The following is a 230686-nucleotide window of genomic DNA, read 5'->3' on the forward strand; positions in this document are numbered from 1 at the left end:
GCGCCGAAGTGGTTTCGTGGGCGCCGAACACCGAGATCGCCATGCTCGCGGCGATGAACCGGCTGACCTTGGACATCATCATCACCGTGGTGTTCGGTGTGACCGACCCGGCAACCAAGTCGGAACTGGTTGACCGGCTGCGCGCCATCATCAACATCTCACCCGCAATATTCGCCGGATTCAGGTTCCCTGTGCTGCAACGGATTCCACCCTGGAAGGGTTTCGCCGACAACCAGGCGCGCATCGATGCGATCTTGTACCGCGAAATCGCCTCCCGCCGTGCGGCCGCCGATCTGGCCAGCCGCGGCGATGTCCTGTCGCGGCTGATCCGCTCCGACGGCGACGCGATCGGCGATCCGCTCACCGACGCCGAGCTGCGCGACCAACTGGTGTCGCTGCTGCTGGCTGGCCACGAGACGACCGCCGCCGCGCTGGCCTGGACGTTGTGGGAACTCGCACGGCATCCAGAATCGCAGTCGGCGGCCCGGGCTGCCGCCAGCCGCGGTGACGACAAGTACCTCGACGCGGCATTCAAAGAAGGGCTGCGCCGCCACAGCGTCATCGTCTCCACCGCCCGCAAGCTCACCCAGCCGATGACGATCGGCGGCCACCGGCTTCCGCTCGGAACCGTGGTCAACACGTCGATCCTGTTGGCGCACAACGATCCGCGCAACCATCGGCAACCGGACGAATTTCGCCCCGAGCGGTTCCTGGGAACCAGCCCACCCCCGAACACCTGGCTGCCGTTCGGTGGCGGCGTCCGCCGCTGCCTGGGCGCCGGGTTCGCGACCACCGAGGCAACGGTCATCCTCGCTGAAATCCTGACCCGCTGGGAACTGCACGCCACGGGAGCCGCTGAATCGGCACGCGTCCGCAACATCACCACGGTGCCGAGACACGGCGCGGTACTGCGCGTCACCCCCATCGAACCCAGGACTGAAGCCGGTGGAGCGGCCCAGGCCAACACGCTTTGATATGGGCCGCACTGCGGCCGCCGGTCAGGGTGTGGTCGCGGTGGGGCCGCCGGCGCGTGGGACATCGCTGATCCACGCTGCGGCCAGCACACCGGAGCCGGCGGTGAGCACACCGGCGGCCACGACTGCGGCGTTGAGGCCCAGCCAATCGGCGATCACGCCGCCGACCAGTGCGCCGACCGCGTAGCCGATATCACGCCAGAACCGGTAGGTGCCCAGGGCGTTCGGTCGCCAGCTGGGGTGCGCGTGATCGGAGATCACCGCGATCAGCGCCGGATACACCATCGCGGTGCCGATACCCAGCAGGACTGCCGAACAGACGCCGGCCAGCAGCGGCCACCGCAGCAGCACCAGAGCCAGCGCGAACGCCGCGGTCTGCACGAACATCCCGGCCACGATGAGCGGTTTGCGCCCGATCCGGTCGGCGAGGTGACCGGTGGGGATCTGACCCAGCCCCCACAACAGCGGGTACAGGCCTTTGATCAGACCCACCGCGGCCAAACCCAGCCCATGGTTGGTGAACAGCAGCGGGAACACCCCCCAGGTCAGGCCATCGTTGAGATTGTTGACCAGGCCGGCCTGGCTCGCCCCACGCAAGCTGCGATGCTCCCAGGTGGTGCGCACAAAAATCGTTCGTAAACGACTGCCCTCGGCTGGGACCGGATGGGGGTGGTGGGACAACTCCAGCGCCACATGCTCGGCGGTGTCGCGGACCACGAGCGAGAGCCCCAGCCCGGCGGCGACGAACACGACGCCGATCAGCTCCGGCGCGGGCCGCAGGCCGTAGACGGTGGCCAGATACCCGGTCAGCAGCGCGGTGGCGCCGACAGCGACGTACCCGGCCGCTTCATTGAGCCCGGTGGCCAACCCGCGCCGGGCGGGACCGACCAGATCGATTTTCATGTTGACTGTCATCGACCAGGCCAGCCCCTGGTTGAGGCCGAGCAACACGTTCGCCGCGACGATCCACCACCACGATGGACCCCAGGCCAGCATGAACGGCACCGGCACGCCCGCTGCCCAGCCGGCCAGCAGCAGTTGTCTGCGGCGAAAGCGTGATGTCAGGGCCCCGGCTGCGAGGTTGGTCAGCGCTTTGGTGACCCCGAAGGCGATGATGAACGAGAACACCGCCAAGTCGTTGCCAAGCCCGAAGACCTCGGTCCCGATCAGTGGCACGGTGGTGCGCTCCAAGCCCACCAATGCGCCGACGCATACGTTGACGATCACCAAAAGGGTGAATTGGAACCAGTTTTCGCGCAGGCCTAGCGCAACGACTCGGTGCGGGGCCACGTCGATGCCGGTGCTCATCAGCCCGTGAGCCCGGTTGCGATCGCGCGGTGGTGTGCGGCGGCGTAGTCGGCGGGTCCGCCGTCGAGCACCGTCAGATCGTTGACACCTTTGCGTTGCAGCACGCTGGCCGCGGTCATCGCCCGTTCGCCGTGACCGCACGCGATGACCGCGCCGTGGGGCACCTCGTGGGCGTGGTCGGCCAGCACACCGAGCTCAATGTGCAGGGCCCCGGCGACATGGCCTGCGGCGTATTCGGCGGCCTGGCGCACATCGAGGAACGGCCGGTCATCCAGGCGTTCGGCGCGCGCAAACACCACATGCTGCGAGGGTTCCGCGGCTGACTGCCAGGCGGCCATTCCGCCGGCGAGGCGCCCAGCGAGCCGTTCGTAGCCGATTTTGTAGGACTGCCAACTGATTTCGGACAGGTCCTGATCATCGTCGGTGACAAACACCAGCGCGACCGTGTCCTCGAGCACCCATCCCAGCCAGGTCGCGAACTGGTCGCGCAGCGGAATCGACACCGCTCCGGGAATGTGCCCCTGGGCGAAGGTCTCGGCGGGACGCACGTCGACGATCGCCGCGCCAGCGGCGAGCAGTCGCTTGACGTCCTCGACGTTCAAGTCGGCCAGGTGCAGGTCGGGCGGCAGCAGGCCCGGCCCGCGGCGGTTGTGCTCGGGCAGCCGGGAAAAGTACGCCGGATAGCTGCCCAGGCTGTCGATCAGCATGCTCACGAAGGTGTCCTCGTCCGGCGCGGCCAGCAGCGGATTGTCGCGCTTCTGCGCGCCCACTGTGGTGACCCGCTGCGCCCCCGGTGGTGCCGAGCAGAACGATCCCGCGCCGTGCGTCGGCCACACCGCGACTTCTTCCGGCAGAGCGGCCACGCGCCGCAACGAGTGGTACTGGGCGCGTGCCAGTTCGTCGGTGCGACCGGCACCGGATAGGTCCGTGCGTGCGGCGGACCCCACGATGAGCGACCCACCGGTGAACACCCCGATTTCCCGGTCATTTTCGGTGAGCAGGAAAGCGACATGCTCGTCGGTGTGGCCGGGGGTGGTCAGTGCCCGCAGTCGCAGGCCTCCCAGGTCCACCTCGTCGCCATCATGCAGACCGACATGGTCGAAGGCGCGGCGCCCGGCCGCCGAGGCCAGAATCGTCGCGCCGGTGTCGTGCTGCAGCTGGACCGCACCGGAGAGGAAGTCGGCGTGTAAATGGGTGTCGGCGGCGAACGCCACCGCCAGCCCGCGCCGGTCCGCGGCCCGGCGCAGCGCTCGCAGATCACGGCTGGCGTCGACAGCCAGGGCGCGACCATCACCCAGATCAACGAGGTATGAGCTGTTGCCGAGCCCCTCATCGACGAGGGGAATCAGATCGGTGTCGGAGAAGCCCATGAGAATCCTGCCGGTCAATGTCGCGGACGGTACTGTGACCACTGTACGATATTCCATGAAACATTGGAAGAAGGTGGAGCGTGGATCCCTCACCCGAGAAGAAGCGACTGTACGAGGCCTTCGCCACCAGCGGAAAAGCCCTCTCGCACGCCAGCCGGCTCGAACTGCTGGACCTGCTCAGCCAAGGCGAACGCAGCGTCGATGACCTAGCACGGGCCGCGGGCCTGAACCTCACCACGGCGTCCTCACACCTGCAGATCCTCAAACAGGCCGGTTTCGTCCACACGCGCCGCGACGGCGTGAAGGTCTACTACCAACTCGCCGGACTGGACGTCGCGGCGCTGTTCGCGGCACTGCGCCGCGTCGCCGACCGGCACCGTGCCGACGTCAGCGCCGCCCGCGACGCCTACCTGGGCGGCCCGCACGAACCGGGAATCGACCGCGACGACCTGCAGGCGCGCATCGCCGCCGGCGACATCGTCCTGCTCGATGTCCGCCCCGCCGCCGAATACCGCGCCGCCCATATCCCCGGTGCCGTGTCCATTCCGATCGACGAACTGGCCACACGGATCACCGAACTGCCCGAACATACCGACGTCGTCGTGTACTGCCGCGGTGAGTACTGCGTGTTCGCTCACGATGCCGTTGCCGCACTGAGCGCCCGAGGGCGACGAGCGATCCGCCTCAACGACGGCATGCTCGAATGGCGCCTGGCCGGTGAGCCCATCAACACGGGCGAGTACCCATGAACCACAACGGCGCCAGCGTTACCGAATTACCTTAGGGGCCAGATGATTTGGGTGCCGCCGAACTCTTCATAGCTGATCACACGGCCCTGCTCGACACTATTGATCACAAACCTGTACGCCCGCAAGTGCATCTGCAGCCCGCCCCGATATGCGCAGGTCGTGGCCGACACCGATGTGCATGGGGCCGCCGCGACTTTCGGGCCGGACAGTGACCGTGGGTCAGATGCTGACCTGCTGGACGGTCTGCACCAGCTGGCCGTAGAGCAGCTCGATCATCGCTTTCTGGCCGGCCACGGTTTTGCGGGACACTTTCGCCGGCACGCCGCCGTCGAGACGTTGATCGCGACGCCGGCCTTGCGCAGAAGCTTGACGGCTACGTCGATCACGTCGCGCTTGTCGTTGCCGACCGCGTCGCGGTGTTCGGCCAGAACGCGAGCAGCCTTTTCGGTCGCCAGTGGAGGCGGTTGGCGGATCACTGTGGCATATTCGCGTTGGCTTTGCGCACCGTCAATGTGAGACTAACTCCTGATAAACGTGGTCGCGCGGGTTACTTCGATGGCGCGGTGTGCAACGACGGGTCGGCGGCCAGCGTGTGCAGGGCGGCGTGCAGTTTGGTGCTGACCTCGTCGGCTAGTCCGGCCATCTTCGGTTCACCGGTCACATCGACGAGCATTTGTGGGTTGACCGCTTCGATGAGTACGCGGCCATCAGCGGAGGTGTCGGTGCGTACGACGACGTTGCAGGGCAGCAGCAGCCCGATCTGGCGGTCCGTTTCGAGCGCACGGTGGGCCAGCGCGGGGTTGCAGGCGCCGAGGATGAGGTAGTCCTCCATGTCGACGTCCAATTTGGCTTTCAGAGTGGCTTTGACGTCGATTTCGGTGAGCACACCGAATCCCTGCTCGGCCAGGGCCTGGCGGGTGCGGGCGACAGCGTCGGCAAAGCTGGCGTGCACGAAGGTGGACAATCCGATGCTCATGAGGCGGTCCTTGTCGGGTGTCGGTGCGGCGCTTGATCTTTGATCGTGCGCTCCGCGTGGGTGTGGCTGGTTCCGGTTTGCACTTCTGGCTCGATGGTCACCGGCTCGGGTGTGGGTAGCGGTTGGCTGCGGTAGCGGCGGAGCCGGTTGGCGTTGCCGACCACCGACAACGAGGACAGGGCCATCGCGCCGGCGGCGATCATCGGGGACAGCCGCAGCCCGAGCAGCGGATAGAGCACCCCGGCGGCCAGCGGGATGCCGACGGCGTTGTAGATCAACGCGAAGAACAGGTTTTGCCGAATGTTGGCCATGGTGGCACGGGAGAGCCGGATCGCGGTGACCACACCCGCCAGTGACCCGGAGATCAGGGTGATGTCGGCGGCTTCGATGGCAACATCGGTGCCGGTGCCGATGGCCAGTCCGACGTCGGCTTGAGCGAGGGCAGGGGCGTCGTTGATGCCGTCGCCAACCATGCCAACGCGGCGCCCTTCGTCTTGCAGGCGCGCGATTTCGGCGGCCTTGTGTTCGGGCAGAACCTCGGCGAGCACCCGGGGTATGCCGACCTGGCGGGCGATCGCAGCGCCGGTGCGGGCGTTGTCGCCGGTGATCATCACCACCTGCAGCCCGAGCTGGCTCAGGGCGGTAATGGCGGCGGCGGAGTCGGCTTTGATGGTGTCGGCGACCGCGAGCACCCCGGCAGCGGCGCCATCGACAGCGGCCAGGATCGCGGTTTTGCCTTCCCCAGCGAGGCGAGCGGCGATATGTTCGAGTTCGTCTGTGCCGATACCGTTTTCAGCCAGCAGGGTCGCGGTGCCGACCAGGACAGTGTGTCCGTCGACGGTGGCCCGCACGCCTTTACCGGTGATCGAAGTGAAGTCCGCCGCTACGGGAACGGTGATGCCGCGCTCACGGGCCCCGGCCACCACCGCGGTGGCCACCGGGTGTTCGCTGTCGCCCTCGGTGGCCGCCACCAGAGTCAACAGCTCTTGGGCGCTGATGGGGCCGACGGTCTCGATGTCGGTGAGGGCCGGCTTGCCGGCGGTGATGGTGCCGGTCTTGTCCAGAACGATGGTGTCGAGCTTGTGCGCGGTTTCCAGGGCTTGGGCGGAGCGGATCAGGATGCCGGCGCGGGCACCTTTGCCCGTGCTGACCATGATCGACAGCGGGGTGGCCAGTCCCAGCGCGCACGGGCAGGCGATGATCAGCACCGACACCGCGGACACCAGCGCCAGCGTCAACGCCGGCGGTGGTCCGGCGACGAACCACACCGTGAACGCGATGATGGCGATCACGATCACCGCGGGCACGAAGTAGGCCGAGATCGCGTCGGCCAGGCGCTGGATCGGGGCTTTAGATGCCTGGGCTTGCTGCACCATGCGCACGATTTGGGCCAGCATGGTGTCCGCGCCTACTTTGGCCGCCCGGACCCGCAGTGAGCCGGTGGTGTTCACCGTGGCGCCGATGACGGTGTCGCCGGGGTGTTTGGTGACCGGCATCGATTCCCCGGTGACCATGGACTCGTCGACCGCGGACTGCCCGGACAGCACGGTGGCATCGACCGGGATCTTCTCGCCGGGCCGGATCACGATGTCGTCGCCAACCAGTACGTCTTCGACGCCGATGGTGATTTCGGTGCCGTCGCGGATCACCCGCGCGGTGCGGGCTTGCAGCCCCAGCAGGGCGCGGATGGCTTCGCCGGTACCGGCTTTGGCCTTGGCTTCCAGCAGCCGGCCCAACAGGATCAAGGTGATGATCACCCCGACGGCTTCGAAGTACACATCACGCACGGTGGCCGGCACCACGGCCGGAGCGACGGTGACCAGCAGGCTGTAGCCGTAGGCCGCGACGGTGCCCAGGGTGATCAGGGAGTTCATGTCGGCACTGCGGTGGGTCAGGGCGAGCCAGCCGGTGCGGTGGATGGGCCAGCCGACATAGAACATCACCGGGCTGATGAGCGCCAGCTGCACCCAGTGGTTGAGCAGGATCGCGGGTACCCAAGTGGCGCCGAAGGTTTGGGCCATCGCCGCGAAGAGCACCGGGGCGGTCAGGACGGTGCCGATGACGACGCGGTGGGTCAGGTCGGAGATTTCGGTGCGCCGTTCTTCGGCTTGGGCGGCTTCCAGATCGGCAGCGGCCGGCTCGGGCGTGGTCTCAGCCGTGCCCGATCGCACCTGCTCGTGGGTCGCGGATTCCGGGTCGGGGGTGCCTGTGTCGTTGGGGGCGACGACGAGGGTGCCGTGGATCATGTTCATGCCGCAGGAGAATCCGAACGACCCGGCCTGGTGCGGGGTGAACCGCACCGTCGTGTGTTGATGGGCGGGCAGCGCCGCGGACAGCTGCAAGTCGGGGAAGGTTACGTGTGAGGAGCAGTCGCCGGTTTCTTGCCGGTCGAATTCGATTTCCACCGGAATGTCTTGGCGCACTTGCAGCATGTTGGGGCTGTAGCCGCCGCGCACGGTGACCTGCAGGCGTTGGACCCCGCCGCTGACGGCGGCGGCGCGGGCGGTGCGGGGGCCGAAGAAGAACCATCCCAGCCCGGCGGTCGCGATCACGGCGACGGCGATCACGGCGACATCGATACTCGACATCATCTGCTCCTTGTTCTCACGCCAACCGGGCTTGTCTTGTGTGCAGCGCCGTTAGCTTTTATCCCGGACCAGGGCGGTCATGCGTGCTTGATAGGTGGTGGCGTCGATCTGCCCGGCCAGGCGCTGGCGGACAATGACTTCCTCGCAGGTCCCTGTGCGGGGCCGCGGCGCAGGCCGGCGGACCGTTGCAACCGCTGTAGGCGCCACGGTGGACCTCGATGCGGCCTGCGGCCAGCGCCGCCCGCGGCGCGGGTGCCGCGCCATCGCGTAGATCACGAACCCGACCTCCGCAGCGCCGATGAGCACAGCCAATACCTGGCCGACGACGAGGTGCCCGGGTTCGATCATCGCTTCTCGCTTCGCTTTTCGGGGTGGCCGCGGCGTGGCGTCACCGTGCTTACCCTCGCGCACCTTCGGGCATCGGCGGTAGGGACATAAGGCACTGCGCCTCAGGCAGGAGGTCTCTACACCGCGTCCGACTGCTGCGCCGATCGTGGTAGGTGCCTGGTGGCCGGTTAAGGGGATGGCGTGATGGCGGATGAAACGTATGGCCTGTGGCCACTGGTGATCCTGAACACGCTGCTGTTCGCGGTATTCGCGATGAGCTTTTTCCATCCGAGCACCACCCGGGACTGGCGGGCGATGGGCGCCTTCACGGCGTTTCTGGTCGCGTTGTTCACCGAGATGTACGGCATTCCGTTAACCATCTACCTGCTTGGATCGTGGCTGGGTTCGCGGTTCGCGCAGCTGCGCGCTACCCACGCCGGCGGGCACCTGTGGAACGACCTAATCGGCTGGACCGGGGACCCGCACCTGAGCCCGTTCCACATGGCCAGCTACGTGGTGATCGGCGGCGGTTTCTGGCTGATCGCGGTGTCCTGGCGCCACCTGCACGACGCGGCACGTACCGGTCAGCTCGCTACTACCGGCCCGTACGCCAGGGTCCGCCACCCGCAGTACGACGGACTGATGCTGATCATGATCGGGTTTCTGCTGCAGTGGCCCACCATCGCGACCTTGATCATGTTCCCCATCCTGGTGGTCGTGTACGTGTGGCTGGCTCGCAGTGAGGAACGGGAGGTGGCTGCGCAATTCGGCGAGCAGTGGCGGGCCTACGTGGCCGCCACGCCGGCGTTCCTGCCCCGGCTGCGCCGCCGTCGATCAGTCACGACCGCCGGTTGATCGGCCGGGTGGGCGATCATGACCGCGGCGATGTGGTTGTTCGGTATTGGTGGTGCCGCGCTCATCGGTATCGGCGGGTTTTTCGTGTTCGCCCGGCCAGCTTTTCTGCCTGAGGATCTGCGTTATCTGCAGCGCACCGGCGCCGATGTCGACGCGGCGGTGCCGCGGCTGCGACGCTGGCTGCGGTTGGTGTTCACTGTCCTGGGCGGCTACGCGCTGGCCACCGGGACGCTGACGGTGTACCTCGCGGTCACGCAAGTGCGACACGGCAATACGTCCGCGGTGGTGGTGCTGGCCGTCGCTGGCGTGGTGTCGATCGGGGTGATGATCGTGGTGAACTTCGTGCTGCGCTCGGCGTTCCGGTGGCCGCTGTTAGCGGTTGGCGCCGTGTGGGTGACGGCCACGCTGGCGCCGGTGATGTTCTAAACACCCTGCGGCACAGGCCGTTTTGCTTCAACGGGCAGGGATCGCGGTGTGGCGATCAAGTCGATGAGTGGCCCCGCGTCAGAGTGACCGCGGCGACCACACCGAGCCCGACCAGCCAGGCCGCCCCGATCAGCAGGGGAACGAACTGGTCGAAGTCGGCGGTCAGGGCGGTATCGAAAATGACGCGGGTCCACCCGTAGCCGGGCCACAGATGCGCCGCAGGGGCCGGCGTTGGGCGCAGCATCGGGCTTTGCGCGATACCGCTGTCGAGGAACGGTATCAGAAAGGCGATGAATACACCGGCGACGCGGCCGAACAACGGTCCGATGATCACCCCCACCAGGGCGTAGGTCGCCCCCAGCCCGAGGTTGGCGGCGATGTATCCCGCCCATTGCCGGGCATCGAACACGGTCGCGGTCACGGTCAGTGTGGCGGTCGCGATGACCGCGACGGCCACGGCGACCACACCGAGGCGTGCCGCCACGGCCAGGTGTGCGGGAAAGCCGGCCAGCCGCAGGCGCCGGTCCCCGCGGGCGCTGTCGACGACCACGAACAGCCCGGCCAACGCCGACAACGAGGCAATGGCGATGGGGGTCATGACCCCGGCGTGCACGTCGGGGAACCAGAACGATCCGGTGTGCGCGACGCCGTGTTCGCTCACCGACAGTGCCAGGGTGCGGGCGGGCGTGGTGGCTTTGGCCGTCAGGACGAAGACCGCGGGAACGACCACCAGCAGGATCAGCAGCACCGGGTTGCGACGCAGATCGACCAGCCCGAACCGCACAGCGGTCAGGAACCGGCTCGCCGATCGGCGCCGTGGTCGATCGATCCGGGCGCCCGCGGTGGAGCACAATGGCGGCGACCACGAGCGCACCGAGGACCCACGCCAGCGATATGCCGAGGTCGCCGAGTCGGCCGGCGTGATGCGAGGGCAGGTCAACCATCCACAGCGTGACGAAATGGGTGGGGAAAAACCGGGAAACCATGGTGTCGCCGCCGCTGCCGCCAGGGCCGAAAAACACGTCGAGCATCCAGATGAACAGGATCGCCACCGCACCGTTGACCGGATTGGGCACCGCCACCGCGATCAGGGCCCCGATCGCCAGGTAGATCAGCGCGAACATGACCGTGCCGGCGATCACCCGGACGGGGTCAGCGATGCCGGTGCGCGCCGCCAACGCCAGCAGCGCGACCGCCGAGACCAGCGCCGCCAGCAGCAGCCCGGTGCCGGCGCGGGCGGCGATCAATCGTGCCGCGGGCAGCCCGGCCAGCAGCAGTCGGCGGTCGGCGGCCCGGGCCGAGCGGATTTGGAAGTACATCGCCAGGCCCGACAGGAACGCCGCCGCCCAGCCCGCGGTCACCACCTGCAGAGCCGGGCCGATCTTGCCGCCCAACAAGGACATTGCGTCAGCCAGTGAGCGGGCGGCGACGACGACGAAGACCAGCGGCACCAGCACCAGCACGATCAGGTTGACCGGGTTGCGAACGTAGTCGGCGATGAAACGCCCGGTCAGCAGCGGGACGGGGTGCCGGGGCCGTTCGGCGCGGGTGGTCATCGTGTGGCCGCAGGAGCCTGACAGGCCTGATCATCGCAGGCCGGGTCATCGCAGAGCTGGCCGTTGCATAGTTGCACGATGCGGTCGAACCGGTGCCGGTCGGCGATGAAGTGGCTGACGATCAGGACGGCGGTGCCGTCGGTGCGCCGATCAGCTATCAGTTCCCAGAATCGCAGGTAGGTGTCCCAGTCGAAACCGGCGTAGGGCTCGTCGAGCAGCAGCACCTGCGGGTCGGCCAGCATCGCCAGCGTGAGGTTGAGTTTGGCCAGGGTGCCTCCGGAGAGCCGATCGGCCCGGGTGTCGGCAAACCGCTCGAAACCCAGTGCCTCGTAAAGGTTTTTGCGGGCCCGGCTCTGGGCCGTCGGGCTCATCCGGTACACACACGCGAACAAGTCGATGTGCTCATCGCAGGTCAGTCGCTCATAAACAACCGGCTGCTGCGGGCAATACCCCAGCACACCCGTGCGCGACACCGTGCCCGAGTCCGGAGCCAGTTCGCCGACCAGGATTTTCATCATGGTCGACTTGCCCGAGCCGTTTTCACCGACCAGCCCCACCACTTCGCCGGGGCGCAGGACCAGATCGGCACCCTGCAGCACGCGGCGGCGGCCCGGCAACGGCCACATGCCTTTTCGGAAAGATTGCTCGATGCCTTCGGCGCTCAATACCGCGGCGGTGGTCGCCTCATGTCGACCCGGTGACCGACCCATCGCCGCCGGTGCGTCGGTGATCGTGTGATCCACAGGGATCCTCCTGGCCCGAGGACGCCGCAGCGGTGCTCAGATGCTGCCCGAGCCGCTGTGATGAGTGCTGTGGTCGGCGTCGTTGCTGCCTCCGCCGCCACCTCCGTTCATGCCGCGCATCATCCAGAACATCATCAGTGGACAGGCGAGCAGGAGCAGCGGATACACCACCGGTGTGACCGACACCCCGCCGGCGGACAGCCCGACCAGCACGAGCACCGCGGCCAAGATCAGCCACGGGACGTATTTGTGGTTCATCACCCGACTCCTCTTGTGGGTAGGCCCCCGCTGTTCTCGACGCTGCCTGATCCGGTATCGGTGTGCCCAGAGACCAAAGTGTGAAGGCCATGGGACTTCAGTCCCCGCGGCACCGGCGACCGTGGCGGCCCAGCAATCAGCCGGCCGTGATGGCGGTGCCGGCCCGAATACCGCGGGCCGCCCAACTCGGCGCTGGCCGAACACCTGCGTGTCGACGGCACCCGAAATGGCCGAATGCTGATGCCTGACTGTAAGGAGCCAAAGACCTGCAGCTGTTGACTATCGGCCCTACCCGGCCCACAAGTGGCGCGGGCACCCTCAGGTCAGCACCACACGCTCGGTGGTGACCTGGAGAAAAGGGGCAACGACCATGATGTGGTACGGCGGCGGCTGGGGCGGCTGGATCATGATGACCGTGACGATGGTGCTGTTCTGGGGCGGCCTGATCGTCGCGGCGGTGTGGGGTATCCGCGCGCTGAGCGGCAGCGGCAGCGGCCGCGACCAGGTCAGCGCACCGGCGGCCCCGCGCGCCGAAGACGTGCTGGCGCAACGGTTCGCGCGCGGCGAGATCGATGAAGAAGAGTTCCAGCGGCGCATGGCCCTGCTGCACCAACCTCACTAAACCCCCGAACCGATGATCAATTAGGTACGGCAACAAGGCATTTCACCACGCGTGCCGGGTGCACGCCGTTCACGGCGCGTCGGCCGTATCGGTCGCACGGCAGGTGCGGCGACCGCGGCCAATACCCCGCGCCTGATTACCCCGCGGGGATATGTTCGCCCCAGCTCGACACCTACCGACACCTGTGGTTGCAGAGAAGAGGCCCGCAATGACCCCCTCCCCGTTGGATGCACGGCTGGATCGGCGCGGTTTCTTGGCCGCGACCATCGCCGGTGGGTTCGCCCTCGCCGGTTGCAGCCCCCGCACACCAGCCCCGGCCACACCGGCCCCGCCCGCCCCGACTCCCAGCGGTCTATCGGCGGCGATCGCCAACGCTGAGGCGGCGCGCCCGCACACCGGCCGCACCGTCACCGCATCGCTGACACCGCAGCCGGCCACCATTGACCTGGGCGGACCCACGCCGCGCACACTGGCCTACGGCGCCACCATTCCTGCCCCGGTGATCCGGGCCAACGTCGGCGATGAGCTCGCGGTGACCGTGACCAACCGCCTCGACCATCCCACCTCGGTGCACTGGCACGGGATCACGATCCGCAACGACATGGACGGGGCCTCCCCGGCCACCCCGACCATCGAGGCCGGAAAAGAGTTCACCTACCGGTTCTCGGTACCGGATGCGGGCACCTACTGGGCCCATCCGCACACCGAACTCGACGCCGACTTCGGCATGTACGTGCCGGTGATCGTCGATGACCCGCGCGACCCGGGCGCTTATGACGCCGAATGGATTGTCGTACTGGATGACTGGACCGACGGTGTCGGCAAGACACCCCAGCAGATTTTCGACACCCTGCACGCCGGGATGCCCGGCATGGGCGGCATGCCAGGGATGTCTGGTATGCCGGGAATGGGTGGGATGCCCGGCATGGGCGGCGTCGGTACCAGCTCATTGTTGGGCGGGGACGCCGGGGACGTCGCCTACCCGTACTACCTGATCAACGGCCGCATCCCGGCGGCGCCGACCACGTTCACCGCCAAGCCTGGTCAGCGGATCCGCATCCGGATCATCAACGCCGGCTCGGACACCGCGTTCCGGGTAGCCCTGCCGGGGCACACCATGACCGTCACCCACACCGACGGCTACCCCGTGCAACCAACCCCGGTCGACGCGCTGCTGCTGGGGATGGGGGAACGCTACGACGTACTGGTCACCGCCGCCGACGGCATCTTCCCCCTGGTGGCCCTCGCCGAAGGGAAAAATGCGGTGGCACGGGCCCTGCTGGCCACCGGCGCGGGCACCCCACCGGATGCGGCTTTTCAACCGGCCGAGCTGACCAAACGGGTCGGTACCGTCGAGATGTTCACCGCCACACCACAAGCCGACCTCGGCAACGCAGCTGCCGATGTGAACCTTGCCGCGGTCCTAGCCGGGGACATGATGCACTACAACTGGACCATCAATGGCGCACCGTTCGGCAAGAACGAACCACTGCAAATCAGCCAAGGCCAACGCGCCGTGCTGACCTTCACCAACAACACCATGATGTGGCACCCCATGCACCTGCACGGCCATACCTTCCAGATTGTCAAACCCGACGGCAGCCACGGGGCACGCAAAGACACCACGATCGTGCTACCCCGGCAAAAACTCGCCGTCGCACTCGTCGCCGACAATCCGGGTATCTGGATGCTGCACTGCCACAACACCTATCACCAATCCGCCGGGATGATGACCAGCCTCAACTACCGCCCCTAACCCCATCGCCGCCCCCGGGCAGGGGTCACTGTCATGGTCAAGGTTCACCGGATGCGGGGCCCAAAGACCCTTAACGGCAGGCCCCCGTGGCGCCGAGACTGGCAGTCACGGCCGGCACGACAGACCGCGCCGGGCCAGTGCATGCACCACACAGACCAGAAAGGGCATCGATCATGACCGAGGACTCTGAATCACCCACCGACACAACCGCAACCACCACCGCGTCGGGGCGGCCAAGCCGGCTCAACCAGATCGCCGCCTGGGTGGGCATCATCGCCGGCGTCGTCTTCATCGTCGCGGTGATCTTCTTCAGCGGTTTCTGTGCCGGTGCCTACAGCACCGGCGGCTACTGGCACGGCGGCTACCGCCACCAACAGTGGCAGCAAGGACCCGGGTACCCGATGATGAACCCGGGACCGATGGGCTCGGGCGGCATGATGGGGCCGGGAATGATGGGGCCGGGAGGCATGATGGGGCCGGGGACGAGCGGTCCCGGGATGCCGGGACCCGGGATGATGCCCGGGCAACCCTCCTCGGCGCCAGCATCGCCGGAGCCACCGCACCACCCCTAGCTGTGGTTAGTGCGTTGGGCCAGCTGCCCGTGCAACGTCGCGTGGTCGTCCCCGGTCGATGGTTCATCCGCCACCGCACCAACGCCCAACTGCGCGCATTCGTCAGCGGCGCCACCGCCACCGCAGCCGGCGCCCTGTGCGGCGCGGTGGTGGTGCAGACCCGCCAGGCCGTCACCGATATCCCCACCGCGGCCATCGCCGTGGGCACCTTGGCGTCGTTGTGGCGGTTCAGCATCAAAGAGCCCTACGTGGTCGTGGCGGCCGGAGCCTTGGGTCTGCTGCTGCACTGACCGGCGCTGGGCCGCTTAAGTGGTGCCGTACTGGCGGTCCTCAAGCTGTCCGTAGAGCAGCTCGATAGTGCCTTGCTGTTGTGCCACCGTGGTTTTGAGGTCTTTGATCTCGGCGGTCTGGGCGGCGATCTTGTGGCGCAGCGCGGCCACGATGGCATCGTCTCGGCCGGTGGCCGGCGGAACGTCCGCGGCGGCGTGCTTGCGGTGCGCATCGATGACCGCCATCAGATCGTCATGCTTGTAGACCGTTTTGCGGGTCACCCCGGCGCGGCGTGCCACGGTCGAGACGTTGAGCTCGGCATTGGTTTTGCGCAGGTAGGCAATGGCCTTTTCGATGTCGCAGCGTTTGGCGTCGCTGACGGCGTTGCGGTGTTTGGCCAGGGCCGCTTTGGCGTTGGCCGAGGGCGGCGGCGGGGGTGTGCGGGTCATCGCCCGGTGCCGGGGTCGGCTTTGCGCAGCACCGATTCGTGGCTTCCCCGCGTGGAGACCTGCAGGCCGGGTTGCCGGCCTGCGGTGCCGGCGCCCCCGATCCCACCGATGTCGGCGCCGGCGGCGTCGGACTCCTGCAGGCGGCCGATGATGGCGTCCAGGGAGGCGACCTCGCGGCGCCGCTGATGAACCCATACGTTGTCGTCGGTCAGCTCGCGTCCGGTCCGCGCGGCGAACTGGCCGCGGCGCACGTCGATCAAGGTCAGCGTCTTGGTGCGCTGATCGATCAGCTCGTCCAGGTGGGTGGCGTCGGTGGCGAAATGCCCGCACGACAGGCAGGCGTTGCCCTTGTCGCAGGTGGTCACCGGCGGTAGCAGGCACACCCCGTTGGGCAGCACCCGGTCGGTGCGCTGCGCCAGCTGGGTCATGTCGTAGATATCTGAGGGGCTGATCGCGATGTCGGTGCCGTGAGCGCCGATCTTCTTGTGCTTCAAGAACTCTGCCTCGGCGGTGGCCGCCAGCGTGGCGGCGTAGCGCAGCGTCATCTCCGGCGAGGCGTGCCCGAGGTAGCGCTGCACCACGTGGATCGGCACCCCATCGTTGAGCAGTTCGGTGGCCCGGGTGTGCCGCAGCCGGTGGGTCTGGCTGAACCGCAACGGCCGACCGGCGCTGTCGGCGAGACCGTGCACGGTGTCCAGGCGGGCCAGCACATTGCTGTAGGAGTCATAGCTGCGGGGCCGCTGCCCCTGGTGCTGGAACCGCACCCCAAAAAACAGGTACTTCGGGGTCAGCTGCGGATAATGCTGGCGTACCCAGTCCTGCTGCTCGCCAATGACATTGACGATGGCCTGCTCCACCAGAATGGTCGGGCAGACCCCGTCGACCTTGGTCTGCTGGTACCGCAGTTTGGCCACGAACCCATCGGGGTCCTCGGCGGCGCCGTCGGCCCGGTCGCGGCCCGGGATCGCTTCCAGCGGATCGGCGTCGAGCATCAGGATTTCCGAGGCCCGCCGTCCGGTCAATGCTTGCAGCAGCCAGATGCGGGCCGCCTGCGGATCCCCGAGGCCGGCTACCACCGAGAGGGTGGCATCGGGGTGGGTGATGACCACGGGGGCGCCCTTGTCGGCGGCCAGCACGTCCAGGTAGCACAGCATCTGTTGTAGTTCGGCGGTCGAGTACCAGGTCAGCTCCGTCGGGGTGTTGGCGCGGCGGCTGCGGAACGCCGCACCCCAGAGCCGGGTGTGCGTGTCGGTCAGTGCGGCCCAGCGCGGCTCGCCGGTGGCGACCGCGGCTTCCTCGGCGTGATCGACCATGAACGTATAGAAGGTTTGGATCCGGGACTGGATACCGGCGATGGCTGTCGAGGACAACGGCCTGCCCGGTATCGACTGGGCCGCTGGCGATTTCAGATACTCGGTGAACTCGGTGAACAGCAACCTCACCTGCGCCCGGTCGGTGTGCAGCACCGGGTCGGTGATCAGGCGGTCGGCCAGGAACGGGCCGAGGTGGCGGCTCATGTCCCGGGCGCGGGACTTGAGCGAGGACCAGCGCAGCAGTTCGGCGGTCAAGGCGGTGCGCAGCCAGAACCGGACCCCTTCACGCAACCAGGCCGGTTCGATCCCGTCCAGGCGCACCACCTGGTCATGCTGCGGTTCGTGCTCGCGCTGCGGGATCCGTGGGTCGGCGTAGAGATCCCAGATGTCGTGATCCCACCACGGCCGGCTGGTGCAGCGCACCGCCACATGCAGGTGCAGGTGCTCGATGAAGTTGGTGACGTTGGTCCGAAAACCCGCCGACGGCAGGCGCCCGTTGCGGCGCTCGAAGTCGATCACCCCATGGCGCACTATCGCTTCGGGCGTCAGATCAGAGATCGAGGCCAACGTGCGGTGGTGTTGTTGGCGGTAGTCGGCGGCCGCGATGCCCACCGCGCGGCTGGTCCACTTCAGCAGGGACGGCTCGATCTTGCGGGCGCCCTCGTGGCCGCACTGCCACACCCACCACGCCAGCTCGTCGCAGATCCGTTGCGGCACAGCATCGGGCGTGAAGTCGTGCCCGTCGGGGACCGGCCGATACCGGGGGTTGTCGGCGAACACCGTGTTGGCCGGGGCCTGATCGAGGTGATACACCAGCGTCCGCCACGGCCCAGGGACGCGGTTCCACTGTGCCGCCCACTGCTCATCGTCGACGCCCCGCCGTCCCGGCCCCCGCCGAGCCTCTGCGCGCCTCTCATTGCCCGTCACTGAGCACCTTCCACCCCGCCACATAGTTCTTCCATTCGGCCACCGTGCGCATCGCGGCATCGGCGGTCACCCACCCGTAAATCGACAACGTCGTCTGCACATCGGCATGGCCCAGGCGGCGCATCACCACATGCGCATCGATCCCGGCCAGCAGCAGCGCCGTGGCATGGGTGTGCCGCAGCCAGTGCGGTGTCCAGTCACCGGGCAGCATGTCCGGGCAGCGCTCGGTGACCAGATCGACCTTGTCGTAGACCGTTTCGGCGCTCGTCGGCGCGAACTTGACTCCGCGCACCAGATTGACGAAGACGAAATGCGTCGACAGATTCCCGACCGCGATGTCGGCGCCGTCGGCGATCAGCTGCCACACGTACTCGCTGTAGAGGGCCACCAGATCGTCCCCGATGTAGATGCGCCGCGGCCCCGACTTGGCCCGCACCCCGCGCGGATGATCATCACGACCGGCCACCAGCACCGACGGGGTGCCGCCACCGGCGATATCAAAGTCCTGATGCCGCAACGACAACGCTTCACCGATCCGCATCCCGGTCTCGGCCAGCAGCGCGAAAAAGAACCGGTCCCGCAGACCCGCCGGGCCACCCGACCACCCGCCGGTGACCGTTTGCACGCTGCACGCGTCCAGGATCGCGTTGACCTGTTCGGGCAGCAGCACCGGCGTTTCCGAACGCTGCACCGCCCGCAGCCGATACAACGGCCCGCCCGTGGCGGTGTTGGGGCCGACCCCGGCCAAAAACGGTGCGTACCGGCCTTTGCGGGCCGCACGGGCATGGCTGGAGTACAGCCGTCGATACGGGCGCTCCAGATCGTGCGCGTCCGCGAAATACCGGTACATCGCCAACACCGCCGCACTGCGCGGATGCAGCGACGACTCGGCCATCCCCGCCGGCGGCTCCCCGATACGCGCCACGCCCGGCAGATCGCCGCGCCGCAGATAGGTCAGGAACGTGCCGAACAGGCTGGCCGGGAAGTCATCCCACGCGGCGCCGGTGTGCTCGAGCACTGTCCACCACGCGGCCAGCCCATAGGCGTAGGCGCGCACCGTGTTTGGCGATGCGCCTTCCTCACGCAAAAACGTCAAGTACTCCCGGGCCGGGGCAACGGGCAGCTTGTCGGGGCCCACCACCGTGTAGGTGGCCGGGCGGTCCGCAAAGCGCATCCGCTGCACCGCCGCCATCGTCAGCAGCGCCCCACGACCGCTGCGGCGCTCACCGCGGCCTGTCCTTGCGGAAATCGTCCAACCGGATCACCCGCGGCAGCGGCGCCGCCGCCGGCGCCGCTGTGCGCCCCGCACCCACGCTGGCCGCCACCGATTGCCGCTCCGATGTCGGCGCCGGACGCTGGGTGGCCAGGAACCAGTCCAGTACATCGGCCGGGTAGATCATCGACTCCCGCGCGGCCAGCATCGGCACCGACGCGCCCCCGTAGCAGCGCTCCACCCACTTGCGCAGCAGTCGCGGGCGTTCCGGGGAACGGTCATCGAAGCCCGGCTCGGTCATGCCCCAGGTGTGTCCGGTTGCCGGGTTGATCCGCCGATGCAGTTGCGTCATCAGCATTTTCGCCCGCTCTGCCGGTATCAGCTCCGAATCGCGCAGGTGCATGATCAGCGAGCCCAGCGACAAGCCCCACTTGTCTTTGAGCGGCCGCAGATTCAGCAGCGACAACAACCGGGGCAACTCATCGGCGATCACCGCTGCGGGGGCGAGCAGTTCGGTGGCGAACCGGTTGGCTTCCAGCTCATCAGCCGGGCTGACCGAGCAGTAGGCGTGGCTGTGCAGCACCAAATGGCCCAGCTCGTGGGCGATCGTGAACCGGGTCCGTTCCCAGGAATCGCTGTCGCGCAACACGATCAGCGGACGGTCCCGCATTCGGCCCACCCAGCTTGAATAACCCAGATGCTTCTCATCGCGGGCCGGGACCGGGCCTGGGGATGCGGCGAACTCGCTTTCCCATTCTCCGGCCACCCGGCGCCGGACGATCACCGGCGCACCGAGACGCTCTGCCTCGTACATCAAATCATCAAGGGGCTCATCATGATCCACGCCCATCGCTGCCCGCAGCCGCGCCGCGGCCGCCGCGATCGAGCGGTGCGTCAGCTCTTCGGGAGCCATCGTGGGAATCTTCACCGGCGGCAGCTTCGATCGCTCATCGAGGTCGGAGAGGAAATCGCCGGCCAGCGACGCGAACGTCGCCAGAAAGTCTTGCTCGCCTACCGTCATCGACTTCGGCGCCCGGAACAACAACTCTGCGGCCGACACTCGGGTCTGCGGGGCCGTGCTGAAAAATGCTTCAGGGAAACGGAACAACTCCGACAGTAACTCGACGTCGGCGTCATCGAGCCGGCCAACCTGCGTTTTTTCGATCTGGGACTGCCGGGCAGGGCTCCACCCGGCGGCTTCCACCACCGACTTTGCTGTCATTCGTCGCAACAACCGGGCCTGTCGGACCCGGACACCAAAAACCTCAATCATCGTGCGCTCAATTCAACGTCACCGGGTTGGGATACCGGCAAGCACCCAACACTGTGCCTGATAGCTACGACAACTCTGGCGGGGTGCCGTCCTGCTCGTCGAATGCGGGATTCTCGTCGACCTCGGTGAAGTCCTCGTCGCGGCGCCGTTTCGCCAGCCTCGTTGGCCCCTGCGAACCCGCACTGGGCCGACCAAGGCCCACCGTGGCATCGCGTTCTTCGAAGATCGGCGCCGGCAGCGGCGTCCTGCCGTACAGAACCTGGAAGTTGTCCAGCAACAGGCCAGCGGCCAACGCCGCTCCGCCAAAGAACCCTCGGCTGTCCGGCCACCACAACAGATACACCCGGTACGCCACCGGCTCGGGAATCCCGTCCTCGCCGCCGATCGGGTGACCAAGCTCCTCTTCTAGGCTCAGCTGCTCCCCGCCCGGCACGTACTTCACCGGCTCGATCAAGCTGCCGTCGTACTTGCGCGGATGCTTGCGCACATAGATCCGCGACCCCTTCCCATCCAGGAGGAGTAAGCCCATTCCGTTGCCCGCCTTGACTTTCAATGACGAGTCGGGACGTTGGCGCCGCGATCTCGACATCAAAAACGTCTCCAGCACAGCGCACGACGTAGTAATCGACCGCACATTGCTGCCCTGATCCACGAAACGATCCGGAACCTCCACGTGGCGAGCAGCCAAATCGCCGTGCGACTCGCCCAACACCAACGCGTGCTGGACCGCAAGCTCCTCGACTAACGCCTGAGGATCGTCGTGTTGCTTCATGGGGTAAATATTTACCCCGCCACACCACATTCAACTTCGTGCCACGCCGCGGGAAACCATCGGATTTTCGGGCCCTCATAACCTAAAAGGATACATGTTCCCGATATTATTTGTGCTGATGAACACCAATAAATGGGTAAATATTAGAATTTAACGCCTGATAACCTGGTGATGAATAGGTTATCTGTGAATATTTCGTTGAACACGCGGCGGTGGCTGGGCCTGATCGCCATCGCGCTCGGGGTGGCGCTGATCGTGGTCGACAGCACGATAGTGAACGTCATCATACCGTCGGTCATCGAAGACCTGAAGGTCAATTCAGTACAGGCGCAATGGATTCAGGAATCGTACGCGATTGTGCTGGCCGCCCTGTTGCTTCTGGTCGGCCGCATCGCCGACATCGTCGGCGCGCGCCGCGTGTTTCTCATTGGCGTGGTGATCTTCGGGATTTCGAGCCTGCTGGCGGGCCTGGCATCTAGCGGCGGCCTGCTCATCTCAGCGCGCTTCATCCAGGGCGCCGGCGCGGCGATGATCCTGCCCACCTCATTGGCGCTGCTGAACGCCTCATTCACCGGCACGGCCCGCGGCCAGGCATTCGCCGTCTGGGGATCCACCATCGGCGCCGCCGCCGCTGTCGGGCCCTACCTGGGCGGCTGGCTATCCGAGCACTTTTCCTGGCGCTGGGCGTTCGGCATCAACATTCCGTTGGCCATCCTCATTTTCGCCATGTCACTTCTATTCTTGGACCGCTCACCGAAACTTCCCGCGCGTGTCGACGTACTCGGCGCGCTACTGTCGGTCGTCGGCCTGGGACTGCTGGCCTTTGGCCTCATTGAAGGCCGCACCTACGGCTGGTTGGCAGTCAAAGAACCATTGGCATTGTTCGGTCACAACTGGTCGAGCGGTCCGTCACCGGTTGCGGTGGCACTGGTACTCGCCGTCGTGGCATTGGGAGGCTTTGCCTTTCGCCAAACCAGACTGACCCGCAACACAGATCCCGATCGAGCTTTGATGGACATCCAGTTGTTCTCCATCGGGTCCTTCCGCAACGGCAACATCGCGACCCTCATCATCGGTGTCGGCGAGTTCGGCATCGTGGCGGTACTGCCGCTGTGGCTACAGTTCACCCTCGGTTACAGCGCCGTGCAAGCCGGATTGGCCCTGGTGCCCATCGCCCTCGGCAGCTTCGTCGCCAGCGGCGCCAGCTTCGCGCTTGCCACCAAGGTTTCCCCGCTAGGCCTGGTCCGGCTCGGCCTGCTGCTCGAGGCATTCGGGCTCGCCGGACTGGCATTCGTTGCCGACGTGCAGGCCCCGTGGTGGCACCTGGCCGGAATGCTGTTCTTTTACGGAATCGGAGTGGGTTTCGCGACCGCCCAGGTCACCAACGTCGTTCTCAACGACATCCCCGAGCAGAACTCGGGCCAGGCTTCCGGCATCCAAAGCGCCTTCCGTCAACTCGGATCCGCACTCGGCATCGCGGTTCTCACCACCACATTCTTCAGCACCCTGAGCGCCACGCTGAAATCAGCACTGACCGCACAGGGCCCGCCACAGCTAGCCGATGATCTGACCCGTGCTGTCACCGACAGCGCAGGAGCGGCGATCCAAGGACTTGCAGCACAACCACACACGCAGTTCGCCGCCGACGCCGCGCGGGTGGCGATGACGCACAGCGTCAGCCTGTCCGGTTACATCGCAGCCGGCGTCATCGTGCTTGGACTAATCGCCACGGCCTTCATCCGCAACCAACCTCCTGCTCCCGCAGCGGCCGACAACCTAGGTCCAGCAGCCGAACCGGCACAGGCACGGCACCGCCAGACGGAAACCAGCTAAAACACCGATCCGCGGGCGCAGCACCTACCCCGTGTTCTACGGACCGCGAGATCGAGGCTGATCTTGAGGCCAGCGTCGATAGCTGGACCGTTCAGCCCGCCGACGCGGCGCCGGCGGCTGTCGAGGCGCCGCAGCCCGAATCCGGTGGGCGCCAAGTCATGGCCACCTAGCCGCCCAGCGGCCTACCTGTGGCCGAGTGCCCTGATCGGGTACCCGGCCACAGCTGCACAACGGCCGCTGTTATTCGTCAATGCACGACGCGGATCGGTACCGCCGTCGGGCCCGACAGCGACGGCGTGGTCGTCCAGGTCACCGGTCCCGCCAATTCAATCCGTGGCGCCACGTCGAGCAGTTGATTGAGCGCGACGCTCACTTCCAGCCGCGCCAAATGTGCGCCCATGCAGTAATGCGCCCCGTGACCGAACGTGACATGTCCTGCCGCACCCCGATCGATGTCGAACTCGTCAGGCCGGTCGAACTGTGCAGGGTCACGGTTCGCGCTGGCGTAGAACAACACCACGCGCGACCGCTCCGGGATCATGACATCGCCTACCCGATACGGCCTCAGTGCGGTGCGCGCGACCCACTGCACTGGCGAACCCCAACGCAGTGCCTCCTCGGTCGCCGCAGAAATGAGGTCGCGGTTCTGGCGCAACCGCTCATAGAGATCGGGGTCAACCGCCAAACGCATCAACAGGATTCCCAACAGGTTGGTGGTGGTCTCGCTACCAGCAACCAGCAGGATCATGGCGGCGGAGAGCGCCTCCAGCATGGACATCTCACCCTCGTCGAGGGCTTCGCGGACCCGTCCCAGCACGTCGTCGGTCCGCACATCAGCGCGGCGGTCGAGTTCGTCCAGGATCAGGGCCCGCATAGCGAGCATGCCCGGCAGCGCCCGACCGATGCAATTAGTGACTTCACTGATCGAGCTGACGGCGAACACCGAGCGGAAATCCTCTGAATACCTATGGAACTCGCCCCTGCGCGAGTGTTCAACGCCGAGGATCAGCGCAATTGCGGCAACCGGCAACGGCACCGTCAGCGTGGGGACGATATCAACAGCCTCACCGCCCATCAGCGCGGCCACACCGGGGGCCACCAACTCGCGCAGGACGTCTTCAAGTTGGCGCACCGCGCCCGGCGTGAAGGACGGGGCAGTGATGCGCCGCAGGCGGGTGTGGTCAGGCTCATCGGTGCTGACAACACCCGGCATTGGCATGGACCGCAACAGAATTCCGGACCCCGACGATAGGGTGTCATGAGCCCGGGCGGCCGCGACGACATCCGCGTGACGCGCCAGCATCCATACGTTGAGTCGCTCGTTGACCGCAACGCGCTGTTCGCGTAGCTGTGCCAGCTGCGGATATGGGTTGGCGATCGCGGCAGGCTCGGTGGGATCGAAAGTTGTCCGGGCGACGTGGGTGCCGACGCGGCGTACCTTGGCACGGCGGAAGTCCTCCAGAACCCCGCGGCCGATCATCGAACCTGAGTCCCGAATGGTGCCGGCGACTGCACGCATCGAGCTCATCAGGCGCGTGCCTGCGACGAGGCTGCGGTCCGCACACTGCTGGGTCGACAGGTGAATTGGTAGTCCCGCTGCGGCGAACGGCGCGCGAGCCGATGCGCGCCCACGATCGTCTGCGGCCGGTGATACACCGTATCCCCCTGGGAATTAACGAAATACGTGTTGACTCCCGCATTGCACCGCGTGAAGTACAGATGCGCAGTTTTGCCATCGCGCTGCACTTGATCCTGGTAAGCCTCGAAGGCCGCGTCGGACACTGCCACAACAACATTGGTGCCGGAGCTGCGCGCCGCGTCGATCACGCGCACTGCATGGCCGGCCATCATCTCGACAAAGTCGGTCCATCCGACTCCGACAAAGCCCTGCGGTCCGACGATCTCCCACCGATTGGGTAGGCGGGGATGAGCCGTGCCGGCGAAACTGCGCAAGCCGTGTTGCTGGTAGTCCTGGGCGAGGTCGAACCCGTTAGTGCCGAGAATTGTGCCCAGCCGGTAGGTTTCGGGGTCGGTCCACATTTCGTATCCGGTGGCGGTGACGATGAGGTCAACATCGCGCTCAACTCCGTCGGCTGTCCGGATGCCCGTCGGGGTGATCGTCTGAATTGGTGTGGTGATCAGATGTGTGGTTGGTTCATTGAAGGCCGGCAGATAACTGCTCGAGATAATCGGCCGCTTTCCCACAATCCCGTGATGTGGCAGGAGTTTTCGTCGTGCTGCTTTGTCGGTTACCACTGAGCGCAACAACGCCCGGAACCAGAGTCGCGAGAACACGTCGTAACCCCGAAGCAGCGGAACCAGCGCTCGGTCGGGTATACGCGACATGATGTGCACCATTGGAATAAGCAGGAATAGGTCAAACGCCAGCCGCCCCGCATGGTGGATCGCAGCGGTGACGCCAGGAAAATTCAGCAATGCACGCCGGGCCCGGGTCATTTCGAAGTCGGGTTTGGGCAGAATCCAGTTCGGTGTGCGCTGATAGACGTCGAGACGAGCGACCCTGCCAGATAACGCCGAAACAATCTGCGCGCCGCTGGAACCGGTGCCGATCACTGCCACCTTCTTGGCTGCGGTGTCATAGCTCTCATCCCACGCGTTGGGGCGCAAGATCATCCCCCGGTAATCGGCGATGCCGGCGATATCGGTCACTGCTTTCGCATTGACATAGCCGCCGACTGAACTGATGACGAAACGCGCGGTGATGTCAGTGCCACCGCGGATGGACAAACGCCACATGCCGGCGTCGTCATCCCACGCTTGACGGACGACGTCGCTGCCGGGCCGAAGATGCGGGTACAGACCGCATTGGCGAGCGGTGGCGGCAAGATAGCAATTGATCTCGGGCCCCGGAGCGAACAGGCGGCTCCACTGCCGGTTACGCGCAAACGACAACTCATACCAGAAGATCGGAATATCCACGGCCAGGCCGGGATAGTGGTTTTCACGCCAAGTTCCGCCGAAATCCGGGCCGCGCTCCAGGATCACAAAATCGGTGATGCCGCGAGTGCGCAACAGGTGCCCAGACGCGATCCCACCGGGACCTGCCCCGATGATCGCAACTTCCACATGCGATGAATCAGCCAGGCGCTCCCCGTGCGGTCCCATCCATAACCTCCCGGTCGAGCGAGTTGAATACTCCTGTACGGCAAGCCGATTCGCACCGAGACGCAAGGCCGGCAGCCGCCGCATTCGGCCGTAACCTACTCGCAGCGTAAGACCGGCTGGACAGATGGTCAATAGTGTCCAGTCAAAATGCGCTGTGTTTGACACCCACGCCGCAAGCCCGAGTAAATTCAGACCATGTCTGCACGGTTGGCAGCCACCTGCGGTGGACCCCGGTAGGTCCGCTGGTGCGCACTCACGGATGGAACGGCGAGACGCCGGCCAGTGACCAAGAAGCAATCGACCGGATCCTTGACGCCGCCGACGAGGCGATCGCCCAGCACGGAGCCAACATCCGGATCGTCGACGTCGCCCGGACGCTCGGCATCTCGCGCACAACGGTCTACAACTGGTTTCCGGGACCCAACACACTCGTTGAAGCCGTGGCCAACCGCTCCGGGTTGCGGTTTCTCGAACGTCTGGCAGCACACTTGGCCGGAATCTCTGATCCGATCGACGCACTGGTCGAGGCCCTCGCCTTTACCGTCGAGTGGTTGCCGGACGACAAACCCATTCAGCTGATGCTGGCCAACGATTTCGGTAAGACGTCCACCGGCGTCACCTCCGACCTGGCCATGCAGTTCGGTCACGGTATTTTGGCCGGCCTCGACGTGGACTGGGCGCAACTCGGGCTCGATGACGACGGCATCGACGACCTTGTCGAATACATGTTGCGGATGCTGCAGTCATTCATGATCGACCCGGGTCGGCCACCACGGCGCGACGCAACACTCCGGGACTGCCTGCGTCGCTGGGTAGCGCCCGTCGTCAAGAGCAAAATCGCCTCGCGAACACCGTGATCGGTGTGCCCCGACCCCGCGCGCCTCGTTCAACCCGTACTGCCAACTCCGTAGAAATGCGCCATGTCCTGCCCGGCGGCATAGCTGCGCATCCAGGTGTCAAACCAGGCCGGGGCAGCAACATCGCGGGGATGGTGCCATGGCAACTGTGAAAGTATCAGGCCGCCAATGAGTTTGAGCAACTGGAGTGTCGCGATCCCGCCGAACATTGTCGGGTAGCGCGGCGGGAACACCCGCCTGAGTACAGGGATGCGGGTCAGCGCCTCGGTGCGCCAGATTGCACCGGTCGCGGCTTCGGCCGCCACACCCATGTCTTCGGCCGGTACCGCCCGTTGGAAGCCGGATGCTATTGAATTGGCGATATGGGTCACGTGCGACATGGACCGAGGCAGCATCCGCAGTTGGTACCAGCGATCCCCTACCACCCCATCGAAGACGATCTCGGCAGAACTTCGGTGTTCGATCTCCTCGACGTAGTGCCATAAGAACAAAGAAGCGACGCGGGTATCGCCGTGATAGAGGCGGTCGCGGTTCTCGATCATGAAACTGAACAGCGGTGGGAAGGTCGCCTCCAGACTCGCGATATACGCCAAATGGAACTTCAACGGCCGCGAGGCATATAACTGCTCATAGGACTCGATCACATCGTCGAGCACGCGGCCCAGATCGGGGTACTGCGCGATCAGACCGTTCACGTGACGGCGGTGTGCCGCCGAATGTTGAGACTCCTGCGCCAGGAAAACCTCCGCCTCCGAACGCAATTCAGGGTCGGCGATCCCTGTCAGGGCTTCCTTTACTGCCAGCACGATGTAACGTTCGAACCCCACCGCGATGAACGAAATCATGTTGGCCATCAGCCCTGAGGCCGGATTGGCGACGTTCCACTGGAACGGCACCGAGTCATCAACATCGAACCGCATCTTGCGGAATTCCACGTCCGTCATCGGTGCTCGACCTCCACTCCCGCTCGGTGGCGTAGCAGGCTGACGGCTCGCCGCGGGCGTGTGACCAACCTAGGATTGACTGGACGGTTTGTCAATAATGTCCAGTCGACTTGGTGTGCCGTCGACTCACTGAGGCGGATCGATATGTCGAGTTAGCGCTATACCCCAAACATGTTGGGGTATAGCGCCTTCGACGTCCGTGTTTGACTAGATCCGACTCGCGGAGAAGGTGGCGGCCTGATTCACCAGGCCGTCCGTGCCGTACGCGCCGTGGGCGGCTCTGGGTGGCCCGGGTGGCGCACCGTTGCAGATGGTGTCACCGGGAGCACAGAGGTCGATGGTCTTCGGCACATACAACGGGCCGATCACCACGGTGGGTGCACCAGAATCGCTCAGGAATTTGTTCGACGGTTTGCCGAACAAAGTTACCGCAGCGACATGGGCTGCGACTTCGGGTGGCATCGGCGGCGGTACGAACGCAGCCGGTATCCCCGGAGGCACATCGGCTGAGGTGACAAACCCCGCCAGGGCAGCACCTTGCGAATATCCGCCAAGAACGATTTTGGTGCCGGGGCAGCTGGAAGCCACCGACTGGATGTGGTTGGTCGCATCTCTGATGCCGTCAATCACGGTAAGGGCGAACTGGATGTTGTCTGCGAAATCGGCACTTGCCGCGTAATTGACGGGGTACACCGCAACCGACTTGGCGCCGGTCTTGGAGCGCAGCGTGTCAACAAACGACTGCCCAATTCCCCCGACACCTGGCGGCTCGCCGGTACCACGTGCAAACACCACCTCTGCGTCCGGACACGGCTGGGCTGAGGCCGGAGAAACCGGAACAGCCAGCAATGCACACCCGGCCAGCAGAACCACAGCAACCAAGCGAGCGATCCGTCCACTCGCCGGCCTCCATGGCCGAGAGTTGTACCTGAACTTGAGGCGGCTCATCTGACTCCCCACGTCACGCATACGTTCGACTCCCGGCTTCCGATGCTAGACAAGAAGCCGAGCCGACGCAGGACCCCGTGGTCAGCCGCACGGACGGCGGTGAGGTCACTGCCGATGTGTTGCTCGCCGTCGTGCACGAAGCTGAGACACCCGATGAATGCCGTCGCAGACTAGAAGGTGATGACCATAGATGTGCCGTCGGCGTCACCGAATAGCAGAGCCGCCACCTGAACCGCTATATGAAGAGGACGCAGCTATGAAACTCATCCCCGTATCCGCAACCGGTAAGGGGCCGGCCGATCGATTCACCGGCGACGTGTACGTCACTCCGATATCCGCGCCGAACGACCCGCCCTACCTATCTGCAGGCGTTGTGCATTTCATGCCAGGGGCACACACCAATTGGCACCTGCATCCGAGCGGCCAGACCCTGCACGTGCTGGAAGGGATCGCCTTGGTCGGTACCCGCGACGGCACCGTGGTCGCCGCTCGTGCGGGCGAGACCGTGTCCTGCGATCCGGGCGTCGAACACTGGCACGGCGCGACCGCGTCGACACTCGCCGTGCACGTAGCGATTGTTGTGGCGACCGCTGACCATCCGGGAACCGATTGGCTGGAACCGGTGGCCGACGACATCTACCTCGCCGCGCAGGCCGCGGCTTACGCGCATCGTTAGCCGACTCGCTCAACTCCGCGATCCAGAGGCACCGCAAAGTCGTCAAAACCATTGATTACCAGTGAATTCGGACGGTACTCAACTGCCGAGGAGGTTATCGCCGGAATCGATCTGACGGGCCGTCGCGCGGTAGTGACCGGGGCCAGTTCAGGCATCGGTATCGAGACGGCCCGGGTATTGGCACTTGCCCGGCTTCGACTTGTCACCACCGTCCTTCTCTCCGGTCACCGGCCGGCATCCGTTCGATGCAAGGCTGACCTCCTCTGCCAGGTGACTATCGATCCAGCCACTTCATCTGTTCTTCAGAGTGATGGTCCCCGAGTGGCTGCTGTAGTCGGTCGAGTCTGGCCTTTTGGGTATCGCTGAGCTCGACGGCATCGGCTGCCAGGTTCTCTTCCAACCGGTCCACTCGTTTGGTTCCCGGTATGGGAACCACGTTGGGGCCCTGGGCAAGTAGCCAAGCCAGCGCGACTTGTGCCGGTGTTGCGCCCACGTCGGCGCTGATGGCGGCGAGCTCGTCTACGCTCTCCAGGTTGTGGGCAAAGTTCTGGTTGCTGAATCGAGGGTTGGATTTTCGTAGGTCGTCGTCAGGAAACGATTCGTTGGAACGTATGGTGCCCGTCAGGAAGCCACGGCCCAACGGAGAGTAGGCGACAAAGCCAATTCCCAACTCGCGCAACAGGGGAAGAACTTCAGCTTCAGGATCTCGTGTCCACAATGAATACTCTGATTGCACCGCCGAAATCGGGTGCACGGCATGTGCACGCCGGATGGTGGTGACGCCGACCTCCGACAGCCCGACGTGCCTGATTTTCCCTTCTGCGACCAACTCGGCCAGCACACCCATGGTCTCTTCGATCGCGGTTTCCGGGTCGAGGCGGTGCTGGTAGTAAAGGTCGATCCGATCGGTGTCCAGCCGTCGCAGAGATCCCTCGACCGCAATGCGGATGTTCGCCGGGCTGCTGTCCAACCGGTGACGGCCCGTGTGCGACAGCAACCCGAATTTCGTTGCCAATACGACAGAATCTCGTCGCCGCCCCAGCAGTGCTCGCGCCACAAGCTCTTCGTTGATGTACGGTCCATACACTTCTGCGGTGTCGATGAGGTTGACGCCGAGATCAATGGCGCGGTGGATGGTGTGTATCGACTGGGTGTCGTCGCTGCGCGCGCCGGCATATGCGGAAGACATCCCCATGGCGCCCAGCCCCAGACGTGCTACATCAAGCTCACCGAGATGGGTGTGTTTCACTGTGTGCTCCGTTCGGTCAGGCTGCCTGGGGGTTCTCCAATACCAGCGCGAGCCCTTGACCTGATCCGATACACACTCCGATCACGCCGTAACGCGCGTTGCGTTCCCGTAATTCGATCGCCAGCGTCAGTACGTAGCGGGTTCCCGTGGCGCCGAATGGATGTCCGATGGACACCGCTCCGCCGTTGGGGCTCAGTTTCTCGTCGGGGACGGTGAAACCTCCTAGCTGGTTGGGCAATTCACGCAATACCCCGAGTGCCTGGGCACTGAACGCTTCATGTACCTCCCAGACGTCGATCTGTTCAGGGGTCAGCCCTGCGCGTTTAATGGCTGCCGGAATTGCCCACGCGGGAGCCAAACCCATGATCAACGGATCAATGCCGTATACCGCGGACGACACCACCCGCGCCAACGGTTCGAGGCCGAGTTGTGCGGCTCGTTCTCCGGAAGCCAACACCACCGCGCTCGCCCCGTCGGTGAGCGGAGTCGAGTTGGCCGCGGTCATTTGGGTCGTGCCCGGTTGAACTGGCAGGGCTGCAAGCGATTCCGCAGATGTGTCGTCCCGGATGAATTCGTCGAGTTCAACGGTGTGCGCCGGTGTCCTCTTGGTTGCCGCGATCTGCACGGGCATGATCTCTTTGGCTAAACGCCCGCGGTCGCGCGCAGCCTTGGCGTGCCGCTGGGACCGTAGGGCGAACCTGTCGATCTCCTCGCGAGTCAGGCCGTACCGATCTGCCACGTTCTGCGCGGTCTCGATCATGCCGATGTAAGCGTTGCGTGCCAACAGTTTTGGATTGGGCGGACCACCTGCGCCGGCCCACATGGTGTCCAGCAGCACTACCGGACCGCGAGGTGAGAACGGTGCCTCTCCCTTCATATACGCCCAGCCTGAACGCGACATAGATTCCACGCCTCCGGCGATTCCAACACCTAGATCGCCGGCACGTATTGCATGGGAAATCATCACCGTGGCGCTCAGAGATGAACCGCAGAAGCGGTTCACCGTAATACCTGCCACGCTGTCGGGGAACCCGGCTGCCAGCGCAGCCCACCGGGCTACGTCCCCCATACCTTCGTGGGCGGGGTTAACGCAGCCGGCCGCGATGTCCTCAATCTGGTCGAGCCCGATGCCCAATCGTTCGCATGCTCCGACAAGCGTCATTCCGAGCAAGTCGTCAAGGCGAATATGCGACAGCGAGCCTGCGTATTTGGTGAACGGGGTGCGCACGCCGCCAAGTACGAACACGTCAGTCATCGCCGAACTCCTAATGTCGAGGCGATCCATTACGGTTGTCGCGGTCAATTCTGCCGAACCGGCCGTGCGGACGACGTCGATTCAGGGTGCAGGGCCGACAGTGGACTGATTCACGATCGCCTCAGCGCTTCGAGCGCTGCGGCTGATGGGCTACCAGGCTGCGCGCGATAGGTCAGCAGGTGTTGTCCCCTGGAGTGGGGAATGTTGAATCTGTTGCGGTACAGATGCAAGTCGCCGACGACCGGATGCCGCATGTGGATCACGCCGGGTCGATAGCCGACGTCGGCCTTGGCCCACCGATCGCGGAAATACTGACTGCGCGCTGATAGTTCGGCGACCAATGCCTGCACTTGAGGGTCATTGGGATCGCTTCCGGCAGCCTCTCTGAGCCCACTGATCACCACGTCAGTAGTGGATTCCCAGTCGACGAACTGCTCGCGGGCCTGCGGGGCCAACAATCGCCAACGCAGAAAGTTCTCTCCAGGTTCGAGCCCGCACGACAATGCCCGAGCAAGCGGGTTGGCCGCCAGGACGTTTAGGCACCGGCTGGCAATGATCGCGGGCATCGGAAACTGGTCGATCAGCTCGTCAGCACCATCTGTAACTAATTCGACCCCGTGGCCGTCAGCGACTGATCCGACATCACGTAGCTCTGCACGATTCGCCCGTGGGGCGGCAACTTGATGGAGGTATTCGGTCGCTTTGAGGTCGAGTTGCAAGGCATTGGCAAGGGCGGCAATCACCTCAGGCGACGGATGTTTGTCGCGGCCCTGCTCCAGACGCAGGTAGTACTCGACGCTGATGCCGGCCAGCAAGGCTAGTTCTTCGCGTCGCAGGCCGGGCACTCGGCGACGCGTTCCGCCGATCAACCCGACGTCTTCGGGCCGGATTTGTTCCCGCCGCGCGCGCAGGTAGTCACCGAGGACGTTGGAGTTCTCCGCCACCGGTCGAGCCTAACCCTGTCCCTGCCACTACCAGGGTCAACGCGGCCTTCTACGTCTGTTTATCCACGGCCAAAGTGAAAGCACAGGACCACGAAGGAGCAGCAATGACAGAGCGGCAGGACGTCGAATTCCCCGGCGAGGGTGGCGCGACATTGCGCGGGTGGTTGTTCCAGCCGGAGGGGGCCGGGCCGCACCCGGCCATCACAATGGCACACGGTTTCGCCGGAGTGAAGGAGCACGGCCTCGAGCGGTTCGCCCAGCTGTTCGCTCAGTCAGGATTCGTCGTTCTGGTCCATGATCACCGGGGCTTCGGCGCCAGCGACGGCTCTCCCCGCTTCGATATCGATCCCTGGGTACAGATCGCTGACTGGCGACGGGCAATCTCGTTCCTGGAGAGCCTGCCGATGGTCGACCCGGACCGGATCGGCTTATGGGGCAGCAGCTACGCCGGTGGCCATGCCATTGTGCTCGGCGCCACGGATCGCCGGCTGCACGCGGTGGTGTCCCAGGTGCCCACGATCAGCGGCTATCAGCAGAGCCTCCGTCGAGTGTCGCCGGATCAGGTGGCGAACCTGGAGGCGGCCTTCATCGACGACGACCGGCGTCAGTTCAACGGAGAACCACTCGCAACCCAAGCAGTGGTGAGCCTAGATCCTCAGGAGCCCGCGGCGTATCACGCACCGGATGCCGTCGCGTTCTACCAGCAGCCGGTACCCGAGGGCGTCTGGAACAACAGCGTCACCCTCCGCTCCAGTCGGGCCGCCCGCAATTACGAACCCGGCGTCTGGATTTCCCGGGTCTCCCCCACGCCGCTGTTGATGGTTGTCGGACTGAAGGACACCGTCACCCTGACCGACCTGGCACTGGGTGCTTACGAGCAGGCACTGCAGCCCAAAAAGCTGGTGACCGTCGACGGTGGCCACTTCGACCCGTACGTAGGTCACTTCGATATCGCCGCGGGAGCCGCACTGGGCTGGTTCAGCCAGCACCTCACTTCCGTTGAAACCCATTGATCCCGAGAGGAATTCATTATGAGCACACTGCAGTACGACGTTCTGGTCCACCACGGCATCCGCCGCCACAGGGACCAGCGGCTTCCCGACGGCAGTCCGATCGTTTCGTCCCCGGTGGCGTCCACGCTGATCTACGGCGATCGCGACGCCGTCCTCGTCGACCCCCCATTCACCTATGAGCAGGTAGAACAAGTCTGGGCTTTGATCGAACGGTCCGGCAAGACCCTCACTCGCGTCTATGCAACGCACGGCCACGGCGATCACTGGTTTGGCACCGAACTGTTGCTGGAGCGGTTTCCGGGCGTCACCGCTTACGCCACCGAGGGCACCATCGCGATGATGCACGAGCAGGCCACCGCCGGGCGGGCGCAGATGTGGGACGTGGACTTTCCCGGACAGATTCCGCCGAGCCCTGTTGTCTACCAGCCCATTCCGGCCGGCGGTTTCGAGCTCGAGCGGCACCGACTGCAGGCTGTCGAGGTAGGCCACACCGACACTGACGACACCACGGTGCTGCACGTGCCATCCATCGGACTGGTGGTCGCAGGCGACGTCGCCTACAACGGCGTGCACCAGTACCTGTTGGAAAGCGCCGACGGCGGCATCGACTCCTGGCTGGCCGCGCTGGACACCGTGGCAGCGCTGCAACCGCAGTCGGTCGTCGCCGGCCACAAGAATCGCGACCTGCCCGACGATCCTGCCATCATCGACGAGACCCGGCAGTACCTGCTGGACGCACAGCACCTGATCAACGAAAAGCCCAGTCCTCGAGAATATTTCGACAAAATGATCGCGCTCTACCCGGACCGGCTCAACGTGGGACCGGTGTGGTACACCGCGGTCGCACTGCTGTCCTGACCAAGACCACACAGCCCAAAGGAACGCCATGAGCACCAATGTTTCTGAAGTCCGCCAAGCAGTTCTCGATGACGTAAACCACTGGTTCTTCGAAGACTATCTGCCGACATGGGTCGGCGTCGCGGCCGGAACCGTAACCCGCGGTCCAGATTTCGTGCTCGACTATTGGTCGGCACCGTTGCAGTACAGCGACGACCTGGTCTCTGCGTGGTTCCTGGATGCAGAAGCCGTCACCAAGTTCCTCGCCGACCTGCATGAGCGCCTCAAAGAGAACGGCTATACACACACGGTGGTACCGGATCACCGAAGCCGCGTATACAGCGAAAACGGTGCTGCCATCGAGGTCATCTGGTCACGTTGTGGTGAAGCCCACGAAATCGAGCGTCTCGCCGTACATTTCGAGGTCGCGCGCGGCGAAGGCGGATGGCGCGTCGTCGGCATCCAGACCACACCCACAACGGCTTCCTCGCTCGATGCGGTCTGGCCGTAAGACCCAATCAGATCCTCCACCCGAAATCAGGACACCATGATCATCGACCCCACTGACCTCAATCCCACCTCCAGCTACAAATTGCTGATCGGCAGCGTCCTGCCCCGGGCGATCGCTTGGGTCAGCACTCAATCGACAACCGGCGTAGGGAACATCGCACCCGTTTCGTTCTTCACCGTTGTCGGCCGGTTTCCGCCGATCCTGTCGATCTCGCTACAGCCTCGCTCCGACGAGGCGACCCTGAAAGACACCTTCATCAACATCCGCGACACCGGTAACTTCGTCATCAACATCGCTTCGCTCGCGCAGGCCGATGCGCTGCACCGATCGGCCTTCGAATTCGACAGTGGCGTCGATGAATTCGAGGCTCTCGGCCTGCAGAAGGTGGCTTCTGAAGTGATTGACGCTCCGCGGATTGCCGACGCGCCCATTTCATTCGAATGCGTCGTCGATCGCATCATTCCGATGCCACCGTTGCCCGATCACGTTGTGTGGGGCCGCGTCAAGAAAATTCACGTACGCGACGATCTGTACCTGGAACGGGGCCGAATCGACACCGGGGCATTACACCCGTTCGGCCGACTCGCCGCCGAATACACGGCAGTGGACAACATCTTCACCACACCGATTCCCGATGCCGTGCTGGCGGACATTGAATCACAGCGCATCCGGCGCCTGGACGGCAAGGCAACCGACTTCTCCCCGATCGACACCAGCGAATGGTCACCATCGGGCTCAGTCTCTACGGGAACACCACAATGAGCTCAATGCCGGAAGTCTGGCAGTCGGAAGCGCGTGCCGATTCAGCAGCCACACTTCTGTTGATCCATGGCTACCTCGACAGCGCCACAGTGTGGACCGACCTGGTGGACGCACTCGGCGACTGCGTGAATGTTGTCCGGTACGACCTTCCCGGATTCGGTACGAGGCACATGCAACCCGTTGACCTGCACGAGATCTCCCTACCGACACTGGCCGCCGAGGCGGCATCGATCGCGGCAAGCATCGAAACACCGGTGTACCTGGTGGGCCACAGCTTGGGAACACAAGTGGCACAACTGGTGGCGGCCGAGCACCCCGAACTCGTAGCCGGCCTGATCCTCATGACACCGGTACCGCTCACGGGCACCCACCTCCCAGAGGAATCGGTAGCGCAATTCCGCGCCCTGGCGGCCCATTACGCGCAGCAACGGCACGCTCGCGCCCAGCTGTCACCGGCGCTGACCGACCGGCAACTGGACCGCCTCACCCGTATCGGCACCCTGGCCCGCCCGAGCATCGGCGCTCGGTACGCCGATGTCTGGAACGACGGATTCGACAGCGCCGCATCGGTCAAGGCCTACCGCGGGCCTGTACTGATTGTCGGCGGTGCTGCTGACGGATTCGTCACCCAACCGATCGTCGACACCGTCGCCGGCAAGTTCATCAATCCCCAGGTTCGGAGCGTAGAGAACGGGGGGCACTGGCTACACGTCGAACACCCCGGCAGCGTGGCGACCGTGATCCTCGACTTCCTGGATGACGTCACGGTTGACGTCACCGGCATGGAACCATCCGGCCCATTCGGTGGCCGATTCGCTGATGACATCGTGTTGGAGGGCGCCGTCTTTGCCAAACCAGTCGTCGGAAAAACCCAGGTACTAGCAACCCTTGCGGCGGCGGGGTCAATCTACGGCTCACTGCAGTTCACCACCGAGGCCCACAACAGCAGGACCACCTATCTGCAATGGACCGCCCGTCGCGTCGACTGCACCGAAGCCCGCGGCATCAGTGTCGTACGTCGCAACGCCTCCGGTGCAGTCACCGCGATATCACTGCATCATCAGCCACTGGCAGCTGTCCTGGAGTTCTCAACTGCACTGCGCGACCGTCTCGCCAATGTTGTTGACCCTGAACACTTTGTGCCCGGTTCAGACCAATGCGTACCGCCAACGAAAGAAGGATCATGAGCCTGCAGCACTCCACATTCGTCACCGCACCACTCCCCCAGGCCGGCCGCGGACCGCTGCCCGACGGGAGCACGCGGATGTGGTCGCCAATCACGTCGACACTCATCACCAACGACCACGACGCCGTCCTGGTTGATCCACCGCTGACCTCGGCACAGGCCGACCAGGTCGGCGACTGGGTGGCTGCATCGGGGCTGCGCCTGCGCCATATCTACATCACCCACGGGCACGGTGACCACTGGTTCGGCGCAATCCCGTTGTTGCGCCGATTCCCGGGTGCAACGGCGCTCGCGACGGCAGGAACCCAGCGACTCATGGCGAAACAGAACAGCCCGGAATTCCGAAAGGCATTTTGGGACAAGTTCTTTCCCGGTCAACTGCCAAGCGGCGACGTCAGCGTGGACGTCATCGACCACACGGGCTTCGAACTTGACGGCATCCCACTGCTGCCGATTGAAGCCGGCCACACAGACACCGACGCCACGACCATGCTCCACGTTCCCGACTCAGGGCTAGTCGTCGCGGGCGACGTCGTCTACAACGGCGTCCACCAGTACCTGGCCGAATCGGGTGGAACTGCCGGAATCGACTCCTGGCTCGCGGCCCTCGACACCCTCGAGGCACTGAACCCCACCACCGTCATCGCCGGGCACAAAAGCCCAGAAGCTCCCGACGATTTCTCCCAAATCGCAGCCACACGGACCTATCTCACCGACGCACGCACACTGGTCGGATCATCCGCCACGGCACAGGAGTTCTACGCGGCGATGCTCGCCCTTCATCCGCACCGGCTGAATCCGGGTGCCCTCTGGGGCTCGGCGGTGACCCTGCTGCCGCGCGAATGAACCCACCGACTGCACTACCAGTCCATACCCGAGAGGAACACCAATGAACGCCGTTACAACTGCCATCGATCATCCGTCACGCCGCCTGGTGGTGCCGCTGCCCGAATCATACGAAGAAGCCCGCGCACACTATGAGACGCTTGTCCCCGAGGTCGACAACGCCCAGTTTCGCGAGATGTCGACATGGCACGATGTCGTGGACCTGGCGAAAATACTTGCCCCACACGGATTCATGCGTTACGCCAGGATAGATCTGGCTGATCTTATGGCGAAATCACGGGCGCCCTGGCAGGCCACGCAGTACTTGATGGGCAATCACACCATTGCCGAGCGAATGTACCGCTACGACCCGTCAATCATGCTCCACGCACCGCTGCGCAGCCTGCTATACACAGATGACCGCGGCATTGCCACTTTCGCCGTCGATCAGCCGAGTCTGCTGTTCGCCAGCTACCAGAGCCCGGACATCGCCGCCGTCGGACACGAACTCGACGACCTGTTGGCTGAGCTGATAAAGCTCCTCGGGGGTGCAGTTCCAGACCAGTTGCTGAACCGCACCGACTAGCCCACCACCGCGGGAGCCAGCTTCTCCAGGTACTCCACTCCTGCACCGAAATCGACGCCGGCCAACATCAGCACTACATGATCGGCACCGGCCTCGCGATGCCTGTCCGCTAGAGCGGCAATCGACGATGGGTCGCCGTAGCCGACCACCGCATCGACCAGTCGATCGCTCACCGCGGCGATGTCATCGGTCCGGTATCCCAGCCCGGCCAGTCGTTGAGCGAACGACTTCACCTGCACCCGTGCCGAGAGCAATTCGCGCGCAGCACTTTTCGCGTGTTCACGGTCGGGTTGGGCTTGTACGCTCAATCCAATGACCAGCAGTTTGTCGGGCCCCAGCGCCTGGCGGGCCTGCGCCGTGAATTCTGGCGGCAGTCCCGCGGGCATGGCGCCGTCGGCGACCTCGCCCGCCAGGGCCAGCATCTTCGGACCGTTCGCTGCGATGATGCGCGGGTATACCGCATCGGGCGCCGGGGTGGGCGACGGCTGATCCATGGCCGCCAGGTATCGCCGCATCGTAGCCAGCGGATTGCCGAACTCCTGGCCGGTGATCTCCGCCTGATATGGGTAGCCGACCCCTAGCCCCAGCACGATCCGGCCCGGATACGCCTGTTCGAGCATGGCGGCCGCCCCGTGCCCTGTGAGCGCAGGACGCGCCCAAACATTTGCGACGCCCGTGGCCAACGTCAGTCGATGGGTGGCGGCCAGCAGAATTGCCGACTGCATCAAAGCGTCTTTGCCGCCGACAGGTTCGTTGACCCAAGCCGTCCGATACCCAGCGTGCTCCATGCGGACCACGGCCGAGCGCTGCTCATCGATAGCCGTCATCTGGCCCAGTGGCACCGGCACGAATGCGCCCACCGGGCCAAGTGCGCGGCGCGCGGAGTCTACGACGTCACTCATCAAAGTAACGTCCCGTCTCCAGATCGGCGATCAACCCGGGCATCTCGGCCCGCCAGCCCAGCCACTGTCGCGTGAGGACACTGGATGCGGGCAGGTCCATCGCGAAGAACCCGCCAAGCCAACCGAAGTGGTCGAATGCCCGTTCTACGGGCACCGACTGCACCGGCAGATTCAGGCGGCGTCCGATGACTTCAGCGATATCCCGCACCGGAACCCCCTCATCACCTACCGCATGTAGTCGACTGCCCGCGACCGCACCTTCGAGCGCAAGCCGGAACAATCGGGCGGCGTCTAGACGGTCGACCGCGGGCCACCGGTTGGAACCGTCGCCGGGATACGCCGAAATGCCTTTGTCGCGGGCGATTTCGATGAGGCGAGGGACAAAACCGTGATCCCCCACACCGTGTACCGATGGCGCCAATCGCACCGCTGACACCCGGACGCCACGATCGGCCAAATCAAGCGCCGTCTCTGAAATCCGCGGGGACGCTGGATGAGCGGGGTCTTCCTCGGTCAGCGAACGCCCCACCCCAAAGCTCGCCATACCCGAAGTGACGACGAACGGCCGATCCGTTCCGGCCAGCGCGTCCCCGATCGTCTCGATCGCCGAGCGATCGGCCTCGGCGGCCGCCGCGTAGTCCTCGAAGTTGTGGATAAACGCCATGTGGACCACACCGTCGGCCAGCTTGGCGCCCTCACGAAGGCTTCCCGGGTCGGCGAGCGAGCCGCGGTGCACCCTGGCTCCCGCCGCTGTGAGCTTGGCGGCGGAATCATCGGAACGGGCAAGCCCTATCACCTGATGCCCCGCGCCAAGTAGTTCGCGGACTACTGCCGAACCCACGAAACCCGATGCGCCTGTCACAAAAACCCGCATAGTGAACTCCTGTAGATCGTGCTGAAGAACGGTGATTCCACCCTTCCCGCGACACCACGACAGCGTCCAAGTCCCATTGCGCATCGATCAATACCAATGAGGCATCACAGCAGTTCATAGGCTGTTTCTATGAATTCCCGGGCGCAGAGGGCAATACCATATGGGTATGACGGATGCAGCGGCACCACGGGACCTGGAGCTACGCCTGGTCCGATATTTCACCGTAGTGGCCGACCACCGACACTTCGGCCGGGCCGCCGCCGAGCTGCGCGTCGCGCAACCGTCGCTGAGCCGTCAGATCAGCCGGCTGGAACAGCAACTCGGCGCACGCCTGTTGGACCGGACGCCACAAGGCACACGTCTCACCGATGCCGGGGAGGTCTTTCTGCCCAAGGCAAAAGCGCTGCTGCGCTCGGCCGACCAGGCAGTCGCGCAGACTCGTGCAGCAGCAGAGCCGAGCAGCCTGACCATCGGTTACTCCATGGGCATCATCGTCACGCCGGCGGTGTTGGAGATGCGGCGCAGGCATCCCGACGCTGACGTGCACGCGACCCACCTCGACTGGGACCAGATACGCACCGCGCTGCTCGATCACCGAGTGGATGCCGTGGTGGCGCGGCTGCCCTTCCCCACCGATCAGCTGCACGTGACCATCTTGTACGACGAGCCACGGGTGGTCATCGTTCACAAGAATCACCCTCTGGCCCAGCGTGATTCGGTCACGCTTGATGACATCGCCAACGAACCGATGCCGCGGATACGCAACTCCGACCCGGCGTGGAGTGCGTACTGGCGAATGGAACCCCGACCAGATGGAAGCCTCGCCCCCGAGGGGCCCATCATCGATGCACTCGAGGACAAATTCGAAGTCATCGCATCTGGACAGGCCATTGCCATATCGGCAGGTTTGCACGGCAACGCTTTTCGTCCTGACGTCGTCGCGATTCCACTCGTGGACGTTGAGCCCTGTCACGTCGTGCTGGCCTCCCGCGCCGACAACCGCAACCGGCTGCTATCGACCTTCCGCAAGATCGCCCATGAGACCCTGACCGGGCCGCTCTAGCGGTACTGGTAGGCGTATCGACACGCATGGCGCGAATCGGCGCTCGCTAACATCAATGCGCTGCTCAGCGTGAGGAGCCGACGCGACTCGTAGGACGTAGGACTTGAATACCCCAGAACTCGCCCATTGGAATGCCCAGGAAGCGCTCGCGGAAGCGATGATTCCCATCATCGGCGCTCTGCACCGCACCCATGGCGTCACGGTGCTGCTGCACAGCCGGTCTCTGGTGAATAAATCGGTCATCAGTATTCTGCGGACCCACCGTTTTGCGCGCCAACTGGGCGGCGACGAACTGACCGTCGAAGAGACCTTCCCGTTTCTGCAGGCGCTCGCCGATCTGGACTTGGGCCCGGCCAAGATCGACCTAGGCCTGCTGGTGCTGGCCTATCGTGCTGACCGTCGTGGTCTGTCCGTCCCGGAATTCACTGCCGAGATGCTCGACGAGGTAACGGGCGGAAACAAGATCGAAGCGCAGGGCCCGCGCGATGTGGTGCTCTATGGGTTCGGCCGGATCGGCCGGCTGGTGGCGCGTCTGCTCATCGAAAAGGCCGGCTCCGGAAACGGCCTCAACTTGTGCGCTGTCGTGGTGCGTAACAGCGGAGATGGCGACCTGGCCAAACGTGCGTCGCTGCTGCGCCGCGACTCGGTGCACGGACACTTCAACGGCACCATCAAGGTTGACCAGGACAACAGCTGTCTGGTCGCAAACGGCAACGTCATCAAATTCATCTACAGCGATGACCCGGCGAGCGTCGACTACACCCAGTACGGCATCGACAACGCCATCCTGATCGACAACACCGGCAAATGGCGAGACCGCGAAGGACTGTCCAAGCACCTCCGTCCCGGCATTTCGAAGGTGTTGCTGACCGCGCCGGGCAAGGGCGACGTGCCCAACATCGTGCACGGAGTCAATCACCGCACATTGGATCTGGGCCAGCAGATCTTTTCGTGTGCGTCGTGCACCACCAACGCGATCGTCCCGCCGCTGAAGGCGATGGACGACGAGTTCGGCATCGTTCGCGCGCATGTGGAGACGGTGCACTCGTTCACCAACGATCAGAACCTGCTGGACAATTACCACAAGGCTGACCGTCGTGGCCGCTCCGCGCCATTCAACCTGGTTCTCACTGAAACCGGTGCCGCCTCCGCGGTGGCCAAGGCGCTGCCCGAGCTGAAGGCCAAGATCACCGGCAACTCGATTCGTGTTCCTACGCCGGATGTTTCGGTTGCCATCCTCAACTTGCAGCTCAAGCGCGAAACCACCAAGCAGGAGGCGTTGGGGTATCTCCGTGATGCGTCGTTGTCGGGACCGTTGAGCCGCAACCTTGATTACACCGCGGCAACCGACGCGGTGTCGAGCGACTTCATCGGTTCGCGCGCGGCATGCGTCATCGACGAAAGTGCTGCGATCGTCGACGGCGACAATGTGATTCTGTACGTCTGGTACGACAACGAATTCGGCTACTCGTGCCAGGTCGTGCGGACGGTGCAGTATCTGTCGGGCATCGAGTATCCGACCTATCCGCGGATGTGATTGTGTGACTTTGCTGTTGAACTAGGCCGCTACCGCGACCGCACCCAAGCACACCGATGTCAGAACTCTCGCCGCCGCAATGCGGTGTCGGCGGATAGCTAGGCCGGTTCTGGTGGTAGCCTGTAATGAACAGCAATACCGATGAGCAGCAACGTCATTCGATGCTGAAACGCTTCCTCGCTGAACGGATCATGGGCAGACTGGCCGATGGCGCGCATGGTGGGAAAGTCCGACGATGCGCGCCGTGCGACGAGTTTTAGGATCCGAGCCAGCCATGGCTGCCCATCCTCCACATAGAGGTGTTCACGGTGCGCCTCGGTGACGCTGCCGACCGCCATCGCACTGACCGCGGCCCACACAGCGAGGGCATCTTTCGGTGAGAGTCCTTGCTCTGCAAGAACTTCAACTGCATCAGCGGTGTATTCCATCTCCGCGCCGGGGCGAACCGCGCCGGCGACGAACTTCTCGACCAGTGCCGGCTCGGACGCCAGCACGGTCCGGATGTAGGACGCGTAGTCGCGCAACCAGGTGGCCCAATGCCCGCCGGTGTAACGCGGTGGCGGTGAGCTGGTCAGAGCACTCTCGGTGGCCAGGCGCAGCAGGTCGTCATGATTCTTAACATGGTGGTAGAGGCCAGGGAGGCTGATGCCCAGATGTTCGGCGACCCGGCGCATCGTCACGTTGTCAGTGCCTATCGCCGAAACTGCCGCGACGATGGCGCTCTGGTCGATCCGGGGTGGTCTGCCTCGGCGCGGCGTCACGGGGGCCGGATTCATCGGCGTCCTCCTGCCGTGCCGGGCACTTTTCAATCTGGGGTTGACGATAATCGAAATGAGTTCTAATAATCAATATGAAAAATCCGCTGGCCCTGGGATGTCGCAGCTCCCCCGACACGCGACTGGAGTACTGAAGCGCCGATGGCACTGGCTATCACCACAGAGCAGGAACAGTTGGCCGCCGCCGTCAGCCAGTTCGCGGCTCGCCACGCCCCAGTGGACAAGACCCGGGCAGCATTCGAGTCGATCGCCGCCGGCAAACTGCCGCCGTGGTGGGAAGACCTGGTCGCAAGCGGCTTTAATGCGGTGCACGTCGCCGAGGACTTCGGTGGGCAGGGAGGGACGCTCGCCGATATGGGTTGCGTCATCGAAGCCGCTGCCGCAGCGCTCCTGCCGGGCCCGTTGCTCAGCACCGTGACGGCAATCGCGGTAGCCCGCGACGCCGAGTCACCAACCCTGCTATCCGATCTCGTCGGCGGCGCAACAGCAGTCGTCATCCTGCCCGAGCACAGCAGTGTTCGAGCCGTCCGCCGTCCGGATCATTGGGAGCTCACCGGCACGTCCGACTCGACACTGGGTCTGTGTTCGGCGCGGCACATCCTGCTCACCGCCCAATGTGACGACGGAGTCGAGCGCTGGTTCGCCGTTGCTGCTCACGCTCTTTCGGTTGAGCAGCAACGCGGCACGGACCTCTGCACCGACGTTGGCATCCTTTCCGTCAAAGACCTTGCCGTTCCCAATGATTCGGTGTTGTTGGGCATATCGTCAGAACGGGCCCGGTGCATCACCGTGGCGCTGGCGGCCTGTGCGGCCGCCGGCACGCTGCGGCGCTGCGCCGAAGAGGCGACGGACTACCTCCGCACGCGCGAACAATTCGGCCGACCTATCGGCACCTTCCAGGCGCTACAACATAAGGCGGCGGCATTGCGGGTCAACGCCGAACTCGCGGCTGCCGCGGCGTGGGATGCGGTACGGGCCGAAGACGAATCGATTGAACAACATCGACTGGCGGCCGCGGTAGCAGCCCGCATGGCCATCACGCCCAGCCCGGAGCTGGCGCTGGACGCCCTGCTCATGTTCGGGGCAGTCGGCTACACCTGGGAGCACGACGCGCACCTGTACTGGCGCCGCGCCACCAGCCTGGCGGCATCCCTGGGGCCGGCAACGCAATGGAGCCGTCAAATCGGCCGCCTCGTCTTGAGCCATAAGCGTTCCACCGCAGTGGAACTCGGGGATATCGAAGCCGAGTTCCGGCAGTGGGTGGCTGACGTCCTCGACCGCGCTGCGGTGCTGCGCAACGAATACCCGGCCGACGACACCCGTAACAGCGAAGGACTGGCGCGCGGGTCGCAGCGCAACGCGATCGCCGAGGCAGGTCTGGTTGCTCCGCAGCTACCGGCGCCGTGGGGCGTGGGCGCCGGTGCGGTCCAGCAGGTGATCCTCGGTGAGGAATACGCCAAACGGCCGGATGTGGTCAGACCATCGCTGGGCATCGCCGAATGGATACTGCCCACCATCCTGACCCACGGAACCGACTCGCAGCGTGACAGATTCGCCTGGCCCATCCTGCGCGGCGAGCTGCGCTGGTGCCAGCTGTTCAGCGAGCCGGGTGCCGGATCCGACCTGGCGTCGCTGACCACCCGCGCGGTCAAGGTGGACGGCGGCTGGCGCGTCAACGGCCGCAAGATCTGGACCTCGCTGGCGGACAAGGCGCAGTTCGGGGCCATGCTGGCACGCACCGATCCCGACGCCCGCAAGCACCAGGGCATCAGTTACTTCCTGGTCGACATGACCTCGCCGGGCGTCGAAGTCACCCCGATCAAACAGGCCAGCGGCCGTTCGGAATTCAACGAAGTCCTGCTGACCGACGTCTTCATTCCCGATGACTTGCTGGTCGGCAATCCCGGTGACGGGTGGATGCTGGCGTTGTCGACGATGGCGGTGGAACGCACCGCAATCGGCAACTACGTCGAACATGATCGGACCGGAGCCCTGCGACACGTCGCGGAAAGCGAAGGGCCAGAACAAGATGCCGCTCTCCTGGCACTCGGCGACGTCGAAGCCTACAGCACGGCCATCAAAATGATGGTGCTCCGCGAAACGCTGCGGCAGGTGCAGGGCCAGCAGCCAGGGCCGACCTCCAGCATGGCGAAATATGCCATGGTCTCGCTGTTGCGCCTGGCGTCTGCATCGACCCTGGGGGTCACCGGGCGACTGGCCATGTTGGAACAGTCTGAGCCCGCGATCTTCCAGCCTTACTTCGATGCACCCGCCGAACTCATCGGCGGCGGCACCGCAGAAATCCAACTCACAGTCATCGCCTCGATGATCCTTGGGCTACCACAGAAATGAGCGACACGATGAGCCGCGAAAACCGTCAGATCCTCCTGCGGCGCCGCCCCAACGGGTTGGTCTCCCCCGATGACACCGAGATGGTGACGGCGGCTGCGCCGGAACCTGCCGAGGGTGAGGCGCTGCTGCGCACCACCTATGTCGGCATGGACGCCGCCGCGCGTACCTGGCTGGACGGCGAACCCGGCTACCTTCCGGCCCTCGAACTGGGCGAGGTGGTCCGGGTGGCCGGAATCGGCGAGGTCGTCGAATCACGTTGTGACGCCTTCAAAGTCGGCGACCTTGTCACCACCCTGACCGGGTTGCAGGACTACGCGATCATCCGCGACGATCTGTTCAGCACGCCGGTGGTCGGCTACACCGATCCGCTCGCGGTGATGTCGATCTACGGACCGACTGGCGCAACGGCCTATTTCGGCATGAAGGGCGTGGGCAAGCCGCAAGCCGGCGAGACTGTCGTGGTGTCGGCCGCGGCAGGTGCCACCGGGTCCGTGGCGGGTCAGATCGCCAACATCGCCGGTGCTCGGGTAGTCGGCATCGCGGGCGGCTCGGACAAATGCCGTGTCGTGGTAGAGGATTTCGGTTTCGACGCCTGTGTCGATTACAAGGCCGGTAACCTCACCGCCGCGCTCAAGGAAGCGTGCCCCAACGGAATCAACGTCTATTTCGACAATGTCGGCGGCGACGTTCTCAATGCCGTGCTGGGCAACCTGGCGCACAAGGCGCGCGTGGTGATGTGCGGCATCATCTCCAGTTATCTCAACGGTGATCACCCCGGTCCGTCCAATTACGTCAACCTGCTCTCCACGTCCTCGACAATGCAGGGCTTCATCGCACTCGAGGAATGGGCGCACTTTGATGAGGCGTTTGAAGCGCTACGCGGCTGGGAGCAGGAAGGTCTACTGGTGCATCGCGAAACCGTCTACGACGGACTGGAATCCAGCATCGATGCACTCAACGGTCTGTTCACCGGAGCCAACATCGGCAAGATGCTGGTGAAGGTCAACGAACCCGGCGACGCCTGACCCCAATCGATTGCGATTGATTCTCCTTGCCGGGCAAGTGATGAGGAACTGAGACCATGCTGACCCCGTTCGACGATTACCCGATCCACGCCTCGGCTGATCCGGTCGCGGTGCCGGTCAGTGCAGATCCCAACCACTACGACCGCTACTGGTTCAACGGCCACCAGCGCGACGGCGATTTCTACTTCGGCGCGGCCATGGGGCATTACCCCGTACGCGGGGTCATCGATGCCGCCTTCAGTCTGGTCAAAGATGGTGTTGAGCATTCGATCTTCGCGTCGGGGGCAATGCCGCTGGACCGATCGGCGACCATCGGCCCCTTCCACATCGAAGTGGTCGAGCCACTGCGCACCATCCGCTACATCGTCGACTCCAACGAACACGACATTTCGTGCGACCTGACCTTCAGTGCAACCACGGTGGCCCTTGAGGAACCCCGCCAACAGCGCCGAACCGCCGAAGGCATCATGCTGACCGACCACACCCGGCTCACCCAGTGGGGTTCGTGGGAAGGAACCATCTGCGTCGACGGCGAAGATGTGGCGGTTGAAGCCGGCCCTGTGCCCGGGACCCGGGATCGCTCCTGGGGCATCCGACCGGTCGGCGAACAAGTTCCGGTACTCCGTCAACCCATGCCTTTCCAGATTTTCTGGCTTTGGGCGCCTTTGCATTTCGGGGATCGCTTCACGCACTACGCCTTCCACGAACACGAGGACGGGCGTCGATGGTTGGAAACCGCGCAAGTATTGGACCCGATACCCGCCAGCGTGTCCCCGTGCAGTCGGGTAGGCGTGCGAGAGTGCTACGACATCGGCTACGAACTCGAATGGGAACCGGGACGCCGCGAAATCCGGCGTGCCCGCCTGTGGTTCACCGATCCGGTCGAGGGCGAAACCCACATCGAGGTGGAAAAGCTCTTCACCTTCCGAATGCGCGGGATCGGCTACTGGCATCCGCACTGGGGGCACGGCTCGAACCATGGCCAGTACGAAATCGGCCGGGAGTCAATCCGATTAGCCGACTTCAACCCGACCGACTTCGCGTCGCTGCATCTGCAGAACGTGGTCAAGGCAACCATGGGTGAGCGCACCGGGATCGGCGTCGTCGAGCAGATCGCCATCGGACCGCACGCACCGTCGGGTCTCACCGGGTTTATGGACGGCTACGACGGCTGACGCCGTGGCCTGCGCGCTGTCTGCGCGGGTAGCCTCGAACCGAGTTGCGTGAAGCGCACCCGGGCGAAAGAGGCCGTTCATGAGCAATCTTGAGGCTGAGTCGGTCGAATTCGATTGTGCTGCTGGGCTTGTTGGAACGTCGGGCGTCTGGCCTGCAACTCGCGGGGCTGGGTCAGCCCGGTCCGAGGCGTCATCTGGCCAAGCTAAAGGCCCATTGACGGCAGAAGAAGGGCCATGATCACTGTGATCGCAAAGCGATCACAGATACAGTTCTCCGGTTGAAACGCCCCTTACTGCGACTCGTAGATCGACGGTGATCCCCAGCCGGGGCCGGTGAAGCACGAGTCGGGCGTCTTCGACGTGCACTGTTGTGGTGGCGCAGGGCGTGGCGGCGTCGGCGTAGGCCCGTCCAGCTTGACCGTGTACGAGGCCCCGAACACTCCAGACGCCGTACTGGCCCGCTTCTTGTATGACGCGCTGAGGGTGAAAGGCGACGGCGCCTCGGGTTCTGTTGCGAGCTCCAAAGTCCATTTTCCGTTCGAGACACCAGTTGTGCCGATCCAGTTCAGCCCTGTGGTGTTGGCTGCTGTCAGCACCACGCCGACCGCCTCGATGTCGGGGTCCGCAATCCCCGACACGGTGACCTTGGTGCCGGAGTCATCGACCGTGACGCTTTCCACCGAACCGCGATCGGACGTCCGTACCTCAGCGATCGGTGTCGAATGCGCCTGCTGAGCATGGGTCTGGACGATCGCCACGCCGATTCCGGTGACTATGGTGGCCAGTCCTCCGATGAATGCGGTGGCAACGCCGCCGATCAGTTTGGACTTCTCGCTCGATATCGAGTTGTCTGGTTGGTCCTCGGCCTTGGCAACAGACGGTCGGAGCCGGGGAATTCTCAGTGGTCGTGCGTGTGTGGTCATGGCTCTGCCCCCGCAGCAAAAGCTCGTAGTGGATGTTGTGTTCTCTGACCGGCTGACACCGGATCAAGTGCAAACAGCATCACTCCGACCAATAGGCACGCGCATGCGTACCGCACTACTCAAATATTCGTCGAAGGCGCTTGCGCTACCTGCGGGTCGCCAGGGCGCCGTCGCTGGCCATTCGAGTCGCCCGCGCCAGCAGGTCCGAGTAGCGCACTCCGAGCAGTCGCGGCATGGCGGCCATGGCCCAGCCGTCGGGGCCGATGATGATCCGAGGCCGGTTCTTGTCGACGCCCCGAAGGATGACACGTGCAGCTTTATCAGCGTTGGTGAGTGCGGCCTTGTCGAAGAATTTGGTGGTTTCAGCGGGGTCGACACCTTCGGGAATGCGCATGCTGGCACCGAAATTTGTACGGATCACCCCGGGATGTACGCAGTGCACGTTGATGGGACGACGGTTGATGATCATTTCCTGGCGCAGTGCTTCGGTGAAGCCGCGCACCGCGAATTTCGCGGTGCTGTAAGCGCCCTGGTACGGCATGGCAATGAGACCGAAGGCACTGGAGATGTTCACCAGCACCGACGGCTTCGCCGTGCTGCCGGATTCGATGAGCTGCGGCAGGAACGCCTTGGTGCCGTTGACGACCCCACCGATGTTTATCGAGGTGACCCAGTCGAAGTCCGTCATCGACATGTCTTCCACGGTGGCCATCAGATCGACCCCGGCGTTGTTGAAGACCATTGATGCCGCGTCCAGATCGTCATGAACCTGTTCGGCCGCGGCGAACACCGCGGCGCGATCGGCCACATCAACCTGGTACGCGGTGACGTGGCCGCGCGGGCACATTGCCTGAGTTTGGGCCAAACCAATCGGGTCCACATCCCAACCGGCGACGTGCGCCCCGTTGCGGGTCAACGCCACCGTCAGTGCTCGGCCGATGCCGGAACCCGCGCCGGTGACCACCGCAACGCGATCTCGGTATGTCATCGCAGCTCCTGGTTACTCTTACCGTAGGGTCGTCAGTAAAGCACACGGGAACGGCTCGCCGGACCGCTTTTCGGCGTGAACATCGTCGATATGGGGCCACGGCTGGTCGGTGGCGACAGGAAGGTGGAATCGTGCAATTCTGGTCGGGCACAGCATTTTTGGACACCCATATGGCCGTACCGTTGGCGCAGATGCTCGATCAGAACGGGTTCGACGGCGTGATCAGCGCCGATCATATGATCTACCCGCGCGAGCTGAGCTCTCCGTATCCGTCTCCGACCGGAATCGTCCCATGGCAGCCGGAGACCGCGTGGCCGGATTCCTGGGTGCTCATCGGCGCGATGGCCGCGGTCACCCGGTCGCTGCGGTTCACCAACGCGATCTACGTCGGACCATCGCGTCCACTGGTCCAGGTGGCCAAACAGGTGGCGACCGCTGCGGTGCTGTCGAACGGCCGCGTCACCCTGACCCTCGGCGCAGGGTGGATGAAAGAAGAGTTCGACCTGATGGGTCAGGACTTTCACACCCGCGGCAAGCGGCTCGACGAGATGATCCCGGCCTTGCGCGAACTCTGGAAGGGCGGCTGGGTGTCCTGGTCCGGCGAGCACTACCAAGTGCCTGAGTTGATGCTCGAACCGCATCCGGAGGCGCCCGTGCCGATCATGTGCGGCGGCGAATCCGAGGTGGCGCTACGCCGGGCGGCCCAACTGTGCGATGGCTGGGTCGGCACTGCGTACACGCTGGAGCAGGCTCGGCCGTATGTCGAGACCTTGACCAAGCTGCGCCACGAATACGGCCGGAGCAGTGAACCGTTCGACATCATGGTCGCATTGCTGGAGCCGCAAACCGTTGAGACCTATCGACGTGCCGAGGAGATGGGCATCACGCAGGTGATGTGTGCACCGTGGATCGGTGCTGATGATGATCGATCATCGGAACTCACTGAGGCCGAACGATTTCGGCGCCACATCGAGCATTTCGCCGACACCGTCATCGCGGGTATGCGCTGACGGGAGGTACGGGCCAGCGCGTCAATCGGGCAGTCTCGCCGTCGCGGCCGCAAGCGCCTCACGGCAGCCGGTCCACATCTCGGAGATGATCTCGGATGCTGGCCGTAGGTCGTCGATGCGCCCGGCCACCTGGCCGGTGTTGGCGACGCTGGCGTCCATGTCGCCGTCAAAGTACAGGTGCTGCACGCGATCCAGTGCGGCAGCCGCGTCGAACGCCGAATCGGCGTCATGGCGCTGCGCGGCGGCTGTGCGGATCACCCGCATCATCCGCTTACCGCCCAACGGCAACAGCACCGTCCCGGTGTCATCGGCATCGATGACCGCTTGTTTGAATTTGGAATGTACCGGCGAATCGGCACTGGCCAGCAGTCGAGTGCCCATCTGCACGCCTTCGGCGCCGAGCACCAGCGCAGCGGCCATGGATTGGGCGTCGCAGATGCCACCTGCGGCAACGATCGGCACATCGACATGCGCGGCGATCAGCGGCAACAACACCATGGTCGAGGCGCCGAAGCGATTCTTGAAACCGCCGCCTTCAACACCTTCGACCACCAGGCCGTCGACGCCGGCGTCCACGGCTTTCTTTGCATCGGCCAAGGTGCCGACCACGTGGAACACCGTGATGCCGGCATCGTGCAGGCGATCGACGAACAGGCCTGCATCGCCTGCTGATGTGGTGACGAACCGAATCTCGGTGTCCACCAGGATGTCCACCATCGCGGGGTCTCGGTTGAACAGCAACGCGATATTCGCGCCAACCGGCCGAGCGGTCAGATCGCGAACCCGGTGAAGATCGGCGCGGCCCTGATCCGAAGTGGTCTCGATAATCCCCAGACCGCCGGCATTCGAGACCGCCGCCGCCAGGCCCGCACCGGCGATGAACGTCATCGGGGCTTGAAGTATCGGGATCTCGGCGCCAGTCAGTGCGCACACACGATTCGGTTGTACCGTCACCGTCTGACCGTACTCCGGCCTGGTTCGCTGGTAGCGCCGTGACGCCAGTAGGCGAATGCGAGTAGTGGTTTGCAGCACTTAGGTAGCTGTCTACTTAAGGCGACTTTCGGCTGCAGTCGCATTCTGATCCCAGGCCAGTTGGCCCGTGGAAGAGCCAATGAGCGGACTAAAGACACACGTGCTCTCTGCCGGTAGTTGTCGATGTCGCCAGGGAGCGGACTTCGAAAGGTGCGACCGCATACCGGACATCGGAGACAACCATGTTGGAGAACCTTGTTGCTGCTGTGACCCCACTGTTGTTGATTGTCGGAGGAAGCTCACCGACGCCCGATGTCGCCGGTGAAACGCCACCCGTCTGGCTCAACGGACAATTCAATAAAGGCGACACCATTGTATCGGTGCCATATCCGGCATCGTTCGGGCCGTACGAGGGGACCGGACCCATGGGACCGTCCGTCCAAGTGGGGGTGACGAATGCGCTGGCCCTACAGAATGTGGCTGTCAGCCAGGGCATTCCAACGACCTTGATGGGCGCCAGTCAGGGGGCACTGGTCATCGACCAGGTGATCGCCGACGATGCCCGTAACGGCGTGGATCCAAAAGCGGTGTCGTTCATCGTGATCGAAGACCCGGAGCGCGGCAGCGGGATACTCACCGGATTTCGTGGAATCACCATCCCGATCATTGACTACAAGCCGATACAGATTCCGGTGAGTCCGTACAACGTAACCGTGGTAACGGTCGAGTACGACGGCATTGCAGACTTCCCCAACAACGTGTTGAACGTCCTCGCGGACATCAATGCCATCATGGGCGCGGCGACGTATCACAGTACTGTGGCGTACTCGAACCTGGCGGATGTACCACAAGCGGATATCACCGTCTCCACCAACGGTGCCGGCGGAGTGACCACAAGCTACTTGGTGCCCACAGTCCAGTTGCCGCTGACCGAGCCACTGCGATTGCTCGGCATCCCGGCACAGGTGGTCGATGCGATCGACCGGGTGCTGCGGCCCATCATCGATTCGGCGTACGTCGGACGGCTGAAAATAGACGCCGCTCCTGCCGCAGAGGAGACAACCAGCAAACGTTTGAGCACCGAATCTACGACCCACGTCAACGTTCCCAGGAATGACACGGTGCCAGGGAGGCAGCCACCCGGGCACGCTCGCACCACAATGACGGTCAGACCCGTCGCTCCGGACCGGCCAATTCTTCAGAGCGAACGAACAATTCGCACGCAACGACCGCACCGCATGACCAAAGGCCAGAACCAAACTCGTTGAGGCCGAACATCAGTCGAACCGCAACCCAATGGTGCTCATCAGCTTCTGTCGATTCCGTGCACGAGCTCGATGGCGGCTCCGAGGGTGGCGACCCGCTCCTCCAGCGTCTCGCCGGCCGGGTAGATCCGCACCGTGTCGACACCGGCATTTGCCCAGACCTGTAGGCGATCTCGCACCATCTCCTTGGTACCAATCAGTGTGGTGGCCAGGATCATGTCATCGGTGATCAGTGCGGCAGCACCGTCTCGGTCGCCGGCTTGCCACCGGTCGCGCACCGCGGCGGCCACTTCGGACCAGCCCTGCCGGCTGTAAGCCTGATTGTAGAAATTGGTTGAGGCAGAACCCATTCCGCCGAGGCTGAAGGCCAGCTCGGCCTTGCGGCTGTCTATCAGGGATTTCAGATGCTCTTCGTCGCGGGCGAAGGACACCTCGGCGCCCTGGCAGATGTCCAGATCGGTACGGGTGCGCCCGGAGCGGGCCAGGCCTTCATCCAGGTGCGCAAAATAAGCGTCCTCGGCACCTTCGGGAACGAAGCTGGTGCCCAGCCAGCCGTCGGCGACCTCACCGGTCAGCCGCAGCATGGCGGGGGTCAGGCTGGCGATGTACAGCGGGATGTCGTGTTCGGCGCGCATGGACAGCCGCATCGGCTTGGCATCGGCCCGGGGGATCTGAAATTGCTTGCCACTGTGGGAGATTTTCTGGCCGGCGACAGCCTGTCGGATGACATCGATGGTCTCGCGCATCCGCCCCAGCGGCTTGTCGAACGGCACCCCGTGCAGGCCCTCGATGACTTGCGGGCCGGAGGCGCCCAGGCCCAGCAGGAAGCGTCCGCGGGACAGATTCGACAGGGTGATGGCAGCCTGGGCGATGGCGACCGGGGTGCGGGTGGCCAACTGAATGATGCCCGAACCCAACAACATCCGATCGGTGCACGCCGCGTAGAACCCGAGCGCTGATGGTGCGTCGGACCCCCAGGCTTCAGCGACCCAGCAGATATCCAGACCCATTCGTTCAGCTTCGGTGACGAAAACCTTTTGGTAGTCCCAGGTTCCCAAGCTCGCCGCTTCAACCGTGATAGCGGCCCGCATCAGGCTTCGGCCTTGTTCTTGATGTGCTCGAGATTGGCCGACATGCCGGACTCGAATTCGCGCAACCGGTTGAAGACGATCTTCTGTTCCTTGCCGGGCATGGCGGCGATAGCGATGGACAGGCCCGACGGGGCAGGGCCCAGTTGTGCCCACTGGCTCAGCCTCGTCCCGGTTCCCTCGGGGGTCATCCGGAACCGCCAGGTGGCAGTCGGGTGGTCTACATCGCCGACGACCCAGGCGAAGGCACGCTGCGGGTCACACTCGACGACCTCCGAAACTGTCGACCATTCGCCGAGCGCAGCGTGCTTGTTGTATCCGGTGAATCGGGCACCCACACAAGGCTTGTCGTATCCCTCGTTCCATTCGACGCGCTCCAATTCCGGGCTGCAGTCAGCCATGACGTTGATGTCGGATGCCAGGGCCCAGACCTTTTCGGGCGCAGCCGCGATCCATGTTGACACCTCGACGGTGGGTGCGTCGGCGTACACCGCGCCGGTCCATTCCATCGCTCAATCCTCTCGTGCAGCATTGGCATCGGATTCTGTTGTGGTACTCGATGATTCGGTGGAACTGAACAGCATGCGGGCCGCCAGTAGCACTTTCAGCTCGGTCTGCACATCGTCAAGTGGTTGCAGGCTCGCGGTGGCCCGGCACATGGTTATAGCGCCCTCGATGGCTCCGAGAGACATGGTGGCCAGTCGCCGAGATGGGCCGGTTTCCAGGCCTTCTGAGATGAGGCATTCGGTGAGCTGGGTGTGCCAGTCACGGAAAATCTGGTTCGCGTGCTGCGCGAGCGACGAATCCTGCGGCGCACTCACCGCGATTGAAACCACCGGACATCCCGCAGCGAAATTGCTTTCGCGCAACAGCTTTCGCCAGAACGTGGCGCACGCGTCAATGACGGCCTCCGGGCCACGAACGGCTGAACGTGCGATCAGTGCCGAGATAGCGTCCCCACTCAATTGCGCTGCTTCGTCGATGATCTGGGCTCGACCACTCGGGAAATGGTGATAGATCGACCCCCTGGGCGCGCCGCTGCGGCTAAGCACATCGTCAAGGGTGACGCCGTCGGGGCCGCGTTCACGCAACAGTTCTACGGCCGCGACCACCATCGACCGACGGGTATCGGTAGCCATCGAAGCCCTCCCATGCGGCGTGGTCGGCAGGACCGATCGATTATGAAATAGTTCATAATCAGATGTCAAGGCACAGGTTGTTCGACTCAATCCACCGCTTGACCTCCAAATGCGAACGGCGAGATCAGGGTCGCCGAAGAGCCGATTATGAATCCGCTCATAACCTGTGGCCAACTCGACTGCGGTCAGTCCTGCCGAGGAGCTTTGTCGACATTCTCGCGAATCTGCTTGACCAGCGCCTCAACCGTGGAATCCGAGAGCTTGCTGCCCTGCACGCAGACTTCGATGACGACGTTGGCTTGGCGTGCAAGGCCCTGAGTATTCATCCACTGTTTATCGTCATGCGAGCTGGACGGCCACAGCAGGATGCTGTCGCGGTCGTTGACTGCACCGTTATGCCAAATGTCGTCGGGGTCGTCTGGCTTGTCTGACGCTCGATTGTTCACGTCCCGGTTTGCGCAGTGTTGCCAGGCATTGTTGGTCGAGGTGATGAAGCGCTTAGCTGTGGCCCCGTCGGGAAATGCGACAACCGACTGGATGAGTTGGATGTCGGTCAGTCCTTGGTCGTTGGCATTCGAACCGGTGTCCGGCGCTTGAAGGTATTGGCTGCGTACCGCATTCCACCCGCTGCCGTCGTGCTCTGCCTTGTCATCGGCGAGAATCTCGGAACATCTCCCGTCGACCGCGGGAGGGCCGGGGTCTGAGAAGGTAGTCACGATGTCATCGCCGTGGATTGGCGAAGCCAGGATGTCCTGCGGCCAGGCCACGAATGGTCCGGTGTTGAAGGCCTTTCCAACGTCGGCGTTGGTCAGGAGCACGCCGCTCAATGCTGACTCTTTTACCGGCGCATTCTTTTTCGATGACACGAAGTAATAGACGCCGACGCCGGCAGCCACCAATACCAGCACGACAACCACGCAGATGATTGCGATAAGTCCACCTCGGCTACGCCGAGGTGGAGGGTACGGCGGAAATCCCGGTGGCGCCGGCATTCCGTAGCCAGGCTGAAACTGCGGAACCGACTGCCATTGCGGCGGAATCTGATTCGGTGGTGTCGGACCGAAACCCCCCGGGTAGCTCACAAGTGCTCCTCACCTCTGTTCGGGCTGGGTTTTACACCACCTCTGGACGAGCGCCAGCAAGACCAACCAGGATGCCTGCACTGCGCGCCGAGCGAGACGGTGGTGTCGTGACCACCGCTGCTAGCGGCAATTCGCTCACAACATCGAGTATGAACCAACCGGGCGCCCCTTGTTCAGAAGCGCCAGGTCGAGGTGGCTGTCGACTGCGCGCGACAAGCTGAGCCGATGTGCCGGCCCGGGCGTGAGCCAATCAGTCAGGTGATGCGTCCGTGACCACCGCCAGACGGCATTGGTGGCGACCACCAGTAGCACCTCGGCAACCTGAACACCCCCTGAGGAGTGCACCTCGCTGCCGACGATCCCGAAGCCCATCAAGAGGGCCAGCACACCGAATCCGGTCTTGAGGCCGTGGGGATCGATGATGGCGACCAACCGCTCCCCGATCAGGCTTCCGGCAACTGCCGCGACGGTGACCATCGCCGCCAGCTTCCAGTTGATCTGGGTGCCGTCCAACCGCCCGGCCAGAGCGGCGAAGCAGTGCATGGCGATGACGACCAGAGATGTGCCTACGGCCACGGAAATCGCCACGCCGCAGATCAGCGTCAGCGCCGCCACCAGCACGAATCCCCCGCCGGCGCCGGTCAGTCCACTGACGACCCCAACCACGAACCCGAGCAGCACCGCCTTGACCGTTGGCAGGCTCAATTCCCCCGCCGGCACGCCATGGCCGCGGTCGCGCAGAAGGGCGAGTGCTGAGGCGATCATGATGGCCGCGAAGATCACCATTGCGATGCGCTCGGGGATGTGGGTGGCCACCCGCCCACCGACATAGGCGCCGACCATGCCGGATGCGCCGAGCACCAAGGCCGGATGCCACTGCACTCGGCCGGCCCTGGCGTGCGCGATGGCGCCGATTGCGCTGGTCACGCCCACCACGACGAGCGAAGTGGTGATGGCATTTCTGATGCCGAGTCCGGTGACGAAGGTCAGCAGCGGCACGGTCAGGGTCGACCCGCCGCCGCCGAGGAGCCCGAGCAGAACACCGAACATTATCGACATGCCAAGGCTCAACGCGAGAATGCCGTTCACCTCTCTAGATTGCTCAGCGCTACTGGGCTGGGCCATGGAGCTAGCCGCACAAATCCATGGCGGTTATCCGCACATCGCTACGCCGGACCACCTGCACGAGTCCCAAGCGCCGTCGGACAAGATGCGAGTGTGACGAATGCACCGCTGACGATTCCTGCACTCCTGGCTCAGAGTTGTCGGGAGTTCGGTGCGGCCACGTATGTGGTGACGCCGACAGACCGCATCAGCTACGCCGACGCGGCCGAACGTTCCGCGCTCGCGGCACGCTGGCTGCTGCATGCTGGTGTGGGAAAGGGCAGCCGGGTGGGGCTGTTCTTCGCCAACAGCACCGATTGGGCCATCTGGTGGCTGGCGGTGTCCCGGATCGGTGCGGTCGCGGTACCGCTCAGCACCATGTACACACCGGCAGAGATCGCAAAAGTGTTGCGGCTGGCCGACGTTGGTTTGTTGATCGCGCCAGATCAGGTGCTGCACATCGACGTCGCCGAGCGGCTCGAAGCAGCGTTGCCGGGTCTGGCTGATCAGTACGCTGGGCAATTGGCGCTGCCGGCCGCACCGTATCTGCGCGGCATCGCGATCACCGGGCCGGTGGATCGCCAATGGGCCACGCAAGTCGACGCCGATGCCGATGCCCGCGTATCGCAGGAGGTTCTGGCGGCGGTCGAAGCAGAGGTTTCCCCCGCTGATCTGGCGGTGATGATTCACACCTCGGGTTCGACAGCCGATCCCAAGGGCGTTCTGCACACCCAAGGCACCCTGGTGCGACAGACCTCGACCTGGCCGGCCGCGATCCGGGCCATCACCGGCTGCGCCGAGTCGCGGGTGCTGTGCGCGATGCCTTTTTTCTGGGTCGGCGGTCTGCTGGCCGCGATGGGCGCACTGCACGAGCAGGTGACACTGCTGACGCTGCCCAAGCTGGATGCAGCCGTCGCGCTGGATCTTGTTGAGCGCGAACGGGCTACCGGGGTGGTCGGCTGGCCGGCCTTCACTCAGCGGCTCCGCGAGCATCCCACGTTCGGTTCTCGTGACCTGTCCAGCGTGCCGATGCTGCGCGACGGTCCGCTCGACATCGCGATGGTTGATGTGCCCGATGGTTTCCCGGTGCATCGCACCATGAGTGAGACCGCGGGCGGATTCGTGCACACCGACATGGCCATCGTCGACTCGGATGGAATGCCGGTTCCCGCTGGAGAAGTCGGTGAATTGTGGGTACGCGGAATTGGTGTGATGTCCGGTTACAACAAGCGCGAACGGCAAGAGACATTCGACGAAAACGGTTGGTACCACACGGGTGACCGGGTGTATCGGCGTGACGGTGACCCCCGGCTGTTCTATGTCGGACGCACCACCGAGTTGATCAAGGCCAGTGGCGCCAACGTGTCGCCGCTAGAGGTCGAGGGCGTCATAAGTGCCTTCGATGACGTCGCCCAATGTGTGGTCGTCGGCGTTGACCACCCCGAGCGTGGCGAGGAAGTATGCGCCGTCATGGTTCCGGCTGCCGGCGATCTCGACGTGGACGCGGTGGAACGTCGCGCGCGCGAATTGCTGTCGGGGTACAAAGTCCCGACCCGATGGGTAATAGTTGCGGCAGATCAGATCCCGACCCTGGCGAGTGGCAAGTTCGATCGAAAGAGCCTGCGCAGCAAGGTTACTGACGGAACTCTCGGATCAGCGGCAGCTGCGGGAAAGTAGCGGACGTTTTTGCCGTGTCAGCGGTGCACAACGATCTTGCCGATCGTCCGCCCGGATTCGACCTTGCGGTGGGCCTCGCGCAGAACTCCTTGCCGCCAATCCTCGCCGGTCAGAACGGCTTGGTGGGCAGGTACTTGCCGTCGAGCGTGATCACGGCCCGCTCTCCACCCTCGGGATCGGGGACCTTCTTGATGTCGAGCTTGAAATTGATGGCACTGATGATGCCGTCGCCGAATTCTTCGTGCACCAGTGCCTTGAGAGTCGTGCCGTACACCTGCAGCATCTCGTAGAAGCGGTAGATGGTCGGATCGGTCGGCACACCGCCCGGTATCGAGCCGCGCAACGGAATGGCCTGCAGCAGCCGGGCAACGTCAGCGTCGAGGCCGAGCTTGTCAACGACAGCGCTCGCGGCCTCGGCCGGAAGCGCGTGCTGACCAAGCAGAGCCGCGGTCACGAAGACAACGCTGAGCCCCGTACCGTCGGCCAGGTCGTGCCACGACAGATCGGCTCGGGCTTTGGCGTCGACGATCTCGACGGTCAGTTGCTCGCGGGCGCTCTGGCTGCTTTGAGACTGGATCATGTTGGTTCCCTTCAGTTTCAGGCGGATTCTGTAACCAGCACAACCTCACGCCTCGAAGTTGCGCACCCGGCAGGGCCACGCTTTCAAAACCCGTCCGTCACGACGTGGCGTGTACGAATGATGCAACCACATCAGCCAGCTCTTCGCCCTTGTCCTCCTGCAGAAAATGTCCGGCGCCGGTGATCGTCGTCATCGGATGGTCACGCGCACCGGGGATGTGTCCTGCGAGCACGAGGTCAGCGCCTTTGGTGTACGGGTCCGAGTCGGCGAATGCGCACAGAAATGGTTTTTCGAAGTGCCCCAAGGCTTCCCACGCAGCCCGGTTCGCCGGCGCTGCGGGGTCCGAAGGATCGGTGGGTACAAGCAGTGGGAACTGACGGGCACCTGCTTTGAATGTCTCGTCGGGAAATGGTGCGTCGTACGCCGCGATCACGTCGGCCGTGAGTTCTGTTAGGCAGCCACCGTTCACGATCTGCCCGGCCTTGAACACTTCAGTCGTTTGGCTGTAGTTCTGCCACGCCTGGAAGGCCCGACCCGGGTGCACGTCACCGGTGGGTAGAAGGGTGTTGGCAGCAACGACTCTCGCGAATCGGTCGGGTTGCTCGCCGACCAGCCTGAGCCCGATGAGCCCGCCCCAGTCCTGGCACACCAGCGTGATTTCATCCAGTCCGATGGTTTCGATCGCTTGGCGTACCCAGCTGACATGCGACTGGTAGGTGTAAGCCGTGCGCTCGGCCGGCTTGTCGCTCCGGCCGAAACCGATCAGATCGAAGGCAACTGCCCGCAGCCCAGCCTGCACCAACACCGGAATCATCCGGCGATACAGGTACGACCAGGAAGGCTCGCCGTGAAGCAGAAGCACCGTTGGCCCGTCAGCCGGACCCTCGTCAAGGTAATGCATCCGCAGCTCGACCGGATGCCCCACCGTGACGTAGTGAGGCTCGAATGGGTAACCGGGCAGATTCTCAAAACGTTCGTCTGGTGTGCGTAAGACCTCCATAGCCGCTCCATCTCATTGTCGTGATCGGATCTGTGCCAAACCCGTGGCACGGCAAGCTGGTCGGTTGAATCTTTTTGTGCTTCTTCCTGATTCAGGCTCGACCCTGGTTTCCGCACTGTCAAGAGCGTGCTGGTCATTGGCCGAGGTGTATTTGGACACCGCGATTCTGGAGCTGTTCGAAGCTATAGTTGAAATCGCCCCGGCGACCGATCGAGACCACATAGCGGTCCTGGCCTTCGGTGATCGGAAAGCCGAAGGTGAATGAGCATTGGGCGGTGTCGCCGCCCTTGCCTGGTCCCAGGGTTGTGGCGGCAAGAATTTCGCCTTTGCCGTTCTTCACCGTCACCGGTGTGTCCTTACCGACGTCGGAATAGCCCGACGCACCTTCGCACGACGTTCCGTCGGTGCTGATCGCATCCATGCCTTGGCTGTCAATGAGGACAAAAGTCCCTGACACTGTGACTGTTTCGAGGACGTGAAACCCTTGAGCGAATTGGGGGCAGAACGCGTCAACGGCGAATTTGTCAGCCAACAGACCCTGTTGGGGGCCACCATCGGTCAACTGCCGACATACCAGCCTGCCGTGGGCGATGGCATTGGCGTCGGAGTTGAATTGGCCGGCCACTCCGCCATCCTTGAGCGCCGACAGATACCGGGTCTCCGGCGCCGGAGCCGTGTTGTGACCCGACACCAACGCCCAGGCCACAACGGAGCAGGCAACAATGACTGCCGTCGCCATGCCGGTGGCCAACCACGTCGAACGAAGACCCGACCGGGCCGGCACTTCGACATAGTCCGGCAACTTCTGGCCGCCGGTCGGGTCATTCGCCTGGGCCCTGCCGTCACGCACGCGGTTGGTCGGCCGTCCGGCCACGTAGTACCGGCCCTCATGGCGTGCCGTCGGATCAGGACGCCAGCCCGTCAACCCCGCCGAGAGCTGCGGCCAGCCACACCGAGCACACGTGCCGTCATGAAGATCGGCACCACAGTACGGACAGGTCATCGGGTTCCTTCCTGTCCGGCACGTTACGACTGCGATCGGCGTTGGGGCCGATCGCCTACGTCACAGAATAGTCAGACATGCCATCGGCTTTGTGCCATAAGGTGATTGGTCGTGAAGCTAGGACGCCGCGAAGCGTGGGCCGCCGGATTTGCGGTCGCGCTCGTGGTCGCCGCATTTGTGGTTCCACACCTGCATCTTGGCATGGTTGCGCCCCTCATTAACAGCACTGACCAGCAGATACGCGACTACGCACAGACTGCCCCCATCTTCGGTTGGTGGAACGCCCACATCGGGTGGGGCACGGGTCCGGCAGTGCTGATAGCGGTGTGCGCGGTGCTATGGGGACCAACCATCGCTGCCCGGATACCGTGGCCGGCTGTGCCCTGGCTGGCCTGGGTAACGTCGCTGAGCTGGGCGTTCGCGTTGGCGATGGTCGACGGGTGGCACCGTGGTTTCGCGGGGCGCCTGACCTCGCCAAACGAATATCTGCGACAGGTGCCCACGGTGACCGACATACCGGAAGCCCTGCGGACTTTCTCGTCGAGAATTCTTGATTTCCAACCGAATTCATGGATCACGCATGTCTCGGGGCATCCGCCCGGAGCGCTACTGACGTTCGTCTGGCTGGACCGACTCGGATTTAGCGGCGGTGCTTGGGCCGCGTGGTGGTGCACGTTGATCGGCAGCAGTGCGGCGGCTGCCATCGTCGTGACGGTACGGACGGTCTCGGGCGAGTCGGCCGCCCGATCCGTGGCGCCGTTCGTTGCGGTCGCGCCCACGGCAATCTGGATCGCGGTGTCCGCAGATGGCTACTATGCCGGTGTAGCCGCCTGGGGCCTCGCCATGCTGGCAAAGGCGACCCGCAATCGCCGGCCTGTGCTGACCGGATTGGCTGCCGGGCTTCTGCTCGGCTGGAGCATCTTCCTGAACTACGGTCTGGCGCTGATCGGGCTGCTTGCCGTGGCCATCCTGCTCAGTGCCCCGGATCGGCGCATGGCGGTTCGAGCAGCAGTGCTTGCCGTCGCCCCCTCGGTGGCTGTCGTCGCTGGATTTGCATTCGCCGGATTCTGGTGGTTCGACGGATACTCCCTTGTACAGCAACGATATTGGCAGGGAATCGCGCATAACAGACCGTTCCAGTATTGGTCGTGGGCCAATCTGGCCTCGGTGGTGTGCGCGATAGGTCTGGGCTCGGTGGCAGGCGTGAGTCGCGCATTCGACATCAATGTCGTGCAACGGCGCTCCGGCCTGAACTTGCTGGTCCTGGCCGCGCTGCTAGCGATTCTGTGCGCTGACCTCAGCATGCTGAGCAAGGCAGAGACCGAGCGCATCTGGCTGCCGTTCACGGTATGGCTCACTGCCGCCGGAGGACTGCTACCCGCCGCCTCACGGCGATGGTGGCTGGCTCTCAACGTCATCGGAGCCGTTGCGCTCAACCACCTCATTCTCACCAACTGGTAGCCGGCGGACGATCACCAAGTACGTGAGCGCGGCCACCCACACCACAGCCAGCGAAATCAACAGTCCCACATGGTAATCGCGATCGACCACCGTTACGTTGTCAGGGCGTCGGCCCGGCTTGTCGAACACCGGTATGGCCAGCAGCAACAGTACGACGGTGCAGAGCCCGGCCATGGCAACCGGAGCGCGCCACCGCGCCGGAAGAAGCTTGCGGCCGGTGTATCCGACCAGCACACACAACGGAGCGAACACAGCATCATGCACGATGACCGCACCAAGCCCCCAGGCGAGGATGCGCACGAGAACCACCGTCGGGTTGTCCCAGAGCAGCGTCGACCCGTACAGGACCGCGGCTATGCCCGCGGCAGCCAGCGCGGCTCGTATCGCTCTCATGGCACCGTCTCGATCCGAGCCAGCCATTTGGTCTGCAGCACACCCGGCCGGGACGGTGCGATGAGCCGGCATGGATATCCGTGATCAGCGTCGAGCGTTTGTCCATTAAGCCGCAACGCAATCAGGGTCATTCGGTCGCGAGCATGGTTGGCGGGTAAGACGGTGCGCGAGTACGGTCCCGGCGGCTCCAGCGAGATCATCTTCACGTCGGCGCGAGGTGAGCCGCCGACCGCCGCCACGAGATCGGCGAGCACCACCCCGCTCCACTCCGCCTCGGCACTCCAGCCCTCGACACAGGCGATCGGGAGCCGATGAGTCGACTGTGGCATGGCGCCCAGTTCTGCCAGCGAGAACGAGCGACTCGCGGAGCCGTTGACCACTGTCAGGCGGTAATTCGGCGAGTAGGCGCCGACGAGTACGCCCGCAGCGAAGGCGCTGCGGTTGACGGGAACCCCCTGCGGACCCTGCCCAGAGCGAGGCGCCAGGAGTGATACCCGACGCAACAGCGGCACCGCCTGCCCAACTGTGGCCACTGTGGCAACTCCGACCGCCAGCCAAGCACCGCGCAGCACGCTGCGCCGGGTCAGACCACCGGAAGCGCCTCCAGCTGCACGGACAGGAGCGTCGTCCAGTGGTTCGCCCAGCGCCCGCCGAATCACCGGCAGCTTCACCGCCAGATGCACCAGCACGGCGCCGAGGGCGACGTAGGCCACCGCGTAGTGGCTGGTGGTGAAGAAGAACCTGAACACGTACCACTGAGCGATGTTGAGAAGTCCTGTCGACAGTTCGAACAGAATCGACCCAACCAGCACGAGAATGGACAACCGTTCAAGCTGGCGCGTGATGCCGCCGATGATCGGGCGCTCAAACAGCCTGGGCCACACCGACCACAGTTTGACGATGGTCAACGGGATGGCTGCAATGCCGGAGGCGACATGGGTGCCTTGTGTCACCCGGTACAGCCACACCGGCCGGGTCGGCCAGCTGAACCACGGCGGTGGGTGCTGGATGAGATGGCTGAGCAATCCGGTGGTGAAGCACACTGCAATCGCGACGCCCAGGGCAACGCCGATGCGTGCGGTGATCGCGGTACCCCGCAGCGTCAACTGGCTCATGTCGACACCAGGCTTGCCAACATACGGACGCCGATCGGCTGTACTGAGCTGAAGGCCAGTCCAGCCTCGCGGGCGACCTTCGCCGCGCAGTCGATCCCCACCGCCGCCCAGCGAAACCACGGTCCTACGGTGCGCGCCGATTCGAGCCGAACCCATTGGTACTGAACACCGATCGGCGCAGAGTCGAACTCCGCCAAACACACGCCGCCGCTCCGAAGTAGCTCGCACGCCCGCCGCAGGATTCGTGATGGGTCACCGCCCAGCCCGACGTTGCCATCAGCCAGCAAGACCGTCTGCCAACGCCCAGTGCCGGGCAGCGCATCGAAGACATCTCGGCGCAGCGCTGGGGCACCACTGCGGCGAGCCAACTCCACTGCAGTCGCCGACTGATCCACGCCGAGAGCCGGCACACCGCGCCTGACCAGGTCGGCGACCAGCCGACCCGGACCGCATCCCAAATCGATCGTCGGCCCATCGCAACGCTCCAAAACCGCACGGTCGAACCGCCGGTCGCTACGACGGCCGCCCAGCCAGTTGTGCACCGGCAGCCGTTGGATACTGCCGTCAGCGTTTCGGATCCAACACCGTTCGCCCACCAGCGCTCGTTCGTAGAGATTGCCGAACATCACGCCCCCAAGTTCGTGGTTGCACGGTGAAAGTTACTGTTGGGCAGGCATTGTCGGCGTACCGTTTCGATGTCGTCGATGGTGTCGACGTCGGCCAGCGTGGTCAACAGCTGTACCTGTAGCCCGGCAGCCCGCAGTGCATGCAATGAGCGCTCTCCGGTGTCCGGCTGCGACATCGGCACCGTGCGCAAGCATTCCGCGTATTCCGGATCATGCAGGCCCAGCAGCCACCAGCCACCGTCTTCAGCTGGGCCGAGCACAGCCTCGGTACCTAACAAGGCACGCGCGCACTCGCCAATGACGTCGGCCGTGATCTGCGGTGTGTCCATCCCGATCTGCAGGACAGGGTAGCCGGCGCCGCCTGCGTCCCGGTGCGCGTTGGCAAGCCGCTCGGCAAACGCATCACCGCGCTGATCGAATACGGTGAAGGCGGCCAATAGTTCGCGTATCGCGGGTGCCGACCTCGCCCGGTCCAGATCGCCGGTCAGCGCGACCGAACGGGCCGCCAGCGGCGCCGCCGACACCGCCTCCAGGGTGTCCAGCAGTGCCGCGGCTGCGATATCGGCGGCAGCCTCGGTTCCGACAGCCGCGGCCAGGCGCGTTTTCGCCAGCCCCGGTACCGGCGCCTTGGCCAGCACCGTCATGGCGACCGGAAGCACCTCGGTCATGACACGGCCCGCCAGAAGTCCAGTGCCGCAACGGCACTGCCACGAAAGGAACCGCTGACCTTGGACACTCCCCCGGTTCGTGGACCGTAGCTGACATCTCGCTCGACCACGCGCCAACCCGCTTGCGCCGCACGCACCAGCAGCTCCACCGGGTAGCCGGAGCGACGGTCGGTGATGCCCAGCGACAACAACGCCTCGCGGCGGCTGACCCGCATCGGCGCGATATCGTGCACCGGCAGGCCGTATTTGGACCGCAAGCGCCAACTCACCAGCGCGGTACCCGCCCGCGCATGCCACGGCCAGCTCAGCCCTGGGACCGGACGGCGCTGTCCCACAACCAAATCCGCACCGCCGTCGAGTTCTGCCACCAATCCGGGCAGGGCATGCGGATCCAGTGAGCCGTCGGCGTCGAGCACCGCGACGACGGTGCCGGAAGCGGCCAGCAGCCCAGCATGCACTGCTGCCCCGTAGCCGGGACGCTTTTCGCAGACAACCTCGGCACCGCTGTCACGCGCTACCTGGGCTGTGGCGTCTGTGCTGTTGTTGTCGACCACCAGGGCCTGATACCCGTCAGGGATGCGCGCCAATACCGCCGGCAGCGAGGCTTCCTCGTTCAGACACGGCAGCAGCACGGTGACAGTGGAGGACGACATACTTCGAAGCTAGGCGCATGCGGCGTTCGGAAAAAGGTCTGGAGTAATGACGAATTTGTGACGTCCACGCTGGTAGCGACGCTGAAGGGCTACTGTCGAAATGGTGAGCACCGTGTTGATCGCCGATGACGACCCCGTCGTGCGGGACGTGGTGCGCCGCTATCTGGAGCGCGATGGGCATGACGTGGCGATCGCCCGTGACGGCTCGGAGGCCATGCAATTGCTGGGTTCGACTCAGGTCGACCTCGCGGTGCTGGACGTGATGATGCCCGGGCCCGACGGGCTGACGCTATGCAGAAGCGTCCGCAGCGGTAAGGGCTACGGACTGCCGGTGATCCTGCTGACTGCACTGGGCGAGGAAGACGACCGCATCGCGGGCCTGGAGGCCGGCGCAGACGATTACCTGACCAAGCCCTTCAGCCCGCGCGAGCTGGCACTGCGGGTCCGCAGTGTGTTGCGTCGAGCCTCTGAGACAAGCACAGCAACACCTTTGGAGCTGCGCTCCGGAAGTCTGCGGGTATCCGCGTCAACGCGGTTGGTCACCATCGACGGTGAGCCGGTGGGGCTGACCAGTCGCGAATTCGACCTGCTGGTGTTCCTACTTTCCCATCCAGACAATGTGTATTCGCGCGAGCAGCTGTTGAACCTGGTGTGGCAATGGGACTTCGGCGACTTGTCCACTGTGACGGTGCATATCAAGCGATTGCGCGCCAAGCTTGGCGACCAGCATCGGGTACAGACCGTGTGGGGTCGCGGATACCTGTGGAACACCGAACAACAACCCGACCAGGAGTGTTGACCGCATGCCAACCAGTGACCTGTGGGCGATCATCGGATGGGCGTTGACCTGTTCGGTACCAGTGGTGCTCGTCGGGGCCTTGATCATCCGGTTCGCGCGGTCGTGGCCGCTGACCGTCAGCATGGTGGTGCTGATCCTGATCCCAACGGTGGCCACCTTCACCGGTGTGCTGGGCGCCAGCGGTTTCATGATCACCGAGACATTCGAACGCATCGCCGTGGTCCTGGTTATCGTGGCGGTGGTTACGATTCCGGCGGCTATCATGCTGGCCCGTTACCAAGCGCGACGGACAGTGTGGGAGAAGGAGATTCGCGACTCGGAGCGCGCTGCCGAGCAATCGAGGCGCCGTTTGGTCGCGTTCGTGAGTCACGATCTGCGCACACCGCTCGCTGGTATCCGGGCGGTAGCGGAGGCCATCTCCGATGGTGTGGTCGACGCCAGCGAGGCTCGTCAGCACGCCAAACACATTGAGCAGGAATCTGTTCGGCTTTCTGACATGGTCGACGATTTGTTCGAGATGTCCAAGATCAACGCTGGTGCCGTACAGCCTGCACACGACACCGTTGCGCTCGATGAGGTAGTCGATGACGTGATGGCCACTCACCGGATCGCGGCTGAACGTGCCGGGGTCCTGTTGCGAGCCAGCCTGCCGGCCGAACCGGTTCGGGTTATCGGAAGCGATCGAGCATTGGTCCGGGTGCTGTCCAACCTGGTCGCCAATGCCATCGCCCACACGCCCGAGGGTGGCCGGGTGGAACTCAGCCTGGGGCGCGACGTCGGCGGTGCTTGGGCTCGTGTGGATGACACCGGTGTTGGGATTGACGACGCAGATCTGGCCCGGGTGTTCGATGTTGCCTATCGCGGTTCCAATGGCCGTGTGCCACGTACTGATTCATCGCTGCCCAGTGGTTCAGGGCTGGGCTTGGCCATTGCGGCCGGACTGGTCCAGGCTCACCAGGGCACTCTGTCCGCCCACAACCTAGACATCGGTGCGCGGTTCGAGGTCCGGCTGCCGCTGGCCGATGCAGAGGAGTCGACTCGGTGAGGGTCCTGTTGACGGGAGCCGCCGGATTTATCGGTGGTCGCGTGTCGGATTCGCTGCGCACAGCCGGACATGAGGTGATCGGGGTGGATGCCATGCTCGCCGCGGCGCACGGTGAGGGTGCGGTACCGCCGGATGGTTGTATCCGGCTGGACGTACGTGACTCCGCAGGTTTGGCGCGGCTGCTGGAAGGTATCGACGTGGTGTGCCACCAGGCGGCTGTGGTCGGCGCCGGGGTTAACGCCGCGGATGCGCCGTCGTACGGCGGTCACAATGACTACGGGACCTGCGTGCTATTGGCAGAGATGTTCCGCGGCGGCTGCCGCAAACTGGTGCTGGCGTCATCCATGGTTGTGTACGGACAGGGGCGCTATGCCTGCCCTGATCACGGCTCGGTCGACCCCCTGCCACGCAACAAGGCCGACCTGGATGGCGGTCTGTTCGAGCACCGCTGCCCGTTCGACGGTGAAACGCTGCAGTGGCAACTGGTCGGTGAAGACGCGCCGCTGCGACCCCGCAGCCTCTACGCCGCAAGCAAGACCGCTCAGGAGCACTACGCCGTGGCTTGGGCGGAGTCGACCGGGTCGTCGGTGATCGCGTTGCGCTACCACAATGTGTACGGGCCCGGTATGCCGCGCGACACCCCGTATTCGGGTGTTGCCGCCATTTTCCGTTCCGCCCTAGAGTCCGGAGGCACGCCAAATGTCTACGAAGACGGCAGGCAGATGCGCGACTTCGTCCACGTCGATGATGTGGCCACTGCCAACCTCGCCGCGGTGAACGCAGAATTCGGCGGCTTCGAGGCTTTCAATGTGTGTTCGGGCCGCCCGATTCCGATCTACCAAGTGGCCCAACAACTTTGCCTCGCGCGCGGTGCGGGAGCACCACACGTCACTGGCCAGTACCGTGCCGGCGACGTCCGCCATATCGTCGCCGATCCGTCGCGCGCCGCCACCAAGCTCGGTTTCAGAGCGAAGATCGATCCAACGGCTGGTCTGGCCGAATTCGCCACTGCCCCACTACGTCCCGTAGGTGCGGCACCGACATCCTGACCGAAAATCGGTGCCGCCCAACGTGTGAACTACCGGACGCCGCGGACCAGGCGCCCCGGTCGTGCGCCGGTGTCGGCACCGTGGCGTCGAGTCACGGTGCCGCTGACGATGGTCGCGTCGTACCCGCTTGCGCCCTGCACCAACCGCTTTCCGCCGGCTGGCAGGTCATGGACCATCTTCGGGGCGTGCAGGGTGAGTGCATCCAGATCGATGACATTGACGTCAGCCTTCTTGCCCACGCTGATCACGCCGCGATCCGACATGCCATAGAGCTGCGCGGTGTCGTACGACTGCTTGCGAATCACGTACTCCAGCGGCAGCTTCTCGCCACGGTGCCGGTCCCGGGCCCAGTGCGTCAGCAGGAACGTCGGGTACGAGGCATCGCAGATCATGCTGCAATGCGCGCCGCCGTCTGACAGGCCAAGAACTCCGGCCGGGTGGGTCAGCATCTCGCGGATGGCGTCGTGATTACCGTCGGAATAGTTGAACATCGGGTACATCAGCATGGCGCCGGCGTTGGACTCAAGCATCAAGTCGTACATCGCCGCAAGGGGATCCAGTCCGCGCTGCTTCGCGATAGCGGCGACGGTGCGCTCGTCGGTCGGTTCGTAGTCCGGCGGATCACCGATGTGGTAAAGCCGGTTGGCCGCATTCTGCGCAAACATGAACATGCCGTCGAAGAGTTTGGTCGGGTCGATCGGCAGGTCCTCCTCGGCCAGGATCGCCGCGCGCACCTTCGGGTCCGCCAGCCGCTCGGCAAGCTCCTCCCGGGTGCACTCGGCTAGTAGGCGCCGGTAGGTCGGGCGGTGGGTGAAAGCGTGATGGCCTGGGAAGCCCAACAGCATGCCGAACGGCCGTGCCGCCACCTGCGGGAACAGCCGGCTGCCGGCCTGATGCGCGGCCGCCGAGAGGTCCAGCTGCTCACGCCACAGGTTCGGGTCCGCGTCGACCTGAATCAGCGCGAAGCTCAGCGCGCAGTCGATCTCCTCACCCAGGCGGCGCATCCACTCCAGCTCGGTCTTCGGCGCGACGATGTCCTCGCCGGCGGCACCCTGCGGGGCGAGTTCGAACACCGCGGCCCCACCCGCGGCGGTAGCCCGGCCCAGGGCGAACAATTCGTCCTCGGCGGCGAAGGTACCGGGCACCGGCTCGCCGTCCATGGCCCGGTGCGCGAGCGTCCGTGACGACGAAAAGCCAAGGGCGCCACCTTCGATGGCCTCTTGGACCAGCTTGGCCATGGCCTTGATGTCGTCGGGGTTGGCGGGCTCGTTACGGGCCCCGCGCTCCCCCATGGCGTAGGCGCGCACTGCGCCATGAGCGATCTGGGTGCCCATGTCGACTGCGAGTTCACGCTGGCCGATCACGTCCAGATACTCGCCGAAACTCTCCCAACCCCACGTGATCCCCTCAGTCAGTGCGGTCCCAGGAATGTCCTCGACGCCCTCCATCAGCTTGATCAGCCACTCTTCCTGGCCGGGGCGCACCGGTGCGAAACCGACGCCGCAGTTACCGGCGACGACGGTGGTGACCCCGTGATTGCTCGACGGTTCCAGTACCGCGTCCCAGGAGACCTGGCCATCGTAGTGCGTGTGAATGTCGACAAAGCCCGGGGCGACGATCTTGCCTGTCGCATCGATGGTTTCGGCGGCCTCGCCGGCCAACAGCGGATCGCCCGCACCCCGGCGGTGCACCTCGACGATCTTGCCGTCCTTGATCGCCACATCGGCGGTGAACCGGTCGGCACCAGTTCCGTCGACGACGGTTCCGCCGGTGATCTTCAGATCGAACACATCCGCTCCCTTGCCATGTTCGCCTACGCTGACGTCAGCCTCTGCAATGTAACACTGTTACACGGAAGGCGACACCGATGCCGCACACTTGGCATGATGTGATCCAAGGGAGGGAGGCAGCCATGACCGAGCCGGTTCGGCGCAAGGCCGGTAGTCAGGCGAAAAATGTTGACGCCCAATTGATTCTGGATACGGCGGCCGCCCTGCTGGAACGCGACGGCGTGGCCGGGTTCTCGATGCGCGGCTTGTCCGAACATCTGGGCGTTGCCGTCACATCTATTTACTGGCATGTCGGAGGCCGGGACAAGCTGTTCGATCACCTGATCGACCGGCTGATCGAGGAGATGGCCAGTCTGCCCGCCGCCGGCGACACCCCGTTGGAACGGATCGCCGCCCTGGCCCGCGCACAACGGACGGCGCTGATCGAACGTCAACATCTGATGGTGATCGCCCACGAACGCGACCGGACGCCGTCGCTGTTCCAGCCGGTGCAACAGATCCTCGCCGCAGAGCTGGCCGAGCTCGGCATCGAGGGCACGCGGGCGGCACTTGCGCTGCGCTCGATCGAGGTCCACGTCATTTCGTCAGCGCTGATGCAGTTTTCGTCGATTCGCAGCGGCGAGCACGAGGAAGAAGATGCCTCGCTGTGGGGCACCGACTGGCCCGACCGTGAATTGGTCGAGGCCCTGCGCTCACCGACCGACTACGACGCGGTGTTCGAGTACGGCCTGGCGGCCTTACTCGCCTCGTTGAACCAGTGATTTGTGCACGAAAAGGGGCGGCCGGCGCACCAATTCGTGCACAAATCACTTGGTGGCGAAGCGGCGGTCGCGCAGATGGGGCGCTTCTTGCGCGGTGAGCACCCGGGCCCGTTCGGTCATCGCCGCACCGACCTGCTCGGGGTGGGTGGTCAGGTAAAAGCCACCGGCCGCAGACTGCTCGAAGATTGTTTCGGCAGCGGTCTGCGGGTCCATGGCGATGATGCTGAACATGGCGTCGCGCTCCGACTTTGAGGCGTCCGCGGCCGCACGGTTGATGACGTCGGTATCGACCCCGCCTGCGGCGTTGAAGATATTGGACTCGACCGGTCCTGGCAGGACCGCCTGCACACAGATGTGATCGGCATGGCCGGCCATTTCGACCTCGACGCGCAGGCACTCCGTCATGGCCAGCACTGCATGCTTGCTCACGATGTACGGCGCCTGTCGCGGCACTGTGGACACGCCGCCGATCGAGGACAGATTCCATACCCACGCCGGGGTACCGGCCGCGAGCATGGCCGGCAGGAATGCACGTACGCCGTGGAACACGCCGCTGACATTGACGTCCATCACCCGATTCCAGTTGGCGACCGGGGTGTCCCACAGGTAGCCGAACTGCTCGACGCCCGCATTGTTGACCAGCAGACGCACCGGCCCGATATCGCCATACACACGGTCCGCCAGCGCCTTGACCGCGTCGGCATCCCGGACATCACACACCGCATCGAACGCCGCACCCCCGGCCGAAATCAGCTCGCCGCGCAAAGCGACGACCGCATCGGCATCGATATCAGCGAGCACAGTTGTCATTCCCAGCTTGCTTGCGTGCCGTGCCAGCCCTGCGCCGATACCCGAGCCGGCCCCGGTGATCACCGCTACTCCGCCGCCGAACAGTTCCTGTGCGCTCATATCCACCTTGATAGCAGCGGGTGCCGTCCGCGCGGCTCCGAATGTCCGATCAGCGGAAGGCCGGTTCAGATTCGTCGCCAGCTGATCTTCGGCTGGCGGCGGACATATTCAAGTAGTCGATTACTCGCGACCGCTCGGGTGGGGTCGTGCACCATCAGCGGCATGCCCTTCACGGAGTCCCGATCATGACCCAGGCCCTGCCAGACGTCGACCTTGCGTCGCTGCCACCGGTGCCCGTCAATCCGATGCCTTACCTGCGAAGAGTCAAAGCCACCCGGGCGTGCCACACCGGATTCGAAGCCTTACGTGATGCCGGTGGCCCAGTGACACAATGTGTGCTCGGGCCCGCATGGTTGGCTCCGCCGATCGTGCTCGTGATGTCGCCGCAGGGTGTCCATGATGTGCTCGGCCGCACCGACGGCGCGACCGACAAGGCGCTGCCGATGTACGACGAGATCGACCGCCTGCTCGGCAGCAACGTGTTCAGTCTCAACATGGATGGGTGGTTGCCGCGGCGACGGGCACTCCAGCCGTTGTTCACCAAGCGGAATGTGGCGCAGTTCGCCGGGCATATGGCCGAAGCCGCTGGGCTGATGGCGGAGCGCTGGACGGATGGCACGCAGATCGATCTCGACGCCGCATGCCATGCACTCACGTTGCGGGCGCTGGGCCGATCGGTGTTCGGCCGGGATCTCGACGAACGCGCCGATGCGGTAGGCCCCGCGGTACGGGTCACATTGAAGTACTGCGCCGATCGAGCCTGGAGTCCGGTGCGCGCGCCGTCCTGGCTGCCCACGCCGGCACGCAAAAGGGCCCGGGCTGCAAGCGCGACAGTGCACGGGCTCGCCGCCCAGATACTCGCAGACTGCCGGGCCGATGACTCGGTCAACGCACCGCTGGTGCACGCACTGATCAAAGCCACGGACCCCGATACCGGTAAACCGTTGTCGGACAGCCAGATTTGCAATGATCTTGTCGTGTTCATCCTCGCCGGGCATGACACCACCGCGACAACGTTGACCTATGCGTTCTGGGCGCTGGGGCATCATCCGGAGATCCAGGAGCGGGTGGCCGCCGAAGCCGCGGCATTGGGTAACCGGCCACTGACCACCGATGACGTGAAGGATTTGCCGTACACCGTCCAGGTCCTGCACGAGGCGCTGCGGTTGTGTCCGCCCGGGGCGGCCAATCCGCGAATGGTGATGTCGGATATTGCCATCGATGGATACCGCGTTCCGGCCGGAACCATCGCGGTTGTCGGTGTCTATGCGATGCAACGAGATCCGGCATTGTGGGCCAACCCGACGACATTCGATCCGGACCGGTTCAGCCCGGAGAATTCCCAGAACCGTGACCGCTGGCAGTATGTGCCGTTCGGCGCTGGGCCGCGCAGCTGCATCGGTAACCACTTCGCAATGTTGGAGGCGACATTGGCACTGGCCACCATCGTTCGTCGGACCGAAATCCGTTCCCTGAGTGACGATTTCCCGGTGGAGGTACCGTTCACCATGGTCGCTGACGGTCCGATCCGCGCTCACGTGCGGCCGCGGTCCTAGATCGTGACACGATCAGAACACCCGATGCGACTCGGGTGACTCGGCGCTCAGGCCTGAATCTGGGGCTCGGCTTTGGGTGCGGCGCGCAGCACACACCGGGCGTAGCCGATCCAGCACACCAGACACGCCACCAGTCCGATGCCGATGATCAGCGGCGGTGCGGAGCCCAGAGCCACTGCGACAGAATCACTTCCAGCGACACGCCGATCCACGACGCTGCCGGTCATCAGCGGCAGCAACCCGATGGCGAAGCAGGCGATGGCACCGGCCAGTGCGGTGCCGAACATTGCGCGTACCGCGCTGACGATCATGGTTCCGGCGGCCAGGAGAATCAACACAGCGAAGGGCAGCGGGCGCAGTTCGGCCCCGAGGTTGCCGGTGATGGTCCAGATTCCCCATCCGCTCATGGTGGCGTGGCCCTGGTTGGTGTGGCCGGTGTACCACGGGCACCCGGCGGACACGACGATCATCACCACGGCGATCATGCCGATCAGCCATCGCGTCAGCGCGTTCTCGATGGGTCCACTCCTCGGCCATGGCGTCACCGAGCCCTGGTGGGTGACAGCGCCCGGGTAATTCGCCACCAGATTACGTGGCCGGCACCGGGCGGCTAACCGGCCGCGGGCTGCACCATCGACACGATTCCCATCGCCATGGCGATCAGCGCGGCCAGACTGAGCAGCACCATCGCGCCGATCAGTAGCCCGTACCACGCCCGCTGGCGGGTCCGCGACAGTCTGCTGGTTCGCGATTCTTCCGACAGTTCCGCCACGGCCATCGCGAAGGTGACGTCGACGTGCTCGGAACCGATGGTGGGCGCACCTGACGAGATCTGTTGCAGCCGCCCTGGTTCGACCTTTACACCAACCGCGGCGAAGCGCCGACTCAGGCGGCGCGCCTGCCGACGGCTGAGAGCGCCGTCGTATACGTCGCCACGATGTAGCTGCCCTGCCACCAACGTCCCCTTGCGATCAATCTCGGGCGTCTGGTCGGCGGATGCCAAAGGCGCCCGGGAGTCAAATTACCTCGCCGGGCGCCTTCGCACAGGGCATCCGCCAGTTTTACTGGTACTTCGGGTACTGCTACTTCGGGTCGATGCCTAAAGCCCCATGTCCTTGGCGATGATCATCTTCATCACCTCGGAGGTGCCACCGTAGATTCGGCTCACTCGGTTGTCGGCATACAACCGCGCGATCGGGTACTCGTTGATGTAGCCATAGCCCCCATGCAGCTGCAGACACCGGTCGATGACACGGGATGCCGCGTCGGTGCAGAACAGCTTGGCCGACGCGGCGGCGGCAGCGGTCAACTCGTCGCGATCGTGGGCTTCCATGGCACGGTCGACGACGGCTTCCATCGCGTCGACGTCCGCCTGGCAGGCCGCCAGCTCGAACTTGGTGTTCTGGAACGAAGCGACCGGCTTGCCGAACACCGTGCGGTCCTTGGTGTACTGCACGGCGAACCGAACCGCGGCCTTGGCCTGGGCGTACGCGCTGACTGCGATGCCGAGCCGTTCGCGCGGCAGGTTCTGGCCCAGGTAGTTGAAGCCCTGGTTGAGCTCACCGAGGACGTCCTCGACAGGGACCTTGACGTCGGTGAAGTTCAGCTCCGCGGTGTCCGAGCAACGCAGGCCCAGCTTGTCCAGCTTGCGGCCGACGGTGTAGCCCTCCAGCTTGGTGTCGACTACAAGCAGCGAGATGCCGAAGCGGCGGTCGTCGTCCTTCGGCGCGGCGGTGCGCGCACACACGATCACCCGGTCGGCGTGCACGCCGCCGGTGATGAATGTCTTGGAACCGTTCAGGACGTAGTGCGTGCCGTCCTCGGAAAGCTTTGCAGTGGTGCGCATTCCGGCCAGGTCGGAGCCAGTGCCCGGCTCGGTCATGGCGATGGCGAACATGATCTCGCCACTGAGCATGCCGGGGAACCAGCGCTGCTTCTGCTCGTCATTGCCGATGTCGCGGATGTACGGCAGGCACAGGCCCACGTGCACACTCGAGCCGCCGAAGGACACCGCGGCGCGGGCCAGTTCCTCGGTGAGGATGGCCTGGAACTTGTACGACGTGATGCCTTCGCCGCCGTACTCGGTGGGGATCTCTGCGCCGAAGATGCCCAGCTTGCCGAGTTTGTAGTAGAAGTCGCGCGGCACCAAGCCCTTCTCGAACCATTCGTCGTACACCGGGCTGACCTCGGCCTCAACGAACGACCGGATCATGGCCCGGTAGTCTTCGTGTTCCTCGCTGTATACCTCGCGCTTCACGGATATCTCCTCACTTGGGGCGAACAGTGTTAGCTTGTTTCCATCACCATAAGCTAACGGCGTTCACTAAGACAAGGGAAGGTCGCGATGGGCAGGCCCAAAGTGCCGTTGTTGAGCCGCGAACGTATCCGTGACGCGGCGCTCAAGCTCATCGACGGCCACGGTTTGGCCGAACTGTCCATGCGCAAGCTGGCCGCCGAACTCGGCGTACAGGCAGCGTCGCTGTACAAGCACTACCCCACCAAGGACGACGTGCTCGAAGCCGTCGCCGGACGGGTGGTCGTCGACATCGACACCTCCGGTTTCGAGACCGGCGACGATTGGCGCGGCGCGCTCGCGTCGTGGGCGCGGTCCTATCGCTCGGCGCTGGCCGCCCACCCGAACCTGGTGCCCTACCTTGCCGGCGGCCTCGGACATCGTGACGAAAGTCTGCGGGTTGCCGACGCGGTTCACGGCGGGCTGGTCCGCGCCGGTTGGCCGCCACGGGAAGCGACCCTCATCGGTGCGGCGACGCGATCGCTGGTCCTGGGCTCCACGGTCGGATCGTTTTCCCGCGGCTTCACCGATGACGTGCAGGTGTATCGCGATCGCTATCCGCACATGGGCCAGGCGCACCTGCTGCGCGGCAAGGCCGACGAGATCGACCTGGCCGGTTTCGAACTTGCGCTCTCGGCCTTCATCGACGGACTGGCCGTGCGATTCGAGGCCATCGAGGAACGCCGCACCCGCCGCCGCGCCTCGCCTACCCCATGATTTGTGCACGAAAACGGGCGCTCAGCGCCGCAAATCGTGCACAAATCACCGTTAGCGGTCGTGGGGCTTGTGGCCGCCGCTGAACGGATTGAGCCTGGAAACGCCTGGGATGTTGGACAGCATCCGGAAAACCTCGTTGCCGGTGTTGACCAGCGCTTCCAACTGCGGCAGCAGCGCATCCAAGGTGCGGAACATCGGGTCGGCCATGGCCATCACCCGCTCGGTGCGGTCGATGGTGGCGTTGAGTCGCTCGGTGGCCGTGGCCAGGTTCTCGATCAGATCGGGCAGCTGGGCCGCGAGCTGGGCAGATGCCGGCGGGATGCGCATGGCCCCGCTGGCCGCCGCCTGAGCCGCCCCCACCGCCGACTGCGCAGCGCCGACCGCAGACTGAGCGGCGTCCACCGCGGACTGTGCCGCGGCCTTCAGATCACTGGGCTTAGGGATCCTCTGTCCGGCCATACAGTCAACTGTGCCGCACGCAGGCCTGCATGTCCCGTGATCGACGCAGCAACACGCCGGTAGCTGCGGATATCGTCAGGACGGCAGCACCAGAATCTTCACATGCTCGTCCGGATTGCGCAGCGCATCGAATGCTTCGCCGACGCCGTCGAGTCCGGTACGTCCGGTGATCAGCGCCTCGGCGTCGATCTCGCCGGACGCAAGCCTCGCCAGCACCTTTTCGTAGGCCTGTTCGTACGGACCGTGACCGAAGTTGATGGCGATCTGGCGCATCTGGGCGACCACCGGGATGAGCGTCTCCTCTCCGAACGGCGAGGCGACCACCTGTATCCGCGAACCCCACGGCAACGTGTGCGTCAAAATGTTCAGGGTGCCGACCCGGCCGCTGCATTCGTAGGCGATCAGGATGCCGCCGCCGGTCTTGCCTGCGGCGAGCAGTTCGTTGTAGACCTCGATCGGGTCCTGCTCCTTGGGGTCGACGACGATGTCAGCCCCCATCTTGGCGGCCAACTCGCGGCGCTTGGGTGAGGGCTCGGAGGCTATGACGACCTGTGCGCCGGCAGCCTTGGCAGCCAGGATTGTCCCCAATCCGATTGAGCCGCAACCGATCACCAGTGCAGTATCAGCGGCAGTCAAGCCGGACTGTTGCATGTGCATCTCGCCGACATGCAGCGGCTCGGCGAGGGTGGCGTGCTCGAGCGACAGCCCGTCGGGCACGTGCCGAACCCAGAAGGCATCGACGACGATATATTCGCCGAAGGCGCCGTGGTAGTCATTCGAGTAGCCGATGATGGTCAGCATTCCGGTGGACTGTTCGGTGGTGATCCCCAGACCGGTTACGCGGTCACCCTCAGCGAAATCCTCGACGTCCGGCCCGGTTTCGACGACCGTGCCGGCCCATTCGTGGCCGAGCACCACGGGGCGGGTGGCGTCGAACACGGCGAACGGATAGCCCGCACCGTCGGCGACCGAGACGAATCGGCACGGGTCCTTCGACATACTCAGGTCGCTGCCGCAGATGCCGCACGCTGCGACCTTGATCAGCAGCTGCCCGGGGCCGGCGGCCGGCGGCGGAAGGACATCGGTCAGGGCGAACTGGCCGTCTATGAACTGTGCTGCCTTCATGCTCAGGCTCCTACTGTGCTCAGATTGTCGGCACCGCCGACGTTGGTGAGGTCGGTTGCGGGCAGATCGGTGGGCCGGCCGTAATAGTCGGTGTAGGCCTTGGTGATCGCACCTACCAAGTCACCGATCAGCTGCTCGCGGTTGTCCTCGGCGAACTGCAGGCTGGCCTGACGGCCGACATTGCGGCGCCGGAAGTGCGGGATGACTTCGGAGGCGAACAGTTCGTAGCTGCGCCTGGTGTTCTCCCAGTCGGCCATGTCCACGTGCATGATCAGCAGGGTGCCGAAGCCGCCAGTCTTTTCGATGAGCCTGTCGATCTGGGCGATGGCGTCCTCGGGCGTGCCGATGATGGCCTGGCCGAACTCGCCGAGCGACTCGTTACGCCAGTAGTCGATGATGCCGGCTGGGGTCTGTGCCCACTCCGGGTTGAGACCCTGCTGCCGGTTGACATATTCAGCGATGGCGTGGATTCGGCGGCTGACGGCACGTTCGGCGTCCGCACGAGTCTCGGCGACGAACATCGGGTTGACCAGACGCCAGGAGGCGCGGTTGGCGACGTGACCGTGCTCAGCCGAAACCTGTTCGTAGACGCCCCAGTTGCGGTCCAGAGACTCGTAGCCTGCCGGTGAGCTGGCGGCCAAAGACAGCAGCGACAGCCCGTGCTTGCCGGCCAGCACCGAGCCGTTCGGTGAGATCGTCGATGCGGTGGCGACCTCGATGCCGGCCGGATGGTAGGTCGGCAGCTGGGCTCGGGCGTCGCGCAGCGTGAACCAGTCCGTCTCCACGTTGACCACCTCGCCGTGCAGCAACCGGAGCACGGCTTCCAGCGCCTCGCCCTGCATGCGGCGCTGGTCGGTGGTGGTGATGCCCATCATGTGGGCGTCCAACGGGATCTTGCCCGGACCGGTACCGACGATGAGCCGGCCGCGGGTCTGCAGATCGAGCTGCGTGATCCGGTCGACGGTGATCAGCGGGTGGTGGTACGGCAGCGACATGACGCCCGTGCCAAATCGGATGCGCTCGGTGCGCTCGGCAGCGGCGGCGATGAACATGTCTGGGGCCGGTACGATTTCGGCGCCGGTCGAGTGGTGCTCCCCCATCCAGGCCTCCTCGAAGCCGAGGTGGTCCAGATGCGTCATCAGGTCGATGTCGCGGCGCAATTGCAGCGCCGGGTCGGCGGTCAGTGGGTGGTACGGAGCGAGAAACGCTCCGAACTTCAATGACGATGGGCTCCACTGGGCAACGCTGCTCACGGTGGTCTCCTGGTTCTCAGGTCGGGCAAGTGACGGATTCGGTCGGCCGCAAGCGACAGTAATCCGATCAAACGATTGGATCAAGTGATCCATAAATATCGAGCGATACCGGCGCCGCGTGAACCGGGCTACCGCAGGTAGGACTTCGCTACTTGTGTAGGCGCGGAATGCATGTGGTGGATTTGCCCGCGTCGGTGCGACAACTTGGGTCGCGAGACGAGTTGAGCGCGTCGCTGCCAACCGACGAAAGTGAAGAGGATCGCGAGATTCCAGCGGTTCTTCTGCGTCTACTTCGCATTCGGCCGCGACCGTGTGACTACGAGTTGAGCAAGCGTTCAGTGCCACCGATGACGAATGTCACCAGGTCTTCGTAGAACGCGTCGAGCGCATCAGCCGACGACTTCACCCGGTCCCAATCATCGGCACGGCTCAAGGCCTGCACAAAGCCCATGATGGAGACGGCCCAGCGGGCCTCCAGGCGCTCCGGCGCGGCCGTCGGGAAGGCCCGCCGAACTTGCGCCAGCAGAGTTTCGCGCAACTTGGGCTCGATGGCCTCATCTGCCGGACCCGCCTGCGAGGTCTGCGCGACGATCTTGATCCAGCGCATGCCGCGGGTCCGTTGGCGGTGCAACAGATCCCGATATGGGCCGGTGACCGCTCGCACCACTTGATCGGGCGTGGGTGAGATCGGATCAGCTTGCAGCGCATCGACATTGGCTTGAATACTGGAACCCACCGTGGTGCCCAGATCCAGGATCACCGCGCGCAGAAGCTCGTCCTTGGAGCCGAAGTGATAGTGCACCGACGCCGCACCCAGACCCGCGGCGGCATTGACCGCGCGCACCGACACCGCGTCCACGCCCTGCTCGGCGAAAAGCTTCTCGGCCGTCTTCACCAGCCGCGCCCGGGTGGCGTTGCCCTGGCGGTTATGCGATGTGCCCAACACGTTAGGAGCATGTCACAGCGGCATCGCCGACCCGCCGAATGCGCGGCGTGTTTTCAGGATCAGCAGGGCAACGTGCAGCGAGGTGGCCGATTCGCCGTCGGCCAGATCGACACCCAGGATCTGCTGTATCCGCCCCAGCTTGGCGTAAAGCGCGGGACGGCTCACGTGCAGGCGCTGCGCCAACGCAGACTTGTTGCCCCCCAATTCCAGGTAACCGCGCAGCACCTCCATGCAGTCGTCGCCCGTCTCGATATCGTGCAGGATCAGGGCTCGCAGCTCGCCCTCTGCGAAGCGTTGCACGCGCGGGTCCGTCCGCAGCAACGACAACAGGCCGCGCAACCGGATATCGGCGACCCGGAAACACGTCCTCGACGAAACTGGAAGCGACAGTGCAGCTTCGGCTACATGTGCAGCCTCGGTGATCAGATGGATCGCATCGATCAAACCCGATGCCGGACTGCCGATGCCGAGCACCAACCCCGGCGCGTCAACCGCGCGCTCCACATCGCGCCGCAGCGCCTGGCCCAGCGGCTCCAGTGAGCCTGCGTGACGCGGGTTGAGCGACAACACCATGGCGATCTCCCCAGCACCGCGCAATGAGAACAGCCCGGTGTGCCCCAAGGCTTTTGCTGATCGCACCACCACGTCGAGCAGCCGAGCGCCGCGCCGCTGCCCGGCCACCGGATCGGCGTCTGTCGGCCAGTCGCCGATCCGCACGGTAGCCGGCAGGTATTCCGCCGACCGCCGCAGACCCAGCGCAAAGGCCCGCGCCACAGCGTCTGATTCGTCTCGGATACGTTCGCGCGCAACATCTTCCAATAACCCCGCCTGGGCCTGATGTTCAATGTCTGAGCGGCCGAGCTCGGCCATGCGGTGCAGCACAAGCGCCTGTGCGGCACGTTCCAGCACCATGGTGATGCGGCTGGTGTCGCGGGCGATGTTCGCGTCCACGCTGGGCGCCACGGCGATCAACCGTCCCCAGGCCTCATCGCCGCGGCCGACCTGGCTTATCACCCAGTCATCAGCACTGCCAGCCTCATGCCGCCGGGACCGATGTTGCCAGTCCTGCAACACATCTCGCGCAGCCCGGCCAGCGGTGGCAACAGCGATCGCCTGGTGCGTCAAATCCTCCAGCACCACCGGGACCCCGAGCAGCCCGGCGGCAGCGCCGGTGATGTCCGACGGCGTCGCCCGCCGCATGCTCAGGTCGGTGAAAACCTCATGCGTCTGCCGCGCAAAGTCCACCTCCTGGTACTGGTCGGCGACTATCACCCGGTGCACCTGCTCGGTGACCTCGACGAACTTGATCACCCGATGTAGCGCCACCAGAGCCAAGTCGAGTTCGACGGCGATCGCGCTGACGTTGACCGGTAACGGCACCGCGCCGGCTCCAAGCTCGACGATGACGCCCACTGCCCGGGCCTCGGCCACCGACTGCAGGTAGTCCCGGGGTGCTGTGCGCAGCGCAGCACCCGTGGTGAGCACCAGTTCGCCACCTTGCAGCACCTCAGCCGGGTCCGGCACATCGCTGACGTGCACCCACCGGATCGGTCGGTCGAACCCGCGGTCACACAAGATTTCGGGCTCACCGTGCTGAATCACCGGCAGAGCGACGATCTCGGCGATGGTTGGCACTTACAAAGTGTAATTCCAGGACGCCAAATCAATACATTGTGGTCGCCGAGATCGGTGGTGGAGCCGGGCAGGCTCAGAGGCACGGATTCACCGCACAACCATCGCTGGGCCATCATCCGGGCCCATCACCCCGACTGGAAGGCCCGCACCGACGATGAGCACGACCATTTCGCACTGGATCAACAACGACACCTTCGCGGGCACGTCCGGTCAGTCCGCACCGGTGACCAACCCCGCCACCGGTGAGGTCACCGGTCAGGTCGCCCTGGCCAGCGTTGCCGACGCGCGAGCCGTGATCGACGCGGCCGTCGCCGCCTTCCCGTCATGGCGTGACACCTCGATCACCAAACGCGTGCAAATCCTGTTCGCCTACCGCGAGCTGCTCAACGCTCGCAAAGAAGAGCTGGCCGCGATCATCACCGCGGAGCACGGCAAAGTGCTCTCGGACGCCATGGGTGAGGTCGCCCGCGGGCTCGAGGTCGTCGAATTCGCCTGCGGTATACCGCATCTGCTCAAGGGCGGATTCTCCGAGAACGCCTCGACCAACATCGACGTCTACAACATCCGCCAGGCACTCGGGCCGGTCGCCATCATCTCGCCGTTCAACTTCCCGGCCATGGTCCCCATGTGGTTCTTCCCTATCGCCATCGCCACCGGCAACACCGTCGTGATCAAGCCGTCTGAGAAGGACCCGTCGTCGTCGCTGTGGATGGCTCGGCTGTGGAAAGAGGCCGGCCTGCCCGACGGGGTGTTCAACGTGCTGCAGGGCGACAAGACTGCCGTCGACGAACTGCTGACAAACCCTGGCATCAAAGCAATTTCGTTCGTGGGCTCCACCCCGATCGCACAGTACGTCTACCGGACCGCCACCGCGTCGGGCAAGCGCGTCCAGGCCCTCGGCGGCGCGAAGAACCACGCGGTCATCCTGCCGGACGCAGACCTGGATCTGGCCGCAGACAGTATGGTCAACGCCGGTTTCGGCTCTGCAGGCGAGCGCTGCATGGCCATCTCGGCGTGTGTGGCAGTCGGGCCGATCGCCGACGACCTGGTTGCCAAGATCACCGAGCGTGCCGCAGCCATCAAAACCGGCGACGGCGCCCAGAACGCCGATATGGGGCCGCTGATCACCCAGGCCCACCGCGACAAGGTGGCCTCCTACATCAGCGCCGGCGAAGCCGAAGGCGCCAAGGTCGTGCTCGACGGCCGCAACGTCGTTACCGACGGCGGTGCGGACGGCTTCTGGCTGGGCCCGACTCTGCTCGACAACGTCACCCCCGAGATGAGCGTCTACACCGACGAGATCTTCGGGCCGGTGCTGTCGGTCATCCGGGTCGAAAGCTACGACGAGGCGCTGGAATTGATCAACAACAACCCGTACGGCAATGGCACCGCGATCTTCACCAACGACGGTGGTGCCGCGCGCCGGTTCCAGAACGAGGTGGAGGTCGGCATGGTCGGTATCAACGTACCGATCCCGGTTCCCATGGCGTTCTTCAGCTTTGGCGGCTGGAAGGCCTCGCTGTTCGGCGACACCCACGCCTACGGCACCGAGGGTGTGCACTTCTTCACCCGCGCCAAGGCCATCACCCAGCGTTGGGCCGACCCCAGCCACGGCGGCATCAACTTGGGCTTCCCCGCCAACAACTGACCGCACCGCGGTCGAAAACAACTTAGACTCGAAAAGTACAGTCAATGACAATCACCAATGATGTTCTGCCCGAAGGCCTGACGCTGGATTCCCTTCGCGCTGACGCACAGCGGGCGTCTGACCTGGATCGCGCCCACGTCTTCCACTCCTGGTCGGCCCAGGCGCAGCTGAACCCGATGACGATCACAGCCGCCGAAGGCCGCTACGTCTGGGACGACGAAGGGAACCGACTGCTGGACTTCTCTTCCCAGCTGGTCAATACCAACATCGGGCACCAGCACCCGAAAGTCCTTGCGGCGATTCAGGAACAGGCCGCCACTTTGTGCACCATCGCACCGCAACACGTGAACGCTGCCCGGTCAGAGGCAGCCCGGCTGCTGGCTGAACTGACCCCCGGTGACGTGAACACGATCTTCTTCACCAACGGCGGCGCCGACGCTGTCGAGCTCGCAGTGCGCATGGCTCGGTTGCACACCGGTAAGTACAAGGTCCTCTCCCGGTACCGCGCCTACCACGGCGGGCTGACCTATTCCGGGCACCCATTGGCCTGCGCGGCCGCCGTGGCGACCATCAACGTCATGCGCGAGGAAGGCATGGTGGAGAACGCCGCCCGGATTGGCGAGCAGGTCATCGGACCCGCGCTGTGCGACTTCGCTCAGCGGCACCGCAGTGTCGGCGAGGTCCGTGGCGCCGCCGTGTTCTGGGCCATCGAACTGGTGGCCGACCGTGCTACGCGCGAACCGTTGGCGCCGTACGGCCGCTCCAGCGCGGCCATGAACGCGGTGATCGCCTCCTGCAAGCAGCTGGGTCTGCTGCCGTTCACCAACTTCAACCGCATTCACGTGGCTCCGCCGTGCAACGCCAGTTCCGAGGAGGCACGCGAGGGTCTGGCAATCCTGGACCGGGTCCTGGAAGTGGCCGACCGGCACGCAAACTGAACATGTTGCTGCCCCGCCGGCATTATCAGCGGTAGTGTCGGCCGGTGCGGATAGCTCTGTTCGCGACCTGTCTGGCCGACGCCATGTTCCCGGCCGCGGCCATCGCCACGGTCCGGTTGCTCGAGCGTCTCGGCCATCAGGTGGTGTTCCCGGAATCGCAAACCTGTTGCGGCCAAATGCATGTCAACACCGGGTATCTGAAGGAAGCGGTCGACCTGGTGCACAACCACGTCGATGCGTTCGAGGGGTACGACGCGGTGGTCGCACCGTCGGGGTCTTGCGTTGGCGCGGTACGCCACCAACACGCCATGGTGGCCCACCGCGCCCACCAACCGGCGCTCGCCGAACGCGCCGAATCGGTTGCGGCGCACACGTTCGAGCTGTCCGAGTTTCTGATCGACGTGCTCGGTATCGACGACGTCGGCGCCTATTACCCGCACCGGGTGACCTACCACCCCACCTGTCATTCACTGCGGATGCTCGGTGTTGGGGACAAGCCACTGCAGCTGCTGCGCAAAGTGGCCGAACTGGATTTGGTCGAGCTGCCGGCCGCCGAAACCTGTTGCGGATTCGGCGGAACGTTCGCGATCAAGAACGCTGACGTCTCCACCGCGATGCTGGCCGACAAGATGGCCAACATCGCGTCGACCCACGCCGAGGTGTGCACGGCCGGCGACTCGTCGTGCCTGATGCACATCGGCGGCGGGTTGAGCCGGATGCGCAGCGGAGTACGCACCGTGCACCTCGCCGAAATCCTGGCGGCGACCCGATGACCGCGGTGTTCCTCGGTAACCCAGGCGTAGGCAATCTACGCGGCGACCAGAAGTTTCCCGCCGCGGCCCGCACCGCGCTGGCAGATACCCAGCTGCGCCGCAACATCGGGCACGCCACCGCAACGATCCGCGCCAAACGTCTTGCGGCTGTGGCTGAATGCGCAGATTGGGAGCAGCTGCGCGCCGCCGGCAGCGCCATCAAACAAGACGTGCTGGCCCGGCTGCCCGAACTACTGGAAGAGCTGGAACGCAACGTCACCGCCCGGGGCGGGACCGTGCACTGGGCGCGCGACGGCGATGAAGCCAATCACCTTGTCGCTGAACTGATCCGAGCCACCGGAAACAGTGAAGTGGTAAAAGTCAAGTCGATGGCCACCCAGGAGATCGGGCTCAACGAATACCTGGAAGCCCAAGGCATAACCCCGATCGAAACCGACCTGGCCGAGCTGATCGTGCAGCTGGGTCACGACCGGCCCAGCCACATCCTGGTGCCTGCGATCCACCGCAACAGGGCCGAGATCCGGGAGATATTCGCCCGTGAAATGCCCCGCGCCACTGAGCTTTCCGACCAACCACGGGTGTTGGCCATGGCCGCCCGCGAGCACCTTCGCCGCAAGTTCTTGTCGGCAAAGGTCGCGGTCAGCGGGGCCAACTTCGGGGTCGCCGAGACCGGCACGCTGGCCGTGGTCGAATCCGAGGGCAATGGTCGGATGTGCCTGACCCTGCCCGAAACCCTGATCACCGTGATGGGCATCGAGAAGGTGATCCCGACCTTCTCCGACCTCGAAGTGTTCATGCAACTGCTTCCGCGTTCCTCGACCGCTGAGCGCATGAATCCGTATACCTCGATGTGGACTGGCGTCTATCCCGGCGACGGGCCGCAGCAGTTCCACTTGGTGCTGCTGGACAACGGGCGCACCAAGGTGCTGGCCGACGAGGTGGGACGCGCTGCTCTGCACTGCATCCGGTGCAGCGCCTGTCTGAACGTGTGCCCGGTATACGAGCGGACCGGCGGGCACGCCTACGGCTCGGTGTATCCGGGCCCCATCGGGGCGATCCTCAGCCCGCAGCTGACCGGTACCACAGGTCACGACGATCCCAACGCCAGCCTGCCGTTTGCATCGTCGTTATGTGGTGCCTGTTTCGAGGCGTGCCCGGTACGCATCGACATCCCGAGCATCCTGGTGCATCTGCGTGCGAAGGAGGTGGATCAAGAACGTGGCGGGCTGCCGTCTGGACAGGATCTGGCGATGAAAGCCGCCGCGTGGGCGATGTCATCGAGCAATCGATTCGCGTTGGCGGAGAAGGCACTCGGTGCTGCCCGGCTGATAGCCGGCAGGGATCACCGCATCTCGGCACTGCCCTGGCCGGCCTCCAAATGGACCACCAGCCGCGATATTCCTGAACCGCCAGCCGAGACGTTCCGGCAGTGGTGGGCCCGCAACCGGGCAGGATCAGGCTCATGAGCTACGACCCGCAGACTGATCCACGGGCGGAGGTGCTGGGGCGGATCCGCGCCGTGCGTGGCACCGCAGCCCCGGTCGCCGTGCCACGGGACTACGACCGCAGGCCTCTCGAGGGTGCCGGCGATGTCGAACGGTTCGTCGAGACGGTTGCCGACTACCGGGCACGGGTTCATCGAGTCGCCGACATAGCGCCGACGGTGGCGACGCTGGTGGGCGACGGAACGGTGGTGATCCCGCGGGATCTGCCGGCCGACTGGGTGGCGGGCGTGCGCACCGTCGTCGACGACCCGGCGCTGGTGATCGATGACCTGAACCAGGCGGACGCGGTGGTCACCGGGTGCGCGCTGGGCATCGCTGCCACCGGCACCATTGTGCTCGACGCCGGTGCGGGGCAGGGCCGTCGGGCCTTGACTCTGGTCCCGGACCACCACATCTGCGTGATCCGGGAGGACCAGATCGTCGATACCGTCCCGCAGGGCTTCGCCGCGCTCGATGGCACCCGGCCACTGACCTTCATCTCTGGCCCGAGCGCCACCAGTGACATCGAACTCGAGCGTGTCGAAGGTGTACACGGCCCACGTACTTTGGATGTGCTGATCGTCGGGGCACCCGAGTGCCGATGACCGATCGGCCCAGTGCGCGCTCGATCGCGCTGCGGTACGCCGCCGGCCGCACGTTTGCGCAGCTAATGACTGCGGCTGAGGTCATTGCGGTCGTCGTATCGCTGTGCGCTGAAACATTCGGTGACGCCCGGCCACTGCTGAATCGCCACAATCTGATCCTGTCGATCATCGTGGTGGTGTCCGGCGCCCTGGTGACCGCGGTCTTGGGCTACCGCAACATCATCGACACCGCACGGTGGTATTCGGACCGGCGCGTGCCCGACGAAGCCCAGCGCAAGGCCGCGATCGACATCGTCCGGCGGCAGTCCACCTTCGTGATCATGATTTGGGTGCTGAGCGGTGCCGTAATGATCGTCGCCAATCCGGAGCCCGTACCGACGCTATTGATCGTGCTGGCAACGGGTTTCGGTGCGGTGTCGACCATAAGCACCAGCTTGCTGTTCACCCAGCGCGTGTACCGCCCGTTGGTCGCCGCAGCATCACACGATTATCTGGGCCGCGCCACAGCCCCGGGCGTACTGGCGCGACTGGTAGCCATGTGGGTGGCCAACAGTGCCATGCCGTGCCTGCTCATCGCCGTGCTGGTCGGGTTCCGGCACCTGGGGTGGCTGATTCCGAAGACAGCGTCGGTGGACATCCCGGTTGTAGTGCTGGCAGTGGTCTCGGTCGGACTGGGGCTGCGGTCGCTGATCGTGGTGTCGCTGTCGATCTCCGATCCGGTCCGAGACGTCGTCGACGCGATGGCCGAAGTCGAACGCGGGAAGATCGGCCGGACGGTTCCGGTATACGAGCAATCCCAAATAGGGCGACTGCAATCAGGTTTCAACCGAATGGTGGCCGGCCTGCAGGAGCGCGAACAACTGCGCGACCTGTTCGGCCGACACGTGGGCCCCGATGTTGCACGGCTGGCCCTATCGTCGGATTCCCCTTCGACCGGAGATGTGCGCGATGTCGCGGTGCTGTTCATCGACCTGACCGATTTCACCCGGATGGCCGGCACCCTTGCCCCGCGCGAAACCGCGGAGGTGCTCAACGCCTTCTTCGGGATCGTCGTCGCAGCCGTGGACGAACACGGTGGGCTGATCAACAAATTCCAAGGTGATGCCGCACTGGCCATTTACGGAGCTCCGCTGCGCTCAGCGTCCGCCGCCACCGATGCGCTGGCCACCGCCCGCGCCCTACGCATTGCCCTACAGCAGCTGCCGGTCGTGGACTTCGGCATCGGGGTATCCGCAGGCAGCGTGTTCGCCGGGAACATCGGTGCCGAGAATCGGTACGAGTACACCGTGATCGGTGATCCGGTGAACGAGGCGGCCCGCTTGGCCGACCTGGCCAAGAAGGAGCCCGGGCGCACGTTGGCCGCTGACAGGGCAGTTGTCTTGTCCGACAGCGGTGAACGCGCACATTGGCAGCAGTCCGGGGTGCGAATGTTGCGCGGGCGATCCAAGCTCACGAGCGCCTGGGTACCGGCGGCTGACTAAGGCTGCGGGCACTCGGCCACAATGATGTGTCGTGACCGCTGTCAAACCGTTCCGCATCGCCGTGCCCGACGACGTCCTCACAGACCTGCGTCGCAGGCTGACCAACACCCGCTGGCCCGAAGCCGAATGCGTACAGGACTGGAGCCAGGGCATCCCGCTGAGTTACACCCGCGCCATCGCCGAATACTGGGCCGACGGCTACGACTGGCGGGCGCGGGAGGCCGCGCTCAACCGATTCGATCAATACGTCACCGAAATCGATGGATTGGACATCCATTTCATCCATCAGCGCTCGCCGCACCCCGGCGCGTTCCCGCTGATCGTCACTCACGGCTGGCCGGGGTCGATCGCTGAATTCCAGAAGGTAATCGAGCCGCTGACCGATCCTGTCGCCTACGGCGGCCGCGCCGAAGACGCCTTCCATGTGGTGTGTCCGTCGTTGCCGGGCTACGGATTCTCCGGCAAGCCGTCGGCCACCGGCTGGAACGTCGGACGCATCGCCCGGGCGTGGGACACGCTCATGGTGCGGCTGGGCTATGACCGGTACGGCGCCCAGGGCGGAGACTGGGGCGCGGCGGTCACCACCGAGATCGGCCGGCATGTGGGGCATTGCATCGGGATTCACACCAACATGCCGGTGGCCCGTCCCCCTGCCGGGCAAACCGAGTTCGGCGACGAAGAGCAACAGGCGCTGGCAGCCATGGCCTACTACCGCAAGCAGGATTCGGGATACGCCAAGCAACAGGCCACCCGGCCACAGACCCTCGGCTACGGATTGGTCGATTCACCAGTGGCGCAACTGGCCTGGATCGTGGAGAAGTTCTGGTCCTGGACCGACTGCGACGGCGATCCACTGAACGTGCTGAGCCACGACGAGTTGTTGGATAACGTGATGATCTACTGGGTCACCGCCAGCGGCGCCTCGTCTGTCCGGTTGTACTGGGAAAGCATGGCGGCATTCGGTTCTGGTACTCGGGTGGAGCTGCCGACTGGGGTGGCATCGTTCCCGAAGGAGATCGGCCGGGCGCCGCGATCCTGGTGTGAGCCGATGTACAACATCACCCGTTGGACGACCATGCCGCGGGGCGGACACTTCGCCGCATTCGAGCAACCGCAGCTGCTGGTCGACGATGTGCGGGCGTTCTTCGCTACGGTGCGCTGAGCGCAGGTGACTTACGCCGACGGTATCCCCCGTAGATGACCAGAGCCACAACGAAGTTCACAAAGTAGGCAATATCGGCGCCGTGCCAGGCCACGGCGACCGGGCCCTGCAACAGCGTGGTGTTCATGAACGGGATCGCAGCACCGTAGGCCACCACGAACGCGACCAACGCGGCGATCGCGTCGGCCCGCGGGGTCACCTCCTGGGCCGGGTCCACCGCTGCGCGTCCGCTGCTGCGGCGACGCCAGTCCACGATGACGATCGCGGCGAACGCCGGAATCCAATAACTGATCAGCAGCAGCACATTCTGGAATCGGGTGGCGGTGTCGCCGGTGTGCAGCCACAGGATCAGCCCGAACGCCAAACCTGTCACCAACAGCGAGGACAGCGGCCGCCGCACCCGAATGCCCAGGGTTTGCAGCGCCAGCGATCCGCTGTAGTCGTTCATCACCCCCGACCCCACCGAGGCCAGGGCGATGACGGCCAGTGCAAGGGCGCCGAGCGCTCCCCCGCCCATCACCGACCGCACACCCACTGCGGTCTGATCAGTGATCACCGTGCCGGCGGCAATGCCGATGGTCTCGACGAACACGTACGCCAGCGCAAGTCCGGCGAAGCTGAATCCAAATACCCGCCGCGGCGAGGAGGTGGCCGGCAGGTAGCGGCTGAAGTCCGCGGCATAGCTGGCCCACGACACGGCCAGGCTCAGCGCGATGGTCACCGCAAGCATGAAGGCCCCTGCCAGATCCGCGCCGTGCACGCTGGCCGGCGTCATTACCTGATGTCCCGCAACGAGTTTGACGGCGAACACGACGAATGTCGTGAACAAGATCACGGTGAGCACGGCCTGCAGCCGATGAATCAGTTCATAGCCGATGAAACCGACCGCCCCCTGCACACCGAGCACGATCAGCACCGCCACCCAGAACGGGACACCGAGCAACACCGAGAGCGCCTCACCACCGAACAGGCCGACCAGGGCGTCCCATGCCACCGACGAGAGCCATTGCAGCGCAGCGGGAATCGCCACCGCGGACCCGAAAGCCATCCGGGCGCCGGGTAATTGCGCGGTCCCGGTGCGCGGACCCAACGTGGACAGATACCCCACCACCAGGGAACCCAGGACGGTACCCAGAACCATGGCAGCAATCGAGAGCCAGAAGCCCAGGCCGAGGGTGGCGATGAGCGCTCCGGTAAAGACACAGGTCATGTTGATCTGCGGGGCGAACCACACGGTGAACAGTCGACGCGGGGTGCCGTAGCGCTGGTCTGCCGAGACCGGGGCGATGCCATGGGTTTCCACCGACATGTCACCGGCACCACTGGGGGTGCGGCCAGTGAACGGTGCAGCGGTGAGCGCGTCCTGAACGGCAGCCGGTCGGGTCATGCTGCTATTCGATCACGCCGCAGGATAGGGCTCGACAGGCTCGCTGTGAGTGCGGGCCCCCGTACGGGCCGCCCCGACTCCGGCCGCCACCACCAGAGCGATGCCGACGACGGCACTGGGCCGGGGTACCTGATGCAGGATGATCATCCCCATCAGCATGGCCAGCGCCGGCTCCAGGCTCATCAGGGTGCCGAACGCCGCGGTGGTCAACCGGCGTAAAGCCAGCATTTCCAGGGCGAAAGGCAGTACGGGCAGCAGCAACGCCAGGCCGAATCCGGCCAGCAGCAACCGCGGCGAGAGGTGATCGAATACCGGCGACCGGTCGATGAGGGTGACGTAGCCGGTGACAATCAGTCCGGCAACAGGCATCGACACCGCCAGACCGCTGATGCCGGCGACCTCATCGCCGACCCGCTGGGTCAGCAGAATGTAGGCAGCTAGACACCCCGCGGAGGCCACTGCGCACAACACTCCGGTCAGATTGACATCGCCCGCCCACGGCTCGGTCAGCAACACCACCCCGGTGGCAGCCATCGCCGGCAACACGAGGCGTCCGCGCCCCTTGACCACCGTGACAGCCAGCGGGCCGAGGAATTCCAGCGCGCTGGCGGTACCCAGCGGAATACGGGCGACGGCCATCATGAAGAGCAGGGTGAATCCGGCGGTCACCATCCCGAGCAGGACACACGCGCCGAACGCCGAGCGCGTGAACGACGACGGCTTGGGGCGAACGAACAGCAGCATGAGGCTGCCGGCCCACGCCAGGCGCAACCACGCCACCCCTTCCGGGCCGATGCCGTCCATCAGTTCGACCGCCAGCGCGGCGCCGAGCTGCACCGACGACATGGACGCGATCGTCATGAACGCGCCATTGCGGGCGGAGGCTGTGGTCACCCAGGCATTGAACGACAGCCCGAATGTTCATGTCCACGTGAGAATCGCGGATATACCGTTCATAAATTCTGAATGATGATGTGATGGCAGGCTTTGCTGGATGGTTGTAGCATTCTGTTACAGAGTGTTACAGGTTGCTACAAGGAGGCATGCGATGACCGAGGTTGCGGATCGCGTCACCCGGGTTGCCGCCGATTTGATGGAATCGGCGGCGGCTGAAGGTGTCCGGCAGAGCCGATCGGCCAAACAGCAGCTCGACCACTGGGCCAGGGTAGGACGAGCGGTGTCCAGTCAGCACACCGCATCCCGGCATCGGGTCGAGGCCGCCTTGGCCGGCGAGCTCGATCTGGCGAGCCTGAGCACCGAAGAAGGTGTGGTGTTCAACGCCGAGATCTCCGCTGCGATCGACGAGCACCTGGCGCAGACCAATTTCACTGAAATGCTTGCCGCGCAAGGTATTACGACGGTGGCACTGAACGACGCCGGGGAGCTGGTCGAGTACCGACCGAACGGCACCTCCGTGGTGGTGGATGCCGGTCACTAGCGCGGCGCGGTGAAACGTCTCGACCTTGTCGTCGGATCGAACGGAGCAGGCAAGTCGACCTTCGTCGCGGCGATTCTGGCGCCCCTGCTTCCGAGCTGCGTATTCGTCAACGCTGACGAGATTGCCAAACAGCGCTGGCCCGAAAACCCCGAACTGCATTCGTACGACGCTGCGCAGGTCGCCGCCGGCACCCGCGCAGCGTTGATCGAGCAGGGGCGATCATTTATCGCCGAGACCGTGTTCTCGCATCCGTCGAAGTTGGATCTCATCGAGTCGGCTCATCACGCCGGCTACACCGTGGTGCTGCACGTCGTGCTGATCCCCGAAGACCTGGCAGTGGCGCGTGTGGGTTACCGGGTCCGCGCCGGCGGGCACAGCGTTCCCGAACCCAAGATCCGTGAGCGCTACCGGCGGCTGTGGGACTTGGTCGCAGCGGCCGCCACTCGGTCGGATATCGCCACGGTGTACGACAATTCGCGCGCGCAGGGACCACGTGTGGTGGCACAACTCAACGGCGGTGTCAGTGTGGGCACGCCGTCGTGGCCGTCATGGACACCCGAACCGCTGCAGACCCGTTGGCCTGGCGCCGAGCCCCAGTCGCCGAGGCGCGAGCGCCGCTCGACCTAGCTACCGTGTTTGCCACTGGCGTGAGAACCACTGGCAGCGGCGTGCTTGGCGGGCTTGCCGCTGTCGCTGCCGGTCTTGCCGCTGGCGTGCCGGCCACTGGAACTGGAGCTGCTGCCGGAGTTGGAACTGGAGTTGCTCGACTCGTTAGCACTTGTGGTGCTCGATGACTTGTCTGCGGTCTTCTTGCTGTCCTGATCCAACGAACCGGTGCTGTTGGCCCCCCTTCGAGCCGAGGCTAGGATTTTGCCGACGCCCCGTACAAGCTCTACGCCCCAATAGTCCTAATCGACGTTTAGCTGAATCAGATGCCTACATCTCGCGAGCGCTGCGCTCCGGGAACGGGTCGTGAGTGAAATCGATCTGAGCAGCGGGGTTGCTGACCGCGGTCACCATCCCGGAGCCGAACGGTCCGGCGCTATCGAACAGGGTCGCCGTACCCACCGCGATGCCATCGTGCGCCCAGTGCGTATCGGCCTGTGCGCCAACCCAGTCATCCTGCGGCAACCGGGCCAGAGTCATCGTGACGTCACCGTTGATGTAGCCGACCCCGGCGGTACCGAGGTTGGTCACCAAGCTGGTGCCCTCGGCCGCCATGGCCGCCCGCACGAACGGCGAATTGACCTGGGCCTCGATGACGTCGATGGACCGGTTGACATACCGCTTACGAGAGGCGTTCTGGTGCTCGGCGATGGAGCGGGTCCACCCGACGTCATCGCTGCCGATATAGGTGGCCAGCGCGGTATCAATCACCTCAGGCGGCACAAAATCGGTGGTACTGGCCCATTCCGCACCCCGCGGCGGCTCCGAGATCCGGTACTGCACCAACGTGGCCCTGGCGACGGTGACACCGTCCTGGATCACCTCGCACTCGGAGTTGCGGACCCGTCGACCGTCGCGGACGATGGCCACCTTCGTTATCGTCGGCACCCCACGAGCGGCCCGGAACAGGTCCACGGTCAAGCGGGACGGGAGAAATTCAGGCAGCCCGTAGGCCGACTCCAAGGCGTGCGCAGCCAGCCCGACAAGCGCCGGACCGTTCAGGTGGTCCGCACCCCAGTGGCTCTGGGCGAACCGGGTCGGTTGCACGCGTTCGGCGTCCAGGGGGATGAAATGGGCTGCACGTTCGCTCATTTTCGCATCGTCGCATAATGGCTAAATATTCATAACTGCGGGCCAGTCGGCTCGAATCGGCGCCGATTTCTCGGACACTTCCGATATGGATACCCGCCGACTGCGCCTCTTGCTGGCCCTGTCGCGTCTGGGGTCCATGCGCGCCGTCGCCGAGAATCTGAACCTGACCACGTCGACGGTGTCCCAGCAGCTCGCTGCCCTGGCCAAGGAGACCGGCGCGCAACTGATCGAACCGGAGGGCCGCCGGGTCCGCCTGACCCCGGCCGGACAGCGCCTGGCCGACCATGCCGTCACGATCCTGGCCGCAGTCGACGCGGCCCGACTCGACCTGGATTCCGGGGCCGAGCCCGTCGGCACCCTGCGCATCGGCGGGTTCGCCACGGGCATTCGAGTCTCACTGCTGCCGATCCTGGCCGACCTGACCCGTCAACATCCCGGAATTGAGGTGGCCATCAGTGAGTACGAGCCCATCGAGGCGTTCGCCTTGTTGACCGACGACGACCTGGACCTCGCGTTGACCTATGACTACAACCTGGCCCCGGCCTCCCCCGGACCGTTGTTGGAAAGCCTTGCGCTCTGGTCGATCCCGTGGGGACTGGGCCTGCGGACCAACGAGGCCACCGGGCCGGCTGAGCTGGCTGACTACGCCGATCGGACCTGGATCGTCAACTCGCGCAACACCGCTGACGAGGACGCGGTCCGGACTTTGGGCGCGCTGGCCGGATTCATCCCGCGTATCGCCCACCAGATAGACAGCCTGGAGTTGGTCGAGGATCTGATCGTCGCGGGCTACGGTGTCGGCCTGCTGCCGCTGGAGCGGCCCACCAACCCCGGAGTGACGGTGGTGCCGCTGGCCGGGCCGACGGTGATCCACACGGCCTACGCCGTCACCCGCAAGGGCCGGGCCACCTGGCCGCCGCTGCGGGCGGTACTGGATCGGCTGCGACCCGCCGATGGACCGGCAGCTCTGCCGGCATGGCCCAGACCGACGGCAGGATGACTGGCGTGAAGTGGATTCGAGCTGTCTTGACGACCGCCCTGCTGACCCTTCCCACTCCCGCTGTCGCTCGGGCGGAATGCACCGGTGACTGCGACGCACAGCAGCGCGTCGCCACCGCCGACGCCTACCTGGCGAGCCGCCCCGGTGTGGTCGGCTACGTACTGCGGGACCGCAAAACCGGTGCGGTGTACCGCAATTCACATGCCGGCGAGATGATCTGGACGGCATCGACCATCAAATTGGGCATCGTGGTGGACCTGTTCGCTCGACAGGTCGCCGGCCTGGTCCGCCTGGGCGACAATGACATTGCGTTGATGAAGTCGATGCTGCACTCCTCGGACAACGACGCCGCGGACACCCTGTGGACCCGTTACGGCGGCACCGATCACACCGTGTTCAACAAGGACTTCCCCCACTTCGGCATGACCCGGGTGCAACCGCAGCCCGGATTCGGAAGCATGTTCCCCTACTGGGGTTTTCAGAAGTCGACCACCGATGACCTGGACCACATGGTCAACTTCATGCTGACCGGCCTGCGACCCAACGAAACAGCCTGGATCATCGACCAGATGCAGCATGTCGACGCCAACCAGCAGTGGGGCGTGTGGGGAGCTGGCCCGGATATGGCACCCGGGAACAAGGATGGCTGGTCCGACGAGCAGGGCGGCTGGGTGACCAATAGCGTCGGCTTCGCCGGGCCCAGCCAGCGCTACACCCTGGCCATCATGAACGCGCTGGGCGGAGCCGGCGGCTGCGACGAAGGTCAGGTGACAACTTCCCGTTTAAGCCAGATCCTGTTGTCCGGCCGTAGGTAGATTGGGATTTATGACGATTGGCGGAAGTTACCCCTCCTCAGACCCGTACAGCGCCCCCGTCCCGGTGCACCCTGGTCAACTGCTGCCCCGATTCTTCGCCCGGTTCATCGACGGGTTGATCGTTGGACTCCTGGCCGCCTTCGGTGCCTTCTCGGTGGGTTCGCTGAGTGACATCATGGTGACCGGGCTGTTCTCCGGCCTCGGCACCTACTTGTACTTTGTGCTGTTCGAAGTCTTGGCCGGTGCGACGCCGGGCAAGATGCTGTTGGGCATGCACGTTCGCGGGCCGCACGGCCTCGCGAAACCGAGCGCAAAGCAATCAGCTATCCGCAACCTGTTCACCTTGATCACCGTCATCCCGTACATCGGTGGGCTGCTGGCGTTCATCGCCTACATCTACATTGCGATCACCATCAACGACAGCCCGAGCAAGCAGGGCCGCCACGACGAGCTGGCCGGTGGCACCCAGGTGGTCAAGAAGTAATCAGCGTAGCCGAAAGACACTGTCCCACAAGCTGATCTACGCTTGCGGTGGCGTCCAGAGTAATGCCGCTCTCGACGCCGGCCAACGGTTCGAGGGTGGCGAACTGCGATGCGGACAACGTCGCGGACATGAAATGCCGGGTCCGCCCGGCCAACCGCGTCTCGATGACCTCGGGCGGAACATCCAGGTGGACAAACACCGCTTGGGGGCAATACCGGCGTAACTGGTCGCGGTAATGCCGCCGCAGCGCTGAGCAGGCCGTGACACCGCCGTCGCGGTGAACCGCAAGCCAGTCTCCTACCGCGGCCAGCCACGGTTCACGATCAGCATCGTCGAGCGGTTGCCCGCGGGCCATCTTCTCGATGTTGACCGCCGGATGCAGGTCGTCGGCATCGAGGAAGGCGATTCCCAGCCGGCGCGCCAACGCATCGCCGACCGTCGATTTCCCGCAGCCGGCCACGCCCATGACGACGATTGGTGCTGGCACGTGACTCATCTAAGCGCACAGATCTGCCTTTTACCGCCGCTCGGGACCATATGACACGATGTATTGGTGTCCGAATCCGGTGTCAGCGCACTGCACGGCAATGTCCTGACCGGGTTGGGCCAGAGCATCGTCTCGGGTGAGCTGGCGGTCGGTGACGTCATCACGCTCGACGGGGTCAGCGCCGGCTACGGGGTGTCGCGCAGCGTGGCGCGCGAGGCGATCCGGGTGCTCGAATCATTGGGCATGATCGCCTCGCGCCGCCGCATCGGCATCACCATTCAGCCGGAGACGGCCTGGAACGTGTTCGATGCCAGGGTGATTCGATGGCGACTGGAATCCGGCGATCGCGCCGAGCAACTGGATTCGTTGGCCGAGCTGCGCACCGGGTACCTACCGGTGGCCGCCGCCCTCGCCGCCCAGCGCGCCGACCCTTCACACTGCCGGACCTTGGCCGCTGCGTCGTCCGATATAGCGGTACATGCCAGATCAGGCGATCGGGAACGGTATCTGTTGGCGGACAAGCTGTTTCATGACACTGTTGTCGATGCCTGCGGCAACTCGATGTTCCGCGGCCTGCACCGGTTGGTGGCTGCCGCGCCAATCCAACAAACCGCCATCCCCGATACCGCGGTGGTCGAGGCCTACGACGACGTCGCTCGCGCCATCCGTCACCGCGATACGGCTACCGCCGAGCGGTCCATGCGGACCATCATCGATGCCGACGAAGGCGGGTTGACCGCGGCGCGCGCCTGATGCCGCGCCGGTCAGCGCGGCGCGTACATGATCACACCGACACCGAGCAGGCACACGAGAGCCCCCGCGACGTCCCACCGGTCCGGCCGGAATCCGTCCGCCACCATGCCCCAGAGCAACGAGCCGGCGACAAATACCCCGCCATAAGCCGCCAGCACCCGTCCGAAGTGAGAATCCGGTTGGAACGCAGCGACAAACCCGTACCCCGCGAGTGCCGCCAGCCCCGCACCCACCCACATCCAGCCGCGATGCTCACGGACACCCTGCCAGACCAGCCAGGCGCCACCGATCTCGAGAATCGCGGCCAGGACGAACAGTCCAATCGACTTGAGCACCATCTACTGGTTGCGGTTCCACTCCATCCAGACCGACCCGCTACGGCCGTCGCCGGTGACCACCGTGCCCCACACCCGCGGGAACTGGCTGACCCGACCGTCCTCGGCGTCCAGCCGGACCGGAGCGTGGCCCCGGATGTCGACGACGGCGGTCAGCTCGTCCAGCGTCAACTCTGCGCCGGTCGGTAAATCGTTGTCGCCGAACGTTTCCCGGCACCGCACCGTCTGCGTTTCGACCAGCGGTGCGCCGGGGTCCTGCCGATAACCGACGCTGATGGGCCCCATTCCCGGGATGCGTATCTCAACACCGTGCAAGTGAGTTCCGTCGTCCAGGTGCAGGGCGCACCACATCCACTCCATGCTCCACCAGTCTCGTGGTGCCCATGAGTGATCACGTTGTCCGGCAACCGCATTGAACTGATACGACCGGCCGTCCACGGTGACCGATCCGGATACCGTGCATGGAATCTCGTAGCGCGGGGATATCCGGTACTGATACGGGACACCGGCGGTGTGCCACGTCAGGTTCATACTGACCTCAACGGGCCGGCCCGCCTCACCGCGCAGCAACGCCGACGGATCATCGTAGGCCTGCCCGGCGCCCTGGACCGTTACCTCGAAAGTGCGTAAGGGCTCGGTCGACTCCAGCGTCATGGCCACCCCATCACCGCTGACACGGGTGTGATCAGCCGGCACCGGGGCGTGCCAGTCCAGCAGCGCCACGGTCGGCATGCCGGGCCCGCACAGCAGGGCGTTGATCCAGCAGTGCTCCTGATTGGGAACCAGACCGAGGCGCACCCACCCGCCCACCTGCTGAGCCGGATCGGCGAAATCCAGATACCAGCTCTCGTTCCAGAATGTGTCGCCCTCGTGCGGGTGGATGCCCTCCTCGGATTCGTTGGGCTGCAACGGTTCCGGCGCCGATGGCGCGGGCAGCACAGCCAGCGCGTCCGCGTCCAGCACATGCTGACAATGGCGCTGCAGCATGGTCATGAACAGCTCGTCGCCACGTTCGGTGCGCTCTACCAACATCGATGACGCAATGGCCATCACCACGCCGAAGAAACTCTGCCGGCGGACGCCCTGGCGGATATCCTCCAGCGTCAGCGCCCCACCAAGACCGGCTTGGTAGGCGCGCAGCAGCGCGTCGTAATGCTCGAGGCGGACATCGGAGGGCAGTGCACAGCCCACGAAATAGGCCACGTCGGCCAGCACCGGACCCCAGGTCACCGTTTGCCAGTCCACCACCGTCAGATCCCGGCGGGCACTCTCGGTACTGAACAGCAAGTTGTCGAGCCGGTAGTCCCCGTGCACCAATCCACGCGGCTGCTCGACCGCAGCGTCCGCCGCGAGATAGGCATCGAAGGTGCCGATCAACCTTTCGCAGACCACCCGGTGCTCGGGTGCGATCCGCGTTTCATAACGTTCCAGGAATGCTGCGTACAGGCCACCCATCAGCGCCTGGTTGAGTGGGTTCTCGCGATGCAGCCACTCCGCGCTCTGCAGTGCCGCGGCGCCGATCAGCGGACCGTGAACACGACCCAGAGCGGTCAACGCCATCGCGGCCTGATCCAGTGTGGCACCGGAGATTTCGTCACCGACGACGGCTGGTGTGGCGTCGTCGAGCAGCAGGTGGAATGCGCCGGTGTCGGCTTCATATCCGGCCGCTAGACATTTGGGCACGGGCGGCTGCGTCAAAGCCGGGACGACGTCTGTGTAGAACCGGACCTCGCGCTCGTACAGGCCCATGGCCAAGCCGGTCTGCCGACTGCTCGGATCGGCCGCGGCCACCTTGAGCACCACTGAGTCCGGTCCGGTGTCGCCGGGTGCGTAAGTCAGCGCGACGCGGTAGCACTCGCTCATCTGCCCGGTGCCGATCCGCTCGACGGTGAAATCGATGACCTCACCGGCACCGACCGCAGCGGTCAACCAGGCCGCGGTGAGGTCGGACGGTCGGTTTACAACAGTGCCGGACGTTGTCACGGCGTCAACGTACTCCACGGCCATCATGTCTGATCAGTGAACGGCCAGTGCAAAGCCCTCCCAGGCCTGACGGCGCTCAGCTGCCGGGTCGAACTCCACCCGGGAATGCCGATCGAACACCAGCACCGCGCGCTCGCCTGCGAGATACTGCGGCCAGCCCTGCCCCGGCACCCCGTCGCGGGCGAAAGCCCGCCACCGGTTCTGTACGTCATTGCTGATCCGCAACGCCGACTGGCGATCCATCGCGGCAGTCAGCATGGAGCCCAGTGTCGTGCGGTAGACATCGAAGACCGCGAGCAATTCGGTGGCGTGGGTGGCACCCAGGCCGGTCCAGTGCAATGCCCGCGGGGCGTAGTCGTATTGGTAGACGTAGGTCGGCGTGTGAGCGGAATGCGCTTCGGCGATCTCCCAGGCGGCGGTGCCGAAGGCGAAATCGCCACCGAGCTTGATGCAGGCGTGGGCCGACTTCGGGTAGCCCGGATACGCCGCAACGATTCGGTCGCGCATGCCGGGCGCGGTGTTGGCCAGCACCCGTTCGATGGACGTTTCGGTGGTGGGGAGCAACTGCATGAAGCGCGTGAACAGCCGGCCCTCGTCGGCATTGCTTCCGACGATCATCGGCACTTGGTGGGCACGGCCGGTGCGCATCGCGATCACGGGATCCTCGGGAAGGAACTCGGTACCGGAGGCCGGACCTGCAGGGAAGGCGCCGGGCAGGTCTTCGACGGCACCGCGGATCACCCGATCGAGCGCAGCCATCAATTCGGCGGGCTTAGCGGCCATCACGGCAGCAGCACCCTCGTTGCGGTCGGCACCCAACTGCCGGGCGAACTGCTCTGCGAATTCGGCCGCCGCCTCCGGCGGGCGCACCATGCCGCTGGCCGGACTCTCCGAAATCGCCTGCGAAAAAAGCCCTTTCGCTTCTGGTACGGCCAGCAGCGTGGCCACTGCGTGAGCGCCGGCGCTCTCCCCGAAGATGGTGACGTTGTCAGGGTCGCCGCCGAACACCGAGATATTGGTGCGTACCCACTGCAACGCGGCAACCAGGTCGCGCAGGAACAGGTTGTCATCAAGCGGATGCTCGGCCGTCGCCAGTGACGAAACGTCGAAACAGCCGAGAGCACCCAGTCGATAGTTCGCCGAGACGAATATGCAACCACGCCGGGCCAGGGCGGCGCCGTCATAGATCGGGGTTGCCGAACTACCCATGATGTAGCCGCCGCCGTGGATGAAGAACATCACCGGAAGCGGATCGCCGGAGTGGTGCTGGGGAGCCACCACGTTGAGGGTCAGGCAGTCTTCGCCCATCGCCTGGTACTTACCCAGGCCGAGCAGCGTGTATTTGCGTTCCTGCGGCGCGCAGTAGGTGTATCCGTGGCAGTACCGCACGCCCCGCCACGGCTGCACCGGCTGCGGTGCGCGATAACGCCGCGGCCCCACCGGCGGACGCGCGAACGGGACGGAACGCCAGCGGTGCACGCCATCGCGGGTGAACCCCTCAATGGTGCCGCTGTCGATGGTCACCCGAACGGTGCGATCGTGCATGAGTAGACAGTAACCAAAATCTGTCTGCTCGGGGTGGCTGGCCCGCTGATCCAAGGATTCACCGTTACCCTGACCGTCATGCGACTTCCGGTGGCTCTTGCTGCGTGCGCCCTGGTTGCGGGCTGCTCCGCCACGGCCGGCCAACACGCACAGCCGGGGGTGGCGATCTCAGCGCCGTCACTGCCGGCCGCCGCACCCTCCGGCACGCCCCCGAAGGCCGGCGCACCGTCGTCAAGCGCTGCGCCTTCAGGTGCCAAGGCCGCACCTCCCGGCGTCCCGCAGCCCGGCACCCCCATTGCCGACGTGATTGCCTGGGCCGAAGCCGGCACCCCTGCCGACCTCAAGGGGTTTCACTCAGCCACTCGCGATGGCGCTGTCACCGACCTGGCCGGTGACGTCGCCTTCACCACCGCCTCTGGCGCCAACTGCATGACCGACAAGGCCTTCAATGGAGCGCTGGCATGCCTGATGCACCTCACCGATCCACCGCAGCGGCCCGCCGATGCTTATGGGCACTGGGTCCCGGGCTGGGTTGACTTCGAGGGATCGACTGCAGAAGTCGGCTCGGTGCACGGAGATCCAGGCCGTTTCAACAGTGGCACCGGCGCGAAGTTGAACGACGGGGAGAGCCTGCAATTCGGTGATTACCGGTGCCGGGCCGATGCCGCGGGCCTGGTGTGTGTGAACAACGCACAGCGGTCTGCGGTGCGTTTCGGCAACGACGGCATCCAGACATTCGGCTGCTTGGCGCCGGTCAAACCACCGCCAGACGGCTTCGGCGAGAAGTTCGCCTGCTCCGCGGTCTGAGCGGCCAGACCGTCCAGACTTAACCCGCTGGATCCTGGCACTTTACGGCACCGCATACACTGTCCGAACTGAGGTCATCGGTTCGCCGGTGTATGGACGCCGCGCTATCCGAGCGCCATCGCGTCAAGACGGGTTAGGACAGGCAGGATCAGTAAGGCAGCAAAGCTGCTGCGGCACCTCCGCGGCACCGAAGACAAAACCGACAGCGGCGTCCTCCATTGGCTGGGCACCGTCGTCGTTCGGTGGCCGTGGCTGGTGATCCTGGGCTGGATCGTCGTCGCCGCTGCCCTGCCGCCGATGTTCCCGTCCCTTGGCGAACTCGCCCAGAAAACCCCGCCGGCCTTGCTTCCGGCCGACTCCCCTGGATCGGTCGCGGCCCGACAGATGTCGCAGGCTTTCCACGAGTCGGGCTCGGACAACATTCTGTTGGTCGTTCTCAGTAACGAGAAGGGCCTCAATGCCGCCGACGAAGACGTCTACCGCTCACTGGTTCACAAACTCCGTGACGACCAAAAAGACGTCGCCACGCTGCAGGATTTCGTCACCACCCCGCCGATTCGGCAGGTGATGACCAGCGCCGACAACAAGGCCTGGCTGTTGCCGGTGGGCCTCACCGGCACGCTGGGCTCTCCTCAGTCCATGACCGCGACGGCTCATGTCAGCCGAGCTATCAAGGACATGGTGTCCGGGTCCGCGATCCAAGCACACGTCACCGGGCCGGCAGCGACCCTCACCGACCTTGCCGACGTCGGAGAACGCGACCGCCAACACATCGAGATCGCCACGGCGGCGATGCTCCTGACCATCCTGCTGGTCATCTATCGCAATCCCCTGACGATGATCCTGCCGCTGCTGACCATCGGCGTATCGCTCGTTACCGCCCAGGGGGTGATCTCAGGGCTGGGCACCCTGGGCCTGAGCATCTCGAGCCAGACCATCGTGCTGCTCACCGCCATGCTGTCCGGTACCGGAACCGACTATGCGGTGTTCCTGATCAGCCGTTATCACGACTTCCTACGGTCAGGCGAGACCTCAGATCAATGCGTCCAGAACGCTATGAACTCGATCGGCAGAGTGATCGCCGCATCGGCGGCCACGGTGGCCATCACGTTCATCGGGATGATCTTCACCAAACTGACTATCTTCTCCTCGGTGGGCGTCGCGTTGGCGGTGGCCATCGCCATCGGCTGTACGGCCGCGCTGACGTTCCTGCCCGCGATCCTGGTACTCGCCGGCCGCCGCGGCTGGGTCAAACCACGCCGCGGTCTGACAAGCACGGTGTGGCGCCGATCGGGCGTACGCATCGTCCGCAGTCCACTGCGTAACCTGATTTCCAGCCTGGTCGTGCTGGTAATTCTGGCCACCTTCTCCGGACTGGCCAAGTACAACTACGACGACCGCAAAGGGCTGCCCGGTTCGGTGGAAAGTATCCAGGGCTACGACGCGATCGCTGCGCATTTTCCGGTGAATTCCAGCCTGCCCCAGTATCTCCTGATCGAATCACCACACGATCTCCGTGGCCCGCGCGAGCTGGCCGACCTCGAACAGATGGCACACCGCATCAGCCAGCTGCCCAACATCGAGGCGGTACGGGGCATCACCCGACCGACCGGAGAGTCTCTAGAGCAGGCCCGGCTCTCGTTCCAAGCGGGTCAGGTCGGTAGCAAGTTGAACGACGCGTCGTCGTTGGTGTCCCAGCGCGGCGGCGACATGGACAAACTGGCCAGCGGCGCGGATCAGATCGCCACGGTGCTGGGCGGTGTCCGGGGCCAACTGAAACAGTCCGCGGTCACCGTCAGTGGGCTGATCGACGTGCTGGGCTCGATGGAAAAGCAGATCGGCGGCAACAAGGCGCTCAACGAGTTCGACAGCGCGGCCAAACTCGTCAGCGGCATGCGGACCCTCGGCAATTCGCTCGGCGTCAGCCTCGACGACGCCTCCCACTCGGTACAGCAGGCACGTCCTGTTCTGGCCGCACTGAACGCCAGCCCTGTGTGCGATGCGGACCCGTCATGCCAGGCCTCCCGCGCAGAGCTGCAACGGTTCGTCGACTCGAACAACGACGCGACACTGGCGAGCATCCTGCAGCTGGCCAAGCAGCTCCAGACAACCGACGGAAACCAGACGCTGGGCTCGACAACGCAGAACCTTCGCGGGGCCTTCGACACTGCAAGCAGGGCCCTACGCTCGGCTGGGGCGGACAATCCGTCAGCCATGCGGCAGCAATTCGTCACGCTTCAACAACACGCAGACATGCTTGCCGACGCGAGCCGACAGGTGGCAGACGGCGTAGCACTGCTGGTAAACGAGACCAAGAAAATGGGTGGCGGGCTTGGCGACGCGTCAGCGTTCCTGCTGGCGATGAAGAACGACGCCACGACCCCTGCCATGTCAGGGTTCTATGTCCCGCCCCAGTTCCTAGCTACCGATGATTTCAAAAAGGCTGCGGCTCTTTTCTTTTCACCCGATGGCCACACGGTGCGCTACATGATCCAAACCAAGCTCAGCCCGTTCAGCACCGATGCGATGGACCAGGCCAACGCGATCCTGGACGTCGCCCACGGCGCGCAACCCAACACCACACTCTCCGATGCGAAGATCTCGATGACAGGCTATACGGTGTCACTTCGCGATACCCGCGACTACTACAACGCCGACATCAGATTCATCATCCTGGTGACCATTGCGGTCGTCTTCCTGATCCTGGTGATCCTGCTGCGGGCCTTGGTGGCGCCGCTGTATCTGATTGCCTCTGTGGTGATTTCATACATGTCCGCACTCGGCATCGGAGTCGCCCTGTTCCAGTTCGTCCTGGGGCAACAGTTGCACTGGAGTGTGCCAGGGCTGACCTTCATCATCCTGGTTGCCGTGGGTGCGGACTACAACCTGCTGTTGATCTCACGGGTCCAGGAAGAATCACACCATGGGTTGCGAACCGCGGTCATCCGCACCGTCGGCGCCACCGGCGGTGTGATCACCGCGGCAGGCCTGATCTTCGCCGCGTCGATGTTCGGCCTGCTGTTCGCCTCCATCAGCACCCTGGTTCAGGCCGGCTTCATCATCGGCGTGGGCATTCTGCTCGACACCTTCCTGGTGCGTACCACCACCGTGCCGGCTATGACCGTCCTGGTGGGTAAGCACAACTGGTGGCCGTCCAAAACGGCGGCGCACGCCCCGAAGCCCCCTAAGGCCGCCGAAGCGGCAACAGTGCCCGACGAGGTCGAGGTAGCAACGTCAACGGACGATGAACCACTGGACGGGCGAGAGCCCGAGCCTGCCCTCACCGGCACCGCTGCTGACTCACCCACGTAGCGCTGAAGGTGAACAGGCAGTTCTAGGAAAGTACGGACGATGTGGATCACCGTGCTTGGCCTTGCCATCGCGGTGAATTTCGAGCCGATCCGCCTCGGCCTAATCACATTGACGCTCGGTAGACCCAGGCCGGTGCTGCAACTGTTGGCGTTTCTGTGTGGCAGTTTCCTGATGAGGGTCACGGCCGGGCTGGTCGTGCTATTTGTCGCCGGGCCCGGCGTGCTCAGCGTTCCCCAATTCGGAACCGCCAGAGTACAACTCGTCTTCGGCGTACTGATGACGCTCGCCGCGGCCGTGGTGGCCAGCAATGTGTGGCTGCGGCAATTCTCCCACCGCTCCGACGCCGCCGATGCCGCTAATGTCGCCGCCGGATCACCAGACCAGTCCAGGTCGGCCCGGATCGTCCTGACCCGCGCCAAAGGACTCGCCCGCGGCAGCTCACCCTGGTTATCCGGCGCGATGGGGCTGACTCTCGCGTTGCCGTCCGTCGACTACCTGGCGCTGCTGGTCCTCATCGGCGTCAGTGCGAAATGCCCAGTCTCAGCGAATGTTCGGGCGAAGGACAGCGTGATGTAGCCGTCGTCCCAGGATTCCGCTCCGACCGCCAGGGCGATCGCGAGATGCACCCCCAGCACCACACCAAACACCGCGACGACGGAGTCCGTGAGAGATCGCCTCGATCCGGCCCGAGTTTCGGTTACCAACAAGGGAGTTCCTTGCGTAAAGCATTCCGGCACTTCCGGCCCTACTCGATCGATGAGCGCAGTTCGGGGGGCGTCACGGCTAAGCCACGGTCAGTTCATCATCGAAACGGGCGAAACTGCCCTGCTGATACTGCTCGGCACATGAGGCCCGCCGGATCTTGCCGCTGGTGGTGATCGGGATGGCTCCGCGTGGTACCAGGACCAGATCGGCGGCACTTAGTCCGTAGGCCTGCGAAATCGCCGCTGCGATATCACGTTTGAGGGAGACCAGGTTCTCGGCGATGGCCTCGTCGGTCTCCCCGCGCTTCTTGACCTCGATGATCGCGACAAGCTGTTCGGTGCGGTCTTCCTCGACCGCGATGGCCGCCACTCGGCCACCGGTGATCTCCTGGATGGTCGCCTCGATGTCATCGGGATAGTGGTTGCGGCCACGAACGATCAACAGGTCCTTGATCCGCCCGATGATGAAAAGCTCACCGTCAGAGATGAATCCGAGATCACCGGTGCGCAGCCACGGACCTTCGGGTGCGCCTGCCGACGGCTTCGGCAGAGTGGCACTGAAGGTGTATGCCGTCTGTTCGGCCTTGCCCCAGTAACCCAGGCAGTTGTTTTCGCCGTGCGACCAAATCTCGCCGATACTGCCGGCCGGAACCTCCAGTCGAGTCTCCGGATCCACGATCCGCACCAGCGGGGATTCGGGCGTGCCGTAACCAACCAGATGAGTGCCCTCGCCGGTACTGGAACGTTCTGCCTGGCCGGCGGAGAGCTTGTCCGTGTCGAAAGTGACGACGCTGGGCACACCCGGCTGCCCGGTGGAGACATACAGTGTTGCCTCGGCCAGACCGTAGGACGGCCGCAGCACCTCCTCGGGGAAGCCGAACTTTGCGAACCGCTGGGCGAACCGCTTCAGCGTTGCCTCGTGAACCCGCTCGCTGCCGCTGATCACCGCAAGCACATCGCTGAGATCGAGGCCGTCCAGGTCCTCGTCCGAGGTCCGCCCGACAGCCAGTTCGAAAGCGAAGTTGGGTCCGGCCGACAGGGCCCGCGGGTAGCGCGCCATCAACTGCAGCCACCGTGCCGGCTTGGCCAGGAACTGCAGCGGCGTGGTGAATACCGTGTGCAAGCCGCCGAGAATGGGCGCCACGACGCCCAGCATCAACCCCATGTCGTGGTAGAAGGGCAGCCACGTCACCACGGTGGTGCCGGGCGGCGGCACCTTGCCGTAGTGCGGGCAGAAGTCGCAGATCATCTGTTCGAAGTTGGCCGTGAGGTTGCGGTTGGAGACCATCACCCCGGCCGGGGTCCGAGTGGACCCAGACGTGTACTGCAGGTACGCCGTGGCCGGACGGACCTCGCGGCTGCTGATGGCCTTCACCCGCGAATCGAGGTCGAGCTCATCGACCGAGAGCACTGCCGGAGCGTCCGAATCACCTTGCTGCACCGCGTATTCGGTGACCGCTGAGGCGTACGGTGCGGTGGTGAGGATGACCGTGGGCCGGCAGTCCGCCAGCACTGCCGTCACGCGCTCGTCGTGGCTACCGCCCATCGGCACGGACAACGGCACCGCGATGAAACCGGCCTCCAGCGATCCAAGGAAGGAGATGATGTACTCCAGGCCCTGCGGCGCCAGGATCACGGCCCGGTCACCGACCGATCCGTTCTGCCGCATCACATGTGCCAGCCCACGTACCTTCCGGTGCAGCTGCGCCCAGGTCAGGGTTACGGGCACGCCTTCGGGATCATGGTCGTAGTCCAGGTAGGTGTACGCGGTGTCCTCGGGCTGCAGGCTGGCGCGTTCACGCAGTATCTCGATCAATGTGGTTTCGCTCATTATCTTTCAGCCTTTCTCAGCTGTTCCATTCGATTTGGGCGGTCAGATCGAATTCGGCCAAGGTCTTCTCCGCCAGTTCGGCGAGCCGAGCCTTCGAATTCTTTTCCCCCGCTTGGTATCCGGTGATACCGATAGACACCTTGCCGTCAACCCGGCAAGACACCAGCACCAGCTGGCCGTCGGCGTCCTCCAGTTCCTGGCCGGTGACGCCCTGGTCGATGCCACGGAACACGATGTATTCCGCCGCGGTGCCATCGACCCTGGTTACCTCCGGCATGAGATCGCCGAGGTTGGAGCACGATACCGGCAGCTCGCCCGACCCGAGGAACCCGTCGGCCACCCGTTTGAGCAACCGTTTGGGGACCAGCGGGGTCAGCGGCAGCAACTGCAGGGTCTCGTCGGGCTGCTCGCGCAACGTCGCGAACGCCTTGCGGATGACGCCGCGGGCACCGGTCTGGTCCGTAGTCACAGTTACCGGGTCCAACGGGACGGTGGCCAGCGACAGCGCGTTGGCCCGGGTGTCGCCCTCGGTGCGATCGTTGACCGCGATCAGCAGCGTGACGTCGCCCTTGGGCCCGCAGCGGCCCATGCGCTCTCCAAGTTTCGCCGCGAAGCCGGCCAACATCGAATAGCTGTTGCCACCGACGGCCTGAGCACGGGCGTTCCAATCATCGAGGTCGACGAATACCGAGATCGACGGCAGCACAACAACTTTGTCACCGCCCGGCACCGTGCGCACCGGCTCGCGGACAGCGGCGGCCGCATTATCCGGACTGGGACGGCGCAGCACCCTGGCCGCGTTGACGACGGTCCGGGCTATCTCGGGTGCACCAGACGCGATGTCGCGGGCATCGCGCGCGATCGCCCGTAACCTGCTGCGCGAGTTCGGCATCGGGTAGCCGAGGTCGACACACCTGCCTGCGATCGCATCGGCGACCACAAGCAGTCCCCCGACCCCGTCGCCCAGGCAGTGTGAGATCACCACGGTGACCACGGTCGAACCGTCGGTCACCGGCAGCACAGCGAGGTGCCAGCCGGGTCCGGCTTCCGGATCGATCGGCAGTTGTGCGCGCTCATCGAGCCAGTCGCCGATCTGGTCCCGCGACCGAGGTTCGGCCACGTCGAGCGGTGCATGCGGACCAAGCGCGGACACCCAGCGGTACCGGCCGAACGGCAGCGGGGAACGTTCGATCCGCCGACCGAACAGTCCGCCGCCGAAGTTCTGGTGGAATCGCCGAATCCCGTCGAGATCGACGGGATGCTCGTACACCCAGGTGCACTGCATGACCTGCACCCGACCGGTGGCACGCATGGTGCGCACCGCCGCTTCGTCCCACAGCGCCAGTCGGTGCTCCGGCAGATCACGCCGTGATGATGTGAATCGCCTTGTTGCGGAATATGATTGAACCATCTGTGCCTACTCGATCACGCCGGAGAGTTCGTACGCCGACAAAGTATCGGCCACCAGGTCGTGCAGCCAGGCAGCCGTGTTCGGGCCTCCCGGCTGGTAGCCGACGACGCTCAGCGAGACCGTTGCACCGACGGTGCAGGCGACGACCGTGAGCAGCCCACGGCGCTGTTCCATGGCTTGGCGAGTGGCATAGCGGTCCACGCCGCGGACATAGAGGTAGTCCGCTTCGGTGCCGTCGGGCATTGCCATCGCCGCTGGGACCTCGCCCATGTTCGAGCACGAGACCGGCAGATCGGCCGCGAAGCCGAACAGCACGTCCGCCATCTTGCGCACCGCCCGCTTCGGGATGAACGGCGTCAACGGAAGCAGCTGCAGGGTCTCGTCGGGCACATCGCGCGCCGTGGTGATGCCGTTCTTGATGGCGGCACGGGTGTCGGATAGATCCGAGGTGACCGTAGTCGGATCGATGGCGACATTGACTAACACAACCGCGTTGGCCCGGGTGTCCCGGTCCAAGGTGCGGTCATTCTGTGGGATGTTGAGCGTAACCAGCCCGTCCTCGGCCCGGACCCGGCCAACCGCCTGCGCAAGTTTCGCAGCGAAACCGGCTACCAACGAATAGCTGTTGCCACCAAGGGTTTTCGCGCGCAGCTCCCAGTCCTGCCGATTGACGTAGGCGGTTACTGCCGGCGTGTACACACGCTCGGTTCCGCCGCCCGGCACCCGCGGCCGCGCCGCTGTGGAGCGGGAGATGTCGTTACGGCGGCGGCGAGCCAGCTTGGCCGCGTTCACCAGGGTGCGGCCCACTTCTGGGACGTCCCGCAGCGTGGCCCGTAGATCCGCGCCGATCGCCCGCCAGCGGGTGCGCGAAGACGGCGGCGGATGACCAAAGTCCGTCTTGTTCCCGTACACCGCATCCAAGATGGTGAGGATGCCACCACCGCCATCGCCGATGCAGTGTGAGCCGACCAGGCAGATGGCGGTCGAGCCGTCCGTCATGGGCAACACGCCGACGTGCCAGCCGGGACCGTGCTCGGGGTCCAGCGGCATGGCGGCGCGTTCATCCACCCAACCTGCGAGTGCGGCACGGGGCCGGGGCTCGGCAATATCCAACTTCGTTTGGGGCCCTGGTGCCGCGACCCAGCGATGCCGGCCAAACGGCAACGGCGAGCACTCGATTCGCCTACCGAACACCCCGTAGCCGATACCGTCGTGGAACCGTAGCAGCCCGTCGTAGTCGATGGGGCGTTCGTAAATCCAGACGCACTGCATCACGGCTTCCTGGCCGGTTGCGCGCAGACCGAGGAACATCACCTGGTCGGTGTATGCGAGCTGATCAGCGACTCGCATGCTGGCACCCGTCATCGCACCGTCACCTCCTATGCCTCTGTGCTCACGCTGTCTTCAGATCCAGACCGGCTGCGTCGTCGACTGGCGCCACGGTGTCGTGGCCCTCCACCACCCGCAGGTATGCCGCTTTCATGGCCTCCAGGTAGCGCAGAACCGACTCGCGGGCAATCGGATTGGATGGGAACGCCGCTGTGACAGTCGTGCGGTCTTCGACCCGATTGACCCACATCCCGACCTGGTAGGCCGAGCGGGAATCGCTGTAGATGGTGCCGCCCAAGCGCTGCCACTCGCCGATGACGCCAGGCGAGAACAGTCCGACGTCCAGGTAGGACAACATGGGCACCCCGGGGTCGGGGCTTCGGATCCCACTGCCCGGCTCGGCCAGCTCCAGCACCCGCTCGATGGGCACGTGCGCCAAATCAATTCTGCCGTCGAAGGATTCCTGCGCCGAGCGAGCAATGGCGGCAAACGACTCTGACAACTCCACGGTGATCGGCACCAGCCCGGTGAACCACCCGGTAGTCATGTAATCCGCCTCGGTGCGGCGCGTCGTGGTGGGGGTGATCACGCTGTAGCTCGCGGCACCGGTCATCGCGCGTTCCGCCAGCGCTCCGCAGGCGAACACGCCGCCGCTGAACCGCGCGCCGGCGGCGGTGCAGACCGCTTCGAACCGGTCCCCCTGCTCCTTGTCGAGCAGCTCGATGGTGACGACGTCACCGGTGTACGGCAGTGACGGATCGCCCAGCGGCAGTGGGAACTTCGGCAGCGTGCCGTTGTTGGCCTCCAGGAAGGTGATCCAGTCCCGGACCTCCGGCGTGCTCAGGTCGAGTTCGTCGGTGTACTGCCGCTGCGCGAGGCAGAACTGGTCATAGCTGCCGGCGTCCGGCAGTTGCAACGGCGCGGCGCCATGGACCAGTGCGTGATACATCATGTGGATCTCGACGAAGGCCAATCCCATGAACATCGCGTCGGTATGCACGTGGTCGACGCTGATGTACATCGTGAAATGCCCTGCGCGCTGGATGATCCCGAAATGGAAGCAGTCCCACTGCCACGGATCGGGCGTGCTCAGGATGTGGTCGCGCCACTGGCTCGGCGACATCTCACCGTGCTCGGTGGGCACGAACTTGATGTCGCGCGGGTTGCTCACCGTATGCCGGACAACCCGATCGTCATCGGTGTACTCGAACCAGCTGTGGAAGGTGTCGTGCCGGCGCAGGTAGGCGTTGATCACGTGAGTCATCGCGCGCACGTCGCACGTGCCGGGGACATCCCAGGCCGGAATGTTGAGCCGCGCCATGTCGGTGCCCTGGGACAGGTGCTTGCGGTACGCCAGCAGATGCTGCTCCTGCTGGTAGCTGGGCGGCACCGCGCTGACCGGTGCCTGCAGCACTTTCGCCTGCGATGCCCGCGACGGATTCCAGGACACCACCCGACCGGGTTCACCCGTCCAATCGTGGATGGGTTTCATCGCAACCACAGCAGTTCTCCTATCTGGACAACGACGTCGGAGACGATGAGTTTCGTCACGACGAAACCGACACTGGCAGTTGAGGAGCCAGTGCATCACACAAACGGTCGGCGAGAACCCGGGTTGTGCTGATATCCGTTGCGCCGATACGGATTCCGGTCTCTGCTTCGATCCGGGTGCGGACTTCGAGAGTACCGAGAGAGTCGAGGCCGTACTCGGCCAATGGACGATCCGGGTCCACCGCGCGGCGCAGGATCAGGCTGACCTGCTCGGCGATCATCCGGCGCATCCGCGCAGGCCATTCGTCCTGCGGCAGGGCATGCAACTCGGACAGGAACGCGCTACCACCACCACTTCGGCTGTTGCCGGCGGACCGGAACTGCTCTGCGAACAGGCTGTGCTCGGCGAACGCCACCAGCCACGGCGTCCCCAGCACCGGTGCATACCCGCTGTAGGCGCGATCGTGCCGCAGCAGCGTGCTGAAGGCGTAGGCACCTTCGGCAGGCGAGATCGACGCACCGGACTCATCGGCCAGCCCCGTGCCGCGACCGATCTGAGCCCACGGGCCCCAGGCGATCGCCAGCGCGGGCAGGCCCTCGCTGCGACGCCAGTGGGTGAACGCATCGAGCCAACTGTTGGCCGCGGCGTAAGCCCCCTGCCCGGGCGAGCCCACCAGCGCAGCTGCCGACGAGAACGAGCAGAACCAGTCCAGCGACTGCCCAAGCGTGGCACGATGCAAGTTCCAAGCGCCGTAAACCTTTGGTGCCCAGTCCCTTTCGATGAGATCATCGGTGATGTTGGCCAGCACCGCGTCTTCGACCACAGCGGCACCGTGCAACACACCGCGCAACGGCAGCCCAGTGGCGCACGCAGCCTCGACCAGACGAACAGCGGTATCGGGTTCAGCGATGTCACCGAGCTCGACCGCGACCTCGGTACCCGTCTGGCGAATCCGGTCGATCACCGTACGTGCCTCCGACGTCGGCTCCGACCGACCGTTGAGCACGATCCGGCCGCATCCGGCCGAGGCCAATGTCTCGGCGAGGAACAACCCGAGACCGCCTAGACCGCCGGTGATGACGTAGGCACCGTCACGCTGAAATACCGGAGCCTCCTCGGGCGGTACCACTGCCGAGATCTGGCCGCCATGCGGGATGTCGAGAACGAGCTTGCCGGTGTGCTCGGCACCACCCATCACGCGGATCGCGGTGGCGCCGTCCTGCAGCGGGTAGTGGGTGGTCTGCGGCAGCGGCAGAGTGCCGTCGGCGATCTTCTGGTAGCAGACCTCCAGCAGACGACGCATCGTGTCAGGCTCGCTCAACGCCAACAGAGCCAGGTCGACAGCGTAGAACGACAGGTTGCGGCGGAACGGGAACAACCCCATGCGGGTGTCGCCGTAAATGTCGCGCTTGCCGATCTCGACGAACCGGCCGCCGAAGGACAGCAGTTCCAGACCGGCCCGTTGGGCGGCCCCGGTCAACGAGTTCAGGACGATATCCACGCCGTAGCCGTCGGTGTCGCGGCGGATCTGTTCGGCGAAGTCTGTGCTGCGCGAATCGTAGACATGGTCAATCCCCATGTCGCGCAACAACTCCCGCCGCGACTCACTGCCCGCGGTGGCATAGATCTCGGCACCTACGGCACGCGCCATGGCGATGGCCGCCTGCCCGACGCCACCGGTGGCGGAGTGAATGAGCACCTTGTCCCCTGCCGACATCCGGGCCAGATCATGCAGGCCGTACCACGCAGTGGCATGTGCACTCGGCACCGCGGCGGCGCGATTCATCGGCACCGACTGCGGCAGTGTCACAGCAAGATTGGCGTCACAGGTGACGAATGTCGACCAGGCACCGTCTGCCGAAATGCCGCCGACTCGGTCGCCTACCTGATGGCTGATCACATCGGGGCCCACCGCAGTCACCACACCGCAGAAGTCGGCACCCAGTTTCGGCAGGCGGCCTTCAAAGCTGGGGTACCGGCCGAACGCCACGAGCACATCGGCGAAGTTCAGATTCGACGCAGAGACCGACACCTCGATCTGCCCGGGGCCAGGGGTGACGCGCTCGAACGCCGCCAGCTCCAGCGACTGAATGTCACCCGGCGTGCGGATCTGCAGCCGCATGCCTTCCCGTGCCGGGTTGACCACGGCGGTGCGACGCTCCTCGGGCCGCAGCGGACCCGGAACCAGTCGTGCCACATACCAATTCCCGCCGCGCCATGCGGTTTCATCCTCGTCGGATCCGGCGACCAATTGCGCTGCCACGCGAGCGGCGTCGGTGTAGTCGTCGATGTCGACCTGGCTGGCCCGCAGACGCGGATGCTCCATGCCGATGACCCGGATCAGGCCTCGCAGGCCCGCTTGTTCGAGGTTGGTGGTGTCCTCGCCCAACACGTTCTGGGCGTTGCGGGTCAGTACGTGCAAGCGCGACGGCTCGCCGTGTACCTCTGGCAGCTCCCGGACGATGTGGACCAGGTGACGCACGGTGTCGCCGCCGCGGATGCCCGACTGCTGGTCGGTACCGCCGTGACGCGGCGCCGTCACCACGAGCACGTCACTGAACTGCCGGGCGGCGAGGTGCTCACGCAGCCGCGCGGCCCGTAACTCGTGATCGGAATGCTGCGGCCACGCCATGGTGGTGACGTCGACGTCATGGGTCTTCAACGCGTCGGCCAGTTTGGTTGCCAACAGGTCAGCCGCATCTGATGTGCTGATCAGCAGCCAGTGACCTGGATCGGTGAAGTCCGGCTCCGGCAAGTCCTGGCGCCGCCATTCGATGGCCAGCAGCCGCTCATTGAGCGTGCGCTCGCGCTGCCCGCTCGCCGGAACGCCTGTGCCCAACTGCAATCCGGTGATGGCCAGCAGCACGGCCCCGTCTTCGTCGAGCAGGTCGATGTCGACCGTGGCACCCGACGGGGTCATCTCGGTGATCCGGGCGATGCAGTAGTGGACGTTGCGGGTCGAACCGAACGCCCGCAGCCGCTGCACGCCCAGCGGCAGCATCAATGTGCCGGTCCGGTCGCCGTGCAGATCTGGATGCGCCCCGACCGCCTGGAAGCAGGCGTCCAACAGCGCCGGGTGGATGCCGTACACGCCTTGCTGTGACCGGATAGAACCGGGCAGCGCAACCTCGGCGAGCACCGAGTTGGTGTTATCCCCTTCCGGCGCACCGACATACGCGGCGACCAGGCCCGCAAAGGCCGGGCCGTACTGAATGCCGCGGTCGCTGTATGCGGCCCGCATTTCGGCGCCCTCCAGCCGCTGCGGGTGGGCGTCGAACAGCGCGCTCACGTCGTAGGCATTCGGCGCAGCTGCATCCTCGAAGTGCAGGCGGGCGCCGGCACGTCGAACGCGCTCGCCCTGTTCGAACGTCTCGACGACGAATTCGGCTGTGTCGGTGCCGGTTACGGCGGCAGAGGCCGACACCGGGGTCTGTTCCTCCAGCAGGAGCATCTGGTCGAACGTGACATCGCGGATCTCAACGGAGTCACCGAACACAGTACGTCCGGCGGCGAGAGCCATCTCGCAGTATGCGGCACCGGGCAGCGCGGCGACGTTGTGCACCTGGTGATCGCCCAACCACGGCTGGGTGTCCGTGCCGACGTCGGCCTGCCAGACGTGCCGTTCGGGATCTTCGGTGAGCCGCACGTGCGCGCCGAGCAGCGGGTGCACCGCGAGCACCGCTCCGCCGGGGGCCAGTTCGTTCGGATCGCGGGTGAGCATCAACTGCCGCCGGGTCCACGTCGGCAGCGGCGCATCGACGAGCCGGCCCTGCGGGTAGAGCACGGAGAAGTCCACCTGCGCGCCCATCCGGTACAGGTCGGCCACCACGCCGAGCAGACCGCCGGGGAGTTCCTGGCCACGACGAATCGTGGCCAGTGCAGCGTGCGGGACATCGAGTGTCCGGGCAATCTGGTCGACGTTGTGGGTGAGCAGCGGGTGCGGGGAGAGCTCGGTGAACACCCGGAACCCGTCTTCGAGGGCCGCCTGCACCGCAGCGGCGAACCGCACGGTGTGGCGCAGGTTGTCCACCCAGTAGTCGGCGTCCCAATCGGCCAGATCGCGCGGGTCGTACAAAGTGGCCGAGTAGTACGGCATGGTCGGGTCGGCCGGGTCGAGGTCGGCGAGCTCATCGGCGAGCTCATCGAGGATCGGGTCGACTTGCGGGGTGTGGGAGGCGACGTCGACCGCCACCTCGCGAGCCATGATGTCGCGACTTTCCCAGTCCGCGACCAAGTTTCGGATCGACTCGACCGCGCCCCCGACGACGGTCGAGGTGGGCGAAGCCACCACGGCCAGCACTACGTCGTTGATACCGCGGGCGGCAAGCTCCGAGAGCACCTGCTGGGCCGGCAGCTCCACGGCTGCCATGGCACCCGAGCCGGAGATGGTCGCCATCAGCCGCGAACGCCGGCAGATGACCTTCACCCCGTCGGCGAGCGTCAGCACGCCCGACACCACTGCGGCCGCGACCTCACCCATCGAGTGCCCGATCACGGCGCCGGGCACCACGCCGCGGGCCCGCAGCGCCGCCGCCAGGGCGACCTGTACTGCGAACACCGTCGGCTGCACCCGGTCGATGCCGATGACCACGTCTGCTGCCGTCATAGCCTCGATGACCGAGAAACCGGACTCAGCGGCGATCAACGGCTCGATCTCGGCGACGGTCGCGGCGAAAGCGGGCTCGGACGCCAGCAGCCCGGCACCCATCTGCGCCCACTGCGAGCCCTGGCCCGAGAACACCCACACAGGTCCGCGATCGTCCTGCGCGACGGCGGCCTCGTAGGGCACCTCGCCGTCGGCGATCTCGCGCAGTCCGGCGATGAGGCTGGCCCGGTCATCGGCGAGCACCGCGGTGCGCACCGGCCGGTGCGCCCGGCGGCGTGCCAGTGTGTAGGCCAGATCGGTCAGGTTGATATCGGCGCGGTCGGCCAGCCAGTTGGCCAGCCTGTCTGCTGAACGCCGCAGCTCGTCAGACGAGGTCGACGACAGCAGGAACAGCGCGGACCCCTCGGGCTCCGCGTCAGAGTTGTCCACAGGACTTGCGTCGGGAGCCTGCTCCAACACAGCGTGCACGTTGGTCCCGGACAAGCCGTATGAGGACACCGCTGCCCGACGCGGATGTGCGCCGGTGACCGGCCACTCACCGGCCTGCTGCGGCACGAACAGGTCGGTGCTGATACGGGCCATCTCGTCGGGCAGTCGGGTGAAGTGCAGGTTGGACGGCACGGCCGCGTGCTGCAGCGCCAACACGGCCTTCATCAGTCCGACCGCGCCGGCTGCAGACTGACTGTGGCCGAAGTTGGTCTTCAACGACCCGAGGGCACACGGCGCGTTCGTGCCGTAAACCGCTGCCAAACTGGCGTATTCGATGGAGTCGCCGACAGGCGTGCCGGTGCCGTGCGCTTCGACCAGCCCGACCGTGGCCGGGTCGACGTCGGCCACAGCCAGGGCAGCCTTGTATACAGCCACCTGCGCATCACGCGACGGGGTGGCGATGTTGACGGTCCGGCCGTCCTGGTTGACCGCGGTGCCGCGCACCACGGCCAGAATCCGGTCGCCGTCGCGCTCGGCATCGTCCAGGCGCTTGAGTAGCAGAACCGCGGCGGCTTCACCCGAAACGAAGCCGTCGGCCGCCACATCGAATGCGTGGCAGCGTCCGGTCGGCGACAGCATGCCCTGTGCCGATCCCGAGGCCATCTTGCGCGGCTCGAGCGCGATAAACACGCCGCCGGCCAGTGCCAGGTCGCTTTCGCCGTCCTGCAGGCTGCGACACGCGTTGTGCACTGCCAGCAGGCCCGACGAGCAAGCTGAATCCACCGAGTACGCCGGACCGTGGACGCCCAGATGGTAGGCGATGCGGCCGGACGCGAGGCTGAAGTTGTTGCCGGTGAAGCCGTACGGACCTTCGATCGAATGCGCGTCGGCGGCCAGCAGTTGGTAGTCGCCGGCGGTAAGACCCGTGAACACACCGGTCAGCGACCCAGCCAACGTTGCGGGGTCGATGCCGGCATGCTCGACGGACTCCCACGCAGTTTCCAGCAGCAGTCGGTGCTGGGGGTCGATGGCCGTGGCCTCACGCTCACTGATGCCGAAGAAGTCGGCGTCGAAGCCGCCGACGTCGTTGAGGAAGGCGCCCCATTTCGATACCGAACGGCCGGGCACACCGGGTTCGGGGTCGTAGAACTCCTCGGCATCCCAGCGCTCCGCTGGCACGGTGGTGACGAGGTCGTCGCCACGCAGCAGGGCCTTCCACATCTGCTCGGGAGAGTCGATCCCGCCGGGTAGCCGGCATGCCATACCGATGACGGCGATCGCAGCGACCGGTGCCTCAACCACCATTTTCAATCCTCTTTCACACTCACGGACCGAACGAGCCGAGCACCATCGCCGGGTAACCTAGTTACTAGGCACGGTGGGCCCCCCACCATTCGGGCGATGAACGCACTTGTTCAGGTGTCGAACAATTCGCTCGGCGCGTCGCCGACGGTGGACGTTACCAGATTCCCGCAATGAATCGGGCGTTTGCCATATTAGCTGAGCTGTATCGCGAGTCGTCCGCAGCAAAGCCTGCGCCCACATCGCCCGCAGACGCGCGAATGGAGCCTTCCGAGCTAACATTCGCAGTGCTCGGGGTCGTGCAAATGAGTAGCCAGTCCAGCATCGGTCACGCAGTGATTTATCGAATTCAGTTGTCTCACAATGGATTAACTGTCAGATCAACGCCTCTGCGCGAGCGAACACATAGTGCCGCCGGTGGGGTTGCGCGCGGCTAGACCAACACGACCATGCTGTCAACATCGCAATTCCGCCAGAGCGAAATTTGCATGCTGCGCGCACGTGGGTCCGGGCCCACTCGCCGTTAGCCGTTCGCCAGGATGCAACCCGCCATTACCCTCCGCCCATTTTTGTACAGCTCGCTTAATCACCAGTTGATTAGCTGTACTATCAAGTAGCTGGGCGACGAGATAATCGACCTGCGACGTTAATAACGCCTGTGTAGATTAGTGATGGCACCCACATCACGCTGACGTCAGAGTTTGCCATTTGCCTATCCGGGGAGCCATGGTTCGGCGCCGTCAAGCCTTCATCCGACCCGAGACACCGAGCTCGATCGCTGCCGCCGCCAAACTGCCGCAAACCCACGACAGTTGCCAACCCCGCCGAAACCCGCCCAGCTAATGTGAGATAAATCACTCTTGGTATCTGAAGTTGCTCGAACCACTCACAGCAATATCCACAATGACGCGAGGCCCCACCGAAAACTCCAGCAAGTACACGCGCGTCTTAGCCGCCAAGGCACCCTGGACCCAGCAAGGCCTTGAGGTCGCCCATCAACGCCGACGACGGCGTCACCCTCAGGGTCTGATCGAGCTCGAGGGTTGTGATCCGGTCGCCACTGATCAATCGGAGGTGCACCTGCGAGGTGCCTGGGTGGTTGGCCAGCACGGCTTTGAGCGCCGTCACCTTGTCGGGCGTGCACTGCCGCGTGGGCAGGCTGACCGCCAGCGGACGGTCGGCCTGGGCACTGGAAAAGTCCGGCACCACGAGATCGCTGGCGAAGATGGATACCCGGTCCTCCTCGACGCGCGCCTTGCCGCTGACCAGGACGATGGCGTCGTCGGTGATGTCCGCCCCGAACACCGCATATGTCTTCGGGAAGAAGTTCACGGTGATGGAACCGTTCAGGTCTTCCAGCTGAGCTGAGGCCCAAGGCAGGCCCTGCTTGTTGACCCGTCGGACTACAGAGGCCAGAATGCCGCCGATTCTGACCTGGGAGTCGTTGGCGACATCCCCCTCTAGGATCGCCGGAATCTGCGTGTCGACCTGCGTGGCCAACAGGTGAGCGACGCCGTTGAGCGGGTGGCCGGACACATAGAGCCCCAGCATCTCGCGCTCCAGCGCCAGCTTGTGCTTGTCGTCCCATTCGTCCTCGGGCACCCGAATAGTGAACGCGGATTCGCCTGGCTCGCCACCGCCGGCGTCACCGAACAGGTCGAACTGACCCATTGCCTCGGCTTTCTTGGTGCCGAGCACCGAGTCGACCGCGTCGGCATGAATCAGGAACAGGCCCTTGCGGGCATGGCCCAGCGAGTCGAACGCTCCGGCTTTGACCAAAGATTCGGTGACCTTCTTATTGCAGGCCGTGATATCGATCTTGTTCAGGTAGTCGGAGAAGTCGGTGTACTTCCCCTTCTCGGTACGGCCCGCGATGATCGACTGCACCACGTTGGCGCCGACATTGCGCACACCGCCCATCCCGTACCGGATGTCCGGCCCGACTGAGGCGAAGTTGTGCACCGACTCGTTGATGTCCGGTGGCAGCACGGTGATGCCCAGGCGCCGGCAGTCGGCCAGATACACCGCGGCCTTGTCTTTGTCGTCACCGACGGAGGTGAGCAGCCCGGCCATGTACTCGGCCGGGTAGTTGGCCTTGAGGTAGGCGGTCCAGAACGACACCAGGCCGTAGCCGGCCGCGTGCGATTTGTTGAACGCGTACCCCGCGAACGGAAGAATGGTGTCCCACAAGGCTTTCACCGCCGCCTCGGAGAAGCCGTTGGCCGTCATGCCCTCGTAGAAGCCCTTGTACTCGGCCTCGAGTACCTCAAGCTTCTTCTTACCCATGGCTTTTCGCAGCGCATCGGCCTTACCCATGGTGTAGGAGGCGACCTTCTGCGCGATGAACATGATCTGCTCTTGGTAGACGATCAGGCCGTAGGTCTCGGCCAGGATGTCCTTGAGTGGCTCTTCCAACTCGGGGTGGATGGGCTTGATGGGCTGGCGGCCGTTCTTGCGATCGGCGTAGTCGTTGTGGGCGTTCATGCCCATGGGGCCGGGCCGGTACAGCGCCAGCACCGCCACAATGTCATTGAAGCCGGTGGGCTGCATGCGGCGTAGCAGGTCGCGCATCGGGCCGCCGTCGAGCTGGAAGACGCCCAAAGTGTCACCGCGGGAAAGCAGTTCGTAGGTGGCCGGGTCATCCAATGGCAGATGATCCATATCCAGATCGATGCCGCGGTTGGCCTTGATGTTCTCCAGCGCATCACCGATGACGGTCAGGTTGCGCAGGCCCAGGAAGTCCATCTTCAGCAGGCCGATGGCCTCGCACGACGGGTAGTCCCAGCCGGTGATGATGGCGCCGTCCTGGGCGCGCTTCCACATGGGGATGGCGTCGATCAGCGGCTCGGAGCTCATGATCACCGCGCAGGCGTGCACGCCGGCGTTACGGACCAGGCCCTCCAGACCGCGGGCGGTCTGGTAGATGGTGCGCACATCCGGGTCGGTGTCGATCAGAGTGCGGACCTCGGCGGCTTCCTTGTACCGCTCGTGCTCCGCGTCGGTGATGCCGGACAGCGGAATGTCCTTGGCCATGATGGGCGGAGGCAACGCCTTGGTGATGCGGTCGGCGATGGCAAAACCCGGTTGGCCGTAGTGGACGCGGGCCGAATCCTTCAGTGCCGCTTTGGTTTTAATGGTACCGAAGGTGATGACCTGGGCGACCCGGTCGCTACCCCACTTCTCGCTGGCGTAGCGCACCATCTCACCGCGGCGGCGGTCGTCGAAGTCGATATCGATATCGGGCGCGGACGGTCGCTCGGGGTTCAGGAACCGTTCGAACAGCAGGCCGTGCGGCAGCGGGTCGATGTTGGTGATGCCCATGGCGTAGGCGACCAGTGATCCGGCGGCCGAACCACGGCCCGGCCCGACCCGGATGCCGATGGACTGGGCGTGGTTGATCAGGTCGGCCACGATCAGGAAGTAGGACGGGAAGCCCTTCTCCAGGATGACGCCGATCTCATAGGCGGCCCGGTCGAAGTACTTCTGGGGCACGCCGTCGGGGAACCGACGATGCAAGCCCGCGTCGACCTCATGACGCAGCCACGACGCCTCGTCGTGGCCCTCGGGGCACGGGAAGATGGGCATGCGGTCGCGCGGCGCCCAGACGTCTTCGTAGGACTGGACCCGCTCGGCGATCAACAGCGTCGAATCGCAGGCGCCGGGCACCTGGTTGTCCCACAGGGCCCGCATGTCGGCGGCGGACTTCAGGTAGTAGCCGTCACCGTCGAACTTGAAGCGCGTCGGGTCCGAGAGAGTCTTTCCGGTCTGCACGCACAGCAACGCCTCGTGGTTGTGCGAGGCCTCGCGGGTGACGTAGTGACAGTCATTGGTGGCCAATGGCGGGATGCCGAGCTGCTTGCCGATCTCGAGCAGACCTTCGCGGACCCGGCGCTCGATCTCGATGCCGTGGTCCATCAACTCCAGGAAGAAGTTGTCCTTGCCGAAGATGTCCTGCCACTTGGCGGCGGCCTCCAGGGCCTCGGCTTCATGGCCCAGGCGCAGCCGCGTCTGCACCTCGCCCGATGGGCAGCCGGTGGTGGCGATGATGCCGGCCGAGTGCTCGGCGATGATCTCGGCGTCCATCCGGGGCCACTTGCCCAGCTGGCCCTCGAACGAGGCCAACGACGACAGCTTGAACAGGTTGCGCAGACCGGTCGCGTTCTCGGCGACCATGGTCATGTGGGTGTAGGAACCGCTGCCGGAGACGTCGTCACTCTTCTGGCTGGGGTCACCCCAGGTGACACGCTTCGTGTTGAACCGGGACGCGGGCGCGATATAAGCCTCGATGCCGATGATCGGCTTGATGCCCTCTTTGGTGGCGGTGTTGTAGAACTCGCTGGCGCCGAACATGTTTCCGTGGTCGGTCATGCCGATGGCCGGCATTCCCAACCGCAGGGCCTCGGTGATCATCGGCTTGACCTTCGCGGCACCGTCCAGCATCGAGTACTCGGTGTGGTTGTGCAGGTGCACGAACGAGGAGTTCGGGGAGCTCACACGTACCTTTCGTACCTAGCCGTGATTTGACCGACGACCGAGGCTCGATCGCTTGGAGATGCCAGTCTAGGTCGTGGGTATGACAGCCCCGGGCGTGTCGAGCGTGTGTCGGCGTGCGCATCCGGCAACCGGCTGCACAGCTGTCACTGCCGCCACCGTAGTAGCCGGCCGGGGCCGCACATGTCGCGCCGCGCGAAGCGGGCGCAGCATCAGGAACCGGCGTCAGTCGGGTGGGCAGGTGACGGCGATGGTGAACTTCATCATGTGATTCGGCCCGTTGTTGTAAAAGCCGGTGCCTTCGCCTTCGACCCGATAGGCGTTGCCGGTCCGAGTCGCTGTCGCATGGCCGGCAACCTTGCCGTCGTCGAAAACCATCTGGAAGCCCTCGGTGAATATGTCGACGGTCTTCACGTTCAGTGAGACTCCCAATCTCGGCGTTCTCGGCACTTCCAATGCCGCCGAAAGTTATCGTGCCACCGCGCCACCGGTCGCCAGATTATCGGCTCTGGACACAACGGCAGTACCGGAGCCGTGGCAGTCAGGCGGCCGATGGCGTACTCGGCGGTCAACGCTACCAAGGCAATTCGTCGTCATCACGCACGCTGCGGTACCGCACTGCGCTGTCCCCGGAGTACGGCATCGACCGTCATCACCAACAGCGCCAGCCAGATCAGCGCAAATCCGACCCAGCGCGCCGCCGGCATCGGTTCGTGGCCGACGAACACGCCCCAGGCCATCTGCAACGCCGGCGTCAGGTACTGCAACAGGCCGATGGTGACCAACGGAAGACGTTGGGCCGCACCGGCAAACATCAGCAGCGGTACCGCAGTAATCGGTCCGCACAACATCATCAACATCGCGTGGCCGGGTCCATGCCCCGTGAACGTGGACTGTCCGGCGATGGTGAGAAAGATCAGGTAGCCCAACGCGAATGGCGCGGCCAACCCGGCCTCGATGCTGACACTGAGCAGCGGGGCCGCCGGGACCACCTTCTTGACCGCGCCGTACAGCCCGAACGATGCTGCCAGCACCAGCCCGATCACCGGCAGCGAACCTGACTTGACCGCAAGCACCAGGACCGCGGCAGCCGCGATGGCCAGCGCCGTCATCTGGGCTCGGTTGAGCCGCTCACCGAACAGCGCCACCCCCAAGGCCACACTGACAAGTGGATTGATGAAATAGCCCAGCGCGGCATCGACCACGTGGCCATTGGTGACTGCGTAGATGTAGACGCCCCAGTTCACCGAGATCAACGCGGCGGCGCACACCAGCAACACCCAGGTGCGGCCGGTGAGTCGCCTGAGGTCACCCAACTGGCGGGCGACCGCAAGCACCACCAGCATCAGCAGCAACGTCCACACGATCCGATGGGCCAGCACCTCGAGCGCACCCGCCGGCTTGAGCAGCGGGAAGAAAGCCGGGAACAGCCCCCACGATCCATAGGCGCCCAAGCCCAGCAGCAAGCCCCGGTTATCCGTGCGAGCCGCGGTGGCGGTCACTGACGGCGCAGCACATCAAGGGCGTGCTGCAGGTCCGGTGGGTACTCGCTGGTGATCTCGATCCAGCGGCCATCGGCCGGATGGGCGAACGCCAACGACCGGGCATGCAGCCATTGCCTTTCCAGCCCAAGCCTTTTGGCCAGTTTGGGGTCGGCGCCGTAGGTCAGGTCACCGCAGCATGGATGGTGCAGCGCCGAGAAATGCACTCGGATCTGGTGCGTCCGCCCGGTTTCCAGGTGGACGTCCAGCAGGCTGGCGGCAACGAATGCTTCGACGGTGTCGTAGTGGGTGATGCTGTGTCGACCGCCCTCGGTGACCGCGAACTTCCAGTCGTTGCTGCGGTGGCGGCCGATGGGGGCATCGATGGTGCCGCTGGACGGGTCCGGATGCCCTTGCACCAGGGCGTGGTAGCGCTTGTCCACGGTGCGGTGTTTGAAGGCCCGCTTGAGAACCGTGTACGCGCGCTCGGACAGTGCCACCACCATGACTCCGGACGTGCCGACATCGAGCCGATGCACGATGCCCTGCCGCTCGTGGATGCCTGAGGTGCTGATCCGGAAGCCGGCAGCGGCCAGGCCGCCGAGAACTGTCGGACCGGTCCAGCCCACCGAGGCGTGCGCGGCCACCCCGGCGGGTTTGTCCACGGCCACGATGTCGGCGTCCGAGTACAGGATGGCCATGCCCTCAATTTCCTCGGGCGTGTTCTCCACCGGCGCCGGAGCCTCGGGTAACCGGACCTCCAGCCAGGAACCGGCCACCAACTTGTCGGACTTGGCGACCGCCACTCCGTCGACGTCGACGCCGCCGTCCTCGGCGATCGCCGCCACCGCGGTACGGGACAAGCCCAGTAGACGCGACAAGCCCGCGTCCACACGCATTCCGGACAACCCCTCCGGGACGGGCATCGAACGAGTCGTCATCGGTCGGATTCGGCCTCATCAGGAGCGGCCACCGACTGGTCGTCGGCGTCAGTCTCGGCTTCCGGCTTGCTCTCGGTCTCAGCCTCAGGCTCAGCTGCTGCCTCGGTATTGGCCCTGGCGGGCGGTACTTCTGTTGGTTCCCGCCGGGTCTCTGTGTCGAAGTCATAGCCGAATACGGAAAGGACCACCAGGAGGACAGCGCCGCCGACGACAGCCGAGTCTGCGACGTTGAACACCGGCCACCAGCCGACCGACAGGAAATCCACCACGTGGCCGCGCAGCGGCGCAGGTGACCGGAAGAACCGGTCGACCAGGTTGCCGAGGGCGCCGCCCAAGATCATGCCCAGGCCCAGGGCCCACCACGGCGATACCAGTCGGCGTCCCATCCAGAAGATGCCGACGACCACGCCCGTTGCGACCACGGTCAGCACCCAGGTGTAGCCGGTAGCCATCGAGAAGGCTGCGCCGGAATTGCGGACGAGTGTCCAAGTGATGGTGTCACCGACGATCTGCACCGGTCTGCCCGGCGTCAGCAGATTCACCGCCAGCACCTTGGTCACGATGTCGACCATCAGAACCACTGCGGCGACGGCCAAGAGCAGGCGCAACCGTCGCTTCCGGCCCGGCTGCCGGGCGTCCTGCGCCCCGGTGGCTGGGTCGTCGGCCGTCACCGTCTGCTCCTTGGATTCGTCCGTCACTCCACCATCATCCCAAAGTCGTGGTGAGGAACAATCTGGGCATGAAGATGAGCGAGGAGCCGGAGGCGCATCGGGCATGAAGACCAGCGAGGAGCCGGAGGCGGATCGCGCATGAAAAGGGTCGTCGTCATCGGGACCGGGGGCACCATCGCCACCAGCACTGATGATCAGGGGGTGGCCCGTCCGACACGCAGCGCCGCGGACCTGGTCGGTGCGCACAGCGCTGAGGTCCGCCTGGAGACCGTCGACCTGATGAGCGTGGACAGTTCGGAATTGACCCCGGCCGACTGGGACCGGATGGCCGATGCGGTGCATGCGGCGGCCGGCGCCGACGGGATCGTCATCACCCACGGCACCGACACCATGGAGGAGACCGCGCTGTGGCTCGACGCCACCTACTCCGGGGCGGCCCCGGTGGTGCTGACCGGGGCAATGCGGAGCAGCGACGCCCCGGATGCCGACGGGCCGCAGAACGTGCGGGACGCCATCGCCGTGGCCGCTAGTCCGTCAGCCCGTGATCTGGGTGCCGTGGTGTGCATGGCCGGAGTGCTCTGGCAGCCCCTGGGTATGACCAAGATGGGGACCGGGCTGGTTGGCACCGAGATCGGGGTTGTCCGGGACCAGGTGTTCGTCCCGGAATCCGTCAAGCGTCGTCCGGCGCTGGGTGTGCTGTCGGCCTGTGCCGCGCCACGGGTGGACATCGTGGCGATCTACGCCGGCAGTGACGCGGTGGCTCTGGACGCGTTCGTGGCTGCGGGCGCCGGCGGCATCGTGCTGGAGGCGTTAGGTGCTGGAAACGCGGGAACCGCTGTGCAACAAGGGGTTCAACGGGCGTACGCGGCGGGTGTCGCGGTGGTAATCGCCACCCGGGTGCCTGGAGCGCGGGTAACGGCCGGCTACGGCCCGGGCCGAGCGCTGGTGGATGCGGGCGCGGTATCCGCCGGTGGGCTGCGGGCGTCCCAGGCTCGAGTGCTGCTGATGGCGGCGCTGGCCGCGGATGTTCCCGTCTCCGACGTTTTCGCCGAATGGGCTTGATCAGTCCGGTATTTCGGCCTCGGTGTCGCCGGGTAGCGCAGCCAGATAGTCCTGCCAATCCAGGCTGTCGACCGGATCGGCTCGGGTGATCAGCGGATCGTCGGAAGTCACGGTGCGGGCAATGCCGGGTCCGCTTGCGCGGGTCTCGAACCGGACTGTCATGACTCCGTGGCCGGCGCCCTGAACCCAGCCGTGACCGTGCTCAGGGTGGGTGACGTCATCGCCGATCCGCCACGGTGCGGCGTCGCTGGACGGCGTCGCGGCTGGGCCACCATCGGCCACGGGTGCGGGCTCGTCGATGAGTTCCAAATCGGGGAACAGAGACTCCTGCTGCACTTCGGTCAGGCCTGAAAAGCCAACGCCGACAAGGCGAATCGGGCCGACCTCAATGGGGTCGAGGAGCAGTCGCCGCGCTGTGGCGAGCAAGGTCGGCGGGTCGGTGGTGGCGTACGGCAAGGTAGCCGAACGGGTCAGCGTGCCCATGTCGGATTTCTTGAGCTTGACGGTGACGGTTCGGGCTCCGCGGCCGTCGCGCAGCAGTCGCCGGTGCGCATGCTCGGCGATGGGGGCGATGCTGTCGTGCAGTTGTGCCAAGGTGGTCAGATCGGTCTGGAATGTCGACTCCGCGCTGATCTGCTTGGCCTCGGCCCGCTCTTGCACCGGCCGGTCGTCGATGCCACGGGCCAGCCTATGTAAGGCCGGGCCCAGGGTCCCGCCGAGCACGTCGGCAGCCTCCGAATCAGTAAGGGCCGCAAAGGCTCCCACGGTTTCGATTCCCAGCCGGTGCAGCTTTTCTTCGGCCACCGGGCCGATCCCCCACAGTTTGCGCACCGGCAGCACTTCGAGCAACGGGCGCTCCTCGTCACGCGCGACGATCCGGACACCATCCGGTTTCGCCAGCCCTGAGGCGATCTTGGCGATCTGCTTGCCCGAACCGGCGCCGACCGATGCCACCAGACCGGTTTCGTCACGCACCTTGGCACGCAAGTCCTCGCAGAACCGTTGCACGTCAATAGAACTCGCACCAACCAGCTCGACGGGCTCGCCGAAAGCCTCATCGAAGGACAGTTGCTCGAGCACCGGCACCACCGCGCGCACGGCGTCCAGCGCCCGCCGACTGGCCACCGAATAGACCGCACCCCGCGGCGGCAGGACCACAGCGGTGGCACCAACAAGGCGTCGGGCCTGGTGCATCGGCATCGCGGATCGGGCACCGAACTTGCGGGCCTGATAGCTCGCCCCGGCCACCACCCCACGGCCGCCGAGGCCACCGACCAGGACCGGCCGATCTTTGAGGGTCGGTCGGGTCAGTTGCTCAACTGACGCGAAAAAAGCGTCCATGTCCAGATGCAGGACCCAGCGATCCACAGAGTGCAATGGTAGGTGGCTAATGTTCTGGACATGAACGACGTGCCAATTCGCGACGAGTCGATCCGGTTGGGACAGTTTCTGAAACTGGCTGGGCTGATCGACAGCGGTGCGGATGCCAAGTCGGTGATCGGTGACGGTCTTGTCCGGGTGAACGGTGAGGTGGAGACCCGACGTGGCCGGCAATTGCGGGCCGGCGACGTTGTGTCATTCGCCGGAGGCGAGGCCCGGGTGGGCTGACCGGCTTACTTGCCACCGTGCCCTCCGCTGTGGCTGTTGCCGCCCTGGCTGTGGGCGCCGCTGCCGGTCCCGCTGGCAGACCCGGTCGTGCTGTGCTGGGCCGGGCTGCCACTGTCTGTCCCGACCTTGCCGGTGGTGCGCTGGCCGCTGCTAGTGCCAGTGGTCGCGCTCCCGGTGGTCGTGGACCCAGTCGTCGTGGTGCTAGACGACTTGTCAGCCACCTGCTGGGTCGGCGTGGCCTTCGGGTCCTGCGCGCTCGTGCTGGTGGATGATCCGGACTTCAACTTGTTGAGCGCACCCGTCAGAGCGCGAACGAGACCCGTCTTCGGCGACGCCGGCGTCGTGGGCACCGAAGCAACCGGAGTTGTCGGCTTGGCGGGCGTGGGGTCCACGGCCGGGGCAGCCTGAGCGGTCGTCGTCGAACTGGAGGAGGTGACCGGTTTCTTTGGCGTCAAACCAGATTCGATCGTGGATCTCGTCCCAGCTGCACAGCTAAGGCCGAATACTCAGGCCCGGGCGATCGCGGCTCGAACGCCGTCCCCGACGTCGTTGCCGTCTGGAAGCCCGGCTTCAGCCACCACCTCAAAGCTGGTCGCCAGGATCTCCCCGGCGATCAACTCGGCGTGGGTGCGTGCCCAGTCCTGCTTGTCACTGGGAACCGCCAGCGTGACGCTGATCCGATCCGAGACGTCGAGGCCACTGGACTTACGCAGGTCCTGCAACTCTCGGATGCGGTCCTTGGCCCAGCCTTCGGCCTCCAATTCGGGCGTCACGGTGGCATCGAGCACCACCAAGCCGGCACCGTCGGGCAACGCCGCGGTGTAATCCGGATCGGCGGCCACAAGTTTCGAGCTGTACTCCTCCGGCAACAGCACCGCCGGCCCGGCGGTCAGGGTGCCGTCGGCGTTGAGCACGCCCTCCCCTGCCTTGACCGCCTTGATAGCCGCCTGCACATCCTTGCCGATCCGCGGCCCGGCGGCCTTGGCGTTGACGGTCAGCTCGAACCGGCCGTAGACGTCGATGTCGTCGGTGAGTTCGACGGCCTTGACGTTCAACTCGTCGGCGATCAGGTCGGCGAACGGCCGCAATGCCTCCGGATTGTTCACCGCCACAGTCAGTTTCGGCAGCGGCAGCCGTACTCGCAGCTTCTTGGCCTTGCGCAACGAGGAGCCCGACGAGCACACCTCGCGCACCTCGTCCATCGCAGCGACCAACTCGGGGTCCGCCGGCAGCAGACCGGCTTCGGGCCAGTCGGTCAGGTGCACCGAACGCTCATCGGTCAGCCCACGCCAGATCACCTCGGTGGTCAGCGGCAGCAACGGCGCGGCCAACCGGCAGGTCACCTCGAGCACGGTGTGCAGGGTGTCGATGGCGTCCGCATCCTCTTCCCAGAATCGCGAACGCGACCGTCGCACATACCAATTGGTCAACGCCTCGGCAAACTGCCGAAGCTGCTCGCACGCGCCGGAGACATCGCACTCATCCAGAGCCGTGGTGAGTGTGTCGCGTAGGTCGGCCAGCTTGGCCAGGATGTAGCGATCCAGCACGTTCTGAGAGTCGGTGCGAAACTTGCCTTTTTCCGGCGCGTAGAGCGCCAGGAAGCTGTAGGCGTTCCACACCGGCAGCAGCACCTGACGCACCCCGTCGCGGATGCCCTGCTCGGTGACGATCAGGTTGCCGCCGCGCAGAATCGGCGAGGCCATGAGGAACCAACGCATGGCATCGGAGCCGTCACGGTCGAACACCTCGGACACATCCGGGTAGTTTCGCAGCGACTTGCTCATCTTCTGGCCATCGTTACCGAGCACAATGCCGTGTGACACACACGTTTTGAACGCCGGCCGGTCGAACAGCGCGGCGGACAGCACGTGCATCATGTAGAACCAGCCGCGGGTCTGGCCGATGTATTCGACGATGAAGTCGGCAGGGAAATGCGACTCGAACCATTCCGCGTTCTCGAACGGGTAATGCACCTGCGCGTACGGCATGGAGCCGGAGTCGAACCAGACGTCGAACACGTCCTCGATCCGGCGCATGGTGGACTTGCCGGTCGGGTCATCGGGATTGGGACGGGTCAGCTCGTCGATGACCGGCCGGTGCAGGTTGTCCGGGCGCACACCGAAGTCGCGCTCGAGTTCGTCGAGACTGCCGTACACATCAACGCGCGGATAGGCCGGGTCGTCGGACTTCCACACCGGGATCGGACTGCCCCAGTAGCGATTTCGCGAGATAGACCAGTCCCGGGCATTTGACAGCCACTTGCCGAACTGGCCGTCCTTGACGTGTTCGGGATACCAGGTGATCTGCTGATTGAGCTCGACCATCCGGTCCCGGAACTCGGTGACCTTGACGAACCACGACGACACCGCCCGGTAGATCAACGGGTTGCGGCAGCGCCAGCAGTGCGGATACGAGTGGTCGTAGGTCTCCTGGCGCAGCAGCACCGCGCCGTTGACTCCCGCGGAACCGGTGCCGTTCTTGAGGTCTCGGATGATCTGCGGGTTGGCCTCGAAGACCTGCTGCCCCTGGTAGTCCCGCACGGTCGCATCGAAGCGCCCCCGGGAATCGACCGGGGTGACCGCGACGATGCCCGCGGTGTCACAGGTGGCCTTGTCGTCCTCGCCGTAGGCCGGTGCCATGTGGACGATGCCGGTGCCGTCCTCGGTGGTGACGAAGTCGCCCTGCAGCACCTGAAATGCGTTATCCGCCTGATCGGTATCGACGAAATACGGGAACGGTGGCAGGTAGCGCGTGCCCAGCAGTTCGGCTCCCAGGCAGCTCCCGACAACCACCGGCTCCTCACCGAACTCGCGGACATAGGCCGCCAGCCGCGCCTCGGCCAGCACGTACTTGTGCTCGTCGGGGCCCACGACCTGAAGGTAGGTGACCTCAGGGTTGACTGCGACGGCCTGATTCGACGGCAGGGTCCACGGCGTGGTGGTCCACACCAGCAGGTACGAGCCCGCCATCGGCCCGTCGACCGCCCGGAAGCCCACGGTCAGCGCCGGGTCCTGACGGCTCTGGTAGACGTCGTCGTCCATCCGCAGCTCATGGTTCGACAGCGGCGTCTCGTCGTTCCAGCAGTACGGCAGCACCCGGTTGCCCTCGTAGGCAAGTCCCTTGTCCCACAACTGTTTGAACGCCCAGATCACCGATTCCATGAACGACAGGTCCAGGGTCTTGTAGTCGTTGTCGAAGTCGACCCAGCGGGCTTGACGGGTGACGTACGACCGCCACTCGTTCGCGTACTTCATCACCGAGGCGCGACAAGCATCGTTGAAGGCGCCGATGCCCATGGCCTCGATCTGCGCCTTGTCGGTGATGTCGAGTTGCCGCTGCACCTCGAGTTCGGCGGGCAGACCATGGGTGTCCCAGCCGAAGCGGCGCTCGACCTTGTAGCCGCGCATGGTCCGGTACCTCGGAACGATGTCCTTGACGTAACCGGTCAACAGGTGGCCGTAGTGCGGCAAGCCGTTTGCGAAGGGCGGGCCGTCGTAGAAGACGTACTCCTCGGCGCCGTCCCGCTGCGCGATGCTGGCCCGGAAGGTGTCGTCGGCAGCCCAGTAGTCCAGCACCTCGAGTTCGAGGGCGGGAAAGTTGGGGGCGCCACTGGCCGGCTTCGGGTAGGCGGTCACGTCAGTCGTCTCCTGTGCCACGGTTCGTTCCAGGCACGGGGACGACAATCTCGCGTCTAACGCGAGCGCCGCGGTACCACCCCGCTTGCGCACGCCCGAGTTGGGTGCACACCGCTCAATTCTGGGCTATGACGGACCCAACCCGTTCGGTTCTAATGAGCCGGCTCAACGCACGACCGTTCTTCCAAAAGCTCCCCGGTGATGGCCGGATCGATGCAGATGACGGAGATTCTACCGCGACGCGGGCGTTGCCTCGGTGGACAGCTCGATCAGCGCGAGCGGGAACTGCTCGGCGAGCTCCTCAACGGTGTACGAATCGACCCGCCGTACATCGAACCACCAGTCCAGCTGCAGAACGCCGTCGCAGCGGTAGCCACGCAACTCCACGGCGTGGGCGGCACCTGGATGATCGTCGCCGATCGGGGTGGTGCCATAGCTGAACAAGACATCGCAGTCGCCGGTGAGATCGGCGTCCGCGGCGGCCAATGCCTGACCGACTGCTGCCAGCATGTCGGTGGCGTCGAGTTCGGCAGCCGAAACGCAGTGCAGCTGAACCCGCTGGACGGCCGCCAACCAACTGCCTGCGCGCTCATTGGCCACCGTGATGTCCACATACGCCTGGCCGGCTCCGAGCACGCGCTCCATGGCCCGCGCCAAGGCCGCGACCAAGATGGCCTCAACATCGACCAGCAGGTACTCTGCAGCGCCGTCGAGCTCGTCTGTTAATTCCGATGACAACGATATGGCGAACCTCTCCATGTTCGCGGGCGCAGCGGCACCACTGCCAGCCAACTGGTGGTCGTTGTGGGTGACGGTAACGGGGGTGTTGTGCGGCCCTACTGAACCGATCTCCCCTGCATACGCGAGAAACATGTGCACGACCGTACCGCAGATTCCCACAATTGGGACACTGATCCCAAGATCATGACGACGGTGTCAATTACGGGTGAAACTGGCGTAACTATGGTTGCTAGCAACCGCGCTGGGAACCAGCTATCGTGACAGCGTGCCCCGGACCGACCAAAACGGCAGACAGCTCAAAGCCCTGCTCGACTACATCTTCGACGGCGATGTAGAGGCCCGTGAGATATATCACGCGCTGGGCACATCCAGCAGCACTTACTACCGCCGCATCAAAGAGGCGGACTATCCCAACGCTGAAGAACTACGTCTGGTCGCCGACCGATTCCAGCTCAGCTACCCGGATCTGCAAATACGGTTCGGGCTGATGAGCCATGACGAAGTCGTGAATTACATGCAATCCGCACCGCTCGCCGTGGCGACCGCCGCTACGGTGATCCCGCGACGGGCCACCAGGCTGTCCGAGATGACCCGGCGTAGTGACGCTCCGTCCCTGTAAGGCTGCTCCATGGCTCTGACCTTTCTCATCGCGATCACCCTCGCCTGCATGGCGTGGAGCTTGTGGATCCGACGGATCACCTGGTCGTGCCGCTGGGAAGTCGCAGCGACCCTCAACATCGCACTTCAGGCCGCCGCCATCGCGCTGATGTCGCCTTTCGCCGCCAACACCATCGGACGGTGGATTCACTCGCTGACCGGCGTGTGGAACCTGCAGGCCTACATCGGACACGACTGCTACATCGTGGCGGCGTCGGCCATCGTCTACAACGTCCTGGGCCGGTTGGCCGACGACGACGCCATGCAGCGGATGTTCACGCAGTATGTCGAGCGCCCGGCCACGCTATGCATCCCGATCCTGCTCGCACTGTTCTCGATGAGCGTCGCCGGCCGCGAGTACTCCCCAGACCTGTTCACCCTGCCGACCGACGCCTGGCTGGCCGCCTATTGGCTGGTGCTCTGCAGCACCTTGACCTACCTGCTGATCTACGGCGCCCGTGCGTTACTGGTGCTGCGCAAGGACCCGGCGTCACGACGGATCGCCAACATCTACCTGTTCGCCTCAGCGAGCGGGGTTGCAGCGTGCGCAGTGAGGATCACAACCTCCCTGATCCCGGCACTACAACCGCTCGAGAACGGCCGGTTGGTGTGGGTCTTGGCGTGCATGTGCGGAGGGGTATTCGCCATCGCCTCGGCGCAATCCTGGCTGAGCAAAGCCAGGTGGTTCACCCGCGCCGGTCGCTGAGTTCGTCAGCATCTGCCACCGTTCGCGGAAGTTTGGACCCTCGGCACCATCAGCTTTGAAATCTGACTTCAGGATGAAGTTCGGTCAAACAGCCACCACATCCGCTTGCAGTTGCTAGCAATCGCTTGCTCGCAAACGCTGAAACGCGGTCCAGCAAACTCCACATCGCTCACAGGCAATATTCAGCTATTGTTTGCTTGTGATCAACATCACACCCACTGAATGGGTGTACCGGTGGTTACACCTGGGGCCGTACCCGTAATGGCACGCGAAATGCTGAACGAGCCGTCGCGAGGCATTCGCGCGACGACATAACTCTGCGCGGCCGCGGGTAGGCAGGCGCACTACGTGACTGCGTCGGATCAGAAGCTGTATCGCAGCACCATGGTTCGCACGAACCGCGACAGCCTGGCACTGCGTGCGGCCACCCGAGATGTCAAACGCCCGAGCGGCGAAAGCTCGGCGAACCCAGGCGAGCGAGTTAGAAAAATCTCTACGACCAGGGTCAGGACCCGTAGGTCGTTGAATTCTGGGTTGATCATTGCTTTCACAATCGGCGCCATCACCGCGCTGTGTCGGAACAACTACAGCGCATACGTCGAATAGGCGTTGAGCGACAGCTCACCCGATTGACGACGATCCACCAGGCGTCGCAGCAGGTCTACCAAATCGCGTTGCTTCAGGAACGCTGCCAACCCGTCGATGACGAGCGCCGTCGGCTGGTTGGCCGGGATGTCGGTCAGCCACCCAGGATGGGTAAGGTCCGCTGCGACGGCTAACCCGCGACCGGCGCCGCTTCGTCGAATCGGGCACCCAAGTCGGCCACCGAGCGGTAGCCGTTGGTCCGGGCCAGCGCGGCCCCGCGACGCACCATCGCCGCGGTTGCCACGAAGCCTGCCTGGTCGGCTACAACGAACGGAGTCAATAGGCGGTTGTGTACAAACCCGAACGACAACCCGCTCTCCGGGTCCGCCCAGCCCAGCGAACCACCCAGCCCGACGTGGCCGAATCCGGGCAGCAAGCCCGGGATGGGCATCGAGTGATAACCCAGGTGGAACGACATCGGCATCACCACGGTGTGGTCCAACGCCAGGCTCGGCCGTCCGACCAGTCCGGTCGTGAGCTCCGAGGACAGGAACTGCCGGCCGCCGAGTTGACCGCCGTTGGCCAGAGCGCCGTACATCCGAGCCAGGCCGCGGGCGGTCGCCACTGCATTGGCGGCCGGAATCTCGCTGTCGAGCATGGGCGTGTCGCCCTGAACGGTGGACTTCATCCCGGGGAAGTACAGCGCGCCGAAACCTCCACTGAACTGGCTTTGCGCGGCGTACGGAGCGATCAGGTTGAACAGCGGGTTGGGCAGATTCAGTTGCGGGTGGATGATCTGCGCCGCCTTGGTCCGCGAGTCGGCGGGCGGCCGACCCAGGTGGATGCCCTCCGCGTTCAACGGCTCGGCGATCTCTTCGCGGAACAGCGTGCGCATGCCCTTGCCGGTCACCGACCGCGCCAGGCCCGACAGCAGCCAGCCGTAGGTCAGCGCGTGATAAGCCGGTTTGCCACGCAGCCGTGACGCAGGAGCTGCTGCGATGCGCTCCTCCATGCCGATGTGATCCATCATCTCGGCCTTGCTGACGCCGTTCAGGCGAGAGAGCCCGGCACGGTGCCGCATCATCTCGCGGACGGTGATGTCAGCCTTGCCGTTCGCGCCGAATGCGGTCCAGTACTCGGCGACGGGTGCGTCGTAGTCGATCAGTCCTCGGTCGGCCAGCCGATGGATCACCGTGGAGGCGATGCCCTTGGTGGCGGAAAACACCATGGCGCCGGTGTCGGCGGTCCACGGCTGCCGTCCGCGCCGGTCCGCCCAGCCGGTCCACACGTCCACAACTGGTTCGCCATCGAGGTAAACAGCAAGCGCTCCGCCGCCGAAACGATGGTGCGGGAACATGGCACTGAAGCCGCGCACCGCACAGGCGAAGTTGGGATCCGCCGCGCCATACACGCCGGATGGCAGCGCCTCGTCGCGCTGCTGAGGGGAAACCTGCGTCACACAATCCAAGTTACCTGACGAGTGTGAGCAAAGTTACGAAGGGTTACCGGTTCGTTAATCGTCGTCCACCGCACCGAGGCCGCCGAGCCCGCACCGGAGCCTCCGAGACGACATCACGGAAGATCGGGCCGTCACTGCGCCAGGTCGATTATCCGCTGCGCTGCCAGCGTCGGCGTCAACTCACCATCGCGAACCTGGCGTTCCAGTTCAGCGCGCTGAGCCTTTACCTCAGGGTGAGACAGCACTCGGTCCAGCACCGTGTCGCGCACCATGGACCAGGTCCAATCCACCTGCTGGGTACGGCGCCGGGCATCGAATTCACCTGCAGCGCTGAGTGTTTCACGATGTTTGAGCACGGTGTCCCAGAGTTGCGCCAGACCGTCGCCGTGCAGCGCACTCATGGTCAGCACTGGCGGCCGCCACAGCGACTCGCGCGGGTGAATCAGCCGGATGGCGCCGGTCAGCTCGCGTGCGGCGGCCTTGGCCTCGAGGGCATGTTCGCCGTCGGCCTTGTTCACCACGATGACGTCAGCCAGCTCGAGCACGCCCTTCTTGATGCCCTGCAGCTGGTCACCTGTGCGCGCGAGGGTCAGAAACACGAAGGTGTCCACCATGTTGGCTACCGTCACCTCGGACTGGCCGACACCCACCGTCTCGACCAGAACTACGTCATATCCGGCGCCTTCAAGCAGCACGATGGTCTCGCGGGTCGCCTTGGCGACCCCGCCCAGCGTGCCCGAGGTCGGGGACGGCCGGATATAGGCGTCCGGATGGACAGCCAGCTGCGCCATGCGGGTCTTGTCCCCCAGGATCGACCCACCCGTGCGAGTCGACGACGGGTCGACCGCCAGCACCGCGACCCGGTGACCCAGCCCGATCAGGTACATGCCGAGCGCCTCGATAGTCGTCGACTTGCCCACCCCCGGCACGCCGGTGATGCCGACATGCAGGGCGCTGCCGGCTTCCGGTGACAGCTCCAGCAGCAGCTGCTGCGCGGTGTCGCGGTGGTCGGCGCGGGTGGACTCCACCAGCGTGATGGCGCGCGACAATGCCGCGCGGTCACCACCTCGGATTTTGGCCGCGAGCTCGGGGACCGTAGCCATACCCCTAGCTCAGCTGGTAGCCGAGACGCGCGGCGAGCTTGTTCAGCAGGCCGATCGCGGCATCGGCGATCACCGTGCCCGGCGGGAAGATCGCCGCGGCACCGGCCTGGTAGAGCTCGTCGAAGTCACCCGGCGGGATGACGCCACCGACCACCACCATGATGTCCGGACGGCCCACCTCCGCCAGGGCGTCCCGCAGCGCCGGCACCAGGGTCAGGTGACCGGCGGCCAGCGACGACACACCGACGACGTGCACGTCGTTGTCGGCGGCCTGACGGGCCACCTCGTCCGGGGTCGAGAACAGGGAGCCCACATCGACGTCGAAGCCGATGTCGGCGAATGCGGTCGCGATCACCTTCTGGCCGCGGTCGTGGCCGTCCTGGCCCATCTTGGCGACCAGGATGCGTGGCCGGCGGCCATCCGCCTCGGCGAACTTTTCGACCAATTCCGTTGCGGTGCTCACGTTTCCGGCCCTTCCGACTTCGTCGCGGTAGACCCCGGCGATGGTGCGGATCTCAGCCTGGTGGCGGCCGTAGACCTTCTCCAGCGCATCGGAGATCTCGCCGACGGTGGCCTTTGCACGGGCCGCGTTTATGGCCAGCGCCATCAAGTTGTTGTCGAGATTGGCGCCCCCGGATTCGCCTGCGGCACGAGTCAGTTCGGCCAGCGCGGCCTGGGTGGCGGCCTCGTCCCGGTCTGCGCGCAGCTGCTCCAGCTTGGCGAGCTGCTCGGCGCGCACCCGGCTGTTCTCGACCTTGAGGACCTCGATCTCCTGGTCCTCGTCGACTTGATACTTGTTGACGCCGATCACTGTCTGGGCACCCGAGTCGATGCGGGCCTGGGTCCGCGCAGCGGCCTCTTCGATGCGCAACTTCGGGATGCCCTCATCGATCGCCTGCGCCATGCCGCCGTGCTCGGCGACTTCCTTGATGTGGGCGCGGGCCTTCTCGGCCAGCTGATGGGTCAGCCACTCGACGTAATACGAGCCGCCCCACGGATCGATGGGCCGGGTGGTGCCAGATTCCTGCTGCAGCAGCAGCTGGGTGTTGCGGGCGATGCGGGCCGAGAAGTCGGTCGGCAGCGCCAGCGCCTCGTCAAGAGCGTTGGTGTGCAGCGACTGGGTGTGCCCCTGGGTGGCGGCCATGGCCTCGATGCAGGTCCGCGCCACATTGTTGAACGGGTCCTGGGCGGTCAGCGACCAGCCGGAGGTCTGCGAGTGGGTGCGCAGCGACAGGGACTTGTCGCTCTTCGGGTTGAACTGCGAAACCAGCTCGCTCCACAGCAGCCGGCCGGCGCGCAGCTTGGCGACCTCCATGAAGAAGTTCATGCCGATGCCCCAGAAGAAGCTCAGCCGCGGTGCGAACTTGTCGATGTCCAGACCCGCGTCCAGCCCGGCCCTGATGTACTCGACACCGTCGGCCAGCGTGTACGCCAGCTCCAAATCGGCTGTGGCACCGGCCTCTTGGATGTGATAGCCGGAAATCGAGATGGAGTTGAACTTCGGCATCTTGGTACTGGTGTAAGCGAAGATGTCCGAGATGATCCGCATCGACGACTTCGGCGGATAGATGTAGGTGTTGCGGACCATGAACTCTTTGAGGATGTCGTTCTGGATGGTCCCGGCCAGCTTCTCCGGCGCCACCCCCTGCTCCTCGGCGGCCACCACGTACAGCGCCAGGATCGGCAGCACCGCGCCGTTCATGGTCATCGACACGCTGACGCTACCCAAATCGATGCCGTCAAAGAGCTGACGCATGTCCAGGATGGAATCGATAGCCACACCGGCCATTCCGACGTCACCCTGCACCCGCGGATGGTCAGAGTCGTAGCCACGGTGGGTGGCCAGGTCGAACGCCACCGACAGGCCCTTCTGCCCCGCGGCCAGGTTGCGCCGGTAGAACGCATTGGACTCGGCAGCGGTGGAGAAGCCCGCGTACTGGCGGATGGTCCAGGGCTGGTTGACGTACATAGTCGGGTACGGCCCGCGGATGAACGGCGGGGCACCCGGGAAAGTGTCCAGCGGATAGCCTTGGGCGGCAGCGTCATCGCGGTCCTCGGCGACATACACTGGCTTGACGTCGATGCCCTCAGGGGTGGACCAGGTCAATTGCTCGGCGGTGTAGCCGTGGGCCTTGGCTGCACCGGCGACGTGGGCGGCGACGGCGGGTGCGGTCGCCGGCTGTGCGGTGCGCTCACCGTTCAGCGGTACCTCGGCGAAGCTGCCGATGGCGGTGACATCAGAGACTGTCATCTCAGGCTCCCAATCGGGTGAGCAGGGTCGAAAGCGCTTCGACGGCATCGATTTTCATGGTCAGGTACTCGTCCGGCTTGTCGGCGTCCTCAGCCACCGCCTTCTCCGGCCCTGCAAGGTAGATGTGCACGACACCGGCATCGCGGGCAGCCTTGACCACCCCGGACGCCTCCGCGCCGTACCGCGCGTCAGTGCCGCAGACCACCGCGGCAACGTGCCCGTCGGCGACCGCCGCCACGCCTGCGGCGTCCACAGTGCCGGGGTTCACCGCCTCGATACCGCCCGATGCCAACAGGTTCGAAGCGAACGTGGTCCGCACATTGTGCTCGGCGAGCGGACCGACCGGCAGCAGCACCGCCTGGGGCCGCTTTCCGGTCTTGGCCAGGAAGGCATCCGAGCGGTCCCGCAGGGCCTCGAAGGCCGCCGCGTACCGGATCACTCCGGTGAACGAATCACTCTGCGCGAGTGGAGCTTCCGACAGATTTGGGAATTCATTGATACCGGTGAGCGCGGTGCGGCGGTGTGCGATGTCATCGGCCCTACGGGCGGCGACCGCCGCGATCTCGGCGACCAGCTGGTCCCGCGCCGCGACGAATCCGCCTGCCGATTCCAGCTCCTGGAAGCGCTTCCAGGCCTCCTGCGCCAACTGCTCCGTGAAGTCCTCGACGAACCAGGAACCACCCGCGGGGTCGCTGACCCGGCCCAGGTGCGATTCCTCCAGCAGCAACAACTGGGTGTTGCGGGCCATCCGGCGGCTGAAAGTGGCTGCGATGCCCGCCAATCCGCCATCGATGGCAGCGTCGAAGGGCTCCACCAACACGACGTCGGCGCCACCCACGCCGGCAGCGAAGGCGCCCAGCGTGGTGCGCAGCATGTTCACCCACGGATCACGCTGCGACATCATGGCTTTCGAAGTGACGGCGTGAATTGTTGCCGCACCAGCGTCTCTCGTATTGCCGGCACCGCCGGCGGTGATGTCACCGACCACCTCGGCCACCCGGGCCCAAAGCTGGCGCGCCGCACGGAGTTTCGCGATAGTCTCGAACTGATCGTCGGATGCGGCGAACCGGAAGCTGATCTGCCGTAACGCATCGGCGGAACTCAGCCCGCCCGCGGTGAGCAGTCGCAGGTAGGCGACGCCGGCAGCGATCGCACCGGCGAGTTCCAGCGACGCGCTGGCCCCCAGGTTGTGCAGGGCGGCCGCGTCGACCGTGATGGCGCGCACTCCCCCGTCGAACTGAACCAGCTTGGCAGCAGTGGCCAGCACGTCCTGTTCGGAGGCCGACGCTGTGCCGGACAGCGGCGCGGTCAGCGGGTCAGCGCCCAGGTCGATCGACAGCCGCGCCCGTTGCTCGGCATCGAACGCCTGCAGCAGGGCCAGCAGTTGTTCGGCGGCGGCGGCGTAGTCGGTGCCGGCGTCCAGGATCACCGGCACCAGATCCAGGAAGACACCCTCGAAAACCCGGTCCAGTTCGTCGACCACAACCCCGTCCGCGCCGACCCGGACGGCCAATGCGCTGGTGCCGTCGGTGAGGGCGAGTAGCACGGCCCCGTTGACGGTGCCGGCGTCAGCGCTCGGATCGATCGGGAACGACTCGGCGACCTTCCAACCGGACAGCACGTCGCGATCGGCGTCGCCGCCGCGGGTGAACGGCCACTGCCCGGGCAGCGACGGCTCGGGCAGCCCGTCCAGGCTTGTGTACAGCGGCCGAACCGGAAATCCGTCATAGGTCGGCGAGTCGAGCAGCCGCTCGGGTTCGGGCCCCAGCTCGGCGGGATCTTTGCGTGTGCTCTTGGCCAGCACCCCGGCGACGCCGACCCGCCACGTATCGCGATCGGCTTCGATGGTGCCGGCGCTGGCCCCAGTCTGTTCGGACACCGCTTCTCCTGTGTTGTCGCAGCGTGTGACTTATCACCCGAGAACTCAGGCTAAATGATCGCAGTCACGGGTTGGTGCCGTGGTCCGCCCAATGGTCATGGCCCGGAAACCGGTTATTCGCCGGTCGCCCCGTACCCTTGGACACCGTGAACTCCGTTGTCAGCGCGTTGCGTACGGTTTTCGCCGCGGTCCAGGCCACCGCTGCGCAGATGCCGTTGCGCCGTGCCACGGGCTTCACCGCAGCAATTGTGATTCTCGTCGCAGTTGGTATCTGGGTTCCGCTGCCCAGTGCGGTGGTGATGCGCGACTGGGCTACCTCGGTCGGGCCATGGTTTCCATTGGCTTTTCTGGCCGCCCACACGCTGATCACAGTGCTGCCGTTTCCGCGCACCGCCTTCACCCTGGCGGCCGGGTTACTGTTCGGCCCGTTGGTGGGTGTGGCGCTGGCCGTGGTGGCCAGCACGGCGAGCGCACTGATCGCCTTGTGGCTGGTGCGCGTGCTGGGTTGGCAGTTGAGCAAGCTTTCACACAAGAACATCGGCGCCCTCGACGCGCGGCTGCGTGAGCGGGGTTGGGCCTCGATCCTGTCGATGCGGCTGATCCCGGCGGTGCCGTTCTCGGTGCTGAACTACGCAGCTGGCGCCTCATCGGTACGGGTGCTGCCCTACGCCATCGCCACCTTCATCGGCCTGCTCCCCGGGACGGCTGCGGTCGTCATCCTCGGTGACGCACTGACTGGGCGGCTCAGCCCGTCGCTGCTTCTGGTGTCGCTGAGCACCGCAAGCATCGGCATTGCCGGGTTGATTTACGAGATTCGGCTGCACAGGCGCACAGACCGCACCGCAGTGACGCGGGACGCGGTGAGCTCCAGCCAATGACCGCCCTCGGCGGTCTCGGCGCCCGGCTCCTGCGTAACCGCCGCCTGGTCCGCGCGCCGATCTGGCTGTACCGCGCCCGCGCCGGCGCTCTGCTGGGGTCCCGGATGCTGATGCTCGAGCACCTGGGCCGTACGTCGGGTATTCGCCGCTACGTGGTGCTGGAGGTCGTCGGTCGGCCGAGCACCGAAACCTACGTCGTCGCTTCAGGTTTCGGCACAAAAGCCCAGTGGTTCCTCAACATCTGCGCCAACCCGAACGTCAAGGTGTGGATCGGCAACCATCCGCCCGCGACGGCCGTCGCGCACGTGCTGGATCAGCAGGCCGCCGACCAGGCACTCGACGCTTACCGAACCCGTCACCCCAGATACTGGGAACAGTTCAGGCACGTCGTCGAAGAAACCCTCGGGCAACCCATTGGCGATACCGACATTCCCCTGCCGATGGTCGAACTGCGGCTGCAGCGTTAAAGAAGTTAGGCCTCAGAACCCTTCGGCCCCACCGCCGCCAGCGCGCCGTACAACGCCAGGAACATCACCGCCGGCGCCATGTTCTGCGGCTTGTCGTGGGCCCGAATGTGCGCGGTAAGGGCCAGGGTGAAGTACAGCGCCAACATGGCCGTGGTGAGCCGGCCCAGCGCAGGGAAGCGGTGTGCCGCAAGCAGACCGACGGCCGACGCGGCCTTGGCGCCGACCAGCACCCACCGCTGCTCCAGCGGGAAGTTCACGTCGGTGAGCGCCTTCTGGACGGGCGCGAGCGGAACCGCAACCGCAGCGGCGTCACCTGCCTGGAAAAGCGCCAGTGCCACATAGGTTTTGGGGGAAGTCAGAACACTCATCGGTTACCTCGTGTGTTGTCCGGCCGGGGGTTCGATCTGGGGCGCCTTGGGCGCAGGCAACGGTTGGGCACTGTAGCCCGGCTGTACCGGCGTGCGGGCCTCGGCCTCGGCTTTGGCGACCGCCTGGGCGATCGCCGGGTCGGTCTCGGTGGAGAACCAGTCGGCCACCTCGGCGGCGTCATCGTCAGGCTTGGGCAGATCGGTCTCGACCGGTGACGGCGTGTAGCGATACACCCCGTCTTCGCCGGGCGCGCCGAGCAGTTTGGTAAAGCCCTGTAGCGCCGAACCGAAGTCGCTGGGCACTACCCAGACCTTGTTGGCCTCACCCTTTGCCATCTGCGGCAGGGTCTGCAGGTACTGGTACGCCAGCAGCTCCGGAGTGGGCCTGCCCGCCTTGATCGCCGCGAACGTCTTCTCGATGGCCTTGGCCTGACCTTGGGCCTGCAGGTACTGGGCGGCGCGTTCGCCCTGGGCCCGCAGAATGCGGGACTGCCGGTCCGCCTCTGCAGCCAGGATCGCCGCCTGCTTGGCGCCTTCGGCCGCCAGGATTTGTGACTGCTTCTGACCCTCGGCCTGCTTGATGGACGCCTCCCTGGTGCCCTCGGCGGTGAGGATCATGGCGCGCTTCTCACGGTCGGCGCGCATCTGCTTTTCCATCGAATCCTGGATGGACGGCGGCGGATCGATGCTGCGCAGCTCCACCCGGGCCACCCGCAGACCCCAGCGGCCCGTGGCCTCGTCCAGCACGCCGCGCAATTGGGCGTTGATCTGGTCACGGCTGGTCAACGTCTGTTCCAGGGTCATGCCACCGACCACATTTCGCAGCGTGGTGGTGGTCAGCTGCTCGACGCCGACGATGTAGTTGCTGATCTGGTAGACCGCGGCCTGCGGGCTAGTGACCTGGAAGTACACGACGGTGTCGATGTTGACCGTCAGGTTGTCCTCGGTGATGACAGGCTGCGGCGGGAACGACACCACCCGCTCACGCAGGTCCACCCGCGCCCGGATCTTGTCGACGAACGGGAGCAGCAGGGTCAACTGTCCGGACACGGTCTTGCTGTACCGGCCCAGCCGTTCGATGACCGCCGCCTCGGCCTGCGGGATCAGCGCCACCGATTTGGCGACCACCACTATGGCGAGTACCACCAGCATCACCAGAAGGACAAGCGCACCAGTCAATTTGAGCTCCTCTTGCTCTCAGATGGTCTTGAACACCACGGCTGTCGCACCGTCGATCCGCATCACCGTGACGTGATCGCCGGGTTCAAATACATCGTTGTCATCGAATGGGCGAGCCGTCCAGATCTCGCCGTCGAGTTTCACCTGCCCTTCATGGCGGGCCACCCGATCGAGCACGAGGGCGGTCTTGCCCTCCAACGCCTTCACCGGCTCGGGCAGGCCTGCGGCAGCGAATCGGCGGCGCAGAGCCGGACGGACCAGCACCACCAGCAGCACCGAGACGACCAGGAAGGTCAGACCATCGGCCCAGATAGGCCAACCGGCAGCCCAACTTATGCCGGCGGTGGTCAGCGCGCCGCCGGAGAGCATCAACAGGAACATGTCGCCGGTGAGTGCCTCGGCGCCGGCAAGACCGATCGCCAGAATGAGCCACAGCAACGGCACCGGCATGCAAACCAGCCTAGCGCCTTGTGCGCCGACGAGCCTGCAGCGAATTACACTGCGTGGATCATGTGGTGCCCGAGTGTTTCTCTAGCGGTGTGGGCCAACGCCTGGCAGGCCGGGCTGGCCGCGCCCGACGACGTCCTTGACGCACTATCCCTTTGGGCACCACGACATTCCGTCGCCGCATATGACGCCACAGCAGCCACCCGCACCGGCCTGCCGTGGCCGGATCTGACCAACTTCGGTGGCGTGACACTGCTGCAGACATTGCGCTCGGCCGCCGGCGCCACGCGCTCGGAACCCGCCTTTCACCTGCTGCTGCCCGTGCCGGGTGACGTGCGCGGCCTGGCGCCCGGAACCCGCTTCCAGACCGACGCCATCGGCGCGGGCGAGGCAGTGGTGATCAGCTCGGCCCTCGGTGAGGCCGTCGGCATGGTGCCCGACTTCGAGTACGAGGACGAGACCGACGAAGCTGAAGTGAGCGCACTGTCCTGGACGGTGTACTCGCTGTCGTCGGCGCCGGCTACGCCGCACTTCGACCTCGCCGAGGAGGAGTACCGGCTGCGCGAAGCCGTGCGCTCAGCCGCCGAGGCACTGAACCGGCTGCGGGCCGAGCCGGGTGCCGACGTCGATGATCCACGGGCGATGGTCGAACAGCTGATCGAAGCCGGCCATCTGCACCGCCTGCCCGATCATGCCCCGCCGCGCGCGGTCCGGGTGCTGGAGACCGCGGCGCACGTCGACGCGATCGTCACGGTGGGCGCCGGGCTGGCACCGATCGGCCTGCAGAGCGCATCGGAGATGCAGCTCGCCGGTGATGCCGTGCGGCCATTGGCCGACGTGGTGCGTTCTGCCCGACTGGCGGCGGTCGGAGCGATCATGCATTCGGCCTGGGAAAGATACTGAGCTAGCCCGTCGGCCTACGCCGAAATCGACGAATTGGCCTCCGCCACTCGACTTTTGCGGCCCGTTTGCCCGATTGGACGCAGTCAGGCACCGCAGCAGTGGGGTGAGCAGGGTGCGCCGTTGATGCTGAATCCGTAGCCGGGAACCGGATCCGGACCCGATACCTGGGCCGGCGCGGAACCAGTCTGCACTTCGTGGACCAAAGATGCTGCCAGCCGGGCGAATCGGGGGCCGGCGCCAGGGGTTGCGGTGCGCACCAACGTGATTCCAGCCTCACGGGCCTGCGTCGCCAGCTCGTCATCAAGGTCCCAGACTACCTCGATGTGGTCGGCGACAAACCCGACGGGACACACGACGACGGCTTTCGTCCCACCAGAAGCCAAGGCGGCCAGGTGATCTCCGACATCCGGCTCGAGCCATGGCACCTGCGGTGGTCCGGATCTGGACTGCCACACCTGGTCGTACTCGGTCACGCCGGCAGCTGCCGCGACCAGTCGGGTGGCGTACCCGACCTGCCGGCTGTACAGCTGCGGCCCGTGCCGCTCGTCGGCCGCCACCGGGATGGAGTGCGCGGTAAACACCACCCGCGCGCCGGCACGCAACTCGGCGGGCAACTGCGCAAAGCCCGCGTGGATGCCGTCGGCGAACATCTCGACGAACAGCGGATGGTCGAAGTACTGGCGCAGCTTCACCAACTCGGGCGCATCCGGGCCGGCAGCCGCGCGCCCGCGGGCGATATCCTCGACATACTGGCGGCAGCTGGAATAACCACCCCAGGCCGAAGTGGTGAATACCGCCGCGCGACGAACCCCGTTGTCTCGCATAGCGGTAACGGTGTCTTCGACGAACGGCTCCCAGTTCCGGTTGCCAAAATAGACTGGCATATCGGGCATTTGGGCCCGAATCTGCTCGATCAGCGCGCGGTTGATGCCGTTGATCGGCGACACTCCCCCGAAATGCAAGTAGTGCTCGGCGACCGCGTCCAGCCGCTGCGATGGCACACCACGACCCCCGGTGACGTTCTCGAGGAATGGCCGGACCTGTTCGGGTCCCTCGGGTCCGCCGAACGACAGCAGCAGTACCGCGTCAAAGTCCACTAGTTGCGCCCCCTAAATGGCGAAACGGCATTCCAGCAGGAAAAGTACGAGTACACCCCTGCTGGAACACCGTTTCGGCGGAGAATAAAAACAAATCAGAGCAGCTGGGTGCTGGCGCCACCGTCGGCGTAGATGATCGAGCCGGTGGTGGCCGGCAGCCACTCGGACAGCAGCGCACACACGGTCTTGGCGACCGGGGTCGGGTCCTTCATGTTCCAACCGATCGGAGCCCGCTGGTCCCAGCCCTCTTCGAGCAGCTGCATCTGGGCACCTGCCTCGTCGCCCAGCGCACCGCCGACGATAGCGCTCATCGCCAGGGTCCGGATCGGGCCTGCCGCAACAAGATTGGACCGCACACCGTACTTGCCGGCCTCGCGGGCGACGAACCGGTTGACCGACTCGAGCGCGCTCTTGGCAACCGTCATCCAGTTGTAGGCAGGCATGGCCCGGGTGGGGTCGAAGTCCATGCCCACAATGCCGCCGCCCTCATTCATGATGGGCAGCAGCGCTTTGGCCAGCGAGGCGTAGGAGTACGCCGAGATGTGGATACCCTTGGCGATGTCCTCGTACGGCGCGTCGAAGAACGGGTTGATGCCCATACCGCTCTGCGGCATGTAACCGATGGAGTGCACCACACCGTCGAGCTTGTTACCCGCGCCGATCACCTCGTTGACGCGCTCGCCGAGCGAGGCCAGGTGTTCCTCGTTCTGCACGTCGAGCTCCAGCAGCGGCGCCGGATTGGGCAGCCGGTCGGCGATGCGCTGGATCAGCTTCATCCGGTCGAAACCAGTGAGCACCAGCTCGGCGCCCTGTTCCTGCGCGACCTTCGCGATGTGGAACGCGATGGACGAGTCGGTGATGATCCCGGTGACGAGGATCCGTTTACCTTCGAGCAAACCTGCCATTGTGGTGACTCCTTTTAATCGAAAGTTCTAGTACGCCAAAGCTTTTGACTCAGTGGCCCATGCCCATGCCGCCGTCGACCGGGATGACCGCGCCGGCGATGTAGCTGGCGTCCTCAGAGGCCAGGAAGCTGACCGCACCGGCGACTTCCTCGGCGGTGCCGACCCGCTTGGCGGGAATGAATTCCAGGGCGCCTTCTTGGATCCGCTCATCGAGCGCCCGGGTCATCTCGGTGTCAATGTAGCCCGGGGCCACCACATTGGCGGTGACGCCGGCCTTGGACAGTTCGCGGGAGATCGAGCGGGCCATGCCGATGAGGCCTGCCTTGGCGGCCGCGTAGTTGGCCTGGTTGCCTATGCCCCACATACCGGAGACCGAGCCGATGTAGATGATCCGGCCGAAGCGCTTGCGCTGCATGCTGCGCGACGCGCGCTGGGTCACCCGGAATGCTCCGGTGAGGTTGGCGTTGATGACTTCCTGGAACCGCTCCTCGGTCATCCGCATCAGGAAGGCGTCCTTCGAGATGCCGGCGTTGGACACCAGCACCTCAACGGGACCCTGATGTTCCTCGACCTCTTTGAAGGCGCGGTCGACGGCGTCGTTGTCGGTGACGTCGCACTCGACGCCGAAGAGCCCGTCGGGGGCGCCGGAACCGCGGTGCGTCACGGCCACCTTGTGGCCGTCGGCGGCCAGGCGCTGTGCGATGGCCAGGCCGATGCCCCGGTTACCACCGGTGACCAGCACAGAACGGGAAACGAAGGCCGGACGACCGCCGGCGGCCGTGGCGGCACCTTCGGAGGCACTTTCAGAGACAGCGGTGTCACTCATGCCCGCCAACTTATCGTCTTCGGCGCAGATCGCCGAAATCGGCACATAAGGTTGCATCGTTGCCCAAGCGGACGTTTCGACCGAAAAGTACGAGTGGGTCCGGCCAAAACGTCGATCTCATTGTTGAACTTCAAGGACGAATATCAGCGGGCTGCCATGGCGCCGCGGCGCCGGCTCGCCACGAACCGCACCACGTCGGCGATCCAGTCCCGGTCGGTACGCAGAGTCAGCAGCGGAGCGTCACAGCGCCGAAGGGTGCGAGCCACCTCGTCCCGGTGGGCCTGAGCGGCCCGGGCGAAGTCGTCACGCAGCTCTTCGTCGATGGTGAATTCGCGGGTGACGCCGGACTCGGCGTCCTGCAGCACGACGTCACCGACCGCGGGCAGTTCCACATCACGCGGGTCGATGATCTCGATGCCCAGCACCTCGTGCCGGCCCGCGATGGCGCGCAAGGGACGCATCCAGTTGATCGGACCGAGGAAGTCACTGATGATCACCGCCATGCCCCGCCGGCGTTCGGGCCGGCGCAGCGCATCGATGGCGGCAGCGAGGTCGCCCCGAACTCCGGTCGGCGCTTTGGGCGTCGTGGCGATCGCGCGCAGCACTTCCTGCTCGTGCAACCGGCCCGACAGCGCCGGCACCCTGCGCGTGATCTCGCCATTGGAGATCACCGCACCTAGCCGGTTACCGCCGCCGCTGTTGAGGAACGCGATGGACGCAGCCGCGGCGACGGCCAGATCCCGTTTCTCGCAGCCGGCGGTGCCGAAGTCCAAGCTGGCCGACATGTCGACCACCAGCCAGGTTTCCAGCTCGCGGTCGGCGATCATCTGCCGGACGTGCGGGTGGGTGGTTCGAGCCGTGACCGACCAGTCCATGCGGCGCACGTCGTCGCCGGGCTGGTAGAGCCGCGACTCGCCGGGTTCTGAACCGGGACCGGGAATCAGCCCCTGGTGATCACCGTGCAGGACGCCGTCGAGCTTGCGCCGGACGGTCAGTTCGAGCTTGCGCAGTGCGGCCGACAGCTCGGGGTCGCGGATCTGGCCGCGCTGCAGCGACGGCAGGTCCACAGAGCGGCCGGACTTCGGCTGAGCCGAAGAATCGGACACAGTCGGCTGAGCCGAACGATCAGCCCCGGGTGTGGTCACCGACCTGTGGCCATCGAGGGCGGAGCAGTGGGCGCCGGCGCAGGCGCGGCGGCAGCACCAGCCATCACCGGCGGAACCGAATGTCCTTGCTGCGGAACAGCATTCACCTGCGGCAGGGCGACCGTCTGCAGAATCCGGTTGATCACCGTCTCAGAGGAGATCTCGTCGGCCAGGGCGTCGTAGGTGAGCACCAGGCGGTGGCGCAGCACGTCCGGGATGACCTCGACGACGTCCTGCGGGATGACGTAGTCGCGGCCGCGGACCAGTGCCAGGGCACGCGAGGCGCTTATGATGCCCAGCGACGCACGCGGCGAGGCACCGTAGGCGATCCAGGCCTTGGCGTCGGGCATGCCGAACTTCTCCGGCTCGCGGGTAGCGGTGACGACGCGCACCACGTAGTCAACCAGGGCGTGGTGCACAAAGGTGTTGGCCGCGACATCCTGCAGCCGCAGCAGGTCCTCCGTGGTGAGGATCTGCTTGGGCTCCGGCGGCTTGACGCCCATCCGGTAGATGATCTCGCGCTCTTCCTCCGGCGACGGGTAGCCGACGTTGAGCTTGAACAGGAAGCGGTCGCGCTGCGCTTCCGGCAGCTGGTAGACGCCCTCTTGCTCGATGGGGTTCTGCGTGGCCATCACCAGGAATGGGCTGGGCAGCAGGAAGGTCTTGCCGCCGATGGAGATCTTGCGCTCGGCCATGACCTCCAGCAGCGCCGACTGGACCTTGGCCGGGGCACGGTTGATCTCGTCGGCGAGCAGGAAGTTGACCATCACCGGGCCGAGTTCGATGTCGAACTCTTCCTTGCCGACGCGGTAGATGCGGGTACCGACGATGTCGGTGGGCACCAGGTCCGGGGTGAATTGGATGCGGGCGAAAGAGCCGCCGACCACCTTGGCGAACGTCTCGACGGCCAGCGTCTTGGCGACGCCGGGCACGCCTTCGAGAAGCACGTGACCTTTGGACAGCAGGCCGACCAGCATGCGCTCGACCAGCAGATCCTGGCCGACGATGATGCGCTTGACCTCGAAGATGGCACGCTCAAGGGTGTGTACCTCGGACTGTAGTGCGCTGTTGCCGGTGGGAGCTGCGGCGGCCGGTGGCTGCTGCGCGGGATATCCCTGCGCCGGGAAACCTCCTGAACTCTGAGGCTGGCCACTCGGTGACGTCATGAAGCATTCCTCCCACTCGGGACTATCCGACACGCTCGATACGGGCGCCGCCGGCCGGATGACCGGGCGCCTTGGATCAACTATTCCAGGCACTTCCGGATCCGTCGACGTTGCCCGGTTTCCGGGCGATTCGGTTGGGGTCCGGTTTCCTGGCGATTCGGGGCCCGGATTCCGGGCCCCGTGCGCTCACGTTTCGATGATGCGCGACAGGTGCGGCGACATCCCCGCCATCCGCACCGGGCTCACCGTCACCTTGCCGGCACTGCCGGAGGCTTCCAACATCTTGCCGCCGCCGAGGTAGATGGTGACGTGCTGGCTACCGCCCGGGCCGTAGAAGATCAGGTCGCCGCGCTTGGCCTGCGCCGGCGGAACGGCGCGGCCGGTGTTGAACTGATCTCCCGAGTACTTCGGAATCTGTACGCCCACACCGGCATACGCGTACCGAGTCAAACCGGAACAGTCGAAGCCGATCTTGCCGGCGTCATAGTCCACCCCGGGCCCAGGTCCGGTCAGGGTGCCGCCGCCCCAGGAATACGGCACACCCATCTGCGAGCCACCGCGTCGGATGACGTATTCGATGGCCTGTTTACCGCCGACGCGTCCGCCGGGCATCATCATGGCGGACCCACTGCCACCGCCGCTCGGCGTGCCGCCCAAGCCCAGGCTGGACAGGAAACTCTGGCCCAGGTTCTGGGTGGTCTGGATGGCCAATTGGCTCACCTGGAAGGAAGCGTTGGCAATCGCGACCGGGTCGCCGGGCGCTCCCGAGCTGGCTTTTTCGGGCAGCGTCGGGTCCCACGCGCCGCCCCCGTCTGCGTCCGCGAATGCCGACGGCACCGGTCCCATGACCAGTGTCAGTGTCAGCGCGGCCGCTCCGGCCAGCACGCTCCTACGGTGAAAATTCCTGCGCTCCAACGCAATACCCTCTATTCTTCCCGTCGCTTCGCTCGCCACGGCAAAATCAGTATTCGATGTACCGGACGACGTACGGTGTCATGCCACTAGTGCGAACCGGGGAGATGTGCACGTCCGAGCCGGTGTAGGGCGCTTCCAGCATCTTGCCGTCGCCGAGGTACAGCGTGACGTGCTGGCTACCACCCGGCCCGTAGAAGATGACGTCTCCGCGGCGAGCCTGCGAGGTGGGGATCTTGCGGCCCATGTTGTATTGGTTGCCCGAGTAGTGCGGCAACTTGATGCCGACGCCGGCAAAGGCGTAGAGGATCAGACCCGAGCAGTCGAACCCGGTGGTGCCTGCGCCGTCGTCGATACCGCGGCTGGGGCCTGCCGCGGTGCCGCCGCCCCAGGAGTACGGCACGCCGATCTGCGTCATGGCGCGCCGGATCACGTATTCGGAGGCCTGCTTGCCATAGACCCTGGGGATGGCCCCATTGGTGTAACCGTTCTGGGTGACCTGGGCCGGAACCAGGCCGAGGCTCTGCAGGAAGCTGTGGCCCATCTGCTGGGTGACCTGTGCCGAGGTGGCGGTGACGCCGAGGACCTTATTGATGACAGCCACTGGATCGCCCTGGATGTTGGCACTGGGAATCATGGGCAATGTCGGATCCCAACCGCCGTCGTCCCATTTGCGAGGGCCGGCAGCAGCGCCGGGCGCGGTGTCCCAGTTCGCGGCATAGGGGCTGGGCTGCGCAGGTGCCGGTTGGGCCGGGGCACCGGGGGCCGACCACTGCTTGCGGGCGGCCGCCAACTTGACCTCGGCGGCGTTGCGCGCGCTGGTGAGCTGGTTGAGTTGGGTTTGCTGGTCAGCAAAGGTGGCCTTGGCGTCAGTCAGCGCCTTGACCGCAGTGTCCTGGCTGGCCTGCGCGTCCTTGACGGCCTGGTCAGCCTTCTCCTTGGACAGCCGGGCGGCCGATTCGCGATTGGCCTGCTCGGTGCGGGCCCGCTGCAGGTCCGTGATGGCTTGCTGTGAGCTGATGGTCAGCGCTTGTCCGGCGGCGGCGGTGTCGATCATCACGCCCGGGTCGCGCGCAGTCACATACGCCTGTGCGGGGCCGTTGATATAGGTCGACGCGGCGTATTTGTCGAACCGACCTTGCGCCGCGGCAATGGCAGTGTTGGCGTCTTTGAGGCCGGTCTGGCTGGTGGTGACGTTCTGCTGGGCGTCGGCGGCGTTGTCGCGGGCGGTCTGCACGTCGTCGATGGCCTTGTTGACCGCTTCCTGTTGGCCTTGGATGGAGGCGCCGAGGTCCTGCAGCTTCTGGTTTGCGGTGGCGACATCGGCCACCAGGGCGGCGATTTCAGCGCTTCCGGGCTCGGCTGCCGCGATGCCGGGGGCGGAACTGAATACCGAGGCCGTCATCACACCGAACGCGAGCGATCCGGTGCCGAGGCGACTGCCCAGCCGGACGGCTGAGGCGCGAATGGTGCGTCTCATTGGACTCTGGTCTCCTAAGGCTCGAGCGCGCCACCACCCGCTGGCAGGCGGGCGAGTGTGGGCTCATCCGTCGGGGCCGAAGTCACAGAAATCGCAGCAATCACATCTGCAACATCCGACACCAATTGCACCGTACGTCACAGGTTGCACAAATGAAACGTTAGTAACAAATCACATGTTTGTAATTGGAAGTAGTGTGACCAAATAGTGATATTGGTATTTGCTGGGCGCTCGACGCAGCTAACCAGCGGCCGGCGGTTCGGCGTCCTTGTCGGCCCCGCCCGCTCCTGCCGCAGCAGCGCTCGCTGCCGACTTCCTGGCCCGCAGCTGTAGCAAACGGGCACCAACAGCAGCCAGCACCACGCCCACGATCACAACAATGGTGAACGTGGTCCACGGGAAAATCGGCGTCTCAAGTTGGCTGACGAAATTCTTCGACGACTGCACCGCATTGCCGGTTTTGGCCAGGTCCTGGCCGGCTTCCAGGGTGACCCGGTCGAACGTCGGACTGTAGGCACCCGCGAAGAGTGGGCTGAGAGTCAAGACCGTCGCGCCAGGGAATGCATGCCCGACGTCGGCACTGATGTCCCGCAACGGCGTATCAATGCCGGGACTGGTGGGCAGCACCACGATCTTCAGATCGATGCCCTTGGCCTTCGCATCAGTCACGACCTGGCGCAGTTCTGTGACCTGCCGGGCCGCGTCGGCGTTCTGCTGATCTTCCTGCGGAGTGGTCGCCGGCTTGGCGGGTGCTATGCCGGGGGCACTCACGCCGCCGTCGCGCACCTGCGCGATCACCGACGCCATACAGACATCGACCGGGGTCTTCACCGGATCCTGCCCGACAGTGGCGCAGACGTCAGGAGGGATGAATGCCGGTACGAAGTGGATCGTCACGTTGGCAAACGGTACTGGAATTTAACCGAACACAGGGACGGCACACGCACAACCCGACGAGACTGAAACCACCCCGCGGGTCCTTCATAGGACAAGCGTACTGTTAGGGTTGCAACGCGCCGCTGACACAGCCCGTCGCGGCGAGATCTAGCCGGGAGTTGATGTGAGCAGCAATTCATTTGGAGCCCGCGACACGTTGGTGGTCGGGGATAACAGCTACGAGATTTTCCGCCTCGATGCGGTACCGGGAGCCGAAAAACTTCCTTACAGCCTCAAGGTGCTGGCCGAGAACCTGCTGCGCACCGAAGACGGCGCCAATATCACCAAAGACCACATTCTGGCCCTGGCCAACTGGGATCCCTCGGCCGAGCCGAGCATCGAGATCCAGTTCACCCCGGCGCGCGTGATCATGCAGGACTTCACCGGCGTGCCCTGCGTCGTCGACCTGGCCACCATGCGTGAGGCCGTGACCGCCCTCGGCGGCGACCCGAACAAGGTAAACCCGCTCTCGCCCGCCGAGATGGTGATCGACCACTCCGTGATCCTGGACGTGTTCGGTACCCCCGACGCCTTCGAGAAGAACGTAGCGCTCGAATACGAAAGAAATGGCGAGCGCTACCAGTTCCTGCGTTGGGGCCAAGGCGCTTTCGACGACTTCAAGGTCGTCCCGCCGGGCACCGGCATCGTGCACCAGGTCAACATCGAGTACCTGGCCCGCACCATCATGGTCCGTAACGGACAGGCCTACCCCGACACCTGCGTCGGTACCGACAGCCACACCACCATGCAGAACGGCCTGGGCGTGCTGGGCTGGGGCGTCGGCGGCATCGAGGCCGAGGCAGCCATGCTGGGCCAGCCGGTGTCGATGCTGATCCCCCGCGTCGTCGGCTTCAAGCTGACCGGCGAGATCCAGCCGGGAGTCACCGCCACCGACGTGGTGCTCACCGTCACCGACATGCTTCGCAAGCACGGTGTGGTCGGCAAGTTCGTCGAGTTCTACGGCAAGGGGGTCGCCGAGGTGCCGCTGGCCAACCGCGCCACCCTGGGCAACATGAGCCCCGAGTTCGGCTCGACCTGCGCGATCTTCCCGATCGACGAAGAGACCATCAACTACCTGCGCCTGACCGGCCGGACCGACGAGCAGCTCGCACTCGTCGAGGCATACGCCAAGACCCAGGGCATGTGGCACAACGCCGACCACGAGCCGGCCTTCTCCGAGTACCTGGAGCTGGACCTGTCGACCGTGGTTCCGTCGATCGCCGGCCCGAAGCGCCCGCAGGACCGAATCCTGTTGTCGGAGAGCAAGATCGCCTTCCGCAAGGACATCCACAACTACGTCGAGGAGCAGCACCCCGCTCCGCACACCAAGCTCGACGAGGCCATCGAGGAGTCCTTCCCCGCCTCTGACCCGGCCAAGCTGAGCTTCGCCGAGGACGACGCCGTAGACGTGCAGTCCGCTGCCAACGGCGCCGAGGGCCGGCCGACCAAGCCGATCCGGGTCAAGGGCGAGCGCGGCGAATTCATCCTCGACCACGGCGCCGTCGCGGTCGCGGGTATCACCTCCTGCACCAACACCTCCAACCCGTCGGTGATGATCGGCGCGGCCCTGCTGGCCCGCAACGCCGTCGAGAAGGGCCTGTCCAGCAAGCCGTGGGTCAAGACCAACATGGCCCCGGGCTCTCAGGTTGTGACCGACTACTACGAGAAGGCCGGTCTGTGGCCCTACCTCGAGAAGCTGGGCTTCTACCTCGGTGGCTACGGCTGCACCACGTGTATCGGTAACACGGGTCCGCTGCCGGAGGAGGTCTCCAAGGCCGTCAACGAGGAAGACCTGACCGTCACCGCGGTGCTGTCCGGTAACCGCAACTTCGAGGGCCGCATCTCCCCCGACGTCAAGATGAACTACCTGGCCTCCCCGCCGCTGGTCATCGCCTACGCCCTCGCCGGCACCATGGACTTCGACTTCGAGACCGACTCGCTGGGCAAGGACACCCACGGCAACGACGTGTTCCTGCGCGACATCTGGCCGTCGGCCCAGGAGATCGACGACACCATCAAGACCGCGATCAGCCAGGACATGTTCCGCAAGTCCTACGCCGACGTGTTCAAGGGCGACGACAACTGGCGCAACCTGCCGACCCCGGACGGCGACACCTTCGCCTGGGACGATGCCTCGACCTACGTCCGCAAGGCGCCGTACTTCGACGGCATGGGTCTGGAGCCCGAGCCGGTCTCGGACATCAAGGGCGCCCGGGTCATGGCCCTGCTGGGCGACTCGGTGACCACCGACCACATCAGCCCGGCCGGCCCGATCAAGCCGGGTACCCCAGCCGCCGACTACCTCGATGCGCACGGTGTGGCGCGCAAGGACTACAACTCGCTGGGCTCGCGACGCGGTAACCACGAGGTCATGGTCCGCGGCACCTTCGCCAACATCCGCCTGCAGAACCGGGTGCTCGACACCATCGGCCTGGAAGGCACCCAGGGCGGTTACACCCGGGACTTCACCCAGGAGGGTGGCCCGAAGGAGTTCATCTACAACGCGTGCATGAACTACCAGAAGGCCGGCATCCCGCTGGTTGTGCTGGGCGGCAAGGAGTACGGCTCCGGCTCCTCGCGCGACTGGGCGGCCAAGGGCACCACGCTGCTGGGCGTCAAGGCCGTCATCACCGAGTCGTTCGAGCGCATCCACCGGTCGAACCTGATCGGCATGGGCGTGATCCCGCTGCAGTTCCCGGCCGGCGAGTCCGCCAAGTCGCTGGGCCTGGACGGCACCGAAACCTTCGACATCGTTGGTATCGAAGAGCTCAACGCCGGCAAGACTCCCAAGACAGTGCACGTCACCGCCACCAAGGAGGACGGGTCTCGTACTGAGTTTGATGCGGTCGTTCGCATCGATACCCCCGGTGAGGCCGACTACTACCGCAACGGCGGCATCCTGCAGTACGTGCTGCGCAACATGCTGAAGGTGTAGCCGGTACCGTGCCCCGGGTCACAGGAGATCATTTAGCGGCGCGCCGCCGCCAGATTCTCGATGGCGCCCGGCGCTGCTTCGCCGAATACGGGTACGACAAGGCGACCGTGCGGCGGCTCGAACACACCATCGGGCTGTCGCGCGGCGCCATCTTCCACCACTTCAAGGACAAGGACACCTTGTTCTTCGAGTTAGCGCACGAAGACGCCGAGCGGATGGCCGATGTGGCCGCCCGCGAGGGCCTGGTTCAGGTGATGCGCGACATGGTTGCCGCACCAGAGCAGTACGACTGGCTGGCCACCAGGCTGGAGATCGCCCGAAAGCTCCGCAACGACCCGGTGTTTCACGCGGGTTGGGCGGAGCGATCGGCCGAACTGTCGGCGGCCACAACGGCGCGCCTGCGACAGCAGAAGCAGGCCGGGCGGCTTCGTGACGATGTGCCGGGCGCGGTGCTCCAGACCTATCTGGATCTGGTGCTCGACGGTCTGGTGGCTAGGCTGGCATCCGGGGATGACCCCGAAAAACTCACTGCGGTACTCGATTTGGTGGAGGCATCAGTGCGTCAACACGACGCCGAGGGGCAGCGTGCGGACACAGACCAGGAATCATCGCAAAACTGATACCGCCGGTCCGAACTACTGCGACGATTAGACACGGATGGAACGGAGGCTGGGACCATGATGAAGCTGTACCAGCGCATGACGGTCGTCCTGGTGGCGGGCGCCGGAGTGCTTACCCTGCTGATGACTGATGCACCGCACACGGCGTACTCCGCCGATGTGTGCGGCGGCATCGGCGGCCGGTGGGTCTCGATCAACGCTTGCGGCAACCCGGTCGAACGATGGGCGCCGCCGCCCGCCTACTACGCCCCGATGCCCGAGGACTTCGACGCTGCCCCGCCACCACCGCCTCCGCCACCACCGCCGAACATCGGCGTGTGTGGCGGCATCGGGCGCCGTATCCACGTCAGCGGCTGTGTCTGACGTCTAACCGCTTGGCGGACACACGAATTCAGCTAGTGGCGGGTCCTGTGATTGGGCCCGCCCCGGCTGCGCATGATCGCACCGGCCTGCAGCAGCATGCTGTGGACCGAACCGTACGATTTGCCGCTGGTAGCCACCAGGGACCGGATACTGGCGCCGCCCTCGTAGGCGGTGCGTAGTTCGGTCATCAACTGGGTGCGAGAAACTTTCGATTCCTTCATCACCGGCTCCCCTGAGTCTGACCCGGCCGTGCGCCGGACTGACTAATTCAGCGTAGAAACCAGGCTCGCCCGGTGCGGGCGAATCGAAGAAACGCGTCAGGCCAATTCGATCAGATCGCGGTAGGTGTCGGACCAGAAGTCCTCGGTGGCATCCGGCAGCAGCAGCACTCGCTGCGGGTTGAGCGCCTCGGCCGCACCCGGATCGTGGGTCACCAGGACCACCGCGCCGGCGTAGCTGCGCAACGCATCGAGCACCTGCTCACGCGATGCCGGATCGAGGTTGTTGGTCGGCTCGTCGAGCAGCAGCACATTGGCCGTCGAGGCGACCAGGCCGGCCAGCGCCAACCGGGTCTTCTCACCGCCGGACAGGGTGCCGGCCGGCTGATCCAACTGCGGGCCGGTAAACATGAAGGCGCCCAACAACCCTCGAAGGTCCTGCTCACCGGTGTCCGGTGCGGCATAACGGATGTTCTCCCACACCGTGGCCTGATCATCGAGCGTGTCATGCTCCTGCGCAAAGTAGCCGATCTTGAGTCCGTGGCCGGGTTCCAGGCCGCCGGCGTCGGGGGTCTCGACTCCGGCGATCAGCCGGAGCAGCGTGGTCTTGCCCGCACCGTTCAAGCCCAGCACCACAACTCGCGAACCCCGGTCGATGGCAAGGTCCACACCGGTGAAAACTTCAAGGGAGCCATAAGTTTTGGTCAGCCCCTTGACCACCAGCGGAGTCTTGCCGCAGGGCGCAGGCGTCGGAAACTTGATCCGGGCCACTTTGTCGGCGACCCGTTCGGCATCGAGCTCGGCGATCATCCGCTCGGCGCGACGCAGCATATTCTGGGCCGCAACGGCTTTGGTGGCCTTGGCACCCATCTTGGCGGCCTGCGCCCGGAGCGCACCGGCCTTCTTCTCGGCGTTGAGGCGTTCGCGGCGACGGCGCTGTTCGTCGGTCGCGCGGGCGTCCAGGTACTTCTTCCAGCCCATGTTGTAGACGTCGGCCTCGCCGCGGACCGCATCGAGGAACCAGACCCGGTTTACCACGTCGGCCAGCAGATCCACGTCGTGACTGATGACCACCAGTCCGCCGGTGTGGTTTTGCAGGAAGGTGCGCAACCAGCCGATGGAGTCGGCATCGAGGTGGTTGGTGGGCTCGTCCAGCAACAGGGTGGTGTTGGCGCCCGACCCCTCGCTGGCGGCGAACAGGATGCGGGCCAACTCGATCCGGCGCCGCTGCCCGCCGGACAGGGTGCGCAGCGGCTGGGTCAGAACTCGCTCGGGCAAGCCCAGGCTGGCGCAAATCCGGCCGGCGTCACTCTCGGCGGCATACCCACCCAGGGCCGAAAATCGTTCCTCCAGTTGGCCGTATCTGCGGACCGCCTTGTCCCGGGCCGCGTCATCGGCGACCTCTGCCATGAGTACCTGCTGCTTCTCCAGATCAGCCAGCAGGGTGTCCAGCCCCCGAGCCGACAGCACCCGGTCGCGGGCCAGTACATCCAGGTCACCTTCTTTGGGATCCTGTGGCAGATAACCGATTTCGCCGATCCTGTCGACCGACCCGGCGTACGGTTGACCCTCGCCGGCCAGGATGCGCAACGTGGTGGTCTTGCCGGCACCGTTACGACCCACCAGACCGATCCGGTCACCGGGTTGGATTCGCAGGGCCGGACCCTCGAAGGCGAGCAGCGTGCGCGCTCCGGCGCGGACCTCCAGGTCCGTTGCGGTGATCACGCGGCTGCCTCCTTGGTCGCCTTAGCTGGGTAATTGGGTGGTTGTCGTATTCGGTTTTCGTCGGTGAAGACTACTTCTCGTCAGAGAAGACGGGCGACCGCTTTTCCGCGCGCGCAGCAACCGCCTCTTCAAAATTGGCGGTGAGCAGACGAATGTACAGCTGGCCCAGGCCTTCGGCCTGCATGTGGCTTTCCAGGCTACCTGCGTCCAGTCCACTCCATAGCGTCCGCTTGGTCAATTCGATGCCCGGGCGGGAGAACGACCCGATGCGCTCCGCCATGTCGTAACAAGTCTCCAGCAACTGGTCGTCCGGCACGGTCCGGGACACCAGCCCGATGCGCTCAGCCTCTGCGGAGTCGATATCCCGTCCGGTGAGCATGGCCTCGAAGGCGCGAGACGTGCCGATCGCCCGGGGCAGCAGGTAGGACAGGCCCAGCTCGCTGGCGGTCAAGCCGTTGTTGATACCGGCGGCGCGGAAGTAGGCGCCGTCCGCGGCGACCCGGATGTCGCAGGCCAGCGCGAGGCACAGGCCGCCGCCGATAGCTGCGCCGTTGACCGCGGCAATGACCGGTTGGTGCAGCTTGCGCAGCGCCAAAATGACGTCGTCGAGCACCTCCATGGAACGCAGCGCAAAGGTCGGCCGGGTCAGGCCCTGCACGTGCGGGACCGAACCGGCCGACTTGTGATCGGCACCCGAAGAAAAGCCGCGCCCAGCGCCGGTGAGGACCACCGCGCGCACGTCGTTCTCATGGGTGATCTCGTCGAGCGCCTTCTTCAACGGGACCATGACGTCGAACGCCATCGAGTTCATGCGCTCCGGGCGGTTCAACGTGACCAACGCCACGCCAGGCCGGGGACGATCGACGAGTACTAGTGGGGTCTGTTCGCTCACGCACTGCACGCTAGCGGGTGCGGGTTGCCCCGCCCGCTGCCATGCCGACCAGGTCAGACTTCGGTGGCCCCGGCCTGCTCTGCGGCTGCAGCCGCCAACGCGGCTTCCACGTCAAGGTCCTTGAGCTGTTTGATCACTTCGTCGAGCTGGTTGGCGGCCAGCATCCCGGAGTGCCGGAACACCAATTCCTTGTTCTTGAACGCCATCAGCGTCGGAATGGCTTGGATTTGGGCGGCTGCGGCCAGGCCCTGCTCGGCTTCGGTGTCCACCTTGGCGTGTACGACGTCAGGGTGCTTCTCGGACGACGCGGCGAACGTCGGGGCGAAAGCCCGGCACGGTCCGCACCACGAAGCCCAGAAATCCACCAGCACGATCTCGTTGTCAGTGATGATGCCGTCGAACTCGGCGGCGGTAATGTCCTTTGTGCTCACGCTTCTCCCAACGTAGCTGTGTACCAGCTTGTTCCCAGCATGTGGTCAGTGCAACCGCGACAGCGCGCTGGCCGCGTCGTAACCATTGAACTCGTCCAGGGCACCAACGCGCAGCCGGTTCACCCAACCCGGATCAGCCAGGAGCGCCCGGCCCACAGCAATCATGTCAAACTCGCCGGCCTCGAACTGCTCCACCAATTGGTCCACCGGACCCGGCTCGATAACCTGCCCGGGCGTTTCGGACCGGAAGGCGGTCTGCAGCCCGACAGAGCCGACCGAGATCACCATCGCGCCGGTGACCTTCTTGGTCCAGCCGGCCAGCGAGAGGGTCGGGTCAGCGTCGGCGAAACCGGGCAGGTAGTGCCGCCGGGTCGACGGGTGCAGGACATCGACACCGGCGTCGACCAGCGGAGCCAGCAGTTCCTGTAGTTCGACCGGATCCTCGGCGATGGACGCCGAGTAGTCCGAACCCTTCCACTGTGAGAAGCGGTAGATGATCGGGAAGTCCGGCCCGACCGCCGCCCGCACCGCCGCGACCACCTCCGCCGGGAACCGGGACCGATTCGCCAACCCGTACTCATCGGTGCGCAAATTGGTTCTGGCCCAAAAGAATTGATCGAGCAGGTAGCCGTGGGCACCGTGGATTTCGACGGCGTCGAAACCGACGGCCTTGGCGTTGTGGGCGGCTTCGGCGTACAACTCGGCGACTGCGGGCAGCTCATCGGCGGACAATGCCCGCCCGGTGACCACCCCGGCACCGTTGACACCTGACGGACTGACCTGTGCGATGCCGTCATCACCGCCCTCGCGTTCAGCGCCCTGATGCCACAACTGGGCCGCGATGACCGACCCGTGCCGGTGCACCGCGGAGACCACGCGCCGCCAGCCGTCGAGAGCTTCGGCGCCGACCAACGTCGGAATCTCCACCGGCCATCCCGCGGCCGGGTCGCCCAGTCGGATGCCCTCGGTGATGATCAGGCCTACACCCCCGGCAGCGCGGCGCGCGTAGTAATCCGCCACCTCGGTACCAGGAACGCCACCCGGCGAAGCTCTGCGGGTCATGGGCGCCATGGCGAACCGATTGGGCACGGTCATGCTCTTCACGGTCAGTGGCGCGAACAATGCGGTGGCGTCGACAGTCATGTGCCTATGCAACACGACCCCGCCATGACGAATTCCGGCACACCGACCATATCGCGTGTTTCCAGCGCCGCGTCTGGCGCTGAGCGCTAAGCCTGCAGACTCGAACGCTTTCGTGACGGGTTATCTCCGGTAGGGATCACCGGTTCGCCGACCAGCCGCTTGAGCTGATCACGGTCACCCACGCCCAATTTGCCGAAAATCCGGTACAGGTGGCCGTCGACGGTACGCACGGACAGCCCGAGGCAGTCAGCCACTTCACGATTGGTCAGTCCGGCAGCCACCAGTCCGGCAATCTCGCGTTCGCGATCGGTGATCGGCAATGGTTGCGACACGCCTCGGGTCGCCGGTGTGGACGAACCGCATTGCCGGGCAAGCGATTGCGCGCGCGCCACAGATTCCAGCTCACTGGTCCGGGCGCCGGCCCGAGCATGCGCTCCGGCGGCATGGGCATAGGCATCGGCGGCCAGTGCCGTAGCACCAAGTCGTTCGAACTGCATGCCGGCGTCGTCCAAGAGGTCGCCGTTGGCCCGATACAGACCCAACCCGTGCACCCGCACCGCTGCAACCAACGGGCCGTCCAGCGTCGATGACAGCTGATCCAACCGGGACGCCGCCGAGCGTTCGCCGAATCTGAGCGCGGCGTGCAGTGCCACCAACTCGACAGCGGACGCACCCGCGCTTCGAGCCATCCATGCCGCGCGTCGAGCGTGGTCCCGGGCCGCAGTCGTCTGGTCCGAAGCGGCCTGCACCCAAGCTCGCGCCAATTCCAGCTCGGGTCCGAACACCGCCACTTGGGGACCGTCCGCCGCTTCAGCGCGGGCCAATGCCTCCGCGGCCATCCCGGACTCACCACGAGCCCCCGCGGCCTGCGCCAACCAGGACGCCACCAGCATCACCCAGCCCGCAGGCAGCGCACCGGACATAGTCCACAGCGACTTGGTGAAGGCTTCGCATGCCGCCGGCAACTTCCCGTGCGCCATCAGAACCCGCCCCTCCAGCGCGCTCACAATCGCGTCGGCCTCGGGGACACCGAATGCCCGGGCCGCATAACGCCGGCATACCTGCTCGGCACCCGCGAGGTCGCCGGCACCGAGCTGGCCAAGCACTTCGGCAAGCCCCAGCGCGTATCGCTGTGGCCCAGATTCGCATGACTCAGCGGCGCGAAGCCCCTGCTCTGCGATAGCGGCCACCTCAGCGAAACGACCCGAGAACGCCAAGGCACACGCGGTGGCCATCGCCGCCCAGACCGTGGCCAGCGGCGACAATTCGCCGGCCAGCACCGACCGCCCGTCCCGAAGCGCGGTACTGACATCGGCTTCGAAGAACGCGATTGCCACCTCGGTCGCCATGAGATCGCCCTGCAGCGACTCGGGAATTACCGGCCGCAGCGCCGCCAGTGTCGCGCGGGCATCGTCGCGCCGACCGCAGCCGAAGAACAGATTGGCCGCACGCAGGCATCCCCAACGCACCCTGGCCATGTCATCGACGCCACGCGGCTCATGCGTGGCAAGAATCCGGTCGGCCTCCTCGCCACGGCCCTGCCAGCTGACCGAGTCGGCGAGCGCAAGCGCCGCCCTCAATCCCCCGCCCCGCCCCAGGGCGAAACGCGCAAGCTGTTCTCCCAGTACGAGATTGGCTGTGGTGATCGCACTCTCAGCCGCACCGATGACCGCGTCGATGTCGGGTACCACGTCACTGCGCATCATGAACTGCGCGAGCTGAATACCGGTGAAGGCGTCGACGTGGCGGTGCCCTGCATCACCGTGCGCGTCCAGATAGTCGGACAGATGCCGGGCCAGTCTGGCATTGAGCTGCCGAGTATGGACAGCCCCGCAGCGCTGCCGGATCACCTCGCCGATCAACGGATGCCCCGGTCGGACCGAAGTGTGCTCGCCATCGTCGACCACCTGGATGAAACCGCGCCGCTCAGTGCGCTCGATTGCCGCCGAATCACATACCTCGAACAGCACGTTCCAGTCCAAAACCTCGGCTGTGGAAACAATCTCGATAACGTCACGTTCGTCTGATTCGAGTGACGCCAGCCGCATGCCGATCAAATCCACCAGTTCGGTGGCGATTCTCAGCCGCCCATTGAGCCGCCAACAGCCGTCGCGTTCGACCAGCACGCCGTCTGCCAATGCCGCGTTAAGCAAACCCCGAAGGAACAGCGGGTTACCGGTGGCCATCCGAAACAGACGGTCGACCAACTCGCCGTCGACAGCACCGCCCAACACCGCCCCGGCCAACTCAGCCACCTGCGACCGAGCAAACGGCTGCACGTCCAACCGCAGCAGCATGTGCTCTTTCCACAGTGCGGTGATCGAATCGGCCATCCGCTCACCGGACCGAATGGTGACGATCAGCCGGGACACCCCGCCCTCTGCCAATTGCTGTACCAACAGCGCCGACAGTGGATCCAGGAGGTGTGCGTCATCGATTACGACGACCGTTGACTCGTCAGCAGACAGTTCACGGTAGGCGGCGGCGAGCATCACCGCAGGTTCGTGCGTCCCAACCGACACGACCCTCTGGAAAGCCCCGAGTGGGACCAGCCGCCCTGTCTCAGTGCCGAGGACGAAACGGGTGGCATGCCCCTCGACTCTGAGCGACTCCGCAATGGCACGAGCCAACGCTGTTTTGCCGACTCCCGACTCGCCGCATAGCACCAAGCCCCGCAGACCCGAATCCGGTCGCAATGCAGATAGTCCAGCGTCCAGTTCACCGCCGCGTCCAACGAACGGCCACACCGACACCGGCGACTCCTTGCCACTGTCCCCCAGCAAACTGACTATGCAGCGTGGCTGATCTTACCCTGACGTCAGCGAACTCGGGCAGCGGTTTTCGGGAGCGCAGAAACTACGGCTGACCGGCGACACCCAGGCCCTCCCACCTACCGGCCGGTTGTGGCACGGAGCGAAAACCCGTGCCACAACCGGCCATAGCAGCGCAGGTGACTCAGGCTGACGACGGCAGCTCGCGCGGCCGGCCGGCTTCGAAGCGCCAGATCGCATGGTGCAGGGCACCGGCATTCCAGCCGGCGGATTCGGCCAACGCGGACAGCAATTCGGCAGCGCGGGCACTGTCGTCACCGACTTCGCGGGCGACATACGCCGCAACGGTCCGGTCAACCGCGACGTCCGGCCGTTGCGCGAGCATCACCAGGTAGTTCCAGGTGAACCCCGACTTCTGGCCAGGCACTGCGCACCATGCTGCCCTGGCTTGCCGGCAGAGGTCTTTGTCGTCTGCCGCGGCGCGCAGATCCTCGGTCGTCCGGATGCCCAGATCCACCAGACCGCGCGCGGTCTCGGTGAGCGCCTCCGACCGCAGAGGTGCGTTCTTCGCGGTCGATGTGGGCCGGCGGTTACCGATATCTGCCGCCCACCGCTGCGGCCCGCCAAGCTGCTCGACCGTCGTCAACAGCTGCGGCGCACCATCCGCATCGGCGTCCCCACCTTGCCCGGCCCGGAATGCGCGGTAGCGCTGCACCACTTTCTCGACGGTCAGATACCGCGCACCAGTGACGTAGATGGCCTCGATGATGCACAGCGCCAGCGAGTTTGGATACCCGACGAGGGCGGGCCAGCCCGCCGGATCGCCGAGGTCACGTTCGCACGCAGCTCGCAGTCGTTCGATATCGAGGTTCATTGTGGTGCCTTTCTGTCGCATCGGACCTGGTTTGGTCCTGTTGCGCCGAAGCTAACGAGGGCAACCGACAAATCTGTGGGCTGAATCGGGAGTTATCCACAGGTTCCGCCACCGAAGGCCGGCTGGCACTTCGCGGTGAACAGCATCAGCCACAAGGGCCATGATCTGGATGCGAATCCCGTCGCGGCACTGACGTTCTACTGGCCGTAGCTGGTGCGGCAGGTCCGAGTGGTCGGCCCGGTCGTCAGCGACGGCGCAGCAGCCAGCGCCGCCGACTTCCAGGCGCGACCGTTGGAGTCTCGCGCAATGGCGCTGACTCTGCGGCAGAGCCAGCCTCTACTCACCTATCCGAACTCGGCACCGAGATCGACAAGGCCCGCGCAAGCTGGAAGACGACCCGGCGCTCGTCTCCGACGAATGGGTGCCGTATGCGGTACAACCCATCGACGTCGAATTCTGGCAAGGCGCCCGGGATCGCCGGCACCGGCGCCCGCGGTATCAGCGCGTCGATGACGGGTGAGAAGTCAGCAGACTGTGGCCCTAGCGGGGCCTAGACGGTGAAGCCCAAGGCTCGCAACTGCTCGCGGCCGTCGTCCGTGATCTTGTCCGGGCCCCACGGCGGGTTCCACACCCAGTTCAGCTTGAGGTCGCTGACCAGGCCTGCGCCGACCAACGCGGTCCGCGACTGGTCCTCGATGACGTCGGTCAGGGGGCATGCGGCCGACGTCAGAGTCATATCCAGCTTGGCGACGGTGCCCTGCTCGCCCTCTTCGAGACTCATGCCATAGACCAGACCCAAGTCGACGACGTTGATACCCAGCTCGGGGTCGACGACGTCGCGCATGGCCTCCTCGACGGCGTCGAGCAGTTCGGGGTCGTCGACCACGTTCGTCGTGGTGGTCGCCTCCGGAGTGGCTTCGGTCATCGTTTGTCCTCCACATCGTGGCCCGCCTCGGCGAGCCCCTCGTCCATTGGCCTGGCCTCAGCCAGAGCAGCCTTGAAAGCCATCCAGCCGAGCAACGCGCATTTCACCCGCGCCGGATACTTCGCGACACCGGCGAACGCGATGCCGTCACCCAAGACATCCTCGTCCCCTTCGATGTTCCCGCGCGAGGAAATCATTTCGGTGAATGCCGCGACCGTCTTGAGCGCATCGCCGACGCTCAGGCCGATCACCTGATCGGTCAGCACCGAGGTTGACGCCTGGCTGATGGAGCAGCCTTGGCCGTCGTAGGAGATGTCTCTGACCGTCTCGCCGTCATCGGACAGTTCGACGCGCAATGTCACCTCGTCACCGCAGGTCGGGTTGACATGGTGCACCTCGGCGCCGAATGGCTCGCGCAGCCCACGATGATGCGGGTGCTTGTAATGGTCCAGGATCACTTCCTGGTACATCTGCTCGAGCCTCATCCATTGCCCCTGGTCGCTGCGCTCCTGCCCACCGTCATGCAAAGAACTCCACAGCTCGCTTGACCCCGGCGATCAGCCGGTTCACTTCATCGAGGGTGTTGTACACCGCAAACGAAGCCCGCGCGGTCGCGGCGATGCCGAACCGGCGGTGCAGCGGCGCAGCGCAATGGTGGCCGACCCGCACCGCGATGCCCTCGTCGTCGAGCACCTGACCGACGTCGTGCGCGTGGACTCCGTCTAGCACGAAACTCACTGGCGAGCCGCGATGCTCCGTGGTGGTCGGCCCGATAATCCGAACCTGTGGGATCTGCGCGAGACCCTCAAGTGTCGCGGCCACCAACTCGGCCTCATGCGCCTCCACGGCGGTCATACCGATATCGCTCAAATACCGCGCGGCGGCGGCCAATCCGACCACCTGCGAGGTCATCGGGGTTCCGGCCTCAAACCGCTGCGGCGCCGGGGCGTAGGTGGCTGCCTCCATGGTGACGGTCTCGATCATGGAACCGCCGGTGAGGAACGGTGGCAGCGCATTCAGCAGTGCCCGGCGCCCGTACAACGCGCCGATTCCCGTGGGCCCCAACATCTTGTGCCCGGAGAACGCCGCGAAGTCGACGTCGAGAGCATGGAAATCCACCGGCTGGTGCGGCACCGACTGGCAGGCGTCGAGCACGGTCAATGCTCCGACCGCTTTCGCCCGCGACACCAGTTCAGCAACCGGGGCGACGGCACCAGTGACATTCGAATGATGCGTGAAAGCAACCACTTCCACCCGGTCATCGAGCTGCAACGAATCGAGGTCGATGCGGCCGTCGTCGGTCACCCCATACCAGCGCAGCTCCGCGCCGGTGCGGCGAGCCAGCTCCTGCCAGGGGATCAGGTTGGCGTGGTGCTCCAGTTCAGTGGTGACAATGACGTCACCGGGCCCGACGGTACGTTCAAAACGGCTGTCGCCCAACGCATACGAGAAAAGGTTCAGCGCCTCGGTGGCGTTCTTGGTGAACACCAGTTCGTCGTCGTCGGCACCGACGAACGCCGCGATGTCGGCGCGGCCCTGCTCATAGGCATCGGTCGACTCTTCCATCAGCTGGTGCGCACCACGGTGCACCGCGCCGTTGGAAGTGGTCAGAAACTGCCGCTCGGCATCGAGCACCTGCAGCGGCTTCTGCGACGTGGCGCCGGAATCCAGGTACGCCAACTGATTCCCGCCGCGCATCACGCGGCTGAGAATCGGGAAGTCGGCCCTGATCCTGGTGAGATCTCGATCAACCGACACAGTCACCGTTTTGCTCCTCGCGTCCGCGCTATCTCACGCCTCTGCAGCGGCAGTCGTATAGCGCTCGTAGCCGTTCTCTTCGAGCTCGTCGGCCAGCTCCGGTCCACCGGAGGTGATGATCCGGCCGTCGAAGAACACGTGCACGAACTGTGGGCGGATGTAGCGCAGGATGCGGGTGTAGTGGGTGATCAGCAGGACGCCGCCGTGCTCGGCCTCGGCGTACCGGTTGACGCCCTCGGAGACGACGCGCAGGGCGTCGACGTCCAGGCCGGAGTCGGTCTCGTCGAGGATCGCGATCTTCGGCTTGAGCAGGCCCAGCTGCAGGATCTCGTGGCGCTTCTTTTCACCACCGGAGAAGCCTTCGTTGACGCTGCGCTCGCCGAACGCGGGGTCGATGTCCAGCTCGGACATGGCGGTCTTGACCTCTTTGACCCAGTGCCGCAGCTTGGGGGCCTCGCCACGGACCGCGGTCGCGGCGGTGCGCAGGAAGTTCGACATCGAGACGCCGGGCACCTCGACCGGGTACTGCATGGCCAGGAACAGGCCGGCACGGGCACGTTCGTCCACGCTCATGGCCAGCACGTCCTCGCCGTCCAGGGTGATGGACCCGGAGGTGACGGTGTACTTGGGGTGGCCGGCGATGGCGTACGACAGCGTCGACTTGCCGGATCCGTTGGGGCCCATGACCGCGTGGGTCTCGCCCGACTTCACGGTCAGGTTGACGCCCTTGAGGATCGGGATGTCGCCGCCGTCCGGTGCGGTGACCGAGACGTGCAGGTCCTTGATTTCCAGTGTGGTCATGAGTTGTTGCGTCCTTCAGTCAGTTCAAGTTCGTGTTCGATGGCAGCGGTCAGGCGGTCGCGGACTTCCGGCACAGCGATCTTCTGAATGATCTCGCCGAAGAAGCCGCGCACCACCAGGCGACGGGCCTGGTCCTCGGGGATGCCGCGGGCCTGCAGATAGAACAGCTGCTCGTCGTCGAAACGCCCGGTGGCACTGGCGTGTCCGGCACCGACGATCTCGCCGGTCTCGATCTCCAGGTTGGGTACCGAGTCGGCGCGGGCGCCGTCCGTGAGCACCAGGTTGCGGTTCACCTCGAAGGTGTCGGTGCCGAGGGCCTCCGCGCGGATCAGCACGTCGCCGATCCACACGGTGTGCGCATCGGGCTTGCGCGATTCCGGATCCCCTTGCAGCGCACCCTTGTACAGCACGTTGGAGCGACAGTTCGGTTGCGCGTGGTCGACCAGCAGTCGCGATTCGAAGTGCTGGCCGTCGTCGGCGAAGTACAGGCCCAGCATCTCGGCGTCGCCGCCGGCAGCCAGGTATCGGGTCCGCGAGGTCAGCCGCACGACGTCGCCGCCCAGGGTGACCGCGACGTGACGCAACACCGCGTCCTTGCCCAGCGTCGCGTGGTGGGTGCTGACGTTGACGGCGTCATCGGCCCAGTCCGCGATGGACACCACGGTCAGCCGTGCCGCGTCACCGACGACGAATTCGATGTTGTCGGCGTAGGTTCCGCTGCCGCTCTGGTCGATGACGACGACGGCCTCGGCGAGCTCGCCGACCCGGACCTGCAGGTGGCCGTAGGCGACGTTGCCTTCGCCGGGGCCGGCGAAGGCGATCTCGATCGGCTCGGCGACCTGAACGTCACGGCCAACTGATACCACGGTCGCCTCGGTGAACGACGAATACGCCTGTGCGGCAACCCGGTCCGCGGGCACGCCGCCCTGGCCCAGCCGTTCGTCGTCGCGGCCGACCGTCTCGACGGTGACACCGTCTCGGGCCGAAACCTCAACGCGCGCACTGCCGGTAGCAGCCGCGGAGCCGTCGTGCAGCCCATGCAGACGCTTCAGCGGGGTGAACCGCCAGATTTCGTCGCGGCCGCCAGGCACCTCGAACGCGTTGACGTCGAACGAGGTGAACAGCTCACCCTTATTGGCGACGATTCCTTCCGCCACCTCGGTCAAGTTGGTCACTAGATGTTTCCCGTCGCTTCGCTCGCCCAGGTCATCCGACTGCACCTTCCATCTGCAGCTCGATCAGCCGGTTCAGCTCGAGCGCGTATTCCATTGGCAGTTCTTTGGCGATGGGCTCGACGAAGCCGCGCACCACCATCGCCATGGCCTCGTCCTCGGTGAGGCCGCGGCTCATCAGGTAGAACATCTGGTCCTCGCTGACCTTCGACACCGTGGCCTCGTGGCCCATGGTGACGTCGTCTTCGCGAATGTCGACGTAGGGGTAGGTGTCGCTGCGGCTGATGTTGTCGACAAGCAGCGCATCGCATTTCACGCTCGAGCGCGAGCCGTGCGAGCCCTTGTTCACCTGGATCAGGCCACGGTACGACGCGCGTCCGCCGCCGCGGGCCACCGACTTGGACACGATGTTGCTCGACGTGTTGGGCGCCAGGTGCACCATCTTGGCGCCGGTGTCCTGGTGCTGGCCTTCACCGGCGAACGCCACCGACAGCACCTCGCCCTTGGCGTGCTCGCCGGTCATCCAGACCGCCGGGTACTTCATGGTGACCTTTGAGCCGATGTTGCCGTCGATCCACTCCATGGTGGCGCCCGCCTCGGCACGGGCTCGCTTGGTGACCAGGTTGTAGACGTTGTTCGACCAGTTCTGGATGGTCGTGTAACGAACGCGCGCACCGGGTTTCACCACGATCTCGACGACGGCCGAGTGCAGCGAGTCCGACTTGTAGATCGGCGCAGTACAACCCTCGACGTAGTGCACGTAGGAGCCCTCGTCGGCGATGATCAGCGTCCGCTCGAACTGGCCCATGTTCTCGGTATTGATCCGGAAGTAGGCCTGCAGCGGGATGTCGACGTGCACGCCCGGCGGCACGTAGATGAACGAACCGCCCGACCACACGGCGGAGTTCAGCGCAGAGAACTTGTTGTCACCGGCCGGGATCACGGTACCGAAGTACTGCTTGAACAGCTCCGGGTGCTCGCGCAGGCCCGAGTCGGTGTCCAGGAAGATGACGCCCAGCGCCTCGAGGTCTTCGCGAATCTGGTGGTACACCACCTCGGACTCGTACTGCGCGGCGACGCCGGCGACCAGGCGCTGCTTCTCGGCCTCCGGAATGCCCAGGCGGTCGTAGGTGTTCTTGATGTCCTCGGGCAGTTCCTCCCAGGACGCGGCCTGCTTCTCGGTGGACCGCACGAAGTACTTGATGTTGTCGAAGTCAATGCCTTCGAGGTCGCTGCCCCACCGCGGCATGGGCTTCTTGTCGAAGATGTGCAGCGCCTTGAGCCGGAAGTCGAGCATCCACTCCGGCTCATTCTTCTTGCCCGAGATGTCCCGTACGACGGCCTCGTTCAGCCCGCGCTGAGCCGCGGCACCGGCGACATCGGAGTCCGACCAGCCGTAGTCGTAATTGCCCAGGGAGGCAATGGTCTCCTCCTGGGTCAACTGTTCCGGGGTAGTCGTCATCGCGACGCTCCTTGCTTCTCGGTTACTTCATGGGACTGTTCAGGACTGGTCGGGCCCTGCGTCGGAACGTGGGTGGTGCAGGCGCAGTCGCCGTTGACGATGGTGGCCAGCCGCTGCACATGGGTGCCTAGGACCTCGGCGAACGCTTCGCGCTCGGCATCGCAGAGTTCCGGGAACTCTTCGGCGACGTGGGATACCGGGCAGTGGTGCTGACAGATCTGCACCCCGTGGATCGGTCCGGCGACCGGATTGGTCGTAGTGGCGTAACCGGCGGCGGTGAGCGCAGCGGCCACCTGGTCAGCGGTATCGGCTATGTCGTCGGTGGCGGTGACACCGGACAGGATCGAGTCGATGCGGCGCCGGGCAAAAGTCCGGACGGCGTCGTCTCCGCCGATCTCGCGGAGTTGCCGCATAGCCGCCGCGGCCAGGTCGTCGTAAGTGTGGCCGAGCTTGGCCCGGCCCGCCGCAGTCAACCGGTAGCGCTTGGCCGGCCGCCCCCTACCGTTGTGCTGCCAGGCTGCAGCGGCACTGGATTCGGCGTCGCCGGCCTCGATCAAGGCATCGAGGTGGCGCCGAACGCCAGCGGCGGAGATACCCAACCGCTCGCCGATCTGGCCGGCGGTGACCGCACCTTCCAGCAGCAACTGCACGATGGCCGAACGGGTGTGACCGTCCGAGACAGACGCCGCCGACGCGACCACAGTCGCGGTGTCGGTGGCTCCGAGTGCCCCGGATTCGAATTTCACAACACCATTGTGACGGAATTCGAAAATCGAATCTAGGAAGGTCACCCTTAGCTGAGCTGAGAGGTTCAGCACAGTGCCAGTCGGCGGAAGCCCGGCCGTTAGTCTGCTGTGATGGCCGACCGCCTTCAGTACCTCAGCACGGCCGTTTCCCGATGGCACGCCGACGAGCTCGCTGTCGGTTCGCCGCTGAACTCCACCGAAGTCGTATTGCTGCGGCGTACGCGCGTTTTCGGTGCAACCGGCACGGTGCTGATGGCCATCGGCGCATTGGGTGCCGGCGCTCGGCCAGTGGTGCAGGACCCGACCTTCGGCGTCCGCCTGCTCAATCTGCCGTCCCGCATCCAGACCGTGTCACTGACCATGACCACCACCGGCGCGGTCATGATGGCGCTGGCCTGGCTGATGTTGGGACGGTTCGCGCTCGGGGACCGCCGCATGTCCCGCAGTCAGCTCGATCAGACCCTGCTGCTGTGGGCGTTGCCGCTGCTGGTCGCGCCGCCCATGTACAGCAAGGACGTCTACTCCTACCTGGCACAGAGTGCGATCGCGCGAATCGGCCTGGACCCATACCGCGTCGGGCCGGCACCGGGCCTGGGGCTCGACCACGTCCTCACCCTCTCGGTGCCCAGCCTGTGGCGCGAGACCCCCGCTCCTTACGGCCCGTTGTTCCTCTGGATCGGCCGCGGCATATCCGAGCTGACCGGCGACAACATCGTCGCAGGCGTCCTGGCGCATCGGCTGCTGGTCCTGCTCGGCGTGGCCCTGACCGTATGGGCCACCCCGAGATTGGCCCACCGGTGCGGCGTCGCCGAGGTCAGCGCGCTGTGGCTGGGCCCATGCAACCCGCTGCTGTTCATGCACCTGATCGCCGGTATCCACAACGAGGCCCCGATGCTCGGCCTGATGCTCGCCGGAACCGAGTTCGCCCTGCGCGGCGTCGATTCCAGTTGGCCACTCATCCCTCGACCGGCGCACTGGCCGCGGCACCGAGACGACTGGGCGCGCTGGTATCCGATGGCCATGCTGTTCACCGGCACCGTGCTGATCGCGATGTCCTCCCAGATCAAGCTGCCGTCATTGCTCGCCCTCGGGTTCGTCGCCATGGCGCTGGCGCGCCGCCTCGGCGGCACGGTCAAGGCCTTCTTCCGGGCCAGCGTGCCGCTGGGGGTGGTCGCGCTTGCCGTGATGGCGATCATCGGCTGGGCCAGCGGCCTGGGCTTCGGCTGGTTGTTCACTCTGGGTACCGCCAACGTGGTGCGGTCGTGGATGTCACCGCCGACGCTCATCGCGCTGGGCACCGGGCAGGTCGGCATCCTGCTGGGACTCGGCGATCACACCACCGCAGTGCTGGGCCTGACCCGTGGGATCGGCGTGCTGATCATCGCGGTGCTGGTCACCTGGTTGCTGCTGTCGGTGCTGCGCGGACGCCTGCATCCGGTCGGCGGACTCGGGGTTGCGATGGGCGCAACTGTGCTGCTGTTCCCGGTGGTGCAGCCCTGGTACCTGCTGTGGGCCATCATTCCGCTGGCCTGCTGGGCCACCCGACCCAGCTTCCGCGGCACCACCATCGTGGTTACCTTCATTGTCGGCGTGTTCGGCCCCACCGCCAACGGGGATAGATTCGCGCTGTTCCAGATCGTCGACGCCACCCTGGCCAGCACCGTCATCGTGCTTGTGCTGATCGCGCTGACCCGCAACCACTTGCCGTGGCGAGCGCTCCCCGATTCCGAGGGCAGCGCTCCCCCGGGTGCCTCTACTGCCAGGTCCGACGCTTACGCTGAGTCCCCGTGAGTTCACGTCCTGATTCTGCCGACGGCTCCTCGCGCGAGCGCTCGTCGGCAGTGCCCGTGTTGCTGCGCGGCGTCAGCAAGCGCTACGGCGACACGCAGGCCGTCAACAATCTGGATCTCGAAGTACAGCGCGCCGAGGTGCTGGCCCTGCTCGGGCCCAACGGCGCCGGCAAGACCACCACCGTCGAGATGTGCGAAGGCTTCATCAAGCCCGACCACGGCACCATCTCGGTCCTCGGCCTGGACCCGACCGCCGACAACGCCAAGCTCCGGCCGCGTATCGGCGTCATGCTGCAGGGCGGCGGCGGATATCCGGCAGCCAAGGCCGGCGAGATGCTGGACCTGGTGGCCGCCTACTCGGCCAATCCGTTGGACCCGAAGTGGCTGATGGACACCCTGGGCCTGACCGAGGCGGCCCGCACCACCTACCGGCGGTTGTCCGGCGGTCAGCAGCAGCGCCTGGCGCTGGCCTGCGCCATCGTCGGCAGGCCCGAGCTGGTGTTTCTCGACGAGCCCACCGCAGGCATGGACGCACACGCCCGGATCGTCGTGTGGGAGCTCATCGACGCGCTGCGCCGCGACGGCGTGACCGTGGTGCTGACCACCCACCAACTGACCGAGGCCGAAGAACTGGCCGACCGGATCGTCATCATCGACCACGGTTCAGCGGTCGCCGCAGGCACCCCGGCCGACCTGATGCACAGCGGCGCCGAGAACCAACTGCGCTTCACCGCACCGCCGAAACTTGAGCTCTCGCTGCTGAAATCGGCGTTGCCCGAGGACTACCGAGTAACCGAGGCAGCCGCCGGCGAGTACCTGGTCGAGGGCCATATCGATCCGCAGGTGTTGGCCACGGTCACCGCCTGGTGTGCGCGGGTCGGGGTATTGGCCACTGATATGCGCGTCGAGCAGCGCAGCCTCGAGGACGTGTTCCTGGAACTGACCGGACGGGAGCTGCGATCGTGACCATCCAGCGAGTAGCGCAGGCGGATCGTGCATGAGTACTGAGACCAACCGGTTCGCCACCGGCACTTTTTCACCCGATCCACGGCCGGCCGCGGTACCCAAGATGCTGGCCGCGCAATACGGCCTTGAACTGAAGTTGCTGCTGCGCAACGGCGAGCAGTTGCTGCTGACCATGTTCATCCCGATCACGCTGTTGGTCGGCATGACGTTGTTGCCGCTGGGCACTTTCGGCGACAACCACGCCACGACGCGGGCGGCCACCTTCACCCCGCCGATCATGGCGCTGGCGGTGATCTCCACCGCGTTCACCGGGCAGGCCATCGCAGTGGCCTTCGATCGGCGCTACGGCGCGCTCAAACGGCTCGGCGCCACCGCACTGCCGGTGTGGGGCATCATCGCCGGCAAGGCACTCGCCGTGGTCACCACGGTCTTCCTGCAGTCAATCCTGTTGGGCGGCATCGGTTTTGCTCTCGGTTGGCGGCCGGAGATCGGCGGACTGGCGCTCGGCGCCGTGGTCATCGCGCTGGGCACCGCCGCGTTCGCCGCGCTGGGTCTGTTGCTGGGCGGCACCTTGAAGGCCGAGATCGTGCTGGCGCTGGCCAACCTGCTTTGGTTCGTGTTCGCCGCTCTTGGCGCATTGACCATCGAGCATCACCTAGTGCCGTCGGCGCTGCGCTGGGTGGCGCGGTTGACACCGTCGGGTGCGCTGACGGAGGCACTGACCCAGGCGATGACGATGTCGTTGGACTGGTTCGGCGTGGCCGTATTGGCCGCCTGGGGCGTGCTCACTGCGCTCGGTGCGATGCGCTGGTTCCGGTTCAGCTGACGTCTCGAACCGGCCCTACTACAACGTGTAGTTAGCGCTGTTCTACGATCGGGCGATGGCCGACGGGTTTTTTCAGCGGATCGTCGACACGTTGCCGATGCCGAGCCTGCGGGTCCAACGTCTGATCGCACTTGCCGTCATCCTCACCCAGGGCGGCATCTCCGTAACCGGCGCCATCGTCCGCGTCACGGCGTCCGGACTGGGCTGCCCGACCTGGCCGCAGTGCTTCCCCGGCAGTTTCGTCCCGGTTCCACATGCCGAAGTGCCGGTGGTCCACCAGGCCGTCGAGTTCACCAATCGGATGTTCACGTTCGGGGTGGTGCTGACCGCTGTACTCGCGGTACTGGCCGTCACCCGGGCGCGGCGCCGCCGCGAGGTGCTGGTGTACGCCTGGCTGATGCCTGCCTCGACTGTTGTGCAGGCCGTGATCGGCGGCGTCACCGTGCGCACCGGCCTGCTGTGGTGGACGGTGTCGATCCATCTGCTGGTGTCCATGGCGATGGTCTGGCTGTCAGTGTTGCTGTACGTGAAAATCGGTGAGCCAGACCAGGGTTCGTACCGCCACGTAGCGCCCGCGCCACTGCGCTGGTTCACGGCTCTCACCGCGCTGACGCTGTCCGCGGTACTGATCACCGGCACCCTGGTCACCGGCGCCGGGCCGCACGCGGGCGACAAGAGCGCTGCCGAACCGGTCAAGCGCCTGCAGCTGCAGATCACCGACCTGGTGCATCTGCACTCGTCGCTTGTGGTGGCCTATCTGAGCTTCGTCATCGGGCTGGCTTTTGCGCTGTTCGCGGTGCGGGCACCCGGTGCCGTGCGGCTACGGCTCGGAGTGCTGGCCGCCCTGGTCTGCGCCCAGGGTGCGGTCGGAGCCGTCCAGTTCTACACCGGCGTGCCAGCGGTCCTGGTCGCCATCCACGTCGCCGGAGCCGCCGCCTGTACTGCAGCCACGGCAGCGCTATGGGCTTCGATGCGAGAACGGTCCGAGGCCGAGCCGGTCCAGGGCTGACTGCACGCCGAGCGCGAACTGCCGCTGCGCCACAACACGTTCGGCGTCGCCCAGTTGACGCCAACCCAGCCCCGGCTCAACCAGTTCCAGTTCCAACAGTCGCGGATCGTGACGGTCCCCGATGACGTCCACCCGGGCGTACAGGAACTCCGACTCGTCGATTCCGAGGTGTGCGGCCGCGGCGGCCAGCGCCGCGTATCCGACGTCCCACAATTCGAAATCCGGTTCGGCAGGCTGCAATTGCTCGGCGGCAAAGGTTCCGGACTCGTCCAGCTCGGGTGTTGCGCCGGGCGGCGGCAGCATGGGCTCCTTGGTGAATGCGTGCGACTGTTTGCCGGACAGGAAGACCAACGCTTTCTCCCCCGCCTCGATCCGCGCGTCATACGGCTGAATCAGCGCGGTACGACCGGCCGCTTGCAACGCCGCAGCGTGGGCCCGGGCCGCCTCTGCATGGGTGAATCGTTGGGCGCCAAGCGAACCCGCGCCGACTGCGGGCTTGACCACCACCTCACCGGCCGGCACCACCACCTGAGTCCCCGGAGCGAAGAAACTGCTCGGCACGATCGGCACACCGGCAGCCGCCAGATCGGCCAGATACCGCTTGTCGGAGTTCCACGCGACCACGTTCGGCGCATTCAGCAGGTTCCGCACCTTGGTGGTCCAGGCCAGGAACTCGTCGTGACGCTCGGTGTAGTCCCAGGTGGCCCGCAAAATAACCAGGTCCGCATCCAAGGTCCCCGGGTCGTCCCACGACATCCAGCGGGCGTGCAGACCGCGGTCACGCAATGCGGCGACCAGTCCCGCATCGTCACCGTCGCCGTCGACCAAAGCTCGGCAACCTGCGAAAACGATACGGGGATGGCGGATGTCGGGCCGGGCGAGTTTCACATTGGAATGATAGGCGGCATGTACGCCATCGAAATCGCCGAAACCGGCGGCCCCGAAGTCCTGTCCTTCGTCGACCGACCGCAGCCGACCCCAGGTCCAGGAGAGGTTCTGATCAAGGCAGAGGCGATCGGCGTCAATTTCATCGACACCTACTTTCGTGCCGGGCTGTACCAGCGGCAGGTTCCCTTCATCCCCGGCCAGGAGGTCTGCGGCACCATCACCGCGGTCGGCGACGACGTCGCAGCGCTGGCCGTCGGTGACCGGGTCGTCACTGCCGCAGCCGACGGTGGTTACGCCGAATACTGTGTGGCGCCTGCCGATTTCGTTGCTTACGTGCCCGACGGCGTGGCTGCCGACGTTGCCGCCTCAGCCCTGCTGAAGGGGATGACTGCGCACTATCTGATCAAGTCGGTGTACCCGGTACAGGAAGGCGACACCGTGTTGCTGCACGCCGGCGCCGGCGGCGTCGGGCTGATCCTGACCCAATGGGCCACCAGCATGGCTGTACGGGTCATCACGACCGTCTCCACCGACGGCAAGGCAGAACTGTCCCGGCAGGCCGGCGCGGTCGAGGTTCTGGACTATCCCGACGACCCAGCCGAGTTCGCCGCCAAGGTCCGCGAACTGACCGACGGCAACGGGGTCGCCGCGGTGTACGACGGCGTGGGCGCATCGACTTTCGACGCCAGCCTGGCCAGCCTCGCAGTGCGCGGCACCCTGGCGCTGTTCGGTGCGTCCAGTGGGCCGGTGCCGGCGTTCGACCCGCAGCGGCTCAATGCCGCGGGCTCGGTGTTCCTGACGCGTCCGACGCTGGCGCACTACACCCGCAATGCCGACGAATTCTCGTGGCGAGCAGGCGAACTGCTCGCAGCAATCGCCGACGGCACCATCAGCGTGACGGTGAGCCAGCACTACCCACTGGCTGATGCGGCACGCGCACATACCGACCTCGAGGGCCGGCGGACCATCGGCTCGGTGGTGCTGGTGCCCTGATCGGAGCCCGCCCAGGTTGACGAAATGGTCGTTGCCAGGTGGCTGGCAACGACCATTTTGTTGGCCTGAGAAGGCACTTGAGGAAGGTTCAGTGACCGAGGAGCAACGGCAGGTTCAGCGCCGAGTCGACGGCCAGCGCACAGAAAACCACGGCCAGGTAGTTGTTGGACTGCAGGAACAGACGCAGCGGCTTCACCGGCTCACCGCGTTTCACCCCGGAGTACAACTGGTGCGCCATGACCAGGAACCACACACCCGCCACCAGCGCGACCGCCGCGTACAGCCAGCCGGTGGCCAGCGCCAACGCCAGCGTGGTCAGCACGGTCAGCCAGGTGTAGATCAGAATCTGCCTGGTGACCTCGCGCTCGGTGGCCACCGCGGGCAGCATCGGAACCCCGGCCGCCTGGTAGTCCTCCTTGTAGCGCATGGCCAGGGCCCAGGTGTGCGGTGGCGTCCAGAAGAAAATGACGAGGAACATCACCAGCGCGGGCCACTGGATGGTGCCGGTCACCGCCGACCAACCGATCATCACCGGCATGCAGCCGGCGGCCCCGCCCCACACCACGTTCTGCGACGTGCGGCGCTTGAGCAGCAAGGTGTATACGAACACGTAGAAGGCGATGGTCGCCAGCCCCAGCAACCCTGACAGCAGGTTTGACGTGCGCCACAACCAGAGGAATGAGGCAACCGTCAGCACCAGGCCGAAGATCAGCGCATGTCGGGTTGGCACCGTCGCCCGGGCCAACGGTCGACGGGCGGTACGCTTCATCACCTTGTCGATGTCGGCGTCGGCGACACAGTTCAAGGTGTTGGCGCCGGCAGCCGCCAGCATGCCGCCGACCAGAGTGTTCAGGATCAGGAGCGGGTCGACCGAGCCGCGGTGCGCCAACAACATCGCCGGAATGGCGGTGACCAGCAGCAACTCGATAACCCGCGGCTTGGTCAGCGCAATGTAGGCAAGAACGGTGTCGCGAACGCGGTGCGGTGCCTCGGCACCGGAATCAGCGGGCCCAGAGCCGGCAATCTCGTTGCCGTGCGCCCCGTGGACCGAACGGCGCTCGCGAATGCTCACGCAGATATCTCCTCGGGTGTCGCGGCAGCACAGGGCTTCTACTACAGACGATGGTAGACGGCGTACCTGTGTGCCCGGTACCGCAGGGTCGATTCAGGTGAACGGCAACCCAACACGACCAGCGGTTAGCCGAGCGGCCTGCGTCATCCAAGACCGGCACATTAGGGTAGAGATGCAGCTCGCTTGTTCTTGCCGAGCCTGAGACGTCCCTCAACTTGGAGTGCGCCTGTGACCACTGTCGAAGAGATTTCCGAACTCACCCGCCCCAATCACCCGGATGACTGGACCGAGCTGGACTCGGCCGCCGTCGACACCGTTCGCGTGCTGGCCGCGGATGCAGTTCAGAAGGTGGGCAACGGCCACCCCGGCACGGCCATGAGCCTGGCTCCGCTGGCTTACACGCTGTTCCAGCGTCAGATGCGCCACGATCCGTCGGATACCCACTGGATCGGCCGCGACCGGTTCGTGCTGTCCTGCGGGCACTCCAGCCTCACCTTGTACCTGCAGCTGTACCTGGGCGGTTTCGGTCTCGAACTGGCCGACATCGAGGCGTTGCGCACCTGGGGTTCGCTGACGCCGGGCCACCCCGAGTACGGCCACACCACGGGCGTCGAGATCACCACCGGTCCGCTGGGCCAGGGCCTGGCGTCCTCGGTCGGCATGGCGATGGCCGCCCGCTACGAGCGCGGTCTGTTCGATCCGGATGCCGCGCCGGGCACCAGCCCGTTCGACCATTACATCTATGTGATCGCCTCCGACGGTGACATGGAAGAGGGCGTCACCAGTGAGGCCTCCTCGTTGGCTGGCACTCAGCAGCTCGGAAACCTGATTGTGTTGTGGGACAACAACAAAATCTCCATCGAGCACGACACCAACATCGCACTGACCGAAGACACCTGCGCCCGCTACCGCGCGTACGGCTGGCACGTCCAGGAAGTCGAGGGCGGCGAGAACGTCGTCGCCATCGAGGAGGCGCTCGAGGCCGCGCGCAAGGTGATCGACAAGCCGTCGTTCATCTCTGTGCGCACCATCATCGGCTACCCCGCCCCCACCAAGATGAACACCGGCGGCGTGCACGGCTCGGCGCTGGGCGCTGACGAGGTGGCTGCCACCAAGAAGGTGCTCGGCTTCGACCCCGACAAGAGCTTCGACGTTCGCGACGACGTGATCTCCCATACCCGCGAGCTGGTCGGCCGCGGCAAGAAGGCACACGACGAGTGGCAGATCACCTTCGAAGCCTGGGCCGCCAAGGAACCCGAGCGCAAGAAGCTGCTGGACCGGTTGCACGCCGGCGAACTGCCAGAGGGCTGGGATGCCGACCTGACCCATTGGGAGCCGGGCAGCAAGGCCGTGGCGACCCGCGCCGCGTTCGGCAAGGTGCTCAACGACGTCGCGGGCAAGCTGCCCGAATTGTGGGGTGGCTCAGCCGATCTGGCGGGCAGCAACAACACCACCATCAACGGGGTCAAGTCGTTCGGCCCGCCGTCGATCTCGACCGAGGACTACACCGCCGACTGGTATGGCCGGGTGCTGCACTTCGGTATCCGCGAGCACGCCATGGGTTCGATCCTGTCCGGTATCGTGCTGCACGGGCCAACCCGTCCGTTCGGTGGCACCTTCCTGCAGTTCGCCGACTACATGCGCCCGGCCGTTCGGCTGGCCGCGCTGATGAACATCGACCCGATCTACATCTGGACCCACGACTCGATCGGTCTGGGCGAGGACGGCCCGACCCATCAGCCCATCGAGCACCTGGCGGCCCTGCGCGCCATCCCGAACCTGTCGGTGGTGCGTCCAGCCGATCCGAACGAGACCGCCTACACCTGGCGCACCATCCTGGCGCGCACTCACGGCAACAACCCGACCGGATTCATCTTGACCCGCCAGGGTGTTCCGGTGCTGGAAGGCACCGACGCTGAGGGCGCCGCCAAGGGTGGCTATGTGCTCGGCGGCGGCAACCCGGCCGACGACGCCGACGTCATCATCATCGCCACCGGCTCCGAGGTGCAGCTGGCTGTCGCAGCGCAGAAACTGTTGGCAGACAAGGACATCGTGGCCTACGTGGTCTCGATGCCCTGCCTGGAATGGTTCGAGGCACAGCCCAGGGAGTACCGGGACTCGGTGCTGCCGCCTGATGTGTCTGCCCGAGTTGCGGTCGAGGCCGGTATCGCCCAGCCTTGGCACAAGCTGGTCGGCGACACCGGCGAGATCGTCTCGATCGAGCACTATGGCGCTTCGGCCGACGACAAGACGCTGTTCCGCGAGTTCGGCTTCACACCGGAGGCCGTCGTGGCCGCCGCGGAACGATCTTTGGACAACTAACCGACACTGAAGACCAATCACCGAGTCGAAGAAGGTAATTCAGATGACGCAGAACCCGAACCTGGCAGCGCTGAGTGCCGCTGGCGTATCCGTGTGGCTCGACGACCTGTCGCGGGAGCGGCTGCAGACCGGAAACCTGCAGCAGCTCATCGACACTCGCAGCATCGTGGGCATCACCACCAACCCGTCGATCTTCCAGGCCGCCCTGACCTCGGGTACCGCCTACGACGAGCAGGTGCGTGAGCTGGCCTCGCGCGGCGCCGACGTCGATGCCACCATCCGCACCGTCACCACCGACGACGTCCGCAACGCCTGCGACGTGCTGGCCAAGGCCTACGAAGCCTCCGGCGGCGTCGACGGCCGAGTTTCGATCGAGGTGGACCCGCGGCTGGCCCACGACACCGACAAGACCATCCTGCAGGCCATCGAGCTGTGGAAGATCGTCGACCGGCCCAACCTGCTGATCAAGATCCCGGCGACGTTGGCCGGCCTGCCCGCGATCACCGCCGTGATCGCCGAGGGCATCTCGGTGAACGTGACGCTGATCTTCTCGGTGGAACGGCACCGCCAGGTCATGGACGCTTACCTGACCGGGCTGGAGAAGGCCCGCGAAGCTGGCCACGACCTGTCCAAAATCCATTCTGTCGCTTCGTTTTTCGTGTCCCGCGTGGACACCGAGATCGATGCCCGGCTGGAGAAGCTCGGCGGTTCGGCGCTCGGCCTACGGGGCAAGGCCGGTGTCGCGAATGCCCGACTGGCCTACGCGGCGTACGAGCAGGTGTTCGGCGGTGCACAGTTCACGACGCTCAAGGGTGCCGGCGCGCGAGTGCAGCGTCCGCTCTGGGCGTCGACCGGGGTGAAGAATCCGGATTACCCGGACACCCTGTACGTCACCGAATTGGTTGCCCCCCACACGGTGAACACCATGCCGGAGAAGACCTTGGAGGCAGTCGCCGACCACGGACAGATCACCGGCGACACCGTCTCCGGAACTGCCGCCGCAGCGCAGGCCGTGTTTGAAGAGCTGACGGCCGTCGGCATCGACCTTGACGACGTGTTCAACCTCCTCGAAGTCGAGGGCGTGGACAAGTTCGAGAAGTCCTGGGGCGAGCTGGTTGAGGCTGTGCAGGGTCAACTCGACGCCGCGAAGTAATCCGCGCCCGCGATGGGCGCTGGTACGGCGAGCATAGGGGTGAGATGAGCGGAGGGGCGAGATGAGCGACTGCAACGTCAGGCCGGCCGACTGGGTTAACCCATTGCGGGACAAGCGCGACAAGCGGATGGCGCGCATCGCCGGTCCATGCGCAGTCGTCATCTTCGGGGTCACCGGCGACCTGGCCCGCAAGAAGCTGATGCCGGCGATCTACGACCTCGCCAATCGTGGCCTGCTGCCGCCGTCGTTCTCGCTCATCGGCTTCGCCCGCCGCGACTGGGTCGACCAGGATTTCAGCCAGGTGGTGCACGACTCCGTTCAGAAGCACGCGCGAACGCCGTTCCGGCAGGAGGTATGGGACCGCCTCGCTGAGGGGTTTCGTTTCGTCCAAGGCACATTCGACGACGAATCCTCATTCGAGCGGCTCCGCGACACCCTGCACAAGCTGGACGAAGAGCGCGGCACCGGCGGTAATCACGCCTTCTACCTGTCGATTCCGCCGAACGCCTTCCCGCAGGTGTGCGAGCAGCTGTCCAAATCCGGGCTGGCCGACAAGCCCGAAGGCTGCTGGAGTCGAGTGGTCATCGAGAAGCCGTTCGGCCACGACCTGGCCAGCGCCGAGGAACTCAACCACGTCGTCAACAGCGTGTTCCCGGAGTCGTCGGTCTTCCGCATCGACCACTATCTGGGCAAGGAGACCGTCCAGAACATCCTGGCGCTGCGATTCGCCAATGAGCTGTTCGAGCCGGTGTGGAATGCGCATTACGTCGATCACGTGCAGATCACCATGGCCGAGGACATCGGATTGGGCGGGCGCGCAGGCTATTACGACGGCATCGGGGCGGCTCGCGACGTCATCCAGAACCACCTGCTGCAACTGTTGGCATTGACCGCAATGGAAGAACCTGTCAGCTTCCAACCGCATGAACTGCAGACCGAAAAGATCAAGGTGCTCTCGGCGACGCGACTGGCCGAACCTTTGGACCAGACGGCATCCCGCGGCCAATACGCTTCGGGCTGGCAGGGCGGCGAAAAGGTGGTCGGGCTGCTAGACGAGGAAGGCTTCTCCAAGACATCGACCACCGAGACGTTCGCCGCCATCACGCTGGACGTGGACACCCGGCGGTGGGCGGGTGTGCCGTTCTACCTGCGCACCGGAAAACGCTTGGGCCGCAGGGTGACTGAGATCGCATTGGTGTTCAAACGCGCACCCCATCTGCCGTTCGACACCACCATGACCGAGGAACTGGGCAAGAACGCACTGGTGATCCGGGTGCAACCGGATGAGGGCATCACGCTGAGGTTCGGTTCGAAGGTGCCCGGCAATACCATGGAGGTCCGCGACGTCAGCATGGACTTCTCCTACGGGTCGGCGTTCGCCGAGGACTCCCCCGAGGCCTATGAACGACTGATACTGGACGTCCTGCTCGGTGAGCCGTCACTGTTCCCGGTCAACGCCGAGGTCGAGCTGGCCTGGAAGGTTCTCGATCCGGTGCTGGATTTCTGGGCTGCCGAGGACAAGGCCGGCGGTAGACCCGACTCCTACGACTCCGGTGGCTGGGGTCCTGATTCGGCGTTCGAGATGCTGCGGCGCTCTGGCCGCGAATGGAGGCGGCCCTAATGATCCGCGAAGGCGACGACGAGTGAGCATCGCAGCGAGGTACGAGCGAGGAGCGCAACGAGAAGGAGCCGAGCCATGATCGTCGATCTTCCCGACACCAGCACAGACGTAATCAACAAGAAGATCGTGGCGCTGCGCGAAGAGGGCGGCGCCATCACCCTGGGCCGGGTGCTGACCCTGGTGGTTGCGCCGGCTACCGAGGCCATGCTCGAAGAGTCGATCGAGGCGGCCAACGCGGCCAGCCGCGAGCATCCGTGTCGGGTGATCGTGGTGATCCCCGGTGATCGGTTGGCTTCCACCGCTCGACTCGATGCTCAACTCCGGGTCGGCCGGGATGCAGGAGCCAATGAAGTTGTAGTGCTTCGCCTTTCGGGTCCCCTGGCAGGGCATGCCAGCAGCGTGGTGATGCCGTTCCTGTTGCCGGACACCCCGGTGGTCACTTTCTGGCCCGATATCGCGCCGGAATGCCCGGCGGAAGATCCATTGGGCAAGTTGGCAATTCGCCGGATCACCGACGCCACCAACGGCGAGGACCCCTTGGCCTCTATCAAGGGTCGGTTGGCCGGGTACACCGCCGGCGACACCGATCTGGCGTGGAGTCGGGTCACCTACTGGCGGGCACTGCTGGCCTCGGCGGTCGACCAAGCGCCGTATGAGCCGATTCTGTCCGCGGTGGTGTCCGGCCTGAAAGACGAACCGGCACTGGACATCCTGGCGGGCTGGCTGGCCAGCTGCATCGACGGCCCGGTGACCCGCGCGGTCGGCGAACTCAAGGTCGTCCTGACCCGACCCAGCGAGACCATCGCACTGAGCCGGCCCCAGACGGGCGTCACCGCCAAACTGGTCCGCACCGGCCGACCTGACGGCCGAATCCCGTTGGCGCGCCGCGAAGCTCGCGATTGCCTGGCCGAGGAAATGCGGCGCCTGGACGCCGACGACATCTACCACCGTGCTCTGCAGGGCCTGGACAGGGTTGTCTATGTCTGAGTTGATCATCGAAAAGCACGACGACGCCGACGCCCTGGTCGCAGCGACCGGAGACCATCTGGTGCAGGCCATTTCGGCCGCCATTGCGGCCCGCGGTGTCGCGTATATCGTGCTGACCGGCGGGGGCACCGGGATCAAGCTGCTCAAGCACGTCGGAGGGCATCCCGTCGACTGGGCCAAGGTGCACCTGTTCTGGGGCGATGATCGGTTTGTGCCGGCCGACGACGCTGACCGCAACATCAAGCAGGCCCGTGAGGCGTTGCTCGATTCGATCGACATCCCGGCGGCCAACGTGCATGCGATGGCGGCCAGCGACGGCGAGTTCGGCACCGACATCGTGGCCGCGGCTGCAGCCTATGAACGCGAGCTGGCCCAGGTGGCCGGAAACGGTTCGCCGACACCGGAATTCGACGTGCATCTGATGGGCATGGGCGGCGAAGGTCACATCAACTCGCTGTTCCCACACACCCCGGCGGTGCGCGAGACATCGCATTACGTTCTCGCGGTCACCGACTCCCCGAAGCCGCCGCCACAGCGCATCACGTTGACCCTGCCCGCGGTTCGCCGTGCCCGCCAGGTGTGGCTGGTTGTAGCTGGCTCCGAGAAGGCTGACGCGGTAGCCGCTGCCGTGGGTGGCGCGTCGGCGGAGGACATCCCGGCGGCCGGTGCGGTCGGCACCGAGGCAACCGTGTGGCTGGTGGATGCAGCAGCAGCGGCGAAGCTGTAATGTCCCCGCAACCGTCCGTGGCAACACCTAACGGTCACTCAGCTGCCTGGCCCAACCGGGTGGCCGGCCGTCATACTCGTTGGTATGGCTGACAAGGGGGACGGCTCGCCTCGTACCGGCGCGGGACGGCAGCGACTCAAGACCCTGACCCAGGCGGCACTTAATGCCGACATGACGGTCGGGCAGGTCGAGACCATCCTGGTCGACCTGTCCAACACTCTGGCCGATCTCGACCGGGCGACCGAGGCTTTGGAAGCCACGATGGCCCGATTCAACGACACCATCGACAAGATCGAGGTCCTTCCGCCCAAGATGCTCACGGTGGTTGAGCGAATGGAGTCGATCGTCGGACGAGTGGAAGTGATCGTCGGCGTGGCCGAGACGTTCGTTTCGCCGATCGCGGCTACAGAGAACGCAGTGCGCGGGATCCTCACCGCACTGCGCAGCCGCAGTTAGCGGCTCAGCGTACCGCCGAGCCGGCCGGTCGATTCCGGCCCACTGGCGCCCGGCCGCAGTACGCTCATGCGGTGGCGGAAACGCTGTACGCACCCTGCGGCGATCTGAGCCTGGCGTATCAGGTGTTCGGCGACGGGCCGGTCGAGCTTGTCTTCGTCGGGCCGATGGTCTTCCACGTCGAGTTGTTCTGGGCCATGCCCGAGTTCAAGGCCTTTTTCGATCAGCTCGCCACTTTTTGTCGCGTCGTCATGTTCGATAAGGCCGGGGTCGGTCTGTCGGACCCCATCCCGAAAGTTCGTTTGCTTGAAGAGCGAGCAGCCGAGATCGAGGCCGTTATGGACGCCGCCGGCTTCGGCAAGCCCGTCGTGTTCGGTATGAGCGAAGGCGGCCCACAGGCCATCGCGTTTGCGGCAAAGCGACCAGAGCGAACGCGAGCACTGATCCTCTACGGTTCTCTCGCATTCGCAGGGGGCGGGTGGGACGACTTGGACGGCGACCCGGGTGAACTGCGGGCGCGCGTCCTGGCCGAGCTGGGTGAGAACTACACGCCATCGACGAAGCAGTTGGCCCGGTTCCAAGAAATGGGCCGTGCTGCGCGCTCGGCGTGGGGCAGCGGCGCGACGGCGAAAGCTTTTTTCCCGTCGGTCCGGTCGATGCGCCAGCTCGCGATGGTCGAGCGCATGTGCGCCAGCCCGGGCATGTTGCGCGCAACGATGGAATCAAATTACCGGATCGACGTGCGGCCGCTTTTGCCGACGCTCTCCGCACCGACCCTGGTCATCCATGCCCGCGAGGACACCACACCGGTGCAGAACAGCCGCTACCTCGCTGACCATATTCCGGGGGCGCGGTACCTCGAGGTCGACGGCGCTGATCACGCACCCTGGTTCACCGAACCCCACAAGATCCTGACCAGCATCGAGGAGTTCCTCACCGGCAGCCGTGCCGCACCGCCGCGGTCGCACCGTGCGCTGCGTACCGTGCTGTTCACCGATATCGTCGCCTCGACCGAACACGCTGCAGCCATCGGCGACGAGCGGTGGCGCGCAGTGCTGCACCGCTTTGGTGAGATCACCGCCGACCTCACGCAACGGTTCGGCGGCACGGTGGTGCAACACACCGGCGACGGTCACCTCATGACGTTCGACGGCCCGACGCAGGCCATCCGCTGCGCCGAGGCATTACGCGCGGACGTCGAGACGCTGGGCGTCGAGATCCGTGCCGGCATACACACCGGCGAATGCGAACTGCTCGACAACGACATCGGGGGCATTGCAGTACACATCGCCGCGCGGATCTGCGGCCAAGCCGGCGGTCGGGAAATCCTGGTTTCCCGCACCGTGCGCGACCTGGTCGTCGGCTCGGGCACCGGCTTCGAGGACCGCGGCTGTGCCGAGCTGCGTGGCGTACCCGGTACATGGCAACTCTTGGCGGTGAATCGCCATGGCGCGCAGGCGGGATCGGCCGAGGCAGAGCTGGCATCAATGCCGACCCCCGACCGTCGGTCCTCGATGCGCCGCTCAGATCGCGCGGTCGAGGTGATCGTCAGGCGGACACCGTGGATCGTGCGCGGGATGGCCCGCCTCGCCCCGGTCACCGGCCGGAGATGAGCAAACAGCCAGTCCCACAACCTGATCGAGCACAGCGCGCAGGGCCACCCGTGCCGCTACCCGCTGTTGCGCAGCGCCGTCGCGAGGCCGCTCATGGTCAGCAGGATGCCGCGCTGCACCAGCTCGTCTTCGTCACCGGAGCGGTAGCGGCGCAACAACTCGACCTGCAGGTGGTTCAACGGTTCCAGGTACGGGAAGCGGTTGAACACCGATCGCGCCAACGCCGGGTTGTCGGCCAGCAGGTTGTCCTGCCCGGTGATGAGCGCGTGCATTCGGATGCTGCGGTCGTGTTCGGCGACGATCTTGTCGAACACCCTGTGCCGCAACGCTTCGTCGTCGACCAGTGAGGCGTACCGCGCTGCCAGACCCATGTCGGACTTGGCCAGCACCTGGGCCATGTTGGAAAGCACGGTGCGGAAGAACGGCCAGCGCGCATACAGGTCCTGCAGGGTCTGCAGACCGCCTGGGGTGCTATCGATGAACTCCTCGAACGCCGTCCCGGTCCCATACCAGCCGGGCAGCATGACCCGGGACTGGCTCCAGGCCAGCACCCACGGGATGGCCCGCAGATCGGAGATTGATGTGGTGGGCTTGCGCGACGTCGGGCGACTGCCGATGTTGAGCGCGCCGATCTCGCTGACCGGCGTCGACGCCTTGAAGTATTCGACGAATCCCGGTGTGTCATGGACCAAGTCGGCGTACGCGTGTTGTGCACGGGCAGCCAGGTCGTCGAGCACCTGGTACGCCGGGCCGGCCGCATCACCCAAGCCCTCGACATCCAGCAGCGTGGATTCCAGCGTTGCGGACAGCAGCGATTCCAGATTGCGCTGCGCCGCATGGGGTTCGGCGTACTTGGCGGCGATCACTTCGCCCTGCTCGGTGATCCGCAACGAACCCCGCACCGCGCCCGGCGGCTGGGCCAGGATCGCGTCGTAGCTGGGGCCGCCCCCGCGGCCGACGGTGCCACCGCGGCCATGGAACAGCCGCAAGCGGATACCGGTCTTGCGGGCCGATTCCACCAGATCCAGCTCGGCCCGGTACAGCGCCCAGTTCGCGGCCAGATAGCCACCATCTTTGTTGGAATCGGAGTAGCCCAGCATCACCTCCTGCTGTTCCCCGCGTGCGGTCACGATCGCCCGGTACAGCGGAATGTCAAGAGCCGCTTCAAGAATCGATGATCCACGCTGCAGATCGTCGATCGTCTCGAACAACGGCACGATGCCCACCGGGCTGTGCGGATCAGCCCCCGCGGCATCGAGCAGACCCACCTCCTTGAGCAGGATCGCCGCCTCCAGCATGTCCGACACCGACTGGCACATCGAGATGATGTAGTTGGGCACCGCCTGTGCTCCGTACACGTTCACCGCGTGCGCGGCAGCGGCGACGATGTCGAGTTCCTTGCGGGCGAGATCAGACAGCTGGGCGTCCGGGCCGACCAGAGGGCGCCGGGTGGACAGCTCCGCCACCAGAACCGATATCCGGGCGTCTTCGTCCAGGGACTGGTAGTCGTCGTGCACGCCGGCCCAGGCCAGCAGTTCGGCCACCACCTGCTCATGCACGTCGGAGTTCTGCCGCATATCCAGGCCACACAAGTGAAAACCGAAGACGTGCACCGATTCTCGCAGCATTGCCAGCCGGTCATCGGCCAGCACCGCACTGCCGTTGGCCCGCAACGAGCTGTCGATGGCGTTCAGGTCGGCCAGCAGCTCGGCCGGCGTCTGATAGCGCGGCAGAGCCAGATTCAGCTCATGCTCGGGTTGACGGTCCAGGATGTCGGCGGCAGTGGCGGTCAGCCGAGCCCGGATCACCCGCAACGCGCACCGGTAGGGCTCGTCGGCCGAGACCGGTTCGGTGCACTCCGCCGCCAACGCCTGCAGGTCAGGGCTGACGTGCACCAACCGCGCCGACATCGACAGCTCCTGTTCCAGCGCGGTCAGCTCGGCGAAATAGTGATCCAGCGCGGTGTAGGCGGCACTGCCGGTGGCCAGCCGCACCACCTCGGCGGTGACATTGGGGTTGCCGTCACGGTCGCCGCCGATCCACGAACCCGGCCGCAGCATCGGCTGCTCCAATAGGTCCGCACCAGGCCAGCGGGCCTGGAGGGCGGCGCGCACTTCTGCGTTGACCTGCGGGATGACCTCAAAGAACGCCGCCGGGTAGTACCGCAGACCGGTGGCGATCTCATCTTGAATCTTCAAGCGCGCCAAGCGGATCAACGCGGTCTGCCACAGCGTCAGGATGTGCCGCCGCAACTCGATCTCGATGCTGCGGTCATCGCGGGTGCACGTATACCCACGCATCCGCAGCCGCATCAATTCGGTGATCCGATTTTGGGTGTCGAACACGGTGCGGCGCCGCGTCTCTGTCGGGTGCGCGGTGATCACCGGGGCTACCAGGGCACCTCGCAGCGCGTCGGCAACGGTATCGGCATCGAGGTCGGCGGTGTCGAGCTTGAGGTAGGTGGCCGCCAGGCTGCTGTTCTGTGGCGGTTCACCGGCGGCGACGTGCACGGCTCGGCGGCGCTCCCGATGAATGTCCTCGGCCACGTTGGCAAGCAGCGCGAAGTGGGTGAATGCCCGGATCACCGGAATGGCCTGCCGAGCGTCGATACCGTCGAACAGAGCGGCCAACTCGGCGCGGTCGATCTCCGACCGGCGCACCCGGAACGATTCCACCCGGGCCCGCTCCACCAGCTCGAAAACAGCCTCTCCGTTCTGCTCTCGAACGGTGTCACCGAGGATCGCCCCGAGCAGCCGGATGTCCTCACGCATGGGTTCGGTGGCCTCTCGGCCTACCTGGGTCCGCAGCACCGAACCGATCGGAAGTAGTGCGGTATCTGGCCCCTCGGTAACGTCGGAAGCCTCGGAATCCCCTGCCATCAGTCCAGTATCGACGGCCTGACGCGGTGGCGCAGGGCGAAGGTCAGTGCGTCGGGGTGGGTACGACGATGGGCGTCGTGGTCAGCTGACGGTGGTGACCGGTGCCGGTGCGCCCGCCGGGACGATCGGCGTGGTCGACGTGCTCGACGAATCCTTCGCGGACGAGCCCCCACTGGACTGTGACTTGGTCGAGGCCGCCTGCTGCCCGTTCGGCATCACGATCGGCGTCGACGAGGATTCGTCGCCTCCACCCTTTCCGCCGCCCTTGCCGTTGTCGGAGTCCTCGCCGGCACTCGGTGGCCAGTCCACCGCGGTCGGTGGCCAGGCCTGCGGTGATGATCCGCCACCACCGGGAGGCGCACATCCCGCACCTGCGCCGAAATCACCCGCGGTCGTGCAGTCCGCATCCGCCAACGGTGCGCCAATCCAGGCGGCCACCGACCAGGCTCCGACCCCGACGGCCGCGAGCCAGCGGCGGCCTGTCATGGCGGGTTTCCGAAAGGTGCTCATAGTTGCAGGATGTCACCGTAGGCGTTGACGCTGTCGTCGTTCTTGTCGGTGTCGATGGTTACCGTCGAGAAGAATCTGATGGACACCGGCCCCCCGCACGCGTCAACCTTGACGTGCGCGTCGTGCACAGTGATGCCGCCGGTACGGCCCTTGAGTGACTTCTTCCCGAGCACCACGTTGGTGATGGTGCCGGGTAGCAGGTTCACCGAGACATTGCCTTCCAGGTCGGCGTAGGGGCCGATCGCACTGAAGAGGTTGCTGCTGTTGAAGCCCGGGTTGACACCGATCTCGGCGTCGCCGCCGACACTTGCTCCCTCACTCAGGTCGATCTGGCAACCGAGCTGCAGGCCCAGGATCAGCGTCCCGTTGTTGACGGCCGACGAACCACTGCCGCCGATGGTGGCCGCGGCCTTGCCGGTGACGAACCCTTCCCGGGTGAACGCGGTAGCTGCCATGTTCGGCACCGAGTTAATGGTCATCTGGGTGAGACCGACGCCAAGATGCCAGCCGTCTTCGGTGTTGGTGGACTGCGCAACATCGGCGACCGGCAGGGGCTCTGCCTTGGCCACGGGTCCGCCCACCCCGCCGGTCGCGCAGAGCAGAGCCATCGCACCGGCACGAACAAGTTTCAGCACACACACCTGCCTAACCGAAGCAATCGATTGACTGTGGTCGCGGCAACATCTCCCCCGAGCCCGCCAGCGATAATAGGTCCTGCCCCTGAGTGATTCCTGTTACGCCCAGTTGCCTCCGCATAAGCAAAACCGGCCCCGCCATTCAGGCGGAGCCGGTTTTGGCAACGTTGACGCGGTCAGGCGGCGTATTTGATCTGAAGGGCCATAGCGATGATCGAGACCACCCAGATGGCGACGATGAAATAGGTCAGCCGGTCGAGGTTCTTCTCCACCACGGTCGAACCCGAAAGGCTGGACTGCACACCGCCACCGAACAGCGTCGACAGGCCGCCACCCTTGGCCCGGTGAAGCAACACCAGCAACACAACCAACACACTGGTGACGATCAACGTGATCTGCAGGGCCAAAACCATGACTGACAGCCTACCGGTGCCGTGCGCGGATCAAGGCAGCGGCCCAATTTGCCGTCTACGGCAGCGGCCCACCTGCGGCGATCGCCGACAGTGTGGCGAACTGCTCGCCGTCCAGCGAGGCACCACCGACCAGAGCGCCGTCCACATCGGTCTGCGCCACGATCTCACCGACGTTCTTGGCGTTCACCGAGCCGCCGTAGAGCACCCGGACACCTGCTGCGATGTCGGCCGAAGCCAGCTCCGCCAGAGTGGCCCGGATAGCCGCACACACTTCTTGCGCGTCGGCGGCACTGGCCACCCGCCCGGTACCGATCGCCCACACCGGTTCGTAAGCGATCACCACCTGGCTGATCTGATCGGCGGACAACCCGGCCAGCGAGCCCTTGAGCTGCTCGACGTTGTAGGCGACGTGGTTGCCGGCCTCGCGGATGTCCAGACCCTCGCCGATGCAGACGATGGGGGTCAGCCCATGCTTGAGTGCCGCGGCGGCCTTGGCCGCCACCAGCTCATCGGACTCCGCGTGGTAGGTCCGCCGCTCCGAGTGACCAACCACTGCGAAGGTGCAGCCCAGCTTCGCCAGGAACGCACCGCTGATCTCACCGGTGTAAGCGCCTGACTCGTGCTGCGAAACGTCCTGCGCACCATAGGTGAGCTTCAGCTTGTCGCCGTCGACCAGGGTCTGCACGCTGCGCAGGTCGGTGAACGGCGGGATGACGGTGACGTCGACCTTGTCGAAGTACTTGTCCGGCAAGGCAAATGCGATCTTCTGCACCAGGGCGATGGCCTCGAAATGGTTGAGGTTCATCTTCCAGTTTCCCGCGATGAGCGGTTTACGCGACAAGTGAGCTCCTAGGTCTCGAGAACGGCGATGCCGGGAAGTTCTTTGCCCTCAAGGTATTCCAGTGAGGCGCCGCCACCGGTGGAGATGTGGGAGAAGCCGTCCTCGGGCAGTCCGAGCTGGCGCACCGCAGCAGCCGAGTCGCCCCCGCCGACGACGCTGAAGGCGCCCTTCGACGTAGCGGTGATGATGGCCTCGGCGACACCCTTGGTGCCCGCGGCGAACGACGGAAACTCGAACACGCCCATAGGACCATTCCAGAACACCGTCTTGGCGTTGCTCAGCAGCGCAGTGAAGCGACGGACCGACGCCGGGCCGACGTCCAGGCCCATCTTGCCCTCCGAAATCCGGTCCGCGGCAACGGTTTCCGGCTCTGCGTCTGCGGCGAACTTGTCCGCCACCACGATGTCCACGGGTAGATGGATGACGTCGCCGTAGTCCTCCAGGAGCTTGCGGCAGGTGTCGATCATCTCCTCCTGCAGCAGCGAGGTGCCTACCGAAACTCCTTGGGCAGCAAGGAAGGTGAAGCACATGCCGCCGCCGATGATCAGGCTGTCGGCCTTGGTGGCCAGGTTCTCGATGACCGCCAGTTTGTCGGAGACCTTCGACCCGCCGAGCACCACGGCGTACGGCCGATCGGTCGAACTGGTCAGCTGCTCAAGCACTTTGACCTCAGCGCCGACCAGCGTGCCGGCATAGTGCGGCAATAACGTCGCGACGTCATAGACCGAGGCCTGCTTACGATGCACCACGCCGAAACCGTCGGAGACGAATGCGCCCGGCGAACCATCGGCGCCCTCGACCAACGCGGCCAACTCGTGCGCCAGAGCCATCCGCTCGGCGTCATCCTTGCTGGTCTCGCGCGGGTCGAACCGAATGTTCTCCAGCAGCAACACATCTCCGTCGGTCAGGCCCTCGGCGCGAGCGAGCGCATCGGTGCCCACCACATCACCAGCCAGCTGCACGTGGCGGCCCAACTGCTCCCCCAACGCGGCGGCGACGGGTGCCAGCGAGAACTTGGGATCGGGACCGCCCTTGGGGCGGCCCAGATGCGCAGTGACGACCACCTTGGCACCCGCCTCGGCCAGCGCTTTGAGCGTGGGCGCCGAGGCGATGATCCGGCCGGGATCGGTGATATTGCCGTCATCGTCGAGCGGGATGTTGAGGTCGGAGCGCACCAATACGCCCCGACCTTCGACGCCTTCGCTCAGCAACTCATCAAGAGTCCTGATGCTCATAGATAATTCCTGTCGCTTGACGCTTACAGGGACTTGCCGACGAGCGCGATCAGGTCGGCGAGGCGGTTGGAGTAGCCCCACTCGTTGTCGTACCAGGAGACCACCTTGGCCTGGTCGTCGATGACCTTGGTCAGGCCGGAGTCGAAGATCGAGCTGTGCGGGTCGGTGACGATGTCGCTGGAGACGATCGGGGCGTCGTAGTACTTGAGGATGCCCTTCATCGGACCCTCGGCGGCGGCCTGCATCGCGGCGTTGATGTCCGCAGCAGAGGCTGCCTTGGCGAGCTCGACGGTCAGGTCGGTGGCCGAACCAGTGGGGATCGGCACCCGCAGCGCATAGCCGTCCAGCTTGCCCTTGAGCTCGGGCAGCACCAGGCCGATGGCTTTGGCGGCACCGGTGGAGGTCGGCACGATGTTGAGGGCGGCGGCGCGGGCGCGGCGCAGATCCTTGTGCGGGCCGTCCTGCAGGTTCTGGTCCTGGGTGTAGGCGTGGATGGTGGTCATCAAGCCCTTGACGATGCCGAACTCGTCGTTGAGCACCTTGGCCATGGGGCCGAGGCAGTTGGTGGTGCACGAGGCGTTGGAGATGATGTTCTGGGTGCCGTCGTACTTGTCGTCGTTGACGCCCATCACGATGGTGATGTCCTCGTCGCTGGCCGGCGCGGAGATGATGACCTTCTTGGCGCCGGCGTCCAGGTGGCCCTGCGCCTTGGCGCGGGCAGTGAAGATGCCGGTGGACTCGACGACGACGTCAACGCCCAGGTCACCCCACGGCAGGGCGGCGGGGCCTTCCTTGACCTCGAGTGCCTTGATCTTGTGGTCGCCGACGACGATGGTGTCGTCGCCCTCCAGGCTGACGTCGTAAGGCAGCCGGCCCAGGATCGAGTCGAACTTCAGCAGGTGCGCCAGCGAGGCGTTGTCGGTGAGATCGTTGACCGCCACGATCTCGAGATCGGTGTTCTTACCCTCCGCCTTCTGCGCGTCCAGGGCCCGGAAGAAGTTGCGGCCGATGCGGCCGAAGCCGTTGACGCCGATCCGAATCGTCACTGCTGTGCTCCTTAGCTAAATGGATGATGCCTTGACTTAGGTGATGCTGTGAAAACCGCTCGCGGCCCAGCCTAATGGTCTGCCTTACTGCGTATGCGTTCTGGTCAGCAAGGTCGGCCCGAACAGGAATTCCACCTATTCAGCCTCGGTAAGCGCAGTCGTTACCTACGCGGCCTCGGTGATCGCGGTCATCACCGGCGGCTCCTTGGTCAGACCGCGGGTCAGCACCAATAGGTAGATGACGCCGATGGTCAGCCAGCTCACGCCGAGAATCAGCGCCTTGGAGTCCAACTGAGTCAGCAGGTAGGCGTCGATCACCGCGCCGATGGCCGGCAGCAGCAGATACCGCGCACCATTGAGCCCTTGCCCGCGGTTCCGTAGGTAGTACGCGATGACCGCGATATTGACCAGGGTGAATCCGGTGAACGCGCCGAAGTTGATGAACGACGTCGATGTGGTGACATCGAGGAAGATCGCGCCCAGGCCGACGACGCCGCACAGGGCGATGTTGAAAACCGGGGTGTGGAAGCGTTCCGATACCCAGCCGAACACCCGCTCGGGCAGCACCCGGTCCCGGCCCATCGCGTACAGCAATCGGGCCACCGCGGCCTGCGCGGCCAGGCCCGAGGTGAACTGTCCGACGATCAGCCCCCAGAGGAACACCAAGCCAAAAAGTCTGCCGCCGATGGTCTTTGCGATATCGGCGGCCAGCGATTCGCTGTTGGCGAATACCCCGCCCGGCGAAACCAGCGTGACGAAATAGGTCACCACGATGAAGATCGCACCGCCGATCAACGCGACCAGGACAATCGCCCGCGGCACGGTGCGCTCCGCATTGTGCGTCTCTTCGGTGAGCGTGCTGATGGCGTCGAAACCCAGGAACGAATAGGCCGCGACAGCCGCGCCCGCTGCCAGCGGCCCGAAGCCGCCGCCGGTGAAGGGCACGGTCGACACCAGCGAATGTAACCCGTGGAGCAGGTAGGCGACGGACAACGCCACGAACAGCACCAGGATCAGCATCTGCACCGTCATCAAGACAAAATTGGTGCGGTCGGCCACCTTCAGACCCAGCACGTTCAGCGCCGAGGTGATCAGGATGAACGCAATGACCCACACCGCAATCGGCACGTTCGGGTACTCACCCTTGAGGTAGGCCGCACCGATCAGCCAGATGACCAGTGGCAGGAACAGGTAATCCAGCAGGATCGTCCAGCCCACCACGAAGCCCAGCCGCGAGTCGAGTGCCGAACGGACATAGGTGTAGGCCGACCCCGCGACCGGATAGCGTTTGGCCATCACGCCGTAACTCAGCGCGGTGAAGAACATGGCCGCCGTCGCCAACAGATATGAGCCGGCACTACCACCGCCGGACTTCTCGGCGATCACCCCGAAGATGCCGAGCACGATGATCGGGCACATGTAGGCCAGCCCGAACAGCACCAGCGAGCGCAGACCCAGCTGCTTGCGCAGCGTGCCGTGATGTTCGTGGTGCTGGCTACCCGCAGTATCTCCGGCACCCGCTGTATCTCCGGCAATGGTCATGACGTTCCTCTCGGTTGCCAGCTCGTGGGGTCGATCCGTCCTGCGTAGATGGGTAGGTCGATCAGCGGATCGTCGGGCGCCAACTGGGACCACATGCGGTTGCTGCCTTCGGTGCCGTGCTCACGCACCCTGGTCACGTCGTCCAGGTCCAGCACCACCGACAGCACGCCGGGCTCGGCGGTGGGCAGGTCGCCGAGCACCGTGCCCTCCGGATCACAGACGATCGATCCGCCGGTGCCCACTGGCCCCGCGGCGTTGACGCTGAGCATGAACACCTGATTGACGATCGCATTGGCCTGAGCCAGTACGCGTTCCTGCTTCCGGTCGGCCCCAATGGTCTTGACCACGTTGACCACGAACTCGGCACCCAGCCACGCCACGCTGCGGGTCGATTCGGGAAACCAGGCGTCGTAGCAGATCGACAGTCCGCCGCGGCCGACACCGGGCATGTCATAAACGATGAATTCATGTCCGGCAGACCAGGTTTCGAACGGCCGCCACGGGAACACCTTGCGGTAACTGGACACCAGCCGACCGGTCGGGTCGAACACCAACTGGGTGTTGTACACCCGGTTGTCATCGCCGAGTTCGGGCACCGAACCCGGGATCAACCACACGCCGAGCCGAGCCGCAACCTCTCCGAGTGCCCGCACCCGCGCCCCGTCCAGCGATTCGGCTGCCGCCCTCAGCCACTCATTGCTGTCCGGGGCCTGGTCGCAGTCACCACACAGATGGATCTCCGGGAACACCAGCAGATCGAGATCAGCTGACTCGCGCTTGATTTGGGCCGCCTGGGACTCGAGCTGACCAACCGGATCGGGACCTGTCGATGGCGGGAACTGCGCCAGCGCAACAGATAAAGTGCGGCCCACCTTCAGCAGATTAGACCGAATATCGCCGCGTCAGGCGTCGTCGAGCAGATCTGGTGTCACCGCAGATTCGGTGTCCGGGATGCCGTCCTGCTTGGCTTTCCGGTCCGCCATCGACAACAGCCTCCGAATACGGCCCGCCACAGCATCTTTCGTCATCGGCGGTTCGGCCAACCGGCCCAGTTCCTCCAGCGAGGCCTGCCGGTGTTCGACCCGAAGTCGGCCGGCCGTCGACAGGTGATCAGGCACGCTGTCGCCGAGGATCTCCAAGGCGCGCTCGACCCTGGCGGCCGCGGCCACCGCGGCTCGGGCCGACCGGCGCAGGTTTGCGTCGTCGAAGTTGGCCAGGCGGTTGGCCGTCGCGCGCACCTCGCGGCGCATCCGGCGTTCCTCCCAGTTGAGCCTGGTGTCCTGCGCACCCATCCGGGTCAGCAGCGCGCCGATGGCTTCGCCGTCGCGCACCACCACCCGGTCGCTGCCACGGACCTCGCGGGCCTTTGCGCTGACGCCCAGCCGCCGGGCCGCACCCACCAATGCGAGGGCCGCCTCCGGCCCTGGGCAGCTGACCTCAAGCGCCGAGGATCGGCCCGGCTCGGTCAGTGAGCCGTGTGCCAGGAATGCGCCACGCCAGGCGGCCTCGGCATCCCCGACGCTGCCGCCAACCACCTGGGCAGGCAAGCCGCGCACCGGGCGGCCACGCAGATCGAGCAGGCCGGTCTGCCGGGCCAACGCTTCGCCGTCCTGGGCGACCCGCACCACATAGCGCGTGCTCTTGCGGATACCACTGGCCGACAGCACGTGCACCACGGCGTTGTAGCCGTACAGATCGTGAATGTCCTTGCGCAGCCGACGGGCAATGCTGCCGAGGTCCACCTCGGCCTCTACGACAACGCGACCAGCGACAATGTGCAATCCGCCGGCGAACCGCAGCAGTGAGGCCACCTCGGCCCGGCGGGCGCTCACCGAATTGACGACGAGCCGGCTCAGCTCGTCTTTGACCTCGGACGTCATCGCCACGAATCGTCACCTCTTGATCCATCAGGGGCCGGCTGCCAGCGGTCACCGGCTGCCGACCGGGCGGCGGTGGGTAGCTGTGCAGTCTGAGCCGGTGCCGTTCCGTGAAGCCGCACCCGCTCCAGCGCAGCAGCCAGCCGTGCCGGGTCATGTAAAGGTGTACCAGGTCGCGACACCTCAGCGAACTCGACCTGCGCGTTCAGAATCGAGGCTGCCCGACGAAGCTGCTCGCGTTCACGCTCGCTGGGGACGCTTGCCGCATCGACGATGATGTCGTTGATGGTCAGCCCCGGAGCGTGCTGAGACAGCACGTGAACGTGCCGCTCGGCGGAGAATCCCGTGGTCTCCCCCGGCTCCGCCGCCAAATTCAGGACCAGCGCCCGCCGCGCCTCGGTGGCTTGCAGCGCAGCCAGTAGCTGCGGCACCAGAACGTGCGGGATCACACTGGAAAACCACGAACCCGGACCGAGCACCACCAGATCGGCCGACATGATCGCGTCGACGGCCTGCCGGGTTGCGGGCGGGTCGCCTGGCAACAGCCGCACCCGGCGCACCTTGCCGGGCGTCGTGGCCACCGCAACCTGGCCGCGGATCACCCGGCTCATCCGCGGGTCGGCCTCCAGCCCGGACACGTCGGCCTCGATCTGCAACGCGATGGGGCACATCGGCAGCACCCGGCCCTTGACGCCCAGAATGCGGCCGAGCTCATCGAGTGCCGCAACCGGATCAGCCAGTACCTCGTTCAGCCCGGCAAGCAGCAGATTGCCGATCGGGTGTCCCGTCAGTGCGCCGCTGCCGGAAAACCGGTGTTGGATGATGGTGGCCCACAGCTGACCGTGTGGACTGTCAGATGCCAACGCCGCCAACGCCATTCGCAAGTCGCCCGGTGGCACGATGTCCAACTCGCTGCGCAGCCGACCCGACGAGCCACCGTCATCGGCGACAGTCACCACGGCGGTGACGTGCGGGGTGAGCCGACGCGCAGCCGAGAGCGTGGCATACAGTCCGTGGCCGCCCCCGAGGGCGACGATGCGCGCCGGCGCATAAACCTCTTCGCGTGCGGGGATCATTCTCCTCCTCGCGTGCGGGTAATCATTCGCGCCCCAGATCCCGGTGCAACACACGAACCGTCAGTTGATCACCGCCCTGCAGGCGGGTGGCCAGAGCTTCGGCGATCGCCACGCTGCGGTGTTTGCCGCCGGTGCATCCGATGGCCACGGTCATGTAACGCTTTCCCTCCCTGCGATATCCGTCGATGACGACGTCCAACAGCCGATGGTAGGTGTCGATGAACTCCTCGGCACCGGGTTGTCCCAACACGTAGTCACGAACCGCAGGATGTTGCCCGGTGTGCGGCCGTAACTCATCGACCCAATGTGGGTTGGGCAGAAACCGTACATCCATCACGGTGTCGGCATCCATCGGCAAACCGTACTTGTAGCCGAAGGACTCCACGGTCACGTTGGTGCTTGCTACAGCGCCCTCGCCGAAGGCCCGCTCAATGCTGGCGCGCAAGACCGGCACCGGCAGGGTCGAGGTGTCGATGATCAGATCGGCGGTCGCGCGCACCGACGCCAGCAACGCCCGCTCGGCGGCGATTCCTTCAGCGAGAGTCTGATTGCCCTGCAGCGGATGGCTGCGACGGTTCTGCTCATAGCGACGGACCAGGATGTCGTCGGAGGCCTCCAGGAACAGCACCCGCGGCGTGACGTTTCGGGTGGCCAGTTCGCTGCGCACGAAGTCGAGGTCGCCGGTGAACCCGCGCGACCGCACGTCCATGACAACCGCCAACCGGGTGATGCGCGAACCGGCCGCCAGGCCTAGTTCGACCATCCGGGTGATCAGCTCCGGCGGCAGGTTGTCTGCCACGTACCAGCCCAGGTCCTCGAGCACCTTTGCTGCAGTTCCGCGGCCCGCCCCGGACAGCCCGGTCACCAGGACGACGTCGATGTCCCCCGCCACGCCGCCGGCGATCTGCTCGTCCTGTACGTCCTCGTTCATCCCCTGACCCGTCATTCCTCCACCCGATCATTGTCGATGTCGGGCTTGCGCGCCTCGGAATCGGCCTCGGAATCGGCCTCAGAACCGGCCACTGCATCAGTCACTACACCACCGGACTGCAGCGCCTCGACCACCGCGCGCGCCGTTGCCGCGCCGATTCCCGGAACTGCGGTGATCTCCTCGATGCCCGCCTCCTTGAGCCGGGCCACCGAACCGAAATGCGTGACCAGCGCCTTGCGACGATGCTCACCAAGGCCCGGGACGGTGTCGAGCACGGATGCCGTCATTCGCTTGGATCGCTTGCTGCGGTGGTAGCTGATAGCAAAGCGGTGGGCTTCGTCACGAACCCGCTGCAAGAGGTACAGCCCCTCGCTGTTGCGCGGCATGATCAATGGGTCCGGCTGCTCGGGTACCCATACTTCTTCGAGCCGCTTGGCCAACCCGATCACCGCGACATCGGTGACCCCCAGTTCGTCGAGCACGGCGGCCGCGGCATTGACCTGGGGTGCGCCGCCATCCACCACGTAGAGATTGGGCGGATACGCGAATCTTTTTGGCCTGCCTGGTGTTTCGACACCTGGCACCAGCATGTCGGATGCCGCGATGTCAGGGGCGGGGCCGGGGTTGTCGGCGACGTGGCGCGCGAAGCGCCGGCGGGTCACCTCGGCGATGGAGGCGACGTCGTCGGACCGGCCTTCGCCGGCGGCTTCCTTGATGGCGTAGTGCCGGTAATCCGATTTGCGCGGCAGCCCATCCTCGAACACCACCAGCGAGGCCACCACGTCGGTACCTTGCACATGGCTGATGTCCACACACTCGATCCGCAGCGGAGCGTCTTCCAGCTCCAGCGAATCCTGAATGCTTTGCAGTGCTTCAGATCTGGCGTTGAAGTCACCCGCCCGCTTGAGCTTGTGCTGGGCCAGCGCTTCCTGTGCATTGCGGTGCACCGTCTCGGCCAGAGTGCGTTTGTCCCCGCGCTGAGCCACCCGCAACTGCACCCGCGAACCTCGCAGACCCGACAACCAGTCGGCCAACTGGGCGGCGTTGTCGGGAAGGACGGGCACCAGGACTTCTTTGGGAACCGGGTTGCCCGCAGCGTCGGAGGCCGCACCGAGTTCGGCCTGGTCTCCGTAAAACTGCGTGAGGAACTGCTCCACCAGAAATTTCGGACCCAATTCACTTTCGTCTTCGGTCGCCGCCGCCGCGGCTCCAGGTTCACCGGACTTCTCGACAACCCAACCCCGCTGCCCGCGCACCCTGCCGCCACGGACGTGGAACACCTGAACTGCGGCTTCCAGTTCATCGTCGGCGAATGCCACGACGTCCGCGTCAGTGCCGTCACCCAGCACCACAGCCTGTTTCTCCAGCGCCCGCTTGAGCGCAGAGATGTTGTCCCGCAACCGCGCAGCCCGCTCGAACTCCAGTTGCTCGGCGGCCTCGTTCATCTGCTGTTCCATGTCCCGGGCCAGCCGATCGGTCTTGCCTGCCAGAAAATCGCAGAAGTCTTCGACGATCTTGCGATGTTCAGCGGCGCTCACCCTTCCGACGCACGGTGCCGAACATTTGTCGATGTAGCCCAGCAAGCAGGGACGGTCAATCTGGCTGTGCCGCTTGAATACTCCATTCGAGCAGGTGCGAGCGGGAAACACCCGGGTGAGCAGATCCAGCGTCTCGCGGATAGCCCAGGCGTGCGAATAAGGCCCGAAATACCGAACGCCCTTTCGCCGCGGACCACGGTAGACGAACAGCCGTGGGTACTCCTCATTCAAGGTGACAGCCAGCACCGGGTACGACTTGTCGTCGCGGTAGCGGATGTTGAATCGCGGATCGAATTCCTTGATCCAGTTGTATTCCAGTTGCAGCGCTTCGACTTCGGTGGTCACCACCGTCCACTCGACGCTGCCGGCGGTGGTCACCATCTGCCGGGTGCGCGGCGCAAGCGCAGACAGGTCGGCGAAGTAGGAGTTCAAGCGACTGCGCAGGCTCTTGGCCTTACCCACATAGATGACCCGGCCATGCGGATCGCGGAACCGGTATACGCCCGGTTCCACGGGTATCGTCCCCGGCGCGGGCCGGTACGTCGATGGATCGGGCACGGTTACAGGTTAGTTCGGTCGGCTGACAATGCCATGCACGACTTCGGCACCCGGCAGGTCGTCGATGACCGCACAGAACGCCGCGGCCTTGGCCACATAGTTGGTGAACAGGTCATAGCTCGCCGCACCGGGCGACAACAACACTGCGGTCAGGCCCGGCAGACCCGCCGCAATGCGCACCGCGTCCTGCAGGCTGGAAACCGGGTGGGTCCGTTCGGGGTGCGCTGCGGCGAAGCGACGCCCGATCTGCGTGCCATTGGATGGTCCCTGGATCAGGTGCACGTCACGGGCGCCGGACAGCAGGTAGTCATCGATCTGGTCATAGTCCAGCTGACGGTCCATGCCGCCGACGATCAGGGCGATGCGGTCCTCGGGTCGCATGGCCCGCAGCGCTGCGACTGCGCTCTCGCCGGTCGTGGCCAGCGTGTCGTCGATCCAGCGCACCGGCCCGGTGCGGCGCACGGTCTGCAGCCGATGCGGTAGTGCTTCGAATGTTTTTACTGCACTGTCGAATTCGTCATCGGTCACCGGTCGGCCGAGGATCTCCGCAGCAGCGACGGCCGCCAGTCCTCCATTTATCACGTTGTGCTCGTAAGCCATCACGTAATCACCGGTCTGCCGACACTGAATGTCGGCCGGATCGACCGTGCGGACCACCGGCGGCAGCGGAACGCCGAGCCGGCCCAGGGTGTCGAGCACCTCCGGCGTGGTGACCAGCACCTCGCCGCCCCGGGCGAAGATGTTCGCCTTCGCACTGTGATATCCGTCGATATCGCCGTGCCAGTCCAGGTGATCCTCGAACAGGTTGGTGATCACCGAGATTCGGGGGGACACGCTCACCAGAGCGCACTGCTGGCTGGACAACTCGGCGACAACGACGGCGTCCGGACCCGGCGTCAGGTCCGTCAGCGGGATACCGATGTTGCCCGCCACCGTCGTATCCAACCCCAGCCGGTGCAGCAGGTGGGTCAGGAACGACGCCGTGGTGCTCTTGCCCTTGGTTCCGGTGACCCCGATGGTCTGCGCACCGTACCGTCGCAGATACCAGTCGGCGACGCTGGACAGCGTCCGCCCGGACTCCCGCAAGTGGGCGAAAAACGGCTGATGCCAAGGGACTCCCGGGCTGATGAACACCACGTCGCAATGGTCCAGCCTGGTCAGGTGCTCGGCGCCACTCCACACGTGCAGGTTGGCGATGCCATCGGGCGCAGTCAGCGTGCCGCTGCCGGCATCGTCGACCGCCTCGATGCGTGCCGCACCCTCGGCTGCCGCGATACGGGCCATCGACTGCCCTTCTTTGCCGAAGCCCCAGATGCCGACGGCGGCACCGGAAAAGTCAGGCGGTGACGGAGTCATCGAGACCGTCCAGCGCGCGTGTGTAGCGCTCCGGCACATACTGAGTGGCCGGGCTGTCATCCCTTTCAGCCGCGACGTTCTCCAATTCGGTTCGGTCACTGCGGAATTCCTCGACCAGTGCCAGCCCTCGCCAACTGTCGTCGTCGAGAACGGCCAGCATCGATTCAGCGGCCTCGTAGTATTCGCCGACGCACTCGAACGGCTTGTGCACCCCGGTCCCCAGGATGTCCTCGAAGCCGGTACGATTTTCCATGTCTGCGAACAGGTTTCGTCCGAAGATGGCTTCCACTTCGGCGCGGCCCAGTCGGGGGGCCATGAGGACGAAGACGAACTGACACTTCGGACAGTGCCCGCACCAGGACGCACCGCGGCGTCCCTCGTCCAACGCGAACGGGCGGTTGCAGCTGATGAAGGCCCGGAAGTACTGGGGACTGGCGGCGAACCGGTCGGCGATCTGCGACTCGGACAACCCGCGCAGCAGCGAGAAGTACCGATTCGGGTTCAAGCCGTAGTGCGCCAACGTGTTCCGCAACAGGGTCTCATAGGTGATGCTCTTGGACCACTGATGGTTGATGTCGTGGCCCAGCCACTCGACGTTGCCGACGTTGGATGACCGCTCGTTGGACAGCACCACCGGCCCCAGGCCGTTGGCGTCGGCCACGATCAGTCCGATGATGCTGTTAATCGCGGTGACCGGAATATGCCCGTTGTACGCACCGGCAGCGTTGACCTCGATCAGCGCGCGGTCGATCGAGCGCATGACCCGCAAGTGCTCCAGTCCACTGATCTCGATGCACCGGTCGATCGGGTCGAACTTGTTGACATTGAACAACACCGGGCGCATGGACGAGAGCGCCTCGATGGTCACCACCGAGTCCTTACCGCCACCGACCGGCACCAGCGGCGGCGCTTCGCTGTCCCAGGTGTCGGCGCCGGCGATGGGGGCCGACGCTGTCTCCCCGGTGATATCCGGGGACAGCGCACCGGGAAGGTCATTGCGGTAGGCGAATTCGCCGAGCCCACCGGCGATCAGATGACGCAAGTAGTCACGCTCGAAAGCGTATGTCGGGAAGGCGATTTCGATGATCGCCGGGGCCGCTGCCTTGTAGTAGCTCAGCGCGCAGCTCAGGGTCAGCAGCCTCAACAGCCGGTCATCAGGTCGACCATGAGCCGGCGCCGGACCGAAGTCGATGGTCTCGGTGAAGCTGACGTCGTCGGCGGCGTCGGTGCCGCACATGGTGTAGCGCCCGCGGAACACCCCGTCGGTGACGTCGTACCCGTCGATGCGAAACGACCGATACGCCTGCGGGACAAAAGGTTTGGTCACTGCTGCTCCAGAAACGACGGGTGTGCGGAATCTACGGGCATGGCGCGCTCACCGATCTGCGCGACCGGATGCGTGCGGTACTGCGGGGAAATCCACCAGGCTCGATGCGCATCGGCCACCGGTAGCGAAGACCGCCGCACCACCACATCGGGCCGCAGCAGTCCACAGTTTTCGAGCTGATCGAGGACGGATACCGGTTCGGTGCCAGCGAGCCCGACGAGCGATTCGCCGGTGTCGACCACCAGCGCCCCGGCCAGCGGAGCTGTCACATCCGAGCCTGGCGGTATGCCGTCGATGCACTCCAGCTGCCGGAGCCGTCCGAGCAGATGGTCGACCGCCGCGAGGCTGGTGGTCCGGGCAGCCATCCGCAGCCAATACGGGTCAGTGCCGGCGGGTTTCGTCCAGCCGGAGTCCAGCAGGCCAACCCGCACCGGTTCGGCCGCCACCGGGAAGTCAGCGCTGCCAGACACCAGGAAGCGGCCCCCGTCGACGTCGATCAGGGTCACGGTGGCAGCGATTAACCGGCCGTCGAGCCGGTCACAGAGCACACCAGTGAATCGGGCCACCGCGTCACGCAAGTCACTCACCGACGGCAACGGCACGCCGAAGAAATCGGCGGGTTCCCGCAGAAACTCCCACATCGGGGTGACCTCGATGGTGTCCTTGCCGTAGATCGGGAACGTCAACGTCGGATAGCCGCCCAGGCGTGTGACAAGCTGGCTTGCGGTCAGCACCGCGCTATGGCGGTCGCGTAGCCCGTCACCCGCGTCGGCAGGCGCGATCGACACCACGTCCAGCGTCGGCGAGGGCATGCGAAAATCGGTCACTATCAGCAAATTCTATCGCATCCGACAAATGGGGAAGGTGCACGCGGCATGACCGGGACAGGGGTGATCCGGCTCACCGAATCCGATTGGCGGCTGTTCGCTGCGCTGCGATTGCGGGCACTGGCGGATTCTGTCGGCAATGAGGACGCCCAGTACCTGGGCGAGGTCGGGTTCACCGGGACTCAGTGGCGCCGCCGGTTGCGTGCTCACGCCCAGTTCGCATTCGTGGAGGGCGATGCCGGGGCGGACACCGGAGGCGACACGCGCACGGTACTCGGCCTGATCGCTGCCCAGCGACCCAATACCGAGTCGGTGTACCTGTATTCGCTCTGGACCGACCCCCTGGCGCGCGGCCGGGGCGTGGCCCGCACGCTGATGTCGGCTGCCATCGACTGGGCCCGGGATCAGGGGGCCAGCACGGTGACGCTGCGGGTCGACCAGGCCAATGACGCCGCCCGCGCGGTCTATGACGCGCTCGGGTTCACCGTGTCCGACCAGACGGCCACACCGGCAAACCCCGCTCCCGCAGGGGAAGTCATCATGTCGCTGAATGTGAGCTGAGGTCTGGCCGATATTGCGCGACGAGCTCACGCAGTCGGTCCATTGCATCGACGGCGCGTTCCTTGTCAACGGACTGGATCGCCATCGCCGGAACGTACTCGTAGTCGGGCAAATCGACCCGGGCCCAGCGAGCCCCCTGCGGGAACGACACGCCCGCCACATCGGGCCAGGCAATCAACTTGTCGCTCAAAACGTTCCGCACCGAGATACCGGCGGACCCGACCCGCAGCCGAGGCCTGGTGAACAGCAGAACAGCGCCGGCCAGGATGAAGCCCAGTACCGCCATGGCGATCTGGTCGGAGGTCTGGAAGATCACCCCGGTGGCCCGCAGTTTCAGCAGCGCCCCGACCGTGATGTGTACCGCGATGATGACCACAGCGGCCCCGTAGGCGAAGAATTTCACCCGGTACGGGCGAACCTGCAGATCCCACTCACCGGCCGGCTGAGTCATGCGCGCAATTGGTGCAGGGTCAGTGCTGTCGCCAAGGCAGCCGAAGCCGCCTGTGCGCCTTTGTCTTCCGATGATCCGGGCAGCCCGGCCCGATCGATGGCCTGATCCTCGGTGTTGACCGTCAGCACCCCGTTGGCCACCGGAGTCGACTCATCGAGCGAAACCCGGGTCAGCCCCTGGGTGACGGCGTCACACACGTAATCGAAATGCGGTGTGCCACCGCGGATCACCACGCCGAGCGCGACAACCGCGTCGTGATTCTTGGCCAATTCCTGTGCCACCACCGGGATCTCGATGGCGCCGAGCACTCGCACCACGGTCGGATTCGTGACACCGCATGCTGCGGCAACCTTTTTCGCACCGTCCAGCAGCGCGTCGCAGACCGTGGTGTGCCAGGTGCTGGCGACGATGGCGAGGCTCACCCCCGAGGCGTCCAGAACGGGCATATCCGGGACACCGACACCACTCACTGAGCGCTCCCCTTGCTGTCGCCTGCAGACGGCTGATGGCGCTCACCCAGCAGGTACACGCCTTCGTCGTAGTCATCCATGGTGACCGCCTCGGCGAAGTCATCCAGGCCGGTCAGATCGTGACCCATCCGGTCACGCTTGGTCATCAGATAGCGGATGTTATCGGCGTTGGCCCGCACCGGCAGTGGCACCCGCTCGATTATGTGCAGCCCGTATCCGTCCAGACCGACGCGCTTGGCCGGGTTGTTGGTCAGCAGCCGCATGGAGCGGATACCCAGGTCCACCAGAATCTGGGCGCCGATGCCGTAGTCCCGGGCGTCGGCCGGCAGCCCCAGTTTCAGGTTGGCGTCGACGGTGTCCTCACCGGCGTCCTGCAGCTGATACGCCTGCAGCTTGTGCAGCAGACCGATGCCGCGGCCCTCGTGACCGCGCATGTACAGCACCACGCCGCGACCCTCGTGGGCCACCATCGCCATGGCGGCGTCCAGCTGCGGACCGCAATCGCAGCGCCGCGAGCCGAACACGTCACCGGTCAGACACTCGGAGTGCACACGGACCAGCACGTCGTCGCCGTTGTTCTCGGAGATGTCGCCGCGGACCAGCGCGACGTGCTCGACGTCCTCGTAGATGCTGGTGTAGCCGACCGCGCGGAACTCACCGTGCCGGGTCGGGATGCGGGCATCGGCGACGCGTTCGATGTGCTTCTCGTGCTTGCGCCGCCACTCGATCAGGTCGGCGATGGAGATCAGCGCCAGGTCGTGGTCATCGGCGAAGACGCGCAGCTCGTCGGTCTGGGCCATGGAGCCCTCGTCCTTCTGGCTGACGATCTCGCAGATGGCGCCGGCCGGCCGCAGCCCGGCGAGGCGGGCCAGGTCCACGGCAGCCTCGGTGTGGCCGGGACGGCGCAGCACGCCACCATCCTTGGCGCGCAACGGAACCACGTGCCCCGGCTTGGTGAAGTCGTCGGCCACGGCGGCGGGGTTGGACAGCGCCTGCATGGTCTTGGCCCGGTCGGATGCCGAAATACCGGTTCCCACACCCTGTTTCGCGTCCACCGTGACGGTGTAGGCGGTGCCGTGCTTGTCCTGGTTCACCGCGTACATGGGCAGCAGCCCGAGCCGGTCGCAGATGGCGCCGTCCAGCGGAACACACAGGTAGCCGGAGGTGTAGCGGACCATGAAGGCCACCAACTCCGGGGTCGCCTTCTCGGCGGCGAAGATCAGATCGCCTTCATTCTCTCGGTCTTCGTCATCGATGACCACGACAGCCTTGCCCGCCGCGATATCGGCTATCGCCCGTTCGACGGAATCCAGCCTCGTCATCTCCACCACCCTTGCCACGGCCCGATGAGGACCTTGTTGATCACCTACCAGTATGAACCACCGGTACAGGTCGCTTAACTCCCGCCGGTCCGCTCAGCGGGCGGTGCTAGCGCTGCGACTGCGGCAGGCAGTGCTATCGCTGCGGATGCAGCAGCCGTTCGACGTACTTGGTGAGTACAGCTAAACAAACCCATATGCTACCTGGGAAGATGCAGCAGATTCAGCCACCCCAGCCGCACCCAATATGTGCGAGTGGGTAGCCGTCCTCTCCTCCCTAATCCTCTAGCGTGCTAACGTAATCGCTTGGAGGGCAATGACTTTGGAATGCCGGAGATGTGCATGGCGCAGACATGCACCCCTCACCAACACAGCCAGGAGACCCGGGCTGCCGCCTACCACATGTAGGCCGGCGTCCCGGACCGCGCTGAGCGAATGACAACAGCCCCGCGGGTTTGCCTGGCCCGCGCGCCGCCTCTGGGCGCGGATGTCGATGTGGACCCGCTGACGCTGGACCAGTGGAAAGCCGCACCAGACGGGCGGCGGGCGTGGTTGCATTCCAACGCACTCAAGGCCGCCAAGGAGCCGGTCCGGACGCGCCGGCTCAAGAAGGCCGCAAGGCTGCACGAGACGGCCGACGCCCTCGCAGCCGAGTAACGCGAGGAGCAGCCCGGTGCCGGCGAATGACGACCGCCCCTGCGAAAGCCGCCCCGGTCACCCGGGGCCGCTTCTGCACATCAACGACACACACAAGTCAAGGCTCGCACACCCGGCGGGCATGGGTCACGGGCGCGCAACCAGAAAGGAAACAGCCCATGACCTGGATGAAGATCAGCGATGACTTCTCCGACGGCTGCCGGGTGTTTAGCGATGCGGCATTCCGTATTCATGTCGCGGCACTAGTTTTCCGGTCTAGAGCGCCCTAGGCACCGGGTGATGGTAACCCGTCACAGTGTTGCGCATCGCACACCTTGGGGAAGTGATATCTGTCACACTAAAAACTCAACTTGCAGTTAGGACCGGCAAAGAGCTGGACCACAGAAAGAGGGAGATGGGTGATGAAAAGGTTGGCGACTGTTCTGTCGGTGGGTGCGGCGCTGCTGGTCGGTAGCTATGTCCCGAGCGCGCTGGCGGACCCCCCAACACCCGGTCAGTTTTGCAGCCAGGATTTAGAGGGCAAATCCAACACTGCCAAGGACGGCACCAAGCTCACATGCGTGACGGGCCAGGACGGCAAGGACCGCTGGAGCGCGGCAGGTGCACCAGGTGCGGCGGCGGCCGGTCAGTTTTGCAGCAAAGACTTAGAGGGCAAGACCGGCACCGCTAGTGACGGGACCAAGCTCACCTGCACGGCTGGCACAGATGGCAAGGACCGCTGGACCAAGAAATAGGCCAGCTCGCATCCCGCCCAGGAACGGGACCGCATGATCGTCGAGCTGGGCAGCGCGGCTGGACCCACGCCAAGATCGGCCGCCGCGTTTGGATGGCCGAGTCTGTGGTCCGGCGGGCGCTGGAGCGCATCCGCGACGGCGGCTTCGGGCAGGCGATGTTGCAGGCCTGGGCGGCACGTCATTTCGTAGCAAATGCACGCGCGACCCCCATGAAGGTGTCGCTAATGCTGACAAGGGCCGTCAGGTTGGCGGTGTCCATACCGGCCTCCCGCACGGTGGGGTAAAAACGTTGAATTACAACCCCTGCGCTACTGGCCGAGGCCGAAATTCGGTAGATATCCGCTGGTAGAAGGCTACTTTGCCGACAAGAGCCGCTCGACATATTTGGCGATGACATCCACCTCGAGATTGACGGTGGTGCCCACCGGGGCACGGCCCAGCGTCGTCAGCGACAGCGTGGTGGGAATCAAGGAGATTTCAAACCAATCCCCCTGTGCGTCGCGTCCTAGGCCGGAAACCGTCAGAGAGACACCGTCGACCGTGATCGAGCCCTTCTCCACCACGTAGCGTGCCAGCTGCTCCGGCAGCGCAATGCGCACCACCTCCCAGTTCTCGGAAGGAGTGCGGGCCAACACAGTTCCGACGCCATCGACGTGGCCCTGCACGATGTGTCCACCCAGGCGGCTGTTGATCGCCGCGGCACGCTCCAGGTTGACCCGGCCACCGACGTCGACGCCCGCCAGGCTCGACCGATTGAGTGTCTCGGCCATGACGTCGGCGGAGAATGCGCCGTCGGACAGCACCTCGACGACGGTCAGGCATACGCCGTTGACCGCGATCGAGTCGCCGTGTCCCGCATCGGCGGTGACCAGCGGTCCGCGGATGACGAACCGGGCGGCGTCGGCCAGTTGATCCTTGCTGACGATCTCGCCGAGCTCTTCGACAATGCCGGTGAACATGGGTCCAGCCTAGCTATCCCCCGTCGCTGCGCTCGCCCCCTGGAACATCCCCCGTCGCTGCGCTCGCCCCCAAAAGCTGCTTCTCACCGAAGTAGTGGGCCACCGGGTTGCCGTTGAAATTGCCAATTGGCCGGTAGCCCTCGGATTCGTAGAGCCGCTGGGCGTGCGGCTGGCGAACACCAGTGTCCAGCCGGGCCACCGTGTATCCGAGTCCCCTGGCCGCATCTTCCAAGGCGCGCAGCAGGATTCGGGCGAGACCTTGGCGCCGAGCCCCCGGCACGACGTACATCCGCTTGATCTCGCAGGACCCGTCGGGCAGTCGTTTCAGGCCACCGGCGCACACCGGGACACCAGAGCGGTACCCAACCAGGTAGACACCGTTCGGCGGGCCGAGTTGGGTCGGTCCAGCTTTGGGCATTTCTGGTGCATTGAGGTCCAAGCCGCCGCGGACGTCGGCATACAGGGCGGCCATCTCGGCTTCCATGGCTCCGACCAGTCCTGCTCCCTCGTCGGAGTCGATCGGAATCGCGCGAAATTCGAGTTCAGCCACCACGCCTGCCGTTCTACCCGCCCATCGCACAGACCAGCACGTCACGTACACCTATACGATGCAGGGCATGCAGACGCGCAAACGCTTCGCTGTCCTATTCTCTCTTTTCGCTGTGGTGCTCGCCGGCGTTCTCCTGGCTTCCGGTTGTTCGAAGTCAGAGGGCTCGCAGACCCCGCTGCCGGATGCCGCGGGGCTGCTCAAGCAGTCCGCTGACACCACCCGCGCTCAGCAGAGCGTGCACTTGGTGCTGACGGTCAACGGCAAGATTCCGTCGATGACGCTGTCCAGGCTCGCGGGCGACCTGACGCTGACCCCGGCGGTAGCCGCCAAGGGCGAGGCCGACCTGAGCTTTGCCGGCGCCCCCATCAAGGGCGCACCGTTCGTGGTCGTCGACGGCACCCTGTACGCCGCACTGAGCTCCGGCGGTCAGCCCATCGAGATCGGACCGGCCGCCGACGTGTATGACGTCTCGGCCATCCTGCGGCCTGAGACCGGGCTCTCGAACATCCTGTCCAACTTCTCGAACCCGAAGGCCGAGGGCCGCGAAACCATCAACGGGGTGTCGACGGTCAAGATCACCGGCACGGTCAGCGCCGACGCGGTCAACAAGATCGCCCCGCAGCTCAAGGCCAGCGCACCCCTGCCGGGTACCGCGTGGATCGAAGAAGGCGGCAACCACCAGCTTGAGCAGGCGCAGCTGGAAGTTACCCCGGGCAACAACATCCAGATGACCCTGACCGACTGGGGTAAGCCGGTCACCGTCTCCAAGCCGTCCGAGTAATGCGGGCGACGTCCGACCGCTGGGTCGCGATAACGGCCGGCAGTCTGGCGGTCGTGCTCGGTGCCCTCGACACCTACGTCGTGGTCACGATCATGACCGACATGATGAAGGAGCCGCCTGACGGCGTCGGCATCCCGCTGAACAAGATTCAGCAGGTCACCCCGGTCGTCACCTGGTATCTGCTGGGCTACATCGCGGCCATGCCACTGTTAGGCCGGGCGTCGGACCGGTTCGGCCGCAAGCTGGTCCTGCAGGTCAGCCTGGCCGCGTTCGCGATCGGTTCGGTCGTGACGGCGTTGTCCGGCTCGTTTCCCGACCTGAACCAGCTGATCGAGCCGCTCAACCAGCTGATCATCGGCCGGGCCATCCAGGGAACCGCCAGCGGCGCCCTGCTGCCGGTGACGTTGGCGCTGGCGGCCGACCTCTGGTCGGCCCGCAACCGGGCCGGCGTGCTCGGCGGCGTCGGGGCAGCACAGGAGCTGGGCAGTGTGCTCGGTCCGCTGTACGGCGTCGGGGTGGTGTGGCTGCTGCACACCTGGCGCGATGTCTTCTGGATCAACGTGCCCCTGACGGTCGTGGCCATGCTGCTGATCCATATCAGCCTGCCGAAACACAGCGAGTCCGAATCCCCGCAACGCATCGACGTGACCGGCGGCGTGCTGCTGGCGGCGTCGCTGGGCTTGGCTACCTGGGGTCTGTACAACCCGAACCCAGACGGCAAGCAGGTGCTGCCGGAAAACGGCCCGCCGCTGCTGATCGCGGCAGTGATCGCCGCGGTCGCGTTCTTCGTCTGGGAGAAGATGGCCCGGACCCGGCTTATCGACCCGCAGGGGGTGCGGTTCCGGCCGTTCCTGGCCGGGCTCGGCTCGTCGCTGTGTGCGGGTGCGGCCTTGATGGTGACACTGGTCAACGTCGAGCTGTTCAGCCGGGGTGTGCTGGGCCTGGATCAGAACACGGCGGTCGGCAAGCTGGTGTGGTTCCTGGGCGCGCTTCCGGTCGGGGCACTGATCGGCGGCTGGATCGCCATCCGGATCGGTGACCGGATTGTCGCGGTCGCCGGTCTTGTAATTGCCGGCTTCGCGTATTGGCTTGTGTCGCACTGGCATATGGACGTCTTGACGGCCAGTCACAGCCTGGTAGCCATGAAGCTGCCCGTATTGCCGACCGATCTGATCATCGCCGGCTTCGGCCTCGGGTTGGTCATCGGGCCGCTGACTTCGGCGACACTGCGCGTGGTGCCGACCGCCCAGCACGGCATCGCCTCTGCGGCCGTGGTGGTCTCCCGGATGATCGGCATGCTGATCGGCATGGCTGCGCTGTCGGCGTGGGGCCTGTACAAGTTCAACCAGAACCTGGCCGCCATGCCCACCCACAAGCCCACCAGCTTGGCCGATGCGGCGGCGCAGCTCGAACGCAACGTGCGCACCGCCTACGCCATGCAGTACGCATCGATATTCCAGATCACCGCGATCATCTGCATCGTCGGTGCCGTGCTGGGCCTGCTGATCGCGGGCCGTAAAGAGCACGCCGAGGAACCCGATACCGCCACCGAGGCCGATCCCGTTCCGGTGACATAGCGGTGCGTTAGGCAGATATGGGTGTGGCCCCAGACTCGACGCGTTTGTGCGTTGAAATCTAGGGCCACAGTCATTTTGTCGGCTCCGGCGTCAGCGGTCGGCTAGCACCGTTCCAGCCCTGGACGCATCAGGACCACGTTGTCGGGAATGTAGTCGGGCCGCTCACACTGCGGCGCAGTGTGCGTAGTGAACCGGTCCAGCGCCCCGTCAACGGCGTCGTCGAAATCCTCGACCACGCTCAGCACCGCCCGCAACGGGCGGAACACCATGTCCTTGAGCCCGTCTTTCATGCCGTCATCACCCGGGCGAAAGCCGAGCCAGTCCTGCAATGCAGTCATGCTCGTAATCCTTTGCTCGTGTTCGCCGCCGCGGAATTGACTTCGGTGTCAGCGGTATCGGCGGCCGAGTCAGACGACTCGGTCTGTCGGCTCGATTTTACGGGCGTGCAATTGACTCTTCCTGGGGGAACGCGACGCCCTTGATCTCAAAGCGATAACGACTGGCCGAATTGTCGCCCGTAGGAAGTGGCCTGCATCACATCGAAACCACCGCTGCCTGACGCGTCTCAGACGATTGCGAAAAAACGCAACCGCCGGTGCTGAAAAACCATCCGTCGAACCGAAAAGGCCGCTCGATGGCGTCTGACCCGCTAGTTCGGCACCAAACTGAGTCGGATATCCGGCCCGATCGGCTCCATGCCGTCGAACCTCCACCGCCGGGCCTGCCCGATGCTGGCGACGCCTACATCGTCGACCGCAGTAATAGGTCCACCCAGCAACATCGGCGCCTGATAAGCCAGAATCCGGTCCACCAGGCCGGCCCGAACGAAGGCGCCGGCCAGCACAGGACCACCTTCCAGAATCACGTCGGTCCGGTCCGACAGTGCCTGCATCACCTCGTGCGGGTCTCGGGTGCGGATAACCATGGTCCGCGAGTCGTCGTTCAAAATCTTTGCTTCGGAGGATATTTCACGCATTCCGACCACCACCCGCAAAGGCTGACGGGGAGCCAGCGAGCCATCAGGCAGCCGCGCGGTCAGGGTGGGGTCGTCAGCGAGCACCGTGCCTGTGCCCACCACGATGGCGTCGGCCACGCCGCGATGCCGATGCACGTCGGCCCGGGCCGCACCGCTGGTGATCCATTGACTCGACCCATCGGCCGCCGCACTGCGACCATCGACGCTGGCCGCAAATTTCCACGTCACATGGGGTCGACCGGTGCGCTGCCGGTGCAACCACTCGCGCAGCGGCCCGCCGGCCACCGCCTCGGCCAGCACCCCGGGCTGCACCCGCACTCCCGCCTCGACCAGCCGCTCCGACCCGCCGGCCGCAACCGGGTTCGGGTCGGCGACCGCATAGACCACACCGACGATGCCGGCGTCCAGCAGCGCATCGACGCAGGGACCGGTGCGGCCGTAATGGTTGCACGGTTCCAGGGTGATCACGGCGGTGCCGCCGACGGCACGTCGCCCGGCTCGACGCAGCGCCATCACCTCGGCGTGTGCCTCCCCCGCCGGCTGAGTGCCGCCGACGCCGGCCACAGCGCCGCCGCGGTCCAGGATCACCGCACCGACCGGCGGATTCGGGTAGGTCGTACCCTTGACCGCTTCGGCCTGTTCGATCGCCAGCCGCATTGCGGCCTCGATCACCGGACCGTCGAGCGTCACAGCACCAGGTGCGGAGAGGCGGCCGCGGCCTGCCGCCGCAGGGCCGCCACCGCTTCGGCCGGATCGGCCGCGTTGTAGACCGCCGAACCTGCGACGAAGCAGTCGACGCCGGCTTCGGCGGCCGCCTCGATGGTGTCGGCGTTGATGCCGCCGTCGATCTCGACCACGATGGTCAGCTCACCGGCGTCGACCAGGCGACGGACCGCCGCGACCTTCGGCAGCACCTCCGGGATGAATTTCTGACCGCCGAAGCCCGGCTCGACGGACATCACCAGGAGCGTGTCGAAGTCCTTGAGGATTTCCAGGTAGGGCTCGATCGGGGTACCCGGCTTGACGCTCAGCCCGGCCTTGGCCCCCGCCGCACGGATATCGCGGGCCACCGACCGCGGATCATCGGTGGCCTCGGCGTGGAAGGTCACGTTGTAGGCGCCCGCTTCGGCGTACGGCGGTGCCCAGCGCTTCGGGTCCTCGATCATCAGATGGCAGTCCATCGGGATGTCTGTGACCTTGAGCAGGCTCTCCACCACCGGCAGCCCAAGTGTCAGGTTGGGCACGAAGTGGTTGTCCATCACGTCGACGTGCAGCCAGTCGGCTCCGGTGACGGCGGCGGTCTCGTCGGCGAGCCGAGCGAAGTCCGCGGAAAGGATGGACGGGGCGATCATGGGTCCTGCCATGGCCGTCAGACTACTTTGAGCGCGGCGGCGAACATCGCATCGGTGCCGTGCCTGTGCGGCCAAAGCTGCACGTGCGGGCCGGGACCGAGCCGGTCCGCAGGGGCGAACAGCGGCCGGGTGTCGAGCGCCTCGACCGGCTGCCGACGCACCGCGTCCGCGATCACCCCGACCGTTTCGGCCAGGTGCGGCGAACAGGTCGCATACACCACCACGCCGCCGGGGCGGGTGAGTTTGATTGCTGCAGCGAGCAATTCACGCTGCAGCTTGGTCAGGCCGGGCACATCGGCGGGCTGCCGACGCCAGCGCGCCTCGGGACGACGGCGCAGCGCGCCCAAGCCGGTGCATGGCGCGTCGACCAGCACGCGGTCGAATGATCCGGGCTCCAAGCCGGATTGGCGGCCGTCCACCCGCAGCACCTCGACACCCATGCCCGCGGTGTTGCGCTCGACCAGGTCGGCGCGGTGCGCGGTCGGTTCGATCGCGGTGACGGTGGCCCCGCACTGTGCGGCGATCGAGGCCAGCATGGCGGTCTTGCCGCCCGGCCCCGCGCACAGGTCCAGCCAGCGCTCGTCGGATCCCTGCAGCGGTACCTCGGTCAGCGCCCGGGCCACCAGCTGGCTGCCCTCGTCCTGCACCTGAGCCCAGCCGTCGCGCACCGGATCCAGCTGGCCCGGGTCACCGCCGGGCAGGTACACCGCGTACGGCGAGTATCGGCCGACCTCGCCGCCGACCGCGGCAGCCAACTCCTCAGCGGTCATCTCACCTGCCCGGGCTGCCAGGTGCACTATCGGACGTTCGTCGTCACTGGCGAGCATGGCGTCCAGCTCTGCGGCATCGGCACCCAGCGCATCAGCGAAAGCCTGTGCCACCCAACGGGGATGGGCATGGGCGAAGGCGGTGTGTCCGATCGGGTCGGTGGCCGCCGCGGGCGCCAGCTCGGCCACCCAGGCCGCTTCGTCTTTGGCCGCAATGGTTCTCAGCACGCCGTTGACGAAACCCGCACGCGCCGTGTCGAATTCGATGCCAGCCTGTTCGACGGTAGTGTCCACCGCCGCGTGTGCGTCGACCCGGGTACGCAGCAACTGGTAGGCGCCAAGCCGCAGGAGGTCCAGCAGCACTGGGTCGATGTTGCTGGCTGGCCGCCCAGCGGCATGCTCGATAACCGCGTCGAGCAGGCCGAGGCTGCGGCAGGTGCCATAGGTCAGTTCGGTGGCGAAGGCCGCGTCACGGCCGGTGATGGCGCGCTCGCGCAACAACGCCGGTAGCGCCAGGTTGGCGTAGGCGTCTCGTTGCGACACCGCGCGCAGCACGTCAAACGCAGCGCGCCGGGCCGGGTCGAGGGGCTTGCGACGCGGGCCGCGTGGCCGCGATTGCTGCCCCCGGTCCTCGGTTCGGTCCCGAGTTCGGGCCGGGTCCCGACCGCGGTCACGGTCTCGCGGCGCGCCCTGGCCAGGCCTGCCCCGCTGCTGCCTATCCCGCTGCTGGCCGTCTCGCTGCTGCGGCCGACGTCCCTGTCCGTGTTCGCGTCGCTCACTCACTGCGCCACCACGCCTTCCTCCAGTCGTGCACCGCGCGCCCAGTCGGCGGCGTTCATCGCCTTCTTGCCGGGCGGCTGCACGGTACCCAACTGCACCGGCGTACTGCCGGTGCCGACCAGCACCGCCGACTTCTGTACCCGAATTGCCCCAGGCGCCAACGGATCTGCCTCGACCTGAGTCACCGGCCCGAGCTTGACCCGCAACTCACCGATCTCGGTCCAGGCACCGGGATTAGGGGTTACCGACCGGATCCGGCGATCCACCACATGGGCGGGCAGGTCCCACCGCACCCGAGCATCCTCGACCGTGACCTTGGGCGCCACAGTGACCCCGTCGGTGGCCTGCGGGACCGCGGTCAGTGCACCGTCGGCGACGCCGTCCATGGTCGCGGCCAGCAATCCGGCACCCGATTCGGCCAACCGAGCCAACAGATCACCGGAGGTGTCGGTCGGCCGAATCGTTTCGGTGACGAGGCCAAAAACCGGTCCCGAATCCAAGGCCAGTTCGATCTGGAAGGTGGTGGCACCGGTCACTTCGTCACCCGCCGCGATAGCCGCCTGCACCGGTGCGGCACCACGCCAGGCCGGCAGCACCGAGAAATGCAGGTTGATCCAGCCCAGCCGAGGTACGGCCAACAGTTCCTCGCGAAGCAGTGCGCCGTAGGCCACCACAGCGCAGCATTCGGGTGCCAGCTCTGCCAGCTCGGCGACGAACTCGGGGGCATTGGGTCGATCCGGGCGCAGCACCGGAATACCTTCTGCCAGAGCAACTTCCGCCACCGGGGACGGCTTGGGCTTGCCCCGACGACCGGCCGCTGCGTCTGGTCGGGTCAGCACCGCGACGACGTCATGGTGGGGTGAGTCGATGAGCCGACGCAGCGCGGGCACTGCGGGCTCGGGCGTTCCGGCGAAGACTATGCGCACGATGTACCAGGCTAGCCAACCAGCACCGACCTGCGGACCATGCTCCGCGGCCAAGCCCCCACCGGGTACTGGCCCGGCTGGGGCCCTACCGGCTGCGGTTGGCCCCGTCGCGGCGGGCCCGGCTGCCAACCCTGCGGCGGGCCGGGGTTCCACGGGTTGGTTGTGACGTCATCCTCGCCTACGTCCGTGCTCATGTCATTTGTGACACGTCCACCACCAAACTGCTGCCGAGCCAGCCGACGCGCGCCCGAATCAGCCGATGTTCGGCGGGTCCACCTGAACCCGAACCGGCTGCTGGTCGCGATGCGCGCTGACCACGCCGATGGCGTGCCGCAGCGCGGTCGCCAACACCAGCCCGCGGTCCCGCGGCACCCGGACCAGCATCCGCTCCACCGGATCGGCTGGGTCCAAGCCGGGTGGACGCCGCGCGCCGAACGGCAGGTCGACCGGCCCCAGCAACACACCGTCCGGCGGGAGATCAGCCGCGGCCAGCAGGGCCGCCACCGCGGCCGGCGTGCCGTCGACAGCGGCCAGATGTACCGCCGGTGGCAACCCGACCTCGGCCCGCCCGTCCAGCTCGGCCTCGGCGTGTCCGATCGGATCCCAGCGCACCAGCGCCTGCACGGTGGGAATGCCTGACTCGGCGACCACCACCACCTGGCCGCCGTCGGCCCGCGAGCACACCAGCGCCGACGCTGACAGCCAGCGGCGCAGGGTGTCCTCGGCGGCACGCAGATCCTGGCGCCCCAATAGCGCCCAACTGTCCAGTAGCAGGGCCGCGCCATAACTACCGTCTGCTCGAGGTTCGGCCCCCGGAGTGGACACCACCACCGCCGGCGCTGCGGGCACCTGCGGCACCACCGAGTCCCCGCCGGATGTGATGACCGTCGTCCCGGGAAATGCCCGGCCCAGCTCCTCGGCAGTCCGCCGGGCGCCGACCACAACCGCACGCACCGCGTCGCTGCCGCATTGGCTGCAGCGCAATGCCGCATCCTGGCGCCCGCACCACCGGCACACCGCACCGGTCGTGTCCCGGTCGGGCAGCGACAACGGCCCGGTGCAGTGTCGGCACCGGGCGATGGCTCGGCATTTGGCGCAGGCCAATGCCGGGACATAACCGCGGCGCGGCACCTGCACCAGGACCGGCTTACCGGCTGACAACGCCGCTCGAGCGGCGCCGAGAGCCAGCGAAGGCAGCCGCGCGGTGTGTGCCGCGGCGTCGCGCTCGTGAGCGTGTGCGTCGTCGTCGAGGGCAATCACCCGGGGTGCGTGGGCACGCAGCACAGTGCGGGTGGCCACCAGGTCATGAGCCCAGCCGCTGCGTACCAATGCGTGTGCCTCTGCGGTACGGGAGAACCCGCCGATCATTGCGGCGCAACGCAATTGGTGGGCCCGCAGCATCGCCACCTCGCGCGCGTGCGGGTAGGGCGCGCGCGGCTCGGCCAGGGAATCGTCACCGTCGTCCCAGACCGCGACGAACCCGAGGTTGACCACCGGCGCGAACACCGCACTGCGCGTTCCGATCACCAACCTGGCCTGACCGCGCAGCACCGAGAGCCATCGCCGGTAGCGCTGCGACGGGCCCAGCCCCGCGGACAGGGCTACCACCCGTTGCTCGTCGACCAGGTTCAATGCCGCGGTGTGCACGGCGTCGACGTCGCGCTGGTCGGGCACGATGAGCAGTGCCGTCCGCCCGGCATTGACCACGACGGCGGCCGCCTCACACAGCCGCTGGGCCCAGTCTTCCCCCGGCAACGCCTGCCACACCGCTCTGGCAGCGCGACCTTGGGCAAGGGCATCGAGAAACTGTCCGCCGCGCCCGTACTGCTGCCAGCCCGTATGGTCGACGTCACGTTGCGTCAGCGGCGGCAGGTCCGGTGGCGGTTGCTTCTCGACGGTGGCGTGCCGGGGTGGGACAGCCAGCCGAAGCACGTCGGGACGGGTGCCGGCATATCTGGCTGCGACCGCTTCGGCCAGTCTGCGCACCTCGGCGGTCAGCACCGGTTCCGCCGAGACCACCTTGTCCATCCACCCCAATTTGCCGGAATGGTCGGTGTCAGAACGCCTTTCGAGAATGAAGGCGTCCACCAACCGGCCGTTGAACCGGACCTTGGCGCGCACCCCGGGCTGTGCGTCGTCGGACAGTTCAGCGGGCACCAGGTAGTCGAAGTCGCGGTCCAGGTGCGGCACCGACAACATGGGCAGCACCCGGGCGACGGGCTCGTGCTCGGCCTGCGTCCTGGTGGCGGTCACGCAGCCGGTCTAGCAGACGGGGCAGACACCGTCCGCTTCGCGAAGAAACCGGCGGTGATCAGCAGCAGAGAGGCGGCGTAGGCCCACCAGATCGGGACTGCCAGTGACTCGTCGCCCAGCACGAACTTGCTGATGCCGATCATGCTGTCGGACACCGCGAAGCACAGCGCTCCGGCTGCGGTCCAGGGCGTCGGCAGCTGCGCGAACAGCGCGGCACACACCATGGCGACCAGAACCGCCATATAGACCGTCACCGGTATCGCCATGCCCTGCCTGATCAGGTTGGGCCAGAACCAGATCAGCAGTCCGATGCAGACCACCACCAACACGGCGGCCGCGGCGGTACGCCCCGGGGTGCGACGAGCCAGTGGAACCAGCGCCGCCAGGAAGCACAGGTGCGCGACCAGGAACGAGCCCAGGCCGAAGACAAAGGATGGCACTCCCCCCGGCCGCCACCAGGGCATGGCCAACAGGAAGTCACCGCCCGCCGAGAACACCAGCGCGGCGACCAGCCAGCGCCGCTCCCGGGTGATCGAATGTCCGGCGGCGGCGACCGCCAACAGCAGCGCCGGCAGTGCCTTGACCTCGGGCTGCAGCGCAAACTGGCCGGTCAAATCAGCGCCCGACGGTAGCCGCAGCGCCGTCGCGATCAGGAAGACGCCGTAACCCGCAGCGACCACCGCTGCGGCTACCCACAGTCGCCACAGTTGGCGCGGTGCGTACGGTGAGCTCATGTCGGACTCTGAACGCCCCGCACTCGATCCCATCCTGAAAAAGGTACTGGAAGCGGTGCCGTTCCAATTGACCATCGACGGCGGCGCCGAAGAAGCGCGGGCCAGGTTTCGCGCGTTGCCGCGCAGCGCGGTGTACCCGGAGGTCCGCGCCGAGGACCGGGTGATCGTGGGGGTTCCGGTCCGTATCTACTGGCCGCCGCAGGCCGCTACGCCCGCGCCGGTAGTGCTGTTCTTCCACGGAGGCGGCTGGGTGGTCGGTGATCTGGACACCTACGACGGCTCCGCGCGGCTGCATGCGGTGGCCACCGGCGCCGTGGTGGTGTCGGTCGACTACCGACTGGCACCCGAGCACCCGTACCCCGCGGCTGTCGACGACGTGTGGGCGGCGACCGAGTGGGTCCGTGCGCACGCCGATGAGCTCGATGGCGACCCGAATCGCGTTGCAGTGGCGGGTGATTCGGCGGGCGGAAATCTGGCAGCGGTTGTGGCGCAACTGGTCCGTGACGCGGGCGGGCCGCCGCTGCGGGCCCAGTTGCTGTGGTATCCGGCTACCACCTGGGACACCTCGCTGCCGTCGTTCACCGAGAACGCCGACGCGCCGATCCTGAACCGCAACTCGGTCGGCGGATTCTCGCTCCTGTACGCCGGCGGCGCAGACCTGCACAACGCTCCGGCAGCGCTGATACCAGCGCGCGCCGAGTCACTCGCCGGTCTGGCGCCCGCCTACATCGCGGTCGCCGGTTACGACCCGCTGCGCGACGACGGTATCCGGTACGGCGAATTACTCACCGCGGCAGGGGTTTCCGTCGAGGTGCACAATGCCGAGACGTTGGTGCACGGCTATTTGGGCTACCACGGAGTGGTACCTACCGCCACTGACGCGGTCGACCGCGGGCTGGCGGCCCTGAAGGCCGCGCTAGCCTGAGGCATGACCTCCGAGGTGACGCAGAACACGCGCCCCGCCATCGACCCGCTAATCAAGGGCGTCCTCGAAGCGATCCCGCTGGAATTCACCATCGACGACGGCGTCGAGGTGGCGAGGGCCAGGCTGGCGGCCATGCAGCTGCCCGCCGAACTGCTGCCGGCGATGCGTACGGAGGATCGCGAGCTGGATTGCGGTGCGGCCAGGGATATTCCGGTCCGCATCTACTGGCCTCCGACCGATGGGGAAACCGGCCCGATGCCGGTGGTGGTCTTCTACCACGGTGGTGGCTGGGCGATCGGCAGCCTGGACAGCCACGAGGCTGTTGCGCGCGCCCATGTGCTTGGCGCGCACGCCATCGTGGTGTCGGTGGATTACCGCCTGGCGCCCGAGCACCCGTTCCCAGCCGCGATCAAGGATTCCTGGGCCGCGCTGCAGTGGGTCGGTGAGCACGCCAGCGAACTGGGCGGCGACCCCGCGCGCATCGCCGTGGCCGGCGACTCGGCCGGCGGCAACATTGCGGCAGTGATGGCGCTGCGGGCCCGGGACGCCGGCGGGCCTGCGCTGGTGTTTCAGCTGCTCTGGTACCCGCCGACCACCGGTGATGTCTCACTGCCGTCGTTTATCCAGAACGCCGACGCCCCGATGCTGAACCGCGATGTCGCTGACGCATTCCTGACCTGGTACCTGCCGGGCATAGACATCACTGACCCAGCGACGCTGCCCGCAGATCTGGCGCCGGCCAATGCCGAGTCACTGGCCGGCCTCCCGCCGGCATACATCGGAACGGCCGAACACGACCCGCTGCGCGACGACGGCGCCAAGTACGCCGAACTGCTTGCCGCAGCCGGTGTTCCGGTGCAATGGAGCAACGAACCGACCATGGTGCACGGCTACGTCAGCCTGGCCCTGGCCTCGCCGGTAGCGACCGAAGCCACCAATCGCGGGCTGGCCGCGTTGAAGACCGCCTTGCACGGCTAGCGGCTTCCGCCGAGTCGGGCATAGCTCCCGATTGCGGGGGCTCAAATGTCCCCGAAGCGCCGAGATTTTGGGGACAACTGCCTCTGGTCGCGGGAGAATCATCGCTCATGACCACACCGGATTTCCACACCGTGATCGTCGGGGCCGGATTCTCCGGCATCGGCGCCGGCATCCTGCTGGACCGAGCCGGACTAAGTGACTACCTGATCATCGAAGCCGGCACCGCCCCCGGTGGTACCTGGTACTGGAACACCTATCCCGGTGTTGCCGTGGATATTCCGTCGTTCTCGTACCAGTTCTCCTTTGAGCAGAGCACGGACTGGTCACGCACCTACGCCAAGGGGCACGAACTCAAGGCCTACGCCGAGCACTGTGTCGACAAGTACCGATTGCGCGACCGTATCCGGTTCGGCACCCAGGTCACCGGTGCCGAGTACCACGACGAGGCCGATCTGTGGCAGGTGCACACCGACAGCGGCACCGTCACGGCGCGGTTTCTGATCAACGGCAGCGGGGTGCTGACCGTGCCCAAACTGCCGGACATTCAAGGCGTCTCGGACTTCGCCGGGGTCACCATGCACACCGCACGCTGGGACTCCGGCGCCGATCTGACCGGCAAGCGGGTTGCGATCATCGGCACCGGCGCGTCGGCGGTCCAGGTGATTCCGGAGATAGCGCCAATCGTGCAGCAGCTCACGGTGTTTCAGCGGACACCCATCTGGTGTTTCCCCAAGCTCGATCGGCCGCTGCCGACCGCGGCGCGCTGGGCCATGCGCATCCCCGGTGGCAAGGTGCTGCAGCGGCTGGCCAGCCAGGCCTACGTCGAACTAACCTTTCCCTTGTCCGTCCAGTACTACAACGTGTTCCCGTTAGCCGACGGTGCGGCCCGTACTGGCCGGGCGTACCTGCGTCGTGAAGTGCACGATCCGGTGATCCGCGACAAGCTCACCCCACGCTACGCCGTCGGCTGCAAACGGCCCGGCTTCCACAACACCTACCTGTCCACCTACAACCGCGAAAACGTCTCGCTGGTAACCGAATCCATCGAGCGGATCACTGCAGAGGCAGTACTCACCACCGATGGTCAGGCTCACGAGATCGATGTGCTCATCCTGGCCACCGGATTCAAGGTGATGGATGTCGACAGCGTCCCGACGTTCCCGGTGACCGGTCCGAGCGGAGAAGGCCTTGGAGAGTTCTGGGACACCCACCGATTGCAGGCCTACGAGGGGGTCAGCATTCCCGGCTTTCCGAACTTCTTCACCGTTATGGGGCCGTACGGGTACGTCGGATCGTCGTACTTCGCCCTGATCGAAGCGCAGGCTCACCACATCGTGCGGTGCCTGCTGCGGGCCAAGCGTGCCGGTGCCCGCCGGGTGGAGGTTTCGCAGGAGGCCAACGATCGCTATTTCGCCGAGATGCTGCGCAAACGCCACCGGCAGGTGTTCTGGCAGGACAGCTGTTCGCTGGCCAACAGCTACTACTTCGACAAGCACGGCGACGTGCCGCTGCGGCCGGCCACCACCGTGGAGGCCTACTGGCGTAGTCGTCGATTCGATCTCGACGATTACCGGTTCACCGCGTAACGGCGCACTGCCGCAACACATATGAAAGTTCTTCGATGCCGGTAACTTTTCGCGGAGATCCGCACGCCTGCAACCTGTGTCCGTGACGTGACGGTCTGGGCGAAAATGCCGATGGCCCCGCACCACAGGGGGTGCGGGGCCATCGCGCAGAAAAGCTAGACCGAAGCCTTGAGCTCGTCGACCTTGTTGGTCTGCTCCCACGGCAGCTCGACGTCGGTGCGGCCGAAGTGGCCGTACGCGGCAGTCGGGGCGTAGATGGGACGCAGCAGGTCCAGATCGCGAATGATCGCACCCGGACGCAGATCGAACACCGAGGTGATGGCCTTCTCGATCCGAGTCGGGTCGACGGTCTCGGTACCGAACGTCTCGACGAACAGGCCGACCGGGGCGGCCTTGCCGATGGCGTAGGCGACCTGCACCTCGACGCGCTGCGCCAGCCCGGCTGCGACCACGTTCTTGGCCACCCAGCGCATCGCGTACGCGGCGCTGCGGTCCACCTTTGACGGGTCCTTGCCGGAGAAGGCGCCGCCGCCGTGGCGGGCCCAGCCGCCGTAGGTGTCGACGATGATCTTGCGGCCGGTCAGACCG

General features: G+C 65.4%; 210 protein-coding genes and 1 pseudogene (2 of these 211 running past the window's edge). 82 read left to right on the top strand and 129 right to left on the bottom strand.

The window, feature by feature from the left end; all coding sequences use genetic code 11:
- Nucleotides 1–974: the 3' portion of a cytochrome P450 gene (locus M2432_RS08230; protein ID WP_280826503.1), read on the top strand. It extends 319 nt beyond the left edge of the window; 974 of the gene's 1293 nt are visible here — the last part of the coding sequence; its start codon lies off the left edge, out of view; the stop codon is at nt 972–974.
- Between the two features lie 24 nt (nt 975–998).
- Here the strand turns inward: M2432_RS08230 and M2432_RS08235 are convergent, their stop codons facing one another.
- Both M2432_RS08235 and M2432_RS08240 read right to left on the bottom strand, forming a co-directional pair.
- Complete coding sequence (locus M2432_RS08235; protein ID WP_280826303.1) at nt 999–2282, bottom strand: MFS transporter; 1284 nt, start codon at nt 2280–2282, stop codon at nt 999–1001.
- Nucleotides 2282–3652 (bottom strand): MBL fold metallo-hydrolase, encoded by a 1371-nt coding sequence (locus tag M2432_RS08240; RefSeq protein WP_280826504.1) that lies wholly within the window; start codon nt 3650–3652, stop codon nt 2282–2284. Before M2432_RS08240 ends, M2432_RS08235 begins: the two co-directional genes overlap by 1 nt.
- An 80-nt stretch (nt 3653–3732) precedes the next feature.
- Between M2432_RS08240 and M2432_RS08245 the strand changes: the two genes are divergently transcribed.
- Nucleotides 3733–4401 carry a metalloregulator ArsR/SmtB family transcription factor gene (locus M2432_RS08245; protein ID WP_280826304.1) on the top strand — a complete coding sequence of 223 codons (669 nt, stop codon included), beginning with the start codon at nt 3733–3735 and terminating at the stop codon, nt 4399–4401.
- 547 nt (nt 4402–4948) lie between these two features.
- On the opposite strand, the gene M2432_RS08250 is transcribed toward M2432_RS08245, so the two are convergent.
- The 3 genes from M2432_RS08250 to M2432_RS08260 are packed head-to-tail and all read right to left on the bottom strand — an operon-like array spanning nt 4949 to nt 8313.
- Nucleotides 4949–5377 carry a DUF302 domain-containing protein gene (locus M2432_RS08250; protein WP_280826305.1) on the bottom strand — a complete coding sequence of 143 codons (429 nt, stop codon included), beginning with the start codon at nt 5375–5377 and terminating at the stop codon, nt 4949–4951.
- A complete protein-coding gene (locus tag M2432_RS08255; protein ID WP_280826306.1) occupies nt 5374–7965 on the bottom strand; it encodes a heavy metal translocating P-type ATPase in 2592 nt (863 codons plus the stop codon). Before M2432_RS08255 ends, M2432_RS08250 begins: the two co-directional genes overlap by 4 nt.
- Before the next feature lie 51 nt (nt 7966–8016).
- Nucleotides 8017–8313 carry a hypothetical protein gene (locus tag M2432_RS08260; protein WP_280826307.1) on the bottom strand — a complete coding sequence of 99 codons (297 nt, stop codon included), beginning with the start codon at nt 8311–8313 and terminating at the stop codon, nt 8017–8019.
- A 183-nt stretch (nt 8314–8496) separates the two neighbouring features.
- On the opposite strand from M2432_RS08260, the gene M2432_RS08265 reads away from it, so the two are divergent.
- Together M2432_RS08265 and M2432_RS08270 are read left to right on the top strand one after the other, a co-directional pair.
- Complete coding sequence (locus tag M2432_RS08265; protein ID WP_280826308.1) at nt 8497–9147, top strand: isoprenylcysteine carboxylmethyltransferase family protein; 651 nt, start codon at nt 8497–8499, stop codon at nt 9145–9147.
- Nucleotides 9148–9165: 18 nt separating this feature from the next.
- Nucleotides 9166–9573, top strand: a complete 408-nt coding sequence (locus M2432_RS08270) for a hypothetical protein (protein ID WP_280826309.1) — start codon at nt 9166–9168, stop codon at nt 9571–9573.
- Here the strand turns inward: M2432_RS08270 and M2432_RS08275 are convergent.
- The 3 genes from M2432_RS08275 to M2432_RS08285 all read right to left on the bottom strand — a co-directional run bounded on the left by M2432_RS08275 (nt 9570) and on the right by M2432_RS08285 (nt 12130).
- Nucleotides 9570–11129 (bottom strand): ABC transporter permease, encoded by a 1560-nt coding sequence (locus M2432_RS08275; RefSeq protein ID WP_348536300.1) that lies wholly within the window; start codon nt 11127–11129, stop codon nt 9570–9572. The two genes, M2432_RS08270 and M2432_RS08275, sit on opposite strands and share 4 nt — an antisense overlap.
- The gene (locus M2432_RS08280) at nt 11126–11839 is read right to left on the bottom strand and encodes an ABC transporter ATP-binding protein (RefSeq protein ID WP_280826506.1); all 714 of its coding nucleotides are present in this window, start codon (nt 11837–11839) and stop codon (nt 11126–11128) included. Before M2432_RS08280 ends, M2432_RS08275 begins: the two co-directional genes overlap by 4 nt.
- Before the next feature lie 69 nt (nt 11840–11908).
- The gene (locus tag M2432_RS08285) at nt 11909–12130 is read right to left on the bottom strand and encodes a DUF2933 domain-containing protein (RefSeq protein WP_280826310.1); all 222 of its coding nucleotides are present in this window, start codon (nt 12128–12130) and stop codon (nt 11909–11911) included.
- Nucleotides 12131–12500: 370 nt separating this feature from the next.
- Between M2432_RS08285 and M2432_RS08290 the strand changes: the two genes are divergently transcribed.
- The 4 genes from M2432_RS08290 to M2432_RS08305 all read left to right on the top strand — a co-directional run bounded on the left by M2432_RS08290 (nt 12501) and on the right by M2432_RS08305 (nt 15370).
- Entirely contained in the window at nt 12501–12752 is a 252-nt protein-coding gene (locus M2432_RS08290) for an SHOCT domain-containing protein (protein ID WP_280826311.1), read from the top strand.
- 208 nt (nt 12753–12960) lie between these two features.
- The gene (locus M2432_RS08295) at nt 12961–14508 is read left to right on the top strand and encodes a multicopper oxidase family protein (RefSeq protein WP_280826312.1); all 1548 of its coding nucleotides are present in this window, start codon (nt 12961–12963) and stop codon (nt 14506–14508) included.
- A 173-nt stretch (nt 14509–14681) separates the two neighbouring features.
- The gene (locus M2432_RS08300; protein ID WP_280826313.1) at nt 14682–15080 is read left to right on the top strand and encodes a hypothetical protein; all 399 of its coding nucleotides are present in this window, start codon (nt 14682–14684) and stop codon (nt 15078–15080) included.
- A 2-nt stretch (nt 15081–15082) separates the two neighbouring features.
- Nucleotides 15083–15370, top strand: a complete 288-nt coding sequence (locus M2432_RS08305) for a chromate transporter (RefSeq protein WP_280826314.1) — start codon at nt 15083–15085, stop codon at nt 15368–15370.
- Between the two features lie 15 nt (nt 15371–15385).
- Here the strand turns inward: M2432_RS08305 and M2432_RS08310 are convergent, their stop codons facing one another.
- The 5 genes from M2432_RS08310 to M2432_RS08330 form a co-directional block, all read right to left on the bottom strand.
- Nucleotides 15386–15799 (bottom strand): transposase, encoded by a 414-nt coding sequence (locus tag M2432_RS08310; protein ID WP_280826315.1) that lies wholly within the window; start codon nt 15797–15799, stop codon nt 15386–15388.
- A complete protein-coding gene (locus M2432_RS08315) occupies nt 15796–18039 on the bottom strand; it encodes a tyrosine-type recombinase/integrase (RefSeq protein ID WP_280826316.1) in 2244 nt (747 codons plus the stop codon). The genes M2432_RS08310 and M2432_RS08315 overlap by 4 nt, the downstream gene beginning before the upstream one ends.
- The gene (locus M2432_RS08320) at nt 18026–19231 is read right to left on the bottom strand and encodes a tyrosine-type recombinase/integrase (RefSeq protein WP_280826317.1); all 1206 of its coding nucleotides are present in this window, start codon (nt 19229–19231) and stop codon (nt 18026–18028) included. The genes M2432_RS08315 and M2432_RS08320 overlap by 14 nt, the downstream gene beginning before the upstream one ends.
- Nucleotides 19232–19262: 31 nt before the next feature.
- The gene (locus M2432_RS08325) at nt 19263–20525 is read right to left on the bottom strand and encodes an ImmA/IrrE family metallo-endopeptidase (protein ID WP_280826318.1); all 1263 of its coding nucleotides are present in this window, start codon (nt 20523–20525) and stop codon (nt 19263–19265) included.
- Between the two features lie 64 nt (nt 20526–20589).
- Nucleotides 20590–21297, bottom strand: a complete 708-nt coding sequence (locus M2432_RS08330) for a hypothetical protein (RefSeq protein WP_280826319.1) — start codon at nt 21295–21297, stop codon at nt 20590–20592.
- 186 nt (nt 21298–21483) lie between these two features.
- On the opposite strand from M2432_RS08330, the gene M2432_RS08335 reads away from it, so the two are divergent.
- Nucleotides 21484–23130 carry a DHA2 family efflux MFS transporter permease subunit gene (locus M2432_RS08335; RefSeq protein WP_280826320.1) on the top strand — a complete coding sequence of 549 codons (1647 nt, stop codon included), beginning with the start codon at nt 21484–21486 and terminating at the stop codon, nt 23128–23130.
- Nucleotides 23131–23377: 247 nt separating this feature from the next.
- Here the strand turns inward: M2432_RS08335 and M2432_RS08340 are convergent, their stop codons facing one another.
- Nucleotides 23378–24649: a cytochrome P450 gene (locus M2432_RS08340; RefSeq protein WP_280826321.1), complete on the bottom strand. Its 1272-nt coding sequence runs from the start codon at nt 24647–24649 to the stop codon at nt 23378–23380.
- A gap of 8 nt (nt 24650–24657) precedes the next feature.
- Nucleotides 24658–26256, bottom strand: a complete 1599-nt coding sequence (locus M2432_RS08345; RefSeq protein ID WP_280826322.1) for an NAD(P)/FAD-dependent oxidoreductase — start codon at nt 26254–26256, stop codon at nt 24658–24660.
- A gap of 245 nt (nt 26257–26501) precedes the next feature.
- On the opposite strand from M2432_RS08345, the gene M2432_RS08350 reads away from it, so the two are divergent.
- A complete protein-coding gene (locus M2432_RS08350; protein ID WP_280826323.1) occupies nt 26502–27113 on the top strand; it encodes a TetR/AcrR family transcriptional regulator in 612 nt (203 codons plus the stop codon).
- Nucleotides 27114–27142: 29 nt separating this feature from the next.
- Here M2432_RS08350 and M2432_RS08355 read toward each other — a convergent pair whose 3' ends face one another.
- Both M2432_RS08355 and M2432_RS08360 read right to left on the bottom strand, forming a co-directional pair.
- Complete coding sequence (locus M2432_RS08355; protein WP_348536301.1) at nt 27143–28057, bottom strand: metal-dependent hydrolase; 915 nt, start codon at nt 28055–28057, stop codon at nt 27143–27145.
- Nucleotides 28058–28264: 207 nt separating this feature from the next.
- The gene (locus tag M2432_RS08360; protein WP_280826324.1) at nt 28265–29005 is read right to left on the bottom strand and encodes a cutinase family protein; all 741 of its coding nucleotides are present in this window, start codon (nt 29003–29005) and stop codon (nt 28265–28267) included.
- A gap of 256 nt (nt 29006–29261) precedes the next feature.
- Here M2432_RS08360 and M2432_RS08365 point away from each other — a divergent pair, with 256 nt between their 5' ends.
- On the top strand, nt 29262–29681 hold the full coding sequence (locus tag M2432_RS08365; protein ID WP_280826325.1) for a cupin domain-containing protein: 420 nt from the start codon (nt 29262–29264) through the stop codon (nt 29679–29681).
- Nucleotides 29682–29955: 274 nt separating this feature from the next.
- On the opposite strand, the gene M2432_RS08375 is transcribed toward M2432_RS08365, so the two are convergent.
- From M2432_RS08375 to M2432_RS08385, 3 genes are all read right to left on the bottom strand, one after another.
- Nucleotides 29956–30930 carry an aldo/keto reductase gene (locus M2432_RS08375; RefSeq protein ID WP_280826326.1) on the bottom strand — a complete coding sequence of 325 codons (975 nt, stop codon included), beginning with the start codon at nt 30928–30930 and terminating at the stop codon, nt 29956–29958.
- Nucleotides 30931–30946: 16 nt separating this feature from the next.
- A complete protein-coding gene (locus M2432_RS08380) occupies nt 30947–32185 on the bottom strand; it encodes a thiolase family protein (protein ID WP_280826327.1) in 1239 nt (412 codons plus the stop codon).
- Nucleotides 32186–32295: 110 nt separating this feature from the next.
- The gene (locus tag M2432_RS08385; RefSeq protein ID WP_280826328.1) at nt 32296–33129 is read right to left on the bottom strand and encodes a helix-turn-helix transcriptional regulator; all 834 of its coding nucleotides are present in this window, start codon (nt 33127–33129) and stop codon (nt 32296–32298) included.
- A 104-nt stretch (nt 33130–33233) separates the two neighbouring features.
- On the opposite strand from M2432_RS08385, the gene M2432_RS08390 reads away from it, so the two are divergent.
- From M2432_RS08390 to M2432_RS08420, 7 genes are read left to right on the top strand one after another with little or no spacing between them, the layout of a single operon-like run.
- Nucleotides 33234–34142 carry an alpha/beta hydrolase gene (locus M2432_RS08390; protein WP_280826329.1) on the top strand — a complete coding sequence of 303 codons (909 nt, stop codon included), beginning with the start codon at nt 33234–33236 and terminating at the stop codon, nt 34140–34142.
- Nucleotides 34143–34160: 18 nt separating this feature from the next.
- A complete protein-coding gene (locus M2432_RS08395; RefSeq protein WP_280826330.1) occupies nt 34161–35000 on the top strand; it encodes an MBL fold metallo-hydrolase in 840 nt (279 codons plus the stop codon).
- Nucleotides 35001–35028: 28 nt separating this feature from the next.
- Nucleotides 35029–35490 carry a hypothetical protein gene (locus M2432_RS08400; protein ID WP_280826331.1) on the top strand — a complete coding sequence of 154 codons (462 nt, stop codon included), beginning with the start codon at nt 35029–35031 and terminating at the stop codon, nt 35488–35490.
- Between the two features lie 36 nt (nt 35491–35526).
- On the top strand, nt 35527–36252 hold the full coding sequence (locus M2432_RS08405) for a flavin reductase family protein (RefSeq protein ID WP_280826333.1): 726 nt from the start codon (nt 35527–35529) through the stop codon (nt 36250–36252).
- Between the two features lie 5 nt (nt 36253–36257).
- Nucleotides 36258–37439 carry an alpha/beta hydrolase gene (locus M2432_RS08410; RefSeq protein WP_280826334.1) on the top strand — a complete coding sequence of 394 codons (1182 nt, stop codon included), beginning with the start codon at nt 36258–36260 and terminating at the stop codon, nt 37437–37439.
- Nucleotides 37436–38284, top strand: coding sequence for an MBL fold metallo-hydrolase (locus M2432_RS08415; RefSeq protein ID WP_280826335.1), 849 nt, complete (start codon nt 37436–37438; stop codon nt 38282–38284). The genes M2432_RS08410 and M2432_RS08415 overlap by 4 nt, the downstream gene beginning before the upstream one ends.
- A gap of 43 nt (nt 38285–38327) precedes the next feature.
- Nucleotides 38328–38849, top strand: a complete 522-nt coding sequence (locus M2432_RS08420; RefSeq protein WP_280826336.1) for a DUF302 domain-containing protein — start codon at nt 38328–38330, stop codon at nt 38847–38849.
- Here M2432_RS08420 and M2432_RS08425 read toward each other — a convergent pair.
- Nucleotides 38846–39751 carry an LLM class flavin-dependent oxidoreductase gene (locus M2432_RS08425; protein WP_280826337.1) on the bottom strand — a complete coding sequence of 302 codons (906 nt, stop codon included), beginning with the start codon at nt 39749–39751 and terminating at the stop codon, nt 38846–38848. The genes M2432_RS08420 and M2432_RS08425 overlap by 4 nt on opposite strands.
- On the bottom strand, nt 39744–40625 hold the full coding sequence (locus tag M2432_RS08430; protein WP_280826338.1) for an SDR family oxidoreductase: 882 nt from the start codon (nt 40623–40625) through the stop codon (nt 39744–39746). Before M2432_RS08430 ends, M2432_RS08425 begins: the two co-directional genes overlap by 8 nt.
- 160 nt (nt 40626–40785) lie before the next feature.
- On the opposite strand from M2432_RS08430, the gene M2432_RS08435 reads away from it, so the two are divergent.
- The gene (locus tag M2432_RS08435) at nt 40786–41688 is read left to right on the top strand and encodes a LysR family transcriptional regulator (RefSeq protein WP_280826339.1); all 903 of its coding nucleotides are present in this window, start codon (nt 40786–40788) and stop codon (nt 41686–41688) included.
- A gap of 103 nt (nt 41689–41791) precedes the next feature.
- Nucleotides 41792–43225, top strand: a complete 1434-nt coding sequence (locus M2432_RS08440; protein ID WP_280826340.1) for a glyceraldehyde-3-phosphate dehydrogenase — start codon at nt 41792–41794, stop codon at nt 43223–43225.
- 98 nt (nt 43226–43323) lie between these two features.
- Here M2432_RS08440 and M2432_RS08445 read toward each other — a convergent pair whose 3' ends face one another.
- Nucleotides 43324–44001, bottom strand: a complete 678-nt coding sequence (locus M2432_RS08445; RefSeq protein WP_280826341.1) for a TetR/AcrR family transcriptional regulator C-terminal domain-containing protein — start codon at nt 43999–44001, stop codon at nt 43324–43326.
- A gap of 141 nt (nt 44002–44142) precedes the next feature.
- Between M2432_RS08445 and M2432_RS08450 the strand changes: the two genes are divergently transcribed.
- Genes M2432_RS08450 through M2432_RS08460 form a run of 3 tightly spaced genes read left to right on the top strand, consistent with a single transcriptional unit; the run spans nt 44143 to nt 48553 of the window.
- Nucleotides 44143–46353 (top strand): acyl-CoA dehydrogenase, encoded by a 2211-nt coding sequence (locus M2432_RS08450; RefSeq protein WP_280826342.1) that lies wholly within the window; start codon nt 44143–44145, stop codon nt 46351–46353.
- A gap of 8 nt (nt 46354–46361) precedes the next feature.
- Nucleotides 46362–47378 (top strand): NADP-dependent oxidoreductase, encoded by a 1017-nt coding sequence (locus tag M2432_RS08455; protein ID WP_280826343.1) that lies wholly within the window; start codon nt 46362–46364, stop codon nt 47376–47378.
- Between the two features lie 56 nt (nt 47379–47434).
- On the top strand, nt 47435–48553 hold the full coding sequence (locus M2432_RS08460; protein ID WP_280826344.1) for a hypothetical protein: 1119 nt from the start codon (nt 47435–47437) through the stop codon (nt 48551–48553).
- Between the two features lie 290 nt (nt 48554–48843).
- Here the strand turns inward: M2432_RS08460 and M2432_RS08465 are convergent, their stop codons facing one another.
- Nucleotides 48844–49476 (bottom strand): hypothetical protein, encoded by a 633-nt coding sequence (locus M2432_RS08465; RefSeq protein WP_280826345.1) that lies wholly within the window; start codon nt 49474–49476, stop codon nt 48844–48846.
- A gap of 145 nt (nt 49477–49621) precedes the next feature.
- Nucleotides 49622–50464: an SDR family NAD(P)-dependent oxidoreductase gene (locus tag M2432_RS08470; protein ID WP_280826346.1), complete on the bottom strand. Its 843-nt coding sequence runs from the start codon at nt 50462–50464 to the stop codon at nt 49622–49624.
- Between the two features lie 131 nt (nt 50465–50595).
- On the opposite strand from M2432_RS08470, the gene M2432_RS08475 reads away from it, so the two are divergent.
- Entirely contained in the window at nt 50596–51474 is an 879-nt protein-coding gene (locus M2432_RS08475; RefSeq protein WP_280826347.1) for a TIGR03619 family F420-dependent LLM class oxidoreductase, read from the top strand.
- 21 nt (nt 51475–51495) lie between these two features.
- Here the strand turns inward: M2432_RS08475 and M2432_RS08480 are convergent, their stop codons facing one another.
- Complete coding sequence (locus M2432_RS08480) at nt 51496–52407, bottom strand: nitronate monooxygenase (RefSeq protein ID WP_280826508.1); 912 nt, start codon at nt 52405–52407, stop codon at nt 51496–51498.
- Nucleotides 52408–52688: 281 nt separating this feature from the next.
- On the opposite strand from M2432_RS08480, the gene M2432_RS08485 reads away from it, so the two are divergent.
- The gene (locus M2432_RS08485; protein ID WP_280826348.1) at nt 52689–53714 is read left to right on the top strand and encodes a PE-PPE domain-containing protein; all 1026 of its coding nucleotides are present in this window, start codon (nt 52689–52691) and stop codon (nt 53712–53714) included.
- Nucleotides 53715–53752: 38 nt separating this feature from the next.
- On the opposite strand, the gene M2432_RS08490 is transcribed toward M2432_RS08485, so the two are convergent.
- From M2432_RS08490 to M2432_RS08510, 5 genes are all read right to left on the bottom strand, one after another.
- The gene (locus M2432_RS08490; RefSeq protein ID WP_280826349.1) at nt 53753–54802 is read right to left on the bottom strand and encodes an LLM class flavin-dependent oxidoreductase; all 1050 of its coding nucleotides are present in this window, start codon (nt 54800–54802) and stop codon (nt 53753–53755) included.
- On the bottom strand, nt 54802–55308 hold the full coding sequence (locus M2432_RS08495; protein WP_280826350.1) for an SRPBCC family protein: 507 nt from the start codon (nt 55306–55308) through the stop codon (nt 54802–54804). Before M2432_RS08495 ends, M2432_RS08490 begins: the two co-directional genes overlap by 1 nt.
- Nucleotides 55309–55311: 3 nt before the next feature.
- Complete coding sequence (locus M2432_RS08500) at nt 55312–55938, bottom strand: TetR/AcrR family transcriptional regulator (protein WP_280826351.1); 627 nt, start codon at nt 55936–55938, stop codon at nt 55312–55314.
- Nucleotides 55939–56123: 185 nt separating this feature from the next.
- Complete coding sequence (locus tag M2432_RS08505; RefSeq protein ID WP_280826352.1) at nt 56124–57020, bottom strand: sensor domain-containing protein; 897 nt, start codon at nt 57018–57020, stop codon at nt 56124–56126.
- A gap of 135 nt (nt 57021–57155) precedes the next feature.
- Entirely contained in the window at nt 57156–58109 is a 954-nt protein-coding gene (locus M2432_RS08510; RefSeq protein ID WP_280826353.1) for a sulfite exporter TauE/SafE family protein, read from the bottom strand.
- A gap of 129 nt (nt 58110–58238) precedes the next feature.
- Here M2432_RS08510 and M2432_RS08515 point away from each other — a divergent pair, with 129 nt between their 5' ends.
- Nucleotides 58239–59801 (top strand): class I adenylate-forming enzyme family protein, encoded by a 1563-nt coding sequence (locus M2432_RS08515; protein WP_280826354.1) that lies wholly within the window; start codon nt 58239–58241, stop codon nt 59799–59801.
- Nucleotides 59802–59910: 109 nt separating this feature from the next.
- Here M2432_RS08515 and cynS read toward each other — a convergent pair whose 3' ends face one another.
- The 3 genes from cynS to M2432_RS08530 form a co-directional block, all read right to left on the bottom strand.
- Nucleotides 59911–60381 (bottom strand): cyanase, encoded by a 471-nt coding sequence (gene cynS / locus M2432_RS08520; RefSeq protein ID WP_280826355.1) that lies wholly within the window; start codon nt 60379–60381, stop codon nt 59911–59913.
- A 97-nt stretch (nt 60382–60478) separates the two neighbouring features.
- On the bottom strand, nt 60479–61381 hold the full coding sequence (locus tag M2432_RS08525; RefSeq protein WP_280826357.1) for a haloalkane dehalogenase: 903 nt from the start codon (nt 61379–61381) through the stop codon (nt 60479–60481).
- Nucleotides 61382–61514: 133 nt separating this feature from the next.
- Nucleotides 61515–62384: a DUF732 domain-containing protein gene (locus tag M2432_RS08530; protein WP_280826358.1), complete on the bottom strand. Its 870-nt coding sequence runs from the start codon at nt 62382–62384 to the stop codon at nt 61515–61517.
- A 111-nt stretch (nt 62385–62495) separates the two neighbouring features.
- Here M2432_RS08530 and M2432_RS08535 point away from each other — a divergent pair, with 111 nt between their 5' ends.
- Nucleotides 62496–63845: a hypothetical protein gene (locus tag M2432_RS08535; RefSeq protein WP_280826359.1), complete on the top strand. Its 1350-nt coding sequence runs from the start codon at nt 62496–62498 to the stop codon at nt 63843–63845.
- Here the strand turns inward: M2432_RS08535 and M2432_RS08540 are convergent.
- Genes M2432_RS08540 through M2432_RS08560 form a run of 5 tightly spaced genes read right to left on the bottom strand, consistent with a single transcriptional unit; the run spans nt 63771 to nt 67300 of the window.
- Complete coding sequence (locus M2432_RS08540) at nt 63771–64238, bottom strand: hypothetical protein (RefSeq protein WP_280826360.1); 468 nt, start codon at nt 64236–64238, stop codon at nt 63771–63773. The genes M2432_RS08535 and M2432_RS08540 overlap by 75 nt on opposite strands.
- Nucleotides 64235–65353 (bottom strand): molybdopterin-dependent oxidoreductase, encoded by a 1119-nt coding sequence (locus M2432_RS08545; RefSeq protein ID WP_280826361.1) that lies wholly within the window; start codon nt 65351–65353, stop codon nt 64235–64237. The genes M2432_RS08540 and M2432_RS08545 overlap by 4 nt, the downstream gene beginning before the upstream one ends.
- The gene (locus tag M2432_RS08550; protein ID WP_280826509.1) at nt 65350–65979 is read right to left on the bottom strand and encodes a methyltransferase domain-containing protein; all 630 of its coding nucleotides are present in this window, start codon (nt 65977–65979) and stop codon (nt 65350–65352) included. Before M2432_RS08550 ends, M2432_RS08545 begins: the two co-directional genes overlap by 4 nt.
- Nucleotides 65979–66647 (bottom strand): DUF2064 domain-containing protein, encoded by a 669-nt coding sequence (locus tag M2432_RS08555; protein ID WP_280826362.1) that lies wholly within the window; start codon nt 66645–66647, stop codon nt 65979–65981. The genes M2432_RS08550 and M2432_RS08555 overlap by 1 nt, the downstream gene beginning before the upstream one ends.
- Nucleotides 66644–67300: a glycosyltransferase family 2 protein gene (locus M2432_RS08560; RefSeq protein WP_280826363.1), complete on the bottom strand. Its 657-nt coding sequence runs from the start codon at nt 67298–67300 to the stop codon at nt 66644–66646. Before M2432_RS08560 ends, M2432_RS08555 begins: the two co-directional genes overlap by 4 nt.
- Before the next feature lie 103 nt (nt 67301–67403).
- Between M2432_RS08560 and M2432_RS08565 the strand changes: the two genes are divergently transcribed.
- From M2432_RS08565 to M2432_RS08575, 3 genes are read left to right on the top strand one after another with little or no spacing between them, the layout of a single operon-like run.
- Nucleotides 67404–68099 (top strand): response regulator transcription factor, encoded by a 696-nt coding sequence (locus M2432_RS08565; RefSeq protein WP_280826364.1) that lies wholly within the window; start codon nt 67404–67406, stop codon nt 68097–68099.
- Between the two features lie 4 nt (nt 68100–68103).
- Nucleotides 68104–69144: a HAMP domain-containing sensor histidine kinase gene (locus M2432_RS08570; RefSeq protein WP_280826365.1), complete on the top strand. Its 1041-nt coding sequence runs from the start codon at nt 68104–68106 to the stop codon at nt 69142–69144.
- A complete protein-coding gene (locus M2432_RS08575; RefSeq protein WP_280826366.1) occupies nt 69141–70193 on the top strand; it encodes an NAD-dependent epimerase/dehydratase family protein in 1053 nt (350 codons plus the stop codon). The genes M2432_RS08570 and M2432_RS08575 overlap by 4 nt, the downstream gene beginning before the upstream one ends.
- A 29-nt stretch (nt 70194–70222) precedes the next feature.
- Here M2432_RS08575 and M2432_RS08580 read toward each other — a convergent pair whose 3' ends face one another.
- Nucleotides 70223–71983, bottom strand: coding sequence for an amidohydrolase family protein (locus M2432_RS08580; protein WP_280826367.1), 1761 nt, complete (start codon nt 71981–71983; stop codon nt 70223–70225).
- A 122-nt stretch (nt 71984–72105) separates the two neighbouring features.
- Here M2432_RS08580 and M2432_RS08585 point away from each other — a divergent pair, with 122 nt between their 5' ends.
- Nucleotides 72106–72744, top strand: coding sequence for a TetR/AcrR family transcriptional regulator (locus M2432_RS08585; protein ID WP_280826368.1), 639 nt, complete (start codon nt 72106–72108; stop codon nt 72742–72744).
- A 45-nt stretch (nt 72745–72789) separates the two neighbouring features.
- Here the strand turns inward: M2432_RS08585 and M2432_RS08590 are convergent, their stop codons facing one another.
- Nucleotides 72790–73653 (bottom strand): SDR family NAD(P)-dependent oxidoreductase, encoded by an 864-nt coding sequence (locus M2432_RS08590; protein ID WP_280826369.1) that lies wholly within the window; start codon nt 73651–73653, stop codon nt 72790–72792.
- A 185-nt stretch (nt 73654–73838) separates the two neighbouring features.
- Here M2432_RS08590 and M2432_RS08595 point away from each other — a divergent pair, with 185 nt between their 5' ends.
- Nucleotides 73839–75209: a cytochrome P450 gene (locus M2432_RS08595; RefSeq protein ID WP_280826370.1), complete on the top strand. Its 1371-nt coding sequence runs from the start codon at nt 73839–73841 to the stop codon at nt 75207–75209.
- Nucleotides 75210–75256: 47 nt separating this feature from the next.
- Here the strand turns inward: M2432_RS08595 and M2432_RS08600 are convergent, their stop codons facing one another.
- From M2432_RS08600 to M2432_RS08610, 3 genes are all read right to left on the bottom strand, one after another.
- Nucleotides 75257–75793, bottom strand: a complete 537-nt coding sequence (locus tag M2432_RS08600) for a hypothetical protein (protein ID WP_280826371.1) — start codon at nt 75791–75793, stop codon at nt 75257–75259.
- A gap of 26 nt (nt 75794–75819) precedes the next feature.
- On the bottom strand, nt 75820–76164 hold the full coding sequence (locus M2432_RS08605; RefSeq protein WP_280826372.1) for a hypothetical protein: 345 nt from the start codon (nt 76162–76164) through the stop codon (nt 75820–75822).
- A gap of 144 nt (nt 76165–76308) precedes the next feature.
- The gene (locus M2432_RS08610) at nt 76309–77466 is read right to left on the bottom strand and encodes an acyl-CoA dehydrogenase family protein (RefSeq protein WP_280826373.1); all 1158 of its coding nucleotides are present in this window, start codon (nt 77464–77466) and stop codon (nt 76309–76311) included.
- Between the two features lie 87 nt (nt 77467–77553).
- Here M2432_RS08610 and M2432_RS08615 point away from each other — a divergent pair, with 87 nt between their 5' ends.
- A complete protein-coding gene (locus tag M2432_RS08615) occupies nt 77554–78219 on the top strand; it encodes a TetR/AcrR family transcriptional regulator (RefSeq protein ID WP_280826374.1) in 666 nt (221 codons plus the stop codon).
- Nucleotides 78220–78270: 51 nt separating this feature from the next.
- Here the strand turns inward: M2432_RS08615 and M2432_RS08620 are convergent, their stop codons facing one another.
- The 5 genes from M2432_RS08620 to M2432_RS08640 all read right to left on the bottom strand — a co-directional run bounded on the left by M2432_RS08620 (nt 78271) and on the right by M2432_RS08640 (nt 83637).
- Nucleotides 78271–78678, bottom strand: a complete 408-nt coding sequence (locus M2432_RS08620; RefSeq protein WP_280826375.1) for a hypothetical protein — start codon at nt 78676–78678, stop codon at nt 78271–78273.
- Between the two features lie 75 nt (nt 78679–78753).
- Nucleotides 78754–79803, bottom strand: a complete 1050-nt coding sequence (locus M2432_RS08625; protein ID WP_280826376.1) for an alcohol dehydrogenase catalytic domain-containing protein — start codon at nt 79801–79803, stop codon at nt 78754–78756.
- Between the two features lie 2 nt (nt 79804–79805).
- Nucleotides 79806–81056 (bottom strand): LLM class flavin-dependent oxidoreductase, encoded by a 1251-nt coding sequence (locus M2432_RS08630; protein WP_280826377.1) that lies wholly within the window; start codon nt 81054–81056, stop codon nt 79806–79808.
- Between the two features lie 316 nt (nt 81057–81372).
- Complete coding sequence (locus M2432_RS08635) at nt 81373–82002, bottom strand: TetR/AcrR family transcriptional regulator (RefSeq protein WP_280826378.1); 630 nt, start codon at nt 82000–82002, stop codon at nt 81373–81375.
- Between the two features lie 12 nt (nt 82003–82014).
- Nucleotides 82015–83637 (bottom strand): PucR family transcriptional regulator, encoded by a 1623-nt coding sequence (locus M2432_RS08640; RefSeq protein WP_280826379.1) that lies wholly within the window; start codon nt 83635–83637, stop codon nt 82015–82017.
- Between the two features lie 154 nt (nt 83638–83791).
- Here M2432_RS08640 and M2432_RS08645 point away from each other — a divergent pair, with 154 nt between their 5' ends.
- Genes M2432_RS08645 through M2432_RS08675 form a run of 7 tightly spaced genes read left to right on the top strand, consistent with a single transcriptional unit; the run spans nt 83792 to nt 91728 of the window.
- Nucleotides 83792–85285 carry a CoA-acylating methylmalonate-semialdehyde dehydrogenase gene (locus M2432_RS08645; RefSeq protein WP_280826380.1) on the top strand — a complete coding sequence of 498 codons (1494 nt, stop codon included), beginning with the start codon at nt 83792–83794 and terminating at the stop codon, nt 85283–85285.
- Nucleotides 85286–85329: 44 nt separating this feature from the next.
- A complete protein-coding gene (locus tag M2432_RS08650; protein ID WP_280826381.1) occupies nt 85330–86223 on the top strand; it encodes an aminotransferase class III-fold pyridoxal phosphate-dependent enzyme in 894 nt (297 codons plus the stop codon).
- A 44-nt stretch (nt 86224–86267) separates the two neighbouring features.
- Nucleotides 86268–86996: a (Fe-S)-binding protein gene (locus tag M2432_RS08655; protein ID WP_280826382.1), complete on the top strand. Its 729-nt coding sequence runs from the start codon at nt 86268–86270 to the stop codon at nt 86994–86996.
- Entirely contained in the window at nt 86993–88462 is a 1470-nt protein-coding gene (locus M2432_RS08660) for a LutB/LldF family L-lactate oxidation iron-sulfur protein (protein ID WP_280826383.1), read from the top strand. The genes M2432_RS08655 and M2432_RS08660 overlap by 4 nt, the downstream gene beginning before the upstream one ends.
- Nucleotides 88459–89085, top strand: coding sequence for a lactate utilization protein C (locus M2432_RS08665; RefSeq protein ID WP_280826384.1), 627 nt, complete (start codon nt 88459–88461; stop codon nt 89083–89085). The genes M2432_RS08660 and M2432_RS08665 overlap by 4 nt, the downstream gene beginning before the upstream one ends.
- A complete protein-coding gene (locus tag M2432_RS08670; RefSeq protein WP_280826385.1) occupies nt 89082–90566 on the top strand; it encodes an adenylate/guanylate cyclase domain-containing protein in 1485 nt (494 codons plus the stop codon). The genes M2432_RS08665 and M2432_RS08670 overlap by 4 nt, the downstream gene beginning before the upstream one ends.
- 31 nt (nt 90567–90597) lie before the next feature.
- A complete protein-coding gene (locus tag M2432_RS08675) occupies nt 90598–91728 on the top strand; it encodes an epoxide hydrolase (protein WP_280826386.1) in 1131 nt (376 codons plus the stop codon).
- Here the strand turns inward: M2432_RS08675 and M2432_RS08680 are convergent.
- Both M2432_RS08680 and M2432_RS08685 read right to left on the bottom strand, forming a co-directional pair.
- Nucleotides 91715–93115, bottom strand: coding sequence for a cytosine permease (locus M2432_RS08680; protein ID WP_280826387.1), 1401 nt, complete (start codon nt 93113–93115; stop codon nt 91715–91717). The genes M2432_RS08675 and M2432_RS08680 overlap by 14 nt on opposite strands.
- 12 nt (nt 93116–93127) lie before the next feature.
- Nucleotides 93128–94009, bottom strand: coding sequence for an EamA family transporter (locus M2432_RS08685; protein WP_280826388.1), 882 nt, complete (start codon nt 94007–94009; stop codon nt 93128–93130).
- 154 nt (nt 94010–94163) lie between these two features.
- Between M2432_RS08685 and M2432_RS08690 the strand changes: the two genes are divergently transcribed.
- From M2432_RS08690 to M2432_RS08700, 3 genes are read left to right on the top strand one after another with little or no spacing between them, the layout of a single operon-like run.
- Nucleotides 94164–94553, top strand: coding sequence for a hypothetical protein (locus M2432_RS08690; RefSeq protein ID WP_280826389.1), 390 nt, complete (start codon nt 94164–94166; stop codon nt 94551–94553).
- Between the two features lie 9 nt (nt 94554–94562).
- Nucleotides 94563–95180, top strand: a complete 618-nt coding sequence (locus M2432_RS08695; protein WP_280826390.1) for a zeta toxin family protein — start codon at nt 94563–94565, stop codon at nt 95178–95180.
- A 45-nt stretch (nt 95181–95225) separates the two neighbouring features.
- Complete coding sequence (locus tag M2432_RS08700) at nt 95226–95375, top strand: hypothetical protein (protein WP_280826391.1); 150 nt, start codon at nt 95226–95228, stop codon at nt 95373–95375.
- Nucleotides 95376–95489: 114 nt separating this feature from the next.
- On the opposite strand, the gene M2432_RS08705 is transcribed toward M2432_RS08700, so the two are convergent.
- Nucleotides 95490–96311, bottom strand: coding sequence for an acyl-CoA thioesterase domain-containing protein (locus tag M2432_RS08705; protein WP_280826392.1), 822 nt, complete (start codon nt 96309–96311; stop codon nt 95490–95492).
- Between the two features lie 85 nt (nt 96312–96396).
- Here M2432_RS08705 and M2432_RS08710 point away from each other — a divergent pair, with 85 nt between their 5' ends.
- Genes M2432_RS08710 through M2432_RS08720 form a run of 3 tightly spaced genes read left to right on the top strand, consistent with a single transcriptional unit; the run spans nt 96397 to nt 98610 of the window.
- Nucleotides 96397–97311, top strand: coding sequence for a LysR family transcriptional regulator (locus M2432_RS08710; RefSeq protein ID WP_280826393.1), 915 nt, complete (start codon nt 96397–96399; stop codon nt 97309–97311).
- Nucleotides 97308–98126 (top strand): tat pathway signal sequence, encoded by an 819-nt coding sequence (locus tag M2432_RS08715; protein WP_280826394.1) that lies wholly within the window; start codon nt 97308–97310, stop codon nt 98124–98126. The genes M2432_RS08710 and M2432_RS08715 overlap by 4 nt, the downstream gene beginning before the upstream one ends.
- Nucleotides 98127–98136: 10 nt before the next feature.
- Nucleotides 98137–98610, top strand: coding sequence for an RDD family protein (locus M2432_RS08720; protein ID WP_280826395.1), 474 nt, complete (start codon nt 98137–98139; stop codon nt 98608–98610).
- On the opposite strand, the gene M2432_RS08725 is transcribed toward M2432_RS08720, so the two are convergent.
- The gene (locus tag M2432_RS08725) at nt 98600–99097 is read right to left on the bottom strand and encodes a gluconokinase (protein WP_280826396.1); all 498 of its coding nucleotides are present in this window, start codon (nt 99095–99097) and stop codon (nt 98600–98602) included. The genes M2432_RS08720 and M2432_RS08725 overlap by 11 nt on opposite strands.
- Before the next feature lie 63 nt (nt 99098–99160).
- Here M2432_RS08725 and M2432_RS08730 point away from each other — a divergent pair, with 63 nt between their 5' ends.
- Entirely contained in the window at nt 99161–99850 is a 690-nt protein-coding gene (locus tag M2432_RS08730; protein WP_280826397.1) for an FCD domain-containing protein, read from the top strand.
- Between the two features lie 11 nt (nt 99851–99861).
- Here M2432_RS08730 and M2432_RS08735 read toward each other — a convergent pair whose 3' ends face one another.
- The 3 genes from M2432_RS08735 to M2432_RS08745 are packed head-to-tail and all read right to left on the bottom strand — an operon-like array spanning nt 99862 to nt 103713.
- Complete coding sequence (locus tag M2432_RS08735) at nt 99862–100188, bottom strand: YnfA family protein (RefSeq protein WP_280826398.1); 327 nt, start codon at nt 100186–100188, stop codon at nt 99862–99864.
- Entirely contained in the window at nt 100189–102168 is a 1980-nt protein-coding gene (locus tag M2432_RS08740) for a phosphotransferase (protein ID WP_280826399.1), read from the bottom strand. It lies immediately after the preceding gene.
- Between the two features lie 33 nt (nt 102169–102201).
- Complete coding sequence (locus M2432_RS08745; RefSeq protein ID WP_280826400.1) at nt 102202–103713, bottom strand: carboxylesterase/lipase family protein; 1512 nt, start codon at nt 103711–103713, stop codon at nt 102202–102204.
- Between the two features lie 78 nt (nt 103714–103791).
- On the opposite strand from M2432_RS08745, the gene M2432_RS08750 reads away from it, so the two are divergent.
- The 3 genes from M2432_RS08750 (at nt 103792) to M2432_RS08760 (ending at nt 108408) form a co-directional block, all read left to right on the top strand.
- Complete coding sequence (locus M2432_RS08750) at nt 103792–104520, top strand: hypothetical protein (protein ID WP_280826401.1); 729 nt, start codon at nt 103792–103794, stop codon at nt 104518–104520.
- 222 nt (nt 104521–104742) lie between these two features.
- Nucleotides 104743–107832: an RND family transporter gene (locus tag M2432_RS08755; RefSeq protein ID WP_280826510.1), complete on the top strand. Its 3090-nt coding sequence runs from the start codon at nt 104743–104745 to the stop codon at nt 107830–107832.
- Nucleotides 107833–107871: 39 nt separating this feature from the next.
- Nucleotides 107872–108408 (top strand): GAP family protein, encoded by a 537-nt coding sequence (locus M2432_RS08760; RefSeq protein WP_280826402.1) that lies wholly within the window; start codon nt 107872–107874, stop codon nt 108406–108408.
- A gap of 207 nt (nt 108409–108615) precedes the next feature.
- Here the strand turns inward: M2432_RS08760 and M2432_RS08765 are convergent, their stop codons facing one another.
- The 10 genes from M2432_RS08765 to lspA form a co-directional block, all read right to left on the bottom strand.
- Entirely contained in the window at nt 108616–110367 is a 1752-nt protein-coding gene (locus tag M2432_RS08765) for an AMP-binding protein (RefSeq protein ID WP_280826403.1), read from the bottom strand.
- 16 nt (nt 110368–110383) lie between these two features.
- Nucleotides 110384–111778, bottom strand: a complete 1395-nt coding sequence (locus M2432_RS08770; RefSeq protein ID WP_280826404.1) for a hypothetical protein — start codon at nt 111776–111778, stop codon at nt 110384–110386.
- Nucleotides 111779–111784: 6 nt separating this feature from the next.
- A complete protein-coding gene (locus tag M2432_RS08775) occupies nt 111785–113143 on the bottom strand; it encodes a hypothetical protein (RefSeq protein WP_280826405.1) in 1359 nt (452 codons plus the stop codon).
- A gap of 28 nt (nt 113144–113171) precedes the next feature.
- Nucleotides 113172–114608, bottom strand: coding sequence for a condensation domain-containing protein (locus tag M2432_RS08780; protein WP_280826406.1), 1437 nt, complete (start codon nt 114606–114608; stop codon nt 113172–113174).
- Nucleotides 114609–114654: 46 nt separating this feature from the next.
- Nucleotides 114655–120939 (bottom strand): sulfolipid-1 biosynthesis phthioceranic/hydroxyphthioceranic acid synthase, encoded by a 6285-nt coding sequence (gene pks2, locus M2432_RS08785; RefSeq protein ID WP_280826407.1) that lies wholly within the window; start codon nt 120937–120939, stop codon nt 114655–114657.
- A 945-nt stretch (nt 120940–121884) separates the two neighbouring features.
- Nucleotides 121885–125430 (bottom strand): DNA polymerase III subunit alpha, encoded by a 3546-nt coding sequence (dnaE, locus tag M2432_RS08790; RefSeq protein WP_280826408.1) that lies wholly within the window; start codon nt 125428–125430, stop codon nt 121885–121887.
- A gap of 222 nt (nt 125431–125652) precedes the next feature.
- Nucleotides 125653–125841, bottom strand: a complete 189-nt coding sequence (locus M2432_RS08795; protein ID WP_280826409.1) for a lipoprotein LpqH — start codon at nt 125839–125841, stop codon at nt 125653–125655.
- Nucleotides 125842–126023: 182 nt separating this feature from the next.
- Nucleotides 126024–126929: an EamA family transporter RarD gene (rarD, locus tag M2432_RS08800; protein WP_280826410.1), complete on the bottom strand. Its 906-nt coding sequence runs from the start codon at nt 126927–126929 to the stop codon at nt 126024–126026.
- Nucleotides 126926–127849: an RluA family pseudouridine synthase gene (locus M2432_RS08805; protein WP_280826411.1), complete on the bottom strand. Its 924-nt coding sequence runs from the start codon at nt 127847–127849 to the stop codon at nt 126926–126928. The genes rarD and M2432_RS08805 overlap by 4 nt, the downstream gene beginning before the upstream one ends.
- On the bottom strand, nt 127846–128520 hold the full coding sequence (lspA, locus tag M2432_RS08810) for a signal peptidase II (RefSeq protein ID WP_280826511.1): 675 nt from the start codon (nt 128518–128520) through the stop codon (nt 127846–127848). Before lspA ends, M2432_RS08805 begins: the two co-directional genes overlap by 4 nt.
- Nucleotides 128521–128658: 138 nt before the next feature.
- Between lspA and M2432_RS08815 the strand changes: the two genes are divergently transcribed.
- A complete protein-coding gene (locus M2432_RS08815; RefSeq protein WP_280826412.1) occupies nt 128659–129582 on the top strand; it encodes an asparaginase in 924 nt (307 codons plus the stop codon).
- Here M2432_RS08815 and M2432_RS08820 read toward each other — a convergent pair whose 3' ends face one another.
- The gene (locus M2432_RS08820; protein ID WP_280826512.1) at nt 129583–130923 is read right to left on the bottom strand and encodes a DNA polymerase IV; all 1341 of its coding nucleotides are present in this window, start codon (nt 130921–130923) and stop codon (nt 129583–129585) included.
- A 60-nt stretch (nt 130924–130983) separates the two neighbouring features.
- On the opposite strand from M2432_RS08820, the gene M2432_RS08825 reads away from it, so the two are divergent.
- Nucleotides 130984–131190: an RNA-binding S4 domain-containing protein gene (locus tag M2432_RS08825; RefSeq protein ID WP_280826413.1), complete on the top strand. Its 207-nt coding sequence runs from the start codon at nt 130984–130986 to the stop codon at nt 131188–131190.
- Nucleotides 131191–131226: 36 nt separating this feature from the next.
- Entirely contained in the window at nt 131227–131598 is a 372-nt protein-coding gene (locus tag M2432_RS08830; protein ID WP_280826414.1) for a hypothetical protein, read from the top strand.
- A gap of 98 nt (nt 131599–131696) precedes the next feature.
- On the opposite strand, the gene ileS is transcribed toward M2432_RS08830, so the two are convergent.
- Nucleotides 131697–134825: an isoleucine--tRNA ligase gene (gene ileS, locus M2432_RS08835; protein WP_280826415.1), complete on the bottom strand. Its 3129-nt coding sequence runs from the start codon at nt 134823–134825 to the stop codon at nt 131697–131699.
- A 231-nt stretch (nt 134826–135056) separates the two neighbouring features.
- Entirely contained in the window at nt 135057–135698 is a 642-nt protein-coding gene (locus M2432_RS08840) for a hypothetical protein (protein WP_280826416.1), read from the bottom strand.
- A gap of 133 nt (nt 135699–135831) precedes the next feature.
- On the opposite strand from M2432_RS08840, the gene M2432_RS08845 reads away from it, so the two are divergent.
- Nucleotides 135832–136185, top strand: coding sequence for an XRE family transcriptional regulator (locus M2432_RS08845; protein ID WP_280826417.1), 354 nt, complete (start codon nt 135832–135834; stop codon nt 136183–136185).
- A gap of 9 nt (nt 136186–136194) precedes the next feature.
- Nucleotides 136195–136929, top strand: coding sequence for a hypothetical protein (locus M2432_RS08850; RefSeq protein ID WP_280826418.1), 735 nt, complete (start codon nt 136195–136197; stop codon nt 136927–136929).
- Between the two features lie 775 nt (nt 136930–137704).
- On the opposite strand, the gene M2432_RS08855 is transcribed toward M2432_RS08850, so the two are convergent.
- From M2432_RS08855 to mutA, 4 genes are all read right to left on the bottom strand, one after another.
- Nucleotides 137705–138973: a serine hydrolase domain-containing protein gene (locus M2432_RS08855; RefSeq protein ID WP_280826419.1), complete on the bottom strand. Its 1269-nt coding sequence runs from the start codon at nt 138971–138973 to the stop codon at nt 137705–137707.
- 131 nt (nt 138974–139104) lie between these two features.
- Nucleotides 139105–140076, bottom strand: coding sequence for a methylmalonyl Co-A mutase-associated GTPase MeaB (meaB, locus tag M2432_RS08860; RefSeq protein WP_280826420.1), 972 nt, complete (start codon nt 140074–140076; stop codon nt 139105–139107).
- Between the two features lie 4 nt (nt 140077–140080).
- On the bottom strand, nt 140081–142327 hold the full coding sequence (gene scpA / locus M2432_RS08865; protein ID WP_280826421.1) for a methylmalonyl-CoA mutase: 2247 nt from the start codon (nt 142325–142327) through the stop codon (nt 140081–140083).
- A 1-nt stretch (nt 142328) separates the two neighbouring features.
- Nucleotides 142329–144206: a methylmalonyl-CoA mutase small subunit gene (gene mutA / locus M2432_RS08870; protein ID WP_280826422.1), complete on the bottom strand. Its 1878-nt coding sequence runs from the start codon at nt 144204–144206 to the stop codon at nt 142329–142331.
- Nucleotides 144207–144352: 146 nt separating this feature from the next.
- Here mutA and M2432_RS08875 point away from each other — a divergent pair, with 146 nt between their 5' ends.
- Together M2432_RS08875 and M2432_RS08880 are read left to right on the top strand one after the other, a co-directional pair.
- On the top strand, nt 144353–145084 hold the full coding sequence (locus M2432_RS08875; protein ID WP_280826423.1) for a TVP38/TMEM64 family protein: 732 nt from the start codon (nt 144353–144355) through the stop codon (nt 145082–145084).
- Complete coding sequence (locus tag M2432_RS08880; RefSeq protein ID WP_280826424.1) at nt 145081–145551, top strand: nitroreductase family deazaflavin-dependent oxidoreductase; 471 nt, start codon at nt 145081–145083, stop codon at nt 145549–145551. The genes M2432_RS08875 and M2432_RS08880 overlap by 4 nt, the downstream gene beginning before the upstream one ends.
- Nucleotides 145552–145556: 5 nt before the next feature.
- Here M2432_RS08880 and M2432_RS08885 read toward each other — a convergent pair whose 3' ends face one another.
- Genes M2432_RS08885 through M2432_RS08895 form a run of 3 tightly spaced genes read right to left on the bottom strand, consistent with a single transcriptional unit; the run spans nt 145557 to nt 147548 of the window.
- Nucleotides 145557–145919, bottom strand: coding sequence for a DoxX family protein (locus M2432_RS08885; protein WP_280826425.1), 363 nt, complete (start codon nt 145917–145919; stop codon nt 145557–145559).
- 3 nt (nt 145920–145922) lie between these two features.
- Entirely contained in the window at nt 145923–147071 is a 1149-nt protein-coding gene (locus M2432_RS08890) for an SPFH domain-containing protein (RefSeq protein ID WP_280826513.1), read from the bottom strand.
- Between the two features lie 45 nt (nt 147072–147116).
- A complete protein-coding gene (locus M2432_RS08895) occupies nt 147117–147548 on the bottom strand; it encodes an NfeD family protein (protein ID WP_280826426.1) in 432 nt (143 codons plus the stop codon).
- Nucleotides 147549–147608: 60 nt separating this feature from the next.
- On the opposite strand from M2432_RS08895, the gene M2432_RS08900 reads away from it, so the two are divergent.
- A complete protein-coding gene (locus M2432_RS08900; RefSeq protein WP_280826427.1) occupies nt 147609–148448 on the top strand; it encodes a hypothetical protein in 840 nt (279 codons plus the stop codon).
- 83 nt (nt 148449–148531) lie between these two features.
- On the opposite strand, the gene M2432_RS08905 is transcribed toward M2432_RS08900, so the two are convergent.
- From M2432_RS08905 to M2432_RS08940, 8 genes are all read right to left on the bottom strand, one after another.
- Complete coding sequence (locus M2432_RS08905) at nt 148532–149545, bottom strand: ferrochelatase (protein ID WP_280826428.1); 1014 nt, start codon at nt 149543–149545, stop codon at nt 148532–148534.
- A 95-nt stretch (nt 149546–149640) separates the two neighbouring features.
- Complete coding sequence (gene inhA, locus M2432_RS08910; protein WP_280826429.1) at nt 149641–150450, bottom strand: NADH-dependent enoyl-ACP reductase InhA; 810 nt, start codon at nt 150448–150450, stop codon at nt 149641–149643.
- A gap of 49 nt (nt 150451–150499) precedes the next feature.
- On the bottom strand, nt 150500–151276 hold the full coding sequence (gene fabG1, locus M2432_RS08915) for a 3-oxoacyl-ACP reductase FabG1 (RefSeq protein WP_280826430.1): 777 nt from the start codon (nt 151274–151276) through the stop codon (nt 150500–150502).
- A gap of 143 nt (nt 151277–151419) precedes the next feature.
- On the bottom strand, nt 151420–152343 hold the full coding sequence (locus M2432_RS08920) for a DUF58 domain-containing protein (protein WP_280826514.1): 924 nt from the start codon (nt 152341–152343) through the stop codon (nt 151420–151422).
- A gap of 74 nt (nt 152344–152417) precedes the next feature.
- Nucleotides 152418–153587, bottom strand: coding sequence for a MoxR family ATPase (locus tag M2432_RS08925; protein WP_280826431.1), 1170 nt, complete (start codon nt 153585–153587; stop codon nt 152418–152420).
- Between the two features lie 186 nt (nt 153588–153773).
- Entirely contained in the window at nt 153774–154433 is a 660-nt protein-coding gene (ripB, locus tag M2432_RS08930; RefSeq protein ID WP_280826515.1) for an NlpC/P60 family peptidoglycan endopeptidase RipB, read from the bottom strand.
- Nucleotides 154434–154548: 115 nt separating this feature from the next.
- Nucleotides 154549–155979, bottom strand: coding sequence for an NlpC/P60 family peptidoglycan endopeptidase RipA (ripA, locus tag M2432_RS08935; RefSeq protein ID WP_280826432.1), 1431 nt, complete (start codon nt 155977–155979; stop codon nt 154549–154551).
- Nucleotides 155980–156219: 240 nt separating this feature from the next.
- Nucleotides 156220–156876 carry a DUF6676 family protein gene (locus M2432_RS08940; protein ID WP_280826433.1) on the bottom strand — a complete coding sequence of 219 codons (657 nt, stop codon included), beginning with the start codon at nt 156874–156876 and terminating at the stop codon, nt 156220–156222.
- A gap of 163 nt (nt 156877–157039) precedes the next feature.
- On the opposite strand from M2432_RS08940, the gene acnA reads away from it, so the two are divergent.
- The 3 genes from acnA to M2432_RS08955 are packed head-to-tail and all read left to right on the top strand — an operon-like array spanning nt 157040 to nt 160833.
- The gene (acnA, locus tag M2432_RS08945; protein ID WP_280826434.1) at nt 157040–159850 is read left to right on the top strand and encodes an aconitate hydratase AcnA; all 2811 of its coding nucleotides are present in this window, start codon (nt 157040–157042) and stop codon (nt 159848–159850) included.
- A gap of 8 nt (nt 159851–159858) precedes the next feature.
- Nucleotides 159859–160470, top strand: a complete 612-nt coding sequence (locus tag M2432_RS08950; protein WP_280826435.1) for a helix-turn-helix domain-containing protein — start codon at nt 159859–159861, stop codon at nt 160468–160470.
- Between the two features lie 57 nt (nt 160471–160527).
- Nucleotides 160528–160833 carry a hypothetical protein gene (locus M2432_RS08955; RefSeq protein WP_280826436.1) on the top strand — a complete coding sequence of 102 codons (306 nt, stop codon included), beginning with the start codon at nt 160528–160530 and terminating at the stop codon, nt 160831–160833.
- Nucleotides 160834–160865: 32 nt separating this feature from the next.
- Here the strand turns inward: M2432_RS08955 and M2432_RS08960 are convergent, their stop codons facing one another.
- The 7 genes from M2432_RS08960 to M2432_RS08990 all read right to left on the bottom strand — a co-directional run bounded on the left by M2432_RS08960 (nt 160866) and on the right by M2432_RS08990 (nt 168887).
- The gene (locus M2432_RS08960) at nt 160866–161054 is read right to left on the bottom strand and encodes a helix-turn-helix domain-containing protein (protein ID WP_280826437.1); all 189 of its coding nucleotides are present in this window, start codon (nt 161052–161054) and stop codon (nt 160866–160868) included.
- 96 nt (nt 161055–161150) lie between these two features.
- Nucleotides 161151–162776 (bottom strand): ABC-F family ATP-binding cassette domain-containing protein, encoded by a 1626-nt coding sequence (locus tag M2432_RS08965; protein ID WP_280826438.1) that lies wholly within the window; start codon nt 162774–162776, stop codon nt 161151–161153.
- Between the two features lie 70 nt (nt 162777–162846).
- Nucleotides 162847–163677 (bottom strand): enoyl-CoA hydratase, encoded by an 831-nt coding sequence (locus M2432_RS08970; RefSeq protein ID WP_280826439.1) that lies wholly within the window; start codon nt 163675–163677, stop codon nt 162847–162849.
- 44 nt (nt 163678–163721) lie between these two features.
- Entirely contained in the window at nt 163722–164099 is a 378-nt protein-coding gene (trxA, locus tag M2432_RS08975) for a thioredoxin (protein ID WP_280826440.1), read from the bottom strand.
- A 45-nt stretch (nt 164100–164144) separates the two neighbouring features.
- Nucleotides 164145–165242 carry an NADH:flavin oxidoreductase gene (locus M2432_RS08980; RefSeq protein WP_280826441.1) on the bottom strand — a complete coding sequence of 366 codons (1098 nt, stop codon included), beginning with the start codon at nt 165240–165242 and terminating at the stop codon, nt 164145–164147.
- A gap of 86 nt (nt 165243–165328) precedes the next feature.
- Nucleotides 165329–167995, bottom strand: coding sequence for a LuxR family transcriptional regulator (locus M2432_RS08985; RefSeq protein WP_280826442.1), 2667 nt, complete (start codon nt 167993–167995; stop codon nt 165329–165331).
- A gap of 202 nt (nt 167996–168197) precedes the next feature.
- Nucleotides 168198–168887: a heme peroxidase gene (locus M2432_RS08990; protein ID WP_280826443.1), complete on the bottom strand. Its 690-nt coding sequence runs from the start codon at nt 168885–168887 to the stop codon at nt 168198–168200.
- A 120-nt stretch (nt 168888–169007) separates the two neighbouring features.
- Here M2432_RS08990 and M2432_RS27960 point away from each other — a divergent pair.
- Nucleotides 169008–169407, top strand: a pseudogene (locus tag M2432_RS27960) (pyridoxine 5'-phosphate oxidase C-terminal domain-containing protein); the annotation flags it as partial.
- Between the two features lie 30 nt (nt 169408–169437).
- On the opposite strand, the gene M2432_RS09005 reads toward M2432_RS27960, so the two are convergent.
- The 7 genes from M2432_RS09005 to M2432_RS09035 are packed head-to-tail and all read right to left on the bottom strand — an operon-like array spanning nt 169438 to nt 175751.
- Complete coding sequence (locus tag M2432_RS09005; protein ID WP_280826445.1) at nt 169438–169812, bottom strand: metal-sulfur cluster assembly factor; 375 nt, start codon at nt 169810–169812, stop codon at nt 169438–169440.
- Nucleotides 169809–170297 carry a Fe-S cluster assembly sulfur transfer protein SufU gene (sufU, locus tag M2432_RS09010; RefSeq protein ID WP_280826446.1) on the bottom strand — a complete coding sequence of 163 codons (489 nt, stop codon included), beginning with the start codon at nt 170295–170297 and terminating at the stop codon, nt 169809–169811. Before sufU ends, M2432_RS09005 begins: the two co-directional genes overlap by 4 nt.
- Nucleotides 170298–170331: 34 nt before the next feature.
- Nucleotides 170332–171576 carry a cysteine desulfurase gene (locus M2432_RS09015; protein WP_280826447.1) on the bottom strand — a complete coding sequence of 415 codons (1245 nt, stop codon included), beginning with the start codon at nt 171574–171576 and terminating at the stop codon, nt 170332–170334.
- A gap of 27 nt (nt 171577–171603) precedes the next feature.
- Nucleotides 171604–172371, bottom strand: coding sequence for a Fe-S cluster assembly ATPase SufC (sufC, locus tag M2432_RS09020; RefSeq protein ID WP_280826448.1), 768 nt, complete (start codon nt 172369–172371; stop codon nt 171604–171606).
- On the bottom strand, nt 172368–173546 hold the full coding sequence (gene sufD, locus M2432_RS09025) for a Fe-S cluster assembly protein SufD (RefSeq protein WP_280826449.1): 1179 nt from the start codon (nt 173544–173546) through the stop codon (nt 172368–172370). The genes sufC and sufD overlap by 4 nt, the downstream gene beginning before the upstream one ends.
- A gap of 31 nt (nt 173547–173577) precedes the next feature.
- The gene (sufB, locus tag M2432_RS09030) at nt 173578–175005 is read right to left on the bottom strand and encodes a Fe-S cluster assembly protein SufB (protein ID WP_280826450.1); all 1428 of its coding nucleotides are present in this window, start codon (nt 175003–175005) and stop codon (nt 173578–173580) included.
- A complete protein-coding gene (locus M2432_RS09035) occupies nt 175002–175751 on the bottom strand; it encodes a transcriptional regulator (protein ID WP_280826451.1) in 750 nt (249 codons plus the stop codon). Before M2432_RS09035 ends, sufB begins: the two co-directional genes overlap by 4 nt.
- A gap of 111 nt (nt 175752–175862) precedes the next feature.
- Between M2432_RS09035 and mptB the strand changes: the two genes are divergently transcribed.
- The 4 genes from mptB to M2432_RS09055 are packed head-to-tail and all read left to right on the top strand — an operon-like array spanning nt 175863 to nt 180342.
- Nucleotides 175863–177542: a polyprenol phosphomannose-dependent alpha 1,6 mannosyltransferase MptB gene (gene mptB / locus M2432_RS09040; protein WP_280826452.1), complete on the top strand. Its 1680-nt coding sequence runs from the start codon at nt 175863–175865 to the stop codon at nt 177540–177542.
- A 50-nt stretch (nt 177543–177592) separates the two neighbouring features.
- Entirely contained in the window at nt 177593–178507 is a 915-nt protein-coding gene (locus M2432_RS09045; protein WP_280826517.1) for an ABC transporter ATP-binding protein, read from the top strand.
- A gap of 31 nt (nt 178508–178538) precedes the next feature.
- Nucleotides 178539–179333, top strand: coding sequence for an ABC transporter permease (locus M2432_RS09050; RefSeq protein ID WP_280826453.1), 795 nt, complete (start codon nt 178539–178541; stop codon nt 179331–179333).
- Nucleotides 179334–179388: 55 nt separating this feature from the next.
- Complete coding sequence (locus tag M2432_RS09055; protein ID WP_280826454.1) at nt 179389–180342, top strand: heme A synthase; 954 nt, start codon at nt 179389–179391, stop codon at nt 180340–180342.
- On the opposite strand, the gene M2432_RS09060 is transcribed toward M2432_RS09055, so the two are convergent.
- Nucleotides 180292–181230 carry a hypothetical protein gene (locus M2432_RS09060; RefSeq protein ID WP_280826455.1) on the bottom strand — a complete coding sequence of 313 codons (939 nt, stop codon included), beginning with the start codon at nt 181228–181230 and terminating at the stop codon, nt 180292–180294. The two genes, M2432_RS09055 and M2432_RS09060, sit on opposite strands and share 51 nt — an antisense overlap.
- An 18-nt stretch (nt 181231–181248) precedes the next feature.
- Here M2432_RS09060 and M2432_RS09065 point away from each other — a divergent pair, with 18 nt between their 5' ends.
- Nucleotides 181249–182223: a quinone oxidoreductase gene (locus M2432_RS09065; RefSeq protein ID WP_280826456.1), complete on the top strand. Its 975-nt coding sequence runs from the start codon at nt 181249–181251 to the stop codon at nt 182221–182223.
- A gap of 88 nt (nt 182224–182311) precedes the next feature.
- Here M2432_RS09065 and M2432_RS09070 read toward each other — a convergent pair whose 3' ends face one another.
- Nucleotides 182312–183247 carry a heme o synthase gene (locus M2432_RS09070; RefSeq protein ID WP_280826518.1) on the bottom strand — a complete coding sequence of 312 codons (936 nt, stop codon included), beginning with the start codon at nt 183245–183247 and terminating at the stop codon, nt 182312–182314.
- 276 nt (nt 183248–183523) lie between these two features.
- Between M2432_RS09070 and tkt the strand changes: the two genes are divergently transcribed.
- The 7 genes from tkt to M2432_RS09105 all read left to right on the top strand — a co-directional run bounded on the left by tkt (nt 183524) and on the right by M2432_RS09105 (nt 192171).
- Nucleotides 183524–185617 carry a transketolase gene (gene tkt / locus M2432_RS09075; protein WP_280826457.1) on the top strand — a complete coding sequence of 698 codons (2094 nt, stop codon included), beginning with the start codon at nt 183524–183526 and terminating at the stop codon, nt 185615–185617.
- A 43-nt stretch (nt 185618–185660) separates the two neighbouring features.
- Nucleotides 185661–186770: a transaldolase gene (gene tal, locus M2432_RS09080; protein WP_280826458.1), complete on the top strand. Its 1110-nt coding sequence runs from the start codon at nt 185661–185663 to the stop codon at nt 186768–186770.
- A gap of 61 nt (nt 186771–186831) precedes the next feature.
- Nucleotides 186832–188391: a glucose-6-phosphate dehydrogenase gene (zwf, locus tag M2432_RS09085; protein WP_280826459.1), complete on the top strand. Its 1560-nt coding sequence runs from the start codon at nt 186832–186834 to the stop codon at nt 188389–188391.
- Nucleotides 188392–188466: 75 nt separating this feature from the next.
- Nucleotides 188467–189378: a glucose-6-phosphate dehydrogenase assembly protein OpcA gene (opcA, locus tag M2432_RS09090; protein ID WP_280826460.1), complete on the top strand. Its 912-nt coding sequence runs from the start codon at nt 188467–188469 to the stop codon at nt 189376–189378.
- Nucleotides 189371–190105, top strand: coding sequence for a 6-phosphogluconolactonase (pgl, locus tag M2432_RS09095; protein ID WP_280826461.1), 735 nt, complete (start codon nt 189371–189373; stop codon nt 190103–190105). The genes opcA and pgl overlap by 8 nt, the downstream gene beginning before the upstream one ends.
- Nucleotides 190106–190189: 84 nt before the next feature.
- Nucleotides 190190–190561 (top strand): ATPase, encoded by a 372-nt coding sequence (locus M2432_RS09100; protein WP_280826462.1) that lies wholly within the window; start codon nt 190190–190192, stop codon nt 190559–190561.
- A 71-nt stretch (nt 190562–190632) separates the two neighbouring features.
- Nucleotides 190633–192171 (top strand): adenylate/guanylate cyclase domain-containing protein, encoded by a 1539-nt coding sequence (locus M2432_RS09105; RefSeq protein WP_280826463.1) that lies wholly within the window; start codon nt 190633–190635, stop codon nt 192169–192171.
- Nucleotides 192172–192227: 56 nt separating this feature from the next.
- On the opposite strand, the gene ppc is transcribed toward M2432_RS09105, so the two are convergent.
- The 16 genes from ppc to M2432_RS09185 form a co-directional block, all read right to left on the bottom strand.
- On the bottom strand, nt 192228–195050 hold the full coding sequence (gene ppc / locus M2432_RS09110) for a phosphoenolpyruvate carboxylase (RefSeq protein ID WP_280826464.1): 2823 nt from the start codon (nt 195048–195050) through the stop codon (nt 192228–192230).
- A gap of 81 nt (nt 195051–195131) precedes the next feature.
- A complete protein-coding gene (locus M2432_RS09115) occupies nt 195132–195560 on the bottom strand; it encodes a hypothetical protein (RefSeq protein ID WP_280826465.1) in 429 nt (142 codons plus the stop codon).
- Complete coding sequence (locus M2432_RS09120) at nt 195557–196141, bottom strand: MspA family porin (RefSeq protein ID WP_348536303.1); 585 nt, start codon at nt 196139–196141, stop codon at nt 195557–195559. Before M2432_RS09120 ends, M2432_RS09115 begins: the two co-directional genes overlap by 4 nt.
- 230 nt (nt 196142–196371) lie before the next feature.
- Nucleotides 196372–196608, bottom strand: coding sequence for a preprotein translocase subunit SecG (gene secG / locus M2432_RS09125; RefSeq protein WP_280826467.1), 237 nt, complete (start codon nt 196606–196608; stop codon nt 196372–196374).
- A 55-nt stretch (nt 196609–196663) separates the two neighbouring features.
- Nucleotides 196664–197449, bottom strand: a complete 786-nt coding sequence (gene tpiA, locus M2432_RS09130) for a triose-phosphate isomerase (RefSeq protein WP_280826468.1) — start codon at nt 197447–197449, stop codon at nt 196664–196666.
- An 8-nt stretch (nt 197450–197457) separates the two neighbouring features.
- Nucleotides 197458–198684 carry a phosphoglycerate kinase gene (locus tag M2432_RS09135; protein ID WP_280826469.1) on the bottom strand — a complete coding sequence of 409 codons (1227 nt, stop codon included), beginning with the start codon at nt 198682–198684 and terminating at the stop codon, nt 197458–197460.
- A 23-nt stretch (nt 198685–198707) separates the two neighbouring features.
- On the bottom strand, nt 198708–199730 hold the full coding sequence (gene gap / locus M2432_RS09140) for a type I glyceraldehyde-3-phosphate dehydrogenase (RefSeq protein ID WP_280826470.1): 1023 nt from the start codon (nt 199728–199730) through the stop codon (nt 198708–198710).
- A 165-nt stretch (nt 199731–199895) separates the two neighbouring features.
- On the bottom strand, nt 199896–201272 hold the full coding sequence (locus tag M2432_RS09145) for an APC family permease (RefSeq protein ID WP_280826471.1): 1377 nt from the start codon (nt 201270–201272) through the stop codon (nt 199896–199898).
- The gene (locus tag M2432_RS09150; RefSeq protein WP_280826472.1) at nt 201269–202144 is read right to left on the bottom strand and encodes a carbon-nitrogen hydrolase family protein; all 876 of its coding nucleotides are present in this window, start codon (nt 202142–202144) and stop codon (nt 201269–201271) included. The genes M2432_RS09145 and M2432_RS09150 overlap by 4 nt, the downstream gene beginning before the upstream one ends.
- A 30-nt stretch (nt 202145–202174) precedes the next feature.
- Nucleotides 202175–203152, bottom strand: a complete 978-nt coding sequence (gene whiA / locus M2432_RS09155; RefSeq protein WP_280826519.1) for a DNA-binding protein WhiA — start codon at nt 203150–203152, stop codon at nt 202175–202177.
- Entirely contained in the window at nt 203149–204225 is a 1077-nt protein-coding gene (gene yvcK, locus M2432_RS09160) for a uridine diphosphate-N-acetylglucosamine-binding protein YvcK (protein WP_280826473.1), read from the bottom strand. The genes whiA and yvcK overlap by 4 nt, the downstream gene beginning before the upstream one ends.
- Nucleotides 204226–204247: 22 nt before the next feature.
- On the bottom strand, nt 204248–205156 hold the full coding sequence (rapZ, locus tag M2432_RS09165; RefSeq protein WP_280826520.1) for an RNase adapter RapZ: 909 nt from the start codon (nt 205154–205156) through the stop codon (nt 204248–204250).
- Nucleotides 205157–205167: 11 nt separating this feature from the next.
- Nucleotides 205168–207252 carry an excinuclease ABC subunit UvrC gene (gene uvrC / locus M2432_RS09170; RefSeq protein WP_280826474.1) on the bottom strand — a complete coding sequence of 695 codons (2085 nt, stop codon included), beginning with the start codon at nt 207250–207252 and terminating at the stop codon, nt 205168–205170.
- Nucleotides 207253–207261: 9 nt separating this feature from the next.
- Entirely contained in the window at nt 207262–208608 is a 1347-nt protein-coding gene (murD, locus tag M2432_RS09175; protein WP_280826475.1) for a UDP-N-acetylmuramoyl-L-alanine--D-glutamate ligase, read from the bottom strand.
- Nucleotides 208589–209935 (bottom strand): hypothetical protein, encoded by a 1347-nt coding sequence (locus tag M2432_RS09180; protein ID WP_280826476.1) that lies wholly within the window; start codon nt 209933–209935, stop codon nt 208589–208591. The genes murD and M2432_RS09180 overlap by 20 nt, the downstream gene beginning before the upstream one ends.
- Nucleotides 209932–210762, bottom strand: coding sequence for a hypothetical protein (locus M2432_RS09185; RefSeq protein ID WP_280826477.1), 831 nt, complete (start codon nt 210760–210762; stop codon nt 209932–209934). Before M2432_RS09185 ends, M2432_RS09180 begins: the two co-directional genes overlap by 4 nt.
- Nucleotides 210763–210810: 48 nt before the next feature.
- Between M2432_RS09185 and M2432_RS09190 the strand changes: the two genes are divergently transcribed.
- Entirely contained in the window at nt 210811–211323 is a 513-nt protein-coding gene (locus M2432_RS09190) for a GNAT family N-acetyltransferase (RefSeq protein ID WP_280826478.1), read from the top strand.
- Here the strand turns inward: M2432_RS09190 and M2432_RS09195 are convergent.
- From M2432_RS09195 to M2432_RS09205, 3 genes are read right to left on the bottom strand one after another with little or no spacing between them, the layout of a single operon-like run.
- Nucleotides 211301–211774 (bottom strand): PH domain-containing protein, encoded by a 474-nt coding sequence (locus M2432_RS09195; RefSeq protein ID WP_280826479.1) that lies wholly within the window; start codon nt 211772–211774, stop codon nt 211301–211303. The genes M2432_RS09190 and M2432_RS09195 overlap by 23 nt on opposite strands.
- Nucleotides 211771–212220, bottom strand: coding sequence for a 6,7-dimethyl-8-ribityllumazine synthase (gene ribH, locus M2432_RS09200; protein WP_280826521.1), 450 nt, complete (start codon nt 212218–212220; stop codon nt 211771–211773). The genes M2432_RS09195 and ribH overlap by 4 nt, the downstream gene beginning before the upstream one ends.
- A gap of 20 nt (nt 212221–212240) precedes the next feature.
- The gene (locus M2432_RS09205; protein WP_280826480.1) at nt 212241–213566 is read right to left on the bottom strand and encodes a bifunctional 3,4-dihydroxy-2-butanone-4-phosphate synthase/GTP cyclohydrolase II; all 1326 of its coding nucleotides are present in this window, start codon (nt 213564–213566) and stop codon (nt 212241–212243) included.
- A gap of 432 nt (nt 213567–213998) precedes the next feature.
- Between M2432_RS09205 and M2432_RS09210 the strand changes: the two genes are divergently transcribed.
- A complete protein-coding gene (locus M2432_RS09210; protein ID WP_280826481.1) occupies nt 213999–214220 on the top strand; it encodes a hypothetical protein in 222 nt (73 codons plus the stop codon).
- Between the two features lie 401 nt (nt 214221–214621).
- Nucleotides 214622–214954 carry a hypothetical protein gene (locus M2432_RS09215; RefSeq protein WP_280826482.1) on the top strand — a complete coding sequence of 111 codons (333 nt, stop codon included), beginning with the start codon at nt 214622–214624 and terminating at the stop codon, nt 214952–214954.
- A gap of 353 nt (nt 214955–215307) precedes the next feature.
- On the opposite strand, the gene M2432_RS09220 is transcribed toward M2432_RS09215, so the two are convergent.
- Both M2432_RS09220 and M2432_RS09225 read right to left on the bottom strand, forming a co-directional pair.
- Nucleotides 215308–215913 carry a riboflavin synthase gene (locus tag M2432_RS09220; protein ID WP_280826483.1) on the bottom strand — a complete coding sequence of 202 codons (606 nt, stop codon included), beginning with the start codon at nt 215911–215913 and terminating at the stop codon, nt 215308–215310.
- Between the two features lie 13 nt (nt 215914–215926).
- Entirely contained in the window at nt 215927–216463 is a 537-nt protein-coding gene (locus M2432_RS09225; protein WP_280826484.1) for a GNAT family N-acetyltransferase, read from the bottom strand.
- A gap of 67 nt (nt 216464–216530) precedes the next feature.
- Here M2432_RS09225 and M2432_RS09230 point away from each other — a divergent pair, with 67 nt between their 5' ends.
- Entirely contained in the window at nt 216531–217244 is a 714-nt protein-coding gene (locus M2432_RS09230; RefSeq protein ID WP_280826485.1) for an LppX_LprAFG lipoprotein, read from the top strand.
- Nucleotides 217244–218821, top strand: a complete 1578-nt coding sequence (locus tag M2432_RS09235; protein WP_280826486.1) for an MFS transporter — start codon at nt 217244–217246, stop codon at nt 218819–218821. Before M2432_RS09230 ends, M2432_RS09235 begins: the two co-directional genes overlap by 1 nt.
- A 101-nt stretch (nt 218822–218922) precedes the next feature.
- On the opposite strand, the gene M2432_RS09240 is transcribed toward M2432_RS09235, so the two are convergent.
- The 7 genes from M2432_RS09240 to M2432_RS09270 all read right to left on the bottom strand — a co-directional run bounded on the left by M2432_RS09240 (nt 218923) and on the right by M2432_RS09270 (nt 226609).
- On the bottom strand, nt 218923–219159 hold the full coding sequence (locus M2432_RS09240) for a hypothetical protein (protein ID WP_280826487.1): 237 nt from the start codon (nt 219157–219159) through the stop codon (nt 218923–218925).
- Between the two features lie 311 nt (nt 219160–219470).
- Complete coding sequence (ribD, locus tag M2432_RS09245) at nt 219471–220454, bottom strand: bifunctional diaminohydroxyphosphoribosylaminopyrimidine deaminase/5-amino-6-(5-phosphoribosylamino)uracil reductase RibD (RefSeq protein WP_280826522.1); 984 nt, start codon at nt 220452–220454, stop codon at nt 219471–219473.
- Between the two features lie 29 nt (nt 220455–220483).
- On the bottom strand, nt 220484–221161 hold the full coding sequence (rpe, locus tag M2432_RS09250) for a ribulose-phosphate 3-epimerase (protein ID WP_280826488.1): 678 nt from the start codon (nt 221159–221161) through the stop codon (nt 220484–220486).
- A gap of 5 nt (nt 221162–221166) precedes the next feature.
- A complete protein-coding gene (locus M2432_RS09255) occupies nt 221167–222699 on the bottom strand; it encodes a transcription antitermination factor NusB (RefSeq protein ID WP_280826489.1) in 1533 nt (510 codons plus the stop codon).
- Nucleotides 222696–223622 carry a methionyl-tRNA formyltransferase gene (gene fmt, locus M2432_RS09260; protein ID WP_280826490.1) on the bottom strand — a complete coding sequence of 309 codons (927 nt, stop codon included), beginning with the start codon at nt 223620–223622 and terminating at the stop codon, nt 222696–222698. Before fmt ends, M2432_RS09255 begins: the two co-directional genes overlap by 4 nt.
- Before the next feature lie 252 nt (nt 223623–223874).
- A complete protein-coding gene (locus M2432_RS09265) occupies nt 223875–225875 on the bottom strand; it encodes a primosomal protein N' (protein WP_280826491.1) in 2001 nt (666 codons plus the stop codon).
- On the bottom strand, nt 225872–226609 hold the full coding sequence (locus tag M2432_RS09270; protein WP_280826492.1) for a lysoplasmalogenase: 738 nt from the start codon (nt 226607–226609) through the stop codon (nt 225872–225874). Before M2432_RS09270 ends, M2432_RS09265 begins: the two co-directional genes overlap by 4 nt.
- Here M2432_RS09270 and M2432_RS09275 point away from each other — a divergent pair.
- The 3 genes from M2432_RS09275 (at nt 226608) to M2432_RS09285 (ending at nt 230098) form a co-directional block, all read left to right on the top strand.
- Entirely contained in the window at nt 226608–227534 is a 927-nt protein-coding gene (locus M2432_RS09275) for an alpha/beta hydrolase (RefSeq protein WP_280826493.1), read from the top strand. The genes M2432_RS09270 and M2432_RS09275 overlap by 2 nt on opposite strands.
- Before the next feature lie 15 nt (nt 227535–227549).
- Entirely contained in the window at nt 227550–228512 is a 963-nt protein-coding gene (locus M2432_RS09280) for an alpha/beta hydrolase (RefSeq protein ID WP_280826523.1), read from the top strand.
- Between the two features lie 107 nt (nt 228513–228619).
- Entirely contained in the window at nt 228620–230098 is a 1479-nt protein-coding gene (locus tag M2432_RS09285) for an NAD(P)/FAD-dependent oxidoreductase (RefSeq protein ID WP_280826494.1), read from the top strand.
- A gap of 155 nt (nt 230099–230253) precedes the next feature.
- Here M2432_RS09285 and metK read toward each other — a convergent pair whose 3' ends face one another.
- Nucleotides 230254–230686: the end of a methionine adenosyltransferase gene (gene metK / locus M2432_RS09290; protein ID WP_280826495.1), read on the bottom strand. Its footprint extends 776 nt past the window's final position; 433 of the gene's 1209 nt are visible here — the last part of the coding sequence; the start codon falls outside the window, past its right edge; the stop codon is at nt 230254–230256.

Origin of the sequence: Mycobacterium sp. OTB74 (assembly GCF_029892685.1) — a bacterium.
Classification (GTDB): domain Bacteria; phylum Actinomycetota; class Actinomycetes; order Mycobacteriales; family Mycobacteriaceae; genus Mycobacterium.

Excerpts from the sequence above, each read along its gene's own strand:
- M2432_RS08625 (WP_280826376.1), bottom strand. The coding sequence starts at position 79,803 with ATGAAGGCAGCACAGTTCATAGACGGCCAGTTCGCCCTGACCGATGTC.
- M2432_RS08290 (WP_280826311.1), top strand. The coding sequence starts at position 12,501 with ATGATGTGGTACGGCGGCGGCTGGGGCGGCTGGATCATGATGACCGTG.
- M2432_RS09190 (WP_280826478.1), top strand. The coding sequence starts at position 210,811 with ATGACCGGGACAGGGGTGATCCGGCTCACCGAATCCGATTGGCGGCTG.
- M2432_RS08405 (WP_280826333.1), top strand. The coding sequence starts at position 35,527 with ATGATCATCGACCCCACTGACCTCAATCCCACCTCCAGCTACAAATTG.
- M2432_RS09235 (WP_280826486.1), top strand. The coding sequence starts at position 217,244 with ATGCGGGCGACGTCCGACCGCTGGGTCGCGATAACGGCCGGCAGTCTG.
- M2432_RS08300 (WP_280826313.1), top strand. The coding sequence starts at position 14,682 with ATGACCGAGGACTCTGAATCACCCACCGACACAACCGCAACCACCACC.
- M2432_RS08840 (WP_280826416.1), bottom strand. The coding sequence starts at position 135,698 with ATGTTTCTCGCGTATGCAGGGGAGATCGGTTCAGTAGGGCCGCACAAC.
- fabG1 (WP_280826430.1), bottom strand. The coding sequence starts at position 151,276 with ATGAGTGACACCGCTGTCTCTGAAAGTGCCTCCGAAGGTGCCGCCACG.
- M2432_RS08645 (WP_280826380.1), top strand. The coding sequence starts at position 83,792 with ATGAGCACGACCATTTCGCACTGGATCAACAACGACACCTTCGCGGGC.
- M2432_RS08720 (WP_280826395.1), top strand. The coding sequence starts at position 98,137 with ATGACGATTGGCGGAAGTTACCCCTCCTCAGACCCGTACAGCGCCCCC.
- M2432_RS09195 (WP_280826479.1), bottom strand. The coding sequence starts at position 211,774 with ATGACTCAGCCGGCCGGTGAGTGGGATCTGCAGGTTCGCCCGTACCGG.
- M2432_RS08280 (WP_280826506.1), bottom strand. The coding sequence starts at position 11,839 with ATGGGTCGGTCACCGGGTCGACATGAGGCGACCACCGCCGCGGTATTG.
- ppc (WP_280826464.1), bottom strand. The coding sequence starts at position 195,050 with ATGGCAGGGGATTCCGAGGCTTCCGACGTTACCGAGGGGCCAGATACC.
- M2432_RS08355 (WP_348536301.1), bottom strand. The coding sequence starts at position 28,057 with ATGACGGACGTGGAATTCCGCAAGATGCGGTTCGATGTTGATGACTCG.
- M2432_RS08275 (WP_348536300.1), bottom strand. The coding sequence starts at position 11,129 with ATGACCACCCGCGCCGAACGGCCCCGGCACCCCGTCCCGCTGCTGACC.
- M2432_RS08465 (WP_280826345.1), bottom strand. The coding sequence starts at position 49,476 with ATGACCACACACGCACGACCACTGAGAATTCCCCGGCTCCGACCGTCT.
- M2432_RS08285 (WP_280826310.1), bottom strand. The coding sequence starts at position 12,130 with ATGAACCACAAATACGTCCCGTGGCTGATCTTGGCCGCGGTGCTCGTG.
- M2432_RS09205 (WP_280826480.1), bottom strand. The coding sequence starts at position 213,566 with ATGACGAGGCTGGATTCCGTCGAACGGGCGATAGCCGATATCGCGGCG.
- M2432_RS08650 (WP_280826381.1), top strand. The coding sequence starts at position 85,330 with ATGACAATCACCAATGATGTTCTGCCCGAAGGCCTGACGCTGGATTCC.
- M2432_RS09230 (WP_280826485.1), top strand. The coding sequence starts at position 216,531 with ATGCAGACGCGCAAACGCTTCGCTGTCCTATTCTCTCTTTTCGCTGTG.
- rpe (WP_280826488.1), bottom strand. The coding sequence starts at position 221,161 with ATGGCAGGACCCATGATCGCCCCGTCCATCCTTTCCGCGGACTTCGCT.
- cynS (WP_280826355.1), bottom strand. The coding sequence starts at position 60,381 with ATGATCCAGTCTCAAAGCAGCCAGAGCGCCCGCGAGCAACTGACCGTC.
- M2432_RS09115 (WP_280826465.1), bottom strand. The coding sequence starts at position 195,560 with ATGAGCACCTTTCGGAAACCCGCCATGACAGGCCGCCGCTGGCTCGCG.
- pgl (WP_280826461.1), top strand. The coding sequence starts at position 189,371 with ATGTCTGAGTTGATCATCGAAAAGCACGACGACGCCGACGCCCTGGTC.
- M2432_RS08895 (WP_280826426.1), bottom strand. The coding sequence starts at position 147,548 with ATGCCGGTGCCGTTGCTGTGGCTCATTCTGGCGATCGGTCTTGCCGGC.
- M2432_RS08260 (WP_280826307.1), bottom strand. The coding sequence starts at position 8,313 with ATGATCGAACCCGGGCACCTCGTCGTCGGCCAGGTATTGGCTGTGCTC.
- M2432_RS08665 (WP_280826384.1), top strand. The coding sequence starts at position 88,459 with ATGAGCTACGACCCGCAGACTGATCCACGGGCGGAGGTGCTGGGGCGG.
- M2432_RS08255 (WP_280826306.1), bottom strand. The coding sequence starts at position 7,965 with ATGTCGAGTATCGATGTCGCCGTGATCGCCGTCGCCGTGATCGCGACC.
- inhA (WP_280826429.1), bottom strand. The coding sequence starts at position 150,450 with ATGGCAGGTTTGCTCGAAGGTAAACGGATCCTCGTCACCGGGATCATC.
- M2432_RS08850 (WP_280826418.1), top strand. The coding sequence starts at position 136,195 with ATGGCTCTGACCTTTCTCATCGCGATCACCCTCGCCTGCATGGCGTGG.
- M2432_RS08735 (WP_280826398.1), bottom strand. The coding sequence starts at position 100,188 with ATGGTGCTCAAGTCGATTGGACTGTTCGTCCTGGCCGCGATTCTCGAG.
- M2432_RS08435 (WP_280826339.1), top strand. The coding sequence starts at position 40,786 with ATGGGTATGACGGATGCAGCGGCACCACGGGACCTGGAGCTACGCCTG.
- M2432_RS08990 (WP_280826443.1), bottom strand. The coding sequence starts at position 168,887 with ATGAACCTCGATATCGAACGACTGCGAGCTGCGTGCGAACGTGACCTC.
- M2432_RS09270 (WP_280826492.1), bottom strand. The coding sequence starts at position 226,609 with ATGAGCTCACCGTACGCACCGCGCCAACTGTGGCGACTGTGGGTAGCC.
- M2432_RS08330 (WP_280826319.1), bottom strand. The coding sequence starts at position 21,297 with ATGAAGCAACACGACGATCCTCAGGCGTTAGTCGAGGAGCTTGCGGTC.
- M2432_RS08460 (WP_280826344.1), top strand. The coding sequence starts at position 47,435 with ATGCTGACCCCGTTCGACGATTACCCGATCCACGCCTCGGCTGATCCG.
- M2432_RS08500 (WP_280826351.1), bottom strand. The coding sequence starts at position 55,938 with ATGGCTACCGATACCCGTCGGTCGATGGTGGTCGCGGCCGTAGAACTG.
- M2432_RS08760 (WP_280826402.1), top strand. The coding sequence starts at position 107,872 with ATGTGGATCACCGTGCTTGGCCTTGCCATCGCGGTGAATTTCGAGCCG.
- M2432_RS08235 (WP_280826303.1), bottom strand. The coding sequence starts at position 2,282 with ATGAGCACCGGCATCGACGTGGCCCCGCACCGAGTCGTTGCGCTAGGC.
- M2432_RS08660 (WP_280826383.1), top strand. The coding sequence starts at position 86,993 with ATGACCGCGGTGTTCCTCGGTAACCCAGGCGTAGGCAATCTACGCGGC.
- yvcK (WP_280826473.1), bottom strand. The coding sequence starts at position 204,225 with ATGATCCCCGCACGCGAAGAGGTTTATGCGCCGGCGCGCATCGTCGCC.
- M2432_RS08805 (WP_280826411.1), bottom strand. The coding sequence starts at position 127,849 with ATGACGACTCGTTCGATGCCCGTCCCGGAGGGGTTGTCCGGAATGCGT.
- M2432_RS08690 (WP_280826389.1), top strand. The coding sequence starts at position 94,164 with ATGACCGAGGTTGCGGATCGCGTCACCCGGGTTGCCGCCGATTTGATG.
- M2432_RS08320 (WP_280826317.1), bottom strand. The coding sequence starts at position 19,231 with ATGGCGGCGGTGCAGCGGATGCGCTTTGCGGACCGCCCGGCCACCTAC.
- M2432_RS09145 (WP_280826471.1), bottom strand. The coding sequence starts at position 201,272 with ATGACCATTGCCGGAGATACAGCGGGTGCCGGAGATACTGCGGGTAGC.
- M2432_RS09220 (WP_280826483.1), bottom strand. The coding sequence starts at position 215,913 with ATGTTCACCGGCATTGTCGAAGAGCTCGGCGAGATCGTCAGCAAGGAT.
- M2432_RS08265 (WP_280826308.1), top strand. The coding sequence starts at position 8,497 with ATGGCGGATGAAACGTATGGCCTGTGGCCACTGGTGATCCTGAACACG.
- M2432_RS08570 (WP_280826365.1), top strand. The coding sequence starts at position 68,104 with ATGCCAACCAGTGACCTGTGGGCGATCATCGGATGGGCGTTGACCTGT.
- M2432_RS08270 (WP_280826309.1), top strand. The coding sequence starts at position 9,166 with ATGACCGCGGCGATGTGGTTGTTCGGTATTGGTGGTGCCGCGCTCATC.
- M2432_RS08555 (WP_280826362.1), bottom strand. The coding sequence starts at position 66,647 with ATGACCGAGGTGCTTCCGGTCGCCATGACGGTGCTGGCCAAGGCGCCG.
- M2432_RS08890 (WP_280826513.1), bottom strand. The coding sequence starts at position 147,071 with ATGCTGGTGGTACTCGCCATAGTGGTGGTCGCCAAATCGGTGGCGCTG.
- M2432_RS08495 (WP_280826350.1), bottom strand. The coding sequence starts at position 55,308 with ATGGAATGGACCGGCGCGGTGTACGCCGACGCACCCACCGTCGAGGTG.
- M2432_RS09210 (WP_280826481.1), top strand. The coding sequence starts at position 213,999 with ATGACAACAGCCCCGCGGGTTTGCCTGGCCCGCGCGCCGCCTCTGGGC.
- M2432_RS08445 (WP_280826341.1), bottom strand. The coding sequence starts at position 44,001 with ATGAATCCGGCCCCCGTGACGCCGCGCCGAGGCAGACCACCCCGGATC.
- opcA (WP_280826460.1), top strand. The coding sequence starts at position 188,467 with ATGATCGTCGATCTTCCCGACACCAGCACAGACGTAATCAACAAGAAG.
- M2432_RS08530 (WP_280826358.1), bottom strand. The coding sequence starts at position 62,384 with ATGACCTGTCCGTACTGTGGTGCCGATCTTCATGACGGCACGTGTGCT.
- tal (WP_280826458.1), top strand. The coding sequence starts at position 185,661 with ATGACGCAGAACCCGAACCTGGCAGCGCTGAGTGCCGCTGGCGTATCC.
- M2432_RS08450 (WP_280826342.1), top strand. The coding sequence starts at position 44,143 with ATGGCACTGGCTATCACCACAGAGCAGGAACAGTTGGCCGCCGCCGTC.
- M2432_RS08340 (WP_280826321.1), bottom strand. The coding sequence starts at position 24,649 with ATGCGTGCAGTCGCCGGCACCATTCGGGACTCAGGTTCGATGATCGGC.
- M2432_RS08955 (WP_280826436.1), top strand. The coding sequence starts at position 160,528 with ATGATGAAGCTGTACCAGCGCATGACGGTCGTCCTGGTGGCGGGCGCC.
- M2432_RS09240 (WP_280826487.1), bottom strand. The coding sequence starts at position 219,159 with ATGACTGCATTGCAGGACTGGCTCGGCTTTCGCCCGGGTGATGACGGC.
- M2432_RS08590 (WP_280826369.1), bottom strand. The coding sequence starts at position 73,653 with ATGAGCGCACAGGAACTGTTCGGCGGCGGAGTAGCGGTGATCACCGGG.
- ribD (WP_280826522.1), bottom strand. The coding sequence starts at position 220,454 with ATGCGGCTGGCGATCGAACAGGCCGAAGCGGTCAAGGGTACGACCTAC.
- M2432_RS08550 (WP_280826509.1), bottom strand. The coding sequence starts at position 65,979 with ATGTTCGGCAATCTCTACGAACGAGCGCTGGTGGGCGAACGGTGTTGG.
- zwf (WP_280826459.1), top strand. The coding sequence starts at position 186,832 with ATGAGCGACTGCAACGTCAGGCCGGCCGACTGGGTTAACCCATTGCGG.
- M2432_RS09055 (WP_280826454.1), top strand. The coding sequence starts at position 179,389 with ATGGCCGACGGGTTTTTTCAGCGGATCGTCGACACGTTGCCGATGCCG.
- M2432_RS08410 (WP_280826334.1), top strand. The coding sequence starts at position 36,258 with ATGCCGGAAGTCTGGCAGTCGGAAGCGCGTGCCGATTCAGCAGCCACA.
- M2432_RS08820 (WP_280826512.1), bottom strand. The coding sequence starts at position 130,923 with ATGGACGCTTTTTTCGCGTCAGTTGAGCAACTGACCCGACCGACCCTC.
- M2432_RS08750 (WP_280826401.1), top strand. The coding sequence starts at position 103,792 with ATGCGACTTCCGGTGGCTCTTGCTGCGTGCGCCCTGGTTGCGGGCTGC.
- M2432_RS08240 (WP_280826504.1), bottom strand. The coding sequence starts at position 3,652 with ATGGGCTTCTCCGACACCGATCTGATTCCCCTCGTCGATGAGGGGCTC.
- M2432_RS08715 (WP_280826394.1), top strand. The coding sequence starts at position 97,308 with ATGACTGGCGTGAAGTGGATTCGAGCTGTCTTGACGACCGCCCTGCTG.
- M2432_RS08485 (WP_280826348.1), top strand. The coding sequence starts at position 52,689 with ATGTTGGAGAACCTTGTTGCTGCTGTGACCCCACTGTTGTTGATTGTC.
- ripA (WP_280826432.1), bottom strand. The coding sequence starts at position 155,979 with ATGAGACGCACCATTCGCGCCTCAGCCGTCCGGCTGGGCAGTCGCCTC.
- M2432_RS08680 (WP_280826387.1), bottom strand. The coding sequence starts at position 93,115 with ATGACCCGACCGGCTGCCGTTCAGGACGCGCTCACCGCTGCACCGTTC.
- M2432_RS09275 (WP_280826493.1), top strand. The coding sequence starts at position 226,608 with ATGTCGGACTCTGAACGCCCCGCACTCGATCCCATCCTGAAAAAGGTA.
- secG (WP_280826467.1), bottom strand. The coding sequence starts at position 196,608 with ATGGTTTTGGCCCTGCAGATCACGTTGATCGTCACCAGTGTGTTGGTT.
- M2432_RS08670 (WP_280826385.1), top strand. The coding sequence starts at position 89,082 with ATGACCGATCGGCCCAGTGCGCGCTCGATCGCGCTGCGGTACGCCGCC.
- M2432_RS08430 (WP_280826338.1), bottom strand. The coding sequence starts at position 40,625 with ATGCGGGTTTTTGTGACAGGCGCATCGGGTTTCGTGGGTTCGGCAGTA.
- M2432_RS08365 (WP_280826325.1), top strand. The coding sequence starts at position 29,262 with ATGAAACTCATCCCCGTATCCGCAACCGGTAAGGGGCCGGCCGATCGA.
- M2432_RS09050 (WP_280826453.1), top strand. The coding sequence starts at position 178,539 with ATGAGTACTGAGACCAACCGGTTCGCCACCGGCACTTTTTCACCCGAT.
- M2432_RS08400 (WP_280826331.1), top strand. The coding sequence starts at position 35,029 with ATGAGCACCAATGTTTCTGAAGTCCGCCAAGCAGTTCTCGATGACGTA.
- ribH (WP_280826521.1), bottom strand. The coding sequence starts at position 212,220 with ATGCCCGTTCTGGACGCCTCGGGGGTGAGCCTCGCCATCGTCGCCAGC.
- sufC (WP_280826448.1), bottom strand. The coding sequence starts at position 172,371 with ATGACCACACTGGAAATCAAGGACCTGCACGTCTCGGTCACCGCACCG.
- M2432_RS08960 (WP_280826437.1), bottom strand. The coding sequence starts at position 161,054 with ATGAAGGAATCGAAAGTTTCTCGCACCCAGTTGATGACCGAACTACGC.
- scpA (WP_280826421.1), bottom strand. The coding sequence starts at position 142,327 with ATGACAGTCTCTGATGTCACCGCCATCGGCAGCTTCGCCGAGGTACCG.
- meaB (WP_280826420.1), bottom strand. The coding sequence starts at position 140,076 with ATGGCTACGGTCCCCGAGCTCGCGGCCAAAATCCGAGGTGGTGACCGC.
- M2432_RS08250 (WP_280826305.1), bottom strand. The coding sequence starts at position 5,377 with ATGAGCATCGGATTGTCCACCTTCGTGCACGCCAGCTTTGCCGACGCT.
- murD (WP_280826475.1), bottom strand. The coding sequence starts at position 208,608 with ATGACTCCGTCACCGCCTGACTTTTCCGGTGCCGCCGTCGGCATCTGG.
- M2432_RS08745 (WP_280826400.1), bottom strand. The coding sequence starts at position 103,713 with ATGCACGATCGCACCGTTCGGGTGACCATCGACAGCGGCACCATTGAG.
- M2432_RS08560 (WP_280826363.1), bottom strand. The coding sequence starts at position 67,300 with ATGTCGTCCTCCACTGTCACCGTGCTGCTGCCGTGTCTGAACGAGGAA.
- M2432_RS08710 (WP_280826393.1), top strand. The coding sequence starts at position 96,397 with ATGGATACCCGCCGACTGCGCCTCTTGCTGGCCCTGTCGCGTCTGGGG.
- M2432_RS08325 (WP_280826318.1), bottom strand. The coding sequence starts at position 20,525 with ATGATTGAGGTTTTTGGTGTCCGGGTCCGACAGGCCCGGTTGTTGCGA.
- M2432_RS08310 (WP_280826315.1), bottom strand. The coding sequence starts at position 15,799 with ATGACCCGCACACCCCCGCCGCCGCCCTCGGCCAACGCCAAAGCGGCC.
- M2432_RS08765 (WP_280826403.1), bottom strand. The coding sequence starts at position 110,367 with ATGAGCGAAACCACATTGATCGAGATACTGCGTGAACGCGCCAGCCTG.
- M2432_RS08425 (WP_280826337.1), bottom strand. The coding sequence starts at position 39,751 with ATGAGTGACGTCGTAGACTCCGCGCGCCGCGCACTTGGCCCGGTGGGC.
- M2432_RS08455 (WP_280826343.1), top strand. The coding sequence starts at position 46,362 with ATGAGCCGCGAAAACCGTCAGATCCTCCTGCGGCGCCGCCCCAACGGG.
- whiA (WP_280826519.1), bottom strand. The coding sequence starts at position 203,152 with ATGACGTCCGAGGTCAAAGACGAGCTGAGCCGGCTCGTCGTCAATTCG.
- M2432_RS09100 (WP_280826462.1), top strand. The coding sequence starts at position 190,190 with ATGGCTGACAAGGGGGACGGCTCGCCTCGTACCGGCGCGGGACGGCAG.
- M2432_RS08620 (WP_280826375.1), bottom strand. The coding sequence starts at position 78,678 with ATGGCCGGACAGAGGATCCCTAAGCCCAGTGATCTGAAGGCCGCGGCA.
- M2432_RS08770 (WP_280826404.1), bottom strand. The coding sequence starts at position 111,778 with ATGGTTCAATCATATTCCGCAACAAGGCGATTCACATCATCACGGCGT.
- M2432_RS08545 (WP_280826361.1), bottom strand. The coding sequence starts at position 65,353 with ATGAGCCAGTTGACGCTGCGGGGTACCGCGATCACCGCACGCATCGGC.
- M2432_RS08815 (WP_280826412.1), top strand. The coding sequence starts at position 128,659 with ATGAAAAGGGTCGTCGTCATCGGGACCGGGGGCACCATCGCCACCAGC.
- M2432_RS08420 (WP_280826336.1), top strand. The coding sequence starts at position 38,328 with ATGAACGCCGTTACAACTGCCATCGATCATCCGTCACGCCGCCTGGTG.
- M2432_RS09005 (WP_280826445.1), bottom strand. The coding sequence starts at position 169,812 with ATGACCGAAGCCACTCCGGAGGCGACCACCACGACGAACGTGGTCGAC.
- sufU (WP_280826446.1), bottom strand. The coding sequence starts at position 170,297 with ATGAGGCTCGAGCAGATGTACCAGGAAGTGATCCTGGACCATTACAAG.
- M2432_RS08615 (WP_280826374.1), top strand. The coding sequence starts at position 77,554 with ATGGGCAGGCCCAAAGTGCCGTTGTTGAGCCGCGAACGTATCCGTGAC.
- M2432_RS08980 (WP_280826441.1), bottom strand. The coding sequence starts at position 165,242 with ATGACTGTCGACGCCACCGCATTGTTCGCGCCACTGACCGTGAAGAGC.
- M2432_RS09215 (WP_280826482.1), top strand. The coding sequence starts at position 214,622 with ATGAAAAGGTTGGCGACTGTTCTGTCGGTGGGTGCGGCGCTGCTGGTC.
- M2432_RS08705 (WP_280826392.1), bottom strand. The coding sequence starts at position 96,311 with ATGAGCGAACGTGCAGCCCATTTCATCCCCCTGGACGCCGAACGCGTG.
- M2432_RS08540 (WP_280826360.1), bottom strand. The coding sequence starts at position 64,238 with ATGAGAGCGATACGAGCCGCGCTGGCTGCCGCGGGCATAGCCGCGGTC.
- M2432_RS09135 (WP_280826469.1), bottom strand. The coding sequence starts at position 198,684 with ATGAGCATCAGGACTCTTGATGAGTTGCTGAGCGAAGGCGTCGAAGGT.
- M2432_RS08925 (WP_280826431.1), bottom strand. The coding sequence starts at position 153,587 with ATGACGTCACCGAGTGGCCAGCCTCAGAGTTCAGGAGGTTTCCCGGCG.
- M2432_RS08295 (WP_280826312.1), top strand. The coding sequence starts at position 12,961 with ATGACCCCCTCCCCGTTGGATGCACGGCTGGATCGGCGCGGTTTCTTG.
- M2432_RS08345 (WP_280826322.1), bottom strand. The coding sequence starts at position 26,256 with ATGGGACCGCACGGGGAGCGCCTGGCTGATTCATCGCATGTGGAAGTT.
- M2432_RS08775 (WP_280826405.1), bottom strand. The coding sequence starts at position 113,143 with ATGACGGGTGCCAGCATGCGAGTCGCTGATCAGCTCGCATACACCGAC.
- ripB (WP_280826515.1), bottom strand. The coding sequence starts at position 154,433 with ATGGGACCGGTGCCGTCGGCATTCGCGGACGCAGACGGGGGCGGCGCG.
- M2432_RS08470 (WP_280826346.1), bottom strand. The coding sequence starts at position 50,464 with ATGACATACCGAGATCGCGTTGCGGTGGTCACCGGCGCGGGTTCCGGC.
- M2432_RS08490 (WP_280826349.1), bottom strand. The coding sequence starts at position 54,802 with ATGCGGGCCGCTATCACGGTTGAAGCGGCGAGCTTGGGAACCTGGGAC.
- M2432_RS08390 (WP_280826329.1), top strand. The coding sequence starts at position 33,234 with ATGACAGAGCGGCAGGACGTCGAATTCCCCGGCGAGGGTGGCGCGACA.
- M2432_RS08585 (WP_280826368.1), top strand. The coding sequence starts at position 72,106 with ATGACCGAGCCGGTTCGGCGCAAGGCCGGTAGTCAGGCGAAAAATGTT.
- M2432_RS08380 (WP_280826327.1), bottom strand. The coding sequence starts at position 32,185 with ATGACTGACGTGTTCGTACTTGGCGGCGTGCGCACCCCGTTCACCAAA.
- rapZ (WP_280826520.1), bottom strand. The coding sequence starts at position 205,156 with ATGAACGAGGACGTACAGGACGAGCAGATCGCCGGCGGCGTGGCGGGG.
- M2432_RS08525 (WP_280826357.1), bottom strand. The coding sequence starts at position 61,381 with ATGGAGGTCTTACGCACACCAGACGAACGTTTTGAGAATCTGCCCGGT.
- M2432_RS08900 (WP_280826427.1), top strand. The coding sequence starts at position 147,609 with ATGTGGTGCCCGAGTGTTTCTCTAGCGGTGTGGGCCAACGCCTGGCAG.
- M2432_RS08415 (WP_280826335.1), top strand. The coding sequence starts at position 37,436 with ATGAGCCTGCAGCACTCCACATTCGTCACCGCACCACTCCCCCAGGCC.
- sufB (WP_280826450.1), bottom strand. The coding sequence starts at position 175,005 with ATGACGACTACCCCGGAACAGTTGACCCAGGAGGAGACCATTGCCTCC.
- M2432_RS08360 (WP_280826324.1), bottom strand. The coding sequence starts at position 29,005 with ATGAGCCGCCTCAAGTTCAGGTACAACTCTCGGCCATGGAGGCCGGCG.
- M2432_RS09065 (WP_280826456.1), top strand. The coding sequence starts at position 181,249 with ATGTACGCCATCGAAATCGCCGAAACCGGCGGCCCCGAAGTCCTGTCC.
- M2432_RS08825 (WP_280826413.1), top strand. The coding sequence starts at position 130,984 with ATGAACGACGTGCCAATTCGCGACGAGTCGATCCGGTTGGGACAGTTT.
- M2432_RS08885 (WP_280826425.1), bottom strand. The coding sequence starts at position 145,919 with ATGAGTGTTCTGACTTCCCCCAAAACCTATGTGGCACTGGCGCTTTTC.
- M2432_RS08595 (WP_280826370.1), top strand. The coding sequence starts at position 73,839 with ATGACCCAGGCCCTGCCAGACGTCGACCTTGCGTCGCTGCCACCGGTG.
- mptB (WP_280826452.1), top strand. The coding sequence starts at position 175,863 with ATGGCCGACCGCCTTCAGTACCTCAGCACGGCCGTTTCCCGATGGCAC.
- M2432_RS08880 (WP_280826424.1), top strand. The coding sequence starts at position 145,081 with ATGACCGCCCTCGGCGGTCTCGGCGCCCGGCTCCTGCGTAACCGCCGC.
- pks2 (WP_280826407.1), bottom strand. The coding sequence starts at position 120,939 with ATGGTGGTTGAGGCACCGGTCGCTGCGATCGCCGTCATCGGTATGGCA.
- M2432_RS08395 (WP_280826330.1), top strand. The coding sequence starts at position 34,161 with ATGAGCACACTGCAGTACGACGTTCTGGTCCACCACGGCATCCGCCGC.
- M2432_RS09285 (WP_280826494.1), top strand. The coding sequence starts at position 228,620 with ATGACCACACCGGATTTCCACACCGTGATCGTCGGGGCCGGATTCTCC.